Annotated in this window: 208 protein-coding genes, 4 tRNA genes, 2 pseudogenes and 1 riboswitch (2 of these 215 only partly in view); of the genes and pseudogenes, 133 read left to right on the top strand and 81 right to left on the bottom strand. The window is 66.2% G+C overall.

The features are described from left to right. From U5775_RS08615 to U5775_RS08605, 3 genes are all read left to right on the top strand, one after another. Positions 1 to 158: the end of an aminotransferase class I/II-fold pyridoxal phosphate-dependent enzyme gene (locus U5775_RS08615; RefSeq protein WP_322057687.1), read on the top strand. Its footprint begins 1,111 nt before the window's first position; the window shows 158 of its 1,269 coding nt (coding positions 1,112–1,269); the start codon falls outside the window, past its left edge; its stop codon occupies positions 156 to 158. A 233-nt stretch (positions 159 to 391) separates the two neighbouring features. After that, positions 392 to 1,468: a helix-turn-helix transcriptional regulator gene (locus tag U5775_RS08610; protein ID WP_322057686.1), complete on the top strand. Its 1,077-nt coding sequence runs from the start codon at positions 392 to 394 to the stop codon at positions 1,466 to 1,468. A 95-nt stretch (positions 1,469 to 1,563) separates the two neighbouring features. Beyond that, on the top strand, positions 1,564 to 3,576 hold the full coding sequence (locus U5775_RS08605; protein ID WP_322057685.1) for a DUF3857 and transglutaminase domain-containing protein: 2,013 nt from the start codon (positions 1,564 to 1,566) through the stop codon (positions 3,574 to 3,576). A 50-nt stretch (positions 3,577 to 3,626) separates the two neighbouring features. Here the strand turns inward: U5775_RS08605 and U5775_RS08600 are convergent, their stop codons facing one another. The 5 genes from U5775_RS08600 to glgC all read right to left on the bottom strand — a co-directional run bounded on the left by U5775_RS08600 (position 3,627) and on the right by glgC (position 9,517). Further along, positions 3,627 to 4,877, bottom strand: a complete 1,251-nt coding sequence (locus tag U5775_RS08600; protein ID WP_322057684.1) for a branched-chain amino acid ABC transporter substrate-binding protein — start codon at positions 4,875 to 4,877, stop codon at positions 3,627 to 3,629. 160 nt (positions 4,878 to 5,037) lie between these two features. After that, positions 5,038 to 5,499: a hypothetical protein gene (locus U5775_RS08595; RefSeq protein ID WP_322057683.1), complete on the bottom strand. Its 462-nt coding sequence runs from the start codon at positions 5,497 to 5,499 to the stop codon at positions 5,038 to 5,040. A 135-nt stretch (positions 5,500 to 5,634) separates the two neighbouring features. Then, positions 5,635 to 6,510: a pyridoxal kinase PdxY gene (pdxY, locus tag U5775_RS08590; RefSeq protein WP_322057682.1), complete on the bottom strand. Its 876-nt coding sequence runs from the start codon at positions 6,508 to 6,510 to the stop codon at positions 5,635 to 5,637. Positions 6,511 to 6,621: 111 nt separating this feature from the next. Continuing rightward, positions 6,622 to 8,124: a glycogen synthase GlgA gene (gene glgA, locus U5775_RS08585; protein ID WP_322057681.1), complete on the bottom strand. Its 1,503-nt coding sequence runs from the start codon at positions 8,122 to 8,124 to the stop codon at positions 6,622 to 6,624. 121 nt (positions 8,125 to 8,245) lie between these two features. Continuing rightward, positions 8,246 to 9,517 carry a glucose-1-phosphate adenylyltransferase gene (gene glgC, locus U5775_RS08580; RefSeq protein ID WP_322057680.1) on the bottom strand — a complete coding sequence of 424 codons (1,272 nt, stop codon included), beginning with the start codon at positions 9,515 to 9,517 and terminating at the stop codon, positions 8,246 to 8,248. 405 nt (positions 9,518 to 9,922) lie between these two features. Between glgC and U5775_RS08575 the strand changes: the two genes are divergently transcribed. Then, a complete protein-coding gene (locus U5775_RS08575) occupies positions 9,923 to 11,026 on the top strand; it encodes an alpha/beta hydrolase (protein ID WP_322057679.1) in 1,104 nt (367 codons plus the stop codon). Here the strand turns inward: U5775_RS08575 and U5775_RS08570 are convergent. Further along, positions 10,978 to 11,238 carry a hypothetical protein gene (locus U5775_RS08570; RefSeq protein ID WP_322057678.1) on the bottom strand — a complete coding sequence of 87 codons (261 nt, stop codon included), beginning with the start codon at positions 11,236 to 11,238 and terminating at the stop codon, positions 10,978 to 10,980. The genes U5775_RS08575 and U5775_RS08570 overlap by 49 nt on opposite strands. 58 nt (positions 11,239 to 11,296) lie before the next feature. Here U5775_RS08570 and U5775_RS08565 point away from each other — a divergent pair. Continuing rightward, positions 11,297 to 11,446 (top strand): annotated as a pseudogene (locus tag U5775_RS08565) (alpha/beta hydrolase); the annotation flags it as partial. Positions 11,447 to 11,641: 195 nt separating this feature from the next. Further along, a complete protein-coding gene (locus U5775_RS08560; protein WP_322057677.1) occupies positions 11,642 to 12,199 on the top strand; it encodes a type VI secretion system tube protein Hcp in 558 nt (185 codons plus the stop codon). On the opposite strand, the gene U5775_RS08555 is transcribed toward U5775_RS08560, so the two are convergent. Then, positions 12,162 to 13,223 carry an LLM class flavin-dependent oxidoreductase gene (locus U5775_RS08555; protein ID WP_415913541.1) on the bottom strand — a complete coding sequence of 354 codons (1,062 nt, stop codon included), beginning with the start codon at positions 13,221 to 13,223 and terminating at the stop codon, positions 12,162 to 12,164. The genes U5775_RS08560 and U5775_RS08555 overlap by 38 nt on opposite strands. 667 nt (positions 13,224 to 13,890) lie before the next feature. On the opposite strand from U5775_RS08555, the gene hpnI reads away from it, so the two are divergent. The 6 genes from hpnI (at position 13,891) to U5775_RS08525 (ending at position 20,738) form a co-directional block, all read left to right on the top strand. Then, complete coding sequence (gene hpnI, locus U5775_RS08550; RefSeq protein ID WP_322057675.1) at positions 13,891 to 15,210, top strand: bacteriohopanetetrol glucosamine biosynthesis glycosyltransferase HpnI; 1,320 nt, start codon at positions 13,891 to 13,893, stop codon at positions 15,208 to 15,210. 155 nt (positions 15,211 to 15,365) lie between these two features. Continuing rightward, the gene (hpnJ, locus tag U5775_RS08545; protein ID WP_322057674.1) at positions 15,366 to 16,787 is read left to right on the top strand and encodes a hopanoid biosynthesis associated radical SAM protein HpnJ; all 1,422 of its coding nucleotides are present in this window, start codon (positions 15,366 to 15,368) and stop codon (positions 16,785 to 16,787) included. Then, the gene (hpnK, locus tag U5775_RS08540; protein WP_322057673.1) at positions 16,784 to 17,761 is read left to right on the top strand and encodes a hopanoid biosynthesis-associated protein HpnK; all 978 of its coding nucleotides are present in this window, start codon (positions 16,784 to 16,786) and stop codon (positions 17,759 to 17,761) included. Before hpnJ ends, hpnK begins: the two co-directional genes overlap by 4 nt. Further along, the gene (locus tag U5775_RS08535) at positions 17,755 to 18,858 is read left to right on the top strand and encodes a lysylphosphatidylglycerol synthase domain-containing protein (protein ID WP_322057713.1); all 1,104 of its coding nucleotides are present in this window, start codon (positions 17,755 to 17,757) and stop codon (positions 18,856 to 18,858) included. Before hpnK ends, U5775_RS08535 begins: the two co-directional genes overlap by 7 nt. 117 nt (positions 18,859 to 18,975) lie before the next feature. After that, positions 18,976 to 19,557, top strand: a complete 582-nt coding sequence (locus U5775_RS08530) for a hypothetical protein (protein WP_322057712.1) — start codon at positions 18,976 to 18,978, stop codon at positions 19,555 to 19,557. A gap of 92 nt (positions 19,558 to 19,649) precedes the next feature. Further along, positions 19,650 to 20,738 carry a patatin-like phospholipase family protein gene (locus U5775_RS08525; RefSeq protein WP_322057711.1) on the top strand — a complete coding sequence of 363 codons (1,089 nt, stop codon included), beginning with the start codon at positions 19,650 to 19,652 and terminating at the stop codon, positions 20,736 to 20,738. Positions 20,739 to 20,742: 4 nt separating this feature from the next. Here U5775_RS08525 and U5775_RS08520 read toward each other — a convergent pair whose 3' ends face one another. Next, positions 20,743 to 21,060, bottom strand: coding sequence for an AbrB/MazE/SpoVT family DNA-binding domain-containing protein (locus tag U5775_RS08520; RefSeq protein WP_322057672.1), 318 nt, complete (start codon positions 21,058 to 21,060; stop codon positions 20,743 to 20,745). An 88-nt stretch (positions 21,061 to 21,148) separates the two neighbouring features. Further along, entirely contained in the window at positions 21,149 to 21,766 is a 618-nt protein-coding gene (locus tag U5775_RS08515) for a histidine phosphatase family protein (protein ID WP_322057671.1), read from the bottom strand. Positions 21,767 to 21,893: 127 nt separating this feature from the next. Beyond that, positions 21,894 to 21,986, top strand: a riboswitch (cobalamin riboswitch). Positions 21,987 to 22,075: 89 nt separating this feature from the next. On the opposite strand from U5775_RS08515, the gene U5775_RS08510 reads away from it, so the two are divergent. The 17 genes from U5775_RS08510 (at position 22,076) to U5775_RS08430 (ending at position 38,328) form a co-directional block, all read left to right on the top strand. Further along, positions 22,076 to 22,297, top strand: coding sequence for a CbtB domain-containing protein (locus U5775_RS08510; protein WP_322057670.1), 222 nt, complete (start codon positions 22,076 to 22,078; stop codon positions 22,295 to 22,297). Between the two features lie 12 nt (positions 22,298 to 22,309). Next, positions 22,310 to 23,053 (top strand): CbtA family protein, encoded by a 744-nt coding sequence (locus U5775_RS08505; protein WP_322057669.1) that lies wholly within the window; start codon positions 22,310 to 22,312, stop codon positions 23,051 to 23,053. 314 nt (positions 23,054 to 23,367) lie between these two features. Continuing rightward, on the top strand, positions 23,368 to 24,057 hold the full coding sequence (locus U5775_RS08500) for a histidine ABC transporter permease HisQ (protein ID WP_322057668.1): 690 nt from the start codon (positions 23,368 to 23,370) through the stop codon (positions 24,055 to 24,057). 19 nt (positions 24,058 to 24,076) lie between these two features. After that, a complete protein-coding gene (locus U5775_RS08495) occupies positions 24,077 to 24,790 on the top strand; it encodes an ABC transporter permease (protein ID WP_322057667.1) in 714 nt (237 codons plus the stop codon). Positions 24,791 to 24,818: 28 nt separating this feature from the next. Beyond that, positions 24,819 to 25,625 (top strand): ABC transporter ATP-binding protein, encoded by an 807-nt coding sequence (locus U5775_RS08490; RefSeq protein ID WP_322057710.1) that lies wholly within the window; start codon positions 24,819 to 24,821, stop codon positions 25,623 to 25,625. Positions 25,626 to 25,692: 67 nt separating this feature from the next. Then, a complete protein-coding gene (locus tag U5775_RS08485; protein ID WP_322057709.1) occupies positions 25,693 to 26,673 on the top strand; it encodes a GlxA family transcriptional regulator in 981 nt (326 codons plus the stop codon). A gap of 197 nt (positions 26,674 to 26,870) precedes the next feature. Further along, the gene (locus U5775_RS08480) at positions 26,871 to 28,088 is read left to right on the top strand and encodes an aspartate aminotransferase family protein (RefSeq protein WP_322057666.1); all 1,218 of its coding nucleotides are present in this window, start codon (positions 26,871 to 26,873) and stop codon (positions 28,086 to 28,088) included. A 34-nt stretch (positions 28,089 to 28,122) separates the two neighbouring features. Then, complete coding sequence (gene aruF, locus U5775_RS08475; RefSeq protein WP_322057665.1) at positions 28,123 to 29,253, top strand: arginine/ornithine succinyltransferase subunit alpha; 1,131 nt, start codon at positions 28,123 to 28,125, stop codon at positions 29,251 to 29,253. After that, positions 29,250 to 30,293, top strand: coding sequence for an arginine N-succinyltransferase (astA, locus tag U5775_RS08470; RefSeq protein ID WP_322057664.1), 1,044 nt, complete (start codon positions 29,250 to 29,252; stop codon positions 30,291 to 30,293). Before aruF ends, astA begins: the two co-directional genes overlap by 4 nt. A 15-nt stretch (positions 30,294 to 30,308) precedes the next feature. Continuing rightward, positions 30,309 to 31,772, top strand: a complete 1,464-nt coding sequence (gene astD / locus U5775_RS08465) for a succinylglutamate-semialdehyde dehydrogenase (RefSeq protein ID WP_322057663.1) — start codon at positions 30,309 to 30,311, stop codon at positions 31,770 to 31,772. A gap of 9 nt (positions 31,773 to 31,781) precedes the next feature. Next, positions 31,782 to 33,146 (top strand): N-succinylarginine dihydrolase, encoded by a 1,365-nt coding sequence (gene astB, locus U5775_RS08460; protein ID WP_322057662.1) that lies wholly within the window; start codon positions 31,782 to 31,784, stop codon positions 33,144 to 33,146. Further along, a complete protein-coding gene (astE, locus tag U5775_RS08455) occupies positions 33,130 to 34,224 on the top strand; it encodes a succinylglutamate desuccinylase (protein ID WP_322057661.1) in 1,095 nt (364 codons plus the stop codon). Before astB ends, astE begins: the two co-directional genes overlap by 17 nt. A 230-nt stretch (positions 34,225 to 34,454) precedes the next feature. Then, positions 34,455 to 35,249: an ABC transporter substrate-binding protein gene (locus U5775_RS08450; protein ID WP_322057660.1), complete on the top strand. Its 795-nt coding sequence runs from the start codon at positions 34,455 to 34,457 to the stop codon at positions 35,247 to 35,249. A gap of 170 nt (positions 35,250 to 35,419) precedes the next feature. Further along, on the top strand, positions 35,420 to 35,641 hold the full coding sequence (locus U5775_RS08445) for a hypothetical protein (protein WP_322057659.1): 222 nt from the start codon (positions 35,420 to 35,422) through the stop codon (positions 35,639 to 35,641). Beyond that, positions 35,607 to 36,293: a DUF6402 family protein gene (locus U5775_RS08440; protein WP_322057658.1), complete on the top strand. Its 687-nt coding sequence runs from the start codon at positions 35,607 to 35,609 to the stop codon at positions 36,291 to 36,293. The genes U5775_RS08445 and U5775_RS08440 overlap by 35 nt, the downstream gene beginning before the upstream one ends. Then, positions 36,290 to 36,652 (top strand): hypothetical protein, encoded by a 363-nt coding sequence (locus U5775_RS08435; protein ID WP_322057657.1) that lies wholly within the window; start codon positions 36,290 to 36,292, stop codon positions 36,650 to 36,652. The genes U5775_RS08440 and U5775_RS08435 overlap by 4 nt, the downstream gene beginning before the upstream one ends. A 263-nt stretch (positions 36,653 to 36,915) precedes the next feature. Further along, positions 36,916 to 38,328, top strand: a complete 1,413-nt coding sequence (locus U5775_RS08430; RefSeq protein WP_322057656.1) for an EAL and HDOD domain-containing protein — start codon at positions 36,916 to 36,918, stop codon at positions 38,326 to 38,328. 72 nt (positions 38,329 to 38,400) lie between these two features. Here the strand turns inward: U5775_RS08430 and U5775_RS08425 are convergent, their stop codons facing one another. Both U5775_RS08425 and U5775_RS08420 read right to left on the bottom strand, forming a co-directional pair. Continuing rightward, a complete protein-coding gene (locus U5775_RS08425) occupies positions 38,401 to 39,843 on the bottom strand; it encodes an HDOD domain-containing protein (protein WP_322057708.1) in 1,443 nt (480 codons plus the stop codon). A gap of 48 nt (positions 39,844 to 39,891) precedes the next feature. Then, entirely contained in the window at positions 39,892 to 41,913 is a 2,022-nt protein-coding gene (locus U5775_RS08420) for a GGDEF domain-containing protein (RefSeq protein ID WP_322057655.1), read from the bottom strand. 355 nt (positions 41,914 to 42,268) lie between these two features. On the opposite strand from U5775_RS08420, the gene U5775_RS08415 reads away from it, so the two are divergent. The 5 genes from U5775_RS08415 (at position 42,269) to U5775_RS08395 (ending at position 46,042) form a co-directional block, all read left to right on the top strand. After that, on the top strand, positions 42,269 to 43,630 hold the full coding sequence (locus U5775_RS08415; protein WP_415913539.1) for an EAL and HDOD domain-containing protein: 1,362 nt from the start codon (positions 42,269 to 42,271) through the stop codon (positions 43,628 to 43,630). 253 nt (positions 43,631 to 43,883) lie between these two features. Continuing rightward, positions 43,884 to 44,447, top strand: coding sequence for a peroxiredoxin (locus tag U5775_RS08410; RefSeq protein WP_322057654.1), 564 nt, complete (start codon positions 43,884 to 43,886; stop codon positions 44,445 to 44,447). A gap of 191 nt (positions 44,448 to 44,638) precedes the next feature. Continuing rightward, a complete protein-coding gene (locus U5775_RS08405; RefSeq protein ID WP_322057653.1) occupies positions 44,639 to 45,106 on the top strand; it encodes a hypothetical protein in 468 nt (155 codons plus the stop codon). Positions 45,107 to 45,156: 50 nt separating this feature from the next. Continuing rightward, complete coding sequence (gene bamE, locus U5775_RS08400; protein WP_415913538.1) at positions 45,157 to 45,699, top strand: outer membrane protein assembly factor BamE; 543 nt, start codon at positions 45,157 to 45,159, stop codon at positions 45,697 to 45,699. Between the two features lie 61 nt (positions 45,700 to 45,760). After that, positions 45,761 to 46,042, top strand: coding sequence for a hypothetical protein (locus tag U5775_RS08395; protein WP_322057651.1), 282 nt, complete (start codon positions 45,761 to 45,763; stop codon positions 46,040 to 46,042). 78 nt (positions 46,043 to 46,120) lie between these two features. On the opposite strand, the gene U5775_RS08390 is transcribed toward U5775_RS08395, so the two are convergent. The 4 genes from U5775_RS08390 to U5775_RS08375 are packed head-to-tail and all read right to left on the bottom strand — an operon-like array spanning position 46,121 to position 54,377. Continuing rightward, positions 46,121 to 49,423 carry an efflux RND transporter permease subunit gene (locus U5775_RS08390; RefSeq protein WP_322057650.1) on the bottom strand — a complete coding sequence of 1,101 codons (3,303 nt, stop codon included), beginning with the start codon at positions 49,421 to 49,423 and terminating at the stop codon, positions 46,121 to 46,123. Between the two features lie 4 nt (positions 49,424 to 49,427). Next, positions 49,428 to 52,565, bottom strand: coding sequence for an MdtB/MuxB family multidrug efflux RND transporter permease subunit (locus U5775_RS08385; RefSeq protein WP_322057649.1), 3,138 nt, complete (start codon positions 52,563 to 52,565; stop codon positions 49,428 to 49,430). A 5-nt stretch (positions 52,566 to 52,570) separates the two neighbouring features. Continuing rightward, a complete protein-coding gene (locus U5775_RS08380) occupies positions 52,571 to 53,959 on the bottom strand; it encodes an MdtA/MuxA family multidrug efflux RND transporter periplasmic adaptor subunit (protein ID WP_322057648.1) in 1,389 nt (462 codons plus the stop codon). Then, positions 53,952 to 54,377 carry a hypothetical protein gene (locus tag U5775_RS08375; protein ID WP_322057647.1) on the bottom strand — a complete coding sequence of 142 codons (426 nt, stop codon included), beginning with the start codon at positions 54,375 to 54,377 and terminating at the stop codon, positions 53,952 to 53,954. Before U5775_RS08375 ends, U5775_RS08380 begins: the two co-directional genes overlap by 8 nt. A gap of 554 nt (positions 54,378 to 54,931) precedes the next feature. Here U5775_RS08375 and U5775_RS08370 point away from each other — a divergent pair. Further along, positions 54,932 to 56,725: a hypothetical protein gene (locus U5775_RS08370; RefSeq protein WP_322057646.1), complete on the top strand. Its 1,794-nt coding sequence runs from the start codon at positions 54,932 to 54,934 to the stop codon at positions 56,723 to 56,725. On the opposite strand, the gene U5775_RS08365 is transcribed toward U5775_RS08370, so the two are convergent. Beyond that, on the bottom strand, positions 56,625 to 57,863 hold the full coding sequence (locus U5775_RS08365; protein ID WP_322057645.1) for a glycosyltransferase: 1,239 nt from the start codon (positions 57,861 to 57,863) through the stop codon (positions 56,625 to 56,627). The genes U5775_RS08370 and U5775_RS08365 overlap by 101 nt on opposite strands. A 100-nt stretch (positions 57,864 to 57,963) precedes the next feature. Between U5775_RS08365 and U5775_RS08360 the strand changes: the two genes are divergently transcribed. Beyond that, a complete protein-coding gene (locus U5775_RS08360; protein ID WP_322057644.1) occupies positions 57,964 to 58,602 on the top strand; it encodes a helix-turn-helix domain-containing protein in 639 nt (212 codons plus the stop codon). Positions 58,603 to 58,712: 110 nt separating this feature from the next. On the opposite strand, the gene U5775_RS08355 is transcribed toward U5775_RS08360, so the two are convergent. Further along, positions 58,713 to 59,915 (bottom strand): ammonium transporter, encoded by a 1,203-nt coding sequence (locus U5775_RS08355; protein WP_322057643.1) that lies wholly within the window; start codon positions 59,913 to 59,915, stop codon positions 58,713 to 58,715. A 500-nt stretch (positions 59,916 to 60,415) separates the two neighbouring features. Between U5775_RS08355 and U5775_RS08350 the strand changes: the two genes are divergently transcribed. Then, positions 60,416 to 62,209, top strand: a complete 1,794-nt coding sequence (locus tag U5775_RS08350) for a sensor histidine kinase (RefSeq protein ID WP_322057642.1) — start codon at positions 60,416 to 60,418, stop codon at positions 62,207 to 62,209. A gap of 66 nt (positions 62,210 to 62,275) precedes the next feature. Here U5775_RS08350 and U5775_RS08345 read toward each other — a convergent pair whose 3' ends face one another. Beyond that, a complete protein-coding gene (locus tag U5775_RS08345) occupies positions 62,276 to 62,599 on the bottom strand; it encodes a hypothetical protein (protein ID WP_322057641.1) in 324 nt (107 codons plus the stop codon). Positions 62,600 to 62,764: 165 nt separating this feature from the next. Beyond that, the gene (locus U5775_RS08340) at positions 62,765 to 63,346 is read right to left on the bottom strand and encodes a DJ-1/PfpI family protein (protein ID WP_322057640.1); all 582 of its coding nucleotides are present in this window, start codon (positions 63,344 to 63,346) and stop codon (positions 62,765 to 62,767) included. A 94-nt stretch (positions 63,347 to 63,440) separates the two neighbouring features. On the opposite strand from U5775_RS08340, the gene U5775_RS08335 reads away from it, so the two are divergent. From U5775_RS08335 to U5775_RS08315, 5 genes are all read left to right on the top strand, one after another. Then, on the top strand, positions 63,441 to 63,986 hold the full coding sequence (locus U5775_RS08335) for a GNAT family N-acetyltransferase (protein ID WP_322057639.1): 546 nt from the start codon (positions 63,441 to 63,443) through the stop codon (positions 63,984 to 63,986). A 2-nt stretch (positions 63,987 to 63,988) separates the two neighbouring features. Continuing rightward, entirely contained in the window at positions 63,989 to 64,507 is a 519-nt protein-coding gene (locus U5775_RS08330) for a hypothetical protein (protein WP_322057638.1), read from the top strand. 87 nt (positions 64,508 to 64,594) lie between these two features. Next, positions 64,595 to 65,062 (top strand): Rrf2 family transcriptional regulator, encoded by a 468-nt coding sequence (locus U5775_RS08325; protein WP_322057637.1) that lies wholly within the window; start codon positions 64,595 to 64,597, stop codon positions 65,060 to 65,062. A 130-nt stretch (positions 65,063 to 65,192) separates the two neighbouring features. Further along, positions 65,193 to 65,837, top strand: coding sequence for an NAD(P)-dependent oxidoreductase (locus U5775_RS08320; protein WP_322057636.1), 645 nt, complete (start codon positions 65,193 to 65,195; stop codon positions 65,835 to 65,837). Positions 65,838 to 66,046: 209 nt separating this feature from the next. Further along, a complete protein-coding gene (locus U5775_RS08315; RefSeq protein WP_415913537.1) occupies positions 66,047 to 68,620 on the top strand; it encodes a mechanosensitive ion channel family protein in 2,574 nt (857 codons plus the stop codon). 38 nt (positions 68,621 to 68,658) lie between these two features. Here U5775_RS08315 and U5775_RS08310 read toward each other — a convergent pair whose 3' ends face one another. Next, a complete protein-coding gene (locus U5775_RS08310) occupies positions 68,659 to 69,276 on the bottom strand; it encodes a cysteine dioxygenase family protein (RefSeq protein ID WP_322057705.1) in 618 nt (205 codons plus the stop codon). Positions 69,277 to 69,448: 172 nt separating this feature from the next. Between U5775_RS08310 and U5775_RS08305 the strand changes: the two genes are divergently transcribed. Then, positions 69,449 to 69,913, top strand: a complete 465-nt coding sequence (locus tag U5775_RS08305; RefSeq protein WP_322057635.1) for an Lrp/AsnC family transcriptional regulator — start codon at positions 69,449 to 69,451, stop codon at positions 69,911 to 69,913. Positions 69,914 to 70,055: 142 nt separating this feature from the next. Beyond that, a complete protein-coding gene (locus U5775_RS08300) occupies positions 70,056 to 70,250 on the top strand; it encodes a hypothetical protein (protein ID WP_322057634.1) in 195 nt (64 codons plus the stop codon). 85 nt (positions 70,251 to 70,335) lie between these two features. Here the strand turns inward: U5775_RS08300 and U5775_RS08295 are convergent, their stop codons facing one another. After that, positions 70,336 to 72,909 (bottom strand): FUSC family protein, encoded by a 2,574-nt coding sequence (locus U5775_RS08295; RefSeq protein ID WP_322057633.1) that lies wholly within the window; start codon positions 72,907 to 72,909, stop codon positions 70,336 to 70,338. 140 nt (positions 72,910 to 73,049) lie between these two features. Next, complete coding sequence (locus tag U5775_RS08290) at positions 73,050 to 73,703, bottom strand: VC0807 family protein (protein ID WP_322057632.1); 654 nt, start codon at positions 73,701 to 73,703, stop codon at positions 73,050 to 73,052. A 261-nt stretch (positions 73,704 to 73,964) separates the two neighbouring features. On the opposite strand from U5775_RS08290, the gene arfB reads away from it, so the two are divergent. Next, positions 73,965 to 74,369 (top strand): alternative ribosome rescue aminoacyl-tRNA hydrolase ArfB, encoded by a 405-nt coding sequence (arfB, locus tag U5775_RS08285; RefSeq protein ID WP_322057631.1) that lies wholly within the window; start codon positions 73,965 to 73,967, stop codon positions 74,367 to 74,369. 53 nt (positions 74,370 to 74,422) lie between these two features. On the opposite strand, the gene U5775_RS08280 is transcribed toward arfB, so the two are convergent. The 4 genes from U5775_RS08280 to U5775_RS08265 form a co-directional block, all read right to left on the bottom strand. After that, a complete protein-coding gene (locus U5775_RS08280) occupies positions 74,423 to 75,709 on the bottom strand; it encodes an EAL domain-containing protein (protein ID WP_322057630.1) in 1,287 nt (428 codons plus the stop codon). Positions 75,710 to 76,070: 361 nt separating this feature from the next. After that, positions 76,071 to 76,331, bottom strand: coding sequence for a DNA-binding protein (locus U5775_RS08275; RefSeq protein ID WP_322057629.1), 261 nt, complete (start codon positions 76,329 to 76,331; stop codon positions 76,071 to 76,073). A 286-nt stretch (positions 76,332 to 76,617) separates the two neighbouring features. Further along, entirely contained in the window at positions 76,618 to 76,866 is a 249-nt protein-coding gene (locus U5775_RS08270) for a hypothetical protein (protein WP_322057628.1), read from the bottom strand. Positions 76,867 to 77,094: 228 nt separating this feature from the next. Beyond that, the gene (locus tag U5775_RS08265) at positions 77,095 to 77,793 is read right to left on the bottom strand and encodes a YdcF family protein (RefSeq protein WP_322057627.1); all 699 of its coding nucleotides are present in this window, start codon (positions 77,791 to 77,793) and stop codon (positions 77,095 to 77,097) included. 255 nt (positions 77,794 to 78,048) lie between these two features. Between U5775_RS08265 and U5775_RS08260 the strand changes: the two genes are divergently transcribed. Continuing rightward, a complete protein-coding gene (locus tag U5775_RS08260) occupies positions 78,049 to 78,372 on the top strand; it encodes a hypothetical protein (protein ID WP_322057626.1) in 324 nt (107 codons plus the stop codon). A 205-nt stretch (positions 78,373 to 78,577) separates the two neighbouring features. Here U5775_RS08260 and U5775_RS08255 read toward each other — a convergent pair whose 3' ends face one another. Further along, positions 78,578 to 78,901 (bottom strand): hypothetical protein, encoded by a 324-nt coding sequence (locus U5775_RS08255; RefSeq protein ID WP_322057625.1) that lies wholly within the window; start codon positions 78,899 to 78,901, stop codon positions 78,578 to 78,580. Between the two features lie 363 nt (positions 78,902 to 79,264). After that, positions 79,265 to 79,660: pseudogene (locus U5775_RS08250) on the bottom strand (transposase); the annotation flags it as partial. A gap of 438 nt (positions 79,661 to 80,098) precedes the next feature. Between U5775_RS08250 and U5775_RS08245 the strand changes: the two are divergent. The 9 genes from U5775_RS08245 (at position 80,099) to truB (ending at position 92,919) form a co-directional block, all read left to right on the top strand. Continuing rightward, on the top strand, positions 80,099 to 81,016 hold the full coding sequence (locus U5775_RS08245) for a LysR family transcriptional regulator (RefSeq protein ID WP_322057624.1): 918 nt from the start codon (positions 80,099 to 80,101) through the stop codon (positions 81,014 to 81,016). Positions 81,017 to 81,134: 118 nt separating this feature from the next. Beyond that, positions 81,135 to 82,370 (top strand): pyridoxal phosphate-dependent aminotransferase, encoded by a 1,236-nt coding sequence (locus tag U5775_RS08240; protein WP_322057623.1) that lies wholly within the window; start codon positions 81,135 to 81,137, stop codon positions 82,368 to 82,370. Positions 82,371 to 82,764: 394 nt separating this feature from the next. Continuing rightward, a complete protein-coding gene (scpB, locus tag U5775_RS08235; RefSeq protein WP_322057622.1) occupies positions 82,765 to 83,790 on the top strand; it encodes an SMC-Scp complex subunit ScpB in 1,026 nt (341 codons plus the stop codon). Positions 83,791 to 83,864: 74 nt separating this feature from the next. Next, positions 83,865 to 85,745, top strand: coding sequence for a 23S rRNA pseudouridine(2605) synthase RluB (rluB, locus tag U5775_RS08230; protein WP_322057621.1), 1,881 nt, complete (start codon positions 83,865 to 83,867; stop codon positions 85,743 to 85,745). Between the two features lie 601 nt (positions 85,746 to 86,346). Next, positions 86,347 to 86,805 (top strand): ribosome maturation factor RimP, encoded by a 459-nt coding sequence (gene rimP, locus U5775_RS08225; RefSeq protein WP_028216619.1) that lies wholly within the window; start codon positions 86,347 to 86,349, stop codon positions 86,803 to 86,805. Beyond that, a complete protein-coding gene (gene nusA / locus U5775_RS08220) occupies positions 86,802 to 88,277 on the top strand; it encodes a transcription termination factor NusA (protein WP_322057620.1) in 1,476 nt (491 codons plus the stop codon). Before rimP ends, nusA begins: the two co-directional genes overlap by 4 nt. Positions 88,278 to 88,441: 164 nt before the next feature. Further along, positions 88,442 to 91,399: a translation initiation factor IF-2 gene (gene infB / locus U5775_RS08215; RefSeq protein ID WP_322057619.1), complete on the top strand. Its 2,958-nt coding sequence runs from the start codon at positions 88,442 to 88,444 to the stop codon at positions 91,397 to 91,399. A gap of 175 nt (positions 91,400 to 91,574) precedes the next feature. Next, the gene (gene rbfA, locus U5775_RS08210; protein WP_322057618.1) at positions 91,575 to 91,940 is read left to right on the top strand and encodes a 30S ribosome-binding factor RbfA; all 366 of its coding nucleotides are present in this window, start codon (positions 91,575 to 91,577) and stop codon (positions 91,938 to 91,940) included. Between the two features lie 10 nt (positions 91,941 to 91,950). Then, positions 91,951 to 92,919 carry a tRNA pseudouridine(55) synthase TruB gene (gene truB, locus U5775_RS08205; protein ID WP_322057617.1) on the top strand — a complete coding sequence of 323 codons (969 nt, stop codon included), beginning with the start codon at positions 91,951 to 91,953 and terminating at the stop codon, positions 92,917 to 92,919. 120 nt (positions 92,920 to 93,039) lie between these two features. Here truB and U5775_RS08200 read toward each other — a convergent pair whose 3' ends face one another. The 4 genes from U5775_RS08200 to U5775_RS08185 all read right to left on the bottom strand — a co-directional run bounded on the left by U5775_RS08200 (position 93,040) and on the right by U5775_RS08185 (position 98,183). Next, a complete protein-coding gene (locus tag U5775_RS08200) occupies positions 93,040 to 94,605 on the bottom strand; it encodes a DHA2 family efflux MFS transporter permease subunit (protein ID WP_322057616.1) in 1,566 nt (521 codons plus the stop codon). Between the two features lie 52 nt (positions 94,606 to 94,657). Beyond that, entirely contained in the window at positions 94,658 to 95,899 is a 1,242-nt protein-coding gene (locus tag U5775_RS08195; protein WP_322057615.1) for an EmrA/EmrK family multidrug efflux transporter periplasmic adaptor subunit, read from the bottom strand. A 47-nt stretch (positions 95,900 to 95,946) separates the two neighbouring features. After that, on the bottom strand, positions 95,947 to 97,569 hold the full coding sequence (locus U5775_RS08190; protein ID WP_322057614.1) for an efflux transporter outer membrane subunit: 1,623 nt from the start codon (positions 97,567 to 97,569) through the stop codon (positions 95,947 to 95,949). A gap of 86 nt (positions 97,570 to 97,655) precedes the next feature. Then, on the bottom strand, positions 97,656 to 98,183 hold the full coding sequence (locus U5775_RS08185) for a MarR family winged helix-turn-helix transcriptional regulator (RefSeq protein WP_322057613.1): 528 nt from the start codon (positions 98,181 to 98,183) through the stop codon (positions 97,656 to 97,658). A gap of 356 nt (positions 98,184 to 98,539) precedes the next feature. Between U5775_RS08185 and typA the strand changes: the two genes are divergently transcribed. The 6 genes from typA to U5775_RS08155 all read left to right on the top strand — a co-directional run bounded on the left by typA (position 98,540) and on the right by U5775_RS08155 (position 108,368). Further along, on the top strand, positions 98,540 to 100,366 hold the full coding sequence (gene typA / locus U5775_RS08180) for a translational GTPase TypA (protein ID WP_322057612.1): 1,827 nt from the start codon (positions 98,540 to 98,542) through the stop codon (positions 100,364 to 100,366). A 336-nt stretch (positions 100,367 to 100,702) separates the two neighbouring features. Further along, positions 100,703 to 103,567, top strand: coding sequence for a 2-oxoglutarate dehydrogenase E1 component (locus U5775_RS08175; RefSeq protein ID WP_322057611.1), 2,865 nt, complete (start codon positions 100,703 to 100,705; stop codon positions 103,565 to 103,567). A 120-nt stretch (positions 103,568 to 103,687) separates the two neighbouring features. Beyond that, on the top strand, positions 103,688 to 104,968 hold the full coding sequence (gene odhB / locus U5775_RS08170; RefSeq protein ID WP_322057610.1) for a 2-oxoglutarate dehydrogenase complex dihydrolipoyllysine-residue succinyltransferase: 1,281 nt from the start codon (positions 103,688 to 103,690) through the stop codon (positions 104,966 to 104,968). Between the two features lie 126 nt (positions 104,969 to 105,094). Continuing rightward, positions 105,095 to 106,525: a dihydrolipoyl dehydrogenase gene (gene lpdA, locus U5775_RS08165; protein WP_322057609.1), complete on the top strand. Its 1,431-nt coding sequence runs from the start codon at positions 105,095 to 105,097 to the stop codon at positions 106,523 to 106,525. 117 nt (positions 106,526 to 106,642) lie between these two features. Beyond that, positions 106,643 to 107,740: a cell division protein ZapE gene (gene zapE / locus U5775_RS08160; protein WP_322057608.1), complete on the top strand. Its 1,098-nt coding sequence runs from the start codon at positions 106,643 to 106,645 to the stop codon at positions 107,738 to 107,740. Between the two features lie 160 nt (positions 107,741 to 107,900). After that, positions 107,901 to 108,368, top strand: a complete 468-nt coding sequence (locus tag U5775_RS08155) for a transposase (RefSeq protein WP_322057607.1) — start codon at positions 107,901 to 107,903, stop codon at positions 108,366 to 108,368. 97 nt (positions 108,369 to 108,465) lie between these two features. Here U5775_RS08155 and U5775_RS08150 read toward each other — a convergent pair whose 3' ends face one another. From U5775_RS08150 to U5775_RS08135, 4 genes are all read right to left on the bottom strand, one after another. Next, positions 108,466 to 108,951 carry a DUF2147 domain-containing protein gene (locus U5775_RS08150; protein WP_322057606.1) on the bottom strand — a complete coding sequence of 162 codons (486 nt, stop codon included), beginning with the start codon at positions 108,949 to 108,951 and terminating at the stop codon, positions 108,466 to 108,468. A 210-nt stretch (positions 108,952 to 109,161) separates the two neighbouring features. Further along, positions 109,162 to 110,901, bottom strand: coding sequence for a ShlB/FhaC/HecB family hemolysin secretion/activation protein (locus U5775_RS08145; RefSeq protein WP_322057605.1), 1,740 nt, complete (start codon positions 110,899 to 110,901; stop codon positions 109,162 to 109,164). Positions 110,902 to 111,136: 235 nt separating this feature from the next. Beyond that, positions 111,137 to 112,708, bottom strand: coding sequence for a collagen-like triple helix repeat-containing protein (locus U5775_RS08140; protein ID WP_322057604.1), 1,572 nt, complete (start codon positions 112,706 to 112,708; stop codon positions 111,137 to 111,139). A gap of 69 nt (positions 112,709 to 112,777) precedes the next feature. Further along, complete coding sequence (locus U5775_RS08135) at positions 112,778 to 114,391, bottom strand: collagen-like triple helix repeat-containing protein (RefSeq protein WP_322057603.1); 1,614 nt, start codon at positions 114,389 to 114,391, stop codon at positions 112,778 to 112,780. A 706-nt stretch (positions 114,392 to 115,097) separates the two neighbouring features. On the opposite strand from U5775_RS08135, the gene U5775_RS08130 reads away from it, so the two are divergent. The 14 genes from U5775_RS08130 (at position 115,098) to U5775_RS08065 (ending at position 129,402) form a co-directional block, all read left to right on the top strand. Next, entirely contained in the window at positions 115,098 to 115,307 is a 210-nt protein-coding gene (locus U5775_RS08130; RefSeq protein ID WP_322057602.1) for a Flp family type IVb pilin, read from the top strand. Positions 115,308 to 115,385: 78 nt separating this feature from the next. Next, complete coding sequence (locus tag U5775_RS08125; RefSeq protein ID WP_322057601.1) at positions 115,386 to 115,913, top strand: prepilin peptidase; 528 nt, start codon at positions 115,386 to 115,388, stop codon at positions 115,911 to 115,913. After that, complete coding sequence (locus tag U5775_RS08120; RefSeq protein WP_322057704.1) at positions 115,910 to 116,413, top strand: TadE/TadG family type IV pilus assembly protein; 504 nt, start codon at positions 115,910 to 115,912, stop codon at positions 116,411 to 116,413. Before U5775_RS08125 ends, U5775_RS08120 begins: the two co-directional genes overlap by 4 nt. An 81-nt stretch (positions 116,414 to 116,494) precedes the next feature. Beyond that, complete coding sequence (cpaB, locus tag U5775_RS08115) at positions 116,495 to 117,427, top strand: Flp pilus assembly protein CpaB (RefSeq protein ID WP_322057600.1); 933 nt, start codon at positions 116,495 to 116,497, stop codon at positions 117,425 to 117,427. A gap of 104 nt (positions 117,428 to 117,531) precedes the next feature. Beyond that, on the top strand, positions 117,532 to 118,905 hold the full coding sequence (locus tag U5775_RS08110; protein ID WP_322057703.1) for a type II and III secretion system protein family protein: 1,374 nt from the start codon (positions 117,532 to 117,534) through the stop codon (positions 118,903 to 118,905). Positions 118,906 to 119,022: 117 nt separating this feature from the next. Further along, positions 119,023 to 120,270, top strand: coding sequence for a fimbrial protein (locus tag U5775_RS08105; protein ID WP_322057599.1), 1,248 nt, complete (start codon positions 119,023 to 119,025; stop codon positions 120,268 to 120,270). Between the two features lie 3 nt (positions 120,271 to 120,273). Further along, complete coding sequence (locus tag U5775_RS08100) at positions 120,274 to 121,614, top strand: CpaF family protein (protein ID WP_322057598.1); 1,341 nt, start codon at positions 120,274 to 120,276, stop codon at positions 121,612 to 121,614. Then, positions 121,607 to 122,674, top strand: coding sequence for a type II secretion system F family protein (locus tag U5775_RS08095; protein ID WP_322057597.1), 1,068 nt, complete (start codon positions 121,607 to 121,609; stop codon positions 122,672 to 122,674). Before U5775_RS08100 ends, U5775_RS08095 begins: the two co-directional genes overlap by 8 nt. Next, positions 122,671 to 123,837 (top strand): type II secretion system F family protein, encoded by a 1,167-nt coding sequence (locus U5775_RS08090; protein WP_322057596.1) that lies wholly within the window; start codon positions 122,671 to 122,673, stop codon positions 123,835 to 123,837. The genes U5775_RS08095 and U5775_RS08090 overlap by 4 nt, the downstream gene beginning before the upstream one ends. 25 nt (positions 123,838 to 123,862) lie before the next feature. After that, positions 123,863 to 124,777, top strand: coding sequence for a pilus assembly protein (locus U5775_RS08085; RefSeq protein ID WP_415913536.1), 915 nt, complete (start codon positions 123,863 to 123,865; stop codon positions 124,775 to 124,777). Positions 124,778 to 124,817: 40 nt separating this feature from the next. Then, a complete protein-coding gene (locus U5775_RS08080; protein ID WP_322057595.1) occupies positions 124,818 to 125,219 on the top strand; it encodes a DUF3613 domain-containing protein in 402 nt (133 codons plus the stop codon). 1 nt (position 125,220) lies between these two features. Then, positions 125,221 to 127,152 (top strand): TadG family pilus assembly protein, encoded by a 1,932-nt coding sequence (locus U5775_RS08075; RefSeq protein ID WP_322057594.1) that lies wholly within the window; start codon positions 125,221 to 125,223, stop codon positions 127,150 to 127,152. A gap of 10 nt (positions 127,153 to 127,162) precedes the next feature. After that, positions 127,163 to 128,548 (top strand): sigma-54 dependent transcriptional regulator, encoded by a 1,386-nt coding sequence (locus tag U5775_RS08070; protein ID WP_322057593.1) that lies wholly within the window; start codon positions 127,163 to 127,165, stop codon positions 128,546 to 128,548. A gap of 65 nt (positions 128,549 to 128,613) precedes the next feature. Then, positions 128,614 to 129,402 (top strand): DUF2968 domain-containing protein, encoded by a 789-nt coding sequence (locus tag U5775_RS08065; RefSeq protein ID WP_322057592.1) that lies wholly within the window; start codon positions 128,614 to 128,616, stop codon positions 129,400 to 129,402. Positions 129,403 to 129,643: 241 nt separating this feature from the next. Here the strand turns inward: U5775_RS08065 and U5775_RS08060 are convergent, their stop codons facing one another. Then, a complete protein-coding gene (locus tag U5775_RS08060; protein WP_322057591.1) occupies positions 129,644 to 129,820 on the bottom strand; it encodes a hypothetical protein in 177 nt (58 codons plus the stop codon). A 186-nt stretch (positions 129,821 to 130,006) separates the two neighbouring features. Then, complete coding sequence (gene hfq, locus U5775_RS08055) at positions 130,007 to 130,495, bottom strand: RNA chaperone Hfq (protein ID WP_322057590.1); 489 nt, start codon at positions 130,493 to 130,495, stop codon at positions 130,007 to 130,009. 648 nt (positions 130,496 to 131,143) lie between these two features. Here hfq and U5775_RS08050 point away from each other — a divergent pair. The 5 genes from U5775_RS08050 to U5775_RS08030 all read left to right on the top strand — a co-directional run bounded on the left by U5775_RS08050 (position 131,144) and on the right by U5775_RS08030 (position 134,935). Further along, complete coding sequence (locus U5775_RS08050) at positions 131,144 to 131,302, top strand: hypothetical protein (RefSeq protein ID WP_322057589.1); 159 nt, start codon at positions 131,144 to 131,146, stop codon at positions 131,300 to 131,302. A gap of 44 nt (positions 131,303 to 131,346) precedes the next feature. Further along, positions 131,347 to 131,898, top strand: a complete 552-nt coding sequence (locus tag U5775_RS08045) for a sigma-70 family RNA polymerase sigma factor (RefSeq protein ID WP_322057588.1) — start codon at positions 131,347 to 131,349, stop codon at positions 131,896 to 131,898. Beyond that, a complete protein-coding gene (locus U5775_RS08040; RefSeq protein WP_322057587.1) occupies positions 131,895 to 132,872 on the top strand; it encodes an anti-sigma factor in 978 nt (325 codons plus the stop codon). The genes U5775_RS08045 and U5775_RS08040 overlap by 4 nt, the downstream gene beginning before the upstream one ends. Positions 132,873 to 132,882: 10 nt before the next feature. Beyond that, entirely contained in the window at positions 132,883 to 134,484 is a 1,602-nt protein-coding gene (locus U5775_RS08035; protein ID WP_322057586.1) for an FAD-binding oxidoreductase, read from the top strand. Between the two features lie 139 nt (positions 134,485 to 134,623). Further along, positions 134,624 to 134,935, top strand: coding sequence for a hypothetical protein (locus tag U5775_RS08030; RefSeq protein WP_322057585.1), 312 nt, complete (start codon positions 134,624 to 134,626; stop codon positions 134,933 to 134,935). Here the strand turns inward: U5775_RS08030 and U5775_RS08025 are convergent. The 3 genes from U5775_RS08025 to U5775_RS08015 form a co-directional block, all read right to left on the bottom strand. Next, on the bottom strand, positions 134,932 to 136,755 hold the full coding sequence (locus U5775_RS08025) for an AMP-binding protein (protein ID WP_415913535.1): 1,824 nt from the start codon (positions 136,753 to 136,755) through the stop codon (positions 134,932 to 134,934). The two genes, U5775_RS08030 and U5775_RS08025, sit on opposite strands and share 4 nt — an antisense overlap. Before the next feature lie 298 nt (positions 136,756 to 137,053). Next, entirely contained in the window at positions 137,054 to 138,268 is a 1,215-nt protein-coding gene (locus tag U5775_RS08020; protein ID WP_322057584.1) for an MFS transporter, read from the bottom strand. Positions 138,269 to 138,686: 418 nt separating this feature from the next. Continuing rightward, entirely contained in the window at positions 138,687 to 140,096 is a 1,410-nt protein-coding gene (locus U5775_RS08015) for a hypothetical protein (protein ID WP_322057583.1), read from the bottom strand. Between the two features lie 339 nt (positions 140,097 to 140,435). Here U5775_RS08015 and U5775_RS08010 point away from each other — a divergent pair, with 339 nt between their 5' ends. Together U5775_RS08010 and U5775_RS08005 are read left to right on the top strand one after the other, a co-directional pair. Beyond that, positions 140,436 to 141,209: an SDR family oxidoreductase gene (locus U5775_RS08010; RefSeq protein ID WP_322057582.1), complete on the top strand. Its 774-nt coding sequence runs from the start codon at positions 140,436 to 140,438 to the stop codon at positions 141,207 to 141,209. Positions 141,210 to 141,337: 128 nt separating this feature from the next. Further along, a complete protein-coding gene (locus U5775_RS08005; RefSeq protein WP_322057581.1) occupies positions 141,338 to 143,029 on the top strand; it encodes a long-chain fatty acid--CoA ligase in 1,692 nt (563 codons plus the stop codon). Between the two features lie 51 nt (positions 143,030 to 143,080). On the opposite strand, the gene U5775_RS08000 is transcribed toward U5775_RS08005, so the two are convergent. Next, entirely contained in the window at positions 143,081 to 143,464 is a 384-nt protein-coding gene (locus tag U5775_RS08000; protein ID WP_322057580.1) for a hypothetical protein, read from the bottom strand. Positions 143,465 to 143,706: 242 nt separating this feature from the next. On the opposite strand from U5775_RS08000, the gene U5775_RS07995 reads away from it, so the two are divergent. From U5775_RS07995 to oxlT, 8 genes are all read left to right on the top strand, one after another. Continuing rightward, on the top strand, positions 143,707 to 144,426 hold the full coding sequence (locus U5775_RS07995) for a GntR family transcriptional regulator (protein WP_322057579.1): 720 nt from the start codon (positions 143,707 to 143,709) through the stop codon (positions 144,424 to 144,426). 339 nt (positions 144,427 to 144,765) lie between these two features. Then, complete coding sequence (gene oxc / locus U5775_RS07990) at positions 144,766 to 146,511, top strand: oxalyl-CoA decarboxylase (RefSeq protein WP_322057578.1); 1,746 nt, start codon at positions 144,766 to 144,768, stop codon at positions 146,509 to 146,511. Between the two features lie 36 nt (positions 146,512 to 146,547). Continuing rightward, a complete protein-coding gene (frc, locus tag U5775_RS07985; protein ID WP_322057577.1) occupies positions 146,548 to 147,798 on the top strand; it encodes a formyl-CoA transferase in 1,251 nt (416 codons plus the stop codon). Positions 147,799 to 147,909: 111 nt separating this feature from the next. Next, entirely contained in the window at positions 147,910 to 148,341 is a 432-nt protein-coding gene (locus U5775_RS07980) for a PAS domain S-box protein (protein WP_322057576.1), read from the top strand. A gap of 81 nt (positions 148,342 to 148,422) precedes the next feature. Then, positions 148,423 to 148,701, top strand: a complete 279-nt coding sequence (locus tag U5775_RS07975) for a hypothetical protein (RefSeq protein ID WP_322057575.1) — start codon at positions 148,423 to 148,425, stop codon at positions 148,699 to 148,701. Between the two features lie 194 nt (positions 148,702 to 148,895). Then, the gene (locus U5775_RS07970) at positions 148,896 to 150,473 is read left to right on the top strand and encodes a Re/Si-specific NAD(P)(+) transhydrogenase subunit alpha (protein WP_322057574.1); all 1,578 of its coding nucleotides are present in this window, start codon (positions 148,896 to 148,898) and stop codon (positions 150,471 to 150,473) included. Between the two features lie 12 nt (positions 150,474 to 150,485). Further along, a complete protein-coding gene (locus U5775_RS07965; RefSeq protein ID WP_322057573.1) occupies positions 150,486 to 151,886 on the top strand; it encodes an NAD(P)(+) transhydrogenase (Re/Si-specific) subunit beta in 1,401 nt (466 codons plus the stop codon). A gap of 130 nt (positions 151,887 to 152,016) precedes the next feature. Continuing rightward, positions 152,017 to 153,342, top strand: coding sequence for an oxalate/formate MFS antiporter (gene oxlT, locus U5775_RS07960; protein ID WP_322057572.1), 1,326 nt, complete (start codon positions 152,017 to 152,019; stop codon positions 153,340 to 153,342). Between the two features lie 99 nt (positions 153,343 to 153,441). Here oxlT and U5775_RS07955 read toward each other — a convergent pair whose 3' ends face one another. Continuing rightward, the gene (locus U5775_RS07955; protein ID WP_322057571.1) at positions 153,442 to 153,786 is read right to left on the bottom strand and encodes a hypothetical protein; all 345 of its coding nucleotides are present in this window, start codon (positions 153,784 to 153,786) and stop codon (positions 153,442 to 153,444) included. 265 nt (positions 153,787 to 154,051) lie between these two features. Between U5775_RS07955 and U5775_RS07950 the strand changes: the two genes are divergently transcribed. Both U5775_RS07950 and U5775_RS07945 read left to right on the top strand, forming a co-directional pair. After that, the gene (locus tag U5775_RS07950) at positions 154,052 to 155,134 is read left to right on the top strand and encodes a type IV toxin-antitoxin system AbiEi family antitoxin (RefSeq protein WP_322057570.1); all 1,083 of its coding nucleotides are present in this window, start codon (positions 154,052 to 154,054) and stop codon (positions 155,132 to 155,134) included. Next, positions 155,131 to 155,994 carry a nucleotidyl transferase AbiEii/AbiGii toxin family protein gene (locus U5775_RS07945; protein WP_322057569.1) on the top strand — a complete coding sequence of 288 codons (864 nt, stop codon included), beginning with the start codon at positions 155,131 to 155,133 and terminating at the stop codon, positions 155,992 to 155,994. The genes U5775_RS07950 and U5775_RS07945 overlap by 4 nt, the downstream gene beginning before the upstream one ends. A gap of 104 nt (positions 155,995 to 156,098) precedes the next feature. Here the strand turns inward: U5775_RS07945 and U5775_RS07940 are convergent. Together U5775_RS07940 and U5775_RS07935 are read right to left on the bottom strand one after the other, a co-directional pair. Continuing rightward, positions 156,099 to 156,185, bottom strand: a tRNA-Leu gene (locus U5775_RS07940). 194 nt (positions 156,186 to 156,379) lie between these two features. Further along, positions 156,380 to 156,466: transfer RNA gene (locus U5775_RS07935), tRNA-Leu, on the bottom strand. A gap of 382 nt (positions 156,467 to 156,848) precedes the next feature. Between U5775_RS07935 and rnr the strand changes: the two genes are divergently transcribed. The 4 genes from rnr to rpiA all read left to right on the top strand — a co-directional run bounded on the left by rnr (position 156,849) and on the right by rpiA (position 162,044). Then, positions 156,849 to 159,365 (top strand): ribonuclease R, encoded by a 2,517-nt coding sequence (gene rnr / locus U5775_RS07930; protein WP_322057568.1) that lies wholly within the window; start codon positions 156,849 to 156,851, stop codon positions 159,363 to 159,365. Between the two features lie 166 nt (positions 159,366 to 159,531). Next, a complete protein-coding gene (gene rlmB / locus U5775_RS07925; protein WP_322057567.1) occupies positions 159,532 to 160,281 on the top strand; it encodes a 23S rRNA (guanosine(2251)-2'-O)-methyltransferase RlmB in 750 nt (249 codons plus the stop codon). A gap of 13 nt (positions 160,282 to 160,294) precedes the next feature. After that, complete coding sequence (locus U5775_RS07920; RefSeq protein WP_415913534.1) at positions 160,295 to 161,212, top strand: N-acetylmuramoyl-L-alanine amidase; 918 nt, start codon at positions 160,295 to 160,297, stop codon at positions 161,210 to 161,212. Between the two features lie 136 nt (positions 161,213 to 161,348). Beyond that, a complete protein-coding gene (rpiA, locus tag U5775_RS07915) occupies positions 161,349 to 162,044 on the top strand; it encodes a ribose-5-phosphate isomerase RpiA (protein WP_322057566.1) in 696 nt (231 codons plus the stop codon). A 190-nt stretch (positions 162,045 to 162,234) separates the two neighbouring features. Here rpiA and U5775_RS07910 read toward each other — a convergent pair whose 3' ends face one another. Next, positions 162,235 to 162,969 (bottom strand): Crp/Fnr family transcriptional regulator, encoded by a 735-nt coding sequence (locus U5775_RS07910; RefSeq protein WP_322057565.1) that lies wholly within the window; start codon positions 162,967 to 162,969, stop codon positions 162,235 to 162,237. A 794-nt stretch (positions 162,970 to 163,763) separates the two neighbouring features. Between U5775_RS07910 and U5775_RS07905 the strand changes: the two genes are divergently transcribed. The 3 genes from U5775_RS07905 (at position 163,764) to U5775_RS07895 (ending at position 167,640) form a co-directional block, all read left to right on the top strand. Continuing rightward, a complete protein-coding gene (locus tag U5775_RS07905; RefSeq protein WP_322057564.1) occupies positions 163,764 to 165,350 on the top strand; it encodes a mannose-1-phosphate guanylyltransferase/mannose-6-phosphate isomerase in 1,587 nt (528 codons plus the stop codon). A 351-nt stretch (positions 165,351 to 165,701) separates the two neighbouring features. Then, positions 165,702 to 166,421, top strand: coding sequence for a FadR/GntR family transcriptional regulator (locus U5775_RS07900; protein WP_322057563.1), 720 nt, complete (start codon positions 165,702 to 165,704; stop codon positions 166,419 to 166,421). A gap of 208 nt (positions 166,422 to 166,629) precedes the next feature. Next, positions 166,630 to 167,640 carry a Gfo/Idh/MocA family oxidoreductase gene (locus U5775_RS07895; protein ID WP_322057562.1) on the top strand — a complete coding sequence of 337 codons (1,011 nt, stop codon included), beginning with the start codon at positions 166,630 to 166,632 and terminating at the stop codon, positions 167,638 to 167,640. Between the two features lie 3 nt (positions 167,641 to 167,643). Here the strand turns inward: U5775_RS07895 and U5775_RS07890 are convergent, their stop codons facing one another. From U5775_RS07890 to U5775_RS07860, 7 genes are all read right to left on the bottom strand, one after another. After that, positions 167,644 to 168,303 (bottom strand): amino acid ABC transporter permease, encoded by a 660-nt coding sequence (locus U5775_RS07890; RefSeq protein ID WP_322057561.1) that lies wholly within the window; start codon positions 168,301 to 168,303, stop codon positions 167,644 to 167,646. 163 nt (positions 168,304 to 168,466) lie between these two features. Continuing rightward, entirely contained in the window at positions 168,467 to 169,264 is a 798-nt protein-coding gene (locus U5775_RS07885; protein ID WP_322057560.1) for a transporter substrate-binding domain-containing protein, read from the bottom strand. Between the two features lie 121 nt (positions 169,265 to 169,385). Further along, positions 169,386 to 170,420: a quinone-dependent dihydroorotate dehydrogenase gene (locus tag U5775_RS07880; protein ID WP_322057559.1), complete on the bottom strand. Its 1,035-nt coding sequence runs from the start codon at positions 170,418 to 170,420 to the stop codon at positions 169,386 to 169,388. Positions 170,421 to 170,574: 154 nt separating this feature from the next. Next, positions 170,575 to 171,354 carry an arginyltransferase gene (locus U5775_RS07875; protein WP_322057558.1) on the bottom strand — a complete coding sequence of 260 codons (780 nt, stop codon included), beginning with the start codon at positions 171,352 to 171,354 and terminating at the stop codon, positions 170,575 to 170,577. A 137-nt stretch (positions 171,355 to 171,491) separates the two neighbouring features. After that, the gene (aat, locus tag U5775_RS07870; RefSeq protein WP_322057557.1) at positions 171,492 to 172,256 is read right to left on the bottom strand and encodes a leucyl/phenylalanyl-tRNA--protein transferase; all 765 of its coding nucleotides are present in this window, start codon (positions 172,254 to 172,256) and stop codon (positions 171,492 to 171,494) included. A 14-nt stretch (positions 172,257 to 172,270) separates the two neighbouring features. Further along, positions 172,271 to 172,816 carry an NUDIX hydrolase gene (locus U5775_RS07865; protein WP_322057556.1) on the bottom strand — a complete coding sequence of 182 codons (546 nt, stop codon included), beginning with the start codon at positions 172,814 to 172,816 and terminating at the stop codon, positions 172,271 to 172,273. 183 nt (positions 172,817 to 172,999) lie between these two features. Beyond that, positions 173,000 to 173,076 (bottom strand) — tRNA-Met (locus U5775_RS07860). 225 nt (positions 173,077 to 173,301) lie between these two features. Between U5775_RS07860 and U5775_RS07855 the strand changes: the two genes are divergently transcribed. Continuing rightward, positions 173,302 to 173,799, top strand: coding sequence for a heme-degrading domain-containing protein (locus U5775_RS07855; RefSeq protein WP_322057555.1), 498 nt, complete (start codon positions 173,302 to 173,304; stop codon positions 173,797 to 173,799). A 10-nt stretch (positions 173,800 to 173,809) separates the two neighbouring features. Continuing rightward, positions 173,810 to 174,142 (top strand): DMT family transporter, encoded by a 333-nt coding sequence (locus U5775_RS07850; protein ID WP_415913533.1) that lies wholly within the window; start codon positions 173,810 to 173,812, stop codon positions 174,140 to 174,142. 96 nt (positions 174,143 to 174,238) lie between these two features. On the opposite strand, the gene U5775_RS07845 is transcribed toward U5775_RS07850, so the two are convergent. Further along, positions 174,239 to 174,457: a hypothetical protein gene (locus U5775_RS07845; protein WP_322057553.1), complete on the bottom strand. Its 219-nt coding sequence runs from the start codon at positions 174,455 to 174,457 to the stop codon at positions 174,239 to 174,241. A 239-nt stretch (positions 174,458 to 174,696) separates the two neighbouring features. Between U5775_RS07845 and U5775_RS07840 the strand changes: the two genes are divergently transcribed. The 3 genes from U5775_RS07840 to U5775_RS07830 all read left to right on the top strand — a co-directional run bounded on the left by U5775_RS07840 (position 174,697) and on the right by U5775_RS07830 (position 177,030). Next, positions 174,697 to 174,981, top strand: coding sequence for a DUF1488 domain-containing protein (locus tag U5775_RS07840; protein WP_322057552.1), 285 nt, complete (start codon positions 174,697 to 174,699; stop codon positions 174,979 to 174,981). 34 nt (positions 174,982 to 175,015) lie between these two features. Next, positions 175,016 to 175,771 carry a TetR/AcrR family transcriptional regulator gene (locus U5775_RS07835; RefSeq protein ID WP_322057551.1) on the top strand — a complete coding sequence of 252 codons (756 nt, stop codon included), beginning with the start codon at positions 175,016 to 175,018 and terminating at the stop codon, positions 175,769 to 175,771. Positions 175,772 to 175,872: 101 nt separating this feature from the next. Beyond that, positions 175,873 to 177,030 carry an enoyl-CoA hydratase/isomerase family protein gene (locus tag U5775_RS07830; RefSeq protein WP_322057550.1) on the top strand — a complete coding sequence of 386 codons (1,158 nt, stop codon included), beginning with the start codon at positions 175,873 to 175,875 and terminating at the stop codon, positions 177,028 to 177,030. Between the two features lie 76 nt (positions 177,031 to 177,106). Here the strand turns inward: U5775_RS07830 and U5775_RS07825 are convergent, their stop codons facing one another. Beyond that, complete coding sequence (locus U5775_RS07825) at positions 177,107 to 177,532, bottom strand: hypothetical protein (RefSeq protein WP_133193883.1); 426 nt, start codon at positions 177,530 to 177,532, stop codon at positions 177,107 to 177,109. Between the two features lie 406 nt (positions 177,533 to 177,938). On the opposite strand from U5775_RS07825, the gene ssuD reads away from it, so the two are divergent. The 5 genes from ssuD to U5775_RS07800 all read left to right on the top strand — a co-directional run bounded on the left by ssuD (position 177,939) and on the right by U5775_RS07800 (position 181,624). Further along, complete coding sequence (gene ssuD, locus U5775_RS07820; protein WP_322057549.1) at positions 177,939 to 179,096, top strand: FMNH2-dependent alkanesulfonate monooxygenase; 1,158 nt, start codon at positions 177,939 to 177,941, stop codon at positions 179,094 to 179,096. A 78-nt stretch (positions 179,097 to 179,174) separates the two neighbouring features. Continuing rightward, positions 179,175 to 180,032 carry an aliphatic sulfonate ABC transporter permease SsuC gene (gene ssuC, locus U5775_RS07815; protein WP_322057548.1) on the top strand — a complete coding sequence of 286 codons (858 nt, stop codon included), beginning with the start codon at positions 179,175 to 179,177 and terminating at the stop codon, positions 180,030 to 180,032. Then, on the top strand, positions 180,029 to 181,021 hold the full coding sequence (locus tag U5775_RS07810; protein WP_322057547.1) for an ATP-binding cassette domain-containing protein: 993 nt from the start codon (positions 180,029 to 180,031) through the stop codon (positions 181,019 to 181,021). The genes ssuC and U5775_RS07810 overlap by 4 nt, the downstream gene beginning before the upstream one ends. Before the next feature lie 59 nt (positions 181,022 to 181,080). Next, positions 181,081 to 181,296 (top strand): TOBE domain-containing protein, encoded by a 216-nt coding sequence (locus U5775_RS07805; protein WP_028216757.1) that lies wholly within the window; start codon positions 181,081 to 181,083, stop codon positions 181,294 to 181,296. A gap of 85 nt (positions 181,297 to 181,381) precedes the next feature. Beyond that, a complete protein-coding gene (locus tag U5775_RS07800; protein WP_322057546.1) occupies positions 181,382 to 181,624 on the top strand; it encodes a DUF6566 family protein in 243 nt (80 codons plus the stop codon). A gap of 50 nt (positions 181,625 to 181,674) precedes the next feature. Here the strand turns inward: U5775_RS07800 and U5775_RS07795 are convergent, their stop codons facing one another. Then, positions 181,675 to 182,046, bottom strand: coding sequence for a DUF805 domain-containing protein (locus U5775_RS07795; protein ID WP_322057545.1), 372 nt, complete (start codon positions 182,044 to 182,046; stop codon positions 181,675 to 181,677). A 1,015-nt stretch (positions 182,047 to 183,061) separates the two neighbouring features. Between U5775_RS07795 and U5775_RS07790 the strand changes: the two genes are divergently transcribed. Together U5775_RS07790 and U5775_RS07785 are read left to right on the top strand one after the other, a co-directional pair. Further along, entirely contained in the window at positions 183,062 to 183,379 is a 318-nt protein-coding gene (locus U5775_RS07790; protein ID WP_322057544.1) for a type II toxin-antitoxin system RelE/ParE family toxin, read from the top strand. A gap of 2 nt (positions 183,380 to 183,381) precedes the next feature. Then, on the top strand, positions 183,382 to 183,663 hold the full coding sequence (locus tag U5775_RS07785; protein WP_322057543.1) for a helix-turn-helix transcriptional regulator: 282 nt from the start codon (positions 183,382 to 183,384) through the stop codon (positions 183,661 to 183,663). A 160-nt stretch (positions 183,664 to 183,823) separates the two neighbouring features. Here U5775_RS07785 and U5775_RS07780 read toward each other — a convergent pair whose 3' ends face one another. From U5775_RS07780 to dusA, 3 genes are all read right to left on the bottom strand, one after another. Next, the gene (locus U5775_RS07780; RefSeq protein WP_322057542.1) at positions 183,824 to 184,576 is read right to left on the bottom strand and encodes a hypothetical protein; all 753 of its coding nucleotides are present in this window, start codon (positions 184,574 to 184,576) and stop codon (positions 183,824 to 183,826) included. Between the two features lie 143 nt (positions 184,577 to 184,719). Further along, positions 184,720 to 184,795 (bottom strand) — tRNA-His (locus U5775_RS07775). A gap of 94 nt (positions 184,796 to 184,889) precedes the next feature. Then, positions 184,890 to 185,915 (bottom strand): tRNA dihydrouridine(20/20a) synthase DusA, encoded by a 1,026-nt coding sequence (gene dusA, locus U5775_RS07770; protein ID WP_322057541.1) that lies wholly within the window; start codon positions 185,913 to 185,915, stop codon positions 184,890 to 184,892. A gap of 439 nt (positions 185,916 to 186,354) precedes the next feature. Here dusA and U5775_RS07765 point away from each other — a divergent pair, with 439 nt between their 5' ends. Then, positions 186,355 to 186,630 carry a hypothetical protein gene (locus tag U5775_RS07765; protein WP_322057540.1) on the top strand — a complete coding sequence of 92 codons (276 nt, stop codon included), beginning with the start codon at positions 186,355 to 186,357 and terminating at the stop codon, positions 186,628 to 186,630. 131 nt (positions 186,631 to 186,761) lie between these two features. On the opposite strand, the gene U5775_RS07760 is transcribed toward U5775_RS07765, so the two are convergent. Further along, positions 186,762 to 187,004, bottom strand: a complete 243-nt coding sequence (locus U5775_RS07760) for a hypothetical protein (protein ID WP_322057539.1) — start codon at positions 187,002 to 187,004, stop codon at positions 186,762 to 186,764. A 190-nt stretch (positions 187,005 to 187,194) separates the two neighbouring features. Here U5775_RS07760 and U5775_RS07755 point away from each other — a divergent pair, with 190 nt between their 5' ends. From U5775_RS07755 to U5775_RS07740, 4 genes are all read left to right on the top strand, one after another. Next, a complete protein-coding gene (locus U5775_RS07755) occupies positions 187,195 to 187,524 on the top strand; it encodes an RcnB family protein (RefSeq protein ID WP_322057538.1) in 330 nt (109 codons plus the stop codon). Between the two features lie 296 nt (positions 187,525 to 187,820). Continuing rightward, positions 187,821 to 188,873, top strand: coding sequence for an NADP(H)-dependent aldo-keto reductase (locus tag U5775_RS07750; protein WP_322057537.1), 1,053 nt, complete (start codon positions 187,821 to 187,823; stop codon positions 188,871 to 188,873). Positions 188,874 to 189,006: 133 nt separating this feature from the next. After that, entirely contained in the window at positions 189,007 to 190,077 is a 1,071-nt protein-coding gene (locus U5775_RS07745) for a permease (protein ID WP_322057536.1), read from the top strand. Positions 190,078 to 190,164: 87 nt separating this feature from the next. After that, entirely contained in the window at positions 190,165 to 190,587 is a 423-nt protein-coding gene (locus tag U5775_RS07740) for a hypothetical protein (protein WP_322057535.1), read from the top strand. Positions 190,588 to 190,589: 2 nt separating this feature from the next. Here U5775_RS07740 and U5775_RS07735 read toward each other — a convergent pair whose 3' ends face one another. Then, positions 190,590 to 191,426, bottom strand: a complete 837-nt coding sequence (locus U5775_RS07735) for an ABC transporter permease (RefSeq protein ID WP_322057534.1) — start codon at positions 191,424 to 191,426, stop codon at positions 190,590 to 190,592. Positions 191,427 to 191,489: 63 nt separating this feature from the next. Beyond that, positions 191,490 to 192,398, bottom strand: a complete 909-nt coding sequence (nodI, locus tag U5775_RS07730; protein ID WP_322057699.1) for a nodulation factor ABC transporter ATP-binding protein NodI — start codon at positions 192,396 to 192,398, stop codon at positions 191,490 to 191,492. Between the two features lie 293 nt (positions 192,399 to 192,691). Between nodI and U5775_RS07725 the strand changes: the two genes are divergently transcribed. Beyond that, a complete protein-coding gene (locus U5775_RS07725) occupies positions 192,692 to 193,162 on the top strand; it encodes a universal stress protein (protein ID WP_322057533.1) in 471 nt (156 codons plus the stop codon). 118 nt (positions 193,163 to 193,280) lie between these two features. Here the strand turns inward: U5775_RS07725 and U5775_RS07720 are convergent, their stop codons facing one another. The 3 genes from U5775_RS07720 to lexA form a co-directional block, all read right to left on the bottom strand. After that, positions 193,281 to 193,991 (bottom strand): DUF2939 domain-containing protein, encoded by a 711-nt coding sequence (locus tag U5775_RS07720; protein WP_322057532.1) that lies wholly within the window; start codon positions 193,989 to 193,991, stop codon positions 193,281 to 193,283. A 99-nt stretch (positions 193,992 to 194,090) separates the two neighbouring features. Then, positions 194,091 to 194,465: a hypothetical protein gene (locus tag U5775_RS07715; RefSeq protein WP_322057531.1), complete on the bottom strand. Its 375-nt coding sequence runs from the start codon at positions 194,463 to 194,465 to the stop codon at positions 194,091 to 194,093. 34 nt (positions 194,466 to 194,499) lie between these two features. Further along, the gene (gene lexA, locus U5775_RS07710) at positions 194,500 to 195,150 is read right to left on the bottom strand and encodes a transcriptional repressor LexA (protein ID WP_322057530.1); all 651 of its coding nucleotides are present in this window, start codon (positions 195,148 to 195,150) and stop codon (positions 194,500 to 194,502) included. 315 nt (positions 195,151 to 195,465) lie between these two features. Here lexA and U5775_RS07705 point away from each other — a divergent pair, with 315 nt between their 5' ends. From U5775_RS07705 to U5775_RS07680, 6 genes are all read left to right on the top strand, one after another. Further along, on the top strand, positions 195,466 to 196,509 hold the full coding sequence (locus tag U5775_RS07705) for a sulfate ABC transporter substrate-binding protein (RefSeq protein ID WP_322057529.1): 1,044 nt from the start codon (positions 195,466 to 195,468) through the stop codon (positions 196,507 to 196,509). Positions 196,510 to 196,659: 150 nt separating this feature from the next. Next, positions 196,660 to 197,559: a sulfate ABC transporter permease subunit CysT gene (gene cysT / locus U5775_RS07700; RefSeq protein WP_322057528.1), complete on the top strand. Its 900-nt coding sequence runs from the start codon at positions 196,660 to 196,662 to the stop codon at positions 197,557 to 197,559. Beyond that, positions 197,556 to 198,536, top strand: coding sequence for a sulfate ABC transporter permease subunit CysW (cysW, locus tag U5775_RS07695; RefSeq protein WP_322057527.1), 981 nt, complete (start codon positions 197,556 to 197,558; stop codon positions 198,534 to 198,536). The genes cysT and cysW overlap by 4 nt, the downstream gene beginning before the upstream one ends. A gap of 17 nt (positions 198,537 to 198,553) precedes the next feature. Then, the gene (locus U5775_RS07690; protein WP_322057526.1) at positions 198,554 to 199,621 is read left to right on the top strand and encodes a sulfate ABC transporter ATP-binding protein; all 1,068 of its coding nucleotides are present in this window, start codon (positions 198,554 to 198,556) and stop codon (positions 199,619 to 199,621) included. Positions 199,622 to 199,714: 93 nt separating this feature from the next. Continuing rightward, complete coding sequence (locus U5775_RS07685; protein WP_322057525.1) at positions 199,715 to 200,641, top strand: CysB family HTH-type transcriptional regulator; 927 nt, start codon at positions 199,715 to 199,717, stop codon at positions 200,639 to 200,641. Between the two features lie 173 nt (positions 200,642 to 200,814). Then, positions 200,815 to 201,846, top strand: coding sequence for an asparaginase (locus U5775_RS07680; protein WP_322057524.1), 1,032 nt, complete (start codon positions 200,815 to 200,817; stop codon positions 201,844 to 201,846). Positions 201,847 to 201,967: 121 nt separating this feature from the next. On the opposite strand, the gene lysM is transcribed toward U5775_RS07680, so the two are convergent. From lysM to gcl, 4 genes are all read right to left on the bottom strand, one after another. Beyond that, a complete protein-coding gene (gene lysM / locus U5775_RS07675; protein WP_322057523.1) occupies positions 201,968 to 202,465 on the bottom strand; it encodes a peptidoglycan-binding protein LysM in 498 nt (165 codons plus the stop codon). 612 nt (positions 202,466 to 203,077) lie between these two features. Further along, complete coding sequence (locus tag U5775_RS07670; RefSeq protein ID WP_322057698.1) at positions 203,078 to 203,995, bottom strand: 2-hydroxy-3-oxopropionate reductase; 918 nt, start codon at positions 203,993 to 203,995, stop codon at positions 203,078 to 203,080. A 26-nt stretch (positions 203,996 to 204,021) separates the two neighbouring features. Continuing rightward, positions 204,022 to 204,819, bottom strand: a complete 798-nt coding sequence (gene hyi / locus U5775_RS07665; protein ID WP_322057522.1) for a hydroxypyruvate isomerase — start codon at positions 204,817 to 204,819, stop codon at positions 204,022 to 204,024. 95 nt (positions 204,820 to 204,914) lie between these two features. Then, complete coding sequence (gcl, locus tag U5775_RS07660) at positions 204,915 to 206,699, bottom strand: glyoxylate carboligase (protein WP_322057521.1); 1,785 nt, start codon at positions 206,697 to 206,699, stop codon at positions 204,915 to 204,917. 229 nt (positions 206,700 to 206,928) lie between these two features. Here gcl and U5775_RS07655 point away from each other — a divergent pair, with 229 nt between their 5' ends. Beyond that, the gene (locus tag U5775_RS07655; RefSeq protein WP_322057520.1) at positions 206,929 to 207,840 is read left to right on the top strand and encodes a LysR family transcriptional regulator; all 912 of its coding nucleotides are present in this window, start codon (positions 206,929 to 206,931) and stop codon (positions 207,838 to 207,840) included. 27 nt (positions 207,841 to 207,867) lie between these two features. Here U5775_RS07655 and U5775_RS07650 read toward each other — a convergent pair whose 3' ends face one another. Then, positions 207,868 to 208,254 (bottom strand): cupredoxin domain-containing protein, encoded by a 387-nt coding sequence (locus tag U5775_RS07650; protein ID WP_322057519.1) that lies wholly within the window; start codon positions 208,252 to 208,254, stop codon positions 207,868 to 207,870. Positions 208,255 to 208,348: 94 nt separating this feature from the next. Continuing rightward, the gene (locus U5775_RS07645) at positions 208,349 to 209,281 is read right to left on the bottom strand and encodes a metallophosphoesterase (RefSeq protein ID WP_322057518.1); all 933 of its coding nucleotides are present in this window, start codon (positions 209,279 to 209,281) and stop codon (positions 208,349 to 208,351) included. Positions 209,282 to 209,752: 471 nt separating this feature from the next. On the opposite strand from U5775_RS07645, the gene U5775_RS07640 reads away from it, so the two are divergent. From U5775_RS07640 to U5775_RS07600, 9 genes are all read left to right on the top strand, one after another. After that, positions 209,753 to 210,532 carry an RNA polymerase sigma factor gene (locus U5775_RS07640; RefSeq protein ID WP_322057697.1) on the top strand — a complete coding sequence of 260 codons (780 nt, stop codon included), beginning with the start codon at positions 209,753 to 209,755 and terminating at the stop codon, positions 210,530 to 210,532. Then, on the top strand, positions 210,522 to 211,457 hold the full coding sequence (locus U5775_RS07635; RefSeq protein WP_322057517.1) for a zf-HC2 domain-containing protein: 936 nt from the start codon (positions 210,522 to 210,524) through the stop codon (positions 211,455 to 211,457). Before U5775_RS07640 ends, U5775_RS07635 begins: the two co-directional genes overlap by 11 nt. A gap of 171 nt (positions 211,458 to 211,628) precedes the next feature. Continuing rightward, complete coding sequence (gene rpsF, locus U5775_RS07630) at positions 211,629 to 212,000, top strand: 30S ribosomal protein S6 (protein WP_028224726.1); 372 nt, start codon at positions 211,629 to 211,631, stop codon at positions 211,998 to 212,000. Positions 212,001 to 212,039: 39 nt separating this feature from the next. Further along, on the top strand, positions 212,040 to 212,339 hold the full coding sequence (gene priB, locus U5775_RS07625) for a primosomal replication protein N (protein ID WP_322057516.1): 300 nt from the start codon (positions 212,040 to 212,042) through the stop codon (positions 212,337 to 212,339). Positions 212,340 to 212,341: 2 nt separating this feature from the next. Continuing rightward, entirely contained in the window at positions 212,342 to 212,617 is a 276-nt protein-coding gene (gene rpsR, locus U5775_RS07620; RefSeq protein WP_110384466.1) for a 30S ribosomal protein S18, read from the top strand. A 27-nt stretch (positions 212,618 to 212,644) separates the two neighbouring features. After that, positions 212,645 to 213,097, top strand: coding sequence for a 50S ribosomal protein L9 (gene rplI / locus U5775_RS07615; RefSeq protein ID WP_322057515.1), 453 nt, complete (start codon positions 212,645 to 212,647; stop codon positions 213,095 to 213,097). Positions 213,098 to 213,296: 199 nt separating this feature from the next. Then, complete coding sequence (locus U5775_RS07610) at positions 213,297 to 214,679, top strand: replicative DNA helicase (protein WP_322057514.1); 1,383 nt, start codon at positions 213,297 to 213,299, stop codon at positions 214,677 to 214,679. A gap of 169 nt (positions 214,680 to 214,848) precedes the next feature. Further along, positions 214,849 to 215,475: a DUF47 domain-containing protein gene (locus U5775_RS07605; protein WP_322057513.1), complete on the top strand. Its 627-nt coding sequence runs from the start codon at positions 214,849 to 214,851 to the stop codon at positions 215,473 to 215,475. Between the two features lie 10 nt (positions 215,476 to 215,485). Further along, on the top strand, positions 215,486 to 216,496 hold the full coding sequence (locus tag U5775_RS07600; RefSeq protein ID WP_322057512.1) for an inorganic phosphate transporter: 1,011 nt from the start codon (positions 215,486 to 215,488) through the stop codon (positions 216,494 to 216,496). Positions 216,497 to 216,598: 102 nt separating this feature from the next. Here the strand turns inward: U5775_RS07600 and U5775_RS07595 are convergent, their stop codons facing one another. The 10 genes from U5775_RS07595 to U5775_RS07550 form a co-directional block, all read right to left on the bottom strand. Further along, on the bottom strand, positions 216,599 to 217,405 hold the full coding sequence (locus U5775_RS07595) for an SDR family oxidoreductase (protein ID WP_322057511.1): 807 nt from the start codon (positions 217,403 to 217,405) through the stop codon (positions 216,599 to 216,601). A gap of 163 nt (positions 217,406 to 217,568) precedes the next feature. Further along, positions 217,569 to 218,744, bottom strand: coding sequence for a C40 family peptidase (locus tag U5775_RS07590; RefSeq protein WP_322057510.1), 1,176 nt, complete (start codon positions 218,742 to 218,744; stop codon positions 217,569 to 217,571). A gap of 256 nt (positions 218,745 to 219,000) precedes the next feature. After that, positions 219,001 to 220,842, bottom strand: coding sequence for a PhoH family protein (locus U5775_RS07585; protein ID WP_322057509.1), 1,842 nt, complete (start codon positions 220,840 to 220,842; stop codon positions 219,001 to 219,003). Positions 220,843 to 220,957: 115 nt separating this feature from the next. Beyond that, a complete protein-coding gene (locus U5775_RS07580; protein ID WP_322057508.1) occupies positions 220,958 to 221,110 on the bottom strand; it encodes a hypothetical protein in 153 nt (50 codons plus the stop codon). Between the two features lie 123 nt (positions 221,111 to 221,233). After that, positions 221,234 to 221,695 (bottom strand): peroxiredoxin, encoded by a 462-nt coding sequence (locus U5775_RS07575; RefSeq protein WP_322057696.1) that lies wholly within the window; start codon positions 221,693 to 221,695, stop codon positions 221,234 to 221,236. Positions 221,696 to 221,792: 97 nt separating this feature from the next. Next, positions 221,793 to 222,689 carry a polysaccharide deacetylase family protein gene (locus tag U5775_RS07570; RefSeq protein ID WP_322057507.1) on the bottom strand — a complete coding sequence of 299 codons (897 nt, stop codon included), beginning with the start codon at positions 222,687 to 222,689 and terminating at the stop codon, positions 221,793 to 221,795. A 24-nt stretch (positions 222,690 to 222,713) separates the two neighbouring features. Continuing rightward, positions 222,714 to 223,760, bottom strand: a complete 1,047-nt coding sequence (locus tag U5775_RS07565; RefSeq protein ID WP_322057506.1) for a bifunctional UDP-4-keto-pentose/UDP-xylose synthase — start codon at positions 223,758 to 223,760, stop codon at positions 222,714 to 222,716. After that, positions 223,757 to 224,713: a formyltransferase gene (locus U5775_RS07560; protein WP_322057505.1), complete on the bottom strand. Its 957-nt coding sequence runs from the start codon at positions 224,711 to 224,713 to the stop codon at positions 223,757 to 223,759. Before U5775_RS07560 ends, U5775_RS07565 begins: the two co-directional genes overlap by 4 nt. Then, positions 224,710 to 225,801, bottom strand: coding sequence for a glycosyltransferase (locus U5775_RS07555; RefSeq protein WP_322057504.1), 1,092 nt, complete (start codon positions 225,799 to 225,801; stop codon positions 224,710 to 224,712). The genes U5775_RS07560 and U5775_RS07555 overlap by 4 nt, the downstream gene beginning before the upstream one ends. A gap of 146 nt (positions 225,802 to 225,947) precedes the next feature. Then, positions 225,948 to 225,984, bottom strand: partial view of a DegT/DnrJ/EryC1/StrS aminotransferase family protein gene (locus tag U5775_RS07550; protein WP_322057503.1) — the end only. Its footprint extends 1,139 nt past the window's final position; the window shows 37 of its 1,176 coding nt (coding positions 1,140–1,176); its start codon lies beyond the right edge, outside the window; its stop codon occupies positions 225,948 to 225,950.

Raw genomic sequence — 225,984 nt, 5'->3', positions numbered from 1 at the left:
GCGCGGCGTTTCCCTATGGCGTCGATCCCGAGGACAGCCATCTGCGCATCGCGCCGTCGTTTCCGGCGCTGGAGGAGGTGCGGCTCGCGGCGGAGGGGATCGCGGTGTCGCTGCTGCGCGCGATCGAGACGCGCGGCGTGGCGGCGGCGCTCGCATGACGATCTCGATCGGCTGGTGCCGGGTTGGCGCGCCGCGGGCTCCGGCCGTGCCCTGACCGGCGTGCCGCCCCAAAGCCGCGTCGCCGTGCCCGTTTCCGGCGCGGCGCGCGGCGAAACGATGTGCTACAACGAAAAGCGGGTTCCATCGTCTACGTGAGGTCGATGTGTCGGCTCTCGCCGTCGGTTTGCAACGCGGGCTGCAAAGCGGTTTGCAACACGGGTTGCAACGCGCAATGGCGCAACGCGTGCGCGAGGGGACGGCGCGTCCGCCCGTTGCGCGCGTGCTCGCGGCCGGCACGGGCTGGCAGGCCGACGACGTCGTCTGCACGCTCGGCCCCGCCGACCGGCCCTACGAGGAGCGCCACGCGAGCGCGTGCCTTGCGCTCGTCGCGGCCGGATCGTTCGGCTATCGCAGCGGATCGGGCAGCGCGCAGGGCGCTCGCCTGCGCGGCGGCGCACGCGCTCCCGAACTGATGACCCCCGGCGCGCTCATGCTCGGCGAGCCGGGCGCGTGCTTCGAATGCGGCCACCGCCACGGCGCGGGCGACCGCTGCATCTCGTTTCACTTCGATCCCGACTGGCTCGACGAGCAGGCCGCCGCGGCGGGTCTCGCGCCGGGCGCGCGGCGCTGGAGCGCGCTGCGCGTGCCGCCGCTGCGCGCGCTCGCGCCGCTTGTGGCGCAAGCGTGCGCGAACGTCGAGGCGCTCGAACGTGGCGCGGGCGCGCCCGCCGCGTGGGACGAACTGGCGCTTGCGCTGGCGGTCGCGACCTTGCGCGCGAGCGCGGGCGGCAAGGACGTGCGCGGCCAGGCGCGGACGATGCGATCGACACAGTCGGCGCAAGCGGCGGCGGGACCGGGGCCATCGGCGGCCGCGGCTGCGCGCGTGGCCGCGACGCTGCGTTTGATCGAAGAGACGCCCGACGCGTCCCATACGCTGGCGAGCCTCGCGGCGGCGGCCGGCGTGAGCGAGTTCTATTTTCTGCGGACCTTTTCGGCGGTCGCGGGCGTGACGCCTCACCAATACCTGTTGCGCTCGCGGCTGCGCGTCGCCGCGCTGCGGCTGCTTGCCGGGGACGGCGATGGCCCGGGCGTTGCGAAGATCGTCGATATTGCGCTGGCGAGCGGGTTCAACGATCTGTCCAATTTCAACGCGGCTTTTCGCGCGGAGTTCGGCGCGAGTCCGCGAGCATGGCGCGACGCGGCGCGCGCACGTCAGCTTGCGGCGACTTCCTGGCCGCGTGCGGCGAGTGCGCCGGCCGAGTCCAACGCGGCCAGCACGAGGGACGCGGCAGTGAGGCGGCGGCCTTGAGCGCGGCGTGCGCAGGCCCTGCGATCGAGCGGGTAGCGCGCGCGATACCATCGCGCAAATACGCGCAGCGTATGACGAGGGGAGCGGCGCGAAGCATGAAAGAACGCGTGAGGCGCGGCGCGAGGCTGGCGGCGAACGATGTGTTCGCGCTTGCGCTGGCCATCGCGGCGGCGTTCGCCGCCTCGTGTGCGCATGCGCAGTTACCGTCCGCGCCCAACGCGCCCAACGCGCCCAACGCGCCCAACGCGCCCAACGCGACCCCGAACGCAACCGACGCCACCACTCCCGCCGACCCCACCGACCTCCCGCCCGCCACACTCGAGCGCGACGTCCACGTATTCGTCATCGAGAAAGACGGCTCGGTGCAGGAGCACGACGACTCGACGATGCGCGCCAACACCACCGCGGGCGTCGACGCCGTCGCGCAGCGCTACGTCTGGTTCAATAAGGATATCGAAACGATCACCGCGCTGGCGGCGCAGACCATCGACCCGGACGGCACGGTGCACGAAGTCGGCCCTGGCGCGATCCGCGACGTTCAGGAGCCGCGCTCGGCGGGCGCGCCGACCTTCGAGGACGGCGTGCTGCGCACGGTGATTTTCCCGGGCGTGCAGCCGGGCTCGCGCGTGCGCCTCGTCTGGGCGAAGCGCCGCGCGAAGGCGCTGCAGGCGGGCACGTTCTCGTACTTCGCCGAACCGCCGGGCGAGCCGGTCGAACTCGAACGCCTCGTCTTCGATCTGCCGACGGACCTGCCGCTCCATGTCGATGCGCGCGGCTACACGGCGCTCGCTCCCGTGACCGCGAACGGCCGCACGCGCTACGCCTTCGAGTATCGTCACGGCCCTTACGGGCCGCTGGAACCGGGCGCCGTCGCGCGCGTGAACTGGGGGGCGCGCCTCATGGTGACGACAGTGCCCGACTACGCCACCTTCGCCGCGCGCTACCGCGAGGCAGCCGCCGATCCCACGGCCACGGACCCGTCCATCGCGGCCTTCGCGCGCGCGCTCACGGCGGGGCTTACCGATCCGCGCGAGCGGGCCGCGCGCATCTACGACTGGATGCGCCTGAATATCCGCTACGTGGCGCTCTTTCTGGGCGAGACCGCGGCGGCCCCGCACCGCGCCGTGGACATCCTGCGCGACCGCTACGGCGACTGCAAGGACCACGTCGCGCTCTTCACGGCGCTGCTCGCGGCGGTGGGCATTCGCGCCGAAGCGGCGCTGCTGAACCTGGGCCCCGTCTACACGCTGCCCTCGGTGCCGGGCTATGGCGTGGAGGCGATCGACCACGTGATCGCGTGGCTGCCCGACCTCGGCCTGTTCGCGGATACGTCCTCGGGGGGCGTCGCGTTCGGCTATCTGCCGGCGGGCGTGATGGATCGCCCGGCGCTGCTCGTCGACGATGGTGTGCTCACGCGCACGCCCGCCACGCAGCCGCGCGAACGCACGGCGCGGCTCGAAATCGACGTAGGCGCGGATGGCGATGCCGCCTACCGCTATCGCGTGGACGACGTGGGCGCCGGCGCCGAGCCCGAGCGCAATACATTTCGCCGTGCGACGCGTCGCGAGGCGCAGCAGCTTGCCTTGCAGCGCTTGCGCCAAACGGGCCTCGCGGGCACGGCGCATCTTTCGACGAGCGCGCTCGATGCAATGAGCGGGCCGTTCGCCGCCACGACCAGCGGCACGATCGAGCACTTCGTCTGGCCCGACGGCACGACGGCGCTGCCCGCGTTGAGCAGCTTTTCGGGCGGCGTCGCTTCGCAACTCGATGCGTGGCTCGCGGTGCCGCGGCGCACGCAGCCGTGGGCCTGCATCGGCGGCGATTATGAGGAGCACGCACAAATCGTGCTGCCCGCGTTCGCGCGCGTGACCGACCTGCCGCGCGACGCGTCCGCGAGCGCGCTCGCGGACGGCGCGCAGCTCGACTACGCATCGCACTATGTGTTCGATCCGGCCTCGCGCACGGTGCAGGTTTCGCGCACGCTCTCCGCGCATTTCGGGCGGCAGATGTGCTCGCCCGAGCAGTTCACGCAGATGCGCGACGCGCTCGTGCGCATGCAGCGCGATACGCATGCGCAGATCGTCGTGCGCGCGAAGCGAAGGGAATAAAGGGCCGATGAAGCGAAAGAGCGGGCTCGAGCGCCGCGCGCGGACCGGCTTCAGCCGCCGCGCGTCATCACCGGCACCCATGCGCCCTGCTTCACCTGATAGAGCGTCGAGGCGCCGTTCTTGAGCGCGCCGTGCTCGTCGAAGGCGATGCGGCCCGTGACCCCCGCGAAGGACAGCGTCCTGAGCGCGCCGCGCCAGAGATCGGGATTCGCCGACTTCGCCGCCGTCATCGCGTGAATGGCCGCCCAGGCGGCGTCATAGCCGAACGGCGCGTAGGCGAGCACGTCGGTGCCGAAGCGGCTCTTGAAGCGCTGCGCGAAGGCCGGCCCATCGGGCAGTTGCGCGAGCGGGCGGCCATATTCCCACGCGAGCGCGCCTTCGCCCGCGGGGCCCGCGAGCCGCACGAATTCGGGAAACGCCACGCCGCCGCCGCCCACGAACTGCGCGCGCATGCTGCGCGCCTTCATCTGCTTCACGAGCGCCGCCGCCTGGCGCGCGAGGCCGCCGAAGTAGAGCAGGTCGGCGTCGGCGGCCTTGATGCGCGCGAGCTGCGGGCCGAAGTCGATGGCGTCGCTCGTGTCGCTCGCCGCGAACTCGCGCGCGACCACGGTGCCGCCGTGCGCCTTCACGGTGCGCTCGAACACGTCGGCCTCGCCCTGGCCGAACGCGCTGCGGTCATCGACGATGGCGATGCGCCGCGCCTTCATCACGTCGACGGCCCACGCGCCCGCAATGCCCGCGTTCTGCGCGTCGTTCGAGATCACCGCGAAGACGTTGGCAAAGCCCTGCGAAGTGATGACCGGATTGGTCGCGGCGGGGTCGATCATCGGGATGCCGGCGCTTTCGTAGATGCGCGAGGCCGGGATTGCCGTGCCCGAGTTGAAGTGGCCGACCACGGCCGTCACGTTCTGGTTCGTGAGTTGCGCGGCGGCTTGCAGACCGCCGCGCGGATCGGCGCGATCGTCGATGGAGACGAGCTCGAAGTGCGCCGTCTGATCGCCGATCTTCACGCCCTGCACATTGGCTTCGTCGATGGCGAGCTGGACGCCGTTTTGCAGATCGTGGCCATAGTCCGCGTACTCGCCGGTCAGCGGCGCGACAAAGCCGATGCGCACGGTGAGCGGCCCGGCCGCGCGCGCGGCGCTGCCGGGCGCCGACGCGAGCACGCACGAAAGCGCGCCGAGCACGATGGCGAAGAGCGCGCGGCGCCGCGACGGGCGGGCAGGCGGGGGCCGCTCAAGCGCCAACGGGCGGGGCGGGGCGCCGGGCGGGCGGCGTGGCGGCGTGGGGCGCGGTCTCATCGTGACTCCTGACGCGGAGGTGTTCTTTTACGTTGCCGGTCTGTCGTGCTGCGGGCCGTGCGGTCTGCCGTGCAGTGTAGCGTAGCGTGCTGCGGTGCCGTTTTTCAGGCGCGCTTGCGTTTGAAGTCAGCGTGCCGGCTCGCCACCGCGCGCCACGTGCTCAACGCTCCGCTTGCATGGCGAGGAGGGTTTCGCGCAGGCGCACGAGCGGCGCCATGGTGTCTTCGTTCGCCCAGCCTTCGAGGTCGTCGAGGGCGCGGTTGCAGCCGTCGAGCACGACGTCGAGGTCGACGGGCACGCCGTTGGAGAGTGCGAGGCGCACGATTGCCTCGAAGCGCTCGCAGTCTTCGTCGCCATAGGCGATGTCGAGGTTGTCGGCGATGGTCTGCGCGATGTCGCTGCGCTGGCGGTCTTCCTCGTCGACGAGGTCGATGATGCCGCGCGCCACTTCGGGCGCATGATAAAGCGCGATGTCGAGCCACTGGGCGGCATCGAAATCGGCTTCATGGCTTTGCTCTTCGAAGTATTCGATCGCTTCCTGCTCGTGCGTCTCGCCGGCGTCGACGGCAAGGCACAACTGCTCGAAATACTCTTCCTGTTCGCTGCGGATAGGGTGGGACATCGGTCAATCTCTTCACTAACGACTAACGGTGGGCGCGGCGCCCGGGTGCGCGAATGCTCAGGCGCACAGGGCGCATGCGGATCGCATTATAGGACGCGCGGCCGCTCAGTTAGTCTGTTCAGTTAGCCCACGCATTCAGCCCATGTCGATGGCCCAGGCGTCGAACCACTCGCGCGGCCGCGCGATCTGGTCCTGCGCCGCGACGATCTCCAGCTCGTAGCGCCCCGCGTCGTAGGTGGTCTTCACGACCGCGTTCACGGCGGCGAGCGTGTGCTCGAAGGCGGGACGCAGCGCGTCGCCGTTCATCAGGCGCGCGACGAAGATGGCGCTCGTGATGTCGCCCACGCCCACGGGCTGGCGCGCGAAGTGATAGAGCGGGCGCTGGCCGAGCCACGCCTCGCGCTCGCTCACGACGAGCATGTTGAAGGTGTCCGCCTGGCTGTTGCGATCGAGCAGATGCTTCACGAGCACGAGCTTCGGCCCGCGCTGGAGCAGTTCGCGGCAGGCGTCGACGGCCTCTTCGGCGGTCTCGATCTCGCGCCCGACGAGCCGTTGCAGCTCGCTGTGGTTCGGCATCAGCGCGTCGGCCACTTCGGGCATGTACTGGACCAGAAACTCCTGGATGCCGGGCTCGACCTTGCAGCCGCTGCCGTTGCTGTTGACGGTGCCCATCACCGGGTCGCAGAAGTAGCGCGCCTGCGGGTTGGCGGCCTTCACGGCGCGCACGATGTCGATCACGGCCTGCGCCTGCTCGGGCGCGCCGAGGTAGCCCGAGAGCACCGCATCGCAGCGCGGCAATACGCCGATCGCGCCGATGCCTTCGACGAGCTCCACCATCTGCTCGGCGTCGATCGCGCTGCCGCTCCAGTGGCCATACTGCGTGTGGTTCGAGAACTGCACGGTATTGAGCGGCCATACGTTCACGCCGAGGCGGCGCATCGGGAACACAGCGGCGCTGTTGCCCGCATGGCCGAACACGACGTGCGACTGGATGCTCAAAACGTTTTTCATGGGCGTTCTGTGGAGGGCGCGAAAATTCGCGCGGTGCAGCAACGATAACCGAATTCGCCGCGCCCAGTCGATGGCCGCGTGGGTGCAGTGTTGCGTTCAGGAGTCTCGCTTTCAGGCCAGTTCGCGATAGAGCGCCATGTAGCGCTGCGCCGAAGCGGCCCAGCCGAAATCCTGCTCCATGCCGCGCGCGCGCGTCTCGCGCCAGTCGTGGCTGCGCGCATAGAGCGCGAAAGCGCGGCGGATCGCGGCCGCGAGCGCGTCGGGCTCGAAGCGCTCGAATACGAAGCCGGTGGCGAGGCCATCGGCGAGATTTTCCAGCGAGGTGTCGACCACGGTGTCGGCGAGACCGCCCACGCGATGCACGAGCGGCAGCGCGCCATAGGCGAGCGCGTAGAGCTGCGTGAGCCCGCACGGCTCGAAGCGCGAGGGCACCACCATGACGTCGGCGCCCGCGACGATCGCGTGCGCGAGCGTCTCGTCGAAGCCGAGCTCGACCGCCACGGCGTCGGGATGCTGGCGCGCCGCGCGCGTGAAGCCTTGTTCGAGGCTCGCGTCGCCGGTGCCGAGCACCACGAGCTGACCGCCGCGCGCGACGATTTCGGGCAGCGCGCCGAGCAGCAGGTCGAGGCCTTTTTGCTCGGTGAGGCGGCTCACCACGCCGAACAGCGGCGCATCGTGCCGTTGCGCGAGCTTCAGGTGCGTCTGCAGCGCGGTCTTGCAGCGCTGCTTGCCGCTCATATGCGCGCTCGAGTAATGCGTGGCGATGGCGTCGTCGTGGGCCGGATTCCAGATCGCGTAGTCGACGCCGTTCAGGATGCCCAGGAGATCGTGCGCGCGCCCCTTGAGCAGCGCTTCGAGGCCGCAGCCCTGGGCGACGGTCTGGATCTCGCGCGCGTAGGTCGGGCTCACCGTCGTGATCTTGTCGGCGAAATAGAGGCCGGCTTTCAGAAATGAAAGCTGACCGTAGAACTCGACGCCGTGCATGTCGAAGAAGTCGGCGGGCAGCCCCAGCAGGTCGAATTGCTGGGCCGGGAAAATGCCCTGGTAGGCGAGGTTGTGGATCGTGAAGACACTGCGCACGCCTGCCCGGGGCGATGATGACGACGATAGCGGGGAGTGAGGATCGCCGTGGCCGCGTGCGCGCGCGGCGGCGCGCAGATAGGCCGGCGCGAGCCCCGCATGCCAGTCGTGCGCGTGCACGATGCGCGGCGCCCAGTCCGGATCGGCGTGCTGCGCGAGCTCGGCCGCGGCCCAGCCGAGCAGCGCGAAGCGCTGGGCGTTGTCGCCGTAGGGCACCTGCTCGGCATCGAGATAGGGGTTGCCGGGCCGGTCGTAGAGCGCGTCGGCGCGGATCATGTAGACAGGCAGCTCGCTGCCCGGCAGGCGGCCCAGCTCGAGCGAGGCCTCGGGCGCGCCGAAGCTGCGCGAGAGGCGCGCGACCGGCCGCAGATCGGCGAGTCCCGCGGCCACGCTCGCGAAACCCGGCAGCAGGACGCGCGCATCGGCGCCTTGCTCGATCAGCGCGACGGGCAGCGCGGCGGTGACATCGGCGAGACCGCCGGTCTTGAGCAGCGGATAGAGCTCGCTGGCTACATGCAGGACGCGGATCGTCATCGGTCTGGGGTCCTTTGCTGGCTGGCGCGAGTGTTCGTTGATTTTTCGTTGATGGGCGTTCGTTGATCGTTTGCTCGGTGAGTGGCGGTGCGCACGCGCGCCACGGGCTCCGCCGCGCCGCTCAGCCGCCGTGCCCGAGCTTCCTCAGCATCTCGTCGGTGACCAGCACGACGCCGTTCTCGGTACGGTAGAAGCGCTCGCCGTCGAGCTTGGGGTCCTCGCCGATCACGGTGCCGTCGGGGATCGCGCAGCCGCGGTCCACCACCACCTTGCGCAGCCGGCAGCTCGCGCCCACGCTCACCTCCGGCAACAAGACTGCCTCGGCAATGTTGCAGAACGACTTCACGACCACATTCGACGAGATCACCGAGCGCGAGATCTGCGAGCCCGAGATCACGCTGCCGCCGCAGACGATCAGGTTGGTGCCCGAGCCTTGCAGGCCATTCAGGTCGCGCACGAACTTGGCGGGAGGCAGTTGTTCCTGATAGGTCCAGATGGGCCAGTTGCGGTCGTAGAGATCGAGTGCGGGAATCGTCGAGGCGAGGTCGAGATTGGCCGACCAGTAGGCGTCGATGGTGCCCACGTCGCGCCAGTAGGGCTCGGCGTTCGGATCGGACGAGACGCACGACAGGCTGAACGGATGCGCGATCACGTGGCCTTCGGTGACCACGCGCGGAATGATGTCCTTGCCGAAGTCGTGGTCGGTGGCGCTGCGCGAGATGTTCTCCTCGAGTTGCTTGAAGAGATAGGCGGTCTCGAACACGTAGATGCCCATGCTCGCGAGCGCGATGTCGGGGCGGCCCGGCATCGCGGGCGGGTCGTCGGGCTTCTCGACGAAGCCCGTGACGCGGCGCGACTCGTCCACGGCCATCACGCCGAACGCGCGCGCATCGAGGCGCGGCACCTCGATGCAGCCCACCGTGCAGTCGGCGCCGCTCGCGGCGTGGTCGGCCACCATGCGCGTGTAATCCATCTTGTAGATGTGGTCGCCGGCCAGCACGATCACGTATTTCGGCGAGATCGAGCGGATGATGTCGAGATTCTGGTAGACGGCGTCGGCGGTGCCGCGATACCAGTGCGCGCCTTCCACGCGCTGCTGGGCGGGCCAGAGGTCGACGAATTCGTTGAATTCGCCGCGCAGGAAGCCCCAGCCGCGCTGCATGTGGCGCAGCAGCGAATGCGCCTTGTATTGCGTGACGACGGCGATGCGGCGGATGCCCGAGTTCAGGCAGTTCGAGAGCGCGAAGTCGATGATGCGGTACTTGCCGCCGAAGTAGACCGCCGGCTTCACGCGCTTGTTGGTGAGCGGGCCGAGGCGCGTGCCGCGTCCGCCCGCGAGCACGATGGCGAGCGTGGTGCGCTGCAGGTCGTTGAGGCTTGCCGGAGTTTCCATGATCGTCTCCTTGTTGTGCCCCCGGGGTGTCGCCGGATCCGGGTCGCTCGGCGTGCGTGACGCTGGAACGTCGCTGGCGTGTTGCCGGGATGTCGCTGGGACGTCGCTGGGACGTCATCGGCCCGCCGTCGGCGTCGTTTTTGTGACCGCGCATTGACTGTTCTAGCACCGAAAGCCGCGTTGCGCGAATTCGCTGCACAGCGCGCCAGCGGACGGCGCTCGCGCGGGAGCAGCAAACTGCTTGCCTGGATCGTCGCGCCAGCGCGGGGCGTATCGCAAGATTGCTGCGCTGCCCGCACGCGGCGCGCATGGCGGCTAGAATCGCTGACGCGCCGCCCATCGCGCGCGCCGGGCCTTAAAGCCTCGGCCGCGCGCGAACTCACACCGCTCACGACGACATTGCCCATGTTCCCGATACGCAAGCTTTTCGCCATCGCCGCCTGCTGCGCTGCCGCATTCGGTCTTGCCGCCTGTGCCGCCGGAAGCGGCGCGAACGCGCCGTCCGCTGCGGCAGCGTCCGTGGAGAATACGACGGCGACCACGCCGCCCGACGCCCCTACCTATGGTCCCGAGCTGCAGGGCTTCAGCTATCCGCATCCGGTGCATGACTTCAGCTTCACGTCGCAAGGTCAGACGCTGCACATGGCCTATATGGATGTGCAGCCGGTGGGCCAGACCCCACCCAACGGTCGCGTAGCAGTCCTGCTGCACGGCAAGAACTTCTGCGCCGCCACGTGGGACGAGACGATCACGCGGCTCACCAATGCCGGCTATCGCGTGATCGCGCCGGACCAGATCGGCTTTTGCAAATCGAGCAAACCCGCCGCGTACCAGTTCAGCTTCCAGCAGCTTGCGCGCAACACGCACGCGCTGCTCGAATCGCTGGGCATCACGCAAGCGACGCTTATCGGCCATTCGACCGGCGGCATGCTCGCGATCCGCTATGCATTGATGTACCCGGGCGAGACGCAGCAACTGGTGCTGGTCGACCCGATCGGGCTCGAGGACTGGAAGGCAAAGGGCGTGCCGTCGATATCGGTCGACGACTGGTATGCGCGCGAACTGAAGACGACGGCGGACAGTATCCGCCGCTACGAGCAAGCGACCTACTACGCGGGCCGGTGGCGTCCGGCGTACGAGCCGTGGGTGCAGATGCTTGCGGGCATGTATCGGGGACCAGGGAAGGCGCAGGTGGCGTGGGATTCAGCGCTGCTCTACGACATGATCTACACGCAGCCGGTGATATACGAACTCGGCCAGTTGCAGATGCCGACGCTGCTGATGATCGGCGACAAGGACACGACCGCGATCGGCAAGGACTTTTCGCCACCGGAAGTGCGCGCAAAGCTTGGTCATTACCCGGAACTCGGTAAGACGGCCGCGAAAGCGATTCCGCACGCGACGCTGGTTGAATTCCCAGAGCTTGGGCACGCGCCGCAGATTCAGGACCCGCAGGCATTTCATAAGGCGCTGCTGGACTGGTTGGCAGCGATGCCGACGAATCGCTGAACGTTCAAACGGATTTCCGGCCCGCCACCGCAACTGCCGAGGAGCGTGCTGGCGGACAGGCAGTAGCTGTCTTTTACCGGAAATCCGCGAAGCACCTGTTTTTCTGCCTGCGGCACACCTGTATTTCGCTCAAACCCTGGCCGAGTATGATCAAGGGCGATCGATCGCAAATCAGAGCGCAGTTCGGACAGCTTTTCGTCGAAATCTCTCAAATCCTTACTGGGCTAGGCTCCGAAGAGTTGCGAATAACAATGCCGAGCAAGCCCGCCGCGTTATGGGCTGATGTATCCGCGCGAGACCGAGCAACTGGTGCTCGTAAATCCGATCGGGCCCGAGGACTGGAAGGCCAAGGGCGTGCCTTCGCTTTCGGTGGACGACTGGTATGCGCGCGAGCTGAAGACGAGCGCTGACGGCATTCGCCCGCATCGAGCGTGAAGTCATTCACGTTGTCGTGATCGACAATTACCCTCACCGAGTTTTCTCCTCATTGCTTACCATCAGTTTCATTGCCATGCTCCCGTGGGTTACGCCCCATACGAGGGGCAAATTGAAAAATCCGACAGAGCATGAACTTTTGTCAAGCGTCATATACCGCACGCAGCAAAGCGGCTACATATGGCGTTCTTTTCACAAGGCAGGAGCACCTATATGGCCTCACCCCTGTATCTGTGGTTGAAAGGCGGAGACGGCACCCCGATCCGAGGTTCAAGCGAAGTGATGGGCCGTGAGGGCAGCATTGAAGTGCTAAGCGTGGTGCACGGCATGCACGCGCCAATTGATGGGAACACCGGGCGGCTGACCGGTTCCCGAGTGCATCAACCGCTTTCGATTGAAAAGGATATTGATAAGGCCACGCCTGTTCTTTATCGCGCAATCTCGCGTGGTGAGACATTTAGTGAGGCCGTGCTTAGTTGGTATCGCGTCAACGAAGCAGGCATTGAAATTTTGCTCACAAAGGGCGCGACCGCGAGAACCGCCCATCGGACTACGAGCGCACTACACAATTCCATATCGTGCTCATACTGCTCGAAGCAGTCCGCCTCCTCAGCTTCGCTCACGCCTCGCGTAGCCAGATCGGCTTCGACTGATCCTGCCGCCTCAGCCCATCCCGCTTCAATCACACCAACCGCATCAATCAGGAAGCAGCCATCTCCGAGCGCACCTCAGCGGTAATCTCAAACGAGCGCAGGCGCTTCGCGTGATCGTAAATCTGCGCGGTGACGATGAGCTCGTCCGCGCCGGTCTGCTCGATCACGGAAGCGAGCCCGGCACGCACGCTCGCGCGGTCGCCCACCACCGAGCACGCGAGCGAATGCGCGACACCCGACAGCTCGAATTCGCTCGCCGCTATCTGCGCCACCGGCGGCGGGAGCTGCCCCGGCGTGCCGCGCCGCAGATTCACGAACTGCTGCTGCAACGAGGTGAACAACAACCGCGCCTCGTCGTCGGTTTCAGCGGCGAACACGTTCACGCCCACCATCGCATGCGGTTTCGCAAGCGTGGCCGAGGGGCGGAACTGCGAGCGATAAACGCGCAGCGCGGTGAGCAGGTGATCGGGCGCGAAGTGCGAGGCGAACGCGAACGGCAGGCCCATCGCCGCGGCCAGTTGCGCACCGTAGAGGCTCGAACCGAGGATATAGATCGGCACGTGCAGCCCGGCGCCCGGCACCGCGCGCACGCGCTGGCCTTCGACGGGATCGCCGAAGAGCCGCTGCAACTCGGCGACGTCGTCGGGGAAGGCTTCGGCGCTCGCCTGCAGATCGCGGCGCAGCGCGCGCGCCGTGGTCTGGTCCGTGCCGGGCGCCCGCCCGAGTCCGAGGTCGATGCGGCCCGGATAGAGCGCCTCGAGCGTGCCGAATTGCTCGGCGATCACCAGCGGCGCGTGGTTGGGCAGCATGATGCCGCCCGAGCCCACGCGGATCGTGCGCGTGCCGCCCGCCACGTGGCCGATCACGACCGAGGTGGCGGCGCTGGCGATGCCCGTCATGTTGTGGTGCTCGGCGAGCCAGTAGCGGTGGTAGCCCCATTGCTCGGCATGCTGCGCGAGGTCGAGCGTGTTGCGCAGCGCGGCGCCGGCGTTCGAGCCGGCGGGCACCGGCGAGAGATCGAGGACGGAGAAGGGGATCATGCGGGCACTCATGGGCGGATAGTGTTCCGGGGTTCGTGAAGCGCGGCCGCGCGAGCCGGGTCCCCGAATGCACCGCGAGGGCGGCGGGGCGGCTGCAAGCCAGGCGCAAGGTGGGGGCCATTGTGCCAAAGCACTCCGGATCCTGCTGACGGCCTCCGCTAACCCATGCGCCTTACGTGGTTTCAGTTTCTCCGAAAATTATTTTTAAATTGAATCGTAATTATTCTTGTTTATACGAATTTCCATGCGCTTCCGCAAAATCCAGATTCAATCTCGTTAAAAACACTTTTCAATATTCTTACCAAATATTTCAGAAATGGATCGTATTGGAAGCTCATCGTGGACGGCGTGAAATAATTGCCGTTTTTGCAAGGATGAGAAGCATTTTTGCGAGGGTTGCGGAAGCGGCAAAGGGGCGTTGCTGCTACAATTTTCGCCTTTGAATCAGGGCGCGAGCGGTGCAATCCGTGCCTTCTATTTGAGTAACGTCTAATCAATCCGGCGATTGATTTGCGCAGCCTCAAGAAAATGCGGAGCCGTCTGCCAAGTGGTATGGCGGCAAATATGCGGCGCAGCTACGATGCGCGTGTTTTTTTGTGATATTCAGGATAGGGCAAATGGTAGCAGGCGACACGCTTGAGCTGACCAGCGCGCCGCGCGTTTGCACCGCGGCGGCATCGCGGTCCGCCGATTCCGGTTGTGGGGCCGTTGCGCGCGATGCGCGAGGCACCGCGGCATGACGGCGGCGCCAGTCTTTCTGTGGCCACCGGCATGGTGGCTCGTGATCGCGCTGTGCTGCGCGGCCACCTTCTACGCCATCAGCGCCGCGCTGACGATGCCGCGTCTCGGCTCCCTCGCCCAGGTGCGCGAGGCGGCGCGGCGCGCCCGCGCGCGCACGCCGCTAACGGTCAGCGTGCTCAAGCCGCTGTGCGGCGCCGAGCCCCGTCTCTACGAAAATCTCGCCACCTTCTGCGAGCAGCACCATCCGCGCTATCAGCTGATCTTCGGCGTGTCGTCGCCGAGGGATCCGGCCATTGCGGTCGTGAAGCGGCTGCAGGCCGCGTATCCGGGCCATGACATCGCGCTCGTGATCGACGCGCGCGTGCACGGCAGCAACCTGAAGGTCAGCAATCTCATCAACATGGCGGCGCATGCGCGCCACGATGTGCTGATCGTCGCCGACAGCGACATCGCCGTCGAGCCCGACTATCTCGAGATCGTCACCGCGCCGCTCGCCGACCCGCAAGTGGGCGTGGTCACCTGCCTGTACAGCGCGCGCAGCGTCGGCGGCTTCTGGCCGCGCGTGGGCGCGCTCTTCATCAACGAATGGTTTGCGCCTTCGGTGCGCGTCGCGCATTCCACGGGCTCGCGTGCGTTCGGCTTCGGCGCGACGCTTACGCTCTCGCGCGGCACGCTCGAGCGCATCGGCGGCTTCGAGGCGCTCAAGGACTGTCTCGCCGACGACTATCAGCTCGCCCGCTTCGCGCGCGATCACGGTCTCGCGACGGTGCTGGCGCCGGTGCTGGTCGCCACCGATGTGATCGAGCCGACCTTCCGCACGCTGTGGCTGCGCGAGACGCGCTGGCTGCGCACGATCCGCTCGGTCAATCCGGCCGGGTTCGCGTCGCTGTTCATCACGTTCACCTCGCCGTGGCTCGTGCTCGGCGCGCTCGCGCACTGGCTGCTCCTCGCGAGCGTCGGCGCGGCGGCTCCCGGCGCCGGCATGCGGGCGGCGCTGGCCGCGCTCGGGACCAGTACGGTTGGCGGTATCATCGCGCGGTTGGCGCTGCATGCGCGCAGCAGTTCGAGCCTGGCGGAGTTCTGGCGCGATTTGCCACTGGTGCCGCTGCGCGACGCGCTCCTGTTGCTGCAGTGGCTGGCCGCCGCGTTCGGCTCGCATGTCATCTGGCGCGGCGTGCGCGTACCGGTCGCCAACCCCGACAGCGTCGCTGCGGCCGAAATGAGCGGGGTGGCCAGGCTGCCGGGCGCGGGCGGCGAAGCGCGCGTGAGCGCCACGCGGCGCCGGGCGGCTGTCGAGGTATCGGAAGGCCGCTGAAGCGGCCGGGGCATCAGATCGAAGCGCCCGGGGGCTGAAACCCGGGGCGCAAAACCCATTTGTCGCGCATGAGCGCTGGCCTTAGCCGGCGCGCATGCGCAATCGTTCATTCATGACCCGCTAACAAAGAAGCGGGTTGCCGGAGCACTCATCTCATGAAAACGCTGTTTTTGCAGGCCCCGTCCTATGACGGTTTCGATGGTGGCGCAGGCTCGCGCTATCAGGCGAAGCGCGAGATCCGCTCGTTCTGGTATCCGACCTGGCTCGCACAGCCCGCGGCCCTCGTGCCGGACAGCCGCGTGCTCGATGCGCCGGCCGACGGCATCGGCGTTGAAGAAACGCTCAAGATCGCGATGGACTACGACCTTGTGATCATCCACACGAGCACGCCGTCGTTTCCGACCGACGCGCTCTTCGCGCAGGACCTCAAGAAGCGCAAGCCGTCGCTGATCGTCGGCATGGTGGGTGCGAAGGTGATGGTCGATCCGCACAACTCGCTCACGGCGACCGAAGCCATCGACTTCGTCTGCCGCGAGGAATTCGACTTCACCTGCAAGGAAATCGCCGAAGGCAAGCCGTTCGCCGAGATCAAGGGCTTGAGCTGGCGCGCGAAGGACGGCTCGATCGAGCACAACGAAGCGCGTCCGATCCTCGAGAACATGGACGAGCTGCCGTTCGTCGCGCCCATCTACAAGCGCGATTTGAAGATCGACAACTACTTCATCGGCTATCTGAACTACCCGTACGTGTCGATCTACACGGGCCGCGGCTGCAAGTCGCGCTGCACGTTCTGCCTGTGGCCGCAGACGGTCAGCGGCCACCGCTACCGCACGCGCTCGGTCGAGAACGTGATCGCCGAAGCGAAGTGGATTCGCGACAACATGCCGGAAGTCAAGGAGCTGATGTTCGACGACGACACCTTCACCGACGACCTGCCGCGCGCCGAAGCCATCGCGATCGGCCTCGGCAAGCTCGGCATGACGTGGTCGTGCAACGCGAAGGCGAACGTGCCGTACAAGACGCTCAAGGTCATGAAGGAAAACGGCCTGCGCCTGCTGCTCGTCGGCTTCGAATCGGGCGACGACCAGATCCTCGTGAACATCAAGAAGGGCGTGCGCACGGACTTTGCGCGCCGCTTCAGCGCCGATTGCAAGAAGCTCGGCATCAAGATTCACGGCACCTTCATTCTCGGCCTGCCCGGCGAGACGCCGGAAACGATCAAGAAGACCATCGAGTACGCGAAGGAAATCAATCCGCACACGATCCAGGTCTCGCTCGCCGCGCCGTATCCGGGCACGACGCTCTACAAGCAGGCCGTCGAAAACGGCTGGATGGAAGAGAACAAGACCATCAACCTGGTGAGCAAGGAAGGCGTGCAGCTCGCGGCGATCGGCTATCCGCATCTGTCGCGCGACGAGATCTATCACCATCTCGAGCAGTTCTATCGCCAGTTCTATTTCCGTCCGTCGAAGATCTGGGAAATCGTGCGCGAAATGCTCACGAGCTGGGACATGATGAAGCGCCGTCTGCGCGAAGGCGTGGAGTTCTTCCGCTTCCTGCGCGCCCACGAGGCATGATGGATGCGCCGCAGCGCGCGGACGCTGCCCCAGACGCCGGGAAAGCCGCGCGCGGAGCGGGCGATGGCTGCGCGCTGATTTTCACGGCCGACGACTTCGGCTTGCACGAGCGGGTCAACGCGGCGGTCGAGCGCGCGCATCGCGACGGTGTGCTCAACGCCGCGAGCCTGATGGTTGCGGCGCCTGCCGCCGCGGACGCGGTGGCGCGCGCGCGGCGACTGCCGGACCTGCGCGTGGGGCTGCATCTGGTGCTCGCCGACGGCGCGGCGATGCTGCCGCGCACGCAGATTCCGGCGTTGGTGGACGCCGATGGCCGCTTCGGCGACAACATGGTCCGCGACGGCATTCGCTTCTTCTTCCTGCCGCACGTGCGCGCCCAGCTCGCGCGCGAGATCCGCGCGCAGTTCGAGGCGTTCGCGGCGACCGGGCTCGCGCTCGATCACGTGAACACGCACAAGCATTTCCATCTGCATCCCACGGTGCTGTCGCTGATCCTCTCGATTGGCCGCGAGTACGGCTTGCGTGCGATGCGCCTGCCGCTGGAGGCCGGTGCGCCGTTTGCGCTCAAGCCCTGGCTCGCGCTTGTGCGCGCGCGTCTTTCGCGTGCGGGCGTTGCGCATAACGATTACGTCGTGGGTATCGCCAGGACCGGCGCGATGGACGAAGCGGTGCTGCTCGAAGCGCTCGCGCATCTGCCGCCGCAGGGCGTCGGCGAGATCTACTGCCATCCGGCCGAAGCGCCGGCGGCGGGCGAGGGGCCGATCACGGCGTCGATGCACGCGTATCGCCATGCCGACGAACTCGGCGCGCTGATTTCGCCGCGCGTGGCCGAGGCGCTCAAGCGCTCGGGCGTGCGCCACGGCGGCTTCACCGATGTGTTTTTTGGTGGGCACCCCGGTGAACCGGTGGCGGCAAACTCCCCCGCACCGGGCGACACACGCGCGCTCCCCCGCGAGACACAGGCATCATCATGAAGTGGCTTCAATGGCTGGGCTTGCCGGTCGGGATCGCGATCCTGATCGGCCTGGCCGTGCACGACGGTGCGCGCGACGTGGTGCGCGTGATCGGCACGGCGGGTCCGGTGCTCCTCTGGCTCGTGCCGTTCCACGCGTTGCCGCTGCTGCTCGATGCGCACGCGTGGCGCCTCCTGCTCGACAAGCGCGCGCCGCTCAGTTTCCTCTGGTGGGTCGCGACCGTGCGCGAGGCCGTCAACCGTCTGCTGCCCGTGGTGGGCGTGGGCGGCGAGATCGTCGGCGTGCGGCTCGCGCGCTGGAAGCTGCGCGGCGCCGGCGACGCAAGCCAGGTCACGGCCTCGGTGATCGTCGAGGTATTCGTGACGATTGCCGTGCAGTACGCGTTCTCGGCGCTCGGCGTCGTGCTGATCGTGGCCGCGACGGGCGACGGCGGGTCGCTGCGCACCATCGTCACGATCGCGCTCGCGCTGGTATTGACGGCGCCGCTGCCCGTGCTCGCGGTCTTCCTGCTGCGTCGCGGCGGGGTGTTCCATGCGATCGAGCGCTGGGCCGCGCGCCTTTTCGGCACGGACAATTCGCTCATGATGGGTCTCGACGGCCAGCAGCTCGACGCCGATCTCGACCGCCTCATGTCGCGCACCGGCCTGATGTTCCGCGCGTTCTTCTGGCAGCTCGGCGGCTACATGCTCGGCGCCTTCGAGACGTGGTGGGCGCTCGCGCTGCTCGGTCATCCGGTCACGGTGGGCGAGGCGCTCGCGATCGAAGCCATCACCCAGGCCGTGCGCCACGCGGCCTTCATGGTGCCGGCGGGTCTCGGCGTCCAGGAAGTCGCGGTGGTGCTGCTCGCGCAGTTGTTCGGCGTGAGCCCGGAGGTGGCGTTCTCGCTCGCGCTCGTCAAGCGCATGCGCGAGGTGGTGTTCGGCGTGCTCGCGCTGCTTTCCTGGCAGGCCGCCGAGATCGTGCGCACGCGCCGCTCGGCGCGCGACGGCAGGCAGGCGGCGGCCGCCCACGAAGCGTTGCCGGCCGCCGTGGCCCGCGCTCGCGTGGCGCGCGCGCCGCATCGGGAGCCGGCGGCACGCCACGACGAGCCGCATTGACGGTACATTGTGGGATGTAAGCGCATGCTGAGCCGCTGGCCCGGCGTGCGCGGGAAGCGTCGCTTCGCCGGTGTCGTCGTGACGCCTCGCGATGCGCAGCCACTGTCCAGCCAGGCTATGTCGCCCACTTTTTCATTCACGCGCTCGCTTGCCGTGGCGTGCGCCGCACTGGCGGCGCTCACGCTTTCGGGTTGCGACGACCGCCAGATCGACTCCATGCTCGACGCCCTCCGGCAGACGCTCAAGGCCTTCTTCGACTCGGTGAAACCCGACACGCTCCTGCTCAAGGGCCTGACGCCCGGCGTCTCGACGCTCGACCAGGTGCGCGAGCAGATGGGCAAGCCCGAGACCGAGCGCGTATTCGACGACGGCTCGCGGCGGCTCGAATATCCGCGCGGCCCGCAGGGGCTCAAGACCTACATGGTCGACATCGGACCCAACGGGCGGCTCGTGGCGATCACCCAGGTGCTCACCGCCGAGAACTTCGCGAAGGTGCGCATCGGCGAGAGCCAGGACGACGTGCGGCGCCTGCTCGGCAAGCCGGGCCAGGTGGCCGCGTACCGGCTCAAGCAGGAAACGGTGTGGAGCTGGAAGTGGCTCGAAGGGGGCGTCACGCCGGAAGCGTATTTCAATGTGCACTTCGGGCCGGACGGCCGGGTTTCGACGACCTCGCGCTCCGACGTGATTCGCGGGCATTAGGGCATCGGGTACTTGATATCGGGCGTGCAAGTACGGGACGAAATGATGAACAAATTCGTGGGAATAACGGGCGAACGCGGGAGGTGCGCATGATGATGCATCGTCGGCGTCCGCCGCGCGTGGGACTCGTGCTCGGTGGCGGGGCGGCGCGCGGCTGGGCGCATATCGGCGCCATACGCGCGCTCGAGGAAGCGGGCATCAAGCCCGACGTGGTGTGCGGCACCTCGATCGGCGCGCTGGTGGGCGCCGTCTACGCGAACGGCGATCTCGACTGGCTCGAGGAATGGGTCGGCAAGCTCACGTGGCAGACGGTGGTGCGGCTGCTCGACTTGCGCTTTTCCGGCGGGCTGCTGGGCGGACGCAAGGTGATCGACCTGTTCGCGAAGCAGTTCAACGGGTGCGCGATCGACGAACTCGCGATGCCGTTCACGGCCGTGGCCACCGAGCTCGACACGGGCCGCGAAGTCTGGTTGCGCGAGGGCGGCGTGGTGGACGCGGTGCGCGCGTCGATTGCGATTCCGGGCCTGTTCACGCCGATCTGGCACGACGGCGTCTGGCTCGTCGACGGCGGGCTCAGCAATCCGGTGCCGGTCTCGGCCGCGCGCGCGATGCGCGCCGACACGGTGATCGCCATCGACCTCAATCACGACATCCTCAATGGCCGCGACCTGGGCGGCGCAATCGATACCGTGCCGCGCGAAACGCCGGCCGAGGTTGCGGCTGCGGCGCGGGATCTGGCTGCTGGCGCGGAGCCGGAACTGCCGCTAGATGCGCAGTTGGACGGGCAGTTGGACGTACAGGCCGATTTGCCTGTAGATGCACAGGCCGATGCGGGGTCAACGCCGCCCGCGCCGCTGCTGCGCCGCAACGGCAAGCCGTTTCCGCGCTGGCTGCAGCCCTCGGGGCCGGGCACGCTGGGCGGCCCGGACGTGCGCGTGGCGCCGCGGCCCAACGCGCGCGTGCCTTCGTTGCTGAGCTCGATTGCCCAGAGCATCGACATCATGCAGGTGCGCATCACGCGCAGCCGGCTGGCGGGCGAGCCGGCCGACGTGCTGATCCAGCCGCGCCTGGGCGGCATGGGGATCTTCGACTTTCATCGCGCCGAGCCGGCCATCGCAGAAGGACGCGCGGCCGTGCAGTACATGCTGCCCGCGATCAAGGCGCAGTTGGGGTTGGAGTAGGGGGCTACGGACTGGATCCTCCGCCTCCAGTTTTCGGCTCGTGGGGCACGCCGAAATCGATGAGCGGGTGTTGTTCCCGCCTTCCCGCACGCAACTGCTGCAAATACCTTGTGCGCGAGAAGGCGCGGATCGACGTATGAGGCAGGACTGTGATGGCTCTGTCTTCGACATCCACTTCGATAGTTTGTCCTTCCGTTATGCGCAGTCTGGCGGCCATGTCCGCCGGAATGCGCACCGCCAGGCTGTTTCCCCAACGTCTCAGAGTCTGGATTGTCATGGTCGGCCTCTCTTTCAGCTCGCAAACGGCTGCCTCGCCGAGCATGGTCGCTCATCTCAGCACGTATAGACAATTTTGAAACATGATCTTGTCTCTCGCGGAACGGCTTGCCGGCGCAGCGTTTCCTTCGTCCTCAAAACCCATCCGCGAGCCACACCCATCCCTGCGTTGTCCGTCGCAGCACCGTCACCGAAAGCGGCGCGATCTCCACGCGCCGGAACGATGCCGAAGGCGCGTCCAGCGCATGCAGGACCGCCGCGCGGATCACCGGCGCATGCGTGAACGCCACCACGGTTTTCTCCGCCTCGGGCAGCGCGTCGAGCCACGCCGCCACGCGTGAGCGCACGCCATCGAACGACTCGCCGCCGCCGGGCGGCCTGAAGGCCGGATCGCGCGTCCAGGCCGCAAGCGCCTCGGGCGCTTCGCGCGCGACATCGGCGAGGCGCCGGCCTTGCCATGCGCCGTAGGCGGCGTCGGTGAGCGCATCGGCGCGCTCGGGGACGAAGCCGGCCGCCTGTGCGCTCGCGCGGGCGATGGCGGCGGGGCTCGTCAAAGCGCGTAGCGCTGCAGCGTCGGCGCTCACTAGCAGCGTCTGCCAGCGCGCGCGCCACGCGTCGATCGCTTCGCCCGCGCGCGCATCGAGCGTGTGTTCTTCTTCGTTGTCGTCCGCGTCCGGTGCGCGAGGAAACGTCCCCGCCCGCAACGCGGCATCGGCTGCATGACACACCAGCCAGATTGTCGTTCCCGGCATCGGCCAGTTCCCCCCGCCCATCGTTCATGGCGCTCACATCGTTCGTTTACATCCGCCTTGTTCCTGCCTTGCATTCGGCCCACGCAAGGCCGGCTCAGCGCGTAGAATACAGGCTCCCCCGACACGCGGAAGCCGGTGCAACTCCGGCACGGTCGCGCCACTGTAACCGCTCGCCTTCGAAACGCCGAACGCCGATGTTTCGAAGCCACGGAAGCCAGACCCGTGTGTCATGTATCGGGACCCACCAGCTAGCTATACCAGCTATCCATCCAGCGACTAACGGGGCGCGTAACCCCAGGAGAAGTCATCATGTCCGAAGCCGCATTCCGTCCGGCGCACGTGCCGGCCGCTACGCCCGTACCCATCCCCCTGCGCGAGATCCTGCCCTGGGCCGTCTTCGTCGGCCTCATGCTGTTGCTGGCGCTCTACTTCGTCGGCGCCGAGCAGGGCGCGACGTCGATCTTCCCGGGCATGTACGTCCACGAATTCGTTCACGACGGCCGCCATCTGCTCGGCTTTCCGTGCCACTGACCGGGAGCTGACATGGTAGGCAAGCTGTTGATACGCGGCATGCTCGCAGGCATCGCCGCGGGGTTGCTCACGTTCTCGTTCGCCAGGGTGGTGGGCGAGCCGCAGGTCGATCAGGCCATCTCGTTCGAGGAAAAAGCCGATGCCGCCAAGGGCGAGGCGCCCGAGCCGGAAATCGTGAGCCGCGCGACCCAGGCGAGCTACGGGCTCTTCACGGGCGTGATGGTCTATGGCGCGTCGATCGGCGGGATCTTCGCGCTCGTGTTCGCGTATGCGCGCGGACGCACGGGCCCGATCCCGGCACGCGCGCTCTCCGTGTGGCTCGCGCTGGCGGCCTTCGTCGCGTTCTACATGGTGCCGAACATCAAATATCCGGCCAACCCGCCGTCGGTCGGCGACCCCGACACCATCGGCATGCGCACCGGGCTGTTCTTCCTGATGATCGCGATCTCCGTTGCCGTCTCGGTGTTCTCGCTCAAGGTGCGCGCCGCGCTCGTGCCGCGCCACGGCGTCTGGAACGCGTCGATCGTCGCGCTCGTGCTGTTCGTGGTCGTTATCGGCGCGATCCAGCTCGCGCTGCCGACGATCAACGAAGTGCCCGCCGCGTTTCCGGCCGTGCTGCTGTGGAAGTTCCGCACGGTTTCGATCGGTATGCAGGCGATCCTCTGGACCACCATCGGCCTGTTGTTCGGCGCGCTGGTCGAGCGCCTGGAAGGCGCGAGCGCGGCTTCGCGCAGGCTGGCGGCGCGCGGCGCGTAAGCCTCGCGCGCGCCGGTCGTCCGGGAAGACGCCTCACGCAAGGGTCCGCCGCTTCTATCGAAAAAGCGACCCGAAACTTGTGAAAACGCCACGCTTGGCCGGCCGTTGTTATTTCGGCTTTCAAATTCATCGCGCCCCTGACGGCGCGGGCCAAAACGCCGGCCAGATGGGCGATGCGCGCGCATGTTGCATTGCAGCACGAGCGGCGTGCGCGTTTGAGCATTCCATTTTGCGCTGCGACCATCCGCGCACCTCTTCCAAACGGCGCCCGCGGCATTGCCCGGCGCGTCGATAACCTGTTCACGGAGACGCGCGTGATGCTCTACGGCTTTGGCCCGGTGCTGCTCGCCGGCACGATCCAGACGATCGAACTTTCGCTGCTCTCGCTCGGCGTGGCCGTGCTGCTCGGCCTCGTGGGGGCGGCGGCGAAGCTCTCGTTCAACCGTCCGCTCGCAGCCTGCGCGACGGCCTACACCACGTTGATCCGCTCGGTGCCCGATCTCGTGCTGATGCTGCTGCTGTTCTACAGCATCCAGATCGGCGTGAACGAGGCCACCGACGCGCTCGGCATGGCGCAGATCGACATCGACCCGTTCGTGGCGGGCGTACTCACGCTCGGCTTCATCTACGGCGCGTACTTCACGGAGACCTTCCGCGGCGCGTTTCTCTCCGTGCCGCGCGGCCAGCTCGAAGCGGGCCACGCCTACGGCATGAGCGGCGCGCGCGTGTTCGCGCGCATCCTGTTTCCGCAGATGATGCGCTTTGCGCTGCCCGGCATCGGCAATAACTGGCAGGTGCTCGTGAAGGCGACGGCGCTGGTCTCGATCATCGGGCTCGCCGACGTCGTGAAGGCCGCGCAGGACGCGGGCCGCAGCACCTTCAACCTGTTCTTCTTCCTGCTGGTCGCGGCGCTCATCTATCTCGCGATCACCACCATTTCGAACTTCGCGCTGATCTGGCTCGAACGCCGCTATTCCGTGGGCGTGCGCCACGCGCAACTGTGACACCGGGGAAAGCGAACCGATGAACGACATCCTCCATCAATTCGGCCAGGCCTTCCTCTACTGGGACGGCGAGCATGTTTCCGGCCTTGCCATGACGCTATGGCTGCTCGTGATCTCCGTGGCGTTCGGCTTCGTTTGCGCGGTGCCGCTCGCGGTCGCGCGCGTCTCGAGCCGGCGCTGGCTCTCGCTGCCGGTGCGCTTCTACACCTACGTGTTTCGCGGCACGCCGCTCTACGTGCAGTTGCTGCTGATCTACACGGGCGTGTACAGTCTCGCCTTCATTCGCTCGGAGCCGCTCCTCGACGCGTTCTTCCGCAGCGGCCTGAACTGCGCGATTCTCGCGTTCGCGCTCAACACCTGCGCCTATACGACCGAGATTTTCGCGGGCGCGATCCGCGCGACCTCGCACGGCGAAGTGGAAGCGGCGCGCGCCTACGGCATGAGCCCGTTCACGATGTACTGGCGCGTCGTCCTGCCTTCGGCGCTGCGCCGCGCACTGCCGCTGTACAGTAACGAAGTGATCCTGATGCTGCACGCGACCACGGTGGCGTTCACGGCGACGGTGCCCGACATCCTCAAGGTCGCGCGCGACGCCAACTCGGCCACGTACCGCTCGTTCGAGTCGTTCGGGCTCGCGGCGCTGATCTACTGTGCGGTATCGTTCGTGCTGGTGGCCGCGTTCCGCCGCGCGGAGAAGCGCTGGCTCGGCCATCTCGCCGTGCGTACGCGATAATTTTTGGGAGACCATCTTGGCTCAGACGATGCAAACGACCTCGCGTGCGACGCAAACCTCGCAATCGGACAGCAAGCTGATTGCGCGCGACATCCACAAGCGCTATGGCGACAACGAGGTGCTCAAGGGCGTTTCGCTCGACGCGAAGAAGGGCGACGTGATCAGCATCATCGGCGCGAGCGGCTCGGGCAAGAGCACGTTCCTGCGCTGCATCAATTTCCTCGAGAAGCCGAACGCGGGCGAGATCGTGGTGGACGGCGAAGCCGTGCGCACCAAGGCGGGCCGCAACGGCGACCTCGAAGTGGCCGATCACAAGCAGCTCCAGCGCATCCGCACCAAGCTCGCGATGGTGTTCCAGCACTTCAATTTGTGGTCGCACATGAACGTGCTCGAGAACGTGATCGAGGCGCCCATTCACGTGCTCGGCCTGCCGCGCAAGGAAGCCGAGGAGCGCGCGCGCGGCTATCTGGAGAAGGTCGGTCTCGCGCCGCGCGTGGAGAAGCAGTATCCCTCGCATCTCTCGGGCGGCCAGCAGCAGCGCGTGGCGATCGCGCGCGCGCTCGCGATGAACCCCGACGTGATGCTGTTCGACGAGCCCACTTCCGCGCTCGACCCCGAGCTCGTGGGCGAAGTGCTCAAAGTGATGCAAAGGCTCGCGGAGGAAGGCCGCACGATGATCGTCGTCACACACGAAATGGGTTTCGCGCGCAACGTTTCGAATCATGTGATGTTCCTGCACCAGGGCCGCACCGAGGAAGAGGGCGCGCCCGCCGACGTGCTCGGCAACCCGAAGAGCGAGCGGCTGCGCCAGTTCCTCTCGGGCAGCCTCAAGTAAGCGGGCGCCTGACGTGTCGGTGTCGCGCACGACCCAGGTCGCGATCGTCGCGTTGCCGCCGGTCTCGATGTCGGGCGTGGGGCCCATCGTCGACGCCCTGAACCTCGCCAACGAGATCGACGGGCGCGCGCTCTACCGCTGGCAGATGTGCTCGTGGAACGGCCGGCCCGTGCCGCTCGCGGGCGGCGCGCAATGGCCCGCCGACTGCGCGTTCGGCGACGCTCTCGCGTGCGACTGGCTCATCGTCGTGGCCGAGCGCTACCAGCAGTTCGCCGACTATCGCCTGTTTCTCGCGAGCCTCGCGCGCGTTGGGCAGCGCACGCCGCTCGTGACCGGCATCCACCACGGCATCTGGTGGCTCGCGATGGCGGGCCAGTTGCAGGGCTATCGCGTCGCCGTGAACTGGGAGACCTATCAGCAGTTCTCCGAGCAGTTCGAGCGCACCATCGTCACCCAGCACATCTACGAGATCGACCGCGATCGCGCGACCTGCGCGGGCGGCCAGGCCACGCTCGACTTCATGCTCGCGATGATCGGCCGCGAGCACGGCCCCGAGCTCGTGGACCGTATCGCCGACGCGATGGGCGCGAGCACGCTGCGCAGCGGCGACGAGCGCCAGCGCATTCCGTTCGTGACCGCGCCCGGCGAGCGCCATCCGCGCCTGAACGACGCGCTCATGCTGATGGAGGCGAACATCGAGGACCCGCTCACGACCGACGAGATCGCCGGCCACGTGGGGGTTTCGCGCCGTCAACTGGAGCGCCTGTTCAGGCAGTACCTGAACGCGATGCCCTCGAAGTACTACCTGGGCCTGCGTCTTGCGAAAGCCCGTTCGCAGTTGCAGCGCACCAGCAAGTCGGTGGTGCAGATCAGCCTCGCGTGCGGGTTTTCGTCGGCGGCGCATTTTTCCAACGCGTATCGCGAGCGCTTTGGCGTGACGCCGCGCGAGGACCGCCGCAACTGGATCGAGCGGCAGCACGGCGGCGCGCCGGGCGGCGTGCAGGAGCCACGCGCGGGCGCGCTCGTGGAGCCGCCCGAGCGCGATTGAGTACAACTGAGAGCGCCCGTATTCAGGCTCCGACGAAAAAACACGTCGCGGTTACGCAAGACGATTACCGCACGGTTGCCTACACTGCTTCTGTTAATGAGGCAAAGGGCGCTGCATCGCAGCAGACGATTGCCGCCCCTCGTCACAGAGCAGCCACAAACCAGCCAGAACCCACATTGAGCCCAAGAGGATTCGCCATGAACGACCAGACCGTGAGCCGCAAGACCTTCGACGAAGTGATGGTGCCGTGCTTTTCTCCCGCGCCGTTCGTCCCCGACCGTGGCGAAGGCTCGCGCGTCTGGGACACCGAGGGCCGCGACTATATCGACTTCGCATGCGGCATCGCCGTGACGTCGCTCGGCCACGCCAATCCCGAACTGCTGCGCGTGCTGCACGAGCAGGGCGGCAAGCTCTGGCACATCGGCAACGGCTACACCAACGAGCCGGTGCTGCGCCTCGCGAAGAAGCTCGAAGCGCTCACCTTCGCCGAGCGCGCGTTCTTCGCGAACTCGGGCGCCGAAGCCAACGAGGCCGCGCTCAAGCTCGCGCGCCGCGTGGCGTTCGACCGTCACGGCGAGCAGAAGGCTGAAATCGTTTCCTTCACGCAGTCGTTCCATGGCCGCACCTTCTTTACGGTGAGCGTGGGCGGTCAGCCCAAGTATTCGGAAGGCTTCGGCCCGGTGCCCGCCGGCATCGTGCACCTGCCGTACAACGACATCGAGGCTGCGAAGCGCGCGATCGGCGCGCAGACCTGCGCCGTGATCGTCGAGCCCGTGCAGGGCGAGGGCGGCGTGATTCCCGCCGATCCGGCCTTCCTGAAAGCGCTGCGCGAGGCCTGCGACGCGCACAACGCGCTCCTGATTTTCGACGAAGTGCAAACGGGCGTGGGCCGCACCGGCACCTTCTACGCGTATGAGGGCACGGGCGTGACGCCCGACATCCTCACCACGGCCAAGGCGCTCGGCAACGGCTTCCCGATCGGCGCGATGCTCACGACCGAGGCCATCGCGGCGCACTTCAAGGTGGGCGTGCACGGCACGACCTACGGCGGCAATCCGCTCGGCGCGGCGATCGCGGACAAGGTGGTCGAGCTCGTGAGCGATCCGGCGCTGCTCGCCGGCGTGCGTGCGCGCGGCGAGGCGATCCGCGCGAAGCTTGCGCAGCTCAACGAGCGCTTCGACGTGTTCAAGGAAGTGCGCGGCAAGGGCCTTTTGATCGGCGCCGAGCTGAACGCGCGCTTCGCGGGCCGCGCGAAGGACTTCAACGCGGCGGCCGCGAACCGCGGCGTGATGATGCTGATCGCCGGCCCCGACGTGCTGCGCTTCGCGCCGTCGCTCATCATTCCCGAAGCGGACCTCAACGAGGGCTTCGCGCGCCTCGAAAAGGCCTTTGAAGATGTGATCGGCGCGCGCTGAAACCCGGCGCGCCTCATTGAACACAGGACCGACGATGCTATTCGTTCGCCCCGCAAGGCTCTCCGATCTCGATGCGATCGCCCACATGGCCCGCACTGCGCAGCCCGTGCTGCACTCGCTGCCGCACGACCGCGCGGCGCTGGAAGCGCGCATCGCGCTTTCCGAGGACTCGTTTCGCGCCCAGGTGGATTTCCCCGGTGAGGAGTTCTATCTATTCGTGCTCGAGGACTCGGTGACGGGCAAGCTCGTCGGCACTTCGAGCGTCGTCGCGGCGGCGGGCTACTCGGAGCCGTTCTACGCGTTTCGCAACGACGCGCTGATTCACGCCTCGCGCGAGCTGCACGTGAACCGCAAGATTCACGCGCTCACCATGTCGCACGAACTCACGGGCAAGAGCCGGCTCGCGGGCTTCTACATCGAACCCTCGCTGCGCGGCGACGCCGCCGCGCATCTGATGTCGCGCGCCCGCATGATGTACGTGGCGATGAACCGGCGCCGCTTCACGCCCGAGGTGTTCTCGCTGTTGCTCGGCGTGACCGACGACGCGGGCGTCTCGCCGTTCTGGGAGGCGGTGGGGCGCAAGTTCTTCGGGCGCGATTTCAAGGAAATCGAAATGGTGTCGGGCGGCCGCAGCCGCACCTTCATCGCCGAAGTGATGCCCGCGTATCCGCTCTACGTGCCGCTGTTGCCCGAGGCCGCGCAGCGCGTGCTGGGCGAGCCCGACCCGAGCGCCTTGCTCGCCTACGAGATCCATCTGGAAGAGGGCTTCGAGACGGACCGCTATGTCGATATCTTCGACGCGGGCCCGGTGCTGACCGCGCAGGTGGACCGTACCTCGTCGGTCGCGGGCAACCAGACGCGCACGGTGCGCGAGAGCGCGAACGCGGCGGTGGGCGCGAAGTACCTGGTCGCGAGCCAGCACGGCGGCGAGTTCCGCTGCGCACTCGCGACGCTGCCCGAAGTCATGGAAGCCGCCGGCGCGAGTGCGGCCCGTCACGGCGCGCACGTGCCGCCCGCCGCGCCGCTCGACGCGGCCACGCGCGCGGCGCTCAATGTTCAGGATGGCGAAGCGGTGCGTTGCGCGCCGCTGTATCGCGAAGCGCCGCACAACGAGGATGAATCGATGGGACAGTCGGCGGGACAATCGACGGGAGAAGCGCAATGATCGTGGTACGCGTCGTGCAGACGGGCGATGTGGACGCGCTCGTCGCGCTCGCCCAGGAAACCGGCCCAGGCCTCACGACCTTCAAGCCCGACCGCGAGGCGCTCGCGGCGCGCATCGAGCGCACGCGTCGCACGCTCGCGGGCGAGGCCTCGCAGGGCGAGGCGGGCTACTTTTTCGTGATGGAAGACACCGCGAGCGGCGACGTGGCCGGCGTGTGCGGCATCGAAACCGCCGTGGGCCTGCAGCAGCCGTTCTACAACTATCGCGTGAGCACGGTCGTGCACGCGAGCCAGGATCTCGGCATCTGGACGCGCATGCGCGCGCTGAACATCTCGCACGATCTCACGGGCTACGCCGAGGTGTGCTCGCTGTTCCTCTCGCCGCGCTATCGCACGGGCGGCATGGGCGGCCTGCTTTCGCGCTCGCGCTTCATGTTCATCGCGCAGTTCCGCGAGCGCTTTCCGGAGCGCCTGTGCGCCGAATTGCGCGGGCACTTCGACGCCCAAGGCACGTCGCCGTTCTGGCGCGCGGTCGGTTCGCACTTCTATCAAATCGACTTCAACGCCGCCGACTACCTGAGCTCGCACGGCCGCAAGGCCTTTCTCGCCGAGCTGATGCCGCGCTTTCCGGTCTACGTCGAACTGCTGCCCGAGGACGCCCAGGCCTGCGTGGGCCTCACGCACGCGGACACGGTGCCGGCGCGCCGCATGCTCGAAGCCGAAGGGCTGCGCTACGAGAATCACGTCGATATCTTCGACGCGGGCCCCGTGCTCGAATGCCATACCGCCGACTTGCGCACGGTGCGCGAGAGCGTGGTGGTGCCGGTGCGCATCGGCGAGCCGCAGGGCGGCGATGCGCAAGAGGGCGTGCGCTCGCTCGTGTCGAACACGTCGCTGACCAACTTCCGCGTGGGCTTCGCCCCGGGCGTCGTGCACGACGGCGCGTTCACGCTGAGCGCGCAGGAAGCGGCGGCGCTCAATGTTGCAGAGGGCGAGCCGGTGCGCGTGCTGGGCGCGACGCACAAGCCGCGGCAAGGTTAAAGAACAAGGATGACCATGAACGAGCTTTTCATCGATGGGCAATGGTGCGCGGCCAGCGGCCCCGCATTCGCTTCGCGCAATCCGGGCACGGGCGAGACCGTGTGGAGCGGCAACGCCGCGAGCGCCGAAGACGTGGACCGCGCCGTGAGCGCCGCGCGGCGCGCATTCGTCGCGTGGTCGCAGACGCCGTTCGAGGCGCGCTGCGAGATCGTCAAGCGCTTCGCGGCGCTCGTCTCCGAACGCAAGGAGCCACTCGCGCAGGCCATCGGCCGCGAGACCGGCAAGCCGCTCTGGGAGGCGCGCACCGAGGCCGCGTCGATGGCCGCCAAGGTCGCGATCTCGATCACGGCCTACGGCGAGCGCACCGGCGAGAAGCGCAGCGAAATGGCCGACGGCATGGCCGTGCTGCGGCATCGTCCGCACGGCGTGGTGGCCGTGTTCGGGCCGTACAACTTCCCCGGCCATTTGCCCAATGGGCACATCGTGCCGGCGCTGATCGCGGGCAATGCGGTCGTGTTCAAGCCTTCGGAGCTCGCGCCGGACGTTGCGCGCGCAACGGTCGAGATCTGGCATGAAGCGGGGCTGCCCGCGGGCGTGATCAACCTCGTGCAGGGCGAGCGCGAGACGGGCATCGCGCTGGCGAATCATCGGCAGATCGACGGCCTCTTTTTCACGGGCAGTTCCGATACGGGCACGCTGCTGCATCGCCAGTTCGGTGGCCGCCCCGAAATCGTGCTCGCGCTGGAGATGGGCGGCAACAACCCGCTCGTCGTCGCGCCCGTGGAGGATATCGATGCCGCCGTCCATCACACGATCCAGTCGGCGTTCCTCTCGGCGGGGCAGCGCTGCACCTGCGCGCGCCGCATCCTCGTGCCGGCGGGCGCGTTCGGCGACCGTTTCATCGAGCGCCTGGTCGAGGTGTCCTCGCGCATCGCGGTGGGCGAATACAACGCCGAGCCGCAGCCGTTCATGGGCGCGGTGATCTCGGCGCGCGCGGCGGCGAAGCTGATCGACGCGCAGGCCCAACTGCTCGAACGCGGCGCGAAGGCGCTCCTGCGCATGGAGCAGCGCGACCCCGCGCTTGGCTTCGTCACGCCCGGCATCCTCGACGTGACGGGCGTGGCCGATCTGCCCGACGAAGAACACTTCGGGCCGCTCGCGCAAATCATCCGCTACGCCGGTTTCGACGACGCCATCGCGCAGGCCAACAACACGGCCTATGGCCTTTCGGCGGGGCTGCTCGCCGACGATGCCGCGCTCTGGCAGCGCTTCTCGCGCGAGATCCGCGCGGGCATCGTGAACTGGAACCGGCCCACCAACGGCGCGTCGAGCGGCGCGCCCTTCGGCGGTCCCGGCCGCTCGGGCAATCATCGTCCGAGCGCGTTCTACGCCGCCGACTACTGCGCCTGGCCGATGGCCTCGGTCGAGAGCGCACAGCTGACCCTGCCCGCGAGCCTCTCGCCGGGCCTTCAATTCTGAGGATCGACGATGACTAACCTCGCCACGGCGTCCGCAGCGACGCTGGAAGCCAACTTCGACGGACTCGTCGGCCCCACGCACAACTACGCCGGGCTCTCGTTCGGCAACGTCGCTTCGCAGAACAACGAGAAGTCGGTCGCGAACCCGCGCGCCGCCGCGCAGCAGGGCTTGCGCAAGATGAAGCGCCTTGCCGACCTGGGCTTCGCGCAGGGCGTGCTGCCGCCGCAGGAGCGCCCCTCGATTCGCCTGCTGCGCGAGCTGGGCTTCACCGGTAAGGATGCCGAAGCCATCGCGCGCGCCGCGAAGGACGCACCCGAGCTGCTCGCCGCCGCGAGCTCGGCTTCCGCGATGTGGACCGCGAACGCGGCCACCGTGAGCCCCTCGGCGGATACGCCCGAGCGCCGCGTGCACTTCACGCCCGCGAACCTCTGCAGCAAGCTCCATCGCGCGATCGAGCACGAGTACACGCGCCGCACGCTCGGCGCGATCTTCGCGGACCCGTCGCATTTTGTGGTGCACGACGCGCTGCCCGGCACGCCCGCGCTCGGCGACGAAGGCGCGGCCAACCACACGCGTTTTTGCGCGCAATACGGCGAGCGCGGCGTGGAGTTCTTCGTCTACGGCCGCAGCGAGTACCGCCGCGGGCCGGAGCCCAAGCGCTTCCCGGCGCGTCAGACCTTCGAGGCGAGCCGCGCGATCGCGCAGCGCCACGGCCTCACCGACGAGACGACGGTGTTCGCGCAGCAGACGCCCGAGGTGATCGACGCGGGTGTGTTCCACAACGACGTGATCGCCGTGGGCAACCGCAGCACGCTGTTCTGCCACGAGCGCGCGTTCGTCGACCAGAAGAACGTCTACGACGAGCTGCGCAGGAAGCTCTCGGCGCATGGCGCGCCGTTCGATGTGATCGAGGTGCCCGACGCGCAAGTGAGCGTGGCCGATGCGGTCTCCTCGTATCTCTTCAACAGCCAGTTGCTGAGCCGCGCCGATGGCAAGCAGATTCTCGTCGTGCCGCAGGAATGCCGCGAGAATCCGCGCGTGGCGATCTATCTCGACGAACTGGCCGCGCAGAGCGGCCCCATCGACGAGGTGCTCGTGTTCGACCTGCGCGAGAGCATGAAGAACGGCGGCGGCCCCGCGTGCCTGCGCCTGCGCGTGGTGCTGAGCGAGGCCGAGCGCGCGGCGGTGGCGCCGGGCGTCTGGATGAACGATGCGCTGTTCGGGCGCCTCGACGCGTGGATCGAAAAGCACTACCGCGACCGCCTCGCGCCGCAGGATCTCACCGATCCGGCGCTGCTGGTGGAGTCGCGCACGGCGCTCGACGAGCTCACGCAGATTCTCGGCCTGGGATCGCTCTATGACTTCCAGCGCTGATCCGGTCCGCTCGCCGCACGCGGCGGGGGCGGCCACGCCCGATTGCCTCGCCGATTTCCTGGCCACGACGCTGGCCGGCGCCCGGCCCGCGAGCGCGGCGCAGGCGCAAGGCACATGCGCATACGGCGCGGTGCGCTGGCAATGGCTCGACGAAGGCGTGCTGCAACTCGAACCCGCGCACACCGGCAACGCGCGCGGCGAGACGCTCAAGAGCGTGCTGGTCTCGGCGGGCGTGCACGGCGACGAGACCGCGCCCATCGAGCTGCTCTCGCAGATGGTGGCCGATCTGGCGGCGGGGCACCTCGCGCTCGCGTGCCGTCTGCTGGTCGTGCTCGGCAACGTGGCCGCGATGCGCGCCGCCACGCGCTATGAAGACGACGACCTCAACCGTCTCTTCGGCGGCCGTCATGCGCGCGTGCCGCAAAGCCGCGAGGCGCCGCGCGCCGTCGTGCTCGAAACGGCGGCGCAACGCTTCTTCGCCGATGCGTCCGATGTGCCCGGCGCGCGCTGGCACCTCGACATGCATACGGCGATCCGTGCCTCGGCGTTCGAGCAGTTCGCGCTGCTGCCTTATACGGGCGACGCGCCCACGCGCGCGATGTTCGACTGGCTCGCCGACGCGCGCATCGCCGCCGTGCTGATCCATACGGAGAAGGGCGCGACCTACTCGTCGTTTACTGCCAACGCCTGCGGCGCCGTCGCGTGCACGCTCGAGCTCGGCAAGGTGCGGCCGTTCGGGCATAACGACCTCGCGCGTTTCGCGCCGGCCGACGCGGCGCTGCGCAGGCTCGTGTCGGGCGCGCCGTCCACGCAGGACGAACCGATGCCGCGCGTGTTCACGGTGATCGGCCAGATCACGAAGCAGAGCGAGGCGTTCGCGCTGCACGTGGCCGCCGACGTGCCGAACTTCACGCCGTTCGCGCGCGGCACGGTGCTCGCGGAGGACGGTGCGTATCGCTACGTCGTCGCGCGCGACGAAGAGCGCATCGTGTTTCCGAATCCCACCGTGAAACCCGGCTTGCGCGCGGGGCTGCTCGTGGTCGACACGACCGCCGATACGCTCGCCTCGCTCGCCTGAACCGTGCGGTGTACGAAGCGCTTGCCCGGCTTCGTGCGCCACGCGAGAACCCCGTCAGGACGCGTTTTCCGGCTACTTGTGGCGCTCGCGGTACAATCGCGGCCTCGCGGTTGCTGCGGCGCGTCATAGACAACGCGCCCGTTTGCGCCGCCATTTTGGCGCAGCGATCCTGCACCGAAGCGCGCAGTAGAACCTAAAGCGCGCAGTAATTCGACTGGAATGAGACATTGATGAACATGAACTGGAACAAGCTGGCCACTTTCACGCTTTGCGCGGCCTTCACCATGGCCGCGGGCGCCGCCCAGGCCGCCGATATCAAGGAAATCCGCTTCGGCGTCGAGGCATCGTACGCGCCGTTCGAATCGAAGTCGCCGAGCGGCGAACTGCAGGGCTTCGACATCGACGTGGGTAATGCCGTCTGCGCGAAGCTCAAGGCGAAGTGCGTGTGGGTGGAGAACTCGTTTGACGGCCTGATTCCGGCGCTGCAGGCGCGCAAGTTCAACGCTATCAATTCGGACATGACGATCACGGATCAGCGCCGCCAGGCGATCGACTTCACCGATCCGATCTACGCGATCCCCAACCAGATGATCGCGAAGAAGGGCAGCCCGCTGCTGCCGACGCCCGAATCGCTCAAGGGCAAGCATGTGGGCGTGCTCCAGGGCACGATCCAGGAAACCTATGCGAAGGCCAAGTGGGCGCCCGCGGGCGTCGACGTCGTGCCGTACCAGACCCAGGACCAGATCTACGCGGACCTGGCCTCGGGCCGTCTCGACGCGTCGTTCCAGGACGCCGAGGCCGCGTCGAAGGGCTTCCTGAACAAGCCGCAGGGCGCGGGTTTTGCCTTCGCGGGTCCGCAGGTCGTCGACGCCAGGCTGCTCGGCGAGGGCGTGGGCTACGGCGTGCGCAAGAACGACGCGGCGCTCAAGGCCGCGCTCAACGGCGCGCTCAAGGAGCTCAAGGCCGACGGCACGATCGACCATATCGCCGCGAAATACTTCAACGTGAAGGTCGTGCTCAAGTAAAACGCGCAAGCGTTCAGGTAGGGCGGGCGGGTTGTGTCCCGCTGAAAATGCCGGCGAGGCTTTGTTTCGCCGGCATTTTTTATCTTCTTCAGCCTCGGATATTAATAAGATGGATCGTGCTGTCCCGCGTATAGCATCGTGAAGACCTGAATACGGGAGGCGGCAAAATCATGTATCTCATCGATGACGAAATTCCGTACTACAAAACATCGACCTGGAGTTGGAAATGGAGCAAGTGTGACGGTTGCAGACCGATAGACGTTCAGCGTATTTCTGTTCAGGGCATTTCAATGGACAAGGCCCCGCCACCTTTGCCCAAGCCCGCCAGAGCGCAGTCCGCACCACAGAAGGAAGTGATTGAGGTTCCACAGTTCGATATTCGAGCAATATGACGATCTCACAAGAAATCTGATTTATCGACAGGCGGCTATCAACGTGCTTGGAGAGAGATTAAGGCCGTATAGAGACGTCGTCGCGCCCATGGATATGTGGAAATTCTGTAAAGGAAGTATGTCGATTTTTCATCGGCATTTTCACTTTCAACGTGCCAATGTGAGAAGTTCGCTTGCGCAGAAGGTTGGCGAATTCATGGAGTCCCAGTTTCACAGAGACGGCAGCCCCGACGATCTCACGGGCGCGTTAGGGTCGTTTAATTTCTATGCCGCGCCGGCAGATGTCAAAATAATCTATTTGGATTATTTCTCGCGAGAGGCCGTCATATCGAGTATCGACGTGTATGTCAAGGATAGCTACGATTTTACTGATGGTGCCGGCAGCGTATCACAGTATCTTGGACATTGGGGCGCCAAAGGCGTGATTATCGTGCCTTATAATGGACTCGTTCAGCAACTCAATATGCCATCGTTATATGTTCCATATCCTGTTGCGCGCGGTGACGTGAGAGTGAAGGGGAATATCTATTATCCGGTGCATAACAAGGATTTCCGGGCATGGGCAATCAAGCATCAAAGAGGTGGCGATTTTATGATTTTTTCTGATCGCAAGCGCTGCCAACTTCGCACGCCGATACGGATCAAGTTATGAAAAAATCGGTAATCGCAATCATTGCCCTCGCACTCATTTACTACTGGATAACGCACCGCGCAGACTCCATGGCCTATGACTGCGTGCGAAGCAAATCCCCCGATGGCCGTTATGTTGCCGAAGAATGTACGCTTGATTGGGACCACGGCGATAACCCGAAATATGTCGGCAGGCTTTATGATGCCGTCACAGGAAAAATGCTCGCACGGCGAACATTGCACGCCCCGGATCCCGAGATACTTTGGGTCGCCAATTACTTGATGTTCTCGGGCGGCGGGAATGATGAAGACATGATCGCGTTGCCGCCGTCCCTATATGACCGCATCGTCGCGACCTATTGGCAACTGACGAAATGGTAGACAGTTCGCTGCGGGAAGCCGTGGGCACGGGGGAGTGTGTGGGATGCCGCCTTTTTTATCGCGCCTGGCCGCAGGCTTCATATGCGCGATGTATCGGCCAGGATAGAATCGAACAAGAATGAAAGCGCCGTAGTGGCCACACCGCAGTGCCACACATAAGGCGCAGGCAAGAACAAGCATAAGCAAGACAAGCACGAAGAAGTCGCACGAGAGACCATACGACCAGGCGCCACGCGCAAAGCGCAGCGCTTCGCGGGGGACCCATGAGCTTCAATGCTGCAGACCGGCCGCATCTGTCCGGTGTCGAAGGCAGCCATCGGACAGCGCAAACTTCGACCGAATCGGCGGCCCATCCCTGGGACATCTATTTTGCGCGCGAGCCTTTGCTCGATCGCGACGGCCTGCTTTGCGCGTTCGAGACGCTGCCGCGCATCGTTGCGCGCGAAGGCTTCGAGGGACACGCCACAACGCAAACCGAAGCGCCCACCGAAGCGCACGCGGGCGAACCACCACCCGGCGACGCCGCGGCGCAGGCAGCACAAAACCGCGCCTTGATCGACGCGTTCGGCGCACCCGCGCTGCGCGCGGCGCTGATCGGCCATCCGGCGTGGCTCGACGTGACCCGCGAACTCTTGTTCGACGACGTGCTGCTGCGCCTGCCCGCCGATCGCGTGATCCTGGAGCTGTCGCCCGGCATCGGCGCCGGTCCCGAAGTGATCGCGCGGCTCGTCGAACTCCATCGCAAGCGCTATCGCTTCGCGCTCGACCACGTGACGAAAGCCGACGATTCGTTCGCGAAGCTGCTGCCCTATGCGGACGCGGTCAAGCTCGATCCGCGCGGCATCGCGCCCGCGCTGGTGCCGAAGTTCGCGAGCGTGCTCAAGGCGGCGGGCAAGATCCTCGTGGCGGTGGGCATCGAGACGCCCGCCGAATACGAGCGCGCGCACGCGCTGGGCTTCGATCGCTTTCAGGGCTACGCCTTCGCGAAGCCGCAGGGCGCGGCGCGCCGGGCGAGCGCACCGCGCCAGGCGTTGCTGAACCTGCTGCAACTGCTCGCCTCGGAACCCACCGTGATGCAGCTCGAAGCGGAACTGAAGCTCAATCCCGTGCTCGTGATGCATCTCATGCGGCTCGCGAACTCGAGCAGCTTCGGTCTCGGGCGCAAGGTGACCACGCTGCGCGAGGCGATCAACGCGACGGGCACCAACCGCATCGCGCGCTGGACGCAGCTCTTGCTCTACGCCGACGGCCGCAAGATCTCGCTCGAAGACGATCCGCTGTTGCAGCTCGCCGCCACGCGCGCGCGCTTCATGGAGCTTGCCGCGGCGGTGCTGCCCGAAGCCGGGCCCGCGGAGGAGGATGCGGCGTTTCTCGTCGGCGTTTTCTCGTTCGTCGACGCCGTGTTCGGCGGCCCGCTCGACCAGACGCTCGAACTGCTGAGGCTCGCCAAGCCGATCCGCGCGGCCATCGCGCGCCGCGAAGGCGTGCTGGGCCGTCTGCTCGGCGTGAGCGAGGCGCTCGAGCGCGGCGATTGGGCGGCCGTGGATGCCGCCTGCGCCACGCTCGCGCCGCTCGACGCGGGCGCGCTGGCGGCGCTCGCGCTCACGGCGGCGGAGTGGGCCGGCACGGCCGAGCGCAACGCCGAGGCCGAGGGGCTGGAGCGGATCGAGGACTGAGTTTCTGGACGGCGCGCGCGGGGGGCTTGCGGCGCGTGAGGCTCTGGAGGGAATCGAGAGGACTGAAGGCCCTTACGCCTTCACCGGGCTCGCCGCGAAAAATCGCGCGAGCTCGTGCGCGAGTTCGTTGAGCGCGCTCATTTCCTTCTGCGAAATGCGGCGCGGCTCCTGGCTCACCAGCCAGTCGCCGTAGAGCAGCGCCACGGGCGGCTCGCCGGGGTGCGCCACGGGCAGCAGCACGAATGCGCGCGCGTCGTCGAGGCGCGCGCGATACCAGGCCGGCAGGCGCGCGAGCATTTTCGGATCGCGGGCGTTTTCGATGAAGATGCCCACCGAGTTCGCAATCGCGAGATGGAACACGTCGGGCTGGAACGCCGCGCTGAACGCAAGCTTCTCCAGGTTGTCCTCGACCTGCGGCCCGAATCCGCGCTGCGCCTCGAACATGTTCGCGCCGCGCCGCACGAACACGACCGTGCGCGCGAAGCCGAGACCGGCCAGCACGGTCTCGGTGGCGAGCGTGAGCGCCGTGGAGAGCGCGCTCCCCGACGGCAGCGCGCGCAGGTCTTCCACGCCGGCCGAGATGCGCGCTTCGGGGTCGAGCGACTCGCGCGCGATGGCGTCGGCGTTCGCGCGCAGCTCGACGATCTCGCGCATCACGCCGTCGTCGGCTTCCTCGCTGGCGAGCGCGAGGCTCATCTGCACGAGCGTTTCCGGGTCCGTGTTGAGCGCGCGGCCATAATGCTGCGCGAGCTCGGCAATGTGCTCTTCGCGCGCTTCGTCGGTGAGGCCCGCCGTCGTGAGCACACGCGCTACCTCGGTTGAATAGTTCGTGATCGCGCGCAGCCATTGGACCTGGCGCGGTTCGCTGCCGGTCGGATCGTATTCGCCCATGCCTTCGCGGATCATCTCGGGCAGGCGCCAGCGCGCGGCCGCGTCCTGGCCGATTTCGGAGAAGGTCACGCCGAGCACGTCGATACAGGCGGCATCCTCGTTCGTGCCTTGCTCGCATTCGCGGCGGATCTGGTCCCACTCGGGTTCGAGATAGAACACCACGAGCAGCTTGCCGACCTGGCGCATCAGCGTGCAGACCACGGCCTCTTCGCCCGCGCGCAGGTCGCCGCGCTCGGTGAGCTTGCGCGCGACGCAGCCCGAGAGCATGGTGCGGTTCAGTTCGAGCTTGGCGTCGATGCGGCGCGGCGCGCTGTGATGGAAGTGATCGACGATCTTGAGACCCACCACGAGATGGCCGACCGCGTCCATGCCGAGCACCATCAGCGCGCGCGTGACGGTCGTGATGTTGCCGCCGAACGCCATGTACATGGCGGAGTTGGCGAGCCGCAGCACCTTCTGCGTGAGCGCGAAGTCCGAGAGCACGACCTTCACGAGCGCGGTGAAGTCGTAGTCGTCGTTGGTCATGGCGGCGACGGTCGTGCGCAGCGATTGCGACAGCATGGGGAAGTCGCCGCGCTCGTTCATACGAGCCCAGAGCCGGTCTAGCAGGACTGCCTTTACCATCTGAACCATGTTTATTTCGCTAGTGCCCTGCGTGTATCGGTGCCGCGCTCAGTGCACGCCGTGGACGTGCAAGGTGCGCGACTCGAAACGCTGCGAGAGCTCCTCCGAAGGCAGTGCCTTGCAGACGAGCCATCCCTGAATGTGATCGCAGCCCATCTTCGTGAGCAACTCGCGCTGCGCCTCGGTCTCGACCCCCTCGGCGACGAGTTCGAGTTCGAGCGTGCGCGCGAGGCCCACCACCGCGTTGACGATCGCCTGATCGTTGCGCGAGGTGAGCAGGTTCACGACGAAGCTGCGGTCGATCTTCAGTTTCGAAAGCGGAAAGCGCTGCAGATACGCGAGGCTCGAATAGCCCGTGCCGAAGTCGTCCACGGCAAAGCGGATGCCGAGCGCCGTGAGCTCTTCGAGCAACGTGACCGCGTGCTGCGGGTCCTGCATCAGCAGGCTTTCGGTGATCTCGAAGACGAGCCGGCGCGGGTCGACCCCGGTGAGCTGGATCGCTTCTTCGACGCTCTCCTTGAAACGCGGATTGCGGAACTGCTGCGGCGACACATTGACGGCGACGTACTGCAAGGCAATGCCTTGCTCGTCCCATTGGGTCAGCTGCATGCAGGCCGCTCTCAAAACCCAGTTGCCGAGATAATTAATCAGGCCGACGGATTCCGCAAGCGGGATAAATGTTGATGGCGGCACGAGCCCGTGCAAGGGATGTTGCCAGCGAATCAGCGCTTCGACCCCAACCACGCCGCGCGTCGCGCTGCTCGTGATGGGCTGGAAGTGCAGCGAGAACTCGCCGTTGCGCACGCCGTCGTGGAGATCCGATTCGAGCTTGAGGCGCTGGGCGTCGGTCGGGTCGTCGTCGGGCACGTGCAGCATCAGCGTGTTGCCGCCCGCGGCCTTGGCCTGCTGCAGCGCCTGGTCGGCGCGGCGGATGAGCGGCGTGCTTTCGGGCTGCGTGTCGCTCCCGGCGCCGTCCGGACGCTGCTCGGGATGGAACGCGATGCCGATGCTCGCCGCGAGATGGACCGGCTGGTCGCGGAACGAATAGGGCTGCAGGACCGACGTGAGCAGACGCCGCGCGAGCGCTTCGGCGGCCGTGCGAAGGTCGCCGGGCGCGGCGCCGCGGGACGATGCGGACGGCGGCGTCGCTTGCGGCGTCGATTGCGGTGTGGCTGGCCGCGCGGACTTCGGCGCGGTTTGCGGCGCGATCAGAATGGCGAACTCGTCGCTGCCCGTGCGCGCGATCAGCTCGCCTTGCTGGGTCAGGTGCGTGAGGCGGCGCGCGGTTTCGCGCAGCAGCTCGTCGCCGGCATCGTAGCCGAGCGCGCGGTTCACGCGCTGATAGTCGTCGAGATCGAGCAGCAGAAGGGCGATGGGCGTGCCGTGCCGGTCGGCCTCGGCCAGTGCGCGTTCGAGCGCCGGCTCCAGCGCCGCCTGGTTCGGCAGGCCCGTGAGCGGATCGTGATGGAGCGCATGCGTGAGGCGTGCCTGTACCCCTTGCCAGTCCGAGACGTCGAAGCCCGCCACGGCGAAGCCGTCCACGCCCGCCCAGCTGCTGCGCTGCACGCGCAACTCGACGGCGAGCGGGTAGGTGAGCGCCTTCACGAGATCGATCGTGTCTTTTTCGACCGCGCCGCTCTCCAGCGCGCGCGCGAACAGCGCGTCGAGGCGCGCGAGATCGTCGGGCGCAACGAGGTCGTGCAGCGTCGCGCCGAGCAGGAACTCGCGGTGATAGCCGGCAAAGCGCAGGCTCGCATCGGAGACGTAGAGAAAGCGCAGGTTGCAGTCCACGTGCACGAGGAAGTCCACCGCGGCGGCCGTCTGCTCGAATGCGCGCGAGGCTACCTCGGAGCTGGAGCCGGGGGCCTCGTCGCCGGATGCGCGGGCGAGGCCTGCCGCTTGCGCGGCGCCCTCGGCTTGCGGCGCGAGCGGAGCACCGTCCGCACAGGCGAGCGGGACGCCGGCGTGGGCGTCGCGGCGCTCGCTTGTGCGCCCGGCGCGTGGCCGCAGGCGGTCCAAGACCGTACGCAGCCAGCCCGGGCGGGGCGCGGTAATCCTGTTCGCTTCCATGTGTATCGCTGGCAACCTGTGTACTAGTCGGCGTATCGAGTCGGGCGCGCGGCTTGCGTTCGAAGCGTGGCAGGTCCGCGCGCCCGATTTGGGCCGCGGCGCTTGCGTGGCTGCGCGCTTGCTTGATGGCGCCCATCAGACCGAGATATCGACCCGCAGGGCGAAATCTTTAGCTGCGCGGCAAAAAAACGGCCGGGCGGCGACATGGGCACAGAAGGCGATGCCGCACGCGCGCAGATTCGGTTAAAGTGGCGCCCACTGCGTGTCTGCCACGCATGCGCGCGGCATGCCGGGTTTGCCAGGTTTGCCTCAGAACGAACCGTCCAGATCGAACCCATCGCCCGAGTCTTTCGCCATGTCCGATTCATCGTCACCGCCCGCGCGACCGGAGCATGCGGCCGCGCGAGACGCTAGCGATCCCGGCGCCCACCCGCAACCGCAATCCGATCCGCATGCCATGCAGAGCGCCGCTTCCCAGCCCTTCGTCTATCTGGGCCGTCAGCCGATCATCGACCGTAATGGCGCGCTCAACGCCTACGAGCTGCTGTTTCGGGGCAGCGCGCAAAACCGCGCCGACGTGACCGACGACGCGCTCGCCACCGCCCAGGTGATGACGCGCACGATGGGGCAGCTCGGCGTGCACGCCGTGCTCGGCCGCCACTACGGCTACGTGAACATGAGCCGCGAACTGCTGTTCGACGACATCGTGCATCTGCTGCCGCCGGGCCGCTTCGTGCTCGAAGTGCTCGAGCACGTGCATCTCGATGCCGCCGTGCTCGAACGTCTCGCGCAACTGCGCCGCGACGGCTATCGCATCGCGTTCGACGACGTGAGCGCGCTCACCGACAATCTGCGCCGCGCGCTGCCCTATGCGGACATCGTCAAGGTCGATCTGCTGCAGGCCGAGCGCGCCGCGCTGCCCGCGCTCGTCGGAGCCATCGCCGCCGAGGGCAAGACGCTGATCGCCGAGAAGGTCGAGACGCGCGAGGACTTCGAATACGCGCGTGAGCTCGGCTTCGATCTGTTCCAGGGCTACTTCTTCGCGCGTCCGCAGATGCTGCACGCGCCGCGCCTGCGCGCCTCGCGGCTCGCGCTCGTGCGCCTGCTCGCGCTGGTGGCCGGCGACGTGGGCGTGGCCGAACTCGAGCGCGAGCTGCGCAGCCATCCGGGCGTGGTCGTGCAATTGCTGCGGCTCGTCAATTCGAGCGCCTATGCGCCGGGACGGCCGATCTCGTCGCTGCGCGAGGCCGTGCTCGCGGCCGGCACGCGCCAGATCGCGCGCTGGGCGCAACTGCTGCTCTACGCGAGCGGCCGCGATCTGCCGTGGGCCTGCGATCCGCTCGTGCAGCTCGCGGGCACGCGCTCGCATTTCATGGAGCTGGCCGCGCGCAGCCTCGCGCCGAACGACGCCGAGTTCGCCGACGCCGCCTTCATGACGGGCATCTTCTCGCTCGTGCACGTGCTGGTGGGCTCGACGCCCGCGCATACGCTCGAGCGGCTCGGTCTCGCGCGCGAGATCGGCGAGGCCGTGGACGGCCAGCGCGGCGAGCTCGGCACGCTGCTGCGCGTGGCGCAGGCATGCGAGCGCGGCGACGACCGCCTCGCCGGGACGATCGCGGGCGCGGCGGGCGGGCGCTTCCAGGCGCTCACGCCGGCGCTGCTCGGCGAGCTCAATCTGTGGGCGAGCGCGTGGTTTTCGGCCTATGCCGATGGCTGAAAGCCCGGTGCAAGCGATGGGCTGACGAGGTACTGCGTAGCTCCGCGCCGTATGCGCATTGATTGAGCCGGAGCCGCGCTGTGGCCGCCCGGCGTGCGCGCGCGGAGTGTGGTCAAATAGGGCCGTCGCCGGACGCGGCGCGATTTTGCCGCGGACCGTCTTGCCGTACTTCGTTGCTCGCGCTTCGAACTACCATGCGGGGCCCGGACCCACTAGCCGGCGACGCATTCGAGATCATACGAGGACATCCGACATGAAACCGAGGTATTTCGCGGCGGGGGCCGCGGCGCTCGTGTGCGCCGGACTGGCATTTTTCACCCTGAGCGCGCAGGCGACGCTCAAGCCGGGCGACTCCGCGCCCGATTTCACGACGCAGGCTTCGCTGGGCGGCAAAACCTATACGTACTCGCTCGCGAGCGAGCTCAAGAAGGGACCGGTGGTGCTGTACTTCTACCCGGCGGCGTTCACCAAGGGCTGCACGATCGAGGCGCATGAATTTGCCGAAGCCGTCGATCAGTACAAGCAGTACGGCGCGACCGTGATCGGCGTTTCGCACGACAACATCGACACGCTCAAGAAGTTCTCGGTGAGCGAGTGCCGCAGCAAGTTCCCCGTCGCCGCCGACGAGGATTCGAAGATCATCAAGTCCTACGACGCGTCGATGCCGATGCACGCCGCCATGGCGAACCGGGTTTCCTACGTGATCGCGCCGGACGGCAAGGTCATCTACGAATATACGAGTCTCTCGCCCGACAAGCACGTGGAGAATACGCTGCAAGCCCTGAAGCAGTGGGCCGCGCAGCATCCGCAGCAGTAATCGCACGGCCCGCGCGCGGCGTGCGGTTCGTGGCTCGCGGCTCGTGCTGCGGGCCGTGCGTTGCGCTGGCGATCGGGCAAGCGCGGGCTGCTCCGGCGAGGCCGCGTTAGCCCGGCGCGGGTATTGTGCTGGTTTTCCTTTTTCCCGGTGATCAATCGCGGCGGATGAATGCCAGCGAGGCCCGTCTTCGTATGCCCATTCTCGTTCTCCTTTTCGTATTCGCCGCGCTCGTCTACGGCGCGGTGCGATCGTTTCAGACATTGGCGATGCATTTCGGCACGGACGTGGCGATCGGCGTGGCGGCCGTGGTCGCGGCGGCGCTCGTCACGCTGCTTGTGAACTGGCTGCGGCGCCGTCGCGAAGTGGCGCCGAACCTGCGAGGCGAGGGCGACTGGACCCATCGCGTGGCGGGCGCATGGGGCGAGGCGCGGCTCGCGGCTGGCAAGCGGCTGTGCGAAGTCAAGCTGGGCGAAGCGCGCGGCGCGTATATCTTCGCGGACCTGCAAGGCGCACAGCCCACGCGCGACGCGAACGGCTGGCAGGTCGCACTCCAGGTGGCCGATGTGCGCAAGCCGCTCTGGCATCTGCCGATGCCGAGCGAACGCGAGGCGCGGCGTTGGGCGCGTATTTTTACGCTGGCGATCGCGCAGAAACTTTGAAACACGCCTCGGTGTCGAATACACCTTGTCAGAACTTATCCAGATTACGCATGCTTCGCAGCTTTTGTGCAGGACTTGTGCTCGCTGTAACGAGCGCCGCGCTTTTGACCGCCTGCGACCAGCAGAAAGTCGCTGACGCCGTGAATGCCGTCAAACCCGATTCGATGGCGTTCGGCGGGCTCAAAATCGGCGTCTCGACGGTCGAGGACGTGCGGCGTCAGGCGGGCAAGCCCGAGATGGTATGGGAGGACGACGACGGCGCGGAGCGCCTCGAATATCCGCGCGGACCGAACGGCTTGACGACGTGGATGCTCGACTTCGACGCGGACGGCAAGCTGGTCGCGATGACTCAGGCGCTGACGGCGCAGAACATCGCGCAGGTCGCGCCCGGCATGACGCAGGACGAGGTGCGCCGTCTGCTCGGCAAGCCCGCGACGGTCGCGAAATATGCGCTGAGCCACGAGGAAGTATGGAGCTGGCACTGGGCCGAGGGCGGCGTGGCCGGTGACGGCATGTTCAACGCCCATTTCGCGCCGGACGGACTCGTGGTCCGCACCTCGCGCTCGGATGCCCCCGGACACGAGCAGCACTGACGAGGCGCGCGGCAGACCCGCGGTAGGCAGACCATTCGCGCGCCGGCAAGGAGAGGTTCAGATGAAACGTATCGCGTTGCTATGGAATGTCGTGAAGGGCGATCTGCGCGTGCTGTGGTTCGCGCTGCGTCAGCCCGAGCGACCTACGTGGTTGATGCCCGTGACGGCGCTCGTCGCGCTCTATGCGCTCGCGCCGTTCAATATCGCACTGCCGCTGGTTGGAGTGGTGGACGACGGCATTCTTGTGCCGCTGGTGCTGCATTTGCTGGTGCGTTGTTTGCCGATGGAGTTGCGGCGACGTGCGGCGGGTTTTGGCGGATCAAGGGCACGCGCCGACGTTTGATTCCCACAAAAAGCACCACAAAAAAGCGGCCGAAGCCTCGGTCCAGCCGCCCCCACACATCCAGCACTCAAGTCGACCTCACTCCAGCACGCGCGGCGGCGCAGCCCGCCCGCGCTTCGCATCCCACCACACGCGCAGCCGGTCCATATACAGATACACCACCGGCGTCGTATAGAGCGTGAGCGCCTGGCTCACGATCAGCCCGCCCACGATCGAAATGCCGAGCGGCGCGCGCAGCTCCGCGCCTTCGCCGCGCCCGAACGCGAGCGGCAGCGCGCCCAGCAGCGCCGCGCAGGTCGTCATCATGATCGGCCGGAAGCGCAGCAAGCACGCCTGGTAGATCGCGTCGCGCGAGTTCAGGCCCTGGCGCGACGCGTCGATCGCGAAGTCCACCATCATGATCGCGTTCTTCTTCACGATGCCGATCAGCAGGATCACGCCGATCAGCGCGATGATGCTGAATTCGGTCTTGAAGAAGAGCAGCGCGAGCAGCGCGCCCACGCCCGCCGAGGGCAGCGTCGAGAGAATCGTGAGCGGGTGGATGTAGCTCTCGTAGAGGATGCCGAGCACGATGTACACGGCCGCGAGCGCCGCGAGGATCAACAGCGGCTGGTTGTCGAGCGACTGCTGGAACGCCTGCGCCGTGCCCTGGAAGCTGCCGTGGATGGTCTGCGGCATGCCGATCTCGGCCATCGTGTCGTAGATGGCCTGGGTGGCGTCCGAGAGCGACTTGCCCGGCGGCAGGTTGAACGAGATCGTCGAGGCCACGAACTGGCTCTGGTGGTTCACCGAGAGCGGCGTCGTGCCCGGCCCGAACGAGGCGATCGCCGAGAGCGGGATCATCGTTTCCTGCGCCGTGGAGACCGCCGCGCCCGAGGACGCGCTCGACTTGCCGCTCGCGGCGATCGAGTTGATCGCGAGGTTGCGCGCGGAGTCGGCGGCAATCGCCGCGGCGCTCGTGGCCGTGGTGGCCGCGGTGCCGCCCGTCGAGGCGCTCGTGCCGGGTCCGCTGACCGTGCCCGCCGTCGCGTTGGTGCTCTGCGCGCCGCTCGCGGTGCCGCCCGAGGTGCTCACCCAGATCTGGTTGAGCATGTCCGGGCTTTGCCAGTATTTCGGCGCCACTTCCATCACCACGTGGTACTGGTTGAGCGGGTTGTAGATGGTCGAGACCTGGCGCTGGCCGAACGCGTCGTAGAGCGTGTTGTCGATCTGCGAGGGCGTGATGTTCAGGCGCGCCGCGCTCTGGCGGTCGATCGTGATCATCGATTCGAGGCCGCCTTGCTGCTGGTCCGAGTTCACGTCGGCGAGTTCGGGGCGCGCCTGCAGCGCCTCGGTGAGCTTGGGCCCCCACTTGTAGAGATCGGCGGTGTTGTCGGCGAGCAGCGTGAACTGATACTGCGCGTTCGATTGCCGCCCGCCCACGCGGATGTCCTGCACGCTCTGCAGGAAGGTGCGCGCGCCCGCCACGTGCGAGAGCGGCCCGCGCAGCTGGGCGATCACCTGGTCGGCCGAGAGCTTGCGCTCGCTCTTGGACTTGAGCGAGACGAACATGAAGCCCGAGTTGGTCGCGCGTCCGCCCGTGAAGCCCACCACCTGATCGACGGCCGGATTCTCGCCGACGATCTTCATCATCTCGGCGAATTTCCCCTTCATCGCCTGGAACGAGGTCGACTGGTCGGCCTGGATGCCGCCCACGAGCCGCCCCGTATCCTGCTGCGGAAAGAAGCCCTTGGGAATGAACACGTAGAGCACGACGTTCAGCGCGATGGTGGCAAAGAGCGTCAGCAGGATCAGGCGCGGATGTTCGAGCGCCCAGCCGAGCGAGTGCTCGTAGCCGCGATGCAGGTGCGTGAAGCCGCGCTCGAGCCACTGCCCGAAGCGGCCTTCCTGTTTCTTGTCCTGCGGTTGCTCGAGCAGGCGCGAGCACATCATCGGCGTGAGCGTGAGCGAGATCACGAGCGACACTGCGATCGCGAGCGAAAGCGTGAGCGCGAACTCGCGAAACAGCCGCCCGACGATGCCGCCCATCAGCAAGATGGGCAGGAACACGGCCACCAGCGAGACGCTGATCGAGAGCACCGTGAAGCCCACTTCGCGTGCGCCGAGCAGCGCCGCCTTCATGCGCGGCACGCCGTTCTCGATGTGCCGCGAGATGTTCTCGAGCACGACGATGGCGTCGTCGACCACGAAGCCCGTCGCGATGGTGAGCGCCATCAGCGAGAGGTTGTCGAGCGAGAAGCCCATCAGGTACATGGCCGCGAAGGTGCCGATGATCGAGATCGGTACGGCCACGCTCGGGATCAGCGTCGCGCGCCAGTTGCGCAGGAACAGGAACACCACCATCACCACGAGCGCCACGGCGATCATGAGCGTGTGCTCGGTGTCCTTGAGCGACGCGCGGATCGTGACCGAGCGATCCGAGGCGGGAATCACCTCGACGTCGGCGGGCAACGAGGCCTTCAGTTGCGGCAGCATCGCGATCACGCGGTCCACGGTCTCGATGATGTTCGCGCCGGGCTGGCGGTAGATGATCACGAGCACCGAGCGCTTGCCGTTGGCGAGGCCGAGGTTGCGCAGGTCTTCGACCGAGTCGACCACTTCGCCCACGTCGGAGAGCTTCACGCCCGCGCCGTTGCGGTAGGCGATGATGAGGTCCTTGTACTGGCTCGCCTTGCTCGCCTGGTCGTTGGTGTAGAGCTGGAAGCGCTGCGGGCCGAACTCGATGTCGCCCTTCGGGCTGTTCGCGTTGGCCGAGGCGAGCGCCGCGCGCACGTCCTCCAGACCGATGCCGTAATGAAACAGCGCATGCGGTTCGAGCTCCACGCGCACGGCCGGGTTGGCCGAGCCGCTCACGTCGACTTCGCCCACGCCGTCCACCTGCGAGAGCGATTGCTGGAGCACCGTGGCCGCCGAGTCGTAGAGCTGGCCCGCGCTGAGCGTGGGCGAGGCGAGCGCGAGGATCAGGATGGGCGCGTCGGCGGGGTTGACCTTGTGGTAGGTCGGGTTCTGCCTGAGGCTCGTCGGCAAGTCGGCGCGCGCGGCGTTGATGGCGGCCTGCACGTCGCGCGCGGCGCCGTCGATGTCGCGATTGAGGCCGAATTGCAGCGTGATGCGCGTGCTGCCCACCGAGCTTTGCGAGGTCATCTCGGTGACGTCGGCGATCGAGCCCAGATGGCGTTCGAGCGGGCTCGCCACGCTGGTCGCCACGGTCTCCGGGCTCGCGCCTGGCAGCGACGCCTGCACGGAGATGGTGGGGAAGTCCACTTGCGGCAGCGGCGCGACGGGCAGCTTTCCGAACGCGAACAGGCCCGCGAGCGCGATGCCGATCGCGAGCAGCGTGGTGGCGACGGGGCGGTTGATGAACGGGCGCGAGAGATTCATCGCGTCAGTGCTCCGTCGACGAAGGCGAGGGCGGTGCGGGTGGTGCGTTGTGCGAACCGCCGCCGAAGCGCTCGCGCATGCGTGTCGCGATGCGGTCGAACGCGAGGTAGATCACGGGCGTGGTGAAGAGCGTGAGCGCCTGGCTCACGATCAGGCCGCCCGCGATCGCGATGCCGAGCGGCCGGCGCAGCTCCGAGCCCGCGCCGGTGCCGAGCATGAGCGGCAGCGCGCCCAGGAGCGCCGCCATCGTCGTCATCATGATCGGGCGGAAGCGCAGCAGGCACGCTTGATAGATCGCCTCGCGCGGCGGCTTGCCTTCGTTGCGCTCGGCGTCGAGCGCGAAGTCGATCATCATGATCGCGTTCTTCTTCACGATGCCGATCAACAGGACGATGCCGATGATGCCGATGATGTCGAGATCGTGACCCGTCAAAATGAGCGCGAGCAGCGCGCCGATCCCGGCTGAAGGCAGCGTCGAGAGAATCGTGATCGGATGCACGAAGCTCTCGTAGAGCACGCCCAGCACGATATACATCGTCACGATGGCCGCGAGGATCAGGAACAGCTCGTTGGAAAGCGATGCCTGGAACGCGAGCGCCGCGCCCTGGAAGCGCGTCTGGAACGAGCCCGGCAGGCCGATGTCCTTCTCCGTTTGCTGGATCGCCTTGACCGCCGCGCCCAGCGACGCGCCAGGCGCGAGGTTGAACGAGATGGTCGTGGCCGGGAACTGCGAGAGGTGCGTGACGAGCAGCGGCGCGGGCCGCTCATGGAACTTCGCGATGGCCGAGAGCGGCACCTGGCCCGTGGTCGAGGTGGAGGAGGGCAGGTAGATCGAGTTCAGCGAATCGGTGTAGTGCTGCATCACCGGGTCGGCTTCGAGAATCACGCGGTACTGGTTCGACTGCGTGAAGATCGTCGAGATGATGCGCTGGCCGAACGCGTCGTACAGCGCGTTATCGACGGTCGCGGGCGTGATGCCGTAGCGCGCCGCGCTCGCGCGGTCGATCTCGATGAACACCGAGTTGCCCTGGTCCTGGAGGTCGGTGGCCACGTCGGCCAGCTCCGGTGCCTGTTGCAGCCGGCGCACGAGCTTGGGCACCCAGGTCGTGAAGTCCTGGATGTTGGGCGTCGTGAGCATGAACTGGTACTGCGTCGGGCTCACGGTCGAGTCGATCGTGAGATCCTGCACCGGCTGCATGTAGAGCGTCGCGCCCGAGAGGTGCGAAACTGATTGCTGGAGGTCGCGGATGATCTGGCTCGCCGTCTCGCTGCGGTCGTCGCGCGGCTTCAGGTTGATGAGCATGCGTCCGCTGTTGAGCGTGATGTTGCTGCCGTCCACGCCGATGAACGAGGTGAGGCTCTCCACGTTCTCGTTCTTGAGGATCTCGTTGGCGAGCGCCTGCTGGCGCTCGGCCATCGACGCATACGAGACCGATTGCGGCGCCTGCGTGATCGCCTGGATCACGCCGGTGTCCTGCACGGGGAAGAAGCCTTTGGGCACGACCACGTAGAGGATGCCGGTGAGCACGAGCGTGATCGCGAACACGATCATCGTGAGCCGCTGGCGCGCGAGCACCCATTCGAGCGCGACGCCGTAGCGGCCGATGATGTAGTCGAAGAAACCATGCACGCGCGCCTCGAAGCGATGGCTCTCGGGCGGCGGCGTGTGGCGCAGCATCTTCGCGCACATCATCGGCACGAGCGTGAGCGAGACCACGGCCGAGATCACGATGGTCACGGCGAGCGTGATCGCGAATTCGTGGAAGAGCCGGCCCACCACGTCGCCCATGAAGAGCAGCGGAATCAGCACGGCAATGAGCGATACGGTCAACGAAATGATCGTGAAGCCAATCTGCTTCGAACCCTTGAGCGCGGCTTCGAGCGGTGTTTCGCCATCCTCGACATAGCGCGCGATGTTCTCGATCATGACGATGGCGTCATCCACGACGAAGCCCGTTGCGATGGTGAGCGCCATCAGCGAGAGATTGTCGAGCGAGAAGCCGCACAGGTACATGACCGCGAGCGTGCCGATCAGCGAGAGCGGCACCGAAAGGCTCGGGATCACCGTCGCGTAGATGTTGGCGAGGAACAGGTACATCACCAGCACCACCAGCACCACCGACATCAGCAATTCGAACTGCACGTCGCGCACCGAGGCGCGGATCGTGGTGGTGCGGTCGGTGACGACCTGCACGTCGAGCGAGGCGGGCAGCGCTTCCTGGAGCTGCGGCAGCACCGCCTTGATGCTGTCCACCACCTGGATCACGTTGGCGCCCGGCTGGCGCTGCACGTTCAGGATGATCGCGGGCGTGTCGTTGACCCAGGCGCCGAGCTTGGTGTTCTCGGCGCCCTGCACGATGTTCGCGACGTCCGTGAGCATCACCGGGCGGCCGTTGCGGTAGGCGATCACGGCGTCTTTATACGCGTCGGCGTCCGTCAACTGGTCGTTGGCGTTGATCGTGTAGGCGCGCGTCGGCCCGTCGAAGTTGCCCTTCGGCGTGTTGACGTTGAGATTCGAGATGCTCGTGCGCAAATCGTCGAGATTCAGGCCATAGGCCGCGAGCGCGCGCGGGTTCGCCTGGATGCGCACGGCGGGGCGCTGGCCGCCCGTGAGGCTCACGAGGCCCACGCCCGCGACCTGCGAGATCTTCTGCGCGAGACGCGTGTCGGCGAGGTCCTGGACCTGCGTGAGCGGCAGCGTCTTCGAGGTGATCGCGAGCGTCAGAATGGGCGCGTCGGCGGGGTTGACCTTCGCGTAGATCGGCGGCGCGGGCAGGTCCGAAGGCAGCAGGTTGCCGGCCGCGTTGATGGCGGCCTGCACTTCCTGCTCGGCCACGTCGAGCGGCAAGTCGAGGCTGAACTGCAGCGTGATGACCGAGGCGCCCGCCGAGCTTTGCGACGACATCTGGTTCAGCGACGGCATCTGCCCGAACTGGCGCTCGAGCGGCGCCGTGACCGAGGACGTCATCACGTCCGGGCTCGCGCCCGGATAGAAAGTCTGTACCTGGATGGTCGGGTAATCGACTTCGGGCAGCGCGGAAAGCGGCAGGAAACGCAGTGCGACGAGGCCGACCAGCATGATTGCCGCCATGAGCAGCGCCGTGCCGACCGGACGCAGAATAAAGGCGCGGGAGGGATTCATGCGGCTTACTGGCCCTCAGCGCCGGACGCGTGGCGGCGATGGCCGTGGTGCGCGCCTGAGGCCGCACCGGCCCACGACGCGCCTCGTGCGCCGGATGCGCCCTTGGCGCCCGACGCGTGCCTGGGATGCTCGGCCGGAATCGTGATCTTCGAGCCTTCGCGCAGGCGGTCCGAGCCGTCGGTCACGACGCGCTCGCCCACGGCGAGGCCCGAGGCGATGCTGGTGCGTTCGGCGTCCACGGGGCCGACCTTCACGAGCCGCACGGTCACGGTGTTGTCGGGCTTGATCACATAGACGTACGCGCCTTGGGAGCCGTTGAGCACGGCCGAGGTGGGCACGATCACGGCGTTGTGGATCGTGTCGACGAGCAGGCGCGCATTGACGAACTGATTCGGGAACAGCGACTGGTCGTCGTTGGTGAAGCTCGCGCGCAGCTTCACGGTGCCGGTCGTGGTGTCGATCTGGTTGTCGATGGTCTGCAGGAAGCCGCTTTCGAGCAGCGTGGTGTTGCTGCGGTCGTAGGCCGAGACCGACATCTTCGTGCCCGCGCGCAACGGCTTCATGATGCCGGGCAGATTGTCTTCCGAGGTCGTGAAGATCACGCTGATCGGCTGGAGCTGCGTGAGCACGACGATGCCGTTGGTGTCGCCGGGCGTGACGTAGTTGCCGGGATCGACCTGGCGCAGGCCCACGCGTCCCGACACCGGCGCCGTGATGCGCGCATAGGTGAGGTCGAGCTTGTAGGTGTCGATGTTGGCCTGGTCCGACTTCACCGTGCCCTCGTACTGCTTCACGAGCGAGGCCTGCGTATCCACCTGCTGGCTCGCGATCGAGTCCTGCGAAAGCAGCGTCTGGTAGCGCTTGAGGTCGAGGCGGGCGGTGGCGAGCAGCGCCTGATCGCGCGCGAGCTGGCCTTCGGCGTTGGCGAGCGAGATCTGGTAGGGGCGCGGGTCGATCTGCGCGAGCACGTCGCCCTTCTTGACCATCTGGCCTTCTTCGAAGTTCACGCTCTGCAGCGTGCCGGAAAGTTGCGTGCGCACCGTGACGTCGGCGAGCGGCGTGACCGTGCCGAGCGCGGTGATGACGATGGGCATGTCGCCGGCCGTGGCGGTTGCCGCGCTCACGGGCTGCGGCATGTTCGCCATCGCGCCGGGGCCGCCGTGGCGCATGCGGCCGCCGCTTGCGGCCGTGGAGCCGCCCGCGCTACCCGGGTTCTTGTTCCACGGCTGCCAGCGCCACAGCACGATGGCGGCGACGATCAGCACGATGGCGAGCGCGATCAGCTTGCCGCGGCTCTTGCGCGGCGCCGGGCCGCCCGCAGGGACAGGGGCAGGGGCGGACGCGGGCGGCGTATCTCGACGAGGGGAATCCGGGCGCTTTTCTTCTTTATCCATCGGTCAGGTCGGTAACAAATTCGGTGACGTGCTTGTCGGTTGAGCGGATTGGTTGGGTGCGCGAGCGGTTGGCCGCGATTTGTTGCGATTTGTTGCGGTCGGCCGCGGTCGGCTGCAGTGGGTCCGGCGCGGCGTGCGTCGCCTCCCGCAGCCCACGCTCGCTCACGTATGACGCGATGCTACGCGAGATGCGCGCAAGGTTGATGTCAGGTGCTTGTCGGGCGCTGGCTGGCTGGGCGTCGCCAGCCTTCGACGCCTGACTTGCTTGATGCGCCTGACGATTTGGGCTGCCGGCAGCGTTGCCGCATCTTGCCGGACCCTCGATGGCGCCACGCGCGCTCGCGGCGCAACGGTGTCTGCAGCGGCCCGCGCGAGGCTGAACGATGTCGGGGCCGGAGCCGATGCAGCCAAAAAGCATGATGCTACGTCGGTGCCTCCGTTACAGTCCAGTACCGTATCTTTCGAGACGTTACGGCGGTTACAGCTTCCCTACGCGTTGACCCGACAAAGCTCGGGTCGTAGCGAGAACTAGAGAAATTGCGGAGAAATGTTTGATAGTTCGCGTATTCTGGCGAGATTTTGCTTGACTTAGTCAGCATCTGGATAAAAAATTCAACTCACTTTCGACGCGATCTCGAAGGCTTCTGGTACTGCGGATTTTTCATAGCGCCAATCGCCTCGAATTGTCTGGCAACGGTTTCGCATAGCGGCCTGAACCGAGAACCCCGCGAGCCTTGCGGGGTTTTTAAGTATCTCGGTATATGCATTTCGCATAATTCGGCTGCCCGGCCCGATCGTCGAATACCGGCTCTCAGGTTCTAGCACGGCCCTCGGAATGGCTAGAACTTTTCAAAGCGTCACGTTCACACGTGGCGCTTTTTTTTCGTTTTGCCATGGAAATGGCAGGCCGCAGTCAAATCGCCAGGCGTTGCCGTAGACTGCCCGATTCAGCGAATAAACGACAAAAACGGTATGGCAGATGTGAATGGCGACGAGGATGAGAACGCCGGTGAGCGGCCGGGGGACAACCAGAAAGACAGTGAAGCTCCAGAGCACGATGGAGAGGGTGCGGCGAAATCCGCAACGCCAACGTCGATAAAGGACGTTGCGTGGGAGATCTTCAAGCCAGTTGCAGCGCTGGGTTTTATTGTCTCTCTGGTCGGTGCTATCGCGCTTTATGTGTATTTGCAGCGGATCGGCTGGCCGGAATTGCTGCAACCATCGCTTGCGTCAAAGACCGGCGTGGCGCTGGTCGTCGGCTCGTCGATCGTGGTGCTGGCATCCCTGGTGATCACGATGTATGGCAGCGCCTACTGGACCAATTTCGTCGCACATTCCTATGGGCAGCCTGCGTCGATCCCGCGCCGCTTTGGATGGTTCGTGCTGGTCCTGCATCTTGGCTGGCTCGTCATACTCGCCGGCGTCATGCTCGGTTCGGGCGACGCAAAGCCAGTTCCGGAAGTTGCGCGCAAACAGATCCACAGCCTGAGCGAGAATTTCCAGTCTGGCATCGTAGTGTTCTTTGGCGCCGCGGCTGCAGCGTCGGTGCTGCTCCATTGGTGGGGGCGCCGCAACCTGTTTGATAGCCTGGCTGGTGCGTTAACCGGAGGACGCGACGGTAGATTTCGGCTTCTGTGGGCACGGCTCAAAAGCATCGGACGCAAGCCGGACTCGCCTCAACAGGGTGGGTCTGATTCGTGGGTGTGTCGAGCGTTCGCCAGGGTGTGTCGAGTGTTCACCTGGGCGCGCGCAGGCCGGGTCCTCGCGGATACGGGACGGGGCCTGCAACTGGCGGTCGGTTGCCTTTTTTCGTCGCTGGCCGCGTGCGTATTCGTGGAAATCAATCCCGACATCGGTGCCAGCGACGTCACCATCCCCCTGGTGTTGATGCTTTGCGCCGTCACGCTGCCGGGCATGGTTGTCGGCATCCGCTATGCGGCTTGCTACCGCGCCACCGGTAACGCGAAGACCAGCGTAAAAGAAGTAGCCTGGCTCGTGCTTTTGATGGTTTGGCGGCCTGCTCGTTGTTTCCCGCCAAGACGCTGTTGCCGCTCGATTCGCTTTCGCTCGGCGCGGTTTCCGTTTTCGGTCGAACGCCCCACCAGTATGTGCTCGAAAAGCCCGAGCGCCGGGCGTTGTATGAAATGGTGGGGTTCACATTTGCTTCGGCAGACGCTTCAGCAGCCAGGAATCTGTCTGCCAGCGAAGCGCAAGCCGGTACGGCAGGAGACGGACGGAACGTCCATCATTCCACCGTCGAGACGGAACCTCCGGCGCTCTTCGATGCGTACGAGCGATATCACATGGGGGACATCCTGCTCTTGTGCACCTGGCCCAATGATGGCACGCGGGCCGCGGCCGGAAGTGCGGCGTCTTCTGTATCCGCGGGATCTCCGCACGCTGGGGCTTCAGCTCCCGCGGTTTCATCGGCCCCTGCCGTTTCATCGGTACCCGGCGCTTCGGCACATCCGGCGGTTTCGGCACCGTCGGCGGACGCGCCGCGTGCCGCATCGGACAGTGCTCGCGTCGCCGTGCGCAAAGGCTGCCTTCCGGTCGAGAAAGGCGAGGTTCGCCGCGTGGAAATGGATCGATAGCTCACGGCAGGATTGTCGTGGGCCGTATGGGGCAATGCGTTCGCCATCGGACAATGTTTGCCACGCACCGGTTAATGATGTTGCGCAAGCAACCTCTCCACTTCATCCACCGCCGTCGCGAGACCCTTTTCCTCGCCCATGCGGCGGCCCAGCGCGGCGGCGCGCGCCTTGACATCGTCGCGCTCCGCGTAAGCGATCGCCTCTTTCAACGCCGTAGCGCGCAGGCGCCTGCCGTCGATGGCGGTCGGCGCCACGCCCAGTGCGGCAACGCGATGCGCCCAGAAGAACTGGTCCCCCGCGAACGGCACGACCACCGAGGGCACGCCGGCCCGGCAAGCCGAATGAGTCGTGCCCGAGCCGCCGTGATGGACGACCGCGCTCGCGCGCGCGAAGAGCCAGTCGTGTGGCGTTTCGCCGACCACGCAAAAATTCCCGGGCAGCAAGGCGGTATCCACGCCGCTCCAGCCCGGATAGAACACCACGCGGCGCCCGGCGGCGGCTTCGGTCAGCACCGTCACGAGCTGCTGGCGGTCGAACCCGGCCATGCTGCCGAAGCCGATGTACAGCGGCGGTTCGCCCGCGGCAAGAAAGTGCGCGAGATGGGCGGGCGGCGTCCAGTCGCCCGCCGCCGCTCGCCATTGACCGCAGACCGTGGCATTCGCGGGCCAGTCGCGCGGGCGCGGCAGCAGATTCGGCGAGACGCCGTAGAGCATCGGATGATCGGTCCATACCCCGGCGCGCGGCGCGAGGCCGCAGACCTCTGCGCGCGCCGCGTTGGTCGCGCGCCGGAAGGCCCGCCACAGCATGCCGTTCACCAGCCGGTGACTGACGCGGTTGAGCCAGCGCGGCACCTTGCCGGGCGGCAGGAACGGCGACGCGAAACGGCTCGTGGGCGTGAGCGGGATGAGGCCCGCGCCGAGCACCGGAACGCGCCGGTATTCGGCCACCGAGAGCCCGACGAACGCGGCCAGCCCCGAGACGATGAGGGCGTCGCAGCCCGCCGAGGCGTCGGTCACTTCCTGCATCCATGCATGCGTGCTCGCGTTCGCGATCGAGGCGAGCGCCTTCGCCGTGGCATTGAAGCGCGTGTGGCCGCTCACCACCGAGCCGAGCGTGGCGCCGGGCATGAGCGCCGCGCGGATGTCGCCGGAGAGCCCCGACGCGCTCACGCCAAGCGCTGCGGCCGAGCCGAGCGTGGCGCGGTCGGCGAGCAGATGCGTTTCGTGGCCGGCGTCCATGAGCGCCCGGCAGAGCGCGGCGAGCGGACGCGTATCGCCTTCGGTTCCGTAGGTGACGACAGTGAGCTTCATCGGATGATCTTCGGTTGCGTGACGCCGTTCGTGTCGATATCAGACAGGGTGTACGACGTATAATAATGCACAATGTGCAAATTAACCGATGAGCGCGATCATGGAAGCCATACCGGAAAACGAGGGGCGGCGCGCACGCAAGCGTCAGCAGATGCTGGCGCATTTGAGCACGACGGCGGCGATGCTATTCGAGGCCGCAGGCTACGACGCGGTCACGATGGAGCAAATCGCCGATCGGGCCGATGTCGCGCGGCGCACGCTCTATAACCACTTCGCGACCAAGGAGGCGGTGCTCGCGCACTGGCTCGAAGCGGAGCTGGCGCGCGACCTCGCGCATCTGCAGCACGAAGTCGCGCGGCGCCGCAGTTTCGTTTCCAGGGTGGGTTGCGTGCTCGATGCGTCGGCGCAATGGTGCGAGCGCCATCCAGCGTATCTGATGGCGTATCTGCGCCATCGTTTCTCGGCCATCGGGAACGGGGAGGGCGAAGCGGGCGAGGGCGGCGGCGACATCGTTGCGATGTGGCGTCAGCTCATCGTGGCGGGGCAGCAGGGCGACGAGCTGGACAAGGCGGGCGATCCGGAGCAACTGGCCATCTGGTTCCATCACCTCTATCTGGCCGCGCTGCTGCGCTGGCTGAGCACGCCGGGCGTCGCGTTGCGCAAGGAGTTTCGGGCGATCGTGAGGCTGTTCGTCAACGGAGCCGGTGCGCGCGAGCCGAAGGCGGGCGCGGCCGGTTGAGAGGCGGCGAGCGGAGCGGCGGGGGCCATGCGGGTGGCGCGGCGTGCCTCATCGGAATGCATCCAGCCGCCGCCCTCACGTCTCCACACGTCCCAACGCGCCTGAACGCATCAAGCCACCGTTTCGCGCTCCGGCGTCGCGCTGATCTTGTGGATCGACAGGTCGGCGCCGTTGTATTCGTCCTCCTGATCGATGCGCAGCCCCACGGTGGCGCGCAGCGCCCCGTAGACCACGAAGCCGCCGAGCGAGGCGATCACGATGCCCGCGATCGTCCCGACGATCTGCGCGCCGAGCGAGACGCCGCCGGTCCCGCCGAGCCAGTGCGCGCCGAAGATCCCCGCCGCAATGCCGCCCCACGCGCCGCACAGGCCGTGCAGCGGCCAGACGCCGAGCACGTCGTCGATGCGCCAGCGGTTCTGCACGCAGGTGAACATGTAGACGAACAGCACGCCGGCCACCGCGCCCGTCGCCAGCGCGCCGAGCGGATGCATGATGTCCGAGCCCGCGCACACGGCCACGAGGCCCGCGAGCGGCCCGTTATAGGTGAAGCCGGGGTCGTTGCGGCCCGCGAGCCAGGCGGCGAGCGTGCCGCCCACCATCGCCATTAGCGAGTTCACGGCGACGAGGCCGCTGATCTTGTCGATGGTCTGCGCGCTCATCACGTTGAAGCCGAACCAGCCCACCGCGAGCACCCAGGCGCCGAGCGCGAGAAACGGAATGTTCGAGGGCGGATGGGCGGCCACGCGGCCGTCGCGCGTATAGCGCCCGTGGCGCGGCCCGAGCAGCAGCACAGCGGGCAGCGCGACCCAGCCGCCGAACGCGTGCACCACGACGGAGCCCGCGAAGTCGTGGAACGGCACGCCGAACACATGCGTGATCGCGTCCTGGAAGTGCAGGCGATTGTTCCACACCATCCCTTCGAAGAACGGATAGATGAAGCCGACGATCACGAAGGTCGCGAACAATTGCGGATTGAATTTCGAGCGCTCGGCGATGCCGCCCGAGACGATGGCCGGAATTGCCGCCGCAAAGGTGAGCAGGAAGAAGAAGCGCACGAGCTGATAGCCGTTGTGCTCGGCGAGCACGTCGGCGTGCGAGAAGAACTGCACGCCGTAGGCAAGGGTGTAGCCGATGAAGAAGTACGCGATCGTCGAGACCGAGAAGTCGACGAGGATCTTCACGAGCGCATTGACCTGGTTCTTCTTGCGCACGGTGCCCAGTTCGAGAAACGCGAACCCTGCGTGCATGGCGAGCACCATGGCGGCGCCCAGCAGCAGAAACAGCGTGTCGGTGCCGGTCTTGAGATTGTCCATCCTTGCGTCCTGCCCTTTGCCCAATCCGGGCGCATAAATAGGCGCATCTTCAGCAAGATGCGGGCCAGCTTTGCGCCAAACCGGTGAGCGCAGTCCGCCGGCAGGCTATCTGACGGTGCGTGCGTGCACCGGAGCGGCTATTGCGTGCGCCGTGGTTGCGCGCACGAAATGCGTGCGCACGCTGCGGGTGCAGGATTGCGCGGCACAATTGCAGTGCCAGCGCGCCAAATTGGTGAGGCGACGCGCCAGATCAGGGCGATTTATTCGATTTTCCTTTCTGTATCAACGGTTTGTCGGGCATTCGAAATATTGCGGCGATGTTGCAGATTTGGCGGGGACTCCGCGCGCAGAAGCGGAAATTCGCGCCTGTGAATCGTCCCGCATAGAAGCGTCGCGCGGTCAGCACACAGGCCGCACTTAGGTCGCACCCAGGGCGCAAACGCCGACATAATGGTCGAATTCATTCCCCCAGTCGTCCGTTCGTTCCGAACCGCCATTCAATGCGCCTCACCACCAAAGGGCTGTTGCTGATCGCGATCCCAGCCGTTTTCGAGCTGACGCTGCTATCGGCCATCGTGAAAGCCGAGGCCGACGCGGAAAGCGCCGAACTCTGGGGCCAGCACAGCCAGGCCGTGCTCGCGCAGGCGGGACGCGTGCTGGAGCCCGTGCTGGTCGAGTCGGTGCGGCTGCGCGGTGCTGTGGCCGCGGACGACACGCAGTTTTCGACGCCGGTCGCGATGTGGATGGACGTCGACCGCCGCATCGACCAGCTCACGGAACTCGTCTCCGACAACCCGTCCCAGGTCGAGCGCGCGGTGCAGATCCGCCAGGCGGTGCAGAGCTATCGCCAGTGGTCGGACCGCGTTCAAGATCTGCTGCACTCGGGGCGCCGCGCCGATCTCGTCGAGCGCTTTCGCACCGACACGGACTCCGACGCGCTCGACCGCGTGCGCGCCCAGGTGACTTCGTTCCAGACCGAGGAGCGCCGCCTCGACGTGATGCGCGTGACCGACGCCGAGCAGGCGCGCGCGCAGCAGCAGTCGCTCGTGATGACCGCGGTGATCGGCTCGATCATGCTGGTGGCGCTGGCCGTCTGGCTCTTCACGCGCGGCCTGCGCGGGCGGCTCGACGCGCTGTCCGACAATGCGGGCCGGCTCGCGGGCAACGAGCCGCTCGCGCCGCTCACGACCGGCAACGACGAGATCGCCGAGCTCGATCTGATGCTGCATCAGATCAGCCAGCGGCTCGTCGAGGCCGAGCGGCTGCGGCTCGGCTTCCAGGCCGATCTCGCGCGGCGCGCCGAGCAGCTCGCGCGCATCAACGAGGACCTGCGCCAGCAGACCCAGGAAAACGAGATGTTCATTCACAGCGTGTCGCACGACCTGCGCGCGCCGCTCGTGAACCTGCAAGGCTTCTCGCGCGAGCTCAACCATGCCTGCGACGACTTGCGCGAGCGCGTGGCGCATTCGTCGCTTGGCCCCGAAGCGCGCGCACGCATCGAGCGGATCATCAACGAGGACATCGGCGAGGCGCTGCGCTATCTGCAGACGGCGGTGCTGCGCGCCTCGCACATCATCGATGCGCTGCTGCGGCTCGCGCGCGTGGGGCGCGTGGAGTACCGGCGTCAGCGCGTCCACGTGCAGGAGCTCGTGCAGCGCGTGGTCGACGCCATGCATGCGTCGGTGCGCGCGCGCAACGCGCAGGTGAGCGTGCGCGAGCTGCCGCCGGTGTGGGGCGATCCGACCGCGCTCGAACAGGTGTTCGCGAACCTGATCGGCAACGCGCTCAACTATCTCGATCCTGCGCGCGAGGGGCGCGTCGAGATCGGCACGGCCAGCGCGCCGCCGGGCGTGGAGACGCTGCAGATTTTCTATGTGCGCGACAACGGCCTCGGCATTCCCGAGGTCGCGCGGCCGCGCCTGTTCCAGGCGTTCCAGCGCATGCATGGCAAGGTCGCGCCCGGTGAGGGCATCGGGCTCGCGCTGGTGCGCCGCATGGTCGAGCGGCATGGCGGGCGCATCTGGGTGGAATCGGTCGAAGGCGAGGGCACGACCTTTTATCTGTCGCTGCCCGACGCGCTGGCGGTCGCGCCGCCGGCGCCGGGAGTTGCCGCGGCGCTCGTGGTGGCGCATGAGCGCGCACGCGAGCGCGGCGATGACGGTACGGCCGAAGGTGCGGCGCGCGTGGTGTCGGTGGCCGGGAATGGCGGCGGTGGCGGCACCAGCGGGAGTGTGTCAGGCAGCGCGGCCGTTGCGGGTGCTCCGGTGGCGGGCGGTCCGCTGGCGGATCTATAGATCACGCAGGGCTCACGCGATTTAGTTCGATGAGCGGGCTGCAGCCCGCTCGGATAGCGCACCGGTTCAGTAGGCGAAAATGCGCCGTTGCTTGAGCAAGCTACGGCCGCGAATCGACCAGAGACAACCCGCGACGACGAGCGCGAGCACAACAGCCAGCGTGACGTGAGGATTCAGGCGCCCGATGGGCAAGCTGCCCGGCGAGACCAGCGTCCGCTCGAGCATGAACAGGGCGCTCCACAGCGCAATGGCCGCCTGAAGCAGCATGCGCGTACCGCGCGCATGGAGCGCGCGCTCGGCCGAGGTTCCGCGCCGGCTCGCACGCCTGCAAAAGAACGCGATTGCCATCAAGACAATCGCAAGTAGCACCACCCAGTCTGTCAGATTCATCGCCGCACATTCCAGCAATCAAAACGATATTGTCGGAAGTGCAGGGTTTGACTGGCATCGGAGTGGTCCGAATCTTCGCGTGAGTGAGTTAAAGATTGTCAGATGCGCGCGCGTTGGACCGGCGAACGCGCCGCCTGCGCACGGCGGCGGCGCGTGGCGGGTGCTTCAGGGCTCGATGCGCGTGCCGAGCAGCGCAAGGAATTGCCGCAGCCATTCGGGATGCGCGGGCCAGGCCGGCGCGGTGACGAACGGCGCATCGGTCACGGCGCTGTCGATCGCGATATCGGCATATTCGCCGCCGGCGAGCCGCACTTCGGGCGCACAGGCCGGGTAGGCCGAAATGCGCTTGCCGCGAATGACCTCGGCGGCTGCGAGCAACTGCGCCGCATGGCAGATGGCGGCGACCGGCTTGTTCGCGAGCGCGAAGTGCCGCACGAGCTCGATCACCTTCGGGTTCAGGCGCAGATACTCGGGGGCGCGGCCGCCCGCAATCGCGAGCGCATCGTAGTGCTGCGGATCGATCGCGTCGAAGCTGGCGTTCAGCGTGAACTGATGGCCCGGCTTTTCGGTATAGGTCTGGTCGCCTTCGAAGTCGTGGATCGCGGTCTTCACGCGCTCGCCGGCTTTCTTGCCGGGGCAGACGGCATCGACCTGATGGCCCACGGCCTGCAGCGCCTGAAATGGCACCATCGTTTCATAGTCTTCGGCGAAGTCGCCGGTGAGAAAGAGGATCTTCTTGACTGCCATCGCTTGGCTCCATGCGGGTTGTGCTGCGGGTTGAGCGGCTGTTGCGCTACCGGGACAGTGGAACGGAACGGGTGCTCACGCAGTCTACTCCAGCATGATTGACGATCTTGCGAAGGCCGGCATGGCCGGTCCCTCCAGCCCGCACGACTCGCGCATCGTGTGGCGCGCTTACATGGCGCAGCGCGATGCGGCGCCGCTCGCCTCGCTCTTTCGCGGCGCCATCCTGACGCTGACGGCGCCGCACTACGATGCCGGGCAGCGCGCGGCGTGGGCCGCGGCGGCCGACGACCTCGACGCGTTCGACGCCCGCCTCGCGCGAGGCGTGACGCTCGTTGCCGAGTGGGCGGGCGAGCCGGTCGCATTTGGCCAGCTTTTTCCCCGCGACCACGTGGAGATGCTCTACGTCGCGCCGGGCTGGACGCGCCGCGGCCTCGCTGCCGCGCTCATCGCACGCTTCGAGGCGCTTGCGCGCGAAGCCGGGGCGAGCACGCTCGACACCGACGCCAGCGCGCTCGCGCGTCCCGTGTTCGAGCGCGCGGGTTTTTCGCTCGTCGCAGAAGAGCGCGTGCGGCGCGGCAGCGTATCATTGCCGCGTTTTCATCTTTGCAAGCCGCTCGGGGCGGCGTCTTTTTCAGGATGACTATGTCTTTGAAGGTTTCGAAACGGCTGGGTATCGCGCCCGTTCTGCTGTGCGTGGCGTTTGTCGCCGGCTGCGACAAGCAGAACGCGACGGTCTCCGATCTGAGCAAGAAGTCCGCGGATGCCGCGCAACAGGCCGCGCAGCTCGCGGCCAGCCAGGCCTCGGCGCAGGCGGCCCAGACGCTGGACAAGGCGGCCAGCTATGTGAATCAGCAGCTCGACGCGGCGCAGCGCAAGCTCGATCAGGCGGCCTCACAGACACAGGCGCAAGTTGCGTCGCAGACTCAAGCGCAGGAGCCGGGCGCCAGCGCGTCGATTGCCGCGAGCGCGAGCGCTTCGGCCGACGCCATGGCCTCGCAGGCGCGCGGGCAGTGGCAAGCGGCGGCGAGCGCGGCCCACGCGATGCTCGGCAACGCGGCCGCGGCCACCGGCACGGGCTTGTCGATGGCGGGCAGCTCGTTGCAGCGCTGGGCGGCGAGCAGCGCTGCGGCGTCCAGCGAGGCGTCGGGGTCGAACCAATGAGCGCGCGCGCCCACGGTTGACGGGCCGAATTAATGTAATTATGATGGTTACACTTTGTCTCGCCGCGATCGCTGCGGCCGGTGTGTTGTGAATACGAGTAGCCGTTTTGCGTTTGCCGTCCATGTGCTCGCGCTGCTGGCGTTGCAGGAGGGCGTGCCGCTGTCCTCGGAGATCATCGCGGGCAGCGTGAACACGAACCCCGCGCTGATCCGGCGTCTCCTGACGATGCTCGCCAACGCGGGGCTCACGGCGTCGCAACTGGGCGCGGGCGGCGGGGCGCTGCTGGCGCGCGAGCCGCGCACGATCGCGCTGCTCGATATCTACCGCGCGGTTGACGATGCGCAGCTCTTCGCCATGCATCGCGAGGAGCCCAATCCGGCCTGCATGGTCGGGCGGCACATCCAGGCGTCGCTGCGCGGCATCATCGACGATGCGCAGCGCGCGATGGAAGCGTCGCTGGCCATACGCACGCTCGCTGACGTCGTCGAGGACATGCAGCGCAATGAACGCAAGCTCGAACGGGCGCGCGTATCGAAGGCGCCGCGCCGCGCGTGAGATCGACGAAGTTGAAGCTGCGCAGGTGTAGACGAGTGCAGATAAGTACCTGACGGGGCATGGCCCCGTTTTTTGGACCCTTAACTGTAACTAATATAGTTACATAAATGTTTCGTACAGGAGTAAGGATATGAGCAAGTCACTGAAGATCGCCTTGTTTGGTGCAACCGGCATGATCGGCTCGCGCATTGCCGCGGAAGCGGCACGGCGCGGCCATCAGGTGAGCGCGCTGGTGCGTCAGCCCGAGCGCGTCGCGGCGGCGCCCAACGTCCAGGCCGCGAAGGCCGATGTGCTCGACGCCGCGAACGTGGCAGCGGCGGTGCGCGGCCACGACGTGGTCGCGAGCGCCTACGCGCCGCCCGCGAGCGAACTCGACGACCTCCAGACGGCGACGCGCGCGCTCATCGAAGGCACGCGTGCCGCAGGCCTCAAGCGCCTCGTGGTGGTGGGCGGCGCCGGCTCGCTCGAAGTCGCGCCGGGCGTGCAACTCGTCGATACCGAAGGCTTCCCCGATGCCTACAAGCCGATCGCGCTCGCGCATCGGCTCGCGTTCAACCAATACCGCGCGGTGACGGATCTGGACTGGACTTTCTTCGCGCCCGCCGCGCTGATCGCGCCGGGCGAGCGCACCGGCACGTTCCGCACGGGCGCCAATACGTTGATCGTCGATGCGCGCGGAGAAAGCCGTATTTCCGCCGAGGACTATGCCGTCGCGTTCGTCGACGAGCTGGAGCAGGGCCGTTTCATCCGCGAGATCGCAACCGTGGCTTATTGAACGGCGCAGCGGCTCGATCAGTGGGCAAGCGGCGGGGCAGCGGTCCGATGCCCCGACCGCAACGGGCGGCCCGGCGCGCAACGAAACGCGCCGGGCCGCCATTCCGCTTGCATGACGCCTGCATGACGCTTGTGTTCTGTTAAGCACACGCGGAGCGTGCCCGCGCCGACTGCGGCTACACTGAAGCGTTCTGATCTTGCCCCTTCGTCATGATTTCACGCTCCGGACAGGACGATGCGGGCGCGCAACCGGCCCTCGCGTCCTTGGCGACGAATGGCGGGCCGTATCCACGCGCCGCCGGCACGACGCATCGCCTGCGCGGGATGTGGCGCCACGCATTCGTGCTATGCGTATGGGTTGCGCTTTGCCTCGCCGCGGGCCTGCCCGTGAACGCGCGCGCAGCCGGCCCCGCGGCTGCTCCCGTGCCGGTGCTGCCCGCGTTGCAGAGCCTCATCACGGGTGCGCCGGCGGCGGCATCGGGCGCCTCGGCGGCGCAGGCGGCTTCCGCGCCCTCGGCGGCGAGCCAGGCCGAATTCACACGTTCGCTCGACAGCGTGATCGCCACGCTCGATAACGATCGCCAGCGCAATGCGCTCGTCTCCCAGCTCAAGAAGCTGCGCAGCGCCTCGCAGAATGTCGCGCCCGCGCCGGCCTCCGGCGCCGCCGAGGCCACCTCGGGCCTGCTTGGCGCGATTGCCTCGGGTCTTGCTTCGGTCGAGTCTGACGCGCGGCGCGGACGCAGTCCGCTCCATTACTGGGCTGGCCGCTTCAGCGCGGCCGGCGTGGAGCTTTACGCGCTCGCATCGGGCGGCGAGGGCGAGAGTCCGGGGCGCATCGTCTTCGACGCGTTCGCGATGCTGCTCGGCTGGGGCGCGTGCGCCGCCGTGCTGCGCTGGCTCGAGCGCCGGCTGTTGCGGCGCCTGTCGATGGCGACGGGGCTGCGGCCCAATCCCACCACGCTCGAACTGGTCTTCTTCGCATTGCACCGCGTGGCGCCATGGGCCGTCGCGTTCGTCGGCGCGTTCGTGGTCGAGCGCTCGCTGCCCCAGGCGCTCGGGCGCACGGTGGGCGTCGTCATCGCCTACGCCATGGTCGCGGGCGCGGTGTTTTCGGCGATCTGCCTGATCATGTTCTCGCTGTTCGGCGCGGGGCATCGTCGCGTGGCGGTGTACGTGCTGATTCGCGACTCGCGCCGCCTGCTGTTTGCGATCGGCGTGCTCGCGGCGCTCGGCGACGCCGCCACCAATTTCGAAGTCGCGCATCAGCTAGGCGTGAGTCTCGCGGCGCTGGTCTCGACCTTCGCGAACATGACCGCCGCCGTGCTCACGGCCGTGTTCGCGATCGCGTTCCGGCGCCCGGTCGCGCATCTGATTCGCAACCGCAGCTACACCCTGCGCCACGACCACAAGGCGCTCACCGAAATCTTCGATGTGCTCGCCTCGCTCTGGCAATTGCCGATGCTGCTGCTCGCCGCCGCGTCGATCGTCGCGACGCTCGGCGGCCTGAGCAGCAACGAGAACGTGCTGCAGATCTCCGTCGTCACGGCGCTTTTGCTCGTGCTCGCGTTCTTCCTCTCGGCCGTAATCATGCGCATCACGCGGCCCGACCCCATGCGGGTGCGGCGCCGCTCGCCCTACCTGCGCCGCCTCCTGCGCTTCGTGGGCACGCTGCTCGTGCTGTTCGTGTGGCTCGCGTATTTCGAGTCGTGCGCGCGTCTGTGGGACATCTCGCTCGCAGCGATCATCGAGGCGAGCGTGGCCGCGCGCGGCATCGCTCACGCGATCTTCGCGATTCTCGCGACCGTGTTTCTCGCGTGGCTCGTGTGGATCGTGCTCGACACCGCGATCCTCGAAGCGCTCAATCCAGGCAGCCCGCGCACCAAGGGCCGCGCGCCCAGCACGCGGGCGCGGACCATGTTGCCGCTCGTGCGCAATGCGCTGCTCGTGACGATCCTCACGGTTGCGGGCATCGTCACCGCCGCGAATCTCGGCATCAACGTGACGCCGCTGCTTGCGGGCGCGGGCGTGATCGGCCTCGCGATCGGCTTTGGCGCGCAGTCGCTCGTGACCGACCTCATCACGGGCCTGTTCATCATCATCGAAGAGACGATCTCGGTGGGCGACTGGATCGATCTCGACAACGGCCATGCGGGCACGGTCGAGCATCTGTCGATCCGCACGGTGCGGCTGCGCGACGGGCAGGGCGCGATCCACTCGATTCCTTTTTCGCAGATCAAGATCGTGAAGAACCTCTCGCGCGATTTCGCGTTCGCGGTGTTCGACGTGCGCGTGCCGTTCTCGGTCGATCTCGATACGGTCACGCGCATCATTCGCGAGACGGGCGCCGAGCTCGTCGCCGATTTCCGTTACCGGCGCGAGATTCTGGGCCCGGTCGAAGTCTGGGGGCTCGACCGCTTCGAGCCGAACTGGATGGTCGTGAAAGGGCAGATCAAGACGCGTCCGCTGCAGCAGTGGAGCGTGGCGCGCGCGTTCAATGCGCGGCTCAAGCGCCATATGGACGAGGCCGGCATCGAGATGCCGGTGCCGCAGATGCAGGTGCATATGTCCTCGCGCAGCGGCGACGATGAAGTGAGCGACGAGGCGCGCGCGGAGGAGCAGGGGGACGGCGGGCCCGCTCACGGTGGTGCGCACGCGGACACGCTCGCGGGTGGCGTCACGCGCGACGCCTCGCACGAGCCGCGTCCGGCGCCGCCGCCCACGGCAGGGCCCGAGGGCGCGCCGCCGCAGATTCCAACCGCAGGCGGGGCCGGCGGACACAACTGAAACCAGGAGGACGTTGGGAGTGGCGTTCGGTTCTGCCGTTATCGGGCGAGGATGGGTGACCCGCAGGCTTCGGCGGATACGAGCGGCACGACGTCGTTCACGTGCGTGGCGATTTGCGCTTCCGATACCCCATAGACGTGCAGCGAAACGCACGTTCCAGCGCTGTCGTTCGAGAGCCGATGAATGTTCGTGCGCCCGCGCCCACCGAAGCTGATGGCGCCTGCCGCGCGCGGGTGAGCGCGTACCGCGTCGGCGCCCTGGCGCGCTTCGTTCCACGCATAGAGCGTTTCGGTCAAGGTCCCTTCGAGCACCGCATAGCCGCACCACGTGTGATGCGCGTGAATCGGGCTCGCATGGCCCGGCTGCCAGACTAGCGCGGCGACCGCGTAGCGTCCATGCGGATCGGCCGCGATTAGATGGCGCCGATACGTCTCGACACTACCTTTGCGCTGCGCGGCCGTGACGAGTGCCGGGTCGGCCAGCGCCTGGGCGAGCGCGGCGCGCACACCGCGCGCAAAGGCCCCGCAGCGCGACGGATCGGTGGACGCGCCCAGCGTGCCCTGTGTATGGAACGCATCGAAGGCCGCATCGAGCGCGGCGCACAAGCGCGCGACGGCATCAGCATGCTCATGAGCCGTGCCGGCCACGTCGGCCATGCCAGAGGCACGAATGGCCTCAAGCAGCAGGGGTTCGGAAGGGGCGTTCATCGCGGGTCTCTTTTGTCGTCGTTCTAACAAAAGAGTTATAGCGTTCGGCCCCGAGAAAGAGTTTCCATTCTTTTTCCCCGTTGCGGCGTAAGATAGAAGAAATTTCTATACGACGGGGAGAATGAGAATGGATATCATCGATAGAAAGCTGGTAGAGCTGTTGCAGCAAGACGCGACCATGCCGGTCGCGGAACTGGCGCAGCGCGTGAATCTTTCGCAGACCCCGTGCTGGAAGCGGGTGCAGCGACTCAAGGAAACCGGTGTGATCCGCGCCCAGGTGGCGCTGTGCGATCCGAAGAAGCTCGGCGTGGGCACGACGGTGTTCGTCGCCGTGCGCACCAATCAGCACACCGAGGCGTGGGCGCAGACCTTCACGCGCGCGGTGCAGGAGATTCCCGAGATCGTCGAGGCGTATCGCATGAGCGGCGAGACCGATTATCTGCTGCGCGTGGTGGTCTCCGATATCGACGACTACGACCGCGTCTACAAGCAGTTGATTCGCGCCGTGCCGCTGTTCGACGTGAGCTCCAGCTTTGCGATGGAGCAGATCAAGTATTCGACGGCGTTGCCGGTGCGCGGCGTTTGAGCGGCTACCGGCATCGGGCAGCGGCTAGATGCATCGGGATGCGCATGGAAATTCGCATCGTAATTTTGCCCGCAAGCCGTCTGCAAGGCGCTGCGGCGTAGAATGCCCGTTTCTCTTTTCATCTCCGGAACAGGCACGATCCATGAACGAACCGCGCAAGAAGAACCCCACCCTTGGCGTTGCCGTGATGATGGTGGTGGTGGTGCTCATCGTGATCGGGACCGTGCTCTTCAACGCGATGCGCAGCAAGCGCGAGTACGACGAGACCGTCGGCGCACAGGCCACGAGTGCCGCTGCGAGCGCAACGGCCAGCGCAGCGAGCGCCGCGGCGCAGTGAGGTCAGCGTGGCGATGCGCAGCCCGGCGCGCTGAGCGCCGGCGCGGCTAGAAACGGCGGCGGCATAGCTGGCCGCCGTCGCGTTTTCACTCTTCGGGAAGCCGGATCACGCTCGCGTCCCTGCGAAGGATCCAGGACGCCGCGAGCATCTGCTTGCAGTGATGCGCGAGCAGCTTTACGTCCTGCGCGAATTCGCTGGCGGGGCCGAGCGCGCGCTCCGTCTCCACCACCATCGTGTCGAGTTCGCGGGTCTCGCGCTTCGTGATCTCGGTTTGATCGTCGGGGATCGGCGTGCCCGCCTCGGCGGCGACCAGGTTCTCGCGCACGCAGTTGAGCGCGCGTTCGAGCGCATCGAGCCTCGCGCCCGGCGGCGCATTGGCCGTATCGCGCAACAGCGGCGCCGTGGCCGTGATCTGCGAGGCCAGCACGTGGCCGCGCACGAGCAGGTCGTTGAGCTCGGGCACGAACTTTTGCGCCGACTTCGGTTCGAGCATCATGCGCTGGAACGCCTGGCCGAGATTGGCGAAGGCGATGTGCACGTTCTTGCGCGCAAGCCGGTAGCGGAAGTCGCGCGCGAGCGCGGGGACCGCGGCGCCCGCCGATGTCGATGGTGTGGCGCTGGCTTGCGTATTTGTCTGGCCGGCTTTAGCGGACGCCTTGGCGCTACCCGTCGACGCGGTTTGGCCGCTCGCGGCTGGCGGCTGTGTTTCGGCTTCGAGCGCGACGTCGGCTAGTTCAGCGGCTTGTTCATCGGCGCGCGCGGCTTGTGCGGTCCCTGCGATTTTCGCGGCTTGCGCCATGTCGCGAGATGCTGCGTGCTCCGGCACCTCCGCCACCGGTACCTCCACCACGGGCGCGCCGCTCGAAGCCGTCGCGAACGCCGGCACCCGCGCGGCCGCTTCGGTGGGTGCCGGCCGCGCGAACGCGGGCTGCGCGTTGCGCGTGCGTCCGCTCCACCACCAGCTCGCTTCCAGATAGCTGCGTGTCGCGGCGATCATGTCGTTCACGAGCTTGCCCATCAGCCGGTATTCCCAGTACGGGAACAGATGGCTCGCGCCAATCGCGATCATGCAGCCGACGACGGTGTCGATCGCGCGCTCTCCGATGATGCGCATATTGCCCGGTGCGAGCAGATGGAACATCAGCAGCACATAGGCCGAGGTGAACACCACGCTCGCCGTGTAGTTGAAGAGCAGCAGGCTGTAGCTCATCACCATCGCCGCGAACATCGAGACGAGCAAGACGAGCGGCTGCTTCACGAGCAGGATCAGCGCGATGCTCGCCACGCAGCCGATCAGCGTGCCGACGATACGCTGCGCGTTGCGCTGGCGCGTGAGCGAGTAGCCGGGCTTCAGAATGATGATGCTCGTCATCACGATCCAGTAGGCGTTCGTGAGCGGCAGCAGACGGCCGAGCCAGAAGCCCACGGCCACGGCGATCGTCACGCGCAGCGCGTGGCGAAAGCTCGGCGAGGCCATCGTGAGATTCGAAAAAATCTGCAGGAAGGGCACGCGCCGGCTCGTCACGAAGCGTTCGAGCGCCTCGTCGATGCGCAGCTCCGTCTCCGTGGTGGGCACGTCGTTCGCGAGGTTGCGGCGCATGCGGTCGATCAGGCGCGTCGCGCTCCAGATGCGGCGGAACGAGGACGAGATCGCCGTCCAGGCCTCGGGGTCTTCAGCCGGCAGATCGCGCTTCTTGAGCAGTTCGAGTTCGTACTCGATCGCGCGCAGTTCGGCCTTCACGTTGACGGGCGCGCGCGGCGCCTCGTTTTGCAGCACGGCGAGGCCGATGTCCTCGAGATCGGCCGCGGCCTTGCGGATCAGGTCGCGGTAGAACGCGAGCAGGTCCGAGCCGCCGAAGGTGTTGCGCACGAGCGGGTAGTCGGTGTGCGCGCCCACGAACAGCTCGTGCAGATCGACCGTGTTGATGAACAGGTTGAAGTGCATCGCGCGGCGCGCATCGATCTTGCCGCTCCTGAACTTGGGCAGATTGCGCAGCACGATGTCGCGCGCCGCGTCCTGGCGCTCGACCGCCGCGATCTGTTTGGCGACGAGGTTGCGGTAGCACTCGTCGAGATCGTTATCGAGGTCGAAGAACTGCGCGCGCGCGAGCAGATAGTCGGCGCACGCGAACACGCTCTCGGCGATCGCCTGCTGCTCGATGCGGTCGACCATCAGACGGCTCACGAGCGTCGACCAGCCCGTGTACCAGAGGCCGCCCAGCAGGATCCACAGCGCATTGACGAGCGCCTGGTGCGGCGTGAAATGGTCCTCGAGCGTCATCACCATCATGAACAGCGTGGCGAAGCTGATCTGCGGCCAGCGGTTGCCGTAGACGACGATCAGCGAGAGCACGAAGGTGAGCGGCACGACGGCGGCCCAGAGCGCGACCGGGCTGAAGGTGGCGAGGCCCGTGGCATAAGCGGAGAGAAAACCGATCACGCTGCACGCGAGCATCTCGTTGCGCTTGTACTTGAGCGGGCCCGGCATGTCGACCACGCAGGCGCCGAGCGCGCCGGTCGAGATGGTGAAGCCCAGATCGCTCTTGTCGAAGACGAACAGGCACAGGATGGCCGGAAGCGAGATGCCGACCGCGATGCGCAAGCCGCCGTAGAAGTATTGGCTATAAAGGAACTTCCTGATTTCTACGGAGTAGCGCATCGACTGCCGGTGATGTTCGGATGCGGACGGTGCGCCGCGGACTGTGGCGGTGAGTTTAAATGATTTCGGGTGCGATCTGCCCGTCTCTGTATTCCAGGCATGGTAAGGCCGCGGCGGGCGCGCGGCGCTTCAGTCCACGGTCAGTCCATGCCCAGCGTGGAGGCGTCGCCGAGCAGCCCGCGCGTGCCGCGGATGCGGCGCATGCGCGTGCGATACCAGAAGGTCCACGCGAGCAGCGCGCCGAACACGCTGTAGCCGAGGATCGGCGAGACGAGCAGAAAGCGCTCGATCGGCCAGGTGGCGGCGAGATACGTGCGCAAGGCGGCATCGGCGACGAGCCCGATGCCCCAGACGAGCGTGACGAGGCGCATCGCCGTCACGAAATTGCGGTTCTCGGTCCATAGGAGTTCGAGCCGCGCGACGCCCTCGCGCGTTTCGCGCGCAACCGTGGCGCGCGTCAGATAGAACACCAGCGGACGTTTCGCCAATAGCGAGAACAGGAACGCGGTGCCGATCGCGCCCGAGGAGAAGCTCTCGCGCATCAGCAGCATGCGCGTGCTGCCGCCGAACGCCATCGCGGCGAGCGAGAGGACGATGCCGAGCAGAATGACCGCCGAAAGGGCGTCGACGCGCCGAAAGCGCACGAGTTCGACGATGCTCCAGGCGAGCGGCGGAATGGCCGAGGCGATGAGGCCGCCGACTTCGCCCCAGTAAGGCTGGGCGAGCCGGTACGCGATCCACGGCAGCACCAGGTTGACTGCCAGTTCGGCGACAAAGGCTGGACGCAGCTTCATGGGGGGCGCGCTCCAGAAATGGATGAATGAAGTATGGGCCTGGGGCCGGTCGTCGGCAAATCACCCTCCGATAATCGATGATACGCGCCTGCGCATATCGCGTGCCTGGGCCTCAGCGGATGGGGCCGCGTGCCCACGCGCGCCAATGGCGTTCGTGTCGCTTCGCCTTGCGCTGCGTGCCACGCGCCGCGGGCCGCCGTGTGCGACACTGCGAGGTTTGGGCCCTGCGGGGCCCGCTTCGCCGTTGCATTCCCGCCTGCCATGACTGCCCGTACACCCGTTCCGTTGCATGAAGTCGAGCTCGTTGCCGTTCGCGCTCAGGGCGCGGGCGGCCAGAACGTCAACAAGGTATCGAGCGCGATCCATTTGCGCTTCGACATCCGTGCGTCGTCGCTGCCCGAGGTGCTCAAGATGCGCTTGCTCGCGCTCGCCGACCGGCGCATCTCGCATGAGGGCGTGGTCGTCATCAAGTCGCAGGAATACCGCACCCAGGAGCAGAACCGCGCTGCAGCGCTCGAGCGTCTGGAAGCGCTCATCGACAGTGTGAGCGTGACGAGAAAAGCGCGCGTGGCGACGCGGCCCACGCGCGCATCGAAGCTGCGGCGCCTCGACGGCAAGGCGCACAAGAGCGAGGTGAAAGCGGGGCGGCGGCGCGTGATCGACTGAGCGGCGCATTGCGTTGCTGTGTGACTGACGCGACGCATTGAGCCGCCACACGCTCAAGGCGGCGCCTCGCCCAGTGGCGGTTCGCGCAAGGCCAGCGCGGGCGGGAAATCGGCGCACAGCACATGCGTTGCGCCCGCATAGTCGAGCGCGATGGCGGCGGTATAGCACAGCGCGCCGTCATGCAGCGAGTAGTGCGGTCCCATCACGGTCACGCGGCCGGGCGCGGCGAGCGCGCGCCGGAAGTATTCGCGGCGCGACCAGTTGCTGTTGGTGTCCGGATAGAACGGCGCGAGCCGGGCCGGCGGCCCCACGCCCGGCGCCGCGATCGACGGCGCGTGTTGTTCGCCCTGGTCGTTCGCCGCGAAAACGCGCAGCGCGTTGGCGCTTTCGAAGATCGCCGCCGCGGCGGCTTCGAGCGTGCCGCCTGAGGTCAGTACGCGCGCGCCGCGCAGCATGACGCGCGTGACCTCGCCGAGATCGACGCGCTCGTGCAGCCGGCTGCGGCGCTGATAGTCGGCAAAGCGTCGCCACATCGTTTGCGCGAGCGCGGGTGCGTCGGCGCTCGCTTCGCGCACCGAAGCATGCGGCTGGCCGAACCAGAAGCCCTGCACGAGATCGACGTCCGCCTCCATCACCACCATCAGCTCGTCTTCGGTCTCGACGCCCTCCGCGAGCACCATCGCGCCCGCATGGTGGAGGATCGAGACGAGATTGGCGATGAACGAGATGTGGCTCTCGCCGCTCGACACGCGCTGCACGAGCGAGCGGTCGAGCTTGACGATGTCGGGACGGTAGCGCCAGACGCGGTCGAAGTTCGAAAAGCCCGCGCCGAAGTCGTCGAGCGCGACGAGGAAGTCGCGCGCGCCCGGCGGAGGTCGGGCCGCCAGGAACGAGGCGGGCTCGTCGCCGGCGCGCTGCTCGAGCACTTCGATCACCACGCGCTCGTGCGGGAAGGCGAAGTGGCGGCACAGCCCGTCGATGGCGGCCTGGGTCGGCCAGTCTCCGGGCGTGGGGCGCGGCAGCGAGTTCAGAAACAGCCAGCCCGTTGCGATGTGCTGCGCGGTGAAGTTGGCCAGATGGAGGCAGCGCGCGAGTTCGTCGAGTTCGCGCGCGGCTTCGGACGTCGCGCGCGCGAACAGCGCGGCGGGACCGAGGCCGCCGGGCGCGGCGTCGGCGACGCGCAGCAGCGCCTCGTAGCCGACCACGCGCTGATGCGTGATCGAAAGCACCGGCTGGAAGGCGCTTTCGAGCAGCGTCCCGCGCCAGCGCGCCCGAAAGCCTCCGTCATGCGGTTCGAGGTGCGTGAGCAGTGTGGCGAGCGATGCCTGCGTGTTCGACATGGCGCTTGGGGGCGCACCTCCGCGGCGCTTGATGGGATTCGCTGGCCGGTTGCAGGCGGTCAGGCGAATGCGGATTTGACGGCACTCGCGCGCGAAAGAACCGGCACGCGGACGAACGGCAGGCAATGACGCACAGGCACGGGCGCAAGCGCGGTCTGCGCAGTACGCTTTACTGCCAGTGTACGGAGTATCGGCAAATGATGCTTGCGGGCCTGGCGTGGCGCGCAAGACGGCCGCGCGGGAACGGCGGCCGGCACTTCATGGCGGGATCGATGCGCGGCTCGCGGGACGCATGGGCTGCGCCCGGCTGGCGAGCCGCTGCTGCGCGATGAGCCGCGATATGTCGTCGGGGGATATCGCGTTAGTGAGCCGTTTCGGGCACGTCGAGGATCAGGATGATGGTCCAGTCGGCGTCGCCTTCATGGTGATACTGGCGTTCGGCCACGATGAACGGCTGCTGCTTGCCTTGCGGCCCGAGGAACAGCACGTCGCCTTCCATCGGCAGGCATTCTATGGGGGGCAGCGCGAGGACGTCGTCGCCGCTTTTGCCGCGCGGCATCAGCTTTTCGATCTTGCGGGATGCCGCTTCGGTCCATTCGATGTCGAGCTGGATGTTGCTCATGGATGTTTCTCCGCGCGCGTCGCGCACAAACGGGTGGTGAATTCGGGGTGCGCGACTTTAGCATACCCCGTGCGAAGCGACTTGCCGGTGCGCTGGCGGACGGAGCAAGAAAAAAGCCGATACCGGGGACCGGCATCGGCTCGTTCGGCACGACGTAGTGCAGCGGTGCAACGCGGCAGCACTACAACGTTGCGCGGGCCCGGCGAAGGCGGCAGGGAAGGCGGCGACGAGCGGATGTACGCCGCGTCCGCCGCTTTCGCTGCCGTCATGCGCGGCCGGTGGAACGTTACTCGGCAGCCTTGGCCGGCGCCTTGTGGTGATGCGAGTGGCCGCCTTTCTTGTGATGCGTCGCGGGCATCTCGGCCGGCGCCTGGGCGGCTGCCTGCTGACGTGCCTGCAGATCCTGCGCACGCTGCTCGACGTCGGCGGCCTTGGCGGGATCGGTGCTCATCATGACGCCATTTTCCGTTTGCGCGTAGGCAGCGCCCGTCAGAGCGGAAAGCGAAATCAGGACTGCGAGGGACACTTTTTTCATGACTACCTCCGAAGGAGCGGTTTATGGACCCAGCCGGTGCCTGCCCAAGCAGGATTGGCATGCCATTCTAACGATCAAATACTCGTTCCAGATGACATCACATCAGGCATGCGCGCGCTTGTTACACATCTTTACATATCCTCGTCGATCGTGTCGCGCATTGGTCATCGTCCGGCTTGTCACGTTTGTGCGTCACGCTTGTTCATCGCGCTTGCCTCACTCAGCAGCCTAGAACCAGCCGAGCATCCGATACACATAAAACTGCGCAATCCCAATCAATTCGTGCAACGCCGTTTCCGCATCGCGCAGATTGGCGAGGCGCGGCCAGAGACCCGTGCGCACGCGGCGCACCCCCGACACGGCCGGCACCGGATCCATCCGGAAGCGATGGAAGTCCAGCATCGCGCGTGGCATGTGATAAGCCGAGGTTACGACGAAGAGCGTGTCGGCGCGTTGGGCGTGCACGATCGGCGCGGCATTGCGGGCGTTCTCCCAGGTCGTGAGGCTGCGGTTCTCCAGCACGAGGTCGCGCTTCGCGATGCCTGCACGCACGAGCCATGGCGCGTAGGTGTCGGCCTCGCTGGCCGCGTGATGCTGCGGATTGCCGCCGCTCACGATTACCTTGCACACGCCGCCGGCCGCGAGGCAGCGCGCCTGCAGCGCCGCGGTCAGCGCGATGCGGGCATACACGTCATGCTTGGGCACGAGCGTGCCGTCGGGGCCGATGTTCGTGCCCCCGCCGAGCATGATGATCGCCGTGCGCGGGCCGAACGCCGAAGCCGGTGTCGTCGCCGGATCGTAGGGAGTGCGATAGGTTCGGGGCTGCGCGAGATCGACCAGCGGTTTGGCGAGCCACCCCGATGCGAGCAGCCAGAAAAAGACGATTGCCGCGACCGCGATGGGCCGGCGCGCGTTTCGCCACAGCACGAACAGCGCAAAAAATAGCGCAAATAATCCGAATAGAATCAATTTGAATGAGGTAACGTATTGTTTTCGGGATGATGCGTGTCAGGCGCCGGTGCGCCGCACTTTCTCGGGGCCCGAATAACCTGCAGTCCTTGCCACGGCGCTGGGAAACGGCAGGGCGCCTGGCCGCGCGTCTCGCAGCCGTTGCAGCCCTCGCCGGCATTGCGCCGCAGCAGGCGGGATGGCCGCAGGACTGCATTTTAAGAAAGAAGTGAGATGACCACGTATTCCAACGAAGCAGTACTCGAAGCGTTGCGGCGGGTGCAGTATCGGCAGGTCCCGTGGGCTCGGCGCCCTGAAGTCTTTCAATATCTGCGCGACCTGGGGCTCATGGACACCGTCAGGCAGCGCACCGTTGCTCCCGCGCCCGGCTTTCACGCGCCGGTCGATATCGCCGTGCTGACCGACAGCGGGCGCGCCGAATTCGCGCGCCTCGCCCGCGACGAACGTTCCCTCAACTGGACTGCCCAGCGCATCGCCGACTATGTGGCCGATGCCGTCGTGCAGTCGTCCGACGAAGCCGGTCAATCCGGGTTATAGCCGCGCAAAAAAAAAGCCCGTATCGAAAGATACGGGCTTACCGGAATTACTGCTGCCACGCTGTGCTTGATGGCAAAGAGTAGACACGCATCGGGCGCGGTGGTTCCCCTCATCGACACGACGATGTTGATGGCCTGTTCGCCGCGAATCCCTTTTCCGTTTTTGCCGCCTGTCGCTTGCTGATCGCCTGCGCGCCGTTCATTCGTTAGCGGCTGCGTGGCGCTTCAGGCCGCGCCGGGCGTGGCGGCGGTGCGCTACGGCGCGCGTTGTCGACGATATCACTGCGCAGGTCGCCGCGCGGCACGGGTTGCGCGGCGCCAGCGGCGCGATGGTCGTCGACGAGCCCCCACGGATGCGCACCGGTGCGCGCGACGGACAGGTGCGGCGCGCCCGGGCGCGGCGGCTGGGCCGTAGCGTCGGGCGTCAGCAAGGACAACACGAGCGGGGCCGAAAGCGCGAGAAGTGCAAGCAATGCCAGGGCGGAGAGTGAAACCATGAAGCCCCGGTTGAGGAGAGTCATGGATTTCATGGCGGCCTCCCGTCAATGCGGGTCGTTGACGTTAGTAGACATGGCTCTAAGCTAATGTCCGCCGCGAAAGCACGCTGTAAATATTGGTAAATAGATGTTTCGTACACACCGATCCCGGCGTCGCGGCGTTCAGTTGGCTCCCGAACAGGACAGCCACGAAGGGGCGGTGAAGGTTGGGCAAGTGACGATCGCGCGAGGCGGCTGAGGCGCAGCGCAGGAACGGGATGAGGAGGGCCGGCAGATCTGGCCGGATCTCAGTGGAATCGCGCGGCATGTGCCGCGGAGGTCGGATGCCGGGCGCGTGCGGCGCCCGGCGAGAAAAAACTAAAGAACGAAAAGTACAGGCCTCGTGCCGATGGCTCAGGCCATCTTGACGGGCGCGCGCCACGACTCCGGATTGGTCCAGAAGGCTCCGCGCAGACGGTCGCGGCTCGGCGGCGCCGGCGGCTTCGTGGCCGTTGCCCCGATGCGTCCGCGCAGCGAAATTTCGCGGCCGCTCGTGCCCAGGCGCTTCACGATTTCGGCGAGCGTGCCGTCGGCTTGCCACTCGTCGAAGCGGCGGCGGCAGGTCGGGGGCGAAGGGTAGCGGCCCGGCAGCTTGGACCAGCCTTCACCCGTCGAGAGTACCCAAAGCACCGCATTGACCACGGCGCGCGCTTCGACGCGAGGCCGTCCGCGCCGTTCGCTCCGTGCGGGTTCCGCACAGAACAACGCCTCGACCAGCGCCCATTCGTTGTCTCTCAAATCGTCGAACAGCATCATGTTTCACCTCAGCGAAGCTATCTCCGGTGCGCTGCCCCGCGCTGCGCACTCTTCATGTACTTCCGGCCGGCTGGCGGAGTACCAGGCGGAATCGGTTTGGACGGGCCAGTCTCGAAAAGCAGCGGACCGTCCTGCGATCCTGTACGTGCCTTAATGCGAGAAGCGTGCCAGCTCGCACGCTTTCGTCTCGAAGCCGCGTGGCGTCAAGCCCGCGCGGGTGCTTGCCAGGGCCGTATGAGACTCGAAAACGCATCATCGGGAAATCGGGACAATCACCAATCTTGTGCAAAGAAGCCCGTCGGGCGTGCGTTTGCGCCGTATTGCTGCACTGCGGCGCAACAATCGCGAGCGCCAGGGGCTGGACTTTTATGGCTGTTGTGTGGTCGGCGTCTGTCATAAAATTGCATGAAATAGCAGAATTCATGAGGCAAGCCGATGAATGTGACGTTGCGGCAGTTGCGGGTTTTCATCGAAGTGGCGCGCCTGCAAAGCTTCAGTCGGGCGGGCGACGAGATCGGACTCACGCAGTCCGCGGTGAGCCGCTGCGTGCGCGAGCTGGAAGTGGAAATGGGCGTGAAACTCGTCGATCGCACCACGCGTGAGGTTCAGCTGACCGATGTCGGCGCCAATCTGATCGCGAGCATTCCGCGCCTGATCGGCGATCTCGACGACGCGCTGCGCGAGATTCGCGAGATCGGCGAGCAGCGGCGCGGGCGCGTCGTCGTGGCGGCGAGCCCGACCGTTGCTTGCCGGCTGATGCCCGAAGTCGTGGCCGCGTGCGGGCGTCAGTTTCCCTATGTGACGCTCGGCCTGCGCGACGACGTACAGAGCGACGTGCTGCGCAAGGTGCGTTCGGGCGAGGTGGATTTCGGCGTGGTCATCGGGCCGTTTGCGGCCGAGGATCTGGAAACCGAGCTGCTGACCACCGATTCGTTCTGCGTGGTCGTGCGCGACGACCATGCGCTCGCGCGCGAGGAGGAGGTGTCGTGGAAGGCGCTCGACGGCGAGGCGCTCGTGCTGCTCGATCACGCCTCGGGCAGCCGGCCGCTGATCGACGCGGTGCTCGGCGAGCAGGGCGTGCACGCGCGCGTGGTGCAGGAGCTCGGGCATCCGGCCACGGCGTTCGGCCTCGTGGAGGCCGGGGTGGGCGTGAGCGTGCTGCCGCGCTTCGCTCTGCCGGTGCCGGCGGGCTCGTCGCTGCTCGCGCGTGCGCTCGTGCCGCGTGCCGAGCGCACCGTCGAGCTCGTGCGCCGCCGCGACCGCTCGCTCTCGCCGGCCGCCGAGGCCGTGTGGGCGCTGATCCGCCAACTGGACGCCGGCCCCGAAGAGATGCGCGGCGCATGGCGGGCGTGAAAATGCCGCGCAGGCCTCGCGCGGGCCATATTGGACGGCCTTTGCCACGCCGCCCCGCGCGCTACACTGTTGATCTTTCGCAAACGCGAATTCCCTGTCGACCCTCCTGGAAGCCTTGATGCGCGATCTCGACCTGTCTTCGCCCGCCACTTTTTCGCCTGATTCCACGGTTGTCGCATCGGGCGCCGCCCCGGTTGCGGCGCGCGACGCGGTGAGGGCGTTGCGCTCGTCGCAGATCCGCGAGGTGGCGAACGCGGGCTTCGGCGTCGCCGACGTCCTGCCGTTCTGGTTCGGCGAATCCGATCGCGTGACGCCGGCGTTCATCCGCGAAGCCGCCGCCGCGGCGCTCACGCGCGGGGAGACGTTCTATACGCACAATCTCGGCATCGCGCCGCTGCGCGAGGCGCTCGCGCGCTATGTGAGCGAGTTGCACGGCGCGACGCCGATGGAGAACGTCGCGGTCACGAGTGCCGGCGTGAATGCGCTGATGCTGGCCGCGCAGCTCGTCGTCGGCGCGGGCGACCGCGTGGTTGCCGTGACGCCGCTTTGGCCGAATCTCGTCGAGATCCCGAAGATCCTCGGCGCGACGGTCGAGACGGTCTCGCTCGGCTACGGCGAGCAGGGCTGGGCGCTCGATCTCGACAGCCTCCTGGGGACGCTCACACCCGAAACGAAGCTGCTCATGATCAATTCGCCGAACAACCCGACCGGCTGGGTGATGACGCGCGAGGAGCAGCGGGTCGTGCTGGAGCACTGCCGCCGCCACGGCATCTGGATCGTCGCCGATGAGGTCTACGAGCGGCTCTATTACGGCGAGGCGGGCGAGCGGACGGCGCCGTCGTTCCTCGATCTGGCGTCGCGCGAAGAAAGATTGATATGCGTCAACTCTTTCTCGAAAGCGTGGCTCATGACGGGCTGGCGGCTCGGCTGGATCGTCGCGCCGCGCGTGCTCATGGACGACCTCAGCAAGCTGGTCGAATACAACACCTCGTGCGCGCCTTCGTTCGTGCAGCAGGCGGGCGTCGTCGCGCTCGAACAGGGCGAGGCGTTCACGCGTGCGTTGGTCGCCGATCTGCGCGCTTCGCGCGACCATCTCGCGGCGGCGCTCGCGAAGCTGCCAGGCGTCGACGTGAAAGTCCCGCACGGCGCGATGTACCTGTTTTTCAGGCTCGAGGGCGCGCAACAGAGCCTCGAACTCTGCAAGGCGCTGGTGCGCGAGGCGGGGCTCGGGCTCGCGCCGGGCAGCGCATTCGGACCGCAAGGCGAGGGCTTCGTGCGCTGGTGCTACGCGTGCGATCCGGCGCGCCTCGACGCCGGCGTCGAGCGTCTGTCGCGCTATCTCGCGAGCCGCTGAGCGCGGCTCGGCGGCGCGTCGGGCGCGTGCGCCACGGTGTGCGCCATGCGGGAGGCATAGGTCGGCATCGAAGCGGCGTCGCAATCCGCTTCGAAGCCGCTTCGAAGCGGATTCCAGCAGACAAAAGCAGCCCTGACGCCGTCTTTACGCCCCCGGTGTTTTTGCGTAAGATGGCGTTCAGTCACGCGATTCCCTGCGGGAATTTCGCTGCTCCGTCCGGCTGGGTCTGGCACTTTGCCTGTGCATGTGTTGTATAACGGCCCCCCGGTGCGTGCTCCCATCAATATGACCGATCAGAATCGGGCGAGCGCGTCTCCAGTTCCATATCGTCTTTCGTCTGTCTGATCCGGTTCCTTGAACCTGATTTACCTTACTTAGGGTCTGACCTGGCTGCATGAATACCCAAGAGGCGAAAATCGTCCTCGAGACTGCATTGATCTGCACGCAGGAGCCGCTGAAGATCGGCGATCTGCGCAAACTGTTTGCCGACGACATTTCGGCCGACACAGTCCGCAACCTGCTCGAAGACCTGCGGCACGAATGGTCCGGGCGCGGTGTGGAACTGGTGGGCCTCGCGTCCGGCTGGCGCTTTCAGAGCAAGCCGGCCATGCGCACCTATCTCGACCGCCTGCATCCCGAGAAGCCGCCGCGTTATTCGCGCGCCGTGCTCGAAACGCTCGCGATCATCGCGTACCGGCAGCCGGTCACGCGCGGCGATATCGAAGAGATTCGCGGGGTGACGGTGAACACGCAGGTCGTCAAGCAGCTCGAGGACCGCAACTGGATCGAGGTGATCGGCCACCGGGACGTGCCGGGTCGGCCGGCGCTTTACGCAACGACGCGCCAGTTTCTGGACGATCTCGGCTTGAAGTCGCTCGAAGAGCTGCCGCCGCTCGACGATCCGTCGAACCAGCTGGGCGAGCAATTGCTGGCTCAGCATGCGATTGAATTTCCGGACAGCGAGGTCGCGCAACTGATCGCCGCGCAAGCGCCGGAAGGCAGTGAAGCGCAGGCGCCTGGCGAATCCGGGGCGACGTCGGCCGATACGGATGTTGAGCCCGAAGTGCTTGCGCACACACCGGGCATGGCCGATGCGAACGCTCACGATGCGGCGCACGTCGACGCGCAAACGCCGGCGCACGAAGCAGACAGCGCGGCCGCGAACGTGACGGACGGCGCGCCAGGCAGCGACGTGGAAAGTAGCGCGCAACCCGGTGTGGAAAGCGACGCAGAAGGCGACGCGTTCGCCGCCCACGCGGATCTTCAAGACGAAGACGACGCCCGCGTCGATGCGCAGGACATGGAGCCCGCCCGGCACACCGCCGGCGCGCCCGAAGAAGAACACCAGAGCCGCCACGACGCGGCGCAGGACGACCCCGTCTCGACGACGGACGACGAAGCCGCTCGACGCGGCGTCTGACGCAACACACACTTTTGACGCGCCCTCCGCAAGCCATTGCGAGCGGGCGCGCAACCTGACATTTCGAGGTTGTTTTGACTGATATCCACGACACCGATTCGAACGATGCGTCCGAGTCCGCGCGTCGCGCGTCTTCAGCGCGTGACGACGAAACGCGCGCCGACCAGGGCGACGTCGCTGGCCTGCCTGCCGGCGAAGCCGGGGGCGAAGACCGTCCCCGCCGCGGCCTGCGCCGCGGTCCGCGCAGCCTGATCGCGCGCCGCCGGGCGGGCGCGAAGGCCAAGGCCGGCGAAGGCGCGGCCGAGTCCGCGTCGGACGTCGCCGCGCCGGAGGCCGGCGCCCCCGTGGTGGCGGAGGCGCCGCCGGACGGCGTCGTCGTCGCGCAGGTGCGCACGCCGCGCAAGGGCGCGGGCGCGAACGCCGGTGCAAATACAGGTGCGAATGCCGGTGCCAGCGCCGGTGCGAAAAAAGGCCGCCGCGAAGCGGCCCCGGCAGGGCAGGCGAAGCCCGCGCAAGCGAGCAAGCAGGGCGCGAAGGGAGCCGGTGGTGCCAAGGGCGGCAAAGGCCGCGCCGAGACGCCCGCCGCGGCGACCGAGAACACCCAGGACGATCTGTTCCTGTACGTGACGTCGCCGGCCTTCGACGCCGATAACGGCACGGGCAGCGGCGTGCGTGCGCCGATGCTGCGCCGTGGCCGCGTCCAGCAGGCCAAGCGCGTGCTGAGCCCCGACGACGACGCGCCGAAGCTCCACAAAGTGCTGGCGGATGCCGGCATGGGCTCGCGCCGCGACATGGAAGAGCTGATCATCGCGGGGCGCGTGTCCGTGAACGGCGAGCCCGCGCACATCGGCCAGCGCATTCTGCCGACCGACCAGGTCCGCATCAACGGCAAGCCGATCAAGCGCAAGCTGGCGAACAAGCCGCCGCGCGTGCTGCTCTATCACAAGCCGACCGGCGAAATCGTGAGCCACGCCGATCCGGAAGGCCGTCCGTCGGTCTTCGACCGTCTGCCGACGATGAAGACGGCGAAGTGGCTGGCCGTGGGCCGTCTCGACTTCAACACCGAAGGTCTCCTGATGCTCACGACCTCGGGCGATCTCGCGAACCGTTTCATGCACCCGCGCTACAGTGTGGAGCGCGAGTACGCGGTGCGCGTGGTGGGCGAGCTCACGGAAGGCAATCGCCAGAAGCTGCTCAAGGGCATCGAGCTCGACGACGGCCCGGCGAACTTCCTGCGCATCCGCGACGGCGGCGGCGAGGGCACGAATCACTGGTATCACGTCGCGCTGGCCGAAGGCCGCAACCGCGAAGTGCGCCGCATGTTCGAGGCGGTCGGCCTGATGGTGAGCCGCCTGATCCGCACGCGCCACGGCCCGATCGCGCTGCCCAAGGGCCTCAAGCGCGGCCGCTGGGAAGAGCTCGAGGACAACCAGGTGCGCAGCCTGATGGCGGCGGTCGGCCTGAAGGCGCCGACCGAGGAGAAGGGCGGCCGCGGCAAGGAGCAGGAGCGCCGTCAGCCCGATCCGATGCAGACCTCGATGGGCTTCATCAACCGCGAGCCGGTGTTGAGCTCGCACGGTGCGATGGGCCAGCCGCGCCAGTCCCGTCAGGGGCAAGGTCAAGGTCAAGGCCGGCGCGGTGCGGCGCAGGGCGGCTTCGGCAGCGCGATGGGCAACTTCGGCGGCGGCGCGGGTGGCTTTGGCGGCGGCGCAGGCGGCAATCGCAGCAATCGCGGCAACAACCGCACCGGTGCGCGCGACGTCGACGGCAACCGCGCACCGAGCGCGGGCAAGCGTGCGGGTGGCAATGCAGGCGGCAACAACGCCAATGCCAATCGCCGTGGGCCGGGCAACAACCCCAACGCCGGCAACGCGAACGGCAACCGTACGCCGGGCGGCAATCGCTCCGGCGGCGGCCAGCGCGGCACGCCGCGCAACCGCACGCGCGGTCACTGAGACCGGCCAGGTGCTGTCCCGCTCTTGACTGGAGGCGGCGGGACGGCCCGATGCGTAGCGCAAGCGCGCTTCATATGCGTTCGGTACGCATCCCACGAGAGGGTGCGCAAGCAGCGATCGGCGGATGTCGCTCGCTCGCTGCTTTTCCCGCCTCTTTCGCCGCCTCTTTCCCGTTAATCAGGCGCGTGCCGGAAAGCCCGTTGAAAACGCTAAGCGGGCGCGCAAACCCGTGCATCAACACCTTGTGCAATTCCGGGATCGGGCACAGGGCGCCGGGCCTCGCGCCAGCACTGGTTTGCGTTAAAGCCGAAAAAAGGCTACAATCTCGGAGTCGCTGGGCGTGCGGCTTTTATTTGCGCCCCAGGTGCGACCACCTGGCTAAGTGAGAAGATGGGCGTTTCGCCCATTTTTTTTTGGTCCGCCCGATTTGCATACTTTTAAAGCATCCTGGATGCTCTGGAAGCATCGTCGGTGCCGGAGCCGGCCTGGGTTCGTCATCGTGGGGCAAGTGCAAGAGCGCGCGCTCACCTGGCGCGCGGCCCGCGAATCCTGAATCACTGGAAGTTGCCGGCTCGCTGCGCGAACATCTGGAGCAGGCATAGTGCAACTGACGGAACTGATTGAAACCACGGTCACCGGGCTCGGTTACGAGCTGGTCGACCTCGAGCGCACCGGGCGCGGCATGCTGACCATCTACATCGATCAGCCCGCGGGTATCGCGATCGAGGACTGCGAGAAGGTCACGCGTCAGCTGCAGCACGTTCTGACGGTCGAGAACATCGACTACGAGCGCCTCGAAGTCTCGTCGCCCGGCCTCGACCGTCCGCTGAAGAAACTGGCGGACTTCGAACGCTTCGCGGGCTGCGAAGCGGTTATCACGTTGAAAAAGCCATTGGACGGACGGAAATCGTACCGCGGCATCGTGCATGCCCCGGAAGGCGAGACCATCGGTCTGGAATTCGAAGGGAAGGCGGGTCCTGCGATGCTCGATTTCACGCTCGCGGACATCGACAAAGCACGCCTGATCCCCAAAGTTGACTTTAGGAGCCGCAAACAATGAGTCGCGAAGTGTTGATGCTGGTGGATGCGCTGGCACGCGAGAAGAATGTCGACAAGGACGTGGTGTTCGCCGCCCTTGAAGCGGCGCTTGCGTCAGCCTCCAAGAAACTCTTCGACGAGGATGCGGATATCCGCGTGCATATCGACCGTGACAGCGGCGAGCACGAAACGTATCGCCGCTGGCGTGTCGTGCCGGACGAGGCGGGCCTGCAGGAGCCGGACCAGGAAATCCTGCTGTTCGAGGCGCGCGAGCAGAAGGCCGACGCGCAGATCGACGAATTCATCGAGCAGCCGGTGCCCTCGGTCGAGTTCGGCCGCATCGGTGCGCAGGCCGCCAAGCAGGTCATCCTGCAGAAGGTGCGCGACGCCGAGCGCGAGCAGATCCTCAACGACTTCCTCGAGCGCGGCGAAAGCATCATGACCGGCACGGTCAAGCGCATGGACAAGGGCAACTTCATCGTCGAATCGGGCCGTGTCGAAGCGCTGTTGCGCCGCGACCAGCTGATTCCGAAGGAAAACCTGCGCGTGGGCGACCGCGTGCGTGCCTGGATCGGCAAGGTCGACCGCACCGCGCGCGGCCCGCAGATCGAGCTCTCGCGCACGGCGCCCGAGTTCCTGATGAAGCTGTTCGAGATGGAAGTGCCCGAAATCGAGCAGGGCCTTCTCGAGATCAAGGCGGCGGCGCGCGACCCGGGCGTGCGCGCCAAGATCGGCGTGGTGGCTTATGACAAGCGCATCGACCCCATCGGCACCTGCGTCGGCATCCGCGGCTCGCGCGTGCAGGCCGTGCGCAACGAGCTCGGTGGCGAAAACGTCGACATCGTGCTATGGTCGGAAGATCCCGCCCAGTTCGTAATCGGCGCGCTCGCGCCGGCTGCCGTGCAGTCGATCGTCGTCGACGAAGAAAAGCACTCGATGGACGTCGTGGTCGACGAGAGCGAGCTTGCGGTCGCCATTGGCCGCAGCGGCCAGAACGTGCGTCTTGCCAGCGAGCTCACCGGCTGGCAGATCAACATCATGACGCCGGACGAATCCGCGCAGAAGCAGAACCAGGAGCGCACGGTGCTGCGCGACCTGTTCATGGCGCGTCTCGATGTGGACGAGGAAGTCGCCGACATCCTGATCGACGAGGGCTTCACGAGCCTCGAAGAGATCGCCTACGTGCCGCTCAACGAAATGCTGGAAATCGAGGCGTTCGACGAGGACACCGTGCACGAGCTGCGCAACCGCGCGCGCGATGCGCTGCTCACGCAGGCCATCGCGAACGAAGAGAAGGTGGAAAGCGCCGCGCTGGATCTGAAGAGCCTCGACGGCATGGACCCGGAGCTGCTGGCGAAGCTGGCGCAACACGAGATTCACACCCGCGACGAGCTCGCCGAGCTGGCCGTGGACGAGCTCACCGAAATGACGGGAATGGAAGAGGACGCCGCCAAGGCGTTGATCATGAAAGCGCGCGAGCACTGGTTCGAGTGATCTGGCAACAGGCACGCAAACCCGGGCGCGACGAGCAGGAAGCGACCATGACCCACTGAACTGATCGCGGCCGCCCCGCTGCCAGAAGCACAGGCGCGGGGCACTCGGTGCCGCATGAACCGATGTCAACCGCAAGGAATCGGTCCTTGCATTAAGAGGAATGAATGGCGAGTAACAACGTAGCCCAATTTGCCGCGGAACTGAAAATGCCGGCCGGCGTGCTGCTGGAGCAGCTGCAGGCGGCGGGCGTCACCAAGGCGAGCGAAGCCGACTCCTTGTCCGAAACGGACAAGGCGCGTCTGCTCGACCACTTGCGCAAGTCTCACGGCTCGACTGATGCAGACAAGCGCAAGATCACGCTGACGAAACGGCATACGTCGGAGATCAAGCAGTCCGATTCGACGGGTAAGGCTCGCACCATTCAGGTCGAGGTGCGCAAGAAGCGCACGTTCGTCCGCCGCGACGAGTCCGCCGAGCAGGCGGAGGCATCGAATCATGCGACCGACGCAGCCGCTGTTGCCGAAGAGGCGGAACTGCAGCGCCGCGAGGAAGAAGCGCGCCGCGAGGCCGAGCTGCTCGAGCGTCAGGCTCTGGAGCTCAAGGAGCGCCAGGAGCGTCTCGCCCAGGAAGAAGCTGAGCGACGCGCCCGCGAAGAAGCCGCGGAGGCTGAGCGCCGCCGTGCAGAGGAAGAAGCCGCGCAGAAGAAGGCAGCAGCCGATGCTGCCGCGCGCGAGCTGGCCGCGCAGGCCGTGGCTGCGCAACGCACCGCGCAAAGCGAAGCGACGAAGGAAGTGAAGCAACAACAAGACCAGCAGGACGAGCAGCGCGCCGCTGCCGAGCGCGCAGCCCAGCGCGAAGCGGCCCAGAAGGCCGAAGCCGCCGCGCGCGAAGCCGCCGAGAAGGCGCAAAAGGAACAGGACGAGATCGCTCGCCGCCGCGCGGCCGCCGAGGCCGAAGCGCGCGCGATCCGCGAGATGATGAACACGCCGCGCAAGGCGCAGGTGAAGGCGGTCGAGCCGCCCAAGCCCGTGGAGCCGGCCAAGGCCGCCGAAGCCAAGGGCACGCTGCACAAGCCGGCCCGTCCGGAAGGCGCCGCTGCGCGCCCGGCCGCTGGCGCTGGCGCGAAGAAGCCCGCCACCACAGCTGCGCCCTCGACGAGCGCACCGGGCGCAGGCGCGGGCGACCGCAACAAGAAGCCGGGCGCAGGCAAGGGCGGCTGGCAGGACGACGCCGCGAAGCGTCGTGGTATCAAGACGCGTGGCGACTCTTCGGGCGGCGTGGACCGCGGCTGGCGCGGCGGCCCGAAGGGCCGTGGCCGTCACCAGGACGCCGCCTCGTCGTTCCAGGCGCCCACCGAGCCGATCGTGCGTGAAGTGCACGTGCCGGAAACCATCACGGTGGCCGACCTCGCGCACAAGATGTCCGTGAAGGCATCGGAAGTCATCAAGGTGATGATGAAGATGGGCCAGATGGTCACCATCAACCAGATGCTCGACCAGGAAACGGCGATGATCATCGTCGAGGAGCTCGGCCACCGTGCGGTTGCCGCGAAGCTCGACGATCCGGAAGCGCTGCTGGTCGAAGGCCAGTCGACGGCCACGGACGCCGAGGCGCTGCCGCGTCCGCCGGTCGTCACGGTCATGGGTCACGTCGACCACGGCAAGACCTCGTTGCTCGACTACATTCGCCGCGCCAAGGTCGCAGCGGGCGAAGCGGGCGGCATCACGCAGCACATCGGCGCTTACCACGTCGAAACGCCGCGGGGCGTGATCACGTTCCTCGACACGCCGGGTCACGAGGCCTTCACGGCCATGCGTGCTCGCGGTGCGAAGGCAACCGACATCGTCATTCTGGTGGTCGCGGCCGACGACGGCGTGATGCCTCAGACGAAGGAAGCGATCGCGCATGCGAAGGCGGCCGGCGTGCCGCTCGTCGTGGCGATCAACAAGATCGACAAGCCCGATGCGAACCTCGATCGCGTCAAGCAGGAACTCGTCGCGGAAGGCGTGGTGCCGGAAGAGTACGGCGGCGACTCGCCGTTCGTGCCGGTGTCGGCGAAGACCGGTGCGGGCATCGACGACCTGCTCGAAAACGTGCTGCTGCAAGCCGAAGTGCTGGAACTGAAGGCACCGGTCGAAGCGCCGGCCAAGGGCATCGTCATCGAAGCGAAGCTCGACAAGGGTAAGGGTCCGGTTGCAACGATCCTCGTCCAGTCGGGTACGCTCAATCGCGGCGACGTCGTGCTGGCGGGCAGCGCCTACGGCCGCGTGCGCGCCATGCTCGACGAAACGGGCAAGGCCACGAAGGAAGCGGGCCCGTCGATCCCGGTCGAAATCCAGGGTCTCTCGGAAGTGCCGGGCGCGGGCGAAGAAGTCATCGTGCTGCCGGACGAACGCAAGGCGCGTGAAATCGCCATGTTCCGTCAAGGCAAGTTCCGCGACGTCAAGCTGGCGAAGCAGCAGGCCGCGAAGCTCGAAAACATGCTCGAGCAGATGGCGGAAGGCGAAGTGCAGAACCTGCCGCTCATCGTCAAAGCCGACGTGCAGGGCTCGCAGGAAGCGCTGGTGCAATCGCTGCTTAAACTGTCGACCAGCGAAGTGCGCGTGCAGATCGTGCACAGCGCGGTCGGTGCGATCAGCGAGTCGGACGTCAACCTGGCAACGGCGTCGAAGGCGGTCATCATCGGCTTCAATACGCGTGCAGATGCGCAGGCGCGCAAGGTGGCCGAGGCTAACGGCATCGACATCCGCTACTACAACATCATCTATGACGCAGTGGATGAGGTGAAGGCGGCGATGTCGGGCATGTTGGCGCCGGAGAAGCGCGAGACGGTTACGGGTATGGCCGAGGTGCGTCAGGTGATTCGAGTGCCGAAGGTCGGCCTGATCGCGGGTTGTATGGTCACGGACGGTTTCGTCAAGCGTTCGTCGTCGGTGCGCGTGATCCGCAACAACGTGGTCATCCATACCGGCGAACTCGACTCGCTCAAGCGCTTCAAGGACGATGTCAAGGAAGTCAAGCAAGGCTTCGAGTGCGGTATGTCGATCAAGAACTTCAGCGACATCGTCGAAGGCGACCAGTTCGAAGTGTTCGAGATCACCGAAGTCGCGCGTACGCTGTAACACAGCGGCGCACGCGAGCCGGCCTTCGGGCCGCTCGCGGGCTTACCCGCGGGATTGCCGATAGCGGGCGGAGCAGGCGCTGGCCAGCTCCGCCCGTTTTGTTTTTGCGCGGCCGTGTGCGCCTCGATGGACGCAACGCCGCCTGAATGCCTCGTAGAAAAGAGGTGGAATCATCATGCCGAAAAAACGTTCTTCCCCGAATCGCAACGTGCAGATCGCCGACCAGATCCAGCGCGACCTCTCCGAACTGATGCGCGAAGTGAAGGATCCGCGCGTGGGTCTCGTGACGATCCAGAGCGTGGAGCTCACGCCCGACTACGCGCACGCGAAGGTCTACTTCACGACGCTCACGGGCGACCCGCAGACCACCCAGGAAGCGCTCAATCACGCCGCGGGCCATCTGCATAATCAGCTGTTCAAGCGCCTGCACATTCACACGGTGCCGACGCTGCATTTCCATTACGACCAGTCGATCGAAAAGGGTGTCGAGATGTCGCGTCTCATCGACGAGGCGAACGCGACGCGCGCAAAGGACGACTGACGCCGCACGCATGACTGCATCATCGAAAAAGAATCCGGGCGAGTCGCGGCCCAAGGTGCCGCGCCGTCTGCTCGACGGCGTGCTCTTGCTGGACAAACCGATTGGCTTGTCCAGCAACGACGCGCTGATCCGCGCGAAGCGGCTCCTTCGCGTGAAGAAGGCGGGCCACACCGGCACGCTCGATCCGCTCGCAACGGGCCTGCTGCCGCTGTGCTTCGGCGAGGCGACCAAGTTCTCGCAGGACCTGCTCGACGCCGACAAGACCTATGAAGCGACCATGCGCCTCGGCGTGCGCACCGCGACGGGCGACGCCGAAGGCGAAGCCGTCGAGACGCGCGAGGTGCGTTGCGACGAAGCCGCCGTGCGCGAAGCGATGGCGAAGTTCGTGGGCGAGATCGTGCAGGTGCCGCCGATGTATTCGGCGCTCAAGCGCGAAGGCAAGCCGCTCTACGAATATGCGCGCGCGGGCCAGACCGTGGAGCGCGAAGGGCGCCAGGTGACGATCCTCGCGCTGGAGTTGATCGCGTGCGCGCTGCCTGGCGTTCCCGAGGTGACGTTTCGCGTCACCTGTAGCAAGGGCACTTATGTGCGCACGCTTGCCGAGGACATCGGCGAGGCGCTCGGCTGCGGCGCGCATCTCGTGATGCTGCGGCGCACGGGCGTGGGCGCACTCACGCTCGAGCGCGCGGTGACGCTGGACGCGCTCACGGCCGCCGACGAACCGGCGCGCGATGCGTGGCTGCAGCCCGTGGACGCGTTGCTTTCCACGTTTCCCGCCGTAACGCTGAATGCCGATGCGGCGCGCCGTTTTGCGCACGGCCAACGCTTGCCGCTCAACGAGCTCGTGCTCGACCGTGCGGCGTGCGAGGCGGCTGATCGGGTGCGTGTTTATGGCGAGGAAGGGCGCTTGCTGGGCGTGGCGAAGGCAGCCAATGGCGTGCTGGCGCCGGAGCGGCTGGTGGTGAGCGGGGCGGGTTGATTCGCGCGGCGCGCGACGCAAAAGCGCGCGCCAGAAATGAACAAACGGCACGCCGGTGTTGAACCGGACGTGCCGTTTTTTCGTTATGGCCCAGAGCGCGTCAGCACGCGCTCACCTACCTCAATGCGCCGCCGAAGCCGCCGCGCCCGCATCGGCACTGCTGGTGCGCTCGGGGCGCGTGATCCAGATCAGCGCGATCAGCACGATGAAGATCATCGACGAAATCCAGAACAGATCGTTCACGCCGAGCTGCGCCGCCTGCTGCGTAACCATGCGGTCGAACAGGCCATGCGCCTGCGAGGGATCGAGCCCGGCCGCGTTCTGCATCTGCTGCATCGACTGGTTGAAGACCGGGTTGGTCGGCGTGGCCTGCTCCGTGAGGCGCGCGTGATGGAACGTCGTGCGATGGTCCCACGCGGTCTCGAAGATCGAGGTGCCGATGCCGCCGCACATGATCCGCACGAAGTTCGAGAGCCCCGACGCCGCCGGAATGCGGTGGCCCGGCAGACCCGACAGCGTGATCGAGACGAGCGGAATGAAGAGCCCCGCCATGCCGATGCCCTGGATCAGGGTGGGCACCGTGAGCGCCCAGGTGTCCACGCCGGTCGTGTACTGCGAGCGCATCCAGAAGCACAGCGCGAACACCACGAACGCCGTCGTCGCGATATAGCGCGGATCGGTGCGCGGCAGGATGCGGCCCGTGATCGGCGAGAGCATGATCGCGAAGAAGCCCACGGGCGCCATGATGAGGCCCGCGTCGGTCGCCGTGTAGCCGAGCGTGGTTTGCAGCCACAGCGGCAGCAGCACGAGATTGCCGAAGTAGAGGCCGTAGCCCACCGACAGCGCGATCGTCGCACCGGTGAAGTTACGCCTCGCGAACAGCGACAGGTCGACCACGGGGTGATCGGCGGTCAGCTCCCAGACCACGAAGAACGCGAACGCGATCACGGCCGTGAGCGCGAGCACGACGATGGTCGTCGAGGCGAACCAGTCGAGGTCCTTGCCCTTGTCGAGCATGACCTGCAGCGAGCCGACCCAGACGATCAGGAGTCCCAGGCCCACGCCGTCGATGGGCGCCTTCCGGATGGCCGAATCGCGGTTGCGGAAGATCGTCCACGTGGCGAGCGCGGCCACGATGCCCACGGGAATGTTCACGTAGAAGATCCACGGCCACGAGATGTTGTCCGAGATCCAGCCGCCGAGAATCGGGCCCGCCACCGGCGCGATCAGCGTGGTCATCGACCACATCGAGAGCGCGATGGGCGCCTTGGCGCGCGGATAGCTCGCGAGCAGCAGCGTCTGCGAGAGCGGGATCATCGGGCCCGCCACGGCGCCCTGCAGCACGCGCGAGGCGAGCAGGAAGGGCAGCGTGGGCGAGAGGCCGCACATCCACGACGAGATCACGAACAGGATGATCGACGCCATGAACAGGCGCACCTGGCCGATGCGGTCGGTGAGCCAGCCGGTCAGCGGCACCGAGATCGCGTTGGCGACCGCGAACGAGGTGATGACCCACGTGCCCTGGTCGGAGGCGACACCGAGGTCGCCCGAGATCGACGGGATCGACACGTTCGCGATCGAGGTGTCGAGCACGTTCATGAACACCGCGAGCGACACCGCGATGGTGCCGATCACGAGTTGCGCGCCTTGCAGCGGCGGATGGACTACGGATTGTTGTGCTGCCATTGAGTGCTTCGTTTTTGACTGCGTGTGGCGCGCGGGCTTACATCACGCGGGCTTACATCAGTTTGGCGGCGGGCTTCGCCGCGCCGTTACCGGTCGCGGCCGACGAAACCTGCGCCTTGCCGGCGTTTTGTCCGGCGTTCTCGGCGATGATGCGGGCGATTTCCGCGTCGGCTTCGTCGCCGTACTTCTCGAACACGTCGGTCTGGTAGACCGTGTTCGGCGCGTTGCCGAGCTGGTTGCCCGTATCGTTCTTGATGTTCACGTCCACCTGCATCGAGAGGCCGATGCGCAGCGGGTGCTCCTGCAGCTCTTTCGGATCGAGCGAGATGCGCACCGGCAGGCGCTGCACCACCTTGATCCAGTTACCCGTGGCGTTCTGCGCGGGCAGGAGCGAGAAGGCCGAGCCCGTGCCCGCCGAGAAACCCACCACCTTGCCGTGATAGACCACCGACGAGCCATAGACGTCGGCCGTCATCTCGACCGGCTGGCCGATGCTCATGTGCTTGAGCTGCACTTCCTTGAAGTTGGCGTCCACCCAGACGGCGTTCAGCGGCACCACCGACATGAGCGGCGTGCCCGGCGAGACGCGCTGGCCCACTTGCACCGAGCGCTTGGCCACGTAGCCGGTCACCGGCGCGGGCAGCGTGTTGCGCGCGTTCGCGAGATAGGCGTCGCGCACCTTGGCGGCGGCGGCCATCACGTTCGGATGATTGGCGATGGTGGTGTTCGCGGTGAGTGCGCGGTTCGCGGCGAGCTGTTGCTGCGCGGCGTCGAGCGCGGCTTCGGCGCTCCGCTCGGCATCGCGGGCGTGCGAGATTTCTTCCTGCGAGACGGCGCCCGTCTGCGCGACCTGCATGCGGCGGCGCAGGTCGTCCTGGGCGCGCGAGAGGTCGGCCTGGCGCACGGCGACTTGCGCCTGGTACTGGCTGTCGTCGGCGAAGAGGCCGCGCACCTGGCGCACCGTCTGGCCGAGATTCGCCTCGGCCTGTTGCAGCGCGATGCGCGAATCGGCGGGATCGAGCTCCACGAGCGGAGCGCCGATCTTCACGGTCTGCGTGTCGTCGGCGTTCACCGCGATCACGGTGCCGGTCACCTGCGGGGTGATCTGCACGACGTTGCCGTTCACGTAGGCGTCGTCGGTGCTTTCCGTGAAGCGCGCGACGAGGAAGTAGTAGAGGCCGTAGGCAATGGCTGCAATCACGATCACGAGCACAAGCAGCGTCATCATGCGCTTGCGCTTGCCGTTGTTCGCGTTCGGCTGGGGATTGGCCGCCGGTTGCTGGGGGGTGCTCATGGAAGGATCTCCGGGTTCTGGCGTGCTGTTCGTTCGATTGTTGGTGTTCAGTTCGCGGCGGCGGCGGCGGCGGCGGCGGCGTTGGCCGCGGGCGCGGAGGCCGCAGCGCTCTGCGCCGGCACATACGCGCCGCTCCACGGACCGCCGTTCACACCGCTCTGGCCGTTCTGGCCGGCTGCTGGGTTCTTCGCGTCGCTGCCGACCTCGACAGGCGGCACGAGGCCCGCGTCGTGCGCGTCGAAGCCGCCGCCGAGCGCCGTGATGAGCGCCATCTGCTGGTCGCGGCGCTGCATCTTGAGGTTCGAGACGGTCTGCTCCGCGGCGAGGCGGTTCTGGTCGGCGTTGAGCACCTGGAGCTGCTCCGAGAGGCCCGCCTTGTAGCGGATCACGGCGAGCTGGTACGCCTTGCTCGAGGCGTCGAGCGCGAGCTGGGCGTCCACGAGCTGCTTGTCGGCCGAGCGGATCGACGAGACCTGGGTGGCCACTTCCTGGAGCGCGTTGATGAGCGTCTGGTTGTAGTTCGCCACGTCGAGGTCGAAGTCCGCATAGCGGCCCTTCAATTGCGCGCGCAGCGCGCCCGCGTCGAAGATCGGCAGATGGATGGCCGGCCCGATGTTCATCTGGCGGCTCGCGAAGTTGAGGAAGCGGCCCCAGCCGAACGCGTCGAAGCCGATGCCGGCCGCGAGGTTCACGTCGGGATAGAACTCGGCCTTCGCCTCCTTGACGTCGTGCATCGCGGCTTCCACCTGCCAGCGCGCGGCGACGATGTCGGGACGGCGCGCGACGAGGTCGGCGGGCAGGTTGCCCGGCAGCGCCATGTCGGCGACCGGATTGAGCACCGGCTGGGCGATCTGCAGGCCGCGATCCGGCCCCTTGCCGAGCAGCGCGCCGAGCTGGTAGCGCACGTTCTGGATCTGGCCGTCGATCTGCGTGAGATTGGCCTGGCTCGTCGCGATGTTGCCGTTCGCGGTCTGACGCTCGACGTTGGTGTCGAGGCCCGCGACCACGCGGCCGTTCGTGATCGTGCCGATGGTCTTGCGGTTGTCGATCTCGCGCGCGGCGATGTCGCGCAGCGCATAGAGCTGCGCGAGCTGGTTATAGGTGCGCGCGACCGATGCGGCGAGCGTCACGCGCGCCTGCTGCATGTCGGCTTGCGCGGCGCGCTGGGCGGACACCGCCTGGGCGAGACGCTGACGGTTCTTGCCCCAGAGGTCCAGATCCCACGAGGCGCTCGCGAGCACGTTGTTCTCGCTGAACCAGGTGCCGCCGTAGGGCGGCGGGAAGAGGGCGTTGGCCGAGTACAGCTCGCGGGTCCACGAATAGCTCGCGTTGGCCTTCGGATAGAGCGCCGACTTCGAGGTCTCGATATACGACGACGCCTTCGCGATGCGTGCCTGCGCCTGCGCGATCGTGGGGCTGCCCTCGAGGGCTTCGTCGATCAGCTTGGGCAACTGCGGGTCGCCGAACTGCTGCGCCCAGTCGAGCGTCGGCCATTGGCCGGCCTCGGCCGGAATGCTCTGCGAGGTTTCGAACTGTTGCGGCTCGGCGATGGTCTTGTCGCTCTTGACGCCGAAGTAGTTCGCGCAGCCCGCAAGCGCGAGCGCCGCCACCGCGGCGGCGACGGCCCCGCGGCAGGAAAGCGCTGGCGCAAACTGGGTGTCGGGTTTCATTGCTCGTCTCATGGCGTGAGAAGGTGAGGTAATGCTGGACGCTGCAGCTATTTTCTTGCGCAGCGATCTCAAATTTGCTTGCCCCGTCATGAATTCGATGGGGGTTGCCCGGCGTTTTGAGCGGCATTCTGGCCCGCGTTCTGGATAGCTTCGCAGCTATTGGAAAGAACCCGCCGCAACATGCTCTTCAGAAAGCCGATTTCCTCGGGCGTCAGGCCCTGCGAGGCCAGTTCCGTCACGCTCGTGAAGATCGCCGGCATGCGCGCGGCGATGGCTTCGCCCTCGGGCGTGAGCGCGAGACGCACGGCACGGCGGTCTTCGGAGCTGCGCACGCGCTTGAGGAGGCCGCGCTTTTCGAGCCGGTCGACGAGGCGCGTCACGGCGCTCGCGTCGATGCCGTACTCGCGCGCCAGTTCCGCCGCGAGCACGCACTTGCCGCTCGCCACCATGAACAGCACGCTGGCTTGCTGGCTCGTGACGCCGAGTTCGGCGACGGTGCGCTGGGTGATGAGGTTCGACATCGTCGATTTCACCCGCGAAATGAGGTAGCCAACGCTCTCGCCGAAATCGTAATCGCGGACTTCGGGCGGTAGCGTGGGAGTCGGATCCGTCATGGTTCTGCTGCGACTGCAATGATTGACCAGGCAGGGATTATAGGGGCCGTTAGTTGACGCGGCAAGGGTTTATTGTGGCAGGGCGGAGAAACCTTTGCCGAGTAGGGGCTTAATCGGGGACCGTGCGGGGTCGGCGCGCCCCGGGTTTTCAGGCAGGCCGTAGGTATGAGCGTGATCAATTCATCTGCGCGTGCTATACTTTCAGGTTCCCAAAAGTGCGCCATTCGCAACGCCAATTCGTACCGCCCGATCGACGTCCGATGACGCCCAATCGGCGTGTCGAGGAGCGTCGAAGACCGTTGCGCGAGCCCGCTGTCGAGCTCACGCGGCGCACTCAACTGAGTACCCAGGTTCCTATGTCCCGCGCCCTTCGCAACATCGCCATCATTGCCCACGTCGACCACGGCAAGACCACGCTCGTCGACCAACTGCTGCGCCAGTCCGGCACCTTCCGTGACAACCAGCAGGTCGCCGAACGCGTCATGGACTCGAACGACATCGAAAAAGAGCGCGGGATCACGATTCTCGCGAAGAACTGCGCGGTCGAGTACGAAGGCACCCACATCAACATCGTCGACACCCCGGGCCACGCCGACTTCGGCGGCGAAGTGGAGCGCGTGCTCTCGATGGTCGACTCGGTGCTGCTGCTCGTCGACGCCGTCGAAGGCCCGATGCCGCAAACGCGCTTCGTCACGAAGAAGGCGCTCGCGCTCGGCCTGAAGCCGATCGTCGTGGTCAACAAGATCGACCGTCCGGGCGCCCGCATCGACTGGGTGATCAACCAGACTTTCGACCTGTTCGACAAGCTCGGCGCAACGGAAGAGCAGCTCGACTTCCCGGTCATCTACGCCTCGGGCCTGAACGGCTACGCGTCGCTTTCGGCCGATGCGCGTGACGGCGACATGCGCCCGCTGTTCGAGGCGATCCTCGAACACGTGCCGGTGCGCGACGCCGATCCGGAGGGTCCGCTCCAGCTTCAGATCACCTCGCTCGACTACTCGACCTACGTCGGCCGTATCGGCGTGGGCCGCATCAAGCGTGGCCGCATCAAGCCGGGTCAGCCGGTGGCGCTGCGCTTCGGCCCGGAAGGCGAGGTCATGAACCGCAAGATCAACCAGGTGCTGTCGTTCAGCGGCCTCGAGCGCGTGCAGGTGGAATCGGCTGAAGCCGGCGACATCGTGCTGATCAACGGTATCGAAGACATCGGTATCGGCGCCACGATCTGCGCGGTCGATACGCCCGAAGCGCTGCCGATGATCACGGTGGACGAGCCCACGCTGACGATGAACTTCCTCGTGAACTCGTCGCCGCTCGCGGGCCGCGAAGGCAAGTTCGTGACGAGCCGCCAGATCCGCGACCGTCTCACGAAGGAGCTGAACCACAACGTGGCGCTGCGCGTGAAAGACACCGGCGACGAAACCACGTTCGAAGTCTCGGGCCGTGGCGAGTTGCACCTCACGATCCTGATCGAAAACATGCGCCGCGAAGGCTACGAGCTGGCCGTGTCGCGTCCGCGCGTGGTGCTGCACGAAGTCGACGGCGTGAAGCAGGAGCCGTACGAAATGCTGACGGTGGACGTCGAAGACGCGCACCAGGGCGGCGTGATGGAAGAACTGGGCCGCCGCAAGGGCGAAATGCTCGACATGGCTTCGGACAGCCGCGGCCGCACGCGTCTCGAGTACCGCATTCCGGCCCGTGGCCTGATCGGCTTCCAGGGCGAGTTCATGACGCTCACGCGCGGCACGGGCCTGATGAGCCACGTGTTCGACGCCTACGGCCCGGTCAAGGAAGGCACGCTCGGCGAGCGCCGCAACGGCGTGCTGATCTCGCAGGACGACGGCGCGGCCGTGGCCTACGCACTGTGGAAGCTGCAGGATCGCGGCCGCATGTTCGTGAAGCCGGGCGATGCGCTGTACGAAGGCATGATCATCGGCATCCATAGCCGCGACAACGACCTCGTCGTGAACCCGATCAAGGGCAAGCAGCTCACCAACGTGCGCGCCTCGGGCACCGACGAAGCCGTGCGCCTCGTGCCGCCGATCCAGATGTCGCTTGAATACGCGGTCGAATTCATCGACGACGACGAACTCGTGGAAGTCACGCCGCAATCGATCCGTCTGCGCAAGCGCCATCTGAAAGAGCACGAGCGTCGTCGCGCAAGCCGCGAAGCCGGTGCCGAGTAAGCTCAGTCGTTGATTTTTTGCGCACCGCAATGCAAGTAAGGAACCAGGAAAGCCGCCTCTCTGTGGGCGGCTTTTTTGCGTCCGGCGGAAATTGCGCTGCGGTGCGAGAAGAGTGTGTTGCAAACGCCGCAAAGGCCCGTCTGCAAAGGGTTTGCGTGTGCTGTTGTGCCACATTGCAATCTATGGGGAGTATCACTTCTGTGATATCCTCCGCGGATGCATGATTTAGGTCCTTCCAAGCAGACTTGATTCGCAATCCGCTAAACGGTCAGGCCGTGGCGCGGAAGGTTGAGTAACCCGCTATTTCTCGAGAAACTCGAAGAAAGGTGAGCGTAAATGTCGGAAACGATGAAGCAGTTCCAGCTGAACTCCTACCTGTTCGGCGGCAATGCTCCGTATGTCGAAGAGCTATACGAAGCATATCTTGATAACCCCGCGTCCGTGCCGGACACGTGGCGCCAATACTTTGACGCACTGCAAAACGTGCCGTCGTCGCGCGGCACCACCGACAACGACATCGCCCACGGCCCGATCGTCGAGTCGTTCGCGCAGCGCGCCAAGGCCAATGCCTTCATTCCGCGTGGCGGTGGCGAAGATCTCGCCACGGCGCGCAAGCAGGTCTACGTCCAGTCGCTGATCGGCGCGTATCGATTCCTCGGCTCGCAATGGGCCAATCTCGATCCGCTGCAGCGCCGCGAACGTCCCGGCATTCCCGAACTCGAGCCCGCGTTCTACGACTTCACCGAAGCCGATATGGACGAGACGTTCAGCGCCACGAACCTGTATTTCGGTTTCGAGCGCGCGTCGCTGCGCGAGATCGTCAAGGCGCTGCGCGACACGTACTGCGGCACGATCGGCGCCGAGTACATGTACATCAGCGATCCTGAGCAAAAGCGCTGGTGGAAGGAGCGTCTCGAGTCGATCCGCTCGACGCCGAACTTCTCGAACGACAAGAAGAAGCACATCCTGCAGCGCCTGACGGCCGCCGAAGGCCTCGAGCGCTTCCTGCACACCAAGTACGTCGGCCAGAAGCGCTTCTCGCTCGAAGGCGGCGAATCCTTCATCGCGGCGATGGACGAAACCGTCCGCCACGCGGGTGCTGCGGGCGTGCAGGAAATCGTGATCGGCATGGCCCACCGCGGCCGCCTGAACGTGCTCGTGAACACGCTCGGCAAGATGCCGGCCGACCTCTTTGCCGAATTCGAAGGCAAGCACGTCGACGACCTGCCGGCCGGCGACGTGAAGTACCACAAGGGCTTCTCGTCGGACGTCGCGACCGAAGGCGGTCCGGTCCACCTGTCGCTCGCGTTCAACCCGTCGCACCTCGAAATCGTCAACCCGGTTGTGGAAGGTTCGGCGAAGGCCCGTATGGATCGCCGCGGCGATGCGGACGGCCTGCAAGTGCTGCCGGTGCAGATCCACGGCGACGCGGCCTTCGCGGGCCAGGGCGTCGTGATGGAAACGCTGAACCTCGCGCAAACGCGCGGCTACGGCACGCACGGCACGCTGCACATCGTCATCAACAACCAGATCGGCTTCACGACTTCGGACCCGCGCGACGCACGCTCGACGCTCTACTGTACCGACGTCGTCAAGATGATCGAGGCGCCGGTTCTGCACGTGAACGGCGACGATCCGGAAGCGGTCGTGCTGGCGATCCAGCTCGCGGTCGATTTCCGCATGCAGTTCCACAAGGATGTCGTGGTCGACATCGTGTGCTTCCGCAAGCTCGGCCACAACGAGCAGGACACCCCGGCGGTCACGCAGCCGCTCATGTACAAGAAGATCGCGCAGCACCCGGGCACCCGTGCGCTGTACGCCGAGAAGCTCGTGCAGCAGGGCGTGATCACCGCTGAAGACGCCGACAACTACATCAAGGCCTACCGCGCCGCGATGGACGAAGGCCACCACACGGTCGACCCGGTGCTCTCGAACTACAAGAGCAAGTACGCGGTGGACTGGGTGCCGTTCCTGAACCGCAAGTGGACCGACGCCGCCGATACGGCCGTGCCGCTCGCGGAACTCAAGCGTCTCGCCGAGCGCATCACCACGATCCCTGAGAACTTCAAGGTTCACCCGCTGGTCGAGCGCGTCATCAATGACCGCCGCGCGATGGGCAAGGGCGAAGCGAAGCTCGACTGGGGCATGGGCGAGCATCTTGCGTTCGCGTCGCTGGTCGCTTCGGGCTATGCCGTGCGTCTCACGGGCCAGGACTCGGGCCGCGGCACGTTCACGCACCGCCACGCGGTGCTGCACGACCAGAACCGCGAGCGCTGGAACGACGGTACGTACGTGCCGCTGCAGAACATCGGCGAGAACCAGGCGCAGTTCACGGTGATCGACTCGGTGCTCTCCGAAGAAGCGGTGCTCGGCTTCGAGTACGGCTATTCGACGGCTGAGCCGAACACGCTCGTCGCGTGGGAAGGCCAGTTCGGCGACTTCGTGAACGGCGCGCAGGTCGTGATCGACCAGTTCATCTCGTCGGGCGAAGTGAAGTGGGGCCGTGTGTCGGGTCTCACGATGCTGCTGCCGCACGGCTACGAAGGTCAGGGTCCGGAGCACTCGTCGGCGCGTATCGAGCGTTTCCTGCAGCTGTGCGCCGAGCACAACATGCAGGTCGTTCAGCCGACCACGCCGGCGCAGATCTTCCACGTGCTGCGCCGCCAGATGATCCGCCTGTTCCGCAAGCCGCTCATCATCTTCACGCCGAAGTCGCTGCTGCGCCACAAGGAAGCCGTCTCGGATCTGTCGGAACTGGCCAAGGGCACGTTCCAGCCGGTCATCGGCGAAGTGGACGATTCCATCGACGCGAAGAAGGTCAAGCGCGTGGTGGCCTGCTCGGGCCGCGTGTACTACGACCTCGTCGCGCATCGCCGCGAATCGAAGTCGAACGACGTCGCGATCATCCGTATCGAGCAGCTCTATCCGTTCGCGCACAAGCAGTTCGAAGCCGAGCTCAAGAAGTACGACAACGCGACCGAAGTGGTCTGGGTGCAGGACGAGCCGCAGAATCAGGGCCCGTGGTTCTACATCGAGCACCACCTGAAGGAAGGCATGAAGGAAGGCATGAAGCTCGCGTACAGCGGCCGTCCTGCTTCTGCCTCGCCGGCCGTCGGCTACTACGCGAAGCACTACGAGCAGCAGAAGTCGCTGATCGAAGGTGCGTTCGGCCGCCTGAAGGGCGCGCAGGTCGCGAAGTAAGCACATAGAGCAACCGAACCGGGAAAGTGCGCGAATGAAAAGCGTGCTTTCCCGCGCTCACGTGCGCGACCCGGTTCGTCATACGGGGAAGGTCCCCGAGAAAGTATTCAGGAAAATCACATGGCTATCGTAGAAGTCAAGGTCCCTCAGTTTTCGGAGTCGGTGTCGGAAGGCACGATGCTGCAGTGGAAGAAGAAGCCGGGCGAAGCTGTTGCCCAGGACGAAGTCGTCATCGAGATCGAAACCGATAAGGTCGTGCTCGAAGTGCCCGCGCCGGCTGCCGGCGTGCTGGCCGAGGTCGTGGTCGGCGACGGCGCAACCGTCACGAGCGAGCAGCTGATCGCGAAGATCGACACGGAAGGCAAGGCTGGCGCCGCTGCCGCTCCCGCCGCTGCCGCCGCACCTGCTGCTGCTCCCGCAGCCGCACCGGCCGCGGCTGCCGCCGCTACGGCTTCGAGCAGCACCATCGCCTCGCCCGCAGCGAACAAGCTGATGGCCGAGAAGGGCCTCTCGGGCTCGGACGTCGCCGGCACGGGCCGCGACGGCCGCATCACGAAGCAGGACGTGCTCGGCGCCGGCGCGCCGAAGGCCGCTCCCGCCGCCGCAGTTGCCACGTCCGCGGCTGCCAAGCCCGCCGCTGCCGCCAAGCCCTCGCTGCCGCAAGTCAACGCACCGGCATCGGCTGCGAACTGGCTCAACGACCGTCCGGAACAGCGCGTGCCGATGTCGCGTCTGCGTGCGCGTATCGCCGAGCGTCTGCTGGAGTCGCAGCAAACCAACGCCATCCTCACGACGTTCAACGAAGTGAACATGGCGCCGGTCATGGATCTGCGCAACAAGTACAAGGACAAGTTCGAAAAGGAACACGGCGTGAAGCTCGGCTTCATGTCGTTCTTCGTGAAGGCGGCCGTGCATGCGCTGAAGAAGTTCCCGCTCGTGAACGCGTCGATCGACGGCAACGACATCGTCTATCACGGCTACTTCGACATCGGTATCGCGGTCGGCTCGCCGCGCGGCCTCGTGGTGCCGATCCTGCGCAACGCCGACCAGATGAGCCTCGCCGACATCGAGAAGAAGATCGCCGAATTCGGCCAGAAGGCCAAGGACGGCAAGCTCTCGATCGAGGAAATGACGGGCGGTACGTTCTCGATCTCGAACGGCGGTGTGTTCGGCTCGATGCTCTCGACGCCGATCATCAACCCGCCGCAGTCGGCGATCCTCGGCGTGCACGCGACCAAGGAACGCGCTGTGGTGGAAAACGGCCAGATCGTGATCCGTCCGATGAACTACCTCGCGATGTCGTACGACCACCGCATCATCGACGGCCGCGAAGCCGTGCTGTCGCTGGTCGCGATGAAGGATGCGCTGGAAGATCCGGCGCGCCTGCTGCTCGACCTGTAATTCGCGTTGTAGCGCGAGCCGGGGCTCACGTCCCGCTCGCGCATCCAGTCTCACACTGAGCGTCGCGTGCGCGGATGCCGGGAAGCCCGGCTCCGCGCGCCGCGCTCACGTATCGAAAGGATGACCATGTCCAAAGAATTTGACGTCGTCGTGATCGGCGCCGGCCCCGGCGGCTATATCGCGGCGATCCGCGCCGCGCAGCTCGGCAAGTCGGTTGCGTGTATCGAAAAATGGAAGAACCCGGCCGGCGCGCTGAAGCTCGGCGGCACCTGCCTGAACGTGGGCTGCATTCCGTCGAAGGCGCTGCTCGCCTCGTCGGAAGAGTTCGAAAATGCCGCGCATCACCTCGTCGACCACGGCATCAGCGTGGGCGACGTGAAGATCGACGTCGCGAAGATGCTCGAGCGCAAGGACGGCATCGTCGAGAAGATGACCAAGGGCATCGAGTTCCTGTTCCGCAAGAACAAGATCACCTGGCTCAAGGGCCATGGCAAGTTCACGGGCAAGACCGACGCCGGCGTGCAGATCGAAGTGAGCGGCGAAGGCGAAACCGAAGTCGTCACGGCGAAGAACGTCATCATCGCGACGGGCTCGAAGGCGCGCCATCTGCCGGGCATTCCGGTCGACAACAAGATCGTCGCCGACAACGAAGGCGCGCTCACGTTCGACGCGGTGCCGAAGAAGCTGGCCGTGATCGGCGCAGGCGTGATCGGTCTGGAGCTCGGCTCGGTGTGGCGCCGTCTCGGCGCCGACGTCACGATCCTCGAAGCGCTGCCGGAATTCCTCGGCGCCGCTGACCAGTCGCTCGCGAAGGAAGCTGCCAAGCTCTTCAAGAAGCAGGGTCTCGACATTCACGTCGGCGTGAAGGTGGGCGAAGTCAAGGCGACGGACAAGAACGTCACGATCAACTACACGGACAAGGACGGCAACGCGCAAGTGCTCGAAGCCGACCGCCTGATCGTCTCGGTTGGCCGCGTGCCGAACACCGACAACCTCGGCCTCGAAGCGATCGGCCTGAAGGCCAACGAGCGCGGCTTCATCGACGTGGACGATCACTGCGCGACGGCGGTGCCGAACGTCTACGCGATCGGCGACGTGGTGCGTGGCCCGATGCTCGCGCACAAGGCCGAAGACGAAGGCGTGCTGGTGGCCGAGATCATCGACGGCCAGAAGCCGCACATCGACTACAACTGCATTCCGTGGGTGATCTACACCGAGCCGGAAATCGCATGGGTCGGCAAGACGGAGCAGCAACTCAAGGCCGAAGGCCGCGAGATCAAGACGGGCCAGTTCCCGTTCATGGCCAACGGCCGTGCGCTCGGCATCAACAAGGCCGACGGTTTTGTGAAGATGATCGCCGACGCCAAGACCGACGAGCTGCTCGGCGTGCACATCATCTCGGCGAACGCATCGGACCTGATCGCGGAAGCCGTGGTGGCGATGGAGTTCAAGGCTGCCGCCGAAGACATCGGCCGCATCTGCCATCCGCACCCGTCGCTGTCCGAAGTCATGCGCGAAGCGGCGCTCGCCACCGACAAGCGCGCGCTCAACATGTAATGCATCAGGGCAGGGCGGCCGGCTTTTGATGGCTGCCTTGCCCAGCAGTACCATGCATCACGTACAGAGGCGGGTGGGCTGTTGCCCTCCCGCCTTTCCTCGTTTGTGGTCCAGAAAATGAACGTCACCGAATACTACGAAAACGAACTGCAGAAGCGGGGATACCAGCCCGATACGGCGCAGCGCGCCGCCATCGACCGGCTGCAGCGGTGTTACGACGAGTGGGCCGCATACAAGTCGCGCCGCTCGAACGCGTTCTGGAAGCTCATCAACCACCCGGACCTGCCGCGCGGCGTCTACATGTGGGGCGGCGTGGGCCGCGGCAAGAGCTTCCTGATGGACAGCTTCTATGCGGTCGTGCCGCTGCAGCGCAAGACGCGCCTGCATTTCCACGAATTCATGCGCGAAGTGCACCGCGAGCTCGAAGAGCTCAAGGGCCAGGCCGATCCGCTCGACGAACTCGCGCGGCGCATCGCGAAGCGCTATCGCCTGATCTGCTTCGACGAATTCCACGTCTCGGATATCGCCGATGCGATGATTCTCTATCGTCTGCTCGACGGTCTGTTCAAGAACGGCGTGCAGTTCGTGATGACGTCCAACTACGATCCCGATCTGCTCTATCCCGATGGCCTGCATCGCGACCGCATGCTGCCCGCCATCGAGCTCATCAAGGAAAAGTTGGATGTCCTGAATGTCGATGCCGGCATCGACTATCGCCAGCGCACGCTCGCGCAGGTCGAGGTCTATCACACGCCGCTCGGCGCAGCCGCCGACAAGGCGCTGCGCCACTCCTTCGCAGAGCTTGCCGCCGTGCCCGACGAAAGCCCGCTCTTGCGCATCGAGAAGCGCGAGCTCAAGGCGCTGCGCAAGGCCGATGGCGTCGTATGGTTCGACTTCGCCACGCTGTGCGGCGGCCCGCGCTCGCAGAACGACTATCTGGAACTCGCAAGCCGCTTTCACGCGGTGATCCTCTCCGGCGTGCCGCAGATGACGCCTCGTATGCAGTCCGAAGCGCGCCGCTTTACCTGGCTCATCGACGTGTTCTATGACCACAAGGTCAAGCTGCTGATGTCGGCGGCCGTGCCACCCGAGGAGCTTTACGTCGAGGGCCCGATGGCCAACGAGTTCACGCGCACGGTCTCGCGCATCGTCGAAATGCAGTCGAAGGAATATCTCGAGACGCCGCGCCGCATCGTGGATACGGCGCTCACCTGAGCGACCGGCCGCCGGGGCAGGGCCCTGCGGTTGACGAGCGCCGCTATGGCACCGAAAACGGGATACGAATCCACTTTTTCAAGATTCGGACTCGTCTGATAGGGGCCGCAAGGTCAAGTCGATATCTTTGTCAGGACAGGTTCTGACAAAGGAGTAGACCATGACCCCCCATCGCGATATTACCGAGGAAGAATGGCAGCGCGTGATGCCGCTGCTGCCAGAACTGCGCCCGCGTTCGGAAATGCGCGGCCGTCCGCTCGCCAACACCCGTTCGGTGCTCAACGGCGTCCTGTGGGTCATGTATAGCGGCGCAACGTGGTCGGCCATGCCGCGCCGCTACCCGTCCTATCAAACTTGCCATCGACGCTTCAAGGCGTGGCACGACGAAGGCGTGCTCAAGCGCGTGATGGCCGAGCTCTTCGGCGAAGAGGGCGTCGCCCTGTGCGACACGATCGAATCGCGTATGCGCAAGCATCTGAGCCGCGCCGAAAAGGCTGCCGCACGCGTTCAGGAAGGGCTGGGGTTGCCGGGCGCACCTTCGGCTACGCGCCATTCGCCGTTCAGCCCGGCGACGCCTGGTGTGCCGCAGCCGTTCAGCTATCGCTCGGTGTACCGTCACACGGCTTGATTGAAGCGCGCATTGCGCGCGTAGTGGGTCTTTGAGTTATCTGCGAAGGCCGCCTTGCTGCAAGGCGGCCTTCATATTTTTAGCGTTCGTGCGTACGTTACTGCTGGCGTACCCAGGTTTGCGAGCGGCCCAGCAGCGAGATGCCCAGATAGCCGCGCACCACGAGCTTCTGGCCGCCGTCTTCGGTGTGCATCTTGCAGCGATACACCTTGCCGTTCTCGGGGTCGAGGATGTGGCCGCCGTCCCATTCGCTGCCGGCCTGCTTCATGCCGTCGATGATCGTCATGCCGAGAATCAACTGATCCTTGCGCGAGTCCGTGCATGCCGTGCAGCGGCGGTCGGGTTGGTCGTTCGGCCCCAGACCCTTGATGATCTTGCCGCTGAGGCCGCCGCTGCCGTCGTCGTTGATTTGCACGAGCGCCTTGGGCTGCCCGGTGTGATCGTCGACGGTTTGCCAGACGCCGACAGGCGAATTCGATTGCGCATGAGCGGCGATGACGCTGCCGAGCAGCGCACCAGCCAGCGCGAGTTGACACGCTGCGCGCGCGGCAAACGAGGCACTGCGGTTGTTGAACTGAAACATGTGTCTTCCTCCACTGATGTTTATCGCTATGTTTACATCGAATCGCCGCGAGCCCTGTTGCGTGGCCTTGATGTGCGGCATACCGCGCGCGCATTCGTTCGCGGCGAAGGCGCGCGGTGGTCAGGGCAGGATACGCGAAAGCGCTGCGTGCGTTTGCGAGGAGAAACTCTAGTCGGTGCGCGTGGGCGCTCAGCACGCGCCGTGCCTGGCTTAGTTGAGCTGATACGAGAACGTCGCGTTCACGCGCGGGCTGCGCGACGCGCTTTCGATGGGCGCATCGGCGAGCGCCTTCGCCACGGAGAGATCGAGGCTGTAGTACTTGCCGTCGCTGATCCGGAAGCCCAGCGATGCCGACGAAAGCCGCGAAGGCGAGGGCGTGCCCGCATGCAGATACACACGCGCCATGTCGAACGACACGTATGGCGTGATCGTCTGCAGCCACACCTTGCCCAGCTTGAACGGATGGTTCAGTTCGAGCGCGAAGGCCCAGCCCGAATCGCCCGACGCTTCGCCAGGCTCGTAGCCCGCCGCGAAGCGCTGCGCGCCGAACGAGATCTGCTCGGAGGTCGGCAGCGTATTCGGGCTGTATTGCCCCGTTGCCGCGACGGAGGTGCCGAAGCCCATCGGCCAGTCGTTGGTCTGCGAATACGAGGCGTTGGTGCGCACGAAATTCAGCGACACGGGGTTTTGCAGCGCGAGACCGGGAATGTTCGTGTCGGCCGACTTCGACGCGCCCAGAACGTCGAAGGCCTTCGCGACGGCGATGCTCGCCTTGCGGACCTGGTTGGGCTTCACGTCGGTGTAATCGGCTTGCAGTTGCACCACACGCACCTGCGAGCTCAGGCCGTATTGCAGCCCGTTGATGGTGTTGTGATAGCGGTCCTCGTCGTGCGCCGCATACGCGCTCACGGTGCCGACGAGGCTGCGCGTATTGCTCAAGAGAAGCGGATAGGAGAGCGAGCCCGTGAGCTTGTCGCTGATCACGGTGCGCTCGACGTAATTGGGCAGGCCCGGATTGTCGACGGGATTGCCGCGGTAATGCGAGGCGTCGAGCCTGGCCGTGAGGCCATCGCTCGCGACGGGCACGGCCGCGTGCGCGGCGAGGTACGTAACGTTGTCGCGGCCCTTGGGCAGCAGCGCCGAAAAGCTCAACTGTTCGCCGAACGGCGTGAGACCGTTTTCCGTGAGCGTGATGAGGCCCTGCACGCCCGGGTGATTGAAGTCGATGCCGGTGCTCACGTCGTACGCCTTGTGCGTGGCGTCGAGCTCGAGCGTGGTGGCGCCGTCGGTGGTCGTGGGCGGCGCGACGTTGGCCTTGACCTTGAGGCCAGGCAGCATGCCGAGCACGTTGATATAGCGCTGGAACGTGGCCGTGCGCAGCGGCCGGTCCGCGGCGATGTGTGCAACGATCGCACGCATCTTGCCTTCGAGCGCGCCGGGCTGGCCCGTGATCTTCACGTCCTTGACGTAGCCTTCGACGACCGTGATATGCACCACGCCGCCCGCGAAATCCTGTGCGGGCACGAACGCGAACGACAGCGCATAGCCGCGGTCCTGATAGAGCTTCGTCACGCCGTTGGCGGTTTCGATGAGCTGGCCGATCGTGATGTCGTGATTCGCGAGCGGTGCAAAACGACTGGCGACCTCGTCGAATGGAATCGACTTCACGCCCTCGACCTTGAAGGTGGTCGGGGTGAGATGCGTGGCGAGCAACTGCTGCAGCGCAGGCGTCTGCTGCTGGACCTGCACCGTCACGCTGGGCGCCTTCTGCGGCGCGTTGATTTGCGGCAGAGCATCGAGCGGGTTGCCGCCCAGCGGATTACCTCCACCCTGTAAATTGCCGCCCGACACCGGCCGGCTCTGCTGCGCGACTGCCACCCCCGTCAACCCGGCGCTCGCCATGACCCCAAGCGTGGCGAGCACGGCCCATCCTGCGACTGCGCCTTTCATTGGACTACCCTCGACTTGTCGGACGGCGCGCGCCGGTTACCTGAACCCTCCGGCGCGCGCGTCTCTTTGTGCCGCCTTTTCGGCGGTCTCTCTGTGGCTCCCTGATTGCCTGTGTTTTTATTCCTGCGTACTCCGTACTATCTGAACCTCTGTTGCCAGACTTCGCGTGATGCGGCGTTCCTCTCACAACGCTGCACCACGCATCGCCCATCTTGCACGACGATGGTTGCGCGCGCTACGGCAGCTTGTGCAGCACGCTGCTCAGTAGTCCCCCTGATGTACTAGTGCTGCCGGAACTGCTTGATGCCCCGGTGCCGCCCGCCGTCGCGCCGAGCGCCCCCGTGACCGTGCCGACGAGGGCCGTCACCGGCGCGAGCAGCGTGCCTGCACCGGCGCCGCTGCTGCCGCCACCGAGCGCGGCGAGCGGACCCGTCGCCGACGCGGTGCCCGCGCCGCCGCTGCCTGCCACGCCACCCGCGGAGCCAGCGGCGGACGTTACCGTGGAGGTCACGCCCGAAAGCAGGCCGCCCGCCACCGGCACGCTGCCGAGGCTGCTCGTGAGCGCGCCTGCGCCGCCCGCGCTACCCGTGGCGCCGGACAGCGCACCCGTGACTGCGGAGAGCGGCGAGCCGCCGAGGCCGAGGCTCGCGACCGTCGCGTTGAGCGGGCCGAGCAGGCCGCCCGCGGCGGCGCCGGTCGGCGGCCCGTTCGCGACGAGCGCGGTGTTGCCGCCCACGAGGCTCGTGATGAGGCCCGGGATCGGCGCGGCGCCGTTCGGGCCGTTCGGATTGACGAGGCCGCCCGCGTTGGTGACCGTGTTGCCGACGGCGCCGACCAGCGTGCCGACATCGCCACCAAGCGGCGCGAGCGGCCCGAGTGCTCCATTCGTTGACGAGCCCGCGGTCGTCGACGCGACCTTCGTGCCGGCCGTCTGCAGCGCGCCGCCGACCTGCGCGAGCAGGCCCGAGACCGGCGTGCCGAGCCCCGTCGAGGTGCCCACCTGCTGCGTGAGAAGGCCGGCCGTGGTGACGATCGGCGTGATGGTCGTGCTGATCGGCTGCGTGATCTGTTGCACCGGCGCGGACGAGAGCACGTTGCCGAGCGTCTTGCCCGTGCCGTTCACGGCATTGGCTGTGGTGTCGAGCACGGTGGCGATGGGTGTCGTGACAGGGGCGAGCGGCGCAAGCGGGCCGCTGCCGAGTCCGTTGACCGTGGTCGCGACGCCCTGGACCACGCCACTCGTTGCGCTCACAACATTACCGAGTGCGGCCGCGGTGGTGCCGACGGGGTTGGGCGTCGAGCCGGTCTGGCCGAGGCCGTTCGAGACGGCGTTGGCGAGCGCGCCGACGACGGTGCCGGTGCTCGACACGGCGTCGCCGAGGCCCTGCGTGACCTGCGGGCTCGTGCCCGGCACCGTGGTCGAACCGACCGCGTTGCCGAGATCGCTTGCCGATTTGGCGACCGTGCTTACCACGCCGCTCGTGCCGGTCGACGCGCTGGTGCCGCCTGCGCCGCCGCTGGTGTTGCCCGAGCCGCCGCCCGTGCCGGCGGTCGAGTCGCCCGAGCCGCCACCGGTGCCGCCGGTACCGGTCGTGCCTGTCGTGCCGGTTGCGCCCGTGGAGGCCGAAGGCGGCGTGTAGCTGCTGCCGCCGCAGGCGGCGACGCTGCAGGCCACGGCGGCGGCCAATGCCGTCAGCCGCAGGCTGCGCACGAGCACGACGGCGCGGTTGTTGTGGCGGTCGGTGTCGCGATTCTTATGAGGCTGGTTGTGTCGCTTGTTATGAAGCGCGGTGGAGCTGCTGGACATGACGCTGTCTCCTGAACTTGAGCTGAAAGAGGCGCTGGGGCGCGGTGCCGAATGAGTGTCCGGAGCCGATTACTTCTTGCCGCCGAGCAGGCCGCCGACGATCGACGTGAGGCCGGCGAGCGGGCCCGTTGCGCCGCTGCCGGCGCTGCTGCCCGTCAACGAGCTGAGCGAGAGTCCGGGCGCCGCGCTGGCGGTGTTGCTGGCGGCCGGCGTGCCGGACGTGCCCGCAGGCTTCGCACCCGCGCCGACCGTTGCGCCCGCAACGATGCCGCCGCCCGCTGAGCCGACGCTGTTCACGGCGCCCGTGACCGTGTTGAGGGTGCCGGCGACGAGGCCCGTGACCGGCGCGAGCGGGCTGCCGCTGCCGCCGGTGGCCGAGGTGAGCGCGCCGGTCGCCGCAGCGAGTGCGCCGGTGACGGGCGCGAGCGGATTGCTGCCGCCCGTGCTTGCGCCCACGCCCACACCGACGCCTGCGCCGAGGCCGACACCCGCACCGCCGCCGGTCACGCTGCTCAAGATGCCCGTGACGGGCGCGAGGGGATTGGTGCCGCCGCTCGTCTTGCCGCCCGTCAGCAGGTTGCCGGCCGTTGCGACGGTCTTGCCCGTATCGGCGACGAGGCTGCCCACGCCCTGCGTGACGGGGTTCGCGCCGCCCGTTTGCGAGACCAGTGCGCCGCCTTTCTGGATGCCGCCGCCGAGCGTCTGAAGCAGCCCCGCGACCGGCGCGCCGACGCCCGTTGCGCCACCGACCGTCTGCGTGGTGGAGGCGAGCACCGAGGTGATCGGCGTGATGGCGGAGCTCAGTTGCTGCGTGACCTGTTGGACGGGGCCTTGCGTGAGTGCGCCCGTCAGCGTGTTGCCTGCGCCCGTGACGGCGGAGCCGAGCGTGCCCACCGCGCCGCCCACGGGCGTCGTGATGGCGGCGAGCGGCGCAAGCGGGCCGCTGCCGAGGCTCGTGACGAGCTGGCCCGTGCTGGTGACGGCCTTGCCCGCGTCGCTCACGACGCCGCCCGTGCTCGCGAGCGTGGTGCCGACCGGATTGCTGCTCGCGCCGAGCTGGCCGAGCCCCTGGGCGACGCCGTTGCCGAGCGTGGAAACCGCGCCGCCGACGTTCTGGACGATGCCGCCTGCGGCCTGAGTCGTTTGCGGGCTCACGCCGGGCAGCGTTTGTGCGGCGATCGTGCTGCCGAGGCCCGAGACGGTGGAGCCGGCGTCGCCCACGACGTTGCCCGCCGCATGGGCGACCGCGCCGACCGCATTGGCCGAGACCGTCGTGCCGCCGTTGCCCGAGCCGCCATTGTTGCCGTTGCCCGAACCGTCGGTGCTGCCGTTTCCATTCCCGTTGCCGTTGGAGCCGGTGGTCGTGCCGCCCGTGCCGTTTCCTGTGCCGGTGCCATTGCCGTTGCCGTTGGTCGTGCCCGGGCCGTTGTCGCCGGTGGTGGTGCCGCTGCCGTCGCCATTGCCGTTGTTCGCGGAGGTGGTGCCGCCGCCCGAGCCGCTGCCGTCACCGCCTCCGGTGCCGCCGCCACTGCCGCCGCTCGTCTGCAGCGCGCCGCCGCTGCCGCCCCCGGTACCACTGCTGAGGGATCCCGAGCCGCCGCAAGCGGTCAGCGAGAGCAGCGTGGCGATAGTCGCAGCGATAGCCGTCAAGCGCGCTGCGTTCGCGATGCGCTGATTGTTCATGATGTGCCCTCGGTTCGTATGGTGTGTTGTCTGTGTTATGTGCCCGGCCCATCGGACCTGCGCCACTTACACTGCAACAGCCGTGCCAGTGCAAACGCGCGCGTGAAAACAACACCTGTTGCGTGCTGGAGGGATTCGTCTAATCGAGAGATACCAAGCGTTTGCGAGCGGTTTGCAAGCGCTTTTGTCGAATGAATGGCGGGAGGCGAAACGCAGCGTTACGCGAGTCCGCGCGTTACGTCACGTAACGTCACGGGCTCGGTGTTACGGGCGTGGACGTAACAGGGCGGAAAAGTCGTTGCATCGACACAAACAAAAAAATCGGATACCCGCAAGAAAACCCGGTGTGGCAAGGCAAACGTTAAACAGAGTCAAGTTATCGAGTCCTGAGTAGCCGAGTCATGGTTTGCCCGAAGTAAACGGAAAAACGCCTATGCCGATAATGAAGTTACGAGTGGGCAATTTGCATAACGATCGATTGCGTTACGCAATCCGTTACGCTATAAAAACCGCACAGACCAAAAAAATACAAACAGAGCCTTACGTATGCATGAACGAGAGACATGCCTGCGAATGAGCCAGAACGTTGGCGGACTGACATGGCAGTCCGTGGACCGGATGCATCGACGCGATTCAGGCAGCATGCATTGAGTGCGCCGATGCAGATCAGCGTGAGAGCGCGAAAAAAAAGAGAGAGAGGGCCGAAATGAACAAGCTGTTAAAGAAATTCGCAAAGTCGGAAGAAGGGGTTACGGCGCTGGAGTATGGGCTTATCGCGGGGGTTATCGCGTTGGCCATCGCCTCCACAGTCGGTGATCTGGGAACCACGCTCAAGGGCGTGTTCTCTGCCATCAATACTCAAGTATCGGCAACTGTTCCGGCAACTACGCCTGCACAGACTCCGACGCAAAATTGATCGGGCCTTTCAGGTAACGCTCGACGTCGCTTACTAACCAGATGTTCCAGCGCGTGCTCGCTTGCGAGCACGCGCTGGATGGTTGCGCGCGCACCGTTCTCGATGATTTCATTCTATTTATTCAGCCTCGTGTTCGGCGCGTGGGCGATGGCCGTTGCTGTGTGCGACTGCCGCTCGCGTCGCGTGCCAAACACACTTGTGGGCGCAGGGCTTGTCGCCGCATTGGCGGCGGCGCTGCTGCACGCGGGGCCGACGCATCTCGGTATCGGTGAAGCGCTGGCCGCCGCCGCGGTGGGGCTCGCCGCGCTCATGCCGTTCTTCGTGCTCGGCATGATGGGCGCGGCCGACGTCAAGGTCTTCGCGGTGCTGGGCGCTTGGTGCGGGATGCAATCGCTCGTCGGCTTGTGGGTTGTCGCGAGCCTGGCGGCGTTCGTGCACGCAATCGCGATGCTGATTGCGCTGCGCTCACGTGCGCATGCCACCGCGGCGCGGCCCGCGCGGCTCGTTACCGTAGGGGCGAAGCGCGGTACGCCGTATGCCGCGTGCCTTAGCGTGCCCGCACTCGTTTGGCTCGTGTTCCAACTGGTGTCGGGGTGGCCGATATGATTGCGCGAGCAACAAACAGGAAAAAAATTCCGGCGCTGAGAGGGCGTGGCAAGCGCGCACAACGTGGTGTTGCTGCCATTGAGTTCGCGCTCGCGTTTCCGCTGTTCTTCGTGATCCTCTATGGGATCGTCATGTACAGCATGATTTTTCTCGTGCAGCAAAGTCTGACCTCGGCTGCCGCGGAAGGCGCGCGCGCGGCGCTTGTTTATCAGAATGCCACTGACCCCGCCTCGGCACTCACGAGTCGTGCGCAGGCGGCTTGCACGCGAGCGCTCGCCGTCGTGAGCTGGCTCACGCATGTGCCGCAATGCACGCCGGAGGTTAATACTGCGCCAGCCGGATGCACCGGGAACACGGCAATGGACTGCATCCAGATCACACTGACCTACGCATGGAACACCAATCCGCTGGTGCCTCCGCTGCCACTCATGGAACTGCTCGCACCATCGTCGCTGGTCGGTCAGGCGACCGTGCAGATCGATCCGGAGAATCTTCTGTGAAGCCTCCGCGTATGCCGTTCGTTTGCCGAGTCAGCCGTGTCGTTCTCGCGGCACCCAATTCGTTCGCATCCTGGATGATTCATGGCTAATCTGACAAAAATTACCGCAGGACTCCTGATTACAGGCGCATTCGTGCTGGGACTGTTCGCATGGATGCTGGCCCGCCGCGCACCGCCTCCGGCTGTCGTGCCCCCACCGTCTCCCATGCAGGCGCTCACGCCGGTCGTGGTGGCCACGCGCGTGCTCTCCGCGGGCCAGCCGATTCCCGCAGACGCGTTGCGCGTGCAGCCGCTGCCGATCCATCCTCAAGGTGCCGTGAGCGACAGCGCGCTGGTTGCGGGTCGCGTACCGCTTGCCGATATCGCCGCCAATGCGCCCGTGCTCGACCAGCAGCTTTCCTCGAGCCTCGCCGCGAGCCTGGCTCCTGGCGAGCGCGCCGTGGCCGTGCGCGTCGACGAAACCAACGCGGTCGGCAATACGCTGCGCGCGGGTAACTATGTCGACGTGTTCTTTACGTTGCGCCGCGACGGCAACGGTATGAACGGCGGTGAAATCGGCCGTACCCAGACGCGTCTCCTGATTTCAAAGGCGCGCGTGCTGGTGTTCGGCGCACAGCCCGATGCATCGGCGGGCGCGGGCGGCCAGCGCACCAGCAATTTTGGCCGGCAGGACGCCACGCCACGCACCGCGGTGCTCGCCGTGCCGCTCACCGAGGTCGATCAGCTTGCGCTCGCCCAAAGCCAGGGACAACTGATGCTCGCGCTGCGCAACCCGACCGACGATGGCCAGGTGGATCCCGCTGCATTCGGCCCGCAACCCGGCGTGCTCAAGGTGGTTTCTCATACGGCGCCGGACGGCTCGACGCGCGCGGCGGCGGGCGTCGCGCTCGACCAGCTCGCGGGCAGCGGCGTGCAGCGTGAAGCGGCGCCAGCAACTCCGCATCGTGCTGTGGCGTCCGCGCACGGTGGAATCGAAGTGATACGAGGCGGGCATACCGAAACGGTCGCCTGGTAATGGTGGAGGGGGCGGCGCTCGAGCCGCCAGCAGGTTGCGCGGACCTGGCCGCATAAGAGAGAAGCAGGAACACAATGACGATAACGAGAATTTTCGCCGTGGCAATGACCGCTGCATGTGCGGGCGGTCTTGCGCTTGCCGCCATGCCCACATGGGCGGCCCCGCCCGCACAGGGGAGTGCGGCCTACGCCGGTGATTCGGCGGATGCCCTGCCGCCCGGCGTCGATATCGCGGTGGGCGAACAGCGCACGCTGCCCGTCACGGGCGCGCTCAAGCGCATCGCCGTGGGCGACCCCTCCGTCGCCGACGTGCTGGTGATACGCGGCGACCGGCGCGGCGGCGTGCTGCTCGTCGGTAAGAGCGCGGGCACGACGAACGTGATGCTGTGGGAAGGCAGTGGCGCACCGCGCACGCTCACCGTCAACGTGACGACGAACGCGGCGCGCGCGCTGCTCGGGGCGGGCACGCCCGACGTGAAGGTGCTCGGCGGCACGGCGCTCATTACCGGCAGCGCCGCGACGATGGAGCAGCACCAGCGCGCGGTGGCGGCGGCGCAGGGCTCGGTTGGCAAGGGCGGGAAGGACAAGGACGCGAACGTGCTCGACACGTCGAGCGTCGCGACGCGCGCGGTCGTGCAAGTGGACGTGCGCGTGGTCGAGTTCAGCCGCACCGTGCTCAAGCAGATCGGCTTCAACTTCTTTCGCCAGAACAACGGCTTTGCGTTCGGCTCCTTTGCGCCGACTTCGCTCAGCTCGGGGACCATCACCTCGGGGGGCACGGCGGTGCAGGCTGGCTTACCGATCGCCTCCGCCTTCAACCTCGTATTCGCCTCCGCTACGCATGGCCTGTTCGCCGACCTGAGCCTGATGGAGACGAACAACCTGGCGCGCGTGCTCGCCGAGCCCACGCTCGTCGCGCTCTCGGGCCAGAGCGCGAGCTTCCTCGCGGGCGGCGAGATTCCGGTGCCGGTGCCCCAGGCGCTCGGCGCCACGGCGATCGAATACAAGCCCTACGGCATCGGGCTTTCGCTCACGCCCACGGTGCTCTCGCCGGAGCGCATCGCGCTCAAGGTTGCGCCCGAGGCAAGCCAGCTCGACTTCGCGAACGCGGTGACGATCAGCGGCGTCTCCGTGCCCGCGATCACCACGCGCCGCGCCGAAACGACCGTCGAGCTCGGCGATGGCGAGAGCTTCGTGATTGGCGGCCTGATCGATCGCGAAACGGCGTCGAACGTGAACAAGGTGCCGCTGCTGGGCGATCTGCCGATCATCGGCACGTTCTTCAAGCAGCTGAACTATCAGCAGAACGACAAGGAGCTGGTGATCATCGTGACGCCGCGTCTGGTGTCGCCGCTCGCGAAGGACGCGAAGCTGCCCACCACGCCCGGCGAGCTTTCCGAGCAGCGCGATGCGCCCGTGTGGCGCTCGCTGCTCGGTGGCGCGGCGTCGCGCGATCCGGTGCCGGGATTTTCGCCATGATGCGCCGGGCGATCGACGCGGCGTCACTGCGTCGACATTCGTTGCGAGAGCAACCAGGTTTTGCATGGGACCGGAGTCGGGCGCCAAAGCGCCCACTCGGGTCGACAGGAGGGATTCATGAACGCGAGAGCGCAGGTGTCGACTGAACGCACGGTGGCGGATTCGTTCGTCTTCGCGTCGGCGAATGACGCGCACGCGCGTTGGGTCGCGCATACGCTCGGCCCGGTGGGCAAGGTGCAAGCCGTCGCGCTCGATCCGGCGCTCGTTGCGCAGCAGATTTCGCAGAACATGCCGTCGCTGCTGCTGGTCGATTTTTCCGGCAGCGCGCGTTCCCAGGGCTCCCGGGCGAGCGCGGTGGCGGCGGCTGCGCACGCGGCGTTTCCGGGCCTGCAGATCATCGCCGTGGGCACGCTCGCCGAGCCGGAGAGCGCGATTTCGGCGCTGCGCGCAGGCGTGCGCGATTTCGTCGACGCGGGCGCAGACAGTGAGGATGCCTTAAGGATCGTGAGGCAGGTTCTGGACAATCGCGTGGAGCCCGTGAGCCGGCATGGCCGCCTCACCGTGCTGCTCGGCGCGCGTCCCGGCATGGGCGTCACAACGCTCGCGGCGAGCCTCGGCGTGCTGCTCGCGCGCAAGGGCGCCGCGCTGAACCGGCATGCCGCGCTGCTCGATCTGGGGCTGCCCGCGGGGGACGGCGCGCTGCTGCTCAACGCGGGCAACGGCTTCAGTTTCGTCGATGCGGTGCATAACCTGCGCCGCTTCGATCAGACCTTCGTGCATACGGCGCTCGCGCGCCACGAGAGCGGCCTTGCGCTCACCACGCTGCCGGCCGATCTCGGCGTGCTGCGCGAAGTCTCGTATCTGTCGGCGGTGGCGCTGCTCACGCGCTTGCGCGCGTTCTTCGACCAGCAGGTCGTCGACCTCGGCGGCTTTTCGAACGCGGAGTTCGTCTTCGAGGTGGCGCGCGCGGCCGATCAGGCCTGGCTCGTGTGCGACCAGAGCGTCGCGTCGATCGTCGCGGCGTCGCGCCAGCTCGAAGTGCTGCGCGACGGCGGCATCGACAACGCCAACCTGCGCCTCGTGATCAACCAGTACGAAATGGACATCGACCTGAGCGCGGCGCAGATCGCGGAGCGTCTCGGCATCGAGCTCGCGGGCGTGCTGCCCGCGCGCCGCGTGGCGCTGTGCCAGGCCGCGAACCGCGGCCATCTGCTCGTCGAGACCGCGCCGCGCGACCCTTACGTGCGCGCGCTCGATGCGCTCGCGGCGCAGCTCGACGGCATGCGCATGCAGGTCCCGAAGAAGTTCGACGCGCTGCGCCGCCCGCTGCGCGGCCTTTTCCAACACTCATCGAAGCGTTCGTAGACCATGGCGGATAACATCCAGTTTGCCGATGACGCGCCCTTGTTCGCGCAGAGCCAACAGTTCCAGGACATCAAAAACGCGGCGCACGAGCATCTGCTCACCCGCATCGAGGAGCTTGGCGCCGAGTTCGGCCGCTGGTCGCGCCAGGCGATCAACCAGTTCGTCGATCTGGAAATGGACAGCTTCGTGCGCCTGCGCCACATTCCGATCAACGAGAGCGAGGTGCGTGCGATCGCCGGGGCGCTCACCAAGGAGCTCGCCGGCTTCGGTCCGATCGAGGATCTGCTTTCCGATCCGGCCGTCGAGGACATCCTCATCAACGGCTATAGCGATGTTTATGTGTCGCGGCACGGTATCCTCTCGAAGATCCCGGTGCGCTTCTCCGACAACGCGCATTTGCTGCGCATCGTGCGGCGCATTCTTGCGCCCATCGGGCGGCGTCTGGACGAATCGAATCCAATGGTCGATGCGCGCCTGCCCGACGGCGGCCGCATCAATGTGGTGATCGAGCCGCTCTCGCTCGCGGGCCCGATCGTTTCGATCCGCAAGTTCCGCAAGGATCCGCTGCGCCCCGACGATCTGCTCGGCAACGGCACGTTCGGCGTGGAGATCGGCGCGCTCTTCGAAGCAGCGGTGCAGGCGCGCTGCAATATTCTCGTCTCGGGCGGCACGAGCTCGGGCAAGACCTCGCTCCTGAACGCGCTGGCGTTTCATATTCCCGAGATCGAGCGCGTGGTGACGATCGAGGATACGGCCGAGCTCTCGCTCAATCACCCGCACGTGGTGCGGCTGGAAAGCCGTCCGGGCGGCTTCGACGGCACCGGCGTGGTGACGATTCGCGATCTGCTGCGCAATACGCTGCGTATGCGGCCGGACCGCATCATCGTGGGCGAAGTGCGCGGCGGCGAAGTGCTCGAAATGCTGCAGGCGATGAACACGGGCCACGATGGCTCGATGGCGACCGTGCACGCGTCGTCGCCGCGCGAGTGTCTGTACCGGCTCGAAATGCTCGCGGGCTTCGCGGGTTTTCAGGGCACCGAAAGCAGTTTGCGCCGGCAGATCGCCAATGCCATCGACTTCATCGTGCAGATCGGGCGCCTCTCGAACGGGCGTCGCCGGATTCTTTCGGTAACCGAAGTAACGGGACTCGCGGACAACATCATCGCCACGCAGGAGCTCTACCGCTACGAGCCGGTCATGAACGCGGACGGCGAGGAAATCGACCGCTGGGATTCGCTCGGCATTCATCCGCATTCGCCGAAGCTCGCGCGTTTTCGTCAGGTGCTTTCGGCGTCGTCGGGTTTCGGCTTCGGGGGCGGGCGCGACGGGGGCTTCAATGTCTAGCGCGATCGCGCTCATCGCGGCGCTTGCGCTGCTGTTCGCCGCCGCCGGGCTGATGCTCTGGCAGCGCGCGCAGCAACGCGCCGCGCGTGAGCACGTGACGCGTTTCGTCGACAGCCGCGTGTCCGCGGCGACCCAGGCCGCGGGCGCGTCCGGCATGGCTGGCGTGCCAGGCGCGGGCGGCCCCGCCGGGCAGGGCGTGCCTGGCATGGCGGCCAGGCACGAGGCGGTGCGCGCGGCCTATGTGGGCGGCAACGCCGCCACGCGCGGCGGCGCACTGCCTTTGCCCACGGGCCAGCCGCAAGGCTGGCGAGGACGCGCGACGCTCGCGCTGCAGGGCATAATGAGCCGCGCCGGCATCGTCGACGTGCGCAAGCCGCTCGCGTTCGTCGGCTTCGTCGCCGTTGTGCTGACGCTGTGGGCCTTTTTGCTGGGCGGCGTGCCGGCGGCGCTCGCCGTGCTGGTGCTGGTGACGGTGCTCGCGGCCTTTGCGCTCTCGATGCGGATGCAGCGGCGCCGCGCGCGGCTTGTCGCGCAATTGCCGTCTTTTCTCGATGGCATCGTGCGGCTGATCGTGCTCGGCAACAGCGTGCCCGCGGCATTTCAGGCCGCGCTGCTGACCACCGAGGCGCCGCTGCGCGAATGTCTCGATCACGTCTCGCGCATGCTGCGCGCCGGCGTCGAAATCGATCGCGCGCTGAATCTGGTCGCGCAGGTCTATCGCACGCGCGAGCTGGAGCTCGTGGGCGCGGTGCTGCGTCTTTCGGTGCGCTACGGTGGCCGCGCCGACGTGATGCTCGAACGCATGGCGACCTTTATGCGCGACCTCGAGCAGGCGCAGCGCGAGCTGGGGGCGATGTCGGCGGAGACGCGTCTGTCCGCATGGGTGCTCGCGCTGCTGCCGCTCGGCATCGCTGGGTTTCTCATCGTGACCAACCCGCAATATTTCGCGTCGATGTGGAACGACCACTCGGGGCGTCTGCTCGTGTACGGAGCGACGGGGCTGCAGATTACCGGTGCTTATTTGCTCTATCGGCTCACGCGGCTCAAGGGGGTGTTGTGAGCGCGCATAACCTCGGTGTGCTTGCGCTGCTGCTCGGCGCGCTTGGCCTCGCACTGCTCGCGGCGCTCGCGTGCACGCGGCTCGCGGCGGCCCGCAAGAGCGCGCGCGTGCTCGAGCAGGCGATGGCGAGCTATGGATCGCACGCGAGCCAGCAGGCGAGAGCCGCGGTCGACGCGCGTGTAGTGGCGGCAGGCGTGCCGGTTGGCGTGGCGGTGGGGGCATCGGCGGGTGCGTCTTCCAGCGGCGTGCCAGGCGGGCAGGCGGGCACCTCGGGCGGTACGCATGGCGGTGTGGCTGCGGCCGCCCGCAGCGCGCAGGGCGGGGCGGCGTCGCAGGGCAAGAGCGGCGCCGCGCCCATCGACGCGCTCGCGAGCGTACCGAAACGCTCCGGACTCCCAGGCATGATCGACGTGATTGGCGCGATTGGCGTGCGCTGGCTCGATACCTCGGCGGGCAAGCTGATCGTCGCCGACGAAGACCGTCGCCTGCTCGATCAATGCGGCTATGTCGATGCTGCGCGCGCGCGGGGCCTCTATTGCGTCATCCGCCTTGTGAGCGCGTTCGTCATGGCGTTGCTGGGCGCGTGGTACGGCTTCTCGCATGGCGCGCGGCCCATCGCGATCGCGGGCGCCGGCCTGCTGCTCGGCTTCTTCCTGCCGAAGCTCGTGATGCGTCGCCGCGCACGCGCACGGCTCGATGCGGTGGCCGACGAGCTGCCGATGCTCGTCGATCTGCTGCGCCTTTTGCAGGGCGTCGGGCTCTCGCTCGATCAGAGCCTGCAGGTGATGATCAACGAATTCCGTCTCGTGCTGCCCGTGCTCGCGGGAGAAATGGAGATCGCGCAGCGCCAGTTCGTGGCGGGCCGCACGCGCGATCAGTCGCTGCAGCGCATGGCGTCGATCTACGAAAACGAGGACCTGCGCGCGGTGATCCGTCTGCTCGTGCAGGTGGACAAGCACGGCGGCGCCGTGCAGGAACCGCTCAAGCAATTCGGCGACCGGCTGCGCGAAGTGCGCCGCGCGACGCTGCGCGAACGCATCGGCAAGCTCACCGTGAGGATGACCGGCGTGATGGTGGTGACCCTGCTGCCCGCGCTGCTCATCGTCACGGCGGGGCCCGGCGTCATTGCGGTGCTGCACTCGCTGTCGTCGATTCATCATTGAGGCGAAGTGCGATCGAGTCATGAACATGGCCAGAACCATCATGAAGAATTTCACTATTGACGCGGTTGCGATGCACAGGCCAGCCGTGCGCCGTGCCCTGGCGGCCATGGCCTGCACGGGGCTCGCGGCGCTGGCCGCGTGCGGGACGCAGCAAGGCTACGGCGTGGGCCCGCAGGTGCAGGCCGAAATGCAGATGCGCGCGGCCACCCGCGACCCGGCACCGGACACGCCCGGCATGTATCTCGGCCTGATCTCGCGCATGCAGGCCGAGGGGCTCTACTACGCGTCGCTCGCGCATATCGACGCCTTCGAGCGCCAGTACGGCGCCACGCCCGATTCGATCCTGTTGCGCGCCGATGCGCTGCGTATGACGGGCCAGGCCAGCGCGAGCGAGGCCGCCTACGCGCAGTTGCTCAACACGCCGCTCGCGGCGCGCGGCCATCGCGGGCTCGGTCTGCTCGCGGGCGCGGCGGGGGACTTCCACAAGGCGGCGCAGGAACTGGACGAGGCCTCGCGGCTCGACCCGACAAACGCGGCCACGCTCTCCGACCTCGGCTATGCGCTGCTGCGCGACGCCGACGTGGCGCGTGCGCGCGTGCCGCTTCTCGAGGCGCTGGAGCTGGACGCGCACAACGCGAAGATCGTCGCGAACGTGGCGCTGCTGTTCGAAGTGAGCGGCAACGAGGTGGAGGCGCAGACGCTCATGTCGCATCAGGGCCTGCCTGCGCAGACCCGCGCGGCGATCGCGCGCGATGCGCAGAAGGTGCGCGAGGTGCAGCGTGCGCGTCAGGTTGCGCAGCGGCGCGAGTCGATGGAGCAGGCATCGCAGCGCGTCGCAAAACGCGCGGCGATGCCGGCACCGCGCGCACTGGCGAGTGCCCAGGATGGCTGGTCCGGCGGCGATGCGCAGCCGCGTCTGGTGGATCGCTTCGCGCAATGAAAACAGGGTTGGCGCGGCCTGCTTGCGCAACACGGGGAATATGATGAAAACCAATCAGATCATGGATGCGGCCTCCACCATTACGGCAGTGCTTCGAATACGTTGCCGCCACGGCGCGGTCATTGCAGGCGCGTTTTTGGGCATGGCGTGCGCGGTGCCGGCCGCGCAGGCGCAGGCTGCGGACGCACAGGGTTCGGGCGCGGCGGTTGCGAACAGCGAAGTCGGCCATTCGACGCAAGCCTGGCTCGCGCTTCAGCGCAGCAACGCTCAGGCGGCCCCCGCGTTGCCGATGCTCGGCGCCGAGGCGGGCTACGCTTACGAGCGCTACCTGAAGTCGTTCGATACGGCGATCCCGGCCAGCTTCGGCTCGACGATCCAGTCGGGCAGCGGGCAGGGCGGCGGAAGCGGCACGGCCTCGGCGAGCGGCGAAGGCGCGTACTGAGATGGTGGCGCGCTCAGGCCAGCAGGGTCGCGCCGGCGTTGCCGCCGTTGCCGCAGGGGAGGCGGCGGACGCCGCGCCGCCGCGTTTGCGGCTAGGGCATGCGCCTGCCCGCAAACGCGCGCGTGCGTGGGCCGCAGCGAACGCACGGCGCCAGCGCGGCTCGCTCGCGCTCATCGCGGTCGTCGGGATACTGGTTGCGCTCGCGGCGCTGGGCGTGCTCGATCTGGCGAATCTCTACCTCGCGAAGCGTTCGCTGCAGAACGTCGCCGATCTCGCGGCGCTGGCCGCCGCGCAGCAGATGGACGACCAATGCACGCAGCCGACCCTGACGGCGACTGCGAACGCGGCGAGCAACGGCTTTGTGGCGAACGGTGGGACGCGCACGCTCAGCACGAAGTGCGGGCGCTGGGACTCGAACGGCAATGGCGGGATGACGTTCGTGGAAAACGGCGCTACGCCGCCGCTGAACGGCGTGTGGGTGCACGTCACGAATTACGTGCCGTACTTCTTCATCGGCAAGGGCCAGTCGATCGAGGCGACCGCCACGGCGAAGGCGACCGTGGTGGGTTCATTTCAGTTAGGCACTACGCTGGTTCAGGCGGATCTGCTCAACGGGCTGCTCGGCTCGCTGCTGGGCACGAGCGTGAAGCTGAGTCTGGTGTCGTGGAACGGCATCGCGAACGCCAATGTCACACTCGGCCAACTCGCCAAGGTCGCGACGAGCGCGGGCACGGTCAAGGGACTGCTCAACACGAGCGCCAGCGTGAGCGGGCTCGCCCAGCTCATGGCCAATGGGCTGCAGAGCGGCGGCAGCGTGGTATCGGCAGACGTCGCCGCGAGCATCGCGGGGCTCAACGCCCTCGCGTCGGCCACCGCGCTGAGCAACGTGCAGATCCCGATCGCCACGGGCTCGTCGCCGGGGCTTCTCTCGCTCGGCCTCGCCGACGCGGAATCGGCCGCGAATGTTTCAGTCAACGCGTTGCAGGCGCTGATCGTGGCGGCGGAAATCGCGCAGCAGGGCAAGCCGCCGGTCCAGGTCGGCCTGAATCTCGCGAATCTGCCCGTTGTCAGTTCCCTGCTGCCGGCCAGCGCACAATTGCAGGTCAATGTCCTCTCGCCGCCCTCCATCGCGGTGGGCGAGGCAGGGCAGACGGGCTCGCCCCCGGACTGGCGCACCTATGCGCACAACGCGCAGGTGACGGTGCAACTCAATGTCGGGTTGTCCGTCGCCGGCCTCGTCAATGTCAACTTGCCGCTCTATGTGGAGGCCGCGCAGGCGTCGGCCTGGCTCGAATCCGCGCAATGCGCGCCTACTGCCGCGCAAAGCCGCTCGGTCATCGGCGTGCAGACGGGTATCGCCTACCTGTGCCTCGGCACGCCGCCCACCACGGCGGCGGCGATGTCGGCGGCGAACAATGCGAGTTCGCCTTCGTGCGGCGGCAGCGCCGCGCCGGTTGCCGATGTTTCGGCCGGCAACCTCCTGTCTTTCCTCGGACTGGGCAGCCTCTTCGGGCTAGGCAAAATCAAGCTGGTCAAGCTCGACGCGAATCTATCTGTGCCGCTTGCGAACCCGACGACTGCCGAGCTGACGTTCGACGGCACCGGCTGTCCGGTCGATTCGACAGGCTCATGTAACGGGGCCGCGAACGCGAGCACGAGTACCGACGTGGTGAGCGCGCTTGGCGGGGCACTGTCGTCCATGTCTTCGCAATTGAGCGCCGGCGCGCTCTCCGTGAACGTGGCCGGGCTCAAGCTCACTTCCGACGAGCTTGGCACGCTCGGGAGCGCCATAGTCAATGCCCTGTCGCCGCTTCTTTCGACGCTCGAACAGTACCTGCTCGGCCCGCTGCTTCAACTGCTCGGCGTCCAGCTCGGCGTGGCGAACGTCGCCGATTTTCCGCTCGCCTGCGGCGTTGCAACACTCGTCCAATAAGAAACCCACGATGCGAACCACCACCCCCATCGAGGAACTCGACCTCTACGTCTGGGAAGGCAAAGCCGATATCGTCGAGCGCATCGCGCGCTGCATGGCGAGTCTCGACGTCGAGGTGATACGCGCCGACGACGCCGCGATCTCGCCGCAACGCATCGCCGCGCGCGCGTCGATCGCGGTCGTCAGCGTGAGCGTGATCGACACCGGCGCGCTCGTGCTGCGCGACTGGCAGGCCACGCACGGCATGCCTGTGATCTGGGTCGGCGCGGCGCCGCGCGACAACGATCCGGCCATGTATCCCGCCGAGTACTCGCACATCCTGCCACTCGACTTCACTTGCGCCGAGCTGCGCGGCCTCGTCTCCAAGCTCGTCGTCCAGCTGCGCGCGCATTCGGCCCAAACGGCCGGCGCCGACATGCTCGTGGCCGAGTCCGAGAGCATGCGCGCGCTGATGAAGGAAGTCGACACGTTCGCCGACTGCGACACGAGCGTGCTCGTGCACGGCGAGACCGGCACGGGCAAGGAGCGCATCGCCGAGCTGCTGCACCGCAAGCACAGCCGCTACGGCGCGGGGCCCTTCGTGGCCGTCAACTGCGGCGCGATTCCCGACGGCCTGTTCGAGTCGCTGTTCTTCGGGCACGCGAAGGGCTCGTTCACGGGCGCGGCGCTCGCGCACAAGGGCTATTTCGAGCAGGCCGACGGCGGCACGCTGTTTCTCGACGAAATCGGCGACCTGCCGCTCTACCAGCAGGTGAAGCTGCTGCGCGTGCTCGAGGACGGCACGGTCACGCGCATCGGCTCGGCCACGCCGCTGAAGGTGGATTTCCGCCTCGTCGCGGCCACCAACCGGCAACTGCCGCAACTGGTGAAGGACGGCAACTTTCGCGCCGATCTCTATTACCGGCTCGCCGTGATCGAGTTGACCGTGCCGTCGCTCGAAGAGCGCGGCGCCGTGGACAAGATCGCGCTCTTCAAGGCCTTCGTCGCGTCGGTGGTGGGCGGCGAGCGGCTCGAGGCGCTGCCGGAACTGCCTTACTGGCTGGCCGACTCGGTGGCCGCGATGCGCTTCCCGGGCAACGTGCGCGAGTTGCGCAACCTGGCCGAACGGGTCGGCGTGACGGTGCGCCAGATGGGCGACTGGGATGCGCCGCGTCTGCGGCGGCTGCTCGCCGGATCGGGTGGCGTCCAGCCGGCGGCGGAGGCCGCGGCGCCCGTCGTCGACCGCAGCAAATGGGATATGGCCGAGCGCAGCCGCTTGCTCGCGGCGCTGGACGCAAACGGCTGGCGCCGCAAGGATACGGCGCAATACCTGGGAATCAGCCGCAAGGTGTTGTGGGAAAAGATCCGCAAATACCAAATTTTCGACGAGGAGCCCGCAACCGGTGAAAGTGAGTAATAATTGTGCGATTTTGTAAAATCGTACAAAAGAACCGGGACAAAACAGTAGAAGACAGGGGCTTCATGAACGACAAGTGGAGAGTTCGGCAGGTCGCGCTGGCCGCGCTGATGTTGCTCGGGGGTGTCGAAGCGGGCTGCGCGCAATCGCTGCCGGACCAGGCAGCCGCAGCGCAGTCTGCCGCGCAGACGTCGGCGCGCGCAACGGCAAACGTGGCCGCGGACACCTCAGCGAACACGGTGGCGACACAGGACGCGGGCGCGTCCGTGCAGCCGCAGGCGGCAGCGACTGCGCAGCCGTTGCCCGGTGCGCCGGTCGCGCTCACGCCGGAGGAAGCGCAGCAGAACGCGGCTGGCAATGTGGCCGAGCTGCAGCAGATGATCCGCGGCTCCGATCTCAACGAATTGCGCACGACCTATAACGGCACTTATGGCGCGAGTCTCCTGTTCTACGGCAAGGAGATGACCTATTACGTGGCGCTGTTCCAGAACAAGACGTTCTGGCGCGTGATCAAGACCAGTGACGAAACGCGCGCGGAGGCGATCTACCGCGATTTCGTGCAGAAGACGCTCCAGTTGTCGGACGTCGAGATTCGCCGCACGCGTCTCGAGGCGCAAAAGGCGTTCACGGCCCACATGATCGCGCTGACGCAGGATCACGCGAATCGCCTGCAGGCCGACCTCGCGATCGCACGCCAGCAGCAGGCGCTCGTCGCGGATCAGCAGAAGCAGACGCGCGACCAGGCAAATGCGCTCCAGGTCGAGAAGACGGCCGCGCAGGACCAGTTGCGTGCGGTGCAGCGCCAGGTGCAGGAGCTGCAGCGTCAGGTGGAAGGCGGTTTGCCGATCCGGTGAGGCGTGGCGGGGTGCAGGAAGCCGGCGGCGTGGGTGCGTGCCGGTCCGGCGATCCGGTTTGCTTCAGGAAGACGGAATGGAAAACGAAGGCGGGCGTCTGCGACGCGCCGCCTTCGGTGCTTTTTGGGCGGGAATTTCTGCGCGACCCGTCGGCGACTGGTTAAGCGGCCGATCCTTTGCGCGCCTCTCGCGAGGACCTGGCGAACCTCCGGCACGCGACGCCGGGCCGCTGCGCACTACCTCAGTGCTTGCCGTGACGATGCGTATCGTGACCCTTTTTGGTGTCGTCGGCGGGCTGGGGCTTGGAGCGGGGCGGATCGATGGCGATGGGGTCGCTCGCCGGGAAGGTTTCTTCGAGCGCCTCGTCGAGCGCGTCGTCCTGCGAGGGCGGAGGGGACTTCGGTTTGGATGAGCTCATGGTGTTCTCCGGGGCGAAGATAGTCGCCTTCAGAATAACGCAAAGGGGAAACTCATGAGCGAGCGCCTGGGCCCGGCTGCGTCCGAAACGCGAAGCGCTGGCGAGAACGCGCACAGGCGCGTCAAGCGCGCCTGTGTATCGTGAAATCAGCGGTGAAATCAGCGGTTGCTGAAAAAGTCGCGGGGCTTAGCTGTTGTTCGAGCCTTCGCCGCCGTTGCCACCATTGTTCACCGTGCCGTAGAGCCGCCGGCGGCGCGTGACGACCACCGGGCCGTCCTGGGCGGGGCGCTCGGACGAAGCGGGCGCCGACCAGGATTCGCGCGGCTCGCGATCCCTGGGCTCGCGCGGTTCGCGGGGTTCGCGTGATTCGCGCGGACCGTGCCCGCCGTGGCCGCCGTAATTACCGTGCGGGCCGCGGCTCGTGTGCTCGCCATGTGAAGGGCGCGGCGTGCGCGGACCCGGGCGCGTGCCGGTATCGAGCTGGATGGTGGAGATTGCGCGTTTGTAGATGCCTTGCAGGCCGACAGGCGTGCGCAGCATCACCAGGTACTGATCGAACGACTCGATGCATCCGGTCAGGCGAATGCCGTTGACCAGATAGATTTCGACGCGCTTGCGCTCTTTGCGCGCGGCGTTCATGAAGTCGTTTTGCGGGTGCGATTCTGCGGAAGGCATGGACGAATTTTGACCAGGCGGCTAAGTGCCGCAATTCAATTGGAAACGTTTGCTCGCCGGGATTCTACCTTGTGCCGGCTGAGCGCGCGTACGTTGACATACTTTACTGCAGAACTATACCGGCTCGCGGCGGCAACCGCAGAGCCGTGCAATACACATGGCGAATGCCAGTCAAAATACATGAATGCAGGGCCCGAACCGTGACAGCGTGACCGGCGGAGGTCGGTTTGACGCAGTTGCGGCGGATACGTTCATAGCGTAGTGCAAAGACGCGCGAATGTGTCGCGAATTTCAGTGTGTTTGCGCGCGTCGGGGCAGTATTGCGCCGCGTTACGGCGTGCATCAACGCGCGCAGGCGCAACAGACCTTTCCAGCACCTTACCGTATGGCGATTCTCCCGTTCCACGCGCTGGCGGTCCGTGCGGCGACGCACGTGCGCGTGGCCGTCGCCCATTCGTCTTCAAGCTGCGCGCTGTTCGTCGCTTCCCGGCCCCAAGGCCCGCCCCGCAAATAAACATCGCCCGATTGGCTTGCGCGAGGAATAAGGCATCGGCGCGCCGCGTTTATCAACATGTCGACGCCCGCGGTTCGCAATGAGCCGCGCGCCATGTTCGCAATGCGCCGGCAGTCCTCAAACGGGAGACGACCATGAAGCGGTATCGCATTGTTCTTGCCTGTCTTGTTTGTCTGACGATGGCCGCGGTCTCCGGTTCGGTGACCGCATGCAGCGACATGAATTCGGGCAGCGGCAGTTCGTCGGGTGGTTCGTCGGGTAGCTCGGACAGTTCGTCGGGCGGCGGCTACTGATTGCGCCACTAAATAGCCCCTGAACGACCCGGGAGCCGCGCGCCATGCTGCGCCGTCCGTCCGCGGAGTTCGAAGCGCAGGTGGTCGCGCAGCTCGCGCCCATGCGCCGCTACGCGCGTGCGCTCACGGGCGACGCCGCCTGGGCCGACGATCTCGTGCAGGACGCCGCCGAGCGCGCGCTCGCGCGTGCCTCGTCGTTCCGGCCCGACAGCAATCTGCGCGCGTGGCTGCTGACGATCCTGCGCCACATCTACATCGACCAGCTGCGCGGCCGGCGCGAGATTGCGGTGGACGACGAAAGCGCGCCCTGGCGCACGCTCGAAGCGCCGCATGGCGAGGTCGACGGCCTCGTGCTGCGCGATCTGCAGCGCGCGCTTTATCTGCTGCCCGCGGCGCAGCGCGAAGTGCTGCTGCTGGTGTGCGTGGAGGAACTCAGTTATCAGGAGGCGTCCACGGTGCTCGGCGTGCCGGCGGGCACGGTGATGTCGCGTCTTTCGCGCGCGCGCGAGCATCTGCGCGTGCTGCTCGACAGAGGGCCGGCGCAGGATCCGGCGCGGCATGCCGCGCCGCTCAGGGTGGTGGGGACGACGCGATGAACGACGACGAACTCGAACGCCAGCGCGCGGGCGCACATCCCGCACCGGCGGCTTCGCCCGATGGCGGGGCGGCGCCCGGCCCGACGCCGCCTTCGGCCAATTCGGCCACCCCGGCATCTTCGGCTCCGCGGGCCATTCCCGACGCCGACTCCGACGCCGATGCTGCCGCCGACTTCGCCACGCTAGGCGCCTACGTCGACGACGAATTGCCCGCGCACGAACGCGCGGCGCTGCAGGCGCGGCTGACGGCCGACGCGGGCGCCGCGCAGCGCGTCGCCGCCTGGCGCGCGCAGAAGGCCGCTTTGCAAACGCTCTGCCGCGCCGGCGACGAGGCCGCGACGCCCGCTTACGTCGTGCTCAGACGGCGCGACCCGTGGTGGCGACGCGCGGGCCTCGCGGCGTCGTGGGCCGTCGTGGGCGCGGGCTTCGCGGTGGCGGCGGGCACGCTGATGCCGCAATGGCTTCCCGACGGTGCGTGGGCCTCGCGCGGCGCCACGGGCACGGGCCGCGATTTCGCGTTTCTGGCGCGCGACGGGGAGGGCTTCGCGCGGCGCGCCGACGTCGCCTACGCCGTGTACTCGCCCGAAGTGCGTCATCCCGTGGAAGTGGGCGCCGCGGACGAGGCTCATCTCGTCGCGTGGCTCTCGAAGCGGCTTGGCAAGCCGCTCGCCATTCCGCCGCTCGGTGAATATGGCTATGCCCTCGTGGGCGGGCGCCTGTTGCCGGGCGCGGCGGGTCCGGCGGCGCAGTTCATGTACCAGAACGACGCCGGCGCACGGCTCACGCTCTACGTGAGCGCGTCGGGCCGCGCCCGCGATGCGGTGCATTTGCTGAGCGACGGCAGCCGACGCACGTTCTACTGGAGCACCGACGGCATGGGCTACGCGCTTTCCGGGCCGGCCACGGAGGCCCGCCTGCGCACGATCGCCTATGAGGTGTGCGGCGCGCTCGGCGGCACCTCGGCGCAATGGTGACAGGCGCGCGATGGAACCGGAAAGAGCGGATACGGCTCGCGTATTGCCGTCCGGCATGAGCGCGGCGCGCTTCGCGCGTGCGCTCGCCGCATTCGAATCGATTGTCGGTATTCCTAACGTTTGTCGTGGCGGCGCCGCGCTCGCGCCATATTTCGATCCGTTCGCGCCCGTCGACGATGCGCACGCCTTTGCGCCCTCGGCGGCGCTCCTGCCCGCCAACGTCGATGAGATCCGTGCGATTCTGCGCGTGGCCAACGCGGCGCGCGTGCCGCTCTGGACCGTCTCCACGGGCCGCAACTTCGCCTATGGTGGCGCGGCTCCGCGCCTCGCGGGCTCGGTGGTGCTCGACCTGCAGCGCCTGAACCGCGTGCTCGACGTGGACGAGCGGCTCGCCTGGGCGCTCGTCGAGCCCGGCGTCAGCTATTTCGATCTCCACGCGCATCTGCGCGAACGCGGCCTGAAGCTATGGGTGGACCCGCCCGCGGCGGGTTGGGGCAGCGTGATCGGCAATACGCTCGAGCGCGGCTTCGGCTACACGGCTTACGGCGATCACGCGGCGGCGCAATGCGGGATGGAGATCGTGCTCGCCAATGGCGACGTCGTGCGCACCGGCATGGGCGCGATCGGCACGGGCACCGCGTGGCAACTCTACAAGCCGGGCTACGGGCCGTCGTTCGACGCGCTCTTCACGCAATCGAACTACGGCATCGTCACGAAGATGGGGCTCTGGCTGATGCCCGCGCCGCCCGCTTACGTGATCGGCGAAATCCAGTTCGCGCGCGAGGACGATCTGGGCGCGATCGTCGATACGCTGCGCGGTTTGCAGCTCTCGGGCACGATCGCGCAGCACGCGGTCATCGAAGGCGCGATCCGCCGCGCGGCCAGCATCACGCCGCGTTCGCGCTGGTACGAGGGCGAGGGGCCGATGCCCGAGGCCGCTGTCGCGGCCATGCAGCGCGAGCTCGATATCGGCCGCTGGAATCTGCACTACGCGCTCTATGGCGAGCCCGATGTGATCGAGCTGCAGCGCCGCATCGTCGAGCGCGCGTTCGCCCAGGTGCCGCACGCGCGCGCGTTTTCGAAGCGCTATGTGGGCAGCGAGGAACCGCAGGGCGGCGGCGACCGCAACATGGCCGGCATTCCGTCGATGAGCGCGTTTCGCATGCTCGACTGGCGCGGTGGCGAAGGCGCGCACGTGGACTTCTCGCCGCTGTGTCCCGCCGACGGCCGCGACGCGCTGCGTCAGTACGCGCTCGTGAAGGCGCGCGCGGCCGAATACGGCTTCGATTACTACGGCGGCTTCACGGCGGCGGGGCGCCATCTGCATCATGTGTTCGCGGCGATCTTCGCGCGCGAGCGGCGCGAGGATGCGGCCCGCGCGGGCGATCTGCTGCGCGCGTTGATGAGCGATGCGCGCGCGGCGGGCTATGGCGTGTATCGCTCGCATCTGCTCTACATGGATTACGCGGCGGCGCAGTACGACTTCAATGACGGCGCGCTGCTGCGGCTCGCGCAGACGGTGAAGGACGCGCTCGATCCGCAGGGCGTGCTGGCTCCTGGCAAGCAGGGCGTATGGCCGGCGGCGTGGCGTGGCATGCGCGGCTATACGTGATGCGTGCGCATACACGTATGCGTGAGACAGGCACGAGGATGAGGCGATGAACCGGCGGACCTTTCTTCAAGCGGCGGGTGGAGCGCTTGCGACGGCGGCATGCGCTGCATATGCCGCGCGGCATTCACGCTCGCTCGGCGTGCTGAAAGACGCCATGCCGAAGTCTGCGGCACGCATGGCCGTCTACGATCCTGCGCTTGCAGAGGGGCGCGCGCTGGCGCGCGCGGCGGCGCGCATGGACATACCGGCGTTCGCCGTCGGGGAAAAATTCGGAGACGACATCGGCATGCTGTGGCACGCACAGCTTTCGAACCGTTTTGCCGTCCGTACTGATTGCCGAACCGAAGCGCCCGTCGCTGCGCTTTGTGCCTTACGCGCCTCCGACCGCTTCGTACTGGAGCGTCTCGCGGCGAGGCACCGGTGTCTCGTGCTCGCCGCGCCACAGATTTAGGCCGCGCTCGCCTTGCTCATCTTCGCGATCTCCTGGTCGCGCAGCTCGCGCCGCAGGATCTTGCCGATATTGCTTTGCGGCAGCGTCTCGCGAAACTCCACGAGGCGCGGCACCTTGTAGCCCGTGAGTTGCTGGCGGCAGAACTGGATCAGCGCGTCCTCGGTGAGCGCAGGGTCGCGGCGCACGACGAACACCTTCACGCGCTCGCCCTGCACGGGGTCCGGCACGCCGATCGCCGCCACGTCGCGCACGCCCGGATGCTGCGCGATCACGTCCTCGATTTCGTTCGGGTACACGTTGAAGCCCGAGACCAGGATCATGTCCTTTTTGCGGTCGATGAGGCGGATATAGCCGCGCGCGTCCATGATGCCGATGTCGCCGGTCGCGAGCCACCCGCCGTTGACGAAGGCGCGCGCCGTTTCGTCGGGCCGCATCCAGTAGCCCTTCATGACTTGCGGGCCTTTTACGCACAGCTCGCCCGGCTCGCCGAGGTTCGCCCACGTGCCGTCGTCGCGGCGAAAGCGCACCTGGGTCGAGGGCGCGGGCAGGCCGATCGACCCTTCGAAGTCCTGAAGATGCTCGATGTCGACGGGATTCAGGGTCACGATGGGCGAGCACTCCGTGAGACCGTAGCCCTCGACGATCGGCTTGCCGGTCACGGCCTTGAAGCGCTCGGCGATGGCCTTGTGCGTGGCCATGCCGCCCGACATCGCGAGCTTGAGTCCCGAGAAATCTCGCTGGCGAAATTCCTCGTTATCGAGAAACGCGTTGTAGAGCGTATTGACCGCGCTGATGCAGCTGAACGTTTCGTGACGCAGGATCTTCATCACGCGCTTCATGTCGCGCGGATTCGCGATCAGGATGTTGCGCCCGCCGAGCGCCATGAAGATCAGCGCGTTCACGGCGAGCGAATAGATGTGATAAAGCGGCAGCGGCGTGAGGATGCTCTCGGCCCCGCTTACGAGTTGCCCCGCGAGCCACGCTTTCGACTGCAGCAGGTTCGCGAGGATCGTGCCGTGCGTGAGCATCGCGCCTTTGGCCACGCCCGTGGTGCCGCCCGTGTATTGCAGGAAGGCGAGATCGTCGAGCGTGGTGGCGACCGGCGCGCGCGGCGCGCGCTCGCCTTGCGATAACGCGTCGAGCAAACGCACCGTGCGCACGCTGGGCGGCAGCCGGTAGGCGGGCACGAGTTTCTTCACGTGGCGCAGCATGAAGTTGATGAAGCGGCCCTTGAGGTTGAGGCCATCGCCTAGCAGGTCGCCGAGCTGCGTGAGGACGACGCGCTCGATGCGCGTGCCGGGCAAGGCGTTTTCGAGCGTCTTTGCGAAGCTCTCGAACACGACGATGGTTTGCGCGCCGCTGTCTTTGAGCTGATGCGCGAGCTCGCGCACCGTATAGAGCGGATTGACGTTCACGACGACGGCGCCGGCCTTGAGCGCGCCGAATAGCGCGACCGGATACTGGAGCGTGTTGGGCAGCATGATCGCGACGCGCTCGCCGGGCTGCACGCCCGCGCCCTGCAGCCATGAGCCGAATGCGGTGGCCTTGCGCGCGAGCGCGCCGAAGGTCATCGGCGAGCCGGCGCTCACGTAGGCCACGCGCTCGCGAAAGCGTGCGGTGCAGTCGTCGAAGAACTGGGCGAGCGAGGCGTACTGCGTCACGTCGACTTCGTGCGGGACGCCCGGCGGATACGAGGCGTACCAGACGCCGTCCGTATCCGGGGCCGCCGCTTCGGCAACCGGTTGGGCTGGTGGTGGCATGGCGGCTTGCGCAGGGGCTTCGGTCGTTTCGTGCCGCGGTGGTTGTGGCGTATCGCTCATTCTCGTTCTCCGGGCGTAGCGTGGGTCCTCGCGGTATCGCCCAGCACGGCCGGCGTGTGCCGCGTGCGTGACTTACACGACGCATACATGATGCACCGTGCCGGGAAAGAAGGGCAGACAGAGTTTCCCCGCAGCGTCTCTCCCAAGCCACCGTCTCCCGACTTTGCAGCGTGACCAAACAAGAAGGCCGTGCGGGCGGCAGCCCGGCACGGCCTTGTCGTGTGGTCCTGAGCGGCTGGCTTCGGGGATGCAGCGGCGCGCCCCGAATGCCCGCCAGTCGCTCAAGCGATACGCCGCATCAACTGGTCACGTGTTTTGCGGTCTGTGTCATGTCGATGCCGCGCCGCTCGCGGCTGAACGGAATCAATACGGCGATCACGACCGCCACGGTGCCCGCGACGATCGCCATCGCCATCCCGTAGTTCTGACCATGCGTTTGCGCGAGCGAGGCCTGCAGCGTGGCGTTCACGGAAGCCAGCAGATTGCCGAGCTGGTAGACGAGACCCGGGAAGGTCGCGCGCACTTCGTCAGGCGAGATCTCGTTGAGGTGCACGGGGATCACACCCCAGGCGCCCTGCACGGAAATCTGCATGAGGAACGCGCCGAGCGCGAGCAGCACCGGGCCCGACGAGAACGCCCAGAGCGGCAGCACCGGCAACGCGATCAGCGCCGCGATGAAGATGGCCTTGCGGCGGCCAATCTTCTCGGAAACCGAGCCGAAAAAGAGGCCGCCCACGATCGCGCCGATATTGAGCGTGATGGTGATGAGCGAAACCGTATGCGGATCGAAGTGATGCTGTTCGCGCAGGAAAGTCGGATAGAGATCCTGGGTGCCGTGCGAGAAGAAGTTGAACGCTGTCATCAGCACGATCGCGTAGAGCGAGAGGCTGAGATTGTGCTTGAGCGTGGAGAGCAGGGTCGGGCGCACGCGCTTTTCCATCTCTTTCCAGGCCGGCGACTCGGGCACGTGAGCGCGCACATAGAGCACGAGCAGCGCGGGCAGCACGCCGACGAAGAACATGCCGCGCCAGCCGATGGACTGGTAGAGCACGCCGAACACGATCGAGGCGAGCAGATAGCCGCTCGGATAACCGGCCTGCAGAAGGCCCGAGACGATACCGCGCGCTTTCGGCGGAATGGTCTCCATCGTGAGCGCGGAGCCCACGCCCCATTCGCCGCCCATCGCCACGCCAAACAGCGCGCGCAGGACGATGAAAGTGGTGAGATTGGGCGAGAAGCCGGTGAGCAGCTCGAGCAGCGAATAGCACGCGATGTTGACCATCAGCGTGGGACGGCGGCCGTATTTGTCGGCGAGCCGGCCGAAGATCAGCGCGCCTAGCGGGCGCATGGCCAGCGTGAGCGTAATGGCAAAGGCGACGGCGGGAATCTGGGTGTTGAATTCAGTGGCGATATCTTTCAGAACGAAAACCATTAGAAAGAAATCGAAGGCGTCGAGCGTCCACCCCAAATACGCTGCGATCGTGACGTTTTTCTGTTCTCGCGTCCAGCTCATTTCATTGTTCTCCTCATAGACATGCGCAATGCCTGTCTCCCGGCTTTGCACCTGTGGCTTGCTCCGCCCCGCGTGGCGAGCGTCGTACGAGTGTACGCCCGGCATTAAACATTTGCATGAATGTGCGGCGCAACCCGGACTAATCCCTGGAGAATGGCTTGATCGGGCCTTATAGACTGGAAGCTATTTGTTTTAATAGTAATTAAAATGTAAATATAATGAAGTGGAAATTGAATGCCGTGTGAATGGTGCACGCAGGCATGGGCTCAGTTCAAAATCGGCGGCGCAATGGGCCAGGCGCGTGCAATGTCGAGGACGATCGTTTGCAATCCTGATTGCATCGAAGCACGCGGGGCGCCGCAAGATTTTGCGGCGCCGCTTCAGGTGGGAAAGGGAAAAAGGAGGGGGAGACGGCAGCTCAGCGCTGCAGCAGCCATTCGGCGGCGCGCGAGACGACGCCGTCCCAGTCGCCCATGGTGGGCTGGCGCAGCACATGGGCGTCGCGCATCCAGGGCGAATGCGTGCCGGTCCTGCCCCAGCGCCATTCGCCGGCCGCATTGAGCAGCACGGCGGTGGGTTTGCCGCTCATGACGGCGAGATTGGCAACGCCCGAGTCGACGCTGATCACGGCGTCCAGTTGCTCGATGCAGGCCTCCGTGTCTGCAAATGTCGTGATGCCCGGCGCGTAGTAGGCAACATTCCCGCGTGGAGAGCCGCACAGCATTTCGGCAACGGGGTGATGGAGGCTCACGAAGTGAACGCGGCTAGCGAGCTGCGGGTGCTGGGTCAGGCGCTCGAGTGCCTCGAGCGGCAAGCTGCGCAGCGCGGCCCAGTTGCGTTCCTTGCTCGGCGTATCGTGCGGATGGCGTTGCGCGCAATCCCAGAACACGCCGATCAGCAACTTGCCGGCGTACTGCGCGCGCAAGGTATGCGCCCACGTTGCGGCGCGCTCGCGCTGCGCCTCGGGCGCACGAAGGTAGGGCTCGAAATACGGGCTGGGGCGCGGCTCGTCGTGTGCGGCGAGCATCGGCAGATGCAGCAGCGTGGCCTGCATCGTCGGCGCGAAGGCCTCGATGGCCGGCAGCGTCCCGGCGTCGATCGGCGAGTACTGCCGCAACGGGCGCGCCGCCGCGACGACGCTGCAATCGGGCAGCGATGCTTCAATGACACTGTGGATCACCGCGTCGCAGGTGACCATGACCTGCGCGCCGGCGGCGCGCCAGTGGCGGATGCTGCCGAACAGCATGAACTGGTCGCCGTAGCCCATCTGGTGCGTGACCAGCACGCGCTCGCCGCGCAGGTCGCGCTGCCCGTCCCACATCGGCACCGCGCTGTAACGGGCGCTTCCGGAGTCGCGGACATTGCGCTTGACCCAGTGTGCGAATCCGCGCGCGTCGCCCGTGCTGAGCAGCGCCTCGGACAGCCATTTGTGCGCCCGCAGCTTGTTGGGATCGTCGTCCGCTGCCGCGCTTTGCACGGCGCGTTCCAGTATTTCGATGGCGCGCGCCGTGTCGCCGCTCAGGTAGAGGTCGCGGCCGAGCCGCGCCTGATAGAAAAGCGGCGACCAGTCGAGCGACGCGAAATCGAGCCAGGTCTGAGCCGCTTGCTCGTGCCGGCCTAGCAGGCGGAGCGCGCGAGCGCGTGCGTGAACGAAGCTCCGGTTGCGCGGATCGAGCGTCAGGCCTTTTTCGGCCCACGGCAGCATGTGCTCGTCGCGGAACACGCGGACGAGCGCTTCGCAAATCTGGATCAGGTGCGCGGGGGCGAAAGGGCTGCGGGTATGCGCGGCGAATGCTTCGAGAAGCTGCTGTTCGGGATCGAGGGGCATCGGAAGGGCGTTAGGGACTTGTCAGATAAATCCTATTCCCGCGCATGACCGGTCGATATCGGAGGCTTCTTAAAATTTCCGCGGACGATCGCGCCCCATCCAGCGTGTCCATATTGCTGCAGGCACGCACAGTTTCGAAGATAATGAACGACCGTGCTTTTCCTGATTCCCGTGATGGAGGCGCGTCACTAGAATCGGTTTGAATCCTCGCGGATTCCGCTATGGAATTCACGCGGTCCAGCAGGGCGATCAGAGCCAGCGCCGCCCGGCGTTCTGGCGCAATCGGCGGGCGTCGCTGCGCAGCGGACGCCGGCCGGCAGACATCAAGGAGACGCAAGCATGCAGGTCAGGGAATTGTTCGAACTGGGCGGGCAGGTGGCACTCGTCACGGGTGGCTCGCGCGGGCTCGGGTTGCAGATGGCCGAGGCGCTCGGGGAAATGGGCTGCCGCGTCGTCATCACGGCGCGCAAGGCCGACGAGCTCGAGGAGGCGCAGCAGCATCTGCGCTCGCGCGGTATCGAGGCCATGACGATCGTGAGCGACCTGCAGCGTGCCGAGGCCGTCAAGCCGCTCGTCGACGAATCGCTGGCGGCGTACGGTCGGATCGATATTCTCGTGAACAATGCGGGGGCCACGTGGGGCGCGCCCGCCGAGGATTATCCCGACGAGGCGTGGCACAAGGTCATGAACCTCAACGTCAACGCGCCGTTCTTCCTCGCGCGCGAAGTGGGCAAGCGCAGCATGATTCCCGCGCAGCGCGGCAAGATCGTCAACATCGCCTCGATCGCGGGCCTCAAGGGGGCGCTGGGCCCCATGCAGGCCATCGCCTACAACACGTCGAAGGCCGCGGCCATCAACTTCACGCGCGCGCTCGCCGCCGAATGGGGCAAGTACGGCATCAATGTGAACGCGATCTGCCCCGGCTTCTTTCCTTCGAAGATGTCGGCGGGGCTGCTCGACAAGGTCGGTCAGGAGGTGATCGAGCGCACGCCGCTGCAGCGTCTGGGCGACGAAAGCGATCTCAAGGGCGCCGTCGTGTTTCTCGCGAGCGCCGCGTCGCGTCATATTACCGGCCAGTATCTGGCGGTCGATGGCGGCGCGAGCGTCGTTTGAATCGGAGTCCGAAGCAGATCAACGGACGGTCTCGCGGCGCATAGCGTGCGCCATGAGACCGATTGTCTGGATTGCAAGCACTGCGCGCTGCATGGAGCGGCGCGCCTCTCACGAGACGAAACCCTGCCATGCCCACGTCCGCCACTGCCGCACCGCGTACCCGCTCGCCGTACTGGCCCGCACAGCTCTCCCCGCACCTGAGCATTCCCGCCACGAACCTGTTCTATAACGCCGAGGTCTCGGCCGCGCGTTTCCCGGACAAGCCTTTCATCGTCTTCTACGACACGCCCATTACTTTCGCGCAGTTCAAGGACGAGGCCGAGCGCGTGGCGGGCTATCTGCAGACGCAGTGCGGCGTGAAGGCCGGCGACCGTGTGCTGCTCTATATGCAGAACAGCCCGCAATGGGTGATCGCGTATTACGGCATCCTGCGCGCGAATGCCGTGGTCGTGCCCGTGAACCCGATGAACCTCACCGACGAACTCGAACACTATGTGGAAGACAGTGGCGCGACCACGGCGTTCGTTGCTCAGGATCTCTATGCGCGCATGGCGCCGCTGGTGGGCGAGGGGGCGGGGCCGGGGCTGCGGCATCTGCTCGTCGCGACGTACAGCGATTATTTGAAGAACGAACCCTTCTCGCCGCCGCCCGAGTTCGTGAGCGCGCCGCGCCACGTGGAAGGTCCGGGCGTCACCCACTGGGCCGACGTGCTCGCGGCGGGCTGCACGCCCGGCGCATTGACCGCGGGGCCCGACGACCTGTGCGTGATGCCTTACACGTCGGGCACGACGGGCAAGCCCAAGGGCTGCATGCATACGCATCGCAGCGTGATGTGCACGGCCGTGGGCGGCTGCAACTGGTTCGGGAGTAATCAGGATGCCGTACAACTTTCCGTGCTGCCGCTCTTTCACGTGACCGGCATGCAGGGCGGCATGAACAGCCCGCTCTACAACGGCTCCACGATCGTGATCCTGCCGCGCTGGGACCGCGACGCGGCGGCGCGTGCGATCGAGCATTACCGCATCAGCGGCTGGCAGGCGATCTCGACGATGGTGGTCGACTTCATTTCGAATCCGCGCATCGGCGAATACGATCTGTCGAGCCTTGCCTGGATGCGCGGCGGCGGCGCGACCATGCCCGACGCCGTCGTCAAGAAGCTGCGCGATCTCACGGGCCTCGAGTTCGTGGAGGGCTACGGCATGTCCGAGACGATGGCCGCCACGCACATCAATCCGCCGCGGCACCCGAAAGCGCAGTGCCTCGGCATTCCGGTCTTCGACGTCGATGCGCGCATCGTCGATCCGATCACGCTCGAAGAGGTGTCCGAGGGCGAGACGGGCGAGCTCATCATGAGCGCGCCGCAGGTGATGCAGGGCTACTGGGGCAACCCCAAGGCGACGAGCGAGGCCTTCATCGAGCGCGACGGCAAGCGCTTTTTGCGCACCGGCGACCTCGTGCGGCGCGACGCCGACGGCTATTACTTCATGACCGATCGCCTGAAGCGCATGATCAACGCGTCGGGCTACAAGGTGTGGCCGGCCGAAGTCGAGGCGCTCATGTACCGGCATCCGGCCATCAAGGAGGTCTGCATCATCGGCGCCCAGGACGCGAAGCGCGGCGAGACCGTGAAGGCCGTCGTGGTGCTCGATCCGAAGCAGGTGGGCAGCGTGAACGAAGACGCGATCGTTGCGTGGGCGCACGAGAATATGGCTGCTTACAAGGCTCCGCGCATCGTGCAGTTCGTCGAGATGCTGCCGAAGTCGGGTAGCGGCAAGATCCTTTGGCGCAAGCTGCAGGAAGAGGAGGGCGACGCGCGCTGAAGCTCAGGGCGCGCTGAATCTCGACGCGCGCCGCTCCCTTCCTCGCGAGCCTCAGGCGCCTGCCAGCGCGGGCAGGTTTGGCTCGCCCCAGTCCCATCCCCCATGCGGCGCCTCGACGGGCGCCGCCTTCGATCCCGTTTGCGGCGCGACGTGACCCGGCGACCATTCGCCGGGCGCCTGGGCGTTCTTGCGCCCGAGAATCGCCTCGCAGAGAAAGTCGATGCTGTACGCCTTCAGCAGATGCGCATGATGCCGCTCTATATAGGAGGCGAGGCGGGCGGCTTCGCCGTCGATCGGCGCGAGCGCGTAAAGCGTCGGGGCATCCCAGCGAAAGCGCAGTCCGAGTTCGGCGAACGCGGAATTGAACGCGCACAATTGGGCGTGCAAGTGCTGATCGTGCTCCGTGGCTTTGAGGCCGGCTGAAGAGTGGCTCATGGCAGTCTCCGTTCGAGTTCAGATGACATGAGCCCATCGTAGAAGCGTCGATAAATAAACGATAGTTAAAGTTTTTTTCGATTTATATAAAGCATCGTGTATGAATGTGCGGCGCCCGTTATGATGGGGGCGCCGCTACGCGTAAACCCGCTTGGTTGCGTTCTGGCTTCTGATATATTGTATTGCACATATGGAATTTGCTTGCAGCAACGGCTACACACAACGTTGGAGACAAACCACCGATGTCTGCCGAAACCCAGGACGTAGCGGGGGTGTCCCCGCTGAGCTTGACGCTCGAACCCATCCACGCCACGGTCTCGCTGCGCGATCAGGCGTATGCGAAGCTCAAGCAGGCGATTGCAGAAACCGATATCTACCGCTCCCGCGACGAGATCCGTCTCGATGAGAAAGAGCTGACCGAAAAGCTCGGCGTGAGCCGCACCCCGGTGCGCGAAGCCATGACGCTGCTGGAACAGGAAGGATTCCTGCGTACCGTGCCGCGGCGCGGCGTTTATATTCTGCGCAAGACCCGCAAGGAAATCGTCGAGATGATCTATATGTGGGCCGCGCTCGAAAGCATTGCGGCGAGGCTCGCCACGCAGCGCGCGTCGGACGAGGACATCGCGCGGCTGCGCCACATGTTCGCCGATTTCGGCGATGGCGCGCCCGCCGAGCACATCGAGGAATACTCGGAAGCGAACATCACATTTCATCAGGCGCTGGTGGAACTGTCCAAATCTCCGATCATCGTGGAGACCATCAAGAACATCTTCATGCACGTGCGCGCGATCCGGCGCATGACGATCGCGCAAAGCGATCGCGCATCGCGATCGATCGTGGACCACATGCGGATCATCGAGGCGCTCGAGGCGCGCGACACCGAAAGAGTGGAGCGGCTCGTGCGCCAGCATTCGATCGATCTTGCCCTGTTCGTCGAGGCGAACTGCGATTTTCTCGACTGACGCACCCGCCGTTCATCCGGAATTCACGAGCCTGAATTAAACGCCGCAGCCGCGGTGTGAGTTCGTGCGTCCCGCACTGTTATCAGCGATATCACGCTAACCAATAGGTTTGGACTCCGTAATAAATGGACGCTTCGCCACAAGCCAGACCGATGCTGTGTTGCCGCTCGTCTTGTGTGCCGCATCAAGGCGACGGCGTGGACGTCCGCTCGCACAAGCGCTTCGCGTCGTATTGCATCGCAGCAAGCAGGCCGCGACTGAAAAAACCGCTTGACTAATATTGTGTGTGGAATATTGTATATCACGAGTAACCCAACGCCCCGCCAAAGAGGAGACGTCATGGCAGAAGCAGGAATCAACGACGCGCAGGAGAGCCCTGCGCAGGAAGCACAAGCGACGACCGACGGTTTTCACCTCGTCATCGACGCGCTGAAGCTTAACGACATCGACACGATCTACGGTCTCGTCGGTATTCCGATCACGGACCTCGCGCGTCTCGCCCAGGCCGAAGGGATGCGTTTCATCGGCTTCAGGCACGAGCAGAACGCGGGCAATGCGGCGGCCGTGGCGGGCTACATGACGAAGAAGCCCGGCATTTGCCTCACGGTTTCGGCACCCGGTTTTCTCAACGGCCTCACGGCGCTCGCGAATGCCACCACGAACTGCTTCCCGATGATCCTCATCAGCGGTTCGAGCGAGCGCGAGATCGTCGACCTGCAGCAGGGCGACTACGAGGAAATGGACCAGCTCAATGCGGCCAAGCCGTATGCCAAGGCCGCGTACCGCGTGCTTCACGCCGAGGACATCGGCATCGGCATCGCGCGGGCGATCCGCGCGGCGGTCTCGGGGCGTCCGGGCGGCGTCTATCTGGACCTGCCGGCCAAGCTGCTCGCGCAGACCATCGACGCCGTGAAGGGCGAGCAATCGCTCGTGAAGGTCGTGGATGCGGCGCCGCGCCAGTTGCCCGCGCCCGACGCGGTCAAGCGCGCGCTCGATGTCATCAGGACTGCAAAGCGCCCGCTGATCCTGCTCGGCAAGGGCGCGGCCTATGCCCAGGCCGACGCGCAGATCCGCGAGCTGGTCGAGAAGAGCGGCATTCCGTATCTGCCGATGTCGATGGCCAAGGGGCTGCTACCGGACACGCATGAGCAATCGGCCTCGGCGGCGCGCTCGTTCGTGCTCGCGGAATCGGATGCTGTCGTGCTGATCGGCGCGCGCCTGAACTGGCTGCTCTCGCACGGCAAGGGCAAGACGTGGGGAGCGCCGGCGCCCAAGCGCTTCGTGCAGATCGACATCGCGCCCACCGAGATCGACAGCAACGTGGCGATCGAAGCGCCCGTGATCGGCGACATTGGTTCGTGCGTCGAGTCGCTCGTCGCCGGCATGGGTGCGGACTTCCCGAAGCCCAACGCCGAATGGCTCGACGCCGTCGCGGAGCGCAAGAGCAAGAATCTCGCGAAGATGGCCGCGACGCTCGAGAAGAACCCGTCGCCGATGAATTTCCACAGCGCATTGCGCGCGATTCGCGATGTGCTCAAGACGCGTCCCGACATCAACGTCGTGAACGAAGGCGCCAATACGCTCGACTACGCGCGCGCCGTGATCGACATGTATCAGCCGCGCAAGCGCTTCGACTCGGGCACCTGGGGAATCATGGGCATCGGCATGGGCTTCGCGATCGGCGCGGCGGTCACGAGCGGCACCCAGGTCGTGGCGATCGAGGGTGACAGCGCGTTCGGTTTTTCGGGCATGGAGCTCGAAACGATTTGCCGCTACAACCTGCCGGTCTGCACGATCGTCTTCAACAACAACGGCGTGTATCGCGGCACGGACGTGAACCCGAGCGGGGGCGCCGACGTCGCGCCCACCGTGTTCGTGAAGGGCGCGCGCTACGACAAGATGATCGAGGCGTTCGGCGGCATCGGCCGCGAGGCGCGCACGCCCGAGGAACTGACCGCGGCGCTGCTGGAAGCGATCGCGTCGGGCCAGCCCACGCTGATCAACGCCGTGATCGACGAATCGGCCGGCACCGAGAGCGGCCGTCTCACGAATCTGAATCCGCAAAGCGCGGCCATGAAGAAATAAGTTCGTCTCACAGAATACATTCATCAGGAGCAGACAATGAGCAAACCCCTCGACGGCATCAAGATCATCGACTTCACGCACGTGCAGGCCGGCCCCGCATGCACGCAAATGCTCGCGTGGTTCGGCGCGGACGTGATCAAGGTGGAACGGCCCGGCGCTGGCGACGTGACGCGCTCGCAGTTGCGCGACATTCCCGAAGCGGACGCGCTGTACTTCACGATGCTCAACAGCAACAAGCGCTCGCTCACGCTCGATACCAAGAAGCCCGAAGGCAAGGAGGTGCTCGAGAAGCTGATTCGCGAGTCGGACGTCATGGTCGAGAACTTCGGTCCCGGCGCGCTTGATCGCATGGGCTTCACGTGGGAGCGCATCAAGGAGCTCAATCCGAAGATGATCGTGGCCTCGGTTAAAGGTTTCAGCGAAGGCCATCACTACGACGATCTTAAGGTGTACGAAAATGTTGCGCAGTGCGCGGGCGGCGCGGCTTCGACCACGGGCTTCTGGGACGGCCCGCCCACGGTCAGCGCGGCGGCGCTCGGCGACAGCAACACGGGCATGCATCTCGCCATCGGCATTCTCACGGCGCTGATCGGCCGCGACAAGACGGGCAAGGGCCAGAAGGTGGCCGTTTCGATGCAGGACAGCGTGATCAACCTGTGCCGCGTGAAACTGCGCGATCAGCAGCGTCTCGATCGCGTGGGCTATCTGGAGGAATATCCGCAGTATCCGCACGGCACCTTCAGCGACGTGGTCCCGCGCGGCGGCAACGCGGGCGGCGGCGGCCAGCCGGGCTGGGTGCTCAAGTGCAAGGGCTGGGAGAGCGATCCGAACGCGTATATCTACTTCACGGTGCAGGGCCACGCATGGGAGCCGATCTGCCGCGCGATCGGCAAGCCCGAATGGATCGACGATCCGGACTACAAGACGGCGCTCGCGCGTCAGCCGCATATCTTCGACATCTTCGCGACGATCGAGGCGTGGCTGGCCGACAAGACCAAGTTCGAGGCCGTCGATATCCTGCGTAAATTCGACATCCCCTGCGCGCCGGTGCTGAGCATGAAGGAGATTGCCAATGACCCGTCGCTGCGCGCAAGCGGTACTATCGTCGAAGTCCCGCACAAGGAGCGCGGCACGTATCTCACCGTGGGCAGCCCGATCAAGTTCTCGGAGCTGAAGCCGGAAATCACGGGCTCGCCGCTGCTCGGCGAGCATACGGATGAGGTGCTGGCCGACCTTGGCTATACGCCGCAGCAGATCGCGGCGCTGCACGAGACGCGCGCGGTCTAAAGGCGCGGGACGCTCCCGCCGACGAGCGGAGCAAACGGAGCGCGGTGCGCGAGTGAGTTTCGCGCGCGCCGCGCTCCGGCGATCCAACCCTTTCCCCACACTGCTCACACCATGCCAACCGCCATCGATTTCGCCCAGCTTGCCGACGCTATCGGCGACGCCATCGTCATCTCGGACGCCGCCGGTGACATCACATACTGGAATCCCGCCGCCACGCGCATGTTCGGCTTTACGCGTGACGAGGCGCTTGGCAAGACGCTCGATCTGATCATTCCCGAGCGGCTGCGCGGCCGCCACTGGGACGGCTATCACAAGACCATGGCGACGGGGCAGACGCGTTACGGCAACGACGTGCTGCGCGTGCCCGCCGTCGACAAGGATGGGCGCGCGCTTTCCATTGCGTTTACCGTCGCGTTGCTGCATGGGCAGCAGGGCGAGGTGACGGGCATCGTCGCCGTGATTCGCGACGAGACCGCGCGCTTCCAGGAGGAGCGCAATCTGCGCAAGCGCATTACCGAGCTCGAAGCTCAGGCACAGACATAGCAGTCCTGACTATTCTGGCCGGCCCGCGGGCTGGCTGCACATCGCTTGACGCCGCTATCCCGGCCCGCACGGAGCGCTTCGATGCACACAGAAAGACTCGGACATTACGAGGTCGAACTCTCGGCCCGTCAATTCATCCACAACGGCGGCTGGGCGGCGTTTGCCGCGATCCATGCGCGCGCTGACGAGACTGGCCGCTACGGCGAGCACAGTGGGCGCGATGAAGACGCGGCCGTCTTCCCCGAGCAGCGCGTGGCCGATGAGACCGTTTTCGCCAGCGAGGCGGCGGCCATAGCGGGCGCCCGCCAGGCGGCGCTCGCCATGCTCACGTATCTCGGAGCGGCCAACCCGCCGCGCTAGCGGTCACAGAAACACACGGCGAGGCGACACGCGGCGCAGGGTCGACGCGCAAGCCGCGCAACGCAAAATATTCCAACATCCGGCAGGAGACGTTTCATGACGACATGGCCACGCCATCGGCGCGCCAGGGGCCTTTGCGCCCCGCCGATTCCTCGCGCCCGCGATAGCGCGTCAACCATGCGCGGAGGTTCGCCATGGCAATGACCCTTGCAGTGCCCCGCGAAGCGTTCGAAAACGAGCGCCGCGTGGCCGCGACGCCCGAAAGCGTCGGACAACTGATCAAGCTCGGCTACGAGGTCGAGATCGAAGCTGGCGCGGGCGAGTGCGCTTCGTATGGCGACGACGCGTATCGTGCGGCAGGCGCGTGCATCGTCGAAGACACGCTCGAGCTCTGGGCCAACGCCGACATCGTGCTCAAGGTGCGTCCGCCGTCGCTCGAAGAGGCGCAGCGCCTGAAGACCGGCGCGACGCTCATCAGCTTCATCTGGCCGGCGCAAAGCGCTGCGCTGCTCGACGTACTCGCCACGCGTGGCGCGACGGTGCTCGCGATGGACTGCGTGCCGCGCATCTCGCGCGCGCAAAAGCTCGACGCATTGAGCTCGATGGCGAACATGGCCGGCTATCGCGCGGTGATCGAGGCCGCGCAGCATTTCGGCCGTATTTTTACCGGCCAGATCACGGCCGCGGGCAAGATGCCGCCCGCGAAAGTGCTCGTGATCGGTGCGGGCGTGGCCGGTCTCGCGGCCATCGGCGCGGCGCGAGGGCTGGGCGCCATCGTGCGCGCGTTCGATACGCGGCCGGAAGTCGGGCAGCAGATCGAGAGCATGGGCGCCGAGTTCCTGAGCGTGGACGTGGAGGAAGAAGGCGGCGGGGGCGGCGGCTACGCGAAGGTGATGAGCGCGAAGTTCATCGAAGCGGAGATGGCGCTTTTCAAGGCCCAGGCGAGCGAGGTGGACATCATCGTCACGACCGCGCTGATTCCGGGCAAGCCCGCGCCGCGCCTGATCGACGAGCAGATGGTCGCGTGCATGCGCGCGGGCAGCGTGATCGTCGACATGGCCGCCGAGCAGGGCGGCAACTGTGCGCTCACGCGTGCGGGCGAGGTCGTGCACGCGCATGGCGTGACGGTGATCGGCTATACCGATCTGCCGAGCCGCATGGCGAACCAGTCGAGCCAGCTCTATGCGACCAATCTGCGCCATCTGCTGACCGATCTCACGCCTCTTAAGGATGGCGAAATAAAGATCGACATGGACGATGTCGTGCAGCGCGGCACCACGGTCATGGAGCAAGGCAAGCTGTGCTGGCCGGCGCCTCCGGTGCCGACTGCCGCGGTCGCGCAGGCGGCGCCGTCCGCGCCGAAAGCCGTGCAGAAGGCTGTACCGGATGGCGCAACCGCGGACGCGGCGGCAACGCATAGCCGCGGTGCATGGCCGCTAGTCGCGCTGGTACTCGCAGCGGTGCTGCTGCTCGCACTCGGCGCAGTTGCGCCGCCCGCGTTCGTGGCGCATTTCACGGTGTTCGTGCTGGCCGTGTTCGTCGGCTATCAGGTCGTCTGGAATGTGACGCCGTCGTTGCATACGCCGCTCATGAGCGTGACCAACGCCATCAGCGGAATCATTGTGATCGGCGCGCTGCTGCATCCCGATGGCGCGGATACGGGCACGGTCGTGAACGTGCTCGCGGGCGTCGCGCTCGTGGTCGCGACGATCAATATTGCGGGCGGGTTCCTCGTGACCCAGCGCATGCTGAAGATGTTCCAACGGACCTGAGGAGACGGCGTCATGCCTGGTGGAATCGGAATTGGCAATATGGCGTGGCTCGGCTCGGCCACGCTCTTCATCCTCAGCCTGCGCGGGCTCAGCCATCCGGCGAGCGCGCGGCGCGGCAATCTGTTTGGCATCTGCGGCATGGCGATCGCCGTGCTCGCCACGCTGCTCGTCACGGGCGGGGCGGGGCTCGAAGTCGCGCTCGGCGCGGCGCTGGTGGGCGGCGGCATCGGCGCCGTGCTCGCGCGGCGCGTGGAGATGACGCAGATGCCGCAGCTCGTGGCCGTGCTGCACAGCTTCGTCGGCCTGGCGGCCACGCTCATCGCCTTCGCGAACTTTCTCTCGCCGGCCGCCGCGATGGGCGCCGTCGAGCGCGGGATCCACGATACCGAGATCTATGTTGGCGCGTTCATCGGCACCCTGACGTTCAGTGGCTCGATCGTGGCGTTTCTCAAGCTGCAGGGCACCGTGGGCGGCAAGCCGCTCGTGCTGCCCGGGCGGCACCTCATGAACGCCGTGGCGCTCGCGGTCTGCATCGTGCTCGGCTATGTCTTCGTGAGCGCGCCTCACGGCCCGTATGCGCTCGCGGCGCTCGGCGCGATGTGCGCGATCGCGGCGGTGCTGGGCGTGCATCTCGTGATGGCGATCGGCGGCGCGGACATGCCCGTGGTGGTGTCCATGCTTAACAGCTATTCGGGGTGGGCCGCGGCGGCCACGGGCTTCATGCTCGACAACGACCTGCTCGTGACGACCGGCGCGCTCGTGGGCTCGAGCGGTGCGATCCTCAGCTACATCATGTGCCGCGCGATGAACCGCAGCTTCGTTTCGGTGATCCTGGGCGGTTTCGGCGCGGTGGCCAGTACGGCCAGCGCGGCGCCCCAGGGCGAAGTGGTGGCGACCTCGGTCGAGGAAGTGGGAGCGCTGCTGCGCGACGCGGCCGAGGTCGTGATCGTGCCTGGCTACGGCATGGCGGTGGCCCAGGCGCAGAGCACCATCAGCGAGATCACGCGCCGGCTGCGTGCGCAAGGTGTGCGCGTGCGCTTTGGCATCCATCCGGTTGCCGGGCGGCTGCCGGGCCATATGAACGTGCTGCTCGCCGAGGCCAAGGTGCCCTACGATATCGTGCTCGAAATGGACGAAATCAACGAAGACTTCACGAGCACCGATGTCGTGCTCGTGATCGGCGCGAACGATATCGTGAACCCGGGCGCGCAGGAGGATGCGGGCAGCCCGATCGCGGGCATGCCCGTGCTCGAGGTGTGGAAGGCACGCACCGTGGTGGTCTCCAAGCGCAGCATGGCGACAGGCTATGCGGGCGTCGACAATCCGCTCTTCTATAAGGAGAACACACGAATGCTGTTCGGCGATGCGAAGGGCAGCGTCGACGCGCTGCTCAGGCAACTCGAAACGGCTTGATGCGTGGCGGCAGAGGGCCGGTAGCATCCGGCTGATGAGGCACGATAGCAGTGACGCGCGGCACGGCAAGACCGGCCGCGCGAGAGACCGCCGGGTACGGCGGCGCATCAACGTACGGAGAGAGACAAACGTGGCACACACCGATCGCATCGACGCCGCTTATACGGCGCGGCGGCACAACCGCTGGGTGCAGCTCGTGGCGGGTATTGCCTGCATGGGGCTGGTCGCCAATCTGCAATATGCGTGGACATTGTTCGTAGTCCCGATGGATTCGGCGCACCACTGGGGACAGGCCGCGATTCAGCTCGCGTTCTCGCTGTTCATCGTGACGGAGACGTGGCTCGTTCCCGTGGAGGGCTGGCTCGTGGACCGCTTCGGGCCGCGTCCGGTCGTGATGGGCGGCGCATGCTGCGTGGCGCTCGGCTGGGTGCTCGATGCGTGGGCGCCAGTATTGCCAGTGCTTTACGTGGCGGCGGTGATCTCGGGCATCGGCGCGGGGTGCGTGTACGGCACCTGCGTGGGCACGGCGCTCAAATGGTTTCCCGACCGGCGCGGCCTTGCCGCGGGCATGACGGCCGCGGGCTTCGGCGCGGGCGCGGCGCTCACGGTCATTCCGATCGCGCGCATGATCCAGCATTCGGGCTATCAGACGGCCTTCGTCTTTTTCGGCCTGTTGCAGGGCGTGTGCATCATGGCGCTCGCGCTGGTGATGGTGCGCCCGAAGCCGCCCGCGCATGCGGCCGGCGTGAAGCGCGTGGTTGCCACGAAGACCGACTACACGACGCGGCAGATGATACGCACGCCGCTGTTCTGGGTGATGTATGCGATGTTCGTATGCGTCGCCACGGGCGGGATCATCGCGACCGCGCAGATCGGGCCGATTGCCAAGTCGTATGGTTTCGCCTCGATGCCGGTGGCGTTCATGAGCGTGTCGCTGCCGCTCCTCACGATGACGCTGTCGATCAACAACCTCTGTAACGGCTTGACGCGGCCGTTGTGCGGTTTCATTTCGGATCGTATCGGCCGCGAGAACACGATGTTCATGACTTTCCTCGGCGAAGGGCTGGCCTTGCTCGGCCTGCGCTATTTCGGCCACGACCCGTACCTCTTCATGCTGTTTTCGGGGCTCGTGTTCCTGTTCTATGGCGACATCTTCTCGAACTTCCCGGCGACCTGCGCGGACACCTTCGGCGCGCGCTACGCGGCGGGCAATGCCGGCACGCTCTATACGGCGAAGGGGACCGCCGCGCTGCTGGTGCCGGTTGCGACCTTGCTGGCGGTTCACGGCGGCTGGAACACGGTGTTCGATTTCGCGGCCTGTATCGCGATGATCGCGGGGCTGTGCGCGAAGGGGATTTTGCAGCCGATGCGGCGGCGCTGGATTTTCCAGTCGGGCGAGCACGAGGCGCGTACCGTTCAGGCGTTCGCTCGCGAACCGCTCGGGTCGGGGGAATAGGGCGGGTGCGTTGTGCTTCGGGGCGGCTTGCAAGCCCGAAGTGCGTCGCGCGTTTGGCGTGTTGAAAGCGGTGGAGTCGGAGACTTCGCCGCGTGCCGCTTAGACCGCGGCGTTGCTCTGGCGTCGCGCGCTATCCGGACGACGTGCAGCGCACGCTGGCGCCGTGCCGCCTGGGTGCGCGCGCAACGTCCGCATGAACGCCGCCGCTGGCGCCGCGCGCACGCGCGAGCGGCGCACTCGTCGGGCGTCGGTGCGAGCATGCACGCGACGCGGGTCCGGTTCTTCGACGCTCTCCATGGTTTCGTCGGTGACGGACAGCCCCGCATAGCGACCCTCGGTCCGGCCGCGCTCGATCCACTCGGCGGGCAACCGGGTCGCGATCAACCACGTTGCCGCGGCGCCGAAGCCCACGGCAAGGATCGCGGTGATAACGACGATTTCCATTTCGTCTCCATGCTTCATGGCTTGGTCCCGTGCAGACGGCGCGGGTCAGGCGTTGTCTGCTGTGGATCAATGTATACCATCAAACATAACGGGGCGCTGTTGCGAAGCGCAGGCTGGTCATGCGCTTTGTAACGAGGTGTGAAGTATCGGCGTTCGTTCAGTATTGACTGTTGTTCAGAAAGTATGAACAAGAGAAAAAATTGAACGACGTCATCCTTCGGTTCATAATATCTCCGTGTTCATCCTTTCTGAACAAACGAAATTTATGAACGACGCCAACCAGCACGACCTCCCGAGCTTTGACCACCCAACCGAAGCGCTAGTCAGACAACTCGTCAATGCTGCCTCAGGGCGTTTGAACCTTCCGCTGCGTGTCGTCGACTTCCGCACGGCTGGGCGAAGTGTTGCGGCGGCTAGAGACGTGAAAGTCACGCTGGAGGTGAACGGTGCCAGCCAGCCATATACGCTCGTGGCACGCGGTCGGATTAGATCGCGGGAGGACGTGAGGGCCGTCGTTGCCAAAAACGCCACCGCGAATCTCCCGATTCTTCTGGCCACTCCCTGTCTGACACTTGCGTTAGCGGATGAATGTGTCGAACAAGGCCTGCAGTTCATCGACCTTGCAGGTAATTTGTATGTGCATGCGTCTGGCCAGTACATGCTCGTAACAGGCAGACCGGCGAATCCGGACCTCAGGCGCCTCGCATCGAGATCGGGAAAGCCTGCTTTCTCCGCGAGTGCTTCTGCGCTCAGGATGATTTTCGTGCTGTTGTCCGCTCCGGAACTGATCAACCGCCCATACCGGGAAATTGTGTCGTCGGCAGGGGTGGCGCTTGGTACGGTTGGCAGCGTGTTCGACGACCTGCGTGAACGCGGTCTGCTGGCAGGCACGGCCGACCGGCGATTGCTCGATCCCGCCGCCTTGAGGGAAGAGTGGGCTATCAATTACTCGCTTCGTCTGCTGCCCAAGCTCAACGTGCAACGGTTCGTGGTAGACGATCCGTCGTGGTGGCAGCACGCAGAACTTCCTGCGGGGCAAGCATGGTGGAGCGGGGAAGTTGCTGCCGCAAAACTGACTGGGCAGCTTCGGCCGGCCTCGCAAACGCTCTATGTCGAACCTGCGGCGCGGCCGTCCGTGATGATGGCGCTGGCGAAGCGCCATCGCTTGCGTGGCGATCCCGCCGGCAGCCTGGAAATCATCGATGCCTTCTGGCATCTCGACGACACACGGATGGAGCAGCTGATGGCGCCACCTTTGCTCGTGTATGCAGATCTACAGCGTACGAGGGAGCCGCGCAACGCGGAGGCGGCAGCGTTGATTCTCGATCAACTGGAGCAGGGCGAATGACGGCGATATATCTTAAGACGCCGCTGCCGGAAGGAAAGCAGGCTGTGTTGACAATCATGGATCGCGTGGCCCGGCTGATGAATCTGCAGTACTTCGTTGTCGGTGCGACAGCGAGAGATATTCTGATGTACCACCTTCATGGATTCCCTCTCAACCGCGCCAGCCCTGACATTGATTTCGCCATGGCTATCGGGAGCTGGCCGGCATTCGAAGCGCTCAGGGCGGCGCTTCTCGATGAGCCATCCTTCCGTCGGGACGCGAAGATTCCGCATCGGCTGCACTATTCGCCAGCGGTTGGGGAAGGTTTTCCGGTGGATCTGGTTCCGTTCGGCGGTGTCGAGATTTCTCCCGCGCAAGTGGCGTGGCCTCCGGACATGGCAATCGTGATGAATGTAGTGGGCTACGCCGAAGCGCTGGATAGTGCCGTGACCGTACACATCGCAGATCATTGCGAGGTCCCGGTTGCGTCGATACCGGGTCTCGTGATGACGAAATTGATCGCGTGGCTGGACCGCGGACAGTCCAATCCGAAAGACGCGGTGGATTTCCGGTATCTGCTGGAAAACTATGCTACGGCGGGCAATGTCGACAGGCTGTATGGAGAGGAGTTGCCGTTGTTGGCCGCGTGCGATTATGCGTTCGAGCGTGCCGGTCCGAGATTGCTCGGCATGGATATAGCGTCTATCGCTTCTGCGGAAAGCAAGCAACAGATCGTCCGTATTCTGGCTCATCCGGAACGGCATGATCGGCTGGTCATGCATATGCTGCGGGGCGACTCTCGCTCTGACGATCCGGTCGAGGCGATGGAGAACCGACTTGCTGAATTCCAGATCGGACTGCTGGATTGGCCCGGACCTTGATTTGTGGACCGTACCAGGCAGGAGAGCAGGAGCCCTCAGTCACCCGGAAAACAAAAAAGCCCGCAATTTGCGGGCTTTTCGATGAAACCGTTACTTGAAGAGCGTGGTGCCCAGGAGAGGACTCGAACCTCCACAGTGTTGCCACCGCCAGGACCTGAACCTGGTGCGTCTACCAATTCCGCCACCTGGGCACGTCTTCAAGCTAGACAGCGATTATAGCGCATTCGCGAACTCTGTCAACAAATGTTTTCAAAAAAACTTCACATCGCGAAAGATCTGCGCCGGTGCGCGGGAACCGGCGAAACAATCGGCGCGGCGGGTTCCTTGCGATTTTCGTCACGGAAATGAAAAAAGCCGGCATAAAGCCGGCTTTTTTCATGAATCCTGGTGCCCAAGAGAGGACTCGAACCTCCACAGTGTTGCCACCGCCAGGACCTGAACCTGGTGCGTCTACCAATTCCGCCACCTGGGCAAGGTGTCGCTTACTACTTGCTACTGCATTGTGTCGTGCAGCAGAGAAAGAGATTCTAGCGTGTCTGTAGAGCCTGTCAAGACTCTTTTGATAAAAAGTTTCGCCGCGAGCGTTGGTCCCGCGTCCGGTGCATGGGCCTCGTGCACGGCGCCCGCGCAAGCCTCCACGCTGAATGGCCGGGTGCGGCGCGGGTGTTAGAATGCCTCGCAGCAGTAGAGGCGGCATGGCGCGAGCACGCAAAGTTTCACCGAACGTTGCGCGTCAGGTTCGTACCGCCTGTGCCACCCGCATGTTGCAGCACTCGAAGACCGGGGCGCGGCATGATTTCCCGGCCCGCGCACTATCCGACGTCCAAGTCACGAGAACAACCATCGACAAGCCCTTGAGCAAATATCCGTATCCGATTCCCAGCCGCGAAGAGATCCTCGGCGTGCTGCGGACCAGCGAATCGCCCTGCACCGCGAACGATATCGCCGAGGCGCTGGCGATCAAGCGCCAGGAGCGCGAAGGGTTCTTCCGGCGGCTCGCCGCGATGGAGCGCGACGCTCAGATCCGGCTCGATTCGCGCGGCCACTATCAGCTTGCGCATCCGTCGAACTTCGTGGCGGGCCGCGTCCAGGGCCATCGCGACGGCTTTGGCTTCCTCGTGCGCGATGACGGCCAGGACGACCTGTTCCTGCCGCAAGGCGAGATGCAGAAGGTCATGCACAATGACCGCGTGCTCGCGCGCATCGTCGGCTATGACCGTCGCGGGCGTCCCGAAGGGCACATCGTCGAAGTCACCGACCGCGCGAACCGTAGCGTGATCGGGCGCCTGCTGAACGAAAACGGCGCGCTCATCGTCGCGCCCGAAGACAAGCGTATCGGCCACGACATTCTCGTCACGCAGAACGCGAAGAAGGCCAAGGTCGGCCAGGTCGTGGTGGTCGAGCTCACCGATTTCCCGAGCCGCCACTCGCAGCCGCTCGGCCGCGTGCTGGAGGTGCTCGGCGACATCGACGATCCCGGCATGGAGATCGAGATCGCCGTGCGCAAGTACGGCGTGCCGCACGAGTTCAGCAAGGCCGCGCTCGACGAGGCCGCGAAGCTGCCCGACGCCGTGCGTCCGACCGATATCCGCTATCGCGTCGATCTGCGCGACGTGCCGCTCGTCACCATCGATGGCGAAGATGCGCGCGACTTCGACGATGCCGTCTACTGCGAGCCGATGAAGGTTGGGCGCGGCGATGGCTTCCGCCTGCTCGTAGCGATCGCGGACGTCTCGCACTACGTGCTGCCCGGCGGCGGTCTGGACGTGGACGCCATCGAGCGCAGCACCTCGGTGTACTTCCCGCGCCGCGTGATTCCGATGCTGCCCGAGAAGCTCTCGAACGGTCTGTGCTCGCTCAATCCGCACGTGGACCGCTGCGTGCTCGTGTGCGATATGGTCATCACCGCGCGCGGCGAGATCAAGGCGTATCAGTTCTATCCGGGCGTGATGCATTCGGCCGCGCGCCTCACGTATACCGAAGTCGCCGCGGTGCTCAAGAACACCAAGGGGCCGGAGGCGATGCGGCGCGCGGCGCTGCTGCCGCATCTGCAGAATCTCTATGGCGTCTACAAGGCGCTCTTCGCGGCGCGCCAGAAGCGCGGCGCGATCGACTTCGACACGACCGAGACCTATATCGTCTGCAACGCGCAGGGCAAGATCGAGCAGATCGTGCCGCGTCAGCGCAACGACGCGCACAAGCTGATCGAAGAGTGCATGCTCTCGGCCAACGTCTGCGCGGCGGACTTCATGAAGCGCAACAAGCATCCGGGTCTCTATCGCGTTCACGCGGGACCGGGCGCGGAAAAGCTCGAGAACCTGCGCACCTTCTTGCGCGGCATGGGCCTGTCGCTCGGCGGCGGCGAGACGCCTCACGCGAGCGACTACGCGGCGCTCATGGCGCACATCCGCGACCGGCCCGACGCCCAGATGCTGCAGACGATGCTGCTGCGCTCGATGCAGCAGGCCGTCTATAGCCCGGACAACATCGGCCACTTCGGTCTCGCGTACGAGGCCTACGCGCACTTCACGAGCCCGATCCGCCGCTATCCCGACCTGCTCACGCACCGTGCGATCTACGCGATCCTGCAGGGCAAGAAGTACCAGCCAGCGGCGCCCGAGGGCGTCGAGCTCAACACGGCGCTCTCGCCGCGCGCCCGCGCGATGCAGGCCGAGGACGAGGCGAAGCGCGGCAAGCGCGCACGCGGCGCGAATACGGCGATCTGGGAAGAGCTCGGCCTGCATTGCTCGACCAACGAGCGCCGCGCCGATGAGGCCTCGCGCGACGTCGAGGCCTGGCTCAAGTGCTATTTCATGCGCGACAAGCTCGGCGAGGAATACGGCGGGATGGTGAGCGGCGTGACGTCGTTCGGCATTTTCGTGCAGCTCGATTCGCTGTTCATCGAAGGTCTCGTCCATGTGACGGAACTGGGCTCGGACTACTTCCAGTACGACGAGATCAAGAACGAGCTGCGCGGCGAGCGCACCGGCATCCGCTACCGCCTTTCGGACCGCGTGCGCGTGCAGGTGAGCCGCGTCGATCTCGACGCGCGCAAGATCGATTTCCGTCTCGTGCGCGATACGCCGGTCAAGCCTGCGATGAATCGCGGCCCGCAAGGCCAGCAGCAGGAGCGCGGTGCGCAGGACGGCGGTCCGCGCGTGCGGTCGATGCAGCAAGGCGGCCAGGGTGGTCAAGGCGGTCCGGGCAGCGGCCAGGGTGGCGACGACATGCGGCGCAAGCGGGCCGCGCCGGCGCCGAGCGCCGCCGTGAAGGAAGCGCGCGCGGCGCGCAGCGCGGCCAAGACCGCGAAGAAGCGCGCGGCGTCGAAGTCGGCGCCCAAGAAGTCTTCGCCGCGCAAGAAGCGCTTGTAACAGTGTCTGGTAGCGATCGTGCGCCGCGCCGCGAATGCCGCGCGGCGCATGCACGTTGAGCAGACACGTCGCGCCCGCACGCGGGCCGGCAGAATCACATTCGTTCGTGGCGCGAGGCGCCGTGCCATAGGCGCCGCGAACCGTTCATCAGGGGTTGTATCCAGTCATGTCACGTCTCAAGGTTCTTTACGGGTTTCATGCGGTGACCGCACGCTTGCGGCACGACGCGTCCACGGTCGAGGATGTCTATTACGACACGACGCGGCGCGATCGCCGCATGCAGGATTTCCTGCACGCCGCGAAGGACGCGGGCGTGCGCATCATCGCCGCGGACGAGACGCGTCTGTGGGGCCTCGCGCGCACCGAGCGCCATCAGGGCGTGGTCGCGCGCGTGCACGATCTGCCGCTCGCGCAGAACCTGGCCGAGCTGCTCGACGGCATCTCGGGCTCGCCGCTGTTGCTCGTGCTCGACGGCGTGACCGATCCGCACAATCTCGGCGCCTGTCTGCGCGTGGCCGACGCCGCCGGCGCCCACGCGGTGATCGCGCCGCGCGACCGCGCCGTGGGCCTGAACGCCACGGCGGCGAAGGTGGCGAGCGGCGCGGCCGACACGGTCCCGTACATCACCGTCACGAACCTGGCGCGCGCGCTGCGCGAACTCAAGGACGCGGGCGTCTGGGTAGTCGGCACGGCCGGCGACGCGGGCGCGAGCCTGTACCAGACCAAGCTCGACGGTCCCGTCGCGCTCGTGATGGGCGCCGAAGGCGAGGGCATGCGCCGCCTCACGCGCGAAACCTGCGACGAAGTCATGCAGATTCCGATGGCGGGCACGGTCGAGAGCCTGAACGTTTCCGTGGCGTCGGGCGTGTGCCTGTTCGAGGCCGTGCGTCAACGCGCGGCCGCCGCCGCCCGCTGACGCGTCCGGGGTCATGACGTTCCTGCGCAAGGCGGCCCGCGCGTCCGGTGCATTCAGCACATTCGGTACGCCAGGCGCGGCTTCGCTCGCTGCGCTGGCGCTCGCCGCCTGCGCACCCGCCACGATGGTCGACCGCGGCAGCTACGTCGCCGATACGCAGTATCACGCGCGCAGCGCCGATTCGCGCATCCGCTTCCTCGTGCTCCACTACACCGAGGGCGACGAGCGCACCTCGCTCGAGGAGCTCACGCAGGAAAACGTGAGCGCCCATTACCTCGTTCCCGAGCATCCGCCGCTGCGCGACGGCAAGCCCGTCGTGCTCCAGCTCGTGCCCGAGGCGCTGCGCGCCTGGCACGCGGGCGTGAGCGAGTGGCAGGGCACGACCGAGCTCAACGCGGCGTCGATCGGCATCGAGAACGTCAATTCGGGGCCGCACGAGACCCCGCAAGGGACTGAGTGGGCGCCCTGGCCGCCCGATCAGGTGGCGGCGATCATCGCGCTCTCGAAGGACATCGTCACGCGCTACGGCATTCCGCCCACGCGCGTGGTGGGCCATAGCGATATCGCCCCGCAGCGCAAGATCGATCCCGGCCCGTTGTTCCCGTGGAAGCAGCTCTACGCGGCGGGCGTGGGCGCGTGGCCCGACGATGCGACCGTCAAGGCCGACCTCGCGGGCCGGGCGCCCGACGCGCCGGCCGACGTGCTCGGCCTGCAGACCAAGCTCGCGCGCTATGGCTACGACGTCGCGACCGATGGCGTGCTCGACGCGCGCACCCGGCGCGTCTTCGCGGCGTTCCAGATGCACTTCCGGCCGCGCGACTACTCGGGCACGCCCGACGCCGAAACCGACGCGATCGCCCAGGCGCTGCTCGACAAATACGTCGATCGCACCGCGCCGACCCAGCCCGGAACGAACGAAACCGCGCCCTGAGCGCTGCCACGCGGGCGTGCGCAAGCGTGCCGGTAACGCATCGTGTGCATCGCGGGCATGGTTGCGGCGGCAGCCGCGCGCAACTCCGGTAAACTAGGCGTTTTCCGCGTTTTCTCTCCTCGGGCAGTTCCCCATCATGACTCAAGACGAACTCAAGAAACTGGTCGGCCAGGCCGCCGCCGACTATGTCAACGCGCGCGTGCCGGAAGGCGCCGTGATTGGCGTCGGCACCGGCTCGACCGCGAACTGTTTCATCGACGCGCTGGCCGCGAGCAAGGGCCGCTATCGCGGCGCCGTGTCGAGCTCGGTCGCGACCACGGCGCGCCTCGAAGCGCACGGCTTCAAGATCTTCGATCTCAACGAAATCGAATCGCTGCCCGTCTACGTGGACGGCGCCGACGAGATCGACGCATCGGGCGCGATGATCAAGGGCGGCGGCGGGGCGCTCACGCGCGAGAAGATCGTCGCCTCGGTGTCGGAGGTGTTCGTGTGCATCGCCGACGCGAGCAAGCGCGTGGAGGTGCTCGGCCAGTTCCCGCTGCCCATCGAGGTCGTGCCGATGGCGCGCACGGCCATTGGCCGCCGCGTCACGGCGCTCGGCGGCGTGCCGGTGCTGCGCGTGCAGAAAGACGGCTCTCCCTTTATCACCGACAACGGCAACGAGATTCTCGACGTGAAGGGCCTGCGCATCAGCGACCCGCGCACGCTCGAAGCGCACGTCAACGCGTGGCCCGGCGTCGTGACCGTGGGTCTGTTCGCGGCACGCGGCGCCGACCTCTGCCTGCTGGGCGGCGAAGCGGGCGTCGAGCGCATCGACTACCGCAAGGACTGATCGCGCTCACGAGCGACGGCGCGCAAACCGTCATGCGGTGCGCGTGCCGTCGCTCGTGTCAGACCGGGTGCACGGCGGATTGCCGGGCCCATGCCGCAGGGAAAGCATCAAACGAGCCTTTCCCTCGTGTGCGAAGATCGATCAGGGATCCTGATCATTCGCATTCCCCGCGCCGCCGCTGGGCGCCGGCTCATTCCACCGTTTCGACTTCGCGAAGGCGCGGCAGCAGGCGATCGAACTCGCGGCGCACGAGGCCGTAGCACTCGCAGGCGCGGGCTTCGAGGCCCTGGCGGTCCAGCACGCGGATGCGGCCGCGGCTGTGGTGGATCAGGCCTTCGTCGTGCAGCTTGCCGGCCGCCTCGGTGATGCCCTCGCGGCGCACGCCAAGCATGTCGGCGATGAGCTGCTGCGTGACCGTGAGGTCGTTCGACGCCACGCGGTCCACCTCGATCAGCAGCCACCGGCACAGCTGCTTGCTGAGCGAGTGATGGCGATTGCAGGCGGCCGTCTGCGCCACTTGCGTGAGCAGCGCGTGCATGTAGAGCAGCATCAGGCGGCGCAGGAAGTCCGAGCGCGCGAACTGCTGCCTGAGGCTCTGTGCGCTCATGCGATACGCGAAGCCCGTGCATTGCACCTGCACGCGATTGGGCATGGTCTCGCCGCCCGTGAGCACGGGCACGCCGGTCATGCCCTCGCGACCCACTGCGGCGATCTCCACGGAGCTGCCGTCTTCCATCGTCGAGAGCATCGAGATGATGGCCGTGGTCGGAAAATAAACGTGATGAATGCGCTGGCCGGAGTCGCAGAGCAGTTGTTCGGTGCGCAGATGAACGAGTTCGAGATGCGGTGCGAGTGCTTGCCACTCGTGCGACGGCAACGCGCCGAGCAGGTGGTTGCCGTGCAGGTCCGATTGAAGGGTCAACATGATTTGGTCCTCGTGCGAAGCAGCTCTCACCGCCCCGTGTCTTGTCATTCCGGCCGCCAAACCGCTTTTGGTATGCCGCTTCCCGTAGCGGCTATTGGTTCGTCGTGCCGGCCCCATAGTCCCGAGTGTGCGTGCGCGATATCTATCGGTTGTATGCGTCACGCTGTGTGGCGCTTCCCACTAAGCAGGGGCTGTGCCAGAGAGTCGCAAACCTCGTGTGCATGCGGTTTTGCGGGCGTTACGGGGCGGGCGGCCCGGCGTAACGCGGCGTTTTTGTTTCAAATATGTACGACGCCTCACCGGCGCGCGAGGCCAGGCCGCGCTTTTTTTGCGGTGGCAAGTGACTGAATTCATTGGATTATTCGGCGCTATAGAGGGCCCGTTCGAAAATGACTCCGCGCTGAAACACGCGTATCGCGGGCCGTTGGCCGCGCGGCCATGACGCACGTGGGACTGTTCGAATTTGATTCAGCTGTGTTGCACCGCAGCCGAACTGCGCAGAAACGTTCGCTCCTGAAACATGAGCGTTACGACGCGCCCCGTAACGCGTGATTCCACCGATCGGCCGGTCGGGTGTTGTCCGCGCAACGGCTGCCAGCGCAACACATTCATGCGCCAGGCATCGCGCTTGCCGCCCGCACGCCACCGTGCGATAGCGCGCGGTCAGTGTGGGTATGCGTACAGAGTCGGCCGCCGCGCTTTGCTCCAATGGAGTCCGAATACCGAGGGGCGCGCGGGCGATCCGGCACGCGGCGTCCATCCGGAACCAGACATCCGAACGGGGAGCCTCCTGCATGAACCAGGTCGTCACGCCGGCCGGCTTGATCGCCGCCGCAAATGAACCCGAAGTCGCGCTCGTCGTCCAGCCCGTGGTGCTGGCCGGCGGCTCTGGAACGCGGCTGTGGCCGCTCTCTCGCGAACATTGTCCCAAGCAGTTGATCGACCTGCTCGACGGCGAGTCGCTGCTCGAGGCCACCGTGCGCCGCCTCGACGGTGTCTACGCGCGCGGCGGCGCGACGGTGCGCAAGGCGGCGCCGCTCGTGGTGAGCAGCGAAGAACTGCGCCACATGACGGCCGACCGGCTAGGCCGCAGCGGCATGGCGGCGCGCGTGGTGTTCGAGCCGGTCGCGCGCAATACGGCGCCCGCGCTCACGGTGGCCGCGCTCGCGGCGGCGCAGGCCGCGGCGAGAACGACGGATTCCGCAACGGCCACCTCGCCGGAAAACGACAGCGACCCGATCCTGGTCGCCATGCCCGCCGATCATCTGATCGCCGATCGCACTGCGTTTGCCGCCGCGCTCGAAGACGCCGTGACCTACGCGGCGCGCGGTGCGATCGTCACGCTCGGCGTGCCGCCGCAGCGCGTGGAGACGGGCTACGGCTATATCGGCGCCGGCGCGACGCTCGGCGCGAGCGGTGCGCGCACCATCGAACGCTTCGTCGAAAAACCCGATGCCGAAGTCGCCGCACGCTACGTCGCCTCGGGCGATTACTGGTGGAACAGCGGCATTTTCGTGGTGCGCGCCTCGGTGTGGCTCGCGGCCATCGCGCGCTGCCGGCCCGCCATCGCGGAGCAATGCGCGCTGGCCTTCGAGCGGGCGAACGTCGACGCGGACGGCGCAGTCCATCTCGACGCCGCGGCGCTCGCCGCGTGCCCCTCCGATTCGATCGACTACGCGGTGATGGAGTCCGTGGGCGCCGACGCGCGCCTCGCGGGCGTGGTCGTGCCGCTCGTGGCGGGCTGGTCGGACGTCGGCGCGTGGGACGCGGTCTGGCAGGTTTCCGACAAGGACGCGAGCGGCAACGTCGCGCGCGGGCGCGTGCTGTTCGAAGACTCGACCGACAGCTTCGCGCATTCGGATGGCCGGCTCGTCGCCTGCGTGGGCGTGCACAACGTGGTGGTGGTGGAGACGGCCGATGCCGTGCTGGTCGCGGCCAAGGACCGCGTGCAGAGCGTCAAGGCGATCGTCGGCAAGCTGAAGGCGCAACGCGGCGAGGAGGCCCAGCATCATCGCCGCGTCGAGCGGCCGTGGGGCTGCTACGACTCGGTCGATCGCGGCGAGCGCTTCCAGGTCAAGCGCATCGTCGTGAAGCCGGGCGGGCGGCTCTCGTTGCAGATGCATCATCATCGCGCCGAGCACTGGGTGGTCGTGCGCGGCACCGCGCGCGTCACGCGCGGCGACGAGGTGTTCCTGCTCTCCGAGAACGAATCCACCTACATTCCGCTCGGCGTGAAGCACCGGCTCGAAAATCCAGGCAAGACGTCGCTCGAGATCATCGAGGTGCAGTCGGGCGGCTATCTCGGCGAAGACGACATCGTGCGCTTCGACGATCAATACGGACGTGCGGGAGAACGAGAAGGTACGGTTACGCCGCGTTGAGGCACACTTCCGACGGGCAGCATTGCATATGCACAGCAGGGCGCCGCGCCCCCGCCATGCCGGGGCCGGCGCCACTGCGTGCATGGCAAAACAGTAAGCGGGCAATGCATACAGACTGCTTACGAATCGACAACGAAAAACCGTAAATCACAAGATTCGGGAAACCAAAGGGCCGATCGAAGAAGGGCTCGTACGGACGGGGCATCTGCCGCGCAACGTTTGCGTCAGGAGATATCCTGGCTGGCGGATTATGCAATTCGCATGGCAACGTATGACAGGTTCGACGAAGCACGAAGGCCCACGCTGCAACCGTCAAACAGGCGCGATTACGCCGCATCGGGGGGAGGGGTCATGGAACTGGGGAATAAGGAACGCTCGCTCGTGAGCAAGGTCATGGATGGCCTGATTTCGGGCATCGTCGAGGAACGTTACGGGGCGATCCTGCCGCCGCAGGACGTGCTGTCCAAAGAATTCGACGTGAGCCGTACGGTCATGCGCGAAGCGCTGTCCATGCTGCTCGCGCGTCACATGCTCGACGTGCGGCCCAAGATCGGCACGCGCATCCGGCCCATGCGCGACTGGCGCATGATCGACGAAGACGTAGTGAGCTGGCGCTTTCGCGCGAAGCCGGACAAGACCTTCCTGCGCGACGTGATCGAATTCCGCGCACTGATCGAGCCCGCCGCGTGCGCGCTGGCGGCCGAGCGCGCGAGCGCCGCGGATCTCGCGGGCATGCGCGATGCCTTCGACGCGCTGCGTCAGACGAGCCCCGGCGACGCCGGCTGCGAAGAGGCCGACACGCTCCTGCACACACGCATTCTCGCGGCGAGCGGCAATCAGTTCTATCAGCAGATGGCGGCGATCATTCGCGGCGCGCTCACGCTCGTCAATCCCATCCTGAGCCAGCGCGAGGACGGCTGGCTCAATGTCGTCAACGCGCACGGCCGCGTGGTCGACGCCATCGAGCGGCGCGCGCCCGAGGACGCGCGCGCGGCCGCGACCGCAATGATCGAGCTGACCTCCGACGAGATCAACCGCGCGCTGGCGTCCGAGGCCATCGAGCCGCGCTAGCCCGCTTCGTTTCGTTCGTTTCCTGCACGCGCGCCGCCCGTTATGCGGGTTCCGGCGCGCGTTGCCTTGTCCGCGAGTTGCCTGCGAGGTTGCCTGCGAAGTTGCCTCCTTAAGCGCGAGGCCGTATCGTGCGAGTCTTTGTCTTGCCGCGCCCGGTGCGCGGCAAATGACGACACGACGGCGATACGACAGCGATACGAGGCAAGGCATGAGCGATTCAGGCAAGCGCAGCGGGACTCATGAAGAGACCCAAAAGACGATACGTTGGGGCATCGTGGGTGCGGGCCGCATCGCACGGCGCTTCGCGCAAGGCGTGGCACACGTACCGGGCGCGCGCGTGAGCGCGGTGTGGTCGCGCCGCGCGGCGCCGGCCGAAGCGCTCGCGCAAGACTTCGGCGCCGCCGCGTGCGCGAGCTTCGAAGCGCTGCTCGCGCGCGGCATCGACGCCGTCTACATCGCGACGATGCAGGACAGCCACGTGCACTATGCGGTCGCCGCGCTGGAGGCCGGCTTGCCCGTGCTTTGCGAAAAACCGGCGACAGTCAACGCCGCGCAGCTCGAGCGCGTGCTCGACGCCGCGCGCGGCGCGCAACGCCTTTTCATGGAGGCGATGAAGCCGCCGTTCTATCCGCTCTATCGCGCCTTGCGCGCGCATCTGCAAGCCGATCCCATCGGCCCGGTGGGCCTCGTGCGCGCGGGCTGCTCGGTCGCTAACGTTCCCGCCGATCATCCGTCGTTTTCGTTCGAGCATGCGGGCGGGGCGCTGCTCGACATCGGCGTGTACGAGATGTTTCTGGCCGTCGACTGGCTGGGCGCGCCGCGCGAGGTGCAGACTTTCGGGCGTCTCGGCGCGACGGGCGTGGATACGTTTGCAAGCCTCAATTGCCAGCACGAGCACGGCATCGCGCAGCTCTTTTGCGGGCTCGACCTGCACGGCTTTGGCGACGCGCTATTGGCGGGGCCGCTCGGCAACGTGACGATCCATGCGAACTGGTGGAACCCGGCGCGCGCGACGATCCGCTATGTCGATGGCCGCACCGTGGAGCTCGACGAGCCCTTTGAAGGCGGCGGCCTCAACTACGAGACCGCGCACTTTTGCGAGCTGCTGCGCGCGGGCGCGCTGGAAAGCCCGCTCATGCCGCACGAAACCTCGCGGCGCATGATCGCGATGGCCGACACCGCGCGCGCGGCGCTCGGCCTGCGTTTCGGTTGCGAGTGAAGCTCAGTGCCGCGTGGGCAGCGCGAGGCGCTTTTCGTACCAGTGCTGGATCCACTCGAGCACCTGGCAGAGCACCCAGTAGATGGCGGCGGCCGCGAGATAGAGCGGCAGCGGCTGATAGGTCGACGCGATGATCTCCTGAGCGCTGCGCAGCAGCTCGGTCACGGTGATGACCGAGACGAGCGACGTGTCCTTGATGAGGCTGATGAGGCTGTTCGAAAGACTGGGCACCGCAATGCGCAGCGCCTGCGGCGCGATGATGTAGCGCAGCGTCTGTCGCCGCGACAGGCCGAGGCTATAGGCCGCGAGCCACTGGCCGCTGTGGATGCCGAGAATCGCGCCGCGCATGCTCTCGGAGAGATACGCCGCCACGTTCGCGGAGAGCGCGATCACGCCGGCGGGCGTGGGGTCGAGCGAGATGCCGATGCTCGGCAATCCGTAGTAAATCACGAAGATCTGCACGAGTAGCGGCGTGCCGCGCATGAGGCTCACGTAGACGCGCGCGATGACGACGAGCGGGCGGCTCGAGCTGATGCCCATGAGCGCGAGCACGGCGCCGCCGATGAGCCCGAAGATCATCGACAGGACTGCGAACTTGACCGTGAGCACGGCACCCTGCGCGAGCACCGGCAGCGACTGGATGATGAGCGTATAGATAGGCATGGGAGAACGCGGCTGGAAAGCGCTCGCCGGGCGAGCCGTAAAAACAAGGGGCGGCATCTTGCGATACCACCCCGCGTCGGTCAGGTCACGTGGCAGCCCCGGTGCGCCGCGCGCCATGTGCGAGCGCGGGAGGCACGGAAGGCGGCCTGGGTGACTTGCATCGTTACTTCGTGATCGGCCTGGTCACGTCGATGCCGAACCACTTGTCCGAGATCTTCGTGAAGGTGCCGTCGGCTTCGAGTTGCGTCATGGCGTCGTCGATGGCCTTGGCGAACTTCGGATTGCCCTTCTTGAACGGAATGGCCGACGGGTTGCCGTCGCCGACGATCGCGCCCGTGCGCAGCGGCAGTTGCGAGTTCTTCAGCAGGTAGGCGAGCATCAGGCGGTCGTTGAGCGCCGCATCGAGACGGCCGGCCGCGAGATCGCGCAGATATTCGGGCGCACCGGGATAGGTCTTCACGTCGATGCCCGGCACCGACTTCGCCATGTCCATGTAGTTGGTGCCCAGACCCACGCCGAGCTTCTTGCCCACGAGGTCCTGGAGCGACTTGAACTGGCGCGTATCGTCCTTGCGCTGGATGAGCTGCGCGGCCGAATACGTATAGGCCGGCGAGAAGTCGAGCACGGCCTTGCGCTGATCGGTGACGCCCACCTGGTTGACGATCACATCGAATTTGCCCGCCTGCAGACCCGCGATGATGCCGCTCCATTCGGTCGTGACGAATTCGGGCTTCAGGCCCATCTTCGCCGCCACGGCCTTGGCGATATCGACGTCGTAGCCAACCAGATCGCCATTGGGCGCTTTCGAGTTGAACGGCGGGAAGGTGCCTTCGAGACCGATGCGCAGCGTGCCGCGCGCCTTCGCCTGATCGAGCAGGTCTTCGGCGTGGGCGCTCGCTGCAACGAACGATGCGCCCACGAGTGCGAGCGCAAGGAGCTTTTTCAGCAAAGCGACTTTCATTGTTTTCCTCTTGTTTTGCTGCGTTTTTGCGGCAAACCCGGGATGTCCCTCTGGACCGGGTTTGCCGTCTTCAGGGCCGGCGGCGCCTCCGATGCGCCGCACATGGCCTGAAACTATAGCCTCACGCGCGGCCCGAGGCCAGCGCCCGCGCGCATTCGGCCACGAGCGCCGGGCCGCGGTAGATGAAACCCGTGTAGAGCTGCACGAGCGAGGCGCCCGCGGCGATCTTCGCGCGCGCGTCCTCACCCGAGAAGATGCCGCCCACGCCGATGATCGGCACCTGCTCGCCCAGCTCGGCGCGCAGCTTGCGGATCACTTCGTTCGAGGCGTCGAAGACGGGACGGCCCGAGAGACCGCCGGCTTCGTTCGCGTTGGGCAGGCCCTCGACCGCGGCGCGCGAAAGCGTCGTATTGGTCGCGATCACGCCTTCGATCTTGTGGCGCACGAGCGTGTCGGCGATCTCCTTCACCTGCTCGTCGTCGAGGTCCGGCGCGATCTTGAGCGCGAGCGGCACGAGCTTGCCGTGCAGATCGGCGAGACGCTGCTGCTTGTCCTTGAGCGCGGCGAGCAGGGCGTCGAGCTCGCCCGCGCCCTGCAGCTGGCGCAGATTCTTCGTGTTCGGCGACGAGATGTTGATTGTCACGTAGCTCGCGAACGGATAGACGCGCTCGAGGCAGAACAGATAGTCGTCGGCGGCGCGCTCGATCGGCGTGTCGGCGTTCTTGCCGATGTTCAGGCCGAGGATGCCGCGATAGCGCGCGGCCTGCACGTTCTTCACGAACTGCTCGACGCCGTGATTGTTGAACCCCATCCGGTTGATGATGCCGCCCGCCTCGGGCAGACGGAAAATGCGCGGCCGCGGGTTGCCCGGCTGCGGACGCGGCGTGACCGTGCCCACTTCGACGAAACCGAAGCCCAGCGCGGCGAATCCATCGATGGCGGCGCCTTCCTTGTCGAGGCCCGCGGCGAGGCCCACCGGATTGCGGAACGTGAGGCCCATGACGGTGCGCGGCGAGTCGGGCACGCGCGGCGCGAGAAGGCTTGCCATGCCCGTGCGGCCCGCGGCGCCGATCATGCGCAGGGAGAGGTGGTGGGCGTCTTCCGCGTCCATGCGAAAGAGCCCGTCGCGGACGAGCGGATAAAGGGTACTGAACACGGGGAAAAGGCGCGGGCGCCGGAAAATGAGAACCCGCTATTTTAGCGACAAAGTTCGCGGCGAAGTCCAGAACAAAGGGCGGGGTGCGCGGCGCACGCGAATGAGATGCCTGCCGTGAGATGGCTCGCGGGGTCCGGCGCCCGGCGCCGGCTGGCTAACTATCGGAGTCAGTCTCGGTGGGGCCGAGAGCGCACCAGACGCCGTCGAACAGGCCTTCGAGCGGCTGAAAACGCGCCTTGTAGGCCATTTTCGGGCTCTCGCGTATCCAGTAGCCGAGATAGACGTAGGGTAGTTGCAGACTGCGTGCCTGCTCGATTTGCCAGAGGATGTTGTAGGTGCCGTAGCTCGTGTGCGGCGTGTCGGGCTCGAAGAACGTGTAGACCGAGGAAAGCCCGTCGCCGAGGATGTCGATCATGCTCACCATGCGCAGCAGGCCCGGCTCGTCGGGGTGCTGGACATCGGGCTCGCGAAATTCCACGAGGCGCGAGTTAATCCGGCTTTGCAGCAGGAACTGCTCGTACTGGTCGCGGCTGTCGCGGTCCATGCCGCCGCCCGCGTGCCGCGCCGACTGGTAGCGCATGTAGAGCGCGTAATGCGCCTCGTCGTAGTGGAGCGGCGCGACTGTCGCCACGAGATCGCCGTGGTGCTTCCAGCAGCGGCGCTGGGTACGGTTCGGCGTGAAGCGCTCGACCGGCACACGCACCGGCACGCAGGCGCGGCAGCCGTCGCAGTAGGGACGGTAGGTGAAGACACCGGAGCGGCGGAAGCCCGCCTTCACGAGGTCGGTGTAGACGTCGGAGTTGATGAGATGGCTGGGCGTCGCCACTTGCGAGCGCGCGATGCGCCCCTCCAGATAGCTGCAGGGGTAGGGCGCCGTTGCATAGAATTGCAGCGCGGAAAGCGGTGAAAGCGGCAGCTCGTTTGGATGCGTCACGTTGGCAGCTCTCGTAGCAGTTCGGAGCGTCGCGCAGGGCAAATGCGACGTTTTCTCCTTGCATACTAACATCGACGCCAGGCGCGCATCCATCGAATTGCGCGCCGCCGCCCATACGCGGCGGGCGTGAGCGCGGTTCAGAATGTCGATACGGTGCGGTTATCCGCATGGTGCTGGCCGACCCAGTCGGCGAGCACGCCCTTGTCGAAACGCCAGCCGATCGAGGGCGCGCTCACCGTCGCACGCACGTGCGCGATGAACGCCTTGCGCGCGATCTCGCGCCCCCCGAGCGAGGCCAGATGCGCGGTGTTCTGCTGGCAGTCGATCAGCTCGACGCCGTTGCGGCGCAGATGCGCGACGAGCGCGGCGAGCGCGATTTTCGAGGCATCGGTGACGGAGGCGAACATCGACTCGCCGAAGAACATCTTGCCGAGCGAGACGCCGTAAAGGCCGCCCACGCGCTGGCCGTCGAGCCAGGCTTCGATGCTGTGCGCGTCGCCGATGCGGTGCAGGCTCGAATAGGCGTCGATCACGTCGGCGGTGATCCACGTGCCACGCTGGCCGCGACGCGGCGCGCTGGCGCAGGCGCGCATCACGGCGGCGAAATCGTTATCGACGCGAATTTCCCAGGCGGGGTCGCGCAGCACGCGCTTGAGCGTCTTTCTGAGCGAGGGCGAGACCTTGAACGCGTCGGGACGCAGGATCATGCGCGGATCGGGACTCCACCAGAGCACGGGCTGGCCGTCCGAATACCACGGAAAAATGCCGTGCCGATAGGCGTCGACGAGGCGCGAAGGCAGCAGGTCGGCGCTTGCGGCAAGCAGACCCGGCGCGCCGCTCGACGCGCCAAGGGCGCGCTCGACGGGCGGGAACGGGTCATCGGGCGAAAGCCAGGGCACCATCGCCGGACCGGGAATCAGCCGTCGCGCAGGGAGCGCAGGACGTCGCCCGTATGCAGGCCGTAGCTACCCGACTGGCGGTCGGCGAAGAAGAAACGCAGGGTTTGGCCAACGGTGGGGAACGCAATGTCGTCCCACGGGATTTCGTGTTCTTCGAAGAGGCGCACTTCGAGGCTCTCTTCGCCAGCGGCGACGTCGATGTCGAGCAGGCGCGCGAGATAGAACAGATGCACCTGATGCACGCGCGGCACGTTGAGCAGCGAAAAGAGGCTCTGCACCTCGACGCGCGCGCCGGCTTCTTCGAGCGTCTCGCGCGCTGCGGCTTCCGACGTCGTCTCGCCCATCTCCATGAAGCCCGCGGGCAGCGTCCAGTAGCCATAGCGCGGCTCGATCGCGCGGCGGCACAGCAGCACCTTGTTTTCCCAGACGGGAACGGTGCCGACCACGTTGCGCGGATTCTGATAGTGGATGGTGCCGCACTGCGGGCAGACGTAGCGTTCGCGATTGTCGCCGGGCGGAACGAGCAGGCTGACCGCCTGACCGCAAGTCGAGCAGAATTTCATGGGCACGATAGGGGGATGGGTGATGCGAGTGTATCACCGCGGGAGCGGGTGACGGGAGCGGGCACAAATGGCGGGTATTGGGGCTGCGTGTCATTCGCCGATGCCGGAAAACAAAAAAGGGTTACACGCTGATGCGTTGTAACCCTTGATTGCGTCTGACCGACTTGGACTGCTTCGATGCTTTGGTTGCGGGGGCAGGATTTGAACCTGCGACCTTCGGGTTATGAGCCCGACGAGCTGCCAGACTGCTCCACCCCGCGTCCGTCAGAGAAAATAATTATAGGGTAAATCCTGCGGCAATGCAACAGCAATTGACGAATAACTTTCTGGCCGGTTGCACAAACATTGCGGCGCGCGCCAGCAAGGCGGCATGCGGCCCGGCGACGCGGGGCGCCAGGCTAGAATCGGGGCTCGGTCGCCGCGGCAGGCAGCGCGTGCCGCCGGGTCGTTTTTCTCCGTCTCGTCATCTGCCTCACAAGGCCCCCATGGACATCGCCCTCGATCTGCAATCGATAGCCGCGCAAGAAAACGCGCTGGTGTTCCCCCGTTTCGACGCCGATCGCGCCTGGCAGCTCGGCACCCTGTTGCGCGAGCTTGCCGTCGCGCGCGCGCACGCGGTCGTCATCGACATCCGCACGTTCGGTCAGCCGCTGTTCTTCTGCGCGCTCGCCGGCACGACGCCCGAGAACATCGAGTGGGCGCGCCGCAAGTCGCGCGTGGTCGAGCACTTTCGCCGCAGTTCGTACGCGATCGGCCTGCGCATGCAGCAGTCGGGCGCCACGCTCGCCGAAAAGAACGGCCTGCCTGTCGCCGATTACGCCACGCACGGCGGGGCGTTTCCGCTCAGCGTCGCGAGCGCGGGCGTGATCGGCTCGGTAACGGTCTCCGGTCTGCCGCAGCGCGCCGATCACGAGCTCGTGGTCGAGGCGCTGTGTGCGCATCTCGACGCCGACTACAGCAAGCTCGCGCTTGCAAAGGCCTGACGCGATGCGCATGTCTCCCTGGCTCATCCTCGCCATTGCCATCGTCGCGGAAGTCATCGCCACGTCCGCGCTGCGCGCCTCGAACGGTTTTTCGCGGCTCGCGCCTTCGGCCGTGGTCGTCGCCGGTTATGGCGTGGCGTTCTACTGCCTTTCACTCACGCTCAAAAATCTGCCCGTCGGCATCGTCTATGCCGTCTGGTCCGGCGTGGGCATCGTGCTCATCACGCTCGTCGCGGTGGTGCTCTACAAGCAGGTGCCGGATCTGCCCGCCGTGCTCGGTCTCGGGCTCATCGTGGCGGGCGTGCTCGTGCTGAATCTGTTTTCGAAGATGCAGGCGCACTGAGGCGTATTGAGGCGCATGCCGATAAAGGCCGCCCGATGCACAAGCGGCGGCTCAAGCGATTTCGAGCGGCATCATGCGATTTCGTGCGGCCTGGGCTCAGCGCTCGGGCGGCACGATGCGGATGCCGCAGCCCGCGACGGTCTCGCGGCTTCGTTCCCCTTCGGGCGTGGCTGCGTCTTCCCACAGGCTGATCGCGCGCGCGACGTCGATGCCGTTTTGCTGGGCGTAGGTGAACCAGCGGCTCGCGGCCTGCGGCTCGGGTATCTCGCGGCTTTCTTCGAAGTATTGGCCTCTGAGGTGCGATTCCATCGTCATTGTTCTTCCGTGGCTCCACGCAGAGCGTGCTTGCAATAATGAAAGGGTCGTGTGGCGCACACTTCACTCGCGCCGGTCATGCGCCAGTGTTGCAGGTTCCGCGCTCATCCGTCCATCCGTCGCCGGTTTCCCGATGTCATGCATCGGCCCCTCAGTGGCGCGCTGCGAGTAACATGGAGCGCGATCCCGCCGTCCGCCGGCGCGGATTTTCTTCTGCAGATTTCCCAACGGGGCTGGACATGGATATCCGTTTTCCTTCCGAGGCGCCGTCCTGGCACGATTCGAATCTCACGGTGGTGTTTCCCGCGCTGGTGGACGGCGCGCGCGTGCCCTGCGCGATCTCCGTCGAGGCGCTCGAAGATCATTTCGGCGCGCCGGGCGTGGGCCGCGAGGCGTGGATGCAGGCATTCGACGCGGGGCGCACGCGCATCGAAGCCGTGGCGCGCGCGCATCTCGAACTCAGCAACGGCACGCCCGTCCTGCTCAAAAGCGGTCATTTCCCGCCGGGTCCTTTGTTGTCCTGACGATGTTACGCATGCTGTGGACCGATATGTACCGATGAACAGCGCTGAAGCGAAAGATCTTCGTGCCGCCGCGCTTCGCGTGGCACTACGCGCGCGGATACTCGATGCCGCGCGCCGCATCGTGACGCGTGATGGATTTGAGGCGCTTTCGATGCGCAAGCTTGCCGAAGCGATCGGCTATTCGCCCGCGTCGCTCTACCTGCATTTCGAAAGCCGCGACGAGATTGCCCGCGCGCTCGGACGCGAAGGCTTTGCGCAACTGCTTGCGCAGCTCGAACCGCTCGGGGCGATCGACGACCCGCGGGAGCGGCTGCATGCGCTTGCGCATGCCTATGTCGCGTTCGGATGCGCACATCAGCAGGCTTATCGGCTCATGTACCGGGAGCCGGAGGAGGGTGGCCGTGCGGGCGCGCATGGGGCGACGCGAGCGACGGTTGCCACCGTGACGCCTGCAGAACACGAACTGCCTTGCGAAGAGGCTGCCCGCATGGCGGACCTGTTCGCGGATGCGCTCGAAGCGCTCGCCGCGACCGGGAACTGGCGCCATGGCGCGCGAGGCGATTCCGCTCTGCTCGCGCGCGCGTTATGGGCGATGCTGCATGGCGTGGTCGCGCTTTCGCAGCTTGGGCCGGGCTTTGCGCACGAGGCGTCGCTGACGCTGATCGTCGATGCCGCGCTCGACGGCTGGCTGGGCGCGTCCGCGGCAAAGAATGGGGACGCAGCAGCACAGCACAACGCACCGCCGCCGCCGGCGCGTACGGCGAAGAAAACACCGGACTGCCCATCGTGATAGCCTCCTCAGGCGCCGTTCGCGGTTCGTGTCATGGGAGCATGGCGCGCGCCGGCGCCCGACGCGTCTTTTCATAGTGCTTTCATCGCCGCCCGATTGCCATGTCACAGGAAGCCACCGCAAGCGCCTTCGCCGCCGATCCAGGGCCATATGTGCTCACGCAGGTCACGAACCGCATCGGCTTCATCGAACTCGATCGTCCGCAGGCGCTCAATGCGCTTTCCACGTCGATGATCCGCGCGATGCAGGCCGTGCTCGACGCGTGGCGCGACGATCCCAAAGTGCTTGCCGTGATCGTGCACACGCGCCATCCGCGCGCGTTTTGCGCGGGCGGCGACATCCGCTTTCTCTACGAGTCGTACCGGGCCGGCGATCAGGCCGCGATCGATACGTTCTTCACCGAGGAATACCGGCTCAATCACGCGATCTTCAGCTATCCGAAGCCTTATATCGCGCTGCTGGCGGGCGTCGTGATGGGTGGCGGCATGGGGATTTCGCAGGGCGCGCATCGCACGGGCGGCCTGCGCGTGGTGGGCAGCACGACGCGCATGGCGATGCCCGAGACGCGCATCGGGCTCTTTCCCGATGTCGGCATGGGCTGGTTCCTCGCGCGCACGCCGGGCGCGCTCGGCCGCTATCTCGCCGTGACCGGAGAAACGATCGACGCCGATAGTGCGCTATACGCAGGTCTCGCCGACGTATTTATCGACGAGGCCGCGCGACCTGCTTTGCTCGACGCGTTGCAGAGCGAGTCATTCGCTTCGGGTGTGGAAATCGTCGAGCGGATTCGCGGCGCGGCCGCTGCAAGCGACGAGGTGGAGGAGGGCGCTCCGCGCTCCGCGCTGGCCGTTGCGCGCGCATGGATCGATCAGCACTTTTCGCGGCCCTCGGTGGCGGCGATTCTCGTGTCATTGGAGAGCATGCAGCGCGACACGGCCGACGCGCATGGCGCATGGGCCGAGCAGACCGTGAGGATATTGCGCGAGCGCTCGCCATTGTCGATGGCGGTGTCGCTGGAGGCGGTATCGCTCGCGGAGGGTTCGATGGCCGACGTGCTGCGCCGCGATCTCGATCTCACGCGATCGAGCTTTGCGCAGGGCGACGTGATGGAAGGCATACGCGCGCGCATCATCGACAAGGACAACGATCCGCACTGGCGCTTTGCGCGCATCGGGGACGTATCGCTCGCCGACGTCCAGGCGATGTTCAGGAGCCCATGGGGTGCGGCGGAGCATCCGCTGCGGGCGTTGCCGGATTAAACCCGCGGCAAGGCGCGGGTGCACTGCGACGTGACGCGCGGCGCGCTCGCGTCCCGCGCCGCGCACGGAAACCGGCTCAGTCCTCTTCGGTTTCGCTCATGAAGGCGCGCATGAACACGAGCGCGCCCCAGCCCCAGACCGCATTCGACGCGAAGCCCATGGCCACGCGCGGCAGCATGTTGCCGCTCGGCCAGATGCCGCGCAGCGGATCGATCACGAACAGCATGGCGGCCGTGAGCACGATGCCGCCGAACACGAACGCCTGCACCCACGGCGCGGGGCGCGATGGCGAGATGCGCAGCAGCCACGTCATCGGGATGGCCCACAGGGCGCTCCAGATCGCGTTGACGAGGAATTCGGGCAGGCCGATCGGGGCGAACGGCTCGGTGGAGAATCCGGCCGCGTCGATGACCTGCGCCGCGTGAAGGAGCGCGAGTGTCGCTTCGCGAAAGAACAGCGAGGCCAGAAAGCCGGATACGAACGGCAGAATCAGTTTTTGCATGAGGTGCGAGGGTTGCGTGGCACGGACCGCGCATGCCCAAAAAAGGCGTGAAAGCGCGGCCGGCCGGTTTATTGTCGATGTGGGCGCCATTATATCGGCGCGCCGCGCCCGTGATTGCCCTTGCGTATGCTAAAGCGTCGTGTAAAGCACGAAAGTGGAAAACCTAAGCTCAAAAAAATCGTTCAAAACGCTTAGGGCCAACCCTAGACTGAGTCCCCATGAAGACGGCGCCGCCGTCACGGCCCGTCCGGTTCCGCAGATTCCGCAGGCTTCTGCCGGCCGCGTTGCTGGCTTCCCGGCTTTCCGGTCCTTGCAATCGCGCGCCGCGCTTCGTGCACCGGGCGTGGCCGGCGCCGCGTCCCGAACTTTTCCGTCTCACGTCTCGAACAAAAAGCAGGAGCAACGCATGAATGTGTTCTGGTTCATCCCGACCCATGGTGACAGCCGCTATCTGGGGACGGCCGAAGGCGCGCGCGCCGCTGACTTCGCGTACTTCCAGCAGGTGGCCGTCGCGGCCGATACGCTCGGCTACGACGGCGTCCTGCTGCCGACGGGCCGTTCGTGCGAAGACGCATGGGTCGTGGCATCGAGCCTGATCGCCGCAACGCGGCGCCTGAAGTTCCTCGTCGCGATCCGCCCGGGTCTGTCGTCGCCGGGACTGTCGGCACGCATGGCCGCGACTTTCGACCGCCTTTCGAACGGACGCCTGCTCATCAACGTCGTGACCGGTGGCGATGCCGCCGAGCTCGAGGGCGACGGCGTGTTCGTCGATCACGATACGCGCTACGAAATCACCGACGAATTCCTGCATATCTGGCGCAAGCTGCTCGCCGCTTCGCACACGAACGAGGCGATCGATTTCGAGGGCAAGCACTTGAGCTCGAAGGGCGGCAAGGCGCTCTATCCGCCGGTGCAGTATCCGCATCCGCCGCTGTGGTTCGGTGGCTCGTCGCCGGCTGCGCACGAGATGGCGGGCGCGCATATCGATACCTACCTGACGTGGGGCGAGCCGCCCGAAGCCGTCGCGAAGAAGATCGCCGATATCCGCGCGCGCGCCGAGCAGCATGGCCGCAAGATCCGCTTCGGCATTCGCCTGCACGTGATCGTGCGCGAGACCGAAGAGGAGGCGTGGGCCGCCGCCGAGCGCCTCATCAGCCGCGTCGACGACGAGACCATCGCGCGTGCACAGACGGCATTCAACAAGATGGATTCGGAAGGGCAGCGCCGCATGGCCGCGCTGCACGGCGGCAAGCGCGGCACGCGCAAGGAGCTGGAGGTGTACCCGAACGTGTGGGCGGGCGTGGGCCTCGTGCGCGGCGGTGCGGGCACGGCGCTCGTCGGCAATCCTGAGCAGGTCGCCGAGCGCATGAAGGAGTACGCGCAGCTGGGTATCGAGACCTTCATCCTTTCTGGTTACCCTCATCTTGAGGAATCCTACCGTTTCGCCGAGCTGGTGTTTCCGCTGTTGCCGGGGCGCGAGGCGAAGACGGCGGGCGGTCCGCTCTCCGGGCCGTTTGGCGAAGTGGTCGGCAATCAGTATCTGCCGAAGGTGAGCCAGAGCTGAGCGCTAGTCGATCGGCCGGCGAGTAGCGGTGCACATGCCGCTGCCCGCACGGCGAGAAATAGACAGGAGAACATACCGATGACTCAATCCGCTGTGACGGCCGCCGGCGCCGCTGGCGTGGGTGCTGTCCCGCGCCAGCGGCGGCCACTGGCTTTCTATGGACGCAAGGCGTTCTTGCGCATCGCGCCCTGGCTCGTGCCGCTCGCGATCCTGGCCGCGTGGGAGCTGGCCGCGCGCAGCGGCGTGCTCTCCACGCGCGTGCTGCCCGAGCCGCTCGCGGTCGTGAAGGCCGCATGGTCGCTCATCGAATCGGGCGAGATGCTGGAGGACGTACGCGTGAGCACGTGGCGTGCGATTTCGGGCTTCGCGATCGGCGGCGGCATCGGCCTCGCGCTCGGGCTGGCCACGGGTCTTTTCAAGCCTGTCGAGACCGCGCTCGATTCGACCGTCCAGATGATCCGCAACATTCCCGCGCTCGCGATGATTCCGCTCGTGATCCTCTGGTTCGGCATCGAGGAGGAAGCGAAGGTATTTCTGGTCGCGCTCGGTGTGTTTTTCCCGGTGTACGTGAATACGTTCCATGGCATCCGCTCGGTGGACGGGAACCTCATCGAGATGGCGCGCAGCTACGGCCTTAAGGGCTTTGCGCTCTATCGCGAAGTGATCCTGCCGGGGGCGCTGCCGTCGATCCTCGTCGGCGTGCGGTTCGCGCTCGGACTGATGTGGGTGACGCTGATCGTCGCCGAAACGATTTCCGCTCAGTCGGGCATCGGCTACATGACGATGAACGCGCGCGAGTTCCTCCAGACCGACGTGGTGGTGGTCGGCATTCTGCTCTACGCGGCGCTCGGCAAGCTCGCCGACTGGCTTGCCAAGTGGCTCGAGCGCGTCGCGCTGCGCTGGCACCCCGCTTATCAACAAGGGAGCGACGCATGAGCGCCAGCACGTTGGCAACCCATTTCGGTGGCGTGGCGGGCCGCGATCTCGAAGCCGAGGTCGAATTGCCGCGGACCCAGGAACGCGAGGCGCACGAAGCCGACGAGCCACGCGGCACGTGGCGCGCGGATGCCGGCCATGACGTCCAGGGCACCAGGGGAACGGCACAAACGGCGACGGCGCGCAGCGACGCGCGCGCGTACGACCCCGCCGTGGAGTTGCGCGGCGTGGGCAAGCGTTATGGCGAACGCGTCGTGCTCGACAGCTTCGATCTCTCGATCGAGCGCGGCAGCTTCGTGGCGATCGTGGGACGCAGTGGCTGCGGGAAATCCACGCTGCTGCGCCTCGTGGCCGGGCTCGAGGCGCCCGATGCGGGCGAACTGGAACGGCGCGGCGAGCACGGGACGGCGCTCGAGACGCGCATGATGTTTCAGGACGCGCGGCTCCTGCCGTGGAAGACAGTGCTCCAGAACGTGATGCTGGGACTCGGCCGCGGAGCGCGCGACGATGCACGCGCCGTGCTCGACGAAGTGGGTTTGCTCGCGCGCGCCGACGAGTGGCCTGCCCGGCTCTCGGGCGGGCAGCGCCAGCGCGTGGCGCTCGCGCGGGCGCTGGTGCACCGGCCGAGCCTGCTGCTGCTCGACGAGCCGCTAGGCGCACTCGACGCGCTCACGCGCATCGAAATGCATGCGCTGATCGAGCGTCTCTGGCGCGAGCATCGCTTTACCGCATTGCTGGTGACGCACGACGTTCATGAGGCCGTCGCGCTGGGCGACCGCATCCTGCTGGTGGAGCAGGGCCGCATCGCACTCGATCAGCGCGTGCCGCTCGAACGCCCGCGCGCCCGCGCCGATGCGCGCTTCGCCGCGCTCGAAGAGCGTGTGCTCCAGCGCGTGCTGGGCAGCGAGACGCCCGCGCATACGCAGGCACCGCGTACGCATGAAACGCCTCACGGCCTGCGTCCCGCGGATGTGCGCTGGGCGCTCTGAACACCTTGCCAATCATCTGCACTCCATAATTTTTATCTATCCATTTGGGAGCCGACTCAATGAGCATTTCCGCCATCAACGTGCGCAACCAGTTCCGCGGTAAGGTCAGGGAGATCATCCGCGGGCCGGTGGTATCGGAAGTCGACGTCGACACGCCGTTCGGCGTGGTCACCTCGGTCATCACGACACGCTCGATCGACGAACTCGAACTGAAGGTGGGTTCGGAAGTTGTCGCGCTCGTGAAATCGACGGAGGTGTCGATCGCACGCCTGTGAGCGTGCATGAGCGGTTTCGCCCGAGGGCGGCGCGCCCGGCGTGGAAGTGCTACGATGGACCGGCAGCCACGACGGAGAGACGATCATGGAGCCGAAAGGCATCGACATGGGCGACTACGAGGAGCGCTACAAGGACTACGACATCGAGGTCGCGGTCGAACAGGTGCTCACGGGCGTGAAGGCGCATTTTCGCGTGCTCAAGGCCGGCGCCCTGGTGAGGGACTGGCAACTCGTCCATATCGACCGCCTCTGGTCGACCGAGCACGCCGCCGCCGAGGCGGGTTTCGAAGCGGCCCGCGCGTGGATCGACAGCGGCGCCGCGCAATGAGGGTTGGCCGCGTTGTGCGGCGGCGATGCCGGCACTGCGCGGCGCGGCGATCAGACGGGATTCGCGCTGCTTTTGCGCGGGTCCGGATAGTGGCGCGTCTGGTTGAATTTATCGGGGCCGACGAATAGCAGCGCCACCATGCCGAGCTGGCCCAGCGGCAGGGCCGCCATCAGCCACCACCACCAGCCGCTCACGCCGATATCGTGCAGCCGGCGCACCATGGCGGCAATCGGAATCCAGAACGCCACGCAGACAATCACGACGCCGAGGATCACGGCCGGCAGCGTATCGCCGAGCCCGCCTTCGGGCATGAAAGCGTCGAGCGCGACAATGAAGAGCAGGAACAGCGCCATCGTGGTGGCATATTCGCGGCGCGTGGCGCGGCCGGAGAGCGTGAAGCGTCGTTCGAGCCATTTTTCCATGGTTATCGATTTGTCCGTGTCGATTGAGTTGCTGGAGTTTATTGCTTCGCGGGGAGCGATTTTACGCAAGGGTGGAAGACGTTTCAAAGGCTGGTGAGGCTAATTTTCTGGATTGATTGATATGACTTCGCGTTAATTATTCGTTGTGGGTAATTACTCCTCGCATACGTGTTCCAGGCAGGGCGGATGGCCAGGATTTCTGGTCAGCGTTAGCGAGAGGAGAGTAACGGCGGCGGGTGTAGATCAGTTGGTAGAGTTCAGGATTGTGATTCCTGTCGTCGTGGGTTCGAGTTCCATCAACCATCCTAACGGGCAGGTAAAGGGCCGAGTTCATTGAGCCAAGGCCGACAGAAACCTCTCATGACTTATATCGTCGAGTAACGATTGGGTGCCGTTGAGCTTCAAGCCAACCAGTACCCGTCAGAGTGCGCTATATGCCATTGGTATTGGACGGTTGGCTGGATGTTGCGCTGAAGCTGATATTAGAATTTATATAAATTTACACGGCCAATTTCCAGAATTAAGTTCAATATAAGGAATCCTTATATTCTTGGCGTCGAGAGCGCCTCGAATGAGAATGATGGATTCCTCCGAGCCGACATTCAATCGAATGCCGGGCAAATGCGCAGGCTCGAGGTGCGTGGCAAGACGTGGGAGCCATCGCAATAGGTGTTTTTGTTTCAGCCACTATAGTCAGCGGGCCACCCTTCAGCGGATCTGCGAAGTCGCCGGCATCGCGCCGGTGACGTTGCGCATTCTGCGGCGGCCGTTCTCAAGCGTTGCCGAATAGGCTGGATTCCGTCGAGCATCAAGGCGCAAATCATGGGGCGCAAACCGTCTGCTATTGCCAGGCGTCAACACAATGTGCGCCCGTTTGGCCTGCACGCATACGGCATGAGAAGCTAGACCGTGGATTCCGGGAGAGGCTCGAATCGACTTGCGCCAGAGCGGGCTCTGCAGGAATTGCACGGAGTCTGCCGATAATCTGCAAATATAGCAAAAAAGAGATAAACTAATGACGTGGCACGTTGAGCTGATACCCGAGGCCGAAGCCGAATTGCTGGCACTCCCGCCTGATATGCGCGCCCGTTTTCTTCACATAGCGGAAATGCTGGTGGAGTTTGGTCCCCAGCGCGTAGGGATGCCCCATGTGCGCCCGCTGGAGGGGAAGCTTTGGGAAATTCGTATGACGGGGCGGGACGGTATCGCGCGGGCAATCTACGTCACGCGGACTGGACAGCGTCTGGTTGTGCTGCATGTGTTCGTAAAAAAGACACAGAAGACTCCGCGCCGAGCCATCGAAACGGCCTACGCCCGGATGAAAGAGGATTGACGATGACTGACCTTGCAAGCTTGAAGAAGCGCCTGCTGGCTGATCCGGCCACCCAGGCCGAGTACGGGGCACAAGCACCGGAGTTTGCTGTTGCGCGCGAGCTTATCGCTGCTCGCGTACGTGCAGGATTGACCCAGGAACAAGTGGCCGAGAGGATGCAAACAACTCAATCGACCATCGCGCGCATGGAGAGTGGCCGCACGATGCCGTCGATGCGCACGTTGGCCCGCTATGCCGAAGCGACGGGAAGCAGGGCGGTGGTGCGCCTGGAGGCTGCGAAGTAGTGGGCCGTACCTGTCGCCTGCCGGTATCAGGCAGAAGCGGCGGGAACAGATGCGTGAACCTTCTGTATTCGATGGCGGAGAGGGGGATTCGAATCCCCGATAGGCTATTAACCTATACGCTTATAGGCTCGGAATGCTCGATTGCAATCGAGACAGTCGATCAGGCAGTATGACCCGGCGCCAATTCGCTCGCGATCTGCTCAAAGAGACCTTGGATGGTCGGGCTTGCCAGAATCCACTGAATTGCGGCGAGGAACTCTAGAAAAACAAAGTCGATCGCGCCACTCACAATCGCGAACTGCGGGTCTGGGTTGATGAGCCGATGGAGGTCGAATTCAATGTTGGGGTTGCCATCCCTGAAGGAGATTCGGCCGCTATGCCGGATCCGGTCCACAAGGAAGAATTTATCGGACGTTCGGTCGAGATCGAAGTGGACGCCGGCCGCCTTATTTGCGACGTAAAGGACGATGTCCTTTCGACTAATGGTTGACCCGTTGAACCCGGCCACGACCTGATTCAAGAAGCTGTCGCGCTTCAAAATTACCGTTCTCGACGGATCGTGGTCGATCTGGGCTGCTCGATACCCCGGATACGGGTTCGACTGCATTACCAGCGCAGCGATGCTGAATCCGTAACACTGCACACCGGCGCTGAAAAACAGCGCGAGCTTTTTCGCAAGAGTGGCGTTTCTGAGTGCGTTAGTATCGGGTGCCGTGTATGCGAGCTTAATTCCCCTCGGGCTCGCACTTTTCTCCAGCGTTTGATCCAACAAGAACCTACGCACGATTGTGGCGACATGCCGAACCGCGTGATTGTCAGGCGCTGTTGGTGCCGCGAAAGTCTGCAGCAGGCGATAGTCGGCCAAATTTGCCGCATCGATTTCGATGTTTCGTTCGGGCAGCTTCTTGTTCATTCTCTATGACCCCGGCGCGGCTACGAACAGTCCAAACAAAAAAGCCCGCAACTCTGTGCGGGCTGAATTTTTTGATTTTCGTTCCGAATTTTGCTATGTGCAATTCCGGCTAGCGCGTAAGCGCTTGATATTGCTGAATTCTCTGGGGTGGCTGATGGGACTCGAACCCACGACGACAGGAATCACAATCCTGGACTCTACCAACTGAGCTACAGCCACCACTGTTACTGCTTTCTTGCCGACGCTGCTTTGTGAGCGGCGTCAATCAAGAAGCAAGATTATATACACAGGGGGTCGGACTTGCCTAGCCCCTTTATTCAAATATTTCAGAGGAAAGTTCAGCCGACGCTTCCATCGGACCGCGCAGGTGCGCCCGCGCTTCCTCGAAGATCGCGAGATCCCCCTTGGCGAGCTTGCGGTTGTCCGACAGCACGCGTCGCCAGCCTCGCGCGCCCGCTTCGCCGCGATACAACCCCAAGGCATGGCGCGTGATCGCACCTAGATAAGTGCCGCGCGCCATCTCGTCTGCGCAGTACGCCACCAGCTTCGCTTCGATTTCGTCGCGCGTGAGCTCCGGTTCGCTGGCGCCATAGAAGCGCGCATCGACATCGGCCAGCACGTAGGGGTTGTGGTAAGCCTCGCGACCGAGCATCACGCCATCGACGTGCTCGAGGTGCGTCGCCACCTCGTCGAGCGTCTTGATGCCGCCATTGATGATGATTTCGAGTTGCGGGAAATCGCGCTTGAGCCGATACGCGTAGTCGTACTTGAGCGGCGGGATCTCGCGGTTTTCCTTCGGGCTCAGGCCCTTCAGGATGGCGTTGCGCGCGTGGACGATAAAGACCGTGCAACCGGCATCGGCGATGGTGCCGACGAAATCGCGCACGAACGCGTAGTCCTCGACCGCGTCCACGCCGATGCGGTGCTTGACCGTCACCGGCACCGAGACCGCGTCGCGCATCGCCTTCACGCAGTCGGCCACGAGCTTCGGCTCGTTCATCAGGCACGCGCCGAACGCGCCGCGCTGGACGCGCTCGGACGGGCAGCCGCAATTCAGGTTGATCTCGTCGTAGCCCCATTGCTCGCCGAGCCTGGCCGAGCGGGCGAGGTCGTCCGGTTCGCTGCCGCCCAGTTGCAGCGCGACGGGCGCTTCGGCGGGCGTGAACGCAAGGTGGCGAGGCACGTCGCCGTGGAGCAGGGCGCCCGTCGTCACCATTTCCGTGTACAGCCACGTGTGCCGGGAGATGAAGCGGTGCAGCGAGCGGCAGTGGCGGTCAGTCCAATCCATCATGGGGGCGACGGACACGCGGCGGGGACTGGCGATACGGTTGGCGGACATGGCAAATCGGTGCGCGAGGGGCGCGGCAGGCGTGGATCAACCTTCTATTTTATCGCAAGCCGCCGCAGGGGTTCGCGCCGATTTTGCAGTGCGGCAAGACCTGGGCAGACACAAGCCGATATGCGTATTGGCTTGCTGGTAGTGCTCTCAGCGGGCCTTACAGGGTGAAAGACCCTTGGCGCTTCATGTCATTGGCCATTCTTGTGGTGCGTTGCGCAAGAAATTTTGGGCCGCGCTTTTAGGGTCTGTTCGTCGCTCAGGCAGGCCAGGACTGGCTCACGCGATTGTTTCCGGAGCTGGAATAGTAATTTCGGATTATCGCGATTATTTTCTGATAGTAGGTGTATACACTAGGTCTCATTGACGCAGCTCGTGGGCAAGACCTCCCAGGCGCGGCGCCATTCCCGAACCGCAACTGATCCTGATACTGGAGCCCACCATGAAGACCAAACTGATCGCAGCGCTGCTGGTCGCAGCTTCCGCTTCCATCGCCGCCCCGGCTTTCGCAAGCGGCTACGGCCCGGCACCGTTCTATCGTCCGAACGTTGGCGCACCGGCTTCGCAGCAAGGCCAGAGCGTCCAGACCGTTGCCGCCGAACGCGCGCAGCAGCAAGGCGTCGATTCGTCGTACGGCGGCGTGGCGGGTGTGGCCACCCAGTCGGGCAGCCCCAGCGCGCAAACGCCGCGCGCGCAGCAAGTGTATTTCGGCCACTAAGCCGATCGCTGCCTGAAGCGCCGCCCGCCAGCCGGGCGGCCCGAACGCCGGGTGTCCTCAGGACCCCGGCGTTTTGCTTTGCTCGCTCGCAATGTCAATGGCGCCGATGATGCCGATGGCGTCCGCCGCGCTCACGGCGCGGCGCGCACGCGCTGGTCGATCGCCTCGCGGATGCGATCGAATGCGGCGTCGAAGGCGTTGTCCTGGGTGGGAAAGCGTCCGGCGGCCAGGCCGTCGATGGGCACGTCGGCGTGCGTGTCGTCGGTGAGGCTGTGGATCGTCTGGGTCGATACGAAGTAGCCGGCCGCATGATCGCCGTCCACGCCGGCGGTCATGTCGAATCCCATGTAGTCGTAGCTGCGTCGGTTTTCCATGCCGCTTCCTCCTTTGGCGTTCCCGCCGATTCTGGCATGACTTGCGCGTCCGGCGCCGTGCGTTGGCCGGACGCGTTCGCGTCGGCCGTAGCGAACGCTGTACTAACATGACCTGCGAGGGCGCGCGCCGCGCGTGCTGCGGCGCGCACCCGCAACGCCAGGCCGTTGCTGGCTAACCAGGAGGTGAACAATGAAGAAACATGTGTTGCTTCTCGCCGCGCTGGCGCTTCCGGGCGTGCTTGCGTCGGCGTCTTCCTTCGCGCAGCAGCCGCCCCGTCCGGGGCCGAACGAATATCATGGCGGCCCGCCACCCAATCATCCGCCCGCCGATATGCCGGCGCCGCAGTGGCACAAGGGCGACCGGGTCGCGCCCGAGTTCCGCGACCGCCAGTACGTGGTCGACGACTGGCGTGAATATCACCTGAAGGCGCCGCCGCGCGGCTATCACTGGGTCGGCGTGGGCGGCCAGTACTATCTGGTGCGCAATTCGAACTGGACTGTGGAGCGCGTCGGGCCGTAACGGCGCCCAGGACGGCGTTTGCAAAGACGACGAATAGCCGGCGACGCGTCGGCCGGAGCCGTCGTGGTCCGAGCCGCAGCGGTCTGCAGCCGCCACGCGCCGCACGCATCGATCGCAGGGCCGGGCCGGCTACGTCGCGTCCGGCCTTTTTGCGTGCGGATCCGGTTGCCGCGCGATCACGGCATGGGTAAGAGACGGCCCCGCGTGGAGCACGGCGAATTTTCCTGCGCCTGAAAAAATTCGGCGGGCATGATAGTTTCGCCGTTCTCTTTAATCAGACGATGGAAAACGCTTCGATGGAATACCGCACTCTCGGCGACACGAACGTCAAGGTGAGCCTGATCGGCCTCGGCACGATGACCTGGGGCGAGCAGAATACCGAGCGCGACGCGCACGAGCAGATCGACTACGCGCTCGATTGCGGCGTCACGCTCATCGACGCCGCCGAAATGTACCCGGTGCCGCCGCGCCCCGAAACGCAAGGGCAGACCGAGCGCTTCATCGGCACGTGGCTCGCGCAGCATCGCGCCGCGCGCGAGCGCATCGTGCTCGCGACCAAGATGACGGGCCCGGCGCGTCAGCCGCACAATCCGCGCCATATTCGCGGCGACGGCAATCAGTTCGATCGCAAGAACCTGACCGAGGCGCTCGACGGCAGCCTCAAGCGCCTGCAGACCGATTACGTCGATCTCTATCAGTTGCACTGGCCCGACCGCAGCACGATGACTTTCGGCCGCAATACGTATCCGTGGATCGACGACGCATACACGGTGCCGATCGAGGAAACGCTCGCCGTGCTCGCCGATTTCGTGAAGGCCGGCAAGGTGCGCCATATCGGCGTGTCGAACGAGACGCCCTGGGGCGTTTCGCAATTCCTGCGCGCGGCCGAAAAGCTGGGACTGCCGCGTATCGTGAGCATCCAGAATCCGTATAGCCTGCTCAATCGCACGTTCGAAAGCGGGCTCTCCGAGTTCTCGCACCACGACGGGATTGGGCTGCTGGCCTACTCGCCGCTCGCGTTCGGCTGGCTCTCGGGCAAGTACGAAGGCGGCGCGCGGCCCGAAGGCGCGCGCATCACGCGGTTCGAGCGCTTTCAGCGCTACAGCAAGCCGCAAGCGGTGCAGGCCACGTCGCGCTACGTGGCGCTCGCGAAGGAGCTGGGGCTGTCGCCCGCGCAATTCGCGCTCGCGTTCGTCAACAGCCGGCCGTTCGTGACGAGTAACCTGATCGGCGCGACCTCAATGGCGCAGTTGAAGGAGAATATCGGCAGCGTCGATGTCAGGCTGTCGTCCGAAGTGCTCGCGCAGATCGATGCGCTGCACGAAGCGCAGCCCAATCCCGCGCCTTGACCTGGGCTTGATCAAGCGCTACGCGTGCTGGCATCATGCGGCGCGCGCGGGCCGGTCCGCCGGTCGCGCGCCTTGTTTGACCCGCCCGACCCGAATCACCCGTCCCCGAGCCCCTTAGCGGAGTACAACCACAATGACGAGCGCACGCAACGCGCAACCATCCCAATCGGCGCCTTCCTGGGGCTGGCCCCTTTTCATTCTGCTGGCCGTGGCCGGCTTGTTCTATGTGAAGTGGTTCCCGTACTACCACCGCGCATTCACGGCCGAGGCCACGCATTCGATCGGCAAGTCCATCCTGATGGGCGGCGAGGCGAGCGCGCCCGCGCCGTCCTTCGCGGCCGCGCTCGACTATGCCTGGGCCTATGGCAAGGCGATCTGGCAAGCGATGGTGCTGGGCCTGCTGCTGGGCTCGGCCGTGCAGGCGCTGCTGCCGGCGCAGTGGATCGCGCGCGTGCTCGGACGCCACGGCTTCGGCAGCGTGGCGGCGGGCGGCCTGCTCGCGGTGCCCGGCATGATGTGCACGTGCTGCGCGGCGCCCGTCGTGGCGGGGCTGCGCGCGCGCAACGCCTCGCCGGGCGGCGCGATCGCCTTCTGGCTGGGCAATTCGGTCCTCAATCCCGCGACGCTCGTGTTCATGGGTTTCGTGCTGGGGTGGCAATGGAGCGCGCTGCGCCTCGTGCTCGGCCTCCTGATGGTGTTCGGCCTCGGCTGGCTCGCGAACCGGCTGGTGACGCACGAGGAGGCGCTCGCCGCTGACGTCCGGCTAGCGATGTTCGCTCAGGAGCAGGCCGAAAGCGGTAACGTGCTGGTGCGCTGGCTGCGGCTGTTCGTGCGCATGGCGGTGCGCCTCGTGCCCGAATACATCGTGCTCGTGCTGCTGCTCGGCGCGGCGCGCGCGTGGCTCTTTCCCCACATCGGGCCCGAGGTGACCAGCAGTCTTGGCTGGATCGTCGTTTTCGCGATGGCCGGCATGCTGTTCGTGATCCCGACCGCCGGCGAGGTGCCGATCATTCAGGCGATGCTCGCGCTCGGCATGGGCGTGGGCCCGGCGGGCGCGCTGCTGATGACGCTGCCGCCCGTGAGCGTGCCGTCGTTCGCGATGCTGGCCAGTTCGTTCCGCAGCCGCACGCTGGCGCTGGTGGGCGCAGTGGTCGTGGTGTTCGGCGTCGTGGCGGGGCTGGCGACGGTCGCGCTGGGGTTTTAGGATAAGGGTCACGCATCAACGGCGGATTGCCTGCCAGCCGGCTGGCCGTCCACACAGAAAGAACAGGGCTCTTGCCCAGGAAACGCCATGGCACAGCAAAAGACGAATCCGAAACTCGAACAAGCCCTGACGCGCGGCGACCTCGCCATCCGTCAGGCCAACTCGGCACGCGCGACGGCGGTCCTGCGCGCGCTCGGCAAGATGATCGTCGAGGCCTCGGCGACCATCGGCGTCGAGGCGCACACGTCGATTCCCGACGGCGACCGCATCTACGATCCCGCGGACGGCCTCTGGCCGCAGCAGTTGCTGATCTCGCTCGACGACCCCGTCGAGGACGCGGACCCGGAGGAGATCCGCACGATCCGCCTGCTTGCCCAGTCGCAGGGCACGGTGTTCCGCGTCGAATGGCATCGCGCCGACGGCAAGATCGGGCGCCAGGAGGGGGGGCCGTTCGCCACCGTCGCGTTCATTTCCGACGTCGACATTCCCTGGGGCGACGACGAGGACTGAATTCAGCGCATCATGCGCCGCCGGAACAGGATCGAGGCGACGCCGAACGGCACCACCACGTAAAGCACGAGCACGGCCAGATGCAGCCACGCGTGCTCGACCGGACGCCCGAGCATGGCCGGGCGGATCAGCTCGACCGCATGCGCGAGCGGCAGCATCAGCGTGACGTGCTGCGCGGCCGCGGGCAATTGAGCGATCGGAAAGAACACGCCCGAAAGCAGCAGCATCGGCGTGAGCACGAGCGTCTGATAGAACATGAAGAAGTCGTAGGACGGCGCGAGCGCGGTAACGATCATCGCGCAGCTCGCGAACGCGAGGCCCGCGAGCGCGATCACGGGTAGCGCGAGCAGCATCGATGGAAAGCTCGCATAGCCGAGCCCGCCCGCCACGATCATGATGGCCGCGCCCGAGAGCACCGACTTGCTGGCGGCCCACATCACTTCCCCAAGCACCACGTCGCCGAGCGAGAGCGGCGTGTGCATGATCGCTTCCCACGTGCGCTGCACGTGCATGCGCGAGAAGCCCGAATACATCGACTCGAAGCTCGCCGACATCATCACCGAAGACGACACCGTGCCCGCCGCCAGAAACGCGATGTACGAGACGCCGTCGACGTGGCCGACCATCAGCCCGAGCCCGAAGCCGAGGCCGAACAGATAGATCATCGGATCGGCGAGATTGCCGAACATTGAGGCGATCGCCAGCTTGCGCCAGACGAGATAGTTGCGCCGCCACACAGCGATCCAGTGCGTCGCGTTCGACGGCAACGCCGCGCGCGGCTCGCGCAGGGACGATGCGGCGGGGTGCGTGGGCGGCGGCGGTTGAGTGCGTGTTTGCATGGTGGCTGTCGGTGGCGGCGCTCGGAGTCGGTTTTTCCTGTGCGAGTGGTCAGTGCTGTGCGGCTAGTCCTGCATCTCGCGGCCCGTGAGTCGCAGGAAGACGTCTTCGAGATTCGCGGGCCGATGCAGATAGCGTAAATCCGAGCGATGGCGCAGCTGCTCATGCACGGGCGCGGCTTCGTCGACATAGCAGAAGAGCGTCTCGCCGCTGATCTCGGTGCGCTTGGCGAGCGGCGCGAGCTCGTCGCGCAGCGCCGACGGATCCGGGCCGTAGACCTCGATCACGTCGCAGCCGATCTCCGATTCGATCAGCGCCTTGGGCGCGCCCTCGGCGATCTTGCGGCCTTCCTCGATCACGCAGACGCGATTGCAAAGTCGTTCGGCCTCCTCCATGAAATGCGTGGTGAGCAGGATCGTCTTGCCGCGCGCGAGCAGCGAGCGCAGCCGCTCCCAGATCAGATGGCGCGCCTGCGGATCGAGGCCCGTGGTGGGTTCGTCCATCACCAGCACGTCGGGGTCGTTGACGAGCGCGCGCGCCAGCGTGAGACGCCGGCGCATGCCGCCGGAAAGCTCGCCGACGCGCGCGTCGGCCTTGCTTTCGAGGCGCGCGAATTCGAGCAGCGGAGCGACGAGCTCGCGCGTCTGGCGCGCGGACAGCCCGAAGTAGCGGCCGAACACGAGCAGGTTCTCGCGCACGGTGAAGTCGGGGTCGAGATTGTCGAATTGAGGCACGACGCCTACGCGCGCGCGGGCATGGCGCGCACGCGCGGGCACGGGTTCGCCGCACAGGCTGATGCGCCCGGCGTCGGGCGAGACGATGCCGAGCAGCATGCGCAGCGTGGTGGTTTTGCCCGCGCCATTGGGGCCGAGGAGCCCGAAGCATTCGCCGGGGACGACGTCGAACGACAGGCCGTTTACGACTGTCCTGTCTCCATAGTGCTTGATCACCTGCTCGAATTCGATGGCGGGCATGTTTGAGCGGCCGTTCATGTAAGCGCGTGCGTAGTGCGCGTCGCAAGGCGGCCTATTCTAGTGCATTGCTGCATCGGGGGTTGGCCGTGCTTTCCAGCGCGGCCGCAGCGCTTGCGGCGCACAAATGCACCGTCAATGGCTGTCGCGACAAGCATTAATTTCGCGCAAACGCCGTGCCGATGCACTATTCGCGTGCAAGGAGACCTGGCGTTTTCCAGCCCTTGCGCGTCGAATTGCGGCGCACCATCATGCGATTGTGACCTGCGTTTCCAGGCGGGTAGGGAGAATCGATCATGGCGAGCTACAAGAAAATTCTGCTTTGTTACGACGGCTCGCGCGAAGGCCGCAAGGCGCTGCGTTGCGGGGCAGATCTGGCGCTGGACCTGCAGGCGGAGACGCATCTGCTCTCGGTAGTCGACATGCGTTCGACGATCGCGCAGAGCGCGGGCTTGCTCACCGATGTGGCCTGTGGGCGCTTCGAGGAGACCGCGCGCGAGATCCTTCAGGAAGGCGTGGACTGGCTGACCGAGCGTGGCGTGCGCGCGCAGGGCCACTTCGCGTTCGGGCATCCGATCGACGAGATTGCGAATCTCGCCAACGAGTTGCACGTCGATCTCGTGGTGGTGGGGCATCGTTGCCGCACCGGACTGTCGCGCTGGTGGATGGGCGCGGGCAATACGCCGCTGCTCGACCGCGTGACGTGCAGCATCCTCGTGGCCTGTTCTTCGGCGGCCGAGGAAAAACAGCAGCAGGCGGCGGCTTAGTCTCGTCTCTGCGCATCGCATTGCGTGGGCGCCATGGTGGTGCCCGCGCAATGACCGAATGACGGCGAACCACAATCACGAGGGCTCGCCGTCATTCTTCCGTTCCCTTCCGCTTTCCTCAATTCGACGCGTTCGCGTCGCTGCCGGCATTGGGCTCGTTTAGCTCCACGGCCGCGAGCTTCCACGAAAACAGCCCGTGACGCTGCAGGATGGCCGCATAGCGCTCGCTATGAGCGCCGCGTTGCCACGTGACGGCGAACGTGTTCAAGCCGCGATAACCCGCCGACGTTTGCGCACGCGGCTGCTCTTGCTGCTGTTGTGGCGCTTGCGCCTCGGGATTGCCCGATGCGGGCGGCGTGGAGCCCGGTGTGGCTTCGCCCGGCGTGGCTTCGCCCTGTTGCGACGATGGCGGCGCCTCGGACGGCGGCGCGGGCCGCTCGCCCGGCTGGCCGGTCGGCGGCATGCCGCTGAGCAGCGCGGCGACGCCGTCGGGTGTCGCATACGCATCCACGAGCGGGCCGATCAGCGCGCCGCCGATTACGGCGCCAAAGAGCAGCAGCGGATTGCTGCTATGCGTGGCCTCGATGCGCCGTTGCAGCATCTCACCAACCTGCTGCTTCAGGCTCACGCGCAGCGCCGGGTAATCGACGTACTCGCTCAGTGCGGCCGCGTCGCGAGCGTCGGCGGCTGCCTTGAGGTGATTCAGGGCGATATACGGCGAGGCGTAGCCATAGCCTGCCGCGGCCACGATCGCAACTGCCGCGACAGCGATGGCGACGGGCTTCTTCCAGCTTGTTGATTTGCGGGGAGTCGTTTGGATATCGGTCATTGGATGGGGCAACCCCGAGTTGTTCAATCAGGGTGTTGACCGCGAGCAATCCAAAACGATCCCTCTGCCATATCTATTACTTCGCGATTACTTCACTGATTACTTCGCCAGCGCGGCCGGCACGTCGCTTTGCTGTTCGGCGATACAGCGGTCGATGGCGCGGCACACCGCTTCCATCGTGCCCACCATGATGAGCCGCGACGAACCGTGATAGACCCGCACCGGCGCGCGACGCCCCGGCTGTTCCGTATTCAGCGTGCTGTTGAGCGAGACGCGCGCGAACGCCGGCTGTGCCGAAGGCAGCGCGGGGGTTTCATCGGCGTGATCGAGGTCGTCGAAGAGCGAACCATTGACCTGACGGCCCAGCGCGGCGGCCGAGGCGCGCGCCTCGCGCATGGCGCACGAGGCGATCCCGCGCAGGTGGCGCAGACGGCCGAATTGACGGAAGGGCAGCAAGCGGGCAAGGCGTTCCATGATTCTCTCTCCAGAAGATGCGCGGGCGGAATGATCAGAATTCGGTGGGGCGGATCAGGCCGACGGCTATGCCTTCGAGCGCGAAGTCGGCGCTGCCGACCGCGACGAAGATGTTTTCGTAGTCGGGGTTCTCTGCGATCAGCTCGATGCCGTTGGGCTGCCGCTTCAGACGCTTCACGGTGACGTCGTCGCCGAGGCGCGCAACGATGATCTGGCCGTCTTTCGCTTCGCTCTTTTTCTGCACGGCGAGCAGGTCGCCGTCGAGGATGCCCGCGTCGCGCATGGACAGGCCGCGCACCTTCAGCAGGTAGTCGGGCCGGCTCGAGAACAGCGCCGGGTCACAGGTGTAGTTCTGCGAAATATGTTCTTGCGCGAGGATCGGGCTGCCCGCCGCCACGCGGCCAACGAGCGGCAGCGAGAGCTGCATGATGCTTCCGTGCGGCAGCGTGAACTGATGCGGCAGGTCGTCGGGGCCGGGCATGAGGCGGATGCCGCGCGACGCGCCCGCAGCCAGTTCGATCACGCCCTTGCGCGCCAGCGCCCGCAGATGCTCCTCCGCAGAGTTGGCCGAGCTGAAACCCAGCTCGGCGGCGATCTCGGCGCGCGTGGGCGGGAAGCCCGTGCGCTCGATCGCGCGGCGGATCAGATCGAAAACCTGCTGCTGTCGTGCGGTGAGTTTGGTCATGGCGCTACTGTATGTTTGAACAGGTAACTGTATTTTTATACAGTATTCGCCGCTTTTCAAGTGTTACTTGAACTTTGCGATCGCGATGGCGCGGCAGCGGCGTTGCACGCCGCTCAAACCGGCGAAATCGCAGACGAAAACATGCTCGAACGCCCGATTCCTCCGTCCTTACCACTTTTGCATATTAAAAAATGAAAAAACATCATTTTTAATAATGTAAGCCGATCGCTAGACTGGCCTCCATCGATTGCTGCACCACCAACGAGAACGCGCAAAAGCGCACGCGAAAACGCACGACGACACGGAGAAAGGCGGATGAAACAAGGCATTACGGGGCGCGCATGGCTGGGGAAGCTGGCGGCAAAACTGATCATCGGCGTGGCGCCGCTCTTCGGCATGGCCGCCTTCGCGCCGGCCGCGCATGCGGACACGTCGCTGCTCAATGTCTCCTACGATCCCACGCGCGAGCTGTACCAGAACATCAACGACGCCTTCATCAAGGAGTGGAAGGCGAAGACGGGCGAGACGCTCACCATCAAGCAGTCGCATGGCGGCTCGGGCGCGCAGGCGCGCTCGGTGCTCGACGGGCTGCAGGCCGACGTCGTGACGCTCGCGCTCGCCTGGGACATCGACGCGCTCGCCAACAAGGGGCTGATTGCGAAGGACTGGCAAAAGCGCCTGCCCGACAACGCCTCGCCGTACACCTCGACCATCGTGTTTCTCGTGCGTAAGGGCAATCCGAAGCACATCAAGGACTGGGACGATCTCACGAAGCCCGGCGTCTCGATCGTCACGCCCAATCCGAAGACCTCGGGCGGCGCGCGCTGGAATTACCTCGCGGCCTGGGCCTATGCGCTGCATCAGCCGGGCGGCAACGAGCAGAAGGCGAAGGAGTTCGTCACGAAGCTCTACAAGAACGCCGGCGTGCTCGACTCGGGCGCGCGCGGCGCGACCACGAGCTTCGTGCAGCGCGGTATCGGCGACGTGCTGATTGCGTGGGAGAACGAAGCATTTCTCTCGCTCAAGGAGTTCGGGCCGGACAAGTTCGAGATCGTGGTGCCTTCGGTGAGCATTCTTGCCGAGCCGCCGGTTGCGGTGGTCGACAAGGTCGTGGACAAGCGCGGCACGCGCAAGGTGGCCGAAGCCTATCTGCAGTTCCTCTATAGCGAAGAGGGCCAGGAGATCGCGGCGAAGAACTTTTACCGTCCGCGCTCGGACAAGGTGCCGGCGGCGTTCACGGCGAAGTTTCCGAAGCTGAAGCTCTATACCGTCGACGATACGTTCGGCGGCTGGGCCAACGCCCAGAAGACGCATTTCGCGGATGGCGGCGTGTTCGATTCGATTTATCAGCCGCAATAAGTCGCAGCAAGTCGTAATAGGCGACGCAAACGCAGTACCGCAGACGAGAAAAACAAGGCGCGCCCGACGAGGCGCGCTTTTCGACGCAGGACACCCCATGCGCGGCACGCAACGAGGGCGCTCCGCGCAACCCATGTGAAGAGATAGAGCATGACGACGTTTCGATTACAGAAGCCAGGCGCGCTGCCGGGATTCGGCGTGACGCTCGGCATCACGGTGGCGTATCTGAGCCTCGTGGTGCTCATTCCGCTGGCGGCCACGTTCCTCAAGACCGCGACGCTCGACTGGGCGCAGTTCGTGCGCGCCGTGGCGTCGCCGCGCGTGCTCGCGTCGTACCGCCTCACGTTTTTCGCGGCGCTCGGCGGCGCGCTCATCAACGCGGTGTTCGGCTTCCTGCTCGCGTGGGTGCTGGTGCGCTACACGTTTGCGTTCAAGCGCGTGATCGACGCGCTCGTCGATCTGCCGTTCGCGCTGCCGACTTCCGTGGCCGGCATCTCGCTCGCCGCCGTCTACGCGGGCAATGGCTGGATCGGCCAGTTCCTCGCGCCGCTCGGCATCAAGATCGCGTTCACGCCGCTCGGCGTGCTCGTGGCGCTCACTTTCATCGGCTTGCCGTTCGTCGTGCGCACGGTGCAGCCCGTGCTCGAGGAGTTCGAGCGCGAGCAGGAAGAGGCCGCCGCGTGCCTTGGCGCTTCGCGCTGGCTCACGTTTCGCCGCGTGGTGCTGCCGGCCGCGCTGCCCGCGCTGCTCACGGGCTTCGCGCTCGCGTTCGCGCGCGCGCTGGGCGAGTACGGCTCGGTCATCTTCATCGCGGGCAACGTGCCGATGAAGTCGGAAATCACGTCGCTGCTCATCATCACGAAGCTCGAGCAATACGACTATGCGGGCGCGACGGCGCTCGCCGTGGTGATGCTGTGCGTGTCGTTCGTCATGCTGCTTCTCATCAATACGCTGCAGTGGTATCTGCAGCGGCGCACGGGCCGCGGCGCGTCGTCGGCCGGTGCCGCGAGCGCTGCGAACGTGGCAGCCACCGCAGGAGGGGTGCAATGAGCGCTTCAGTCCGTCAAAAGGGCGCACGCCGACCGAACGCGGGCCGACCGGACCCCGTCACCGAATCGCCGTGGGTGCGCTGGCTCCTCACCGGCATCGCGCTCGCGTTCCTCGCGCTGTTTCTGGTGGTGCCGCTCGTCGCGGTGTTTTCGCAAGCGCTCGCGAAGGGCATCGGCTTCTATTTCGAATCGCTCGCCGACCCCGACGCGCTCGCCGCGATCAAGCTCACGCTGATCACCGCCGCGATCGCTGTGCCGCTCAATCTCGCATTCGGCCTCGCGGCCTCCTGGGCGATCGCCAAGTTCGAGTTCCGCGGCAAGGCGCTGCTCACGACCTTGATCGACCTGCCGTTTTCGGTTTCGCCCGTGATTTCGGGGCTCATCTACGTGCTGCTGTTCGGCGCGCAGGGATGGCTCGGGCCCTGGCTCGCGGACCACGACGTGCAGATCATCTTCGCGGTGCCGGGCATCGTGCTCGCGACGATCTTCGTGACGTTTCCGTTCGTCGCGCGCGAGCTGATTCCGCTGATGCAGGCCCAGGGCAACGACGAAGAAGAGGCCGCGCACGTGCTGGGCGCCTCGGGCTGGCAGATGTTCCGGCGCGTGACGCTGCCGAACATCCGCTGGGGACTGCTCTACGGCGTGATTCTCTGCAATGCGCGTGCGATGGGCGAGTTCGGCGCGGTCTCGGTGGTGTCGGGCCATATTCGCGGCCAGACCGATACCATGCCGCTGCACGTCGAGATCCTCTACAACGAATATAACTTCGCGGCGGCGTTCGCCGTGGCGTCGCTGCTCGCGTTGCTTGCGCTCGTCACGCTCGGTTTGAAGCTGCTGGCCGAGCGCCACCTGTCCGCCGAATTGCGCGATGCGGATGACGTGCCCGCGTTTGCGGGACCGCTGGCCACGCCGGGCGCCGCTAACTCACAAGCCGCACAACCTGCACAATCGGCAGGCGTCCTGCGCCAATCGCTTTAACTCGGAGAGCCGTAGAAATGGGCATCATCGTTCGCAATCTGCAAAAGCGCTTCGGCGACTTCACGGCGCTCGACAATGTGTCGCTCGACTTTCCGGCGGGCGAACTGGTCGCCTTGCTCGGGCCTTCCGGCTGCGGCAAGACCACACTGCTGCGCGTGATCGCGGGTCTCGAATACGCCGACGCGGGCCAGGTCGTGCTGCAAGGGCAGGACGTCGGCACGGTGGGCGCGCGCGAGCGCCAGGTGGGCTTCGTGTTCCAGCATTACGCGCTGTTTCGCCATATGACCGTGTTCGAGAACGTGGCGTTCGGGCTGCGCGTGAAGCCGCGCAACGAGCGCCCCTCCGAAGCGCAGATCCGCGAGAAAGTGCATGAGCTGCTCAAGCTCGTGCAGCTCGACTGGCTCGCGCAACGCTATCCGTCCGAGCTTTCGGGCGGCCAGCGTCAGCGCATCGCGCTCGCGCGTGCACTGGCCGTGGAGCCGAAAGTGCTGCTGCTCGACGAGCCGTTCGGCGCGCTCGACGCCAAGGTGCGCAAGGAACTGCGCAGCTGGCTGCGGCGCTTGCATGACGACCTGCACATCTCGACACTTTTCGTCACGCACGACCAGGAGGAGGCGCTCGAAGTGGCCGATCGCATCGTCGTGATGAATCACGGGCATGTGGAGCAGGTGGGAAGCCCGCAGGACGTGTACGATCATCCCCAGTCGGCGTTCGTCTACGAGTTCCTCGGCGCGGCAAACCGCCTGCGCGGACGCGTCGATGCGCAGGGCTTCGTGGCAGATGGTGCGGTGCAGCCCATCGCGGTGCGGGCCGGCTTCGAAGGCCCGGCGCTGGCCTATGTGCGGCCCCACGATATCGTGCTGCATCGCGAGACCGACGCGCATCGCGACGGCATCGTCGTGGACGTGCGCCGCGTGGTGACGCTGGGCGGCGCCGTGCGCGTGGAGCTCGAAAGCCGCACGGGCGGCGCGCTCGAAGTGGAACTCGACCGCGAGACGTGGCGCGGGCTGAGCCTGTCGGTTGGCGACGGCGTGACGGCGGTGCCGCGCGGCCTGCGCGTGTTTCCCGCGTTTCCCGGGCAATGAGAGCGATGATCGAGTGTTGCGATTAGAACGACGAGAGAGAACGACCGGTCAATGACCGGTGAGCAAGCGGTTGGCAGTTCCGGAGAGAAGAACATGAATTTTCAGCAGTTGCGTTTCGTGCGCGAAGCCGTGCGGCAGAACATGAACCTGACCGAAGTGGCGAACGTGCTCTACACGTCGCAGTCGGGCGTTTCCAAGCAGATCAAGGATCTGGAGGACGAGCTCGGCGTCGATATCTTCATTCGCCGCGGCAAGCGCCTCACGGGTCTCACGGAGCCGGGCAAGGCCGTACATCAGCTCATCGAGCGCATGCTGCTCGACGCCGAGAACCTGCGCCGCGTGGCGCGCCAGTTCGCCGATCAGGACAGCGGCCACCTCGTCGTGGCCACGACGCACACGCAGGCGCGCTATGCGCTGCCCAAGGTCGTGCACCAGTTTCGTGAAGTGTTTCCGAAGGTGCATCTCGCACTGCGCCAGGGCAATCCGCAGCAGATCGCGCAGATGATCATCAACGGCGAGGCCGACATCGGCATCTCGACCGAGGCGCTCGACCGCTACTCCGATATCGTGACGTTCCCGTGCTATTCGTGGCATCACGTGGTGGTCGTGCCGAAGACGCATCCGCTCGTGGGCCGCGAGAACCTCACGCTCGACGAAATCTCCGAGTACCCGGTCATTACCTACGATCAGGATTTCACGGGCCGCTCGCATATCGACCAGGCGTTCGCGAAGGCCGGCGTGGTGCCCGACGTGGTGCTGACCGCCATCGACGCGGACGTGATCAAGACCTACGTCGAGCTCGGCATGGGCGTGGGCGTGGTGGCCGCGATGGCCTACGACCCGAAGCGCGACAGCGAGCTCGTCGCGCTCGACACGCAGCATCTGTTCGAGGCCAGCACGACGCGCGTGGGCCTGCGCAAGGGCGCGTTCCTGCGCCAGTACGCCTACAGACTGATCGAGATGTTCGCGCCCCAGCTCACCGAGCAGCAGATCGCGAGCCAGTTGCGCGAGGCGGTTTGAGGGTCGAGCGGCCCGGTCCCACGCCGTGCCGCGCCTCGCGCGTGGTGCGCCGGGCGGTGGCGGGCGGTATTCGGGGGGCATTCGGGTAGCATTCGGGCGGCTCGGCTGGCCCGGTCCTTCGCCGGGCTTCTGTCCATGTCGGGGCGCGCCGAAGATCGCTTAAAATCGCCGCCATGAATACCTCCACCTCTTCCCAAGCCGCGGCCGGCGCGAAAGCGCTGCCGCGCGTCGCCGTGCTCGCCACCGGCGGCACCATCGCGGGCTCCGCGCCCGACGCAGCCAATACCGCCGGCTATCAGGCCGGCGTGATCGGCGTGGCGCAACTGCTGGCGGCCGTGCCGGGCCTCGAAGCGCTCGCGCAGATCCATGCCGGGCAGGTCGCGAGCGTCGACAGCAAGGACATGTCGTTCGCGCTCTGGACCACACTCGCGCAGCGCGTGAACGCATTGCTCGCCGGCGACGACATCGACGCTGTCGTCATCACGCACGGCACCGATACGCTCGAAGAAACCGCGTACCTGCTCCATCTCGCGGTGAAGAGCGCCAAGCCCGTGATCTTGACGGCGTCCATGCGGCCCGCCTCGGCGCTGTCCGCGGACGGCCCGCTGAACCTGCTCAACGCGGTGACGCTCGCGGCGAGCGGCGAAGCGGCGGGGCAGGGCGTGCTGGTCGCGTTCAATAACCGCATCCATTGCGCGCGCGATGTTGCCAAGTTCAGCACCTACGCCGTGGACGCGTTCCAGTCGCCCGAGATCGGCGCGCTGGGCTGGGTGCAGGACGGGCGCGTGGAATTCCAGCGGCGCGCGCTGCGCCCCCATACCGTGGACGCGCCGTTCACGGCGGACGGGCCATGGCCGCACGTCGAGATCGTCACGAGCTACGCGGGCGTCTCGCGCATCGCCGTGGATGCGCTCGTGGGCGCGGGCGTGCGCGGCATCGTCGTCGCGGGCACCGGCAATGGCTCGATTCACGCGACGCTGCAGCAGGCGCTCGCCGAAGCGGCGGCGCGCGGTATTGCCGTCGTGCGTGCGTCGCGCGTGGGCTCGGGTCATGTGATGCACAACGGCGCGGCGAAGGACGATGCGCTCGGCTTCGTCTCGGCGGGCACGCTGAGCCCGTACAAGGCGCGCGTGCTGTTGATGCTTGCGCTCGCGGCGGGCACGAGCGGGAAGGCGGCGCTTCAGCACGTGTTCGACACATACTGAGCGCGCGGATCGCGTAAATCGCGCACGCTTTCACGCGAAGCGCAATGAAAACGGGCCTTGCGGATCGCTCAAGGCCTGTGTCGTTTCCAGCCGCGCGCTATTGCACGCGCGACGGCAAGTGTTATTGCAGCGGCGGAATCACGAGCACCTGGCCCGGATAGATCTTGTCCGGGCTCTTGAGCATCGGCGTGTTCGCCTGGAAGATGACGTCGTTCTTCGCGCCGCTTCCGTAGTACTTCTCAGCGATCTTCCAGAGGTTGTCGCCGGCGACCACGGTGTGGTGCTGCGCCTCGGGTGCCGGATTCGTCACGGTCATCTGGTCGTCGACCTTGTCCACGTTCTGGACGTTGCCGGCCGCCACGAGAATCTTTTCCTTCGTCGCCTGGTCGGCGGCATTGCCCGTCACGGTGACCGTGTGCGAGACGCCGTCATAGGTCACGCCGAGATTGTCGGCGTTCAGGCCCTGCGAGCGGATGTAGGCGGCGATCGCGTCGCCGGCCTTCTGGTTCAGTTCGGCGAGATTCGCGGCCGGTGCTGCGGTTTCGGCGGCCTGCGCCGGTGCGGCCGCTGCGCCGAACAGCTTTTCGCCGGCTTCCTTGATGAAGTTGATAATGCCCATCGATCACACTCCTCACGTGCTGGGGATTGACTGGGTAGCCACGCATCGGGCAAGCGGGTCCACCTTGCGCCGTCCGCGTGACAGACGAATGAAAGCACGATTCTAGAAACGCGGGCACGAGGACGTCCAGCACGCAAGCGTTAAAGAGTGTGAAAAGCGCGTCGGGCACGTGAAGCACGTAAATTTCCGCGGCATGCGTTGCGCGAAAGCAGGGTGCGTCTGCGGATGGGAACGTTGTGCGCTGAAGGCGCGGAATGTACGAAACGCGGGAGGAATGCGCGGAGTGCGCGAAAGCTGGCCGGGTGCCGCAATCCGACAGGCGGACACCCGGAGACGACGTCTGACCGACCAAGGCTTCCCCGTCGTCGCCGAGTGCCGCTTTCGGACCCCACTGGCCGCCCTCAGCCCAGAGCGGCCCCGATTTGCTCCGCGGCGGTTGCCGCCACCACGAAGCGCCCCACTTGCAGCCGTCGCGCGCTTGGCGCGCCAGCCTGAATGTTTGCGTGTTCTACCGCTGAAAAACCGTGTTGCGGGAGGCGTTGCGCGCAAGCCTGCGCACAACGCCTCGCCTACCTGGGCGACCGCCTCAGCTGGAGATCGGCCCAAGCTGATTTACGACTTCTTGCTTTCGGTGATTTCGAAATTCGCCATGATTTCGAGCGCGCGGATCATCGCCGAGTGATCCCATGCCTTGCCGCCGTTCGCGGCGCAGACGCTGAAGAGCTGCTGTGCGCTGGCGGTGTGCGGCAGCGCGATGCCGAGCTTGCGTGCGCCGTCGATCGCGAGGTTCAGATCCTTCTGGTGCAGCTCGATGCGGAAGCCCGGATCGAACGTGCGCTTGGTCATGCGCTCGCCGTGCACTTCGAGAATGCGCGACGAAGCGAAGCCGCCCATCAGGGCTTTGCGCACGCGCTCCGGATCGGCGCCCGAGCGGGCGGCGAACAGCAGCGCTTCAGCGACGGCCTCGATGTTCAGCGCGACGATGATCTGGTTCGCGACCTTCGTGGTCTGGCCCGCGCCACTGTCGCCGACCAGCGAGATGTTCTTGCCCATCAGGTCGAACAGCGGCTTGGCCTGCTCGAACGCCTTTTCCGGGCCGCCCACCATGATCGAGAGCGTGGCTTCGCGTGCGCCCACTTCGCCGCCCGAGACCGGCGCGTCGAGGTAGTCGCAGCCGAGCGCGTTGATCTGCTTCGCGAACTCTTGCGTCTCGATCGGCGAGATCGAGCTCATGTCGATCACGAGCTTGCCGGCCGAGAGGCCCTTTGCGACGCCGTCATCGGCGAACAGGACCTTCTGGACGTCGGGGGTGTCCGGCACCATCAGGATGACGATGTCCGAAGCCTGCGCGACGGCCGTCGAGTCGGCGACCACGGTGGCCTGCTTGCTCAGATCTTCGGGCACCGGGAACTTGCCGTTCACGACGAGCGAGTGGCCGCCCTTGATCAGGTTGCGCGCCATGTGCGAGCCCATGATGCCGAGGCCGATAAAACCAATCTTTGCCATCTGTATGTCTCCGTTGAGTCGAATGCGGTTCGATGTGTGGTCGATGCGAATCAGGCGAGTTCCGCCGCGCGACGCTGCGCGCTGCGCAGCCAGCCCAGACCTTCGACGGTCGTCGTGCGCGGCTTGTATTCGCAGCCGATGTAGCCCTCGTAGCCGAGCGTGTCGAGCAGATCGAACAGGTAGGGGTAGTTGATTTCGCCCGTGCCCGGCTCGTTGCGGCCCGGGTTGTCGGCGAGCTGGATGTGGGCGATCTTCGCGAAGTGCTTCTTGATCGTCGCGGCGAGTTCGCCTTCCATCCGTTGCATGTGATAGATGTCGTACTGCAGGAACACGTTGTCCGAGCCGGTCTTTTCGATCACGTCGAGCGCTTCGGCCGAACGGTTCAGCGCGAAGCCCGGGATGTCGTACGAATTGCAGGGCTCGACGAGCAGACGGATGCCTTCGCGCTTGAGCTCGCCCGCGGCGTAGGTCAGGTTCTCGACGATGGTCGCGAGTGCGGTGTCACGGTCGACGCCTGCCGTCGGAATGCCCACGAGACAGTTCAGCTGCGGCACGTTGAGCGCCTTGGCGTATTCGATCGCGCGTCCGACGCCTTCCTTGAACTCGCCCTTGCGATCGGGCAGGCAGGCGATGCCGCGCTCGCCGCCTTCCCAGTTGCCGGCGGGCAGGTTGTGCAGCACGAGCTTGAGGTTGTGCGCGGCGAGGCGCTCGGCCAGCTCCGTGGCTTGATACGGATACGGAAACAGGAATTCGACGGCATCGAAGCCCGCCTCGGCTGCCGCGGCAAAGCGGTCGAGGAACGGCACTTCGTTGAACAGCATGGTGAGATTCGCTGCGAATTTAGGCATGGTGCTGGGTCTCGCGGTCGGTCAGTGAAAGGAAATCGGGCAGGCGGCGCGCCGGTGCCGGGCGCGCTGCCTGCTGCGGTGCTGCCTGGTGGTGCTTAATCGAGTGCGTTCAGTGCGCTGATAGCCGTCGGCGCATCCTCGTGCTTCTCGGCGAGCTCTTCGAACTCGTTGATCGCGTCGATCTCGGCGCCCATCGAAATGTTCGTCACGCGCTCGAGGATCACTTCCACGACCACCGGCACGCTGAACTCGGCGGCCATCGCTTGCGCCTGCTTCAGCGCCGGCTCGATCTCTTCGGGCTTGAACACGCGCAGCGCCTTGCAGCCGAGGCCTTCGACCACGGTCTTGTGATCGACGCCATAACCGTTCATTTCCGGCGCGTTGATGTTCTCGAAGCCGAGCTGCACGCAGTAGTCCATGTCGAACGCACGCTGCGCCTGGCGGATCAGGCCGAGGTACGAGTTGTTCACGAGCACATGCACGTAGGGCAGCTTGAACTGGGCGCCGGCGGCGAGCTCTTCGATCATGAACTGGAAGTCATAGTCGCCCGAGAGCGCCACGATGGGGCGCGACGGATCGGCTGCGCGCACGCCCAGCGCTGCCGGAATCGTCCAGCCGAGCGGGCCTGCCTGGCCGCAGTTGATCCAGTTGCGCGCCTTGTAGACGTGCAGGAACTGGGCGCCTGCGATCTGCGAGAGGCCGATCGTGCTCACGTAGCACGTATCGCGGCCGAACACCTTGTTCATCTCTTCGTAGACGCGTTGCGGCTTGATCGGCGTGTTCTCGAAGTGCGTCTTGCGGTGCATCGTGCGCTTGCGTTCCTGGCAGTCGGCCACCCACGCGCTGCGATCCTTGAGCTTGCCCGCGGCCTTCCATTCCTGCGCGACTTCGACGAACAGTTCGAGCGCGGCCTTCGCGTCCGACACGATGCCCAGATCCGGGCCGAACACGCGGCCGATCTGCGTGGGCTCGATGTCGACGTGCACGAACTTGCGGCCCTTCGTGTAGACCTCGACGCTGCCCGTGTGACGGTTGGCCCAGCGGTTGCCGATGCCGAGCACGAAGTCCGAGGCGAGCATCGTGGCGTTGCCGTAGCGGTGCGACGTTTGCAGGCCGACCATGCCCGCCATGAGCGGGTGATCGTCGGGGATCGCGCCCCACGACATCAGCGTCGGAATCACGGGCACGCCCACGATTTCCGCGAACTTCACGAGCAGGTCTTCGGCTGCCGCGTTGAGCACGCCGCCACCCGAAACGATCAGCGGCTTTTCGCTCGCGTTGAGGAGTTCGATCGCGGCTTCAATCTGCTTGCGCGTCGCGTGCGGCTTGTAGACCGGCAGCGGCTCGTAGGTGTCGATGTCGAATTCGATTTCGGCGAGCTGCACGTCAATCGGCAGGTCGACCAGCACCGGACCCGGACGGCCCGAGCGCATCAGGTGGAAAGCCTGCTGGAACACGCGCGGCACGAGCGCCGGCTCGCGCACGGTCACGGCCCACTTCGTGACGGGCTTGGCGATCGACTCGATGTCGACGGCCTGGAAGTCTTCCTTGTACAGGCGCGCGCGCGGGGCCTGGCCCGTGATCGCGAGAATGGGAATCGAGTCGGCGGAGGCCGAGTAGAGACCCGTGATCATGTCGGTGCCCGCGGGGCCCGAGGTGCCGATGCACACGCCGATGTTGCCGGGCTCGGCACGCGTGTAGCCTTCAGCCATGTGCGAGGCGCCTTCGACGTGGCGCGCCAGCACGTGGGTGATGCCGCCGGCTTTCTTCATCGCCGAATAGAACGGGTTGATCGCGGCGCCGGGCACGCCAAAGGCGGTATCGATGCCTTCTTTCTCGAGCACCAGCACGGCTGCGTCGACGGCTCTCATCTTGGCCATGAAAAGTCTCCTGAATGTCGCAAATGCCTGAAATGGCTAGGGATTGGATGTTGCGCTTGAGGGTGACTTTAGGCTCACCAGAAAGGTTTGATAAGATCAGTCCAGGTCGTTTATTCCGAAACAAAAAGTATGGAATGCCCGAGGGACGGCGGTTTCGGACGCTGGACCCCGCGCACGGGCAGCGCTCCGGCGCCTTCGGCGCGCGGCATGGGAGACAGGAGAACAGGCAATGGACCGCTTCAAGCAGATCGAAACCTTCGTGCGCGTCGCCGACGCGGGGAGCCTCGCGGCCGCCGCGCTGGAGGAAGGCGTCTCGCCGGTGATACTCGGGCGTCGCATCGACGCGCTCGAAAAGCGCCTCGGCGTGAAGCTCATGTACCGCTCGACGCGGCGGCTCGTGGTGAGCGAGGAGGGCGGCGCGTTCCTCGAACGCTGCCGCGGCCTGCTCGCGGAATGGGAGCAGGCCGAGAACGAGCTTTCGGCGGGGCGGCGCGTGGTGAACGGGCACTTGATCGTCTCGGCGCCGGCGGCCTTCGGGCGCAAGCACGTGGCGCCGCTCGCGCCCGCGTTTCTCGCCGACAAGCCCGAGCTCCAGGTCTCCTTCAACCTGACCGACCGCGTGGTCGATCTCGTGCGCGAGGGCTATGACCTGTCGATCCGCATCGGCGGGTCCGTCGATCCGAACTTCGTTGCGGTGAAGCTCGCCACGAACCGGCGCGTGGTGTGCGGCACGCCCGAATATTTCCGCAAGCACGGCAAGCCGAAGACGCTCGAAGACCTGCCCAGCCACAATTGCCTCGCGTTCAATCTGCAAGGCGGCCAGAACCGCGGCTGGTATTTCCGCCGCAACGGCAAGCTCGCGACCGTGCGCGTGGGCGGCACGCTCGACTGCAACGACGGCGAACTGCTGCACCGCTGGGTCACGGAGGGGCTCGGGCTCGGCTGGCGCTCGACCTGGGAGATCGACGCGCAACTCGCGCGCGGCGAACTGGAGACCGTGCTCGACGAGTACGCGCTGCCCGATTACGACATCCTCGCCGTGTATCCGCAGCAGCGCTATGTGCCGGCCAAGGTGCGCTATTTCATCGATTATCTGAAGGAGGTGTACGCGCAGCCGGGGTACTGGAGCGGAGTGGTGTGAGCCTGCCGCGCGGCGCGTGCCCGCGGGCTAGCCGACGAGAATCACGCCGTTCATCTGCTCGTGGCCCGAGCCGCAGAAGATGTCGCACAGGAACGGCACCGTACCCGCGGCGCCCGCCGTCGCGGCGAGGCGCACGACCGTGCCCGGCGGCACGTCGGCGCGCACGCCGAACTGCGGGATCGAAAAGCCCATCATCGTGTCTTGCGCCGTGAGTTCGAACACGACGCTCTCGTGCGGCGCGAGGGCGATGTGGTCGGGCGTGAACACGAAGCGGCGCGCGTGGACCTTGATGACGCGCGGCGCGGCGCGCGCGTCGACGCGCAGCAGGGCGGCGGTGCCGGCCGCCGCGAGGGCGAGCCAGCGGCGGCGCGCAAGACGGGGCACGCGGGCCCTCAGGCAATGGAGATTCGGCATGGTGGGCTCCCTGATCGAGATGCGTTCGTGAAGTGCGTGCCAGGCGAGGGTTCGTTGGCTGGGCCGGTTGCGAAGGCTGCGAAAGTGACCGCCATTACCCCAGATTGCGGATGGGCATCTCGGTGAGCGCGTAGGCCTGCGGCGCGCCGTCCACGGCGATGCTGCGCCAGCCGAGCCCCTTGTAAGGCGCCGAGGCATCCCACGGCACCGGTAGCCGCTGCGGCTGCGACATCGGCGCGGGCAGCGCGAACATCAGCGAGCGCGCGGCGTGGTGCGTGATCGATCCCGTCATCGTGTGATTTTCCTGGTGGATATGGCCGTAGAACACGGTCACGTTCGCGTGCTTTTGCAGCAGCGCGATGGCCGCCGCGCCGTCGCGCGTGGCCCAGTCCCACTGCGGCGCGAGATCGAAGAGCGGCCGGTGCGTGAAGACGACGATGCGCGCGTCCCCGGGCTGGCGGTTCAGATCGTCGGCGAGCCAGGCGAGTTGCGCCTCGCCGATGCGGCCCGCCGGGTCGGAGACGTTATCGAGCACGACGAAATGCACGCCGCGATGATCGAACGTGTAATGCGTCGGGCCGAACAGCTCGCGGAACGCCTCGCCGTTGTCGAGACTCGCATCGTGCTCGCCGGGCATCAGATAGAGCGGCTTCACGCGCAGGTCCGCGACGATGCGCTGAAACTCGCGCATGCGCGTGCGGCGCACGGCGGGGTCGTCGGTCGTGTGCGTGAGGTCGCCCGTGAACACGACGAAATCGGGCGCGGCGGGCAAGGCGTTGACGGCGGCGATGGCCTTCGGCAGCGTGCCCTTCGCGTCGGGGTTGACGGCGGGGCCTTCGAAGCCCCAGTGGGCGTCGGAGAGCTGGACGAAGAAGAAGTCGGCCTGCCCGGCGGCCTGGCCCGCGGCCCAGCCGGGCAGCGCCGAGGCGAACACGGCACCGCCGCCGAGCGCGGCGAGCTTGAGGAAATCGCGTCGGCGGAGCGAAGTGCTGGGTTGCGCACTGAATGAGGCGCAGGAATTCGACATGGTGGTCTCCTCTGTCGACCGGAGTGGGCGCTTGGGTGTCTTGCGATCCGGGGTTCGTGCTTGAGCACCGACTCCGGTCCCGCGCAGCGCGCGCCGGTCCCATGCAAAGCTGGGTGGGTTGCCGCAGTGATGGCATGCGGTGACGGGCGCAACGGCAGCGATGGCATCGCGGCTGCGCCTGACTGTCTTACCGGTTTCCGCGCCCGTGCATTCCCGATTTATTTTTCGTTTTCGCGTGCATTTCGCGGGAATAAACTGGCCGCTGTGCCGGTAATGCGTGAGCGGGACCGTCGCGCACGAACCGTGGCGACGCCGGGCTGCGCGGGCAACGAGACCGTGCGGCGCGAAAGTGGGCGCCGGCGTGGGCACGGAGGTGGCTGAAGCCGCGCTGCGGGCGGCGCTTGCGCAGGGCGCGCGAGCCGTGGGGCACGAGGGGACGACGTGGGCGAATCCGCGAACGGGCAGCACGGCCTGCATGCACGCACAGCGCAGAACGAGGCGCACGCGGTGAGCGACGAGGCGCAGCGCAGTCGCCGTTTTCAGGCGCTCGCGCTGCCGCATCTGGACGCCGCGTACAACCTCGCTCGCTGGCTGTCGCGCAATCCCGGCGACGCCGAGGACATCGTGCAGGAAGCCTTTCTGCGCGCGTTCCGCTTCTTCGACGCGTTTCGCGGCGAACATGCGCGGCCCTGGCTGCTCGCGATCGTGCGGCGCGTCTGGTACGACGAATGGCGGCGGCGCGCGGGCGCGGAGGAAGCGGCGCCGTTCGACGAATCGCGCGACGACCTGCCGCCGGACGGCTGGGACACGGGCAGCGCCGACCCGGAAGCGCTTGCGATTCGCGCCGAGGATGCGCGGCGCGTGCAGGAGGCGCTCCAGCGCCTGCCCGTGGAGTATCGCGAGGTGCTGGTGCTGCGCGAGCTGGAGGAGTTGGGCTATCGCGAGATCGCGACGGTCATCGACGTGCCGGTGGGCACGGTGATGTCGCGGCTCGCGCGGGGCCGCCGACGCCTCGCCGCGATGCTGGCGGTGCCCGGACGCGGCAGTGCCGCGCCCTGCGGCGCCGGAGCGGCGGGGCAGGCGACGACGACCGGCAAGACCGATTTCGGGGAAGGTAGCAAAGCGTGGAGACCATCCGGCCGGGGGCCCGACGGCCGGTTCCGAGAGGAGCCGGCTGTCGACGGCGGAGCGTGCGAGCATCATGGCCCGCATGCGCGAGGCCCTGCGAGGGAGGCGCCCGATGAACTGTGACGAAGCGCGCCCGCTGGTCGACGCGAGCGTCGACCGTGAACTGTCCGCCGCCGACGAATGGCGCATGCGCGAGCATCTGGCTGGCTGCGCGCAGTGCCGCCGCGCGGCCGCGAACGTAGAGGCCATTTCCCGCATGACGCGCGCGGCGCCCTACCATCGGGCGCCCGAAGGCCTGGCCGCGCGTATTGCGGCGGCTTTGCCGGCCGCCGCGCAGGCTCAGTCCGCGCAAGACGCCTCGAACACCCAACGTGAAACGCAGGGCGGCGCTGCGGCGTCGGCCGGCGGGCGCTTGCGCGGGCTGCGCTGGTTCTGGCCGCTATCCGGGATCGGAGCGGAAGGGGGCCAGAAGGGCGCCGCGCCGGGCAGGGCGGCTACGATGGCCGGCGTACCCGCCGCGGGTCTCGCATGGTTTGCCTGTGCCGTGCTAATCCTCTGCGCCCTGAGCGTGGCGGCGGTCCTGCATCTGCGCAAACCGGCCGCCGACGGCGCGTTCGTCGATGAACTCGTGGCGAGCCACGTGCGCGCGCAGATCTCGGGGCGCGACCTCGACGTGGTGTCCACGGATCGCCACACGGTTAAACCGTGGTTCAACGGCCGCATCGACTATGCGCCGCCGGTGGAGGATTTGGCAGCGCTTGGCTTTCCGCTCGTGGGCGGCCGCCTCGATTACGTCGGGCGCGAACGCGTCGCGGTGCTGGTCTACCGCTATCGCAAGCACGTCATCGACGTCTATGTGTTCCCGCCAGGCTCGGCGGGCCCGATGGCGGATGCGGCCGCGCCGCGCACGAGCGACGGCTATGCGCTGGCCCACTGGCAGGCGGCCGGCATGACCTGGTGGGCCGTCACCGATGCAGGGCCGGATGCGCTCGTGGGCCTGCGCGAGGCGCTAGAGTCGCGGCTCGCGGGCGGCGGCAGCGGCGGTTGACGCGCGAACGAGCGCGCAAGTCCTTGAAAAGACGCCCGAAACCTCCTGCGAAACCATAATTCCGGTTGCATGAACGGCCCGGATCGCGCTACAATCTTCGGCTTCTCACTTGCCGCACCGGTTCCGACGCCCGGGTGGCTTATATCCACAAGTAAGCACAAGGAGTGACACATGCGTCATTACGAAATCGTCTTCATCGTGCACCCCGATCAAAGCGAGCAAGTGCCCGCGATGATCGAGCGTTACAAGGGCACGATCACCTCGCACGGTGGTCAGATCCACCGCATCGAAGACTGGGGCCGTCGTCAACTGGCCTACATGATCGAGAAACTCGCGAAGGCTCACTACGTCTGCATGAACATCGAATGCGACCAGGCTACGCTCGACGAACTGGAACACGCGTTCAAGTTCAACGACGCCGTCCTGCGTCACCTCATCGTCAAGATGAAGAAGGCCGAAACCGGCCCGTCGCCGATGATGAAGGAAGTGCAGCGCGAAGAAGCCAAGAAGGCGGCTGCCCAGCCGACCGAAGCGCAGGCTTAATTACACAAGCCATCAGGATTCAAGCGAAAGAAAGCCACTGTGAACAGGCTGCAACTCACGGCTAGCGTCGTTGAACGCGAACCGGTGCGGTACACCCCCGCCGGCGTTCCGATCGCAAGCGTCACGTTGCAGCACCGCACGGAGGTCGTCGAAGCCGGCATTCCCCGCTTCGTCGAGCTCACGATGCCCGCGGTGGCGGCCGGCAAGGCCTGCGGTCTCGTGGAAAGCTGCGAGATGGGCGTGGAAGCGCTCTTCAGCGGTTTTCTGGCGAAAAAGCACCGCAACGCGCGAACCCTGGTGTTTCACATCACCGAAATAGAAGGCTCAGGAAAGGACTAATCATGCCCCGCCCGACTGGTAAGAAATTCGACAAGCGTCGTCAGCAACAAAACCCGCTCTTCAAGCGCAAGAAGTTCTGCCGCTTCACGGCTGCAGGCGTCGAACAGATCGACTACAAGGATCTCGACACGCTGAAGGACTTTATCGGCGAAAACGGCAAGATCACGCCGGCTCGTCTGACGGGTACGAAGGCCCACTATCAGCGTCAGCTGGACACGGCTATCAAGCGCGCGCGTTTCCTCGCGCTGATGCCGTACACCGACCAGCACAAGGCCTAACAAGACGACGCGATAAGGAGCAATAGAATGCAGATCATTCTTCTGGAAAAAGTCGTCAACCTGGGTAACCTCGGCGACATCGTGAAGGTGAAGGACGGTTACGCACGTAACTTCCTGATCCCCAACAAGAAGGCACGCCGCGCCACGAAGGACGCCATCGCCGAATTCGAAGTTCGCCGCGCCGAGCTCGAAAAGGCCGCCGCTGAAAAGCTGGCAGCCGCTCAAGCCGAAGGCGAAAAGCTCAACGGCCTGACCGTTCAGATCGGCCAGAAGGCTGGCGTGGACGGCCGTCTGTTCGGCTCGGTCACGAACGCCGACATTGCCGTTGCGCTCACGAAGCAAGGCTTCGCAGTGGAAAAGGCGCAAGTGCGTCTGCCGGAAGGCCCGCTGAAGATGGTGGGCGACCACCCGGTGCAGGTTTCGCTGCACACCGACGTCCTCGTCGACGTCACGGTGTCGGTGCTGGGCGAGCACGCCTAAGCATCCTCACGGCCTGGCGGGGCAACCCGCTGGCCGCTCGAGCGCAGGTATTTCAAGGAAGGCAGGAGCCCCACGGCTTCTGCCTTTTTTGTTGCGCGCGAGCCGTGGCCGCGTGGCCGCTGACCGGCTGCTGGTTTGACGCCGTTTTGCTGCCGTTTTGCTTGTTCCAGGTAGCCGGCTTGTCCGATAATTGCCCTCCATGAACGCTCCGAAAGATCCCCAACTCGACTCGCTCAAAGTCCCGCCGCATTCGATCGAAGCCGAGCAGTCGGTGCTCGGCGGCCTGCTGCTGGATAACGGCGCCTGGGACCGGATTGCCGACTTCCTCTCGCAAAGCGACTTCTACCGCTACGATCACCGCCTCATCTTCGAGCATATCGGCCGCCTGATCGCGGCTACGCGCCCGGCCGACGTGGTGACGGTGTACGAAGCGCTTGGCACCGCGGGCAAGGCCGAGGAAGTGGGCGGGCTCGCGTATCTGAACGCGCTCGCGCAGAACACGCCGAGCGCCGCGAACATCCGCCGCTATGCCGAAATCGTGCGCGACCGCGCGGTGCTGCGCCGCCTCGTTTCGGTCGCCGACGAAATCTCCGCCGACGCCTTCAACCCCCAGGGCAAGGAAGTGCGCCAGTTGCTCGACGAGGCCGAGTCGAAGGTGTTCTCGATCGCCGAGGACGGCGCGCGCGGCACCCAGGGCTTTCTCGAGATCGGACCGCTGCTCACGCAGGTCGTCGAGCGCATCGACACGCTCTATCACACGGCCAATCCGAGCGACGTGACGGGCACGCCCACGGGCTTCATGGACCTCGACCGCATGACCTCGGGCATGCACGGCGGCGAGCTCATCATCGTGGCGGGTCGTCCGTCGATGGGTAAGACCGCGTTCTCGATGAACATCGGCGAATATGTGGCCGTGGAATATGGCCTGCCGGTGGCGGTGTTCTCGATGGAAATGCCGGGCACGCAGCTCATCATGCGTATGCTCGGCTCGGTGGGACGGCTCGATCAGCACCGCATGCGCACGGGCCGTCTGACCGACGAGGATTGGCCCAAGCTCACGCACGCGGTGCAGAAAATGAGCGAGGCGCAGATCTTCATCGACGAAACCGGCGGCCTGAACCCGATGGAGCTGCGCTCGCGCGCGCGACGCCTGTCGCGCCAGTGCGGCAAGCTCGGGCTCATCATCATCGACTACCTGCAGCTGATGAGCGGCTCGGGGACGGGCGAGAACCGCGCGACCGAGATTTCGGAAATCTCACGCTCGCTCAAGAGTCTCGCCAAGGAGCTCGACGTGCCCGTGATCGCGCTTTCGCAGCTCAACCGCGGTCTCGAGCAGCGTCCCAACAAACGCCCCGTGATGTCGGACCTGCGCGAATCGGGCGCTATCGAACAGGATGCGGACGTCATCCTGTTCATCTACCGCGACGAAGTCTACAACCCGGACAGCCCAGACAAGGGCACGGCCGAAATCATCATCGGCAAGCAGCGTAACGGCCCGATCGGGCCCGTTCGGCTCACGTTCCACGGTCAATACACGAAGTTCGACAATTTTGCCGGCGCGCAGAACTTCTACGGCGAATAAGGCCCGAGGTCAGGGGAACGCGCGGTGCTTGCGCCAAAGTGGCGCAAATGCTGCTTGCGCGTTCCCACACCCGTGCGGCGACCTGTCCATAACGCTACAATGTTGCCGTTTTATGACGGCTATCTTGCCGTTTGGTGACGGCAATCCGAGACCAATTACCGGGATTCCAATGTTCGGTCGATTCATGCCCACAGAGGCCAAGTTCTTTGAAATCTTCGACGCGCACGCGAAGTGCATCGTATCCGCAAGCCGTGAGCTCGAGCTTCTGATCGACAATCTGGCTGACGCGGAAATCCACAAGCAGAACGTGCAGACAGCCGAAAAGGCCGCCGACAAGCTCACGCACGAAGCCATCGACCTGCTGCACAAGACGTTCATCACGCCGCTGGACCGCGACGAGATCCACAAGCTGATCACCACGATGGACGATTGCCTCGACCTCATGGAAGACGTCGCGACGGCCATCTCGCTCTACGACGTGCAGTCCGTGACCGCCGAGGCCTCCCAGCTCGCGCACGTGGTCACGGCCACGGCCGAGCGCATGCAGGCTGCGGTGGCGATGCTCTCCGACATGAAGCAGGCGCGCGAGATCCTCAAAGCGTGCGAGGACATCGACCGACTCGAATCGGACGCGGACCGCCTGCTGCGCGGCGCCATCTCCAAGCTCTTCCGCGAGGAAGACAACGTCAAGACGCTGATCAAGCTGAAGGCAATCTACGAATTGCTCGAAACGATCACCGACAAGTGCGAGGATGTCGCGAACATCATCGAAGGCATCGTGCTAGAGAACGCCTGAGCGGACCACGATGCATTCGATACAACTCGCCCTCTGGGTGGTGGTCGGGCTGGTGGCCATCTCCCTCATCTTCGACTTCATGAACGGCTTTCACGACGCGGCGAATTCCATCGCCACCGTCGTGTCCACGGGCGTGCTCAAGCCGCAGCAGGCCGTGGCGTTCGCCGCCATGTTCAACGTGATCGCCTATTTCGTGTTCCACCTCAAGGTGGCGCAGACGGTGGGCAAGGGCACCATCGACCCCGATATCGTCGACCACTACGTGGTGTTCGGCGCGCTCATGGGCGCGATCGGCTGGAACGTGCTCACGTGGTACTACGGCATTCCGTCGAGCTCGTCGCACGCGCTGATCGGCGGGCTCGTGGGCGCGGCGCTCGCCAAGTCGGGCTGGCACTCGCTGAACTTCGACGGCCTCATGAAGACCGTCGCGTTCATCTTCATCTCGCCGCTGCTCGGCTTCATCCTGGGCTCGTTCTTCATGCTCACGGTGTCGTGGCTCTACTTCCGCACGCCGCCAAGCAAGGTGGACCGGCGCTTCCGGCGCCTGCAGCTGATCTCCGCGAGCCTCTATAGCCTCGGCCACGGCGGCAACGACGCGCAGAAGACCATCGGCATCATCTGGATGCTGCTGATCGCGACGGGCTACTCGGCGGTCGGCTCGGACGCGCCGCCGATCTGGGTGATCGGCGGCTGCTATCTGTCGATGGGCATCGGCACGCTGTTCGGCGGCTGGCGGATCGTGCGCACCATGGGCCAGAAGATCACCAAGCTCAAGCCCGTTGGCGGCTTCTGCGCGGAGACGGGCGGGGCGATCACGTTGTTCACGGCTTCGGCGCTCGGCATTCCCGTCTCCACGACGCATACGATCACCGGCGCGATCGTGGGCGTGGGCGCGACGCAAAAACTCAGCGCTGTGCGCTGGGGCGTGGCGGGCAATATCGTCTGGGCCTGGATTCTGACGATTCCGGCTTCGGCCGTCCTGGCGGCGGCGGCCTGGTGGCTTGGACACCGGTTCCTGTAGGGTCCTGGAAGACCTGGCAGGCAGGACAGCACGGCGCCTTCGGGCGCCGTTTTTTTTGCGCGTAGCCGGGCGTGAGTGACGCGGGCGACGGCTCGAGTCAGTTCAGATCACGGGCGTCGTGCAGCCGTCCATCGGCACGATGGCGCCCGTCACGTAGCTCGCGCGGCGGCTCGCCAGAAAGAGCGCGACGTCGGCGATTTCCTCGGGTTTCGCGTAGCGCCCGAGCGGCACCCTCGCTTCGCCGCGCGCGAGCGCGTCCTCGGCGCTGACGCCTTCGCGTCCCGCTTCCAGCTGCAAGGCCTCCTGGAGCCGCTCGGTGAGCGTCGCGCCGGGATTGATCGCATTGATGCGGATGCCGTAGCGCGCGTGATAGTGCGCAAGTCCCACCGTGGCGAGCATGAGCGCCGCATTGGCCGCGCCGCCCGCGATATGAATGTCGCTCGCGTACTTGCCGCCCATGCCGATGATGTTGACGATCGCCCCCGGCTCCTTCGCCGTGCCGGCCTTGATGCGTTCCACCATGCGGCGCAGCACCTCCTGCTGCGGGTAGATGTACGGGAAATACTTGGCTTCCATGGTCGCCTTGAACGCATCGGCGTCGAGCGATTCCGGGTCGTAGCGGCGCGCGGCGCCCGCGCTGTTGATGAGGATGTCGATGGGGCCGACCGCCGTGGTGACTTCCTCGACCACGTCGGCGGCGCTGTGCGGCTCGTGCAGGTCGGCGCGCGTGAGATGGATGTGGAACCCTTCGCTCGCCAGTTGCTCGCGCGCGCGGGCCAGATTGGCGGGGTCGCGCGAGACGATGGCGACTTTCGCGCCTTCCCTTGCGAACGCACGGGCGCATGCCAGGCCGATCCCCTTGCTACCGCCCGTGACCAGAACCACTTTGTTGCCGAGTCCGAGATCCATCGCTGCCTCGCTTGGCGAAAGTATGGAAAACAGTCCCAAAACGATAGCAGACGCCGAGGGCGCGCGAAACCGCCTCCGCCTTTTGATTGGTCTTTTGGCCAGGAGCTTGCGGCTGGTGGATGCCACGCTGCCGCCGACCAAGCCCTCGACCCGGGCGTTCAGCTCAGAACGAGCCGTTGGCGAAGCGGGCGATGGGGTCGTCGCTCGATTGCGTGGGGGCGGGGGCGCTCGCGCCCGCTGTCGAGGCGCGCATGATCTGGACGGGCGCGCCTGAGGACGGTGTGGGCTCGATCGGCGCCGATCCGGCCTGTGCGGCTTGCCGTTGCGCGGCGCTCATGCCGGACGGCGGCGGCTCGAACGCATCGGCGGCGGCGTTGATGGCGTCGTGTGGCGCACCAGCGGGCGGGGCCGAGGCGGTGCTTGGGACGGTGGCAGGTGCAACCGCGCCGGCCTCGCGGGACTGGAGCTGCGCCGCGCTGAGCGCTGCGGGCGGTGGCTCGAACGCGTCGGCCGGCGGCGCGGAGGTTGTGCCCGAAGCCGGCACTGAAGCCGGCGCCGCGCCCGCATAGGCGGCCTGAGGCGCCGATGTCAGACGACTCTGATCCGTCGCTGCCGCCATGCGCGGGGCTGACGGCGCGGAAGCGGCAGGCACGGCCGCCACAGCGGGGTTGGGCTGCGCAACCGAAGGCCTCACAGCCGCCGTAGCCGGCGCCACCGCCGTTGCCGCAGCCGCAACGGCCGGTGCACCCGGCGCAGGCGCGGACGCTTCCCACGTCGGCGTATCGAACGGCGCGGTCGGTGTGCTCTTCGGAGGCGCCATGCGGCGAATGCCGTCGAAATGCTTCGCCCAGTACGGATTGGTCAGATAGTCGAGCCGCACCGTGCCGCCCGTCGACGGCGCATTGACGAAGCGCAATTTGCCCACATAAATGCCGACGTGAGAGTGCGGCCGACCGGTCGTGTTGAAGAACACGAGGTCGCCTGCCGCGATCTCGTCGGGGTCGATGGACTCGCCGCGCTGGCTCATGTCGGCCGTGGTGCGCGGCAGGTCCACCCGGGCCGCGCGCGCGAACACGTACTTCACGAGACCGCTGCAATCGAAGCCGCTATCGGGCGTATTCCCGCCCCAGCGGTAAGGAATGCCCACGAGACTCATCGCCTGGATGGAGATTTCCTCGCGTCCGATGCTGTGGTCGACGAAATCGGGAAAGCCGGGGGGGCGGGTGCGCCACGCGTTGGCGCTCGCGCTCGAACCGCCGCTGCGCGAGGTCTTCTGCGGTGCGCTGGAACACGCCGCAAGAAAAACCACGATCAGTAGAGGAAGCCAGAGTCGCCGCATGGAAATGCAGGAGGCAAACGCGAAGCGTTCGCCATTGGGGAAAACCGGTAATGAGCGGATGGTAGCCCGCCGGACATGGCTTCGGCAAGAAATCTTCACAACTTACTTGAAGTTCGCGCGCGATCTGTTGCCGGTTCGGTACGTCGCGGAGCCTTTCGGAGCATGAAAAAAGGACCGTATCCGGTTGCCCGGAAACGGTCCTTCGGGGTGCGGCCGGCGCTTCAAAAAGCGCCGCAAACGCCGGTGCTGCGGGACGTTAGAGGATGTCCGACGCGTAGTCCGCGAGACGCGAGCGCTCGCCGCGCGCGAGCGTCACGTGGCCGCTATGCGCCCAGCCCTTGAAGCGATCCACCACATAGGTCAGGCCGGAACTGCCTTCGGTCAGGTATGGCGTATCGATCTGCGCGATGTTGCCCAGACACACGATCTTCGTGCCCGGACCCGCGCGCGTGACGAGCGTCTTCATCTGCTTGGGCGTCAGGTTCTGCGCCTCGTCGATGATCAGATACTTGTCCACGAACGTCCGGCCGCGCATGAAGTTCATGCTCTTGACCTTCAGGCGCGAGCGGATCAGCTCCTGGGTCGCGGCGCGGCCCCATTCTCCGGCGGCATCGTCGGTCTTCTGGAGCACTTCGAGGTTATCGTCGAAGGCGCCCATCCACGGCTGCATCTTTTCCTCTTCCGTGCCCGGCAGGAAGCCGATGTCTTCGCCCACGGGCACCGTCGCGCGCGTCACGATGATCTCGTTGTAGCGCTTGTCGTCGAGCACCTGCGCGAGGCCCGCGGCGAGCGCGACGAGCGTCTTGCCCGTGCCGGCCTGGCCGAGCAGCGTGACGAAGTCGATCTCGGGGTTCATCAGCAGGTTCAGCGCGAAGTTCTGCTCGCGGTTGCGCGCCGTGATGCCCCACACGTTGTTCTTGTGGTGGCCGTAGTCGCGCAGCGTCTGCAGGAGCGCCGTCTTGCCGTTGAGCTCGCGCACGATCGCGTGGAACGCGGGCTCGCCGTTCTGCGGCTCGAGATAGACGAACTCGTTCACGAGCATCGAGAGACACTCGGGACCCGTCACGCGGTAGTACGTGGTGCCGGTCTTGGTGTCCTGCCAGGACTCCATGCCCTTGGCGTGTTTGGTCCAGAAGTCCTGCGTCAGCGCGCGGATGCCCGAATAGAGCAGGTCCTTGTCTTCGAGAACCTGGTCGTTGAAATAGTCTTCGGCGGGCAGGCCGAGCGCGTGCGCCTTGATGCGCATGTTGATGTCTTTCGACACCAGCACGACGAGACGGTCCGGCCGGTCGCGCTGCAGCGCGCGCACGACGCCGAGGATCTGGTTGTCGGCCTTGCCTTCGGGCAGGCCGTCGACCGGGTCGATGTGCGTGAGCGTGGTCTGGAAGTAGAGCCGCCCGAGCGCCTCGCGGCTGCCGAGCCGGTCGAGCGAGATGCCCTCCGAGATCGGCCCGGCGTTCGCCACCAGCTGATCGAGCGTGCGGCTCACCTGGCGCGCGTTGCGCGCCACTTCCGACATGCCCTTCTTGTGGTTGTCGAGCTCTTCCAGCGTCATCATCGGCAGGAAGACGTCGTGTTCTTCGAAACGGAACAGACAGGTCGGATCGTGCATCAGCACGTTCGTGTCGAGCACGAAGAGCTTCTGCACCTCGATGGTTTCCTCGGGGTGCACGCGTTTTTTCGTGCCGGTGCGCGCGGTGGGCGCGGCTGCGCCGCCGGCCGTTTTGGTCGAAGGCGATTTATCGCCGCGCGCGACGGGCGCTCCGGGGGCTTCGGTCTGCGGCTCGGCATGAGCCTGCACCGGCTGCAGCAGCGCCGCCGTTTGCTGTTTGCGTTTTCGCGCCGGGGCCGGCGCGACCGGTTCGAGCGCGGCCAGTTCGGCGCTGGCGGTGTGCATGGACACCGTGCGCAGCGTGGTCGACGCGTTGGCGGCGGGGGTCATCGGCTCGGCGACGCTCTCCGCGCCATAGTCGGCGACATCGGCGGCGTCGTTCTCGCTCGCCGCTTTGCGCGTGCTGCGCGTCGTGCGCGCACGCGCCTTGTATTCATCGGGCGGCAGCAGGTTGCCGAGCTTGCTGGGGGGAGTAGGCAAAGGCATGGTGTCCCTCGAAAAATTCGGGTCGAGTGGTCGCGGTGTTAACCGTACGGTGCGCTTTCGGGCGGTGCGTAGGGGTGCCGGGTAGGCGCCCGCCGTGACCGCACTGGGTGCGCGCTCAGGTCTGAAAATGCCGGTTCGCCTGTTTTTCGATCGGCTCCTTGACGTTGACGCGCACCGGGTCGCTAATCCGGCACGACGTGTAGGGAGTGACAACAAACAAAAAAGCCGCCGCCCCGGATGACGAGGCAAGCGGCTTGACTGCTTTCATGGCGCGTTGCCCCGGATGCGCCGGAGCGGTCATCCTGTGACCGTTCTCAAGACCGCGCGGGCGTGGCAAATGCGACAAAAAATGGGGTGGACAGGCACTCATTGCAGCCCAATATAACGCGCCTCACAGCGCTTGTACAGCATCCAGGACTTCCTCGACGTGGCCCGGCACCTTGAGTCCGCGCCACTCCTGGCGCAGTACGCCGTCGGCGTCGATGAGGAACGTGGAGCGTTCGATCCCCCGTACTTCTTTGCCATACATTTTCTTCATTTTGATGACGTTGAAGAGCGAGCAGAGCGCTTCGTCGCCATCCGATACCAAGGTAAACGGCAGTTCGAGCTTGGTCTTGAAGTTCTCGTGCGAGCGCACGCTGTCGCGCGAGACGCCCACGATCGTGGCGCCCGCCTTCTTGAACTTCGGGAACAGGTCGCGGAACTCCATGCCTTCGCGTGTGCAGCCGGGCGTGTTGTCCTTCGGGTAGAAGTACAGCACGACCTTCTTGCCCTTGAGGCTCGAGAGCGTGAAGTCGCCGCCGGTGGCGGGCGCGGTGAAATCGGGAACGGGTTGGTCGACTGCGATGGTCACGTCAGGCACGTGGCTCTCCTGTTGTTATGGGCTGGCATGGGCGCGGGCGCAGCGTGGTCTCGGCGTGCTGCGTCGCGGCATGGCCTTGCAGCGGATTTCAGTCGGGCTGGACGATCAACTGGCCCGAACGGCCGGCGATCTCACCCCAGGTGACAGGGTACGATGGCAGCGAATCCGGGTCCAGCGTCGCATGGTAGTCGCCCATCGTGGCAAACGTATGGCCCTGTGCGCGCCAGCCCGCGAGCAGTTGCTCGAATACCGGCGCGAGCTTCTGGCCTTCGAGCTCGGCATGCAGCGTGAACACCTGGTCGTGCGGATTGTGCTCGGTGCGCTCGAGCAGCCAGGCGGCGACGTTGTCGATATCCACGCCGTCCACGCCCAGCACCTCGTCGAGCGTGGGCAGCGTGGTGGGCATCTGCACGTGGTTCAGCGTGCGGCCAGCGACCACGGGACGATAGGGCGAATGCCCGCGACCGTCCGAGGCGTACTGCATGCCCCAGGCGTCGATCTGCCCGAACGCGGCGTCGTTCATCTGCCAGCCCGCGGCGCCGTGCGTGACGGGCGGCGTGCCGAAAATCTGCGTGAAGCGCGCGTGGCTCTTCTGCATCTGGCGCGCGGTCCATTGCGCGTCGCGCGTGCGCACGTTGTCCTGCCAGTAGACGTGATCCCACGTATGGATGCCGCACTCGAAGCCCGCCTCGTGGATGGCGCGCATGTGCGAGGCCGCTTCCACGCCGATGTCGGGGCCGGGCAGCAGCACGCCGTACATCAGTTGCTTCACGCCGTAGTGCTCCACGACGGACGTGCGCGAGACCTTCTTGAGAAAGCCGGGGCGGAACACGCGGCGCAGCGCCCAGCCCGTGTGGTCCGGGCCGAGGCTGAACAGGAACGTTGCGCGCGCCTTGTAGCGGTCGAAGATGCGCGCGAGATTCGGCACGCCTTCGCGCGTGCCGCGCAGCGTGTCGACGTCGATTTTCAGGACGATGCGGGCCAAGTGGCGAAGTCCTTTGCGATGCGCTTATTGCTGCTCGACGAGGGCGCGCGCTTCGGCCACGTGGCCGCGGTACGCTTCGAAAATCTTGCGCAGCGCTTCGTCGAAGGTCGACTTCGGCGCCCAGCTGAGCTCCTGCATCGTGTTCTCGATCTTCGGCACGCGGTTCTGCACGTCCTGATAGCCCGCGCCGTAGTACGCGCCCGACGAGGTCTCGACGAGCTGCACCTTCCTGGCCGTCTCGGCGTACTCGGGGAATTCGGCTGCGAGCGCAAGCATCTTGTGCGCGAGCTCGCGCACCGAGAAGTTGTTGGTCGGGTTGCCGATGTTGTAGATCTTGCCCGTGGCGACGCCGTCCTTGTTCTCGATGATCTTCATCAGCGCTTCGATGCCGTCGTCGATGTCGGTGAACGCGCGCTTTTGCGCGCCGCCATCGACGAGGCTGATGTTCTCGCCGCGCACGATGTGGCCGAGGAACTGCGTCACGACGCGCGACGAACCTTCCTTCGGCGTGTAGATCGAGTCCAGGCCCGGGCCGATCCAGTTGAACGGACGGAACAGCGTGAAGTTCAGGCCCTCCATGCCGTAGCCCCAGATCACGCGGTCCATGAGCTGTTTGGAGCACGCGTAGATCCAGCGCGGCTTGTTGATCGGGCCGTAGGTCAGCGCCGAGGCGTCCGGGTCGAACTGCTCGTCGGAGCACATGCCGTAGACCTCGGAGGTCGACGGAAAGACCAGATGCTTGTGGTACTTCACGGCCGAACGCACGATGGGCAGGTTCGCCTCGAAGTCGAGCTCGAACACGCGCAGTGGCTGCTGCACGTAGGTCGCGGGCGTGGCGATCGCCACCAGCGGCAGGATCACGTCGCACTTCTTGACGTGGTACTCGACCCACTCCTTGTTGATCGTGATGTCGCCTTCGAAGAAGTGCATCCGCTCATGCTTGACGAGGTCGCCGAGGCGGTCCGTCTGCATGTCCATCCCGAACACTTCCCAGTTCGTGGTTTCGAGGATGCGCTTGGAGAGGTGATGGCCGATAAAGCCGTTCACACCCAGGATCAGGACTTTTTTCATGGACGGGGGACAGATGAGGTGAATTCGGAGAACGCGGCGGGGGTGATGACGGTCTCTTGACCGCCATGTTCCAGGCTCGGCGCATGCCGCAGTTCGTGGATCGCGATGGCGCGGCCGTCGCCGCAGACGGCGAAAAGCGCATTATCGCTTACGTGGAGTCCGGGGGGCAATCCGGCCAGCTTCGCGAGTTCCGTGCCGGGCCGCGCCATGCGCGCGCGCGCGACCACGAAACGCGCGTTGCCGATCTCGGTGAACGCGCCGGGATAGGGCGGCGCGACCGCGCGAATCAGGTTGTAGACGTCCTGCGCGCTTTGCGTGAAATCGAGGCGGCCGTCTTCGGGCTTGCGCCCGCCGTAGTAGCTGCCGTGCGCGAGATCGTTGGGCAGATGCGGCGCCTCGCCCGCGATCAGCGCGGGCAGCACGCGCCAGAGCGTCTGCTCGGCGGCCACGGTCACTTTGTCGAACACCATCGCGGCGGTGTCGTCGGGCAGGATCGGCACGGGCGTCTGTGCAATGATCGCGCCTGCGTCGGGCTTTGCGGCCATTTCGTGCAGCGTCGCGCCGGTCTCGGTCTCGCCCTTGAGCACGGCCCAGTTCGTGGGCACGCGGCCGCGGTACTTCGGCAGCAGCGAGCCATGCATGTTGTAGGCGCCGCGCGCCGCGATCGCGAGCAGGTCCACCGGCAGCATGTGCCGGTAGTAGAACGAGAAGATGAAATCGGGCCGCGCGGCGGAAACGGCCGCGCGCAGCTCGGGGCTTTTCGGATCGGCGGGCGTGACGACGTCGATGCCGTGTTCCTCGGCCACCGACTTCACGCTGCCGAACCAGATATTCTCGGTCGGGCTGTCCTCGTGCGTGACCACGAGCGCCACGTCCACGCCGCGCGCGAGCAGGACTTGCAGGCAGCGCACGCCCACATTGTGATACGCGAAAACGACGGCGCGCGGCTTCATGACTGGGCTCCCCGCTGTGTTCCCTGGCTACCCTGATTCGCGGCGGCCCCGGCGCCCACGCCAAGAGACGCCTGCACGCCTTGCACGACATCCTGGCGCGGCACGCCGACCACTTCGCGGCCGTTGCGCGCTTCGAGGATCGTCTGCACGAGATAGCGCGGACGCGCGCGCACCTGCTGATAGATGCGGCCGATGTACTCGCCGAGCAGCCCGAGCGCGAAGATGATCACGCCGAGCAGGAAGAATGTGATGGCGAACAGCGTGAACACGCCTTGCACTTCCGCGCCGATGATGAAGCGGCGGATCAGCAGCAGGACGAACAGGCCCGCGGAGCCGAGCGAGAGAATCACGCCGATGAACGAGAGCCACTGCAGCGGCACGACCGAGAAGCCGGTCACGAGGTCGAAGTTCAGGCGAATCAGGCTATAGAGCGAATACTTCGATTCGCCCGCGAAGCGCTCTTCGTGCGCGACGTCGACCTCGACGGGGTTCTGCGCGAACGTGTAGGCGAGCGCCGGAATGAAGGTGTTGATTTCACCGCAGCGGTTGATCGTGTCGACGATGTGGCGGCTATAGGCGCGCAGCATGCAGCCCTGGTCCGTCATCTTGATGCGCGTGATGCGCTCGCGCAGGCGGTTCATCATCCGCGAGGCCTTGCGGCGCCACAGGCTGTCCTGGCGCTGCATGCGGATGGTGCCCACGTAGTCGTAGCCTTCGCGCATCTTCTCGACGAGCTTGCCGATTTCCTCGGGCGGGTTCTGCAGGTCGGCGTCGAGCGTGATGACGATTTCGCCGCGCGCCTGCTCGAAGCCCGCGAGAATCGCCATGTGCTGGCCGTAGTTGCCGTTGAGCAGGATCGCGCGCGTGGTGTCGGGCCGCGCGCGGAACTGCTCGGCGAGCATCGCGGCCGAGCGGTCGCGGCTGCCGTCGTTGATGAAGATGATTTCGTACGAGGTGCCGAGCGCGTCGAGCGCCGGGTACAGGCGCGCGAACAGCGCGGCCAGTCCCGCTTCCTCGTTGTAGACCGGAATGATGACCGAGACTTCCGGCGTTTCCGGGGTCAAGGTGCGTTGTTCCGTTTGGGTCATGAGTGCGTCTTTTCCATTCTGGTGATACGTGTAGTTGGCGTCGATATGGCCGCTCTCAAGCACAGACAAAGCGGGTGCGCCCCCCCTGGGCTGCCGCACCCGCGCGCCTGAATCACCGCATGAAGCGGTGGATCAGAAGCGGTGGATCAGGCAGCGGCCCCGACTGCGTACTGCTTGCAGATC

The organism is Paraburkholderia sp. J63 (genome assembly GCF_905220245.1).
GTDB lineage: Bacteria > Pseudomonadota > Gammaproteobacteria > Burkholderiales > Burkholderiaceae > Paraburkholderia.
Note: the sequence above shows the minus strand (reverse complement) of the source record. Positions and strands in the feature narration are given on the sequence as shown.

Coding starts and splice junctions, on each gene's coding strand:
- U5775_RS08610 (WP_322057686.1), top strand. CDS start 392: ATGGCGCAACGCGTGCGCGAGGGGACGGCGCGTCCGCCCGTTGCGCGC.
- U5775_RS08605 (WP_322057685.1), top strand. CDS start 1,564: ATGAAAGAACGCGTGAGGCGCGGCGCGAGGCTGGCGGCGAACGATGTG.
- U5775_RS08600 (WP_322057684.1), bottom strand. CDS start 4,877: ATGAGACCGCGCCCCACGCCGCCACGCCGCCCGCCCGGCGCCCCGCCC.
- U5775_RS08595 (WP_322057683.1), bottom strand. CDS start 5,499: ATGTCCCACCCTATCCGCAGCGAACAGGAAGAGTATTTCGAGCAGTTG.
- pdxY (WP_322057682.1), bottom strand. CDS start 6,510: ATGAAAAACGTTTTGAGCATCCAGTCGCACGTCGTGTTCGGCCATGCG.
- glgA (WP_322057681.1), bottom strand. CDS start 8,124: ATGACGATCCGCGTCCTGCATGTAGCCAGCGAGCTCTATCCGCTGCTC.
- glgC (WP_322057680.1), bottom strand. CDS start 9,517: ATGGAAACTCCGGCAAGCCTCAACGACCTGCAGCGCACCACGCTCGCC.
- U5775_RS08575 (WP_322057679.1), top strand. CDS start 9,923: ATGTTCCCGATACGCAAGCTTTTCGCCATCGCCGCCTGCTGCGCTGCC.
- U5775_RS08560 (WP_322057677.1), top strand. CDS start 11,642: ATGGCGTTCTTTTCACAAGGCAGGAGCACCTATATGGCCTCACCCCTG.
- hpnI (WP_322057675.1), top strand. CDS start 13,891: ATGACGGCGGCGCCAGTCTTTCTGTGGCCACCGGCATGGTGGCTCGTG.
- hpnJ (WP_322057674.1), top strand. CDS start 15,366: ATGAAAACGCTGTTTTTGCAGGCCCCGTCCTATGACGGTTTCGATGGT.
- hpnK (WP_322057673.1), top strand. CDS start 16,784: ATGATGGATGCGCCGCAGCGCGCGGACGCTGCCCCAGACGCCGGGAAA.
- U5775_RS08530 (WP_322057712.1), top strand. CDS start 18,976: ATGTCGCCCACTTTTTCATTCACGCGCTCGCTTGCCGTGGCGTGCGCC.
- U5775_RS08525 (WP_322057711.1), top strand. CDS start 19,650: ATGATGCATCGTCGGCGTCCGCCGCGCGTGGGACTCGTGCTCGGTGGC.
- U5775_RS08520 (WP_322057672.1), bottom strand. CDS start 21,060: ATGCTCGGCGAGGCAGCCGTTTGCGAGCTGAAAGAGAGGCCGACCATG.
- U5775_RS08515 (WP_322057671.1), bottom strand. CDS start 21,766: ATGCCGGGAACGACAATCTGGCTGGTGTGTCATGCAGCCGATGCCGCG.
- U5775_RS08510 (WP_322057670.1), top strand. CDS start 22,076: ATGTCCGAAGCCGCATTCCGTCCGGCGCACGTGCCGGCCGCTACGCCC.
- U5775_RS08505 (WP_322057669.1), top strand. CDS start 22,310: ATGGTAGGCAAGCTGTTGATACGCGGCATGCTCGCAGGCATCGCCGCG.
- U5775_RS08495 (WP_322057667.1), top strand. CDS start 24,077: ATGAACGACATCCTCCATCAATTCGGCCAGGCCTTCCTCTACTGGGAC.
- U5775_RS08490 (WP_322057710.1), top strand. CDS start 24,819: ATGCAAACGACCTCGCGTGCGACGCAAACCTCGCAATCGGACAGCAAG.
- U5775_RS08485 (WP_322057709.1), top strand. CDS start 25,693: ATGTCGGGCGTGGGGCCCATCGTCGACGCCCTGAACCTCGCCAACGAG.
- U5775_RS08480 (WP_322057666.1), top strand. CDS start 26,871: ATGAACGACCAGACCGTGAGCCGCAAGACCTTCGACGAAGTGATGGTG.
- aruF (WP_322057665.1), top strand. CDS start 28,123: ATGCTATTCGTTCGCCCCGCAAGGCTCTCCGATCTCGATGCGATCGCC.
- astA (WP_322057664.1), top strand. CDS start 29,250: ATGATCGTGGTACGCGTCGTGCAGACGGGCGATGTGGACGCGCTCGTC.
- astD (WP_322057663.1), top strand. CDS start 30,309: ATGAACGAGCTTTTCATCGATGGGCAATGGTGCGCGGCCAGCGGCCCC.
- astB (WP_322057662.1), top strand. CDS start 31,782: ATGACTAACCTCGCCACGGCGTCCGCAGCGACGCTGGAAGCCAACTTC.
- astE (WP_322057661.1), top strand. CDS start 33,130: ATGACTTCCAGCGCTGATCCGGTCCGCTCGCCGCACGCGGCGGGGGCG.
- U5775_RS08450 (WP_322057660.1), top strand. CDS start 34,455: ATGAACATGAACTGGAACAAGCTGGCCACTTTCACGCTTTGCGCGGCC.
- U5775_RS08445 (WP_322057659.1), top strand. CDS start 35,420: ATGTATCTCATCGATGACGAAATTCCGTACTACAAAACATCGACCTGG.
- U5775_RS08435 (WP_322057657.1), top strand. CDS start 36,290: ATGAAAAAATCGGTAATCGCAATCATTGCCCTCGCACTCATTTACTAC.
- U5775_RS08430 (WP_322057656.1), top strand. CDS start 36,916: ATGAGCTTCAATGCTGCAGACCGGCCGCATCTGTCCGGTGTCGAAGGC.
- U5775_RS08425 (WP_322057708.1), bottom strand. CDS start 39,843: ATGGTAAAGGCAGTCCTGCTAGACCGGCTCTGGGCTCGTATGAACGAG.
- U5775_RS08420 (WP_322057655.1), bottom strand. CDS start 41,913: ATGGAAGCGAACAGGATTACCGCGCCCCGCCCGGGCTGGCTGCGTACG.
- U5775_RS08415 (WP_415913539.1), top strand. CDS start 42,269: ATGTCCGATTCATCGTCACCGCCCGCGCGACCGGAGCATGCGGCCGCG.
- U5775_RS08410 (WP_322057654.1), top strand. CDS start 43,884: ATGAAACCGAGGTATTTCGCGGCGGGGGCCGCGGCGCTCGTGTGCGCC.
- U5775_RS08405 (WP_322057653.1), top strand. CDS start 44,639: ATGCCCATTCTCGTTCTCCTTTTCGTATTCGCCGCGCTCGTCTACGGC.
- bamE (WP_415913538.1), top strand. CDS start 45,157: ATGCTTCGCAGCTTTTGTGCAGGACTTGTGCTCGCTGTAACGAGCGCC.
- U5775_RS08395 (WP_322057651.1), top strand. CDS start 45,761: ATGAAACGTATCGCGTTGCTATGGAATGTCGTGAAGGGCGATCTGCGC.
- U5775_RS08390 (WP_322057650.1), bottom strand. CDS start 49,423: ATGAATCTCTCGCGCCCGTTCATCAACCGCCCCGTCGCCACCACGCTG.
- U5775_RS08385 (WP_322057649.1), bottom strand. CDS start 52,565: ATGAATCCCTCCCGCGCCTTTATTCTGCGTCCGGTCGGCACGGCGCTG.
- U5775_RS08380 (WP_322057648.1), bottom strand. CDS start 53,959: ATGGATAAAGAAGAAAAGCGCCCGGATTCCCCTCGTCGAGATACGCCG.
- U5775_RS08375 (WP_322057647.1), bottom strand. CDS start 54,377: ATGCTTTTTGGCTGCATCGGCTCCGGCCCCGACATCGTTCAGCCTCGC.
- U5775_RS08370 (WP_322057646.1), top strand. CDS start 54,932: ATGGCAGATGTGAATGGCGACGAGGATGAGAACGCCGGTGAGCGGCCG.
- U5775_RS08365 (WP_322057645.1), bottom strand. CDS start 57,863: ATGAAGCTCACTGTCGTCACCTACGGAACCGAAGGCGATACGCGTCCG.
- U5775_RS08360 (WP_322057644.1), top strand. CDS start 57,964: ATGGAAGCCATACCGGAAAACGAGGGGCGGCGCGCACGCAAGCGTCAG.
- U5775_RS08355 (WP_322057643.1), bottom strand. CDS start 59,915: ATGGACAATCTCAAGACCGGCACCGACACGCTGTTTCTGCTGCTGGGC.
- U5775_RS08350 (WP_322057642.1), top strand. CDS start 60,416: ATGCGCCTCACCACCAAAGGGCTGTTGCTGATCGCGATCCCAGCCGTT.
- U5775_RS08345 (WP_322057641.1), bottom strand. CDS start 62,599: ATGAATCTGACAGACTGGGTGGTGCTACTTGCGATTGTCTTGATGGCA.
- U5775_RS08340 (WP_322057640.1), bottom strand. CDS start 63,346: ATGGCAGTCAAGAAGATCCTCTTTCTCACCGGCGACTTCGCCGAAGAC.
- U5775_RS08335 (WP_322057639.1), top strand. CDS start 63,441: ATGATTGACGATCTTGCGAAGGCCGGCATGGCCGGTCCCTCCAGCCCG.
- U5775_RS08330 (WP_322057638.1), top strand. CDS start 63,989: ATGTCTTTGAAGGTTTCGAAACGGCTGGGTATCGCGCCCGTTCTGCTG.
- U5775_RS08320 (WP_322057636.1), top strand. CDS start 65,193: ATGAGCAAGTCACTGAAGATCGCCTTGTTTGGTGCAACCGGCATGATC.
- U5775_RS08315 (WP_415913537.1), top strand. CDS start 66,047: ATGATTTCACGCTCCGGACAGGACGATGCGGGCGCGCAACCGGCCCTC.
- U5775_RS08310 (WP_322057705.1), bottom strand. CDS start 69,276: ATGGCCGACGTGGCCGGCACGGCTCATGAGCATGCTGATGCCGTCGCG.
- U5775_RS08305 (WP_322057635.1), top strand. CDS start 69,449: ATGAGAATGGATATCATCGATAGAAAGCTGGTAGAGCTGTTGCAGCAA.
- U5775_RS08300 (WP_322057634.1), top strand. CDS start 70,056: ATGAACGAACCGCGCAAGAAGAACCCCACCCTTGGCGTTGCCGTGATG.
- U5775_RS08295 (WP_322057633.1), bottom strand. CDS start 72,909: ATGCGCTACTCCGTAGAAATCAGGAAGTTCCTTTATAGCCAATACTTC.
- U5775_RS08290 (WP_322057632.1), bottom strand. CDS start 73,703: ATGAAGCTGCGTCCAGCCTTTGTCGCCGAACTGGCAGTCAACCTGGTG.
- arfB (WP_322057631.1), top strand. CDS start 73,965: ATGACTGCCCGTACACCCGTTCCGTTGCATGAAGTCGAGCTCGTTGCC.
- U5775_RS08280 (WP_322057630.1), bottom strand. CDS start 75,709: ATGTCGAACACGCAGGCATCGCTCGCCACACTGCTCACGCACCTCGAA.
- U5775_RS08275 (WP_322057629.1), bottom strand. CDS start 76,331: ATGAGCAACATCCAGCTCGACATCGAATGGACCGAAGCGGCATCCCGC.
- U5775_RS08270 (WP_322057628.1), bottom strand. CDS start 76,866: ATGAAAAAAGTGTCCCTCGCAGTCCTGATTTCGCTTTCCGCTCTGACG.
- U5775_RS08260 (WP_322057626.1), top strand. CDS start 78,049: ATGACCACGTATTCCAACGAAGCAGTACTCGAAGCGTTGCGGCGGGTG.
- U5775_RS08255 (WP_322057625.1), bottom strand. CDS start 78,901: ATGAAATCCATGACTCTCCTCAACCGGGGCTTCATGGTTTCACTCTCC.
- U5775_RS08245 (WP_322057624.1), top strand. CDS start 80,099: ATGAATGTGACGTTGCGGCAGTTGCGGGTTTTCATCGAAGTGGCGCGC.
- U5775_RS08240 (WP_322057623.1), top strand. CDS start 81,135: ATGCGCGATCTCGACCTGTCTTCGCCCGCCACTTTTTCGCCTGATTCC.
- scpB (WP_322057622.1), top strand. CDS start 82,765: ATGAATACCCAAGAGGCGAAAATCGTCCTCGAGACTGCATTGATCTGC.
- nusA (WP_322057620.1), top strand. CDS start 86,802: ATGAGTCGCGAAGTGTTGATGCTGGTGGATGCGCTGGCACGCGAGAAG.
- infB (WP_322057619.1), top strand. CDS start 88,442: ATGGCGAGTAACAACGTAGCCCAATTTGCCGCGGAACTGAAAATGCCG.
- rbfA (WP_322057618.1), top strand. CDS start 91,575: ATGCCGAAAAAACGTTCTTCCCCGAATCGCAACGTGCAGATCGCCGAC.
- truB (WP_322057617.1), top strand. CDS start 91,951: ATGACTGCATCATCGAAAAAGAATCCGGGCGAGTCGCGGCCCAAGGTG.
- U5775_RS08200 (WP_322057616.1), bottom strand. CDS start 94,605: ATGGCAGCACAACAATCCGTAGTCCATCCGCCGCTGCAAGGCGCGCAA.
- U5775_RS08195 (WP_322057615.1), bottom strand. CDS start 95,899: ATGAGCACCCCCCAGCAACCGGCGGCCAATCCCCAGCCGAACGCGAAC.
- U5775_RS08190 (WP_322057614.1), bottom strand. CDS start 97,569: ATGAAACCCGACACCCAGTTTGCGCCAGCGCTTTCCTGCCGCGGGGCC.
- U5775_RS08185 (WP_322057613.1), bottom strand. CDS start 98,183: ATGACGGATCCGACTCCCACGCTACCGCCCGAAGTCCGCGATTACGAT.
- typA (WP_322057612.1), top strand. CDS start 98,540: ATGTCCCGCGCCCTTCGCAACATCGCCATCATTGCCCACGTCGACCAC.
- U5775_RS08175 (WP_322057611.1), top strand. CDS start 100,703: ATGTCGGAAACGATGAAGCAGTTCCAGCTGAACTCCTACCTGTTCGGC.
- odhB (WP_322057610.1), top strand. CDS start 103,688: ATGGCTATCGTAGAAGTCAAGGTCCCTCAGTTTTCGGAGTCGGTGTCG.
- lpdA (WP_322057609.1), top strand. CDS start 105,095: ATGTCCAAAGAATTTGACGTCGTCGTGATCGGCGCCGGCCCCGGCGGC.
- zapE (WP_322057608.1), top strand. CDS start 106,643: ATGAACGTCACCGAATACTACGAAAACGAACTGCAGAAGCGGGGATAC.
- U5775_RS08155 (WP_322057607.1), top strand. CDS start 107,901: ATGACCCCCCATCGCGATATTACCGAGGAAGAATGGCAGCGCGTGATG.
- U5775_RS08150 (WP_322057606.1), bottom strand. CDS start 108,951: ATGTTTCAGTTCAACAACCGCAGTGCCTCGTTTGCCGCGCGCGCAGCG.
- U5775_RS08145 (WP_322057605.1), bottom strand. CDS start 110,901: ATGAAAGGCGCAGTCGCAGGATGGGCCGTGCTCGCCACGCTTGGGGTC.
- U5775_RS08140 (WP_322057604.1), bottom strand. CDS start 112,708: ATGTCCAGCAGCTCCACCGCGCTTCATAACAAGCGACACAACCAGCCT.
- U5775_RS08135 (WP_322057603.1), bottom strand. CDS start 114,391: ATGAACAATCAGCGCATCGCGAACGCAGCGCGCTTGACGGCTATCGCT.
- U5775_RS08130 (WP_322057602.1), top strand. CDS start 115,098: ATGAACAAGCTGTTAAAGAAATTCGCAAAGTCGGAAGAAGGGGTTACG.
- U5775_RS08125 (WP_322057601.1), top strand. CDS start 115,386: ATGGTTGCGCGCGCACCGTTCTCGATGATTTCATTCTATTTATTCAGC.
- U5775_RS08120 (WP_322057704.1), top strand. CDS start 115,910: ATGATTGCGCGAGCAACAAACAGGAAAAAAATTCCGGCGCTGAGAGGG.
- cpaB (WP_322057600.1), top strand. CDS start 116,495: ATGGCTAATCTGACAAAAATTACCGCAGGACTCCTGATTACAGGCGCA.
- U5775_RS08110 (WP_322057703.1), top strand. CDS start 117,532: ATGACCGCTGCATGTGCGGGCGGTCTTGCGCTTGCCGCCATGCCCACA.
- U5775_RS08105 (WP_322057599.1), top strand. CDS start 119,023: ATGAACGCGAGAGCGCAGGTGTCGACTGAACGCACGGTGGCGGATTCG.
- U5775_RS08100 (WP_322057598.1), top strand. CDS start 120,274: ATGGCGGATAACATCCAGTTTGCCGATGACGCGCCCTTGTTCGCGCAG.
- U5775_RS08095 (WP_322057597.1), top strand. CDS start 121,607: ATGTCTAGCGCGATCGCGCTCATCGCGGCGCTTGCGCTGCTGTTCGCC.
- U5775_RS08085 (WP_415913536.1), top strand. CDS start 123,863: ATGGCCAGAACCATCATGAAGAATTTCACTATTGACGCGGTTGCGATG.
- U5775_RS08080 (WP_322057595.1), top strand. CDS start 124,818: ATGATGAAAACCAATCAGATCATGGATGCGGCCTCCACCATTACGGCA.
- U5775_RS08075 (WP_322057594.1), top strand. CDS start 125,221: ATGGTGGCGCGCTCAGGCCAGCAGGGTCGCGCCGGCGTTGCCGCCGTT.
- U5775_RS08070 (WP_322057593.1), top strand. CDS start 127,163: ATGCGAACCACCACCCCCATCGAGGAACTCGACCTCTACGTCTGGGAA.
- U5775_RS08065 (WP_322057592.1), top strand. CDS start 128,614: ATGAACGACAAGTGGAGAGTTCGGCAGGTCGCGCTGGCCGCGCTGATG.
- U5775_RS08060 (WP_322057591.1), bottom strand. CDS start 129,820: ATGAGCTCATCCAAACCGAAGTCCCCTCCGCCCTCGCAGGACGACGCG.
- hfq (WP_322057590.1), bottom strand. CDS start 130,495: ATGCCTTCCGCAGAATCGCACCCGCAAAACGACTTCATGAACGCCGCG.
- U5775_RS08050 (WP_322057589.1), top strand. CDS start 131,144: ATGAAGCGGTATCGCATTGTTCTTGCCTGTCTTGTTTGTCTGACGATG.
- U5775_RS08045 (WP_322057588.1), top strand. CDS start 131,347: ATGCTGCGCCGTCCGTCCGCGGAGTTCGAAGCGCAGGTGGTCGCGCAG.
- U5775_RS08040 (WP_322057587.1), top strand. CDS start 131,895: ATGAACGACGACGAACTCGAACGCCAGCGCGCGGGCGCACATCCCGCA.
- U5775_RS08035 (WP_322057586.1), top strand. CDS start 132,883: ATGGAACCGGAAAGAGCGGATACGGCTCGCGTATTGCCGTCCGGCATG.
- U5775_RS08025 (WP_415913535.1), bottom strand. CDS start 136,755: ATGAGCGATACGCCACAACCACCGCGGCACGAAACGACCGAAGCCCCT.
- U5775_RS08020 (WP_322057584.1), bottom strand. CDS start 138,268: ATGAGCTGGACGCGAGAACAGAAAAACGTCACGATCGCAGCGTATTTG.
- U5775_RS08015 (WP_322057583.1), bottom strand. CDS start 140,096: ATGCCCCTCGATCCCGAACAGCAGCTTCTCGAAGCATTCGCCGCGCAT.
- U5775_RS08010 (WP_322057582.1), top strand. CDS start 140,436: ATGCAGGTCAGGGAATTGTTCGAACTGGGCGGGCAGGTGGCACTCGTC.
- U5775_RS08005 (WP_322057581.1), top strand. CDS start 141,338: ATGCCCACGTCCGCCACTGCCGCACCGCGTACCCGCTCGCCGTACTGG.
- U5775_RS08000 (WP_322057580.1), bottom strand. CDS start 143,464: ATGAGCCACTCTTCAGCCGGCCTCAAAGCCACGGAGCACGATCAGCAC.
- U5775_RS07995 (WP_322057579.1), top strand. CDS start 143,707: ATGTCTGCCGAAACCCAGGACGTAGCGGGGGTGTCCCCGCTGAGCTTG.
- oxc (WP_322057578.1), top strand. CDS start 144,766: ATGGCAGAAGCAGGAATCAACGACGCGCAGGAGAGCCCTGCGCAGGAA.
- frc (WP_322057577.1), top strand. CDS start 146,548: ATGAGCAAACCCCTCGACGGCATCAAGATCATCGACTTCACGCACGTG.
- U5775_RS07980 (WP_322057576.1), top strand. CDS start 147,910: ATGCCAACCGCCATCGATTTCGCCCAGCTTGCCGACGCTATCGGCGAC.
- U5775_RS07975 (WP_322057575.1), top strand. CDS start 148,423: ATGCACACAGAAAGACTCGGACATTACGAGGTCGAACTCTCGGCCCGT.
- U5775_RS07970 (WP_322057574.1), top strand. CDS start 148,896: ATGGCAATGACCCTTGCAGTGCCCCGCGAAGCGTTCGAAAACGAGCGC.
- U5775_RS07965 (WP_322057573.1), top strand. CDS start 150,486: ATGCCTGGTGGAATCGGAATTGGCAATATGGCGTGGCTCGGCTCGGCC.
- U5775_RS07955 (WP_322057571.1), bottom strand. CDS start 153,786: ATGGAAATCGTCGTTATCACCGCGATCCTTGCCGTGGGCTTCGGCGCC.
- U5775_RS07950 (WP_322057570.1), top strand. CDS start 154,052: ATGAACGACGCCAACCAGCACGACCTCCCGAGCTTTGACCACCCAACC.
- U5775_RS07945 (WP_322057569.1), top strand. CDS start 155,131: ATGACGGCGATATATCTTAAGACGCCGCTGCCGGAAGGAAAGCAGGCT.
- rlmB (WP_322057567.1), top strand. CDS start 159,532: ATGTCACGTCTCAAGGTTCTTTACGGGTTTCATGCGGTGACCGCACGC.
- U5775_RS07920 (WP_415913534.1), top strand. CDS start 160,295: ATGACGTTCCTGCGCAAGGCGGCCCGCGCGTCCGGTGCATTCAGCACA.
- rpiA (WP_322057566.1), top strand. CDS start 161,349: ATGACTCAAGACGAACTCAAGAAACTGGTCGGCCAGGCCGCCGCCGAC.
- U5775_RS07910 (WP_322057565.1), bottom strand. CDS start 162,969: ATGTTGACCCTTCAATCGGACCTGCACGGCAACCACCTGCTCGGCGCG.
- U5775_RS07905 (WP_322057564.1), top strand. CDS start 163,764: ATGAACCAGGTCGTCACGCCGGCCGGCTTGATCGCCGCCGCAAATGAA.
- U5775_RS07900 (WP_322057563.1), top strand. CDS start 165,702: ATGGAACTGGGGAATAAGGAACGCTCGCTCGTGAGCAAGGTCATGGAT.
- U5775_RS07895 (WP_322057562.1), top strand. CDS start 166,630: ATGAGCGATTCAGGCAAGCGCAGCGGGACTCATGAAGAGACCCAAAAG.
- U5775_RS07890 (WP_322057561.1), bottom strand. CDS start 168,303: ATGCCTATCTATACGCTCATCATCCAGTCGCTGCCGGTGCTCGCGCAG.
- U5775_RS07885 (WP_322057560.1), bottom strand. CDS start 169,264: ATGAAAGTCGCTTTGCTGAAAAAGCTCCTTGCGCTCGCACTCGTGGGC.
- aat (WP_322057557.1), bottom strand. CDS start 172,256: ATGGTGCCCTGGCTTTCGCCCGATGACCCGTTCCCGCCCGTCGAGCGC.
- U5775_RS07865 (WP_322057556.1), bottom strand. CDS start 172,816: ATGAAATTCTGCTCGACTTGCGGTCAGGCGGTCAGCCTGCTCGTTCCG.
- U5775_RS07855 (WP_322057555.1), top strand. CDS start 173,302: ATGGACATCGCCCTCGATCTGCAATCGATAGCCGCGCAAGAAAACGCG.
- U5775_RS07850 (WP_415913533.1), top strand. CDS start 173,810: ATGTCTCCCTGGCTCATCCTCGCCATTGCCATCGTCGCGGAAGTCATC.
- U5775_RS07845 (WP_322057553.1), bottom strand. CDS start 174,457: ATGACGATGGAATCGCACCTCAGAGGCCAATACTTCGAAGAAAGCCGC.
- U5775_RS07840 (WP_322057552.1), top strand. CDS start 174,697: ATGGATATCCGTTTTCCTTCCGAGGCGCCGTCCTGGCACGATTCGAAT.
- U5775_RS07835 (WP_322057551.1), top strand. CDS start 175,016: ATGAACAGCGCTGAAGCGAAAGATCTTCGTGCCGCCGCGCTTCGCGTG.
- U5775_RS07830 (WP_322057550.1), top strand. CDS start 175,873: ATGTCACAGGAAGCCACCGCAAGCGCCTTCGCCGCCGATCCAGGGCCA.
- U5775_RS07825 (WP_133193883.1), bottom strand. CDS start 177,532: ATGCAAAAACTGATTCTGCCGTTCGTATCCGGCTTTCTGGCCTCGCTG.
- ssuD (WP_322057549.1), top strand. CDS start 177,939: ATGAATGTGTTCTGGTTCATCCCGACCCATGGTGACAGCCGCTATCTG.
- ssuC (WP_322057548.1), top strand. CDS start 179,175: ATGACTCAATCCGCTGTGACGGCCGCCGGCGCCGCTGGCGTGGGTGCT.
- U5775_RS07810 (WP_322057547.1), top strand. CDS start 180,029: ATGAGCGCCAGCACGTTGGCAACCCATTTCGGTGGCGTGGCGGGCCGC.
- U5775_RS07805 (WP_028216757.1), top strand. CDS start 181,081: ATGAGCATTTCCGCCATCAACGTGCGCAACCAGTTCCGCGGTAAGGTC.
- U5775_RS07800 (WP_322057546.1), top strand. CDS start 181,382: ATGGAGCCGAAAGGCATCGACATGGGCGACTACGAGGAGCGCTACAAG.
- U5775_RS07795 (WP_322057545.1), bottom strand. CDS start 182,046: ATGGAAAAATGGCTCGAACGACGCTTCACGCTCTCCGGCCGCGCCACG.
- U5775_RS07790 (WP_322057544.1), top strand. CDS start 183,062: ATGACGTGGCACGTTGAGCTGATACCCGAGGCCGAAGCCGAATTGCTG.
- U5775_RS07785 (WP_322057543.1), top strand. CDS start 183,382: ATGACTGACCTTGCAAGCTTGAAGAAGCGCCTGCTGGCTGATCCGGCC.
- U5775_RS07780 (WP_322057542.1), bottom strand. CDS start 184,576: ATGAACAAGAAGCTGCCCGAACGAAACATCGAAATCGATGCGGCAAAT.
- dusA (WP_322057541.1), bottom strand. CDS start 185,915: ATGTCCGCCAACCGTATCGCCAGTCCCCGCCGCGTGTCCGTCGCCCCC.
- U5775_RS07765 (WP_322057540.1), top strand. CDS start 186,355: ATGAAGACCAAACTGATCGCAGCGCTGCTGGTCGCAGCTTCCGCTTCC.
- U5775_RS07760 (WP_322057539.1), bottom strand. CDS start 187,004: ATGGAAAACCGACGCAGCTACGACTACATGGGATTCGACATGACCGCC.
- U5775_RS07755 (WP_322057538.1), top strand. CDS start 187,195: ATGAAGAAACATGTGTTGCTTCTCGCCGCGCTGGCGCTTCCGGGCGTG.
- U5775_RS07750 (WP_322057537.1), top strand. CDS start 187,821: ATGGAATACCGCACTCTCGGCGACACGAACGTCAAGGTGAGCCTGATC.
- U5775_RS07745 (WP_322057536.1), top strand. CDS start 189,007: ATGACGAGCGCACGCAACGCGCAACCATCCCAATCGGCGCCTTCCTGG.
- U5775_RS07740 (WP_322057535.1), top strand. CDS start 190,165: ATGGCACAGCAAAAGACGAATCCGAAACTCGAACAAGCCCTGACGCGC.
- U5775_RS07735 (WP_322057534.1), bottom strand. CDS start 191,426: ATGCAAACACGCACTCAACCGCCGCCGCCCACGCACCCCGCCGCATCG.
- nodI (WP_322057699.1), bottom strand. CDS start 192,398: ATGCCCGCCATCGAATTCGAGCAGGTGATCAAGCACTATGGAGACAGG.
- U5775_RS07725 (WP_322057533.1), top strand. CDS start 192,692: ATGGCGAGCTACAAGAAAATTCTGCTTTGTTACGACGGCTCGCGCGAA.
- U5775_RS07720 (WP_322057532.1), bottom strand. CDS start 193,991: ATGACCGATATCCAAACGACTCCCCGCAAATCAACAAGCTGGAAGAAG.
- U5775_RS07715 (WP_322057531.1), bottom strand. CDS start 194,465: ATGGAACGCCTTGCCCGCTTGCTGCCCTTCCGTCAATTCGGCCGTCTG.
- lexA (WP_322057530.1), bottom strand. CDS start 195,150: ATGACCAAACTCACCGCACGACAGCAGCAGGTTTTCGATCTGATCCGC.
- U5775_RS07705 (WP_322057529.1), top strand. CDS start 195,466: ATGAAACAAGGCATTACGGGGCGCGCATGGCTGGGGAAGCTGGCGGCA.
- cysT (WP_322057528.1), top strand. CDS start 196,660: ATGACGACGTTTCGATTACAGAAGCCAGGCGCGCTGCCGGGATTCGGC.
- cysW (WP_322057527.1), top strand. CDS start 197,556: ATGAGCGCTTCAGTCCGTCAAAAGGGCGCACGCCGACCGAACGCGGGC.
- U5775_RS07690 (WP_322057526.1), top strand. CDS start 198,554: ATGGGCATCATCGTTCGCAATCTGCAAAAGCGCTTCGGCGACTTCACG.
- U5775_RS07685 (WP_322057525.1), top strand. CDS start 199,715: ATGAATTTTCAGCAGTTGCGTTTCGTGCGCGAAGCCGTGCGGCAGAAC.
- U5775_RS07680 (WP_322057524.1), top strand. CDS start 200,815: ATGAATACCTCCACCTCTTCCCAAGCCGCGGCCGGCGCGAAAGCGCTG.
- lysM (WP_322057523.1), bottom strand. CDS start 202,465: ATGGGCATTATCAACTTCATCAAGGAAGCCGGCGAAAAGCTGTTCGGC.
- hyi (WP_322057522.1), bottom strand. CDS start 204,819: ATGCCTAAATTCGCAGCGAATCTCACCATGCTGTTCAACGAAGTGCCG.
- gcl (WP_322057521.1), bottom strand. CDS start 206,699: ATGGCCAAGATGAGAGCCGTCGACGCAGCCGTGCTGGTGCTCGAGAAA.
- U5775_RS07655 (WP_322057520.1), top strand. CDS start 206,929: ATGGACCGCTTCAAGCAGATCGAAACCTTCGTGCGCGTCGCCGACGCG.
- U5775_RS07650 (WP_322057519.1), bottom strand. CDS start 208,254: ATGCCGAATCTCCATTGCCTGAGGGCCCGCGTGCCCCGTCTTGCGCGC.
- U5775_RS07645 (WP_322057518.1), bottom strand. CDS start 209,281: ATGTCGAATTCCTGCGCCTCATTCAGTGCGCAACCCAGCACTTCGCTC.
- U5775_RS07635 (WP_322057517.1), top strand. CDS start 210,522: ATGAACTGTGACGAAGCGCGCCCGCTGGTCGACGCGAGCGTCGACCGT.
- rpsF (WP_028224726.1), top strand. CDS start 211,629: ATGCGTCATTACGAAATCGTCTTCATCGTGCACCCCGATCAAAGCGAG.
- rpsR (WP_110384466.1), top strand. CDS start 212,342: ATGCCCCGCCCGACTGGTAAGAAATTCGACAAGCGTCGTCAGCAACAA.
- rplI (WP_322057515.1), top strand. CDS start 212,645: ATGCAGATCATTCTTCTGGAAAAAGTCGTCAACCTGGGTAACCTCGGC.
- U5775_RS07610 (WP_322057514.1), top strand. CDS start 213,297: ATGAACGCTCCGAAAGATCCCCAACTCGACTCGCTCAAAGTCCCGCCG.
- U5775_RS07605 (WP_322057513.1), top strand. CDS start 214,849: ATGTTCGGTCGATTCATGCCCACAGAGGCCAAGTTCTTTGAAATCTTC.
- U5775_RS07600 (WP_322057512.1), top strand. CDS start 215,486: ATGCATTCGATACAACTCGCCCTCTGGGTGGTGGTCGGGCTGGTGGCC.
- U5775_RS07595 (WP_322057511.1), bottom strand. CDS start 217,405: ATGGATCTCGGACTCGGCAACAAAGTGGTTCTGGTCACGGGCGGTAGC.
- U5775_RS07590 (WP_322057510.1), bottom strand. CDS start 218,744: ATGCGGCGACTCTGGCTTCCTCTACTGATCGTGGTTTTTCTTGCGGCG.
- U5775_RS07585 (WP_322057509.1), bottom strand. CDS start 220,842: ATGCCTTTGCCTACTCCCCCCAGCAAGCTCGGCAACCTGCTGCCGCCC.
- U5775_RS07580 (WP_322057508.1), bottom strand. CDS start 221,110: ATGAAAGCAGTCAAGCCGCTTGCCTCGTCATCCGGGGCGGCGGCTTTT.
- U5775_RS07565 (WP_322057506.1), bottom strand. CDS start 223,760: ATGAAAAAAGTCCTGATCCTGGGTGTGAACGGCTTTATCGGCCATCAC.
- U5775_RS07560 (WP_322057505.1), bottom strand. CDS start 224,713: ATGAAGCCGCGCGCCGTCGTTTTCGCGTATCACAATGTGGGCGTGCGC.
- U5775_RS07555 (WP_322057504.1), bottom strand. CDS start 225,801: ATGACCCAAACGGAACAACGCACCTTGACCCCGGAAACGCCGGAAGTC.